Source organism: Paenibacillus sp. sptzw28 (assembly GCF_019550795.1).
Taxonomy (GTDB): domain Bacteria; phylum Bacillota; class Bacilli; order Paenibacillales; family Paenibacillaceae; genus Paenibacillus_Z.
Genome location: NZ_CP080545.1, coordinates 322,672 through 553,357, shown reverse-complemented (window position 1 = coordinate 553,357; position 230,686 = coordinate 322,672). Strand labels below are relative to the sequence as shown.

Annotated in this window: 217 protein-coding genes, 3 pseudogenes and 2 riboswitches (2 of these 222 running past the window's edge); of the genes and pseudogenes, 75 read left to right on the top strand and 145 right to left on the bottom strand. The window is 50.6% G+C overall.

Annotated features, from left to right (window positions below; translation table 11 throughout):
- Positions 1-755, bottom strand: the 5' portion of a protein-coding gene (locus KZ483_RS02590; RefSeq protein WP_220351230.1) for an SDR family oxidoreductase. The gene continues 49 nt to the left of window position 1, outside the view; 755 of the gene's 804 nt are visible here — the first part of the coding sequence; the start codon lies at positions 753-755; its stop codon lies off the left edge, out of view.
- 198 nt (positions 756-953) lie between these two features.
- On the opposite strand from KZ483_RS02590, the gene KZ483_RS02585 reads away from it, so the two are divergent.
- Positions 954-1,931: a helix-turn-helix transcriptional regulator gene (locus KZ483_RS02585; RefSeq protein WP_220351229.1), complete on the top strand. Its 978-nt coding sequence runs from the start codon at positions 954-956 to the stop codon at positions 1,929-1,931.
- Positions 1,932-2,289: 358 nt separating this feature from the next.
- Complete coding sequence (locus tag KZ483_RS02580) at positions 2,290-2,637, top strand: hypothetical protein (RefSeq protein ID WP_220351228.1); 348 nt, start codon at positions 2,290-2,292, stop codon at positions 2,635-2,637.
- A 216-nt stretch (positions 2,638-2,853) separates the two neighbouring features.
- Here the strand turns inward: KZ483_RS02580 and KZ483_RS02575 are convergent, their stop codons facing one another.
- From KZ483_RS02575 to KZ483_RS02515, 14 genes are all read right to left on the bottom strand, one after another.
- Positions 2,854-3,168: a hypothetical protein gene (locus KZ483_RS02575; RefSeq protein WP_220351227.1), complete on the bottom strand. Its 315-nt coding sequence runs from the start codon at positions 3,166-3,168 to the stop codon at positions 2,854-2,856.
- Positions 3,165-3,584, bottom strand: coding sequence for a hypothetical protein (locus KZ483_RS02570; RefSeq protein WP_220351226.1), 420 nt, complete (start codon positions 3,582-3,584; stop codon positions 3,165-3,167). The genes KZ483_RS02575 and KZ483_RS02570 overlap by 4 nt, the downstream gene beginning before the upstream one ends.
- Before the next feature lie 57 nt (positions 3,585-3,641).
- Positions 3,642-4,124 (bottom strand): GNAT family N-acetyltransferase, encoded by a 483-nt coding sequence (locus tag KZ483_RS02565; protein ID WP_220351225.1) that lies wholly within the window; start codon positions 4,122-4,124, stop codon positions 3,642-3,644.
- Positions 4,125-4,216: 92 nt separating this feature from the next.
- Positions 4,217-4,756, bottom strand: coding sequence for a hypothetical protein (locus KZ483_RS02560; RefSeq protein WP_220351224.1), 540 nt, complete (start codon positions 4,754-4,756; stop codon positions 4,217-4,219).
- 33 nt (positions 4,757-4,789) lie between these two features.
- Positions 4,790-5,122 (bottom strand): hypothetical protein, encoded by a 333-nt coding sequence (locus KZ483_RS02555; protein ID WP_220351223.1) that lies wholly within the window; start codon positions 5,120-5,122, stop codon positions 4,790-4,792.
- A gap of 283 nt (positions 5,123-5,405) precedes the next feature.
- Positions 5,406-5,756 (bottom strand): cupin domain-containing protein, encoded by a 351-nt coding sequence (locus tag KZ483_RS02550; RefSeq protein WP_220351222.1) that lies wholly within the window; start codon positions 5,754-5,756, stop codon positions 5,406-5,408.
- A 148-nt stretch (positions 5,757-5,904) separates the two neighbouring features.
- Positions 5,905-7,011, bottom strand: coding sequence for a sensor histidine kinase (locus KZ483_RS02545; protein WP_220351221.1), 1,107 nt, complete (start codon positions 7,009-7,011; stop codon positions 5,905-5,907).
- Between the two features lie 57 nt (positions 7,012-7,068).
- Positions 7,069-8,094 (bottom strand): NADH:flavin oxidoreductase/NADH oxidase, encoded by a 1,026-nt coding sequence (locus KZ483_RS02540; protein WP_220351220.1) that lies wholly within the window; start codon positions 8,092-8,094, stop codon positions 7,069-7,071.
- 140 nt (positions 8,095-8,234) lie between these two features.
- Positions 8,235-8,951 carry a helix-turn-helix domain-containing protein gene (locus KZ483_RS02535; protein ID WP_220351219.1) on the bottom strand — a complete coding sequence of 239 codons (717 nt, stop codon included), beginning with the start codon at positions 8,949-8,951 and terminating at the stop codon, positions 8,235-8,237.
- On the bottom strand, positions 8,948-9,112 hold the full coding sequence (locus KZ483_RS02530; protein WP_220351218.1) for a hypothetical protein: 165 nt from the start codon (positions 9,110-9,112) through the stop codon (positions 8,948-8,950). The genes KZ483_RS02535 and KZ483_RS02530 overlap by 4 nt, the downstream gene beginning before the upstream one ends.
- A 23-nt stretch (positions 9,113-9,135) precedes the next feature.
- Complete coding sequence (locus tag KZ483_RS28870; protein WP_397376144.1) at positions 9,136-9,234, bottom strand: hypothetical protein; 99 nt, start codon at positions 9,232-9,234, stop codon at positions 9,136-9,138.
- On the bottom strand, positions 9,231-9,527 hold the full coding sequence (locus tag KZ483_RS02525) for a VOC family protein (RefSeq protein ID WP_309568632.1): 297 nt from the start codon (positions 9,525-9,527) through the stop codon (positions 9,231-9,233). The genes KZ483_RS28870 and KZ483_RS02525 overlap by 4 nt, the downstream gene beginning before the upstream one ends.
- Positions 9,528-9,595: 68 nt before the next feature.
- The gene (pyrH, locus tag KZ483_RS02520; protein ID WP_220351217.1) at positions 9,596-10,351 is read right to left on the bottom strand and encodes a UMP kinase; all 756 of its coding nucleotides are present in this window, start codon (positions 10,349-10,351) and stop codon (positions 9,596-9,598) included.
- Between the two features lie 200 nt (positions 10,352-10,551).
- Positions 10,552-12,351, bottom strand: coding sequence for an RNA polymerase sigma factor (locus KZ483_RS02515; RefSeq protein ID WP_258881512.1), 1,800 nt, complete (start codon positions 12,349-12,351; stop codon positions 10,552-10,554).
- A gap of 168 nt (positions 12,352-12,519) precedes the next feature.
- Here KZ483_RS02515 and KZ483_RS02510 point away from each other — a divergent pair, with 168 nt between their 5' ends.
- From KZ483_RS02510 to KZ483_RS02500, 3 genes are read left to right on the top strand one after another with little or no spacing between them, the layout of a single operon-like run.
- Positions 12,520-13,212 (top strand): dioxygenase family protein, encoded by a 693-nt coding sequence (locus KZ483_RS02510; RefSeq protein ID WP_220351216.1) that lies wholly within the window; start codon positions 12,520-12,522, stop codon positions 13,210-13,212.
- Between the two features lie 3 nt (positions 13,213-13,215).
- Positions 13,216-14,481, top strand: coding sequence for an RCC1 domain-containing protein (locus tag KZ483_RS02505; protein ID WP_220351215.1), 1,266 nt, complete (start codon positions 13,216-13,218; stop codon positions 14,479-14,481).
- A gap of 3 nt (positions 14,482-14,484) precedes the next feature.
- Positions 14,485-16,131, top strand: coding sequence for an MFS transporter (locus tag KZ483_RS02500; RefSeq protein ID WP_220351214.1), 1,647 nt, complete (start codon positions 14,485-14,487; stop codon positions 16,129-16,131).
- A 118-nt stretch (positions 16,132-16,249) separates the two neighbouring features.
- Here the strand turns inward: KZ483_RS02500 and KZ483_RS02495 are convergent, their stop codons facing one another.
- The gene (locus KZ483_RS02495; RefSeq protein WP_309568631.1) at positions 16,250-17,119 is read right to left on the bottom strand and encodes a helix-turn-helix transcriptional regulator; all 870 of its coding nucleotides are present in this window, start codon (positions 17,117-17,119) and stop codon (positions 16,250-16,252) included.
- Positions 17,120-17,267: 148 nt separating this feature from the next.
- Here KZ483_RS02495 and KZ483_RS02490 point away from each other — a divergent pair, with 148 nt between their 5' ends.
- Complete coding sequence (locus tag KZ483_RS02490; RefSeq protein ID WP_220351213.1) at positions 17,268-18,653, top strand: MFS transporter; 1,386 nt, start codon at positions 17,268-17,270, stop codon at positions 18,651-18,653.
- A 143-nt stretch (positions 18,654-18,796) separates the two neighbouring features.
- On the opposite strand, the gene KZ483_RS02485 is transcribed toward KZ483_RS02490, so the two are convergent.
- Positions 18,797-20,806 carry a DEAD/DEAH box helicase gene (locus KZ483_RS02485; RefSeq protein ID WP_220351212.1) on the bottom strand — a complete coding sequence of 670 codons (2,010 nt, stop codon included), beginning with the start codon at positions 20,804-20,806 and terminating at the stop codon, positions 18,797-18,799.
- A gap of 465 nt (positions 20,807-21,271) precedes the next feature.
- On the opposite strand from KZ483_RS02485, the gene KZ483_RS02480 reads away from it, so the two are divergent.
- From KZ483_RS02480 to KZ483_RS02465, 4 genes are all read left to right on the top strand, one after another.
- Positions 21,272-22,789: a malate:quinone oxidoreductase gene (locus KZ483_RS02480; protein ID WP_220351211.1), complete on the top strand. Its 1,518-nt coding sequence runs from the start codon at positions 21,272-21,274 to the stop codon at positions 22,787-22,789.
- A gap of 228 nt (positions 22,790-23,017) precedes the next feature.
- Complete coding sequence (locus KZ483_RS02475; protein WP_220351210.1) at positions 23,018-23,794, top strand: ABC transporter permease; 777 nt, start codon at positions 23,018-23,020, stop codon at positions 23,792-23,794.
- Positions 23,795-23,800: 6 nt separating this feature from the next.
- On the top strand, positions 23,801-24,613 hold the full coding sequence (locus KZ483_RS02470; RefSeq protein ID WP_220351209.1) for an ABC transporter permease: 813 nt from the start codon (positions 23,801-23,803) through the stop codon (positions 24,611-24,613).
- A gap of 12 nt (positions 24,614-24,625) precedes the next feature.
- Positions 24,626-25,603 carry an ABC transporter ATP-binding protein gene (locus KZ483_RS02465; RefSeq protein WP_220351208.1) on the top strand — a complete coding sequence of 326 codons (978 nt, stop codon included), beginning with the start codon at positions 24,626-24,628 and terminating at the stop codon, positions 25,601-25,603.
- 382 nt (positions 25,604-25,985) lie between these two features.
- Here KZ483_RS02465 and KZ483_RS02460 read toward each other — a convergent pair whose 3' ends face one another.
- The 3 genes from KZ483_RS02460 to KZ483_RS02450 form a co-directional block, all read right to left on the bottom strand.
- The gene (locus KZ483_RS02460) at positions 25,986-27,074 is read right to left on the bottom strand and encodes a nitric oxide synthase oxygenase (protein WP_220351207.1); all 1,089 of its coding nucleotides are present in this window, start codon (positions 27,072-27,074) and stop codon (positions 25,986-25,988) included.
- 51 nt (positions 27,075-27,125) lie between these two features.
- A complete protein-coding gene (locus KZ483_RS02455) occupies positions 27,126-29,114 on the bottom strand; it encodes a GTP-binding protein (RefSeq protein ID WP_258881511.1) in 1,989 nt (662 codons plus the stop codon).
- A 168-nt stretch (positions 29,115-29,282) separates the two neighbouring features.
- Positions 29,283-30,176 carry a DMT family transporter gene (locus KZ483_RS02450; protein WP_220351205.1) on the bottom strand — a complete coding sequence of 298 codons (894 nt, stop codon included), beginning with the start codon at positions 30,174-30,176 and terminating at the stop codon, positions 29,283-29,285.
- Between the two features lie 146 nt (positions 30,177-30,322).
- Here KZ483_RS02450 and KZ483_RS02445 point away from each other — a divergent pair, with 146 nt between their 5' ends.
- The 5 genes from KZ483_RS02445 to KZ483_RS02425 all read left to right on the top strand — a co-directional run bounded on the left by KZ483_RS02445 (position 30,323) and on the right by KZ483_RS02425 (position 35,309).
- The gene (locus tag KZ483_RS02445) at positions 30,323-31,198 is read left to right on the top strand and encodes a LysR family transcriptional regulator (protein WP_220351204.1); all 876 of its coding nucleotides are present in this window, start codon (positions 30,323-30,325) and stop codon (positions 31,196-31,198) included.
- A gap of 187 nt (positions 31,199-31,385) precedes the next feature.
- On the top strand, positions 31,386-32,972 hold the full coding sequence (locus tag KZ483_RS02440) for a plastocyanin/azurin family copper-binding protein (RefSeq protein ID WP_220351203.1): 1,587 nt from the start codon (positions 31,386-31,388) through the stop codon (positions 32,970-32,972).
- A gap of 16 nt (positions 32,973-32,988) precedes the next feature.
- Positions 32,989-33,894, top strand: coding sequence for a plastocyanin/azurin family copper-binding protein (locus tag KZ483_RS02435; protein WP_220351202.1), 906 nt, complete (start codon positions 32,989-32,991; stop codon positions 33,892-33,894).
- 91 nt (positions 33,895-33,985) lie between these two features.
- Positions 33,986-34,567 carry an RNA polymerase sigma factor gene (locus KZ483_RS02430; protein WP_220351201.1) on the top strand — a complete coding sequence of 194 codons (582 nt, stop codon included), beginning with the start codon at positions 33,986-33,988 and terminating at the stop codon, positions 34,565-34,567.
- A 28-nt stretch (positions 34,568-34,595) separates the two neighbouring features.
- Positions 34,596-35,309: an anti-sigma factor gene (locus KZ483_RS02425; RefSeq protein WP_220351200.1), complete on the top strand. Its 714-nt coding sequence runs from the start codon at positions 34,596-34,598 to the stop codon at positions 35,307-35,309.
- 88 nt (positions 35,310-35,397) lie between these two features.
- On the opposite strand, the gene KZ483_RS02420 is transcribed toward KZ483_RS02425, so the two are convergent.
- From KZ483_RS02420 to KZ483_RS02390, 7 genes are all read right to left on the bottom strand, one after another.
- Positions 35,398-36,024 (bottom strand): histidine phosphatase family protein, encoded by a 627-nt coding sequence (locus KZ483_RS02420; RefSeq protein WP_220351199.1) that lies wholly within the window; start codon positions 36,022-36,024, stop codon positions 35,398-35,400.
- Positions 36,025-36,059: 35 nt separating this feature from the next.
- Positions 36,060-38,342: an ATP-dependent DNA helicase gene (locus tag KZ483_RS02415; protein ID WP_220351198.1), complete on the bottom strand. Its 2,283-nt coding sequence runs from the start codon at positions 38,340-38,342 to the stop codon at positions 36,060-36,062.
- A 121-nt stretch (positions 38,343-38,463) separates the two neighbouring features.
- A complete protein-coding gene (locus tag KZ483_RS02410; protein WP_220351197.1) occupies positions 38,464-38,691 on the bottom strand; it encodes a cold-shock protein in 228 nt (75 codons plus the stop codon).
- A 131-nt stretch (positions 38,692-38,822) separates the two neighbouring features.
- Positions 38,823-39,023, bottom strand: coding sequence for a cold-shock protein (locus tag KZ483_RS02405; protein WP_040951936.1), 201 nt, complete (start codon positions 39,021-39,023; stop codon positions 38,823-38,825).
- A gap of 329 nt (positions 39,024-39,352) precedes the next feature.
- The gene (locus KZ483_RS02400; protein ID WP_220351196.1) at positions 39,353-39,622 is read right to left on the bottom strand and encodes a YkuS family protein; all 270 of its coding nucleotides are present in this window, start codon (positions 39,620-39,622) and stop codon (positions 39,353-39,355) included.
- 61 nt (positions 39,623-39,683) lie between these two features.
- Positions 39,684-40,160 carry a VOC family protein gene (locus KZ483_RS02395; protein WP_220351195.1) on the bottom strand — a complete coding sequence of 159 codons (477 nt, stop codon included), beginning with the start codon at positions 40,158-40,160 and terminating at the stop codon, positions 39,684-39,686.
- A gap of 18 nt (positions 40,161-40,178) precedes the next feature.
- Positions 40,179-40,649 carry a MarR family winged helix-turn-helix transcriptional regulator gene (locus KZ483_RS02390; RefSeq protein WP_220351194.1) on the bottom strand — a complete coding sequence of 157 codons (471 nt, stop codon included), beginning with the start codon at positions 40,647-40,649 and terminating at the stop codon, positions 40,179-40,181.
- A 179-nt stretch (positions 40,650-40,828) separates the two neighbouring features.
- Between KZ483_RS02390 and KZ483_RS02385 the strand changes: the two genes are divergently transcribed.
- The 4 genes from KZ483_RS02385 (at position 40,829) to KZ483_RS02370 (ending at position 44,804) form a co-directional block, all read left to right on the top strand.
- On the top strand, positions 40,829-41,131 hold the full coding sequence (locus KZ483_RS02385; protein ID WP_220351193.1) for a hypothetical protein: 303 nt from the start codon (positions 40,829-40,831) through the stop codon (positions 41,129-41,131).
- A 182-nt stretch (positions 41,132-41,313) separates the two neighbouring features.
- The gene (locus KZ483_RS02380; RefSeq protein WP_220351192.1) at positions 41,314-41,703 is read left to right on the top strand and encodes a hypothetical protein; all 390 of its coding nucleotides are present in this window, start codon (positions 41,314-41,316) and stop codon (positions 41,701-41,703) included.
- A gap of 13 nt (positions 41,704-41,716) precedes the next feature.
- Positions 41,717-43,258 carry a sensor histidine kinase gene (locus KZ483_RS02375; protein WP_220351191.1) on the top strand — a complete coding sequence of 514 codons (1,542 nt, stop codon included), beginning with the start codon at positions 41,717-41,719 and terminating at the stop codon, positions 43,256-43,258.
- Positions 43,236-44,804: a DUF3369 domain-containing protein gene (locus tag KZ483_RS02370; RefSeq protein WP_258881510.1), complete on the top strand. Its 1,569-nt coding sequence runs from the start codon at positions 43,236-43,238 to the stop codon at positions 44,802-44,804. The genes KZ483_RS02375 and KZ483_RS02370 overlap by 23 nt, the downstream gene beginning before the upstream one ends.
- Before the next feature lie 114 nt (positions 44,805-44,918).
- On the opposite strand, the gene KZ483_RS02365 is transcribed toward KZ483_RS02370, so the two are convergent.
- Genes KZ483_RS02365 through KZ483_RS02355 form a run of 3 tightly spaced genes read right to left on the bottom strand, consistent with a single transcriptional unit; the run spans position 44,919 to position 47,992 of the window.
- A complete protein-coding gene (locus tag KZ483_RS02365) occupies positions 44,919-47,180 on the bottom strand; it encodes a carboxypeptidase-like regulatory domain-containing protein (protein ID WP_220351190.1) in 2,262 nt (753 codons plus the stop codon).
- Positions 47,170-47,514: a hypothetical protein gene (locus tag KZ483_RS02360; RefSeq protein ID WP_220351189.1), complete on the bottom strand. Its 345-nt coding sequence runs from the start codon at positions 47,512-47,514 to the stop codon at positions 47,170-47,172. The genes KZ483_RS02365 and KZ483_RS02360 overlap by 11 nt, the downstream gene beginning before the upstream one ends.
- Entirely contained in the window at positions 47,483-47,992 is a 510-nt protein-coding gene (locus KZ483_RS02355; protein ID WP_220351188.1) for a sigma-70 family RNA polymerase sigma factor, read from the bottom strand. Before KZ483_RS02355 ends, KZ483_RS02360 begins: the two co-directional genes overlap by 32 nt.
- A 249-nt stretch (positions 47,993-48,241) precedes the next feature.
- Here KZ483_RS02355 and KZ483_RS29015 point away from each other — a divergent pair, with 249 nt between their 5' ends.
- Together KZ483_RS29015 and KZ483_RS02345 are read left to right on the top strand one after the other, a co-directional pair.
- A complete protein-coding gene (locus KZ483_RS29015) occupies positions 48,242-48,487 on the top strand; it encodes a hypothetical protein (RefSeq protein WP_397376143.1) in 246 nt (81 codons plus the stop codon).
- A gap of 128 nt (positions 48,488-48,615) precedes the next feature.
- The gene (locus KZ483_RS02345) at positions 48,616-49,848 is read left to right on the top strand and encodes an aminopeptidase (RefSeq protein WP_220351186.1); all 1,233 of its coding nucleotides are present in this window, start codon (positions 48,616-48,618) and stop codon (positions 49,846-49,848) included.
- Positions 49,849-49,955: 107 nt separating this feature from the next.
- Here KZ483_RS02345 and KZ483_RS02340 read toward each other — a convergent pair whose 3' ends face one another.
- Positions 49,956-50,273 (bottom strand): ArsR/SmtB family transcription factor, encoded by a 318-nt coding sequence (locus KZ483_RS02340; protein WP_220351185.1) that lies wholly within the window; start codon positions 50,271-50,273, stop codon positions 49,956-49,958.
- 194 nt (positions 50,274-50,467) lie between these two features.
- Between KZ483_RS02340 and KZ483_RS02335 the strand changes: the two genes are divergently transcribed.
- Entirely contained in the window at positions 50,468-51,538 is a 1,071-nt protein-coding gene (locus KZ483_RS02335; RefSeq protein ID WP_220353214.1) for an SDR family oxidoreductase, read from the top strand.
- Between the two features lie 80 nt (positions 51,539-51,618).
- Here the strand turns inward: KZ483_RS02335 and KZ483_RS02330 are convergent, their stop codons facing one another.
- Positions 51,619-52,563 (bottom strand): aminoglycoside phosphotransferase family protein, encoded by a 945-nt coding sequence (locus KZ483_RS02330; RefSeq protein ID WP_220351184.1) that lies wholly within the window; start codon positions 52,561-52,563, stop codon positions 51,619-51,621.
- A gap of 21 nt (positions 52,564-52,584) precedes the next feature.
- Entirely contained in the window at positions 52,585-53,289 is a 705-nt protein-coding gene (locus KZ483_RS02325) for a pirin family protein (RefSeq protein ID WP_220351183.1), read from the bottom strand.
- A gap of 105 nt (positions 53,290-53,394) precedes the next feature.
- Between KZ483_RS02325 and KZ483_RS02320 the strand changes: the two genes are divergently transcribed.
- On the top strand, positions 53,395-53,697 hold the full coding sequence (locus tag KZ483_RS02320; RefSeq protein WP_220351182.1) for a hypothetical protein: 303 nt from the start codon (positions 53,395-53,397) through the stop codon (positions 53,695-53,697).
- A gap of 153 nt (positions 53,698-53,850) precedes the next feature.
- On the opposite strand, the gene KZ483_RS02315 is transcribed toward KZ483_RS02320, so the two are convergent.
- Positions 53,851-54,285 (bottom strand): hypothetical protein, encoded by a 435-nt coding sequence (locus KZ483_RS02315; RefSeq protein WP_220353213.1) that lies wholly within the window; start codon positions 54,283-54,285, stop codon positions 53,851-53,853.
- 14 nt (positions 54,286-54,299) lie between these two features.
- Positions 54,300-54,662, bottom strand: coding sequence for an ASCH domain-containing protein (locus KZ483_RS02310; protein ID WP_220351181.1), 363 nt, complete (start codon positions 54,660-54,662; stop codon positions 54,300-54,302).
- A 162-nt stretch (positions 54,663-54,824) separates the two neighbouring features.
- Between KZ483_RS02310 and KZ483_RS02305 the strand changes: the two genes are divergently transcribed.
- Together KZ483_RS02305 and KZ483_RS02300 are read left to right on the top strand one after the other, a co-directional pair.
- Positions 54,825-55,589 (top strand): DUF6492 family protein, encoded by a 765-nt coding sequence (locus KZ483_RS02305; RefSeq protein ID WP_220351180.1) that lies wholly within the window; start codon positions 54,825-54,827, stop codon positions 55,587-55,589.
- A gap of 160 nt (positions 55,590-55,749) precedes the next feature.
- The gene (locus tag KZ483_RS02300; RefSeq protein ID WP_397376176.1) at positions 55,750-56,106 is read left to right on the top strand and encodes a VOC family protein; all 357 of its coding nucleotides are present in this window, start codon (positions 55,750-55,752) and stop codon (positions 56,104-56,106) included.
- Positions 56,107-56,253: 147 nt separating this feature from the next.
- On the opposite strand, the gene KZ483_RS02295 is transcribed toward KZ483_RS02300, so the two are convergent.
- The 5 genes from KZ483_RS02295 to KZ483_RS02275 form a co-directional block, all read right to left on the bottom strand.
- Positions 56,254-56,703: a MarR family winged helix-turn-helix transcriptional regulator gene (locus KZ483_RS02295; protein WP_220351178.1), complete on the bottom strand. Its 450-nt coding sequence runs from the start codon at positions 56,701-56,703 to the stop codon at positions 56,254-56,256.
- Between the two features lie 41 nt (positions 56,704-56,744).
- Entirely contained in the window at positions 56,745-57,512 is a 768-nt protein-coding gene (locus KZ483_RS02290) for a pirin family protein (RefSeq protein ID WP_220351177.1), read from the bottom strand.
- 30 nt (positions 57,513-57,542) lie between these two features.
- Positions 57,543-57,899, bottom strand: coding sequence for a DoxX family protein (locus KZ483_RS02285; protein ID WP_220351176.1), 357 nt, complete (start codon positions 57,897-57,899; stop codon positions 57,543-57,545).
- Between the two features lie 197 nt (positions 57,900-58,096).
- The gene (locus tag KZ483_RS02280; RefSeq protein WP_220351175.1) at positions 58,097-58,879 is read right to left on the bottom strand and encodes an alpha/beta fold hydrolase; all 783 of its coding nucleotides are present in this window, start codon (positions 58,877-58,879) and stop codon (positions 58,097-58,099) included.
- Positions 58,880-58,997: 118 nt separating this feature from the next.
- Positions 58,998-59,495, bottom strand: coding sequence for a DinB family protein (locus KZ483_RS02275; protein WP_220351174.1), 498 nt, complete (start codon positions 59,493-59,495; stop codon positions 58,998-59,000).
- A 177-nt stretch (positions 59,496-59,672) separates the two neighbouring features.
- Here KZ483_RS02275 and bluB point away from each other — a divergent pair, with 177 nt between their 5' ends.
- Positions 59,673-60,329 carry a 5,6-dimethylbenzimidazole synthase gene (bluB, locus tag KZ483_RS02270; protein ID WP_220351173.1) on the top strand — a complete coding sequence of 219 codons (657 nt, stop codon included), beginning with the start codon at positions 59,673-59,675 and terminating at the stop codon, positions 60,327-60,329.
- Between the two features lie 91 nt (positions 60,330-60,420).
- On the opposite strand, the gene KZ483_RS02265 is transcribed toward bluB, so the two are convergent.
- Genes KZ483_RS02265 through KZ483_RS02250 form a run of 4 tightly spaced genes read right to left on the bottom strand, consistent with a single transcriptional unit; the run spans position 60,421 to position 66,609 of the window.
- Positions 60,421-62,736 (bottom strand): hypothetical protein, encoded by a 2,316-nt coding sequence (locus tag KZ483_RS02265; RefSeq protein WP_258881509.1) that lies wholly within the window; start codon positions 62,734-62,736, stop codon positions 60,421-60,423.
- Between the two features lie 27 nt (positions 62,737-62,763).
- Positions 62,764-64,209, bottom strand: coding sequence for a glycosyltransferase family 2 protein (locus tag KZ483_RS02260; protein ID WP_220351172.1), 1,446 nt, complete (start codon positions 64,207-64,209; stop codon positions 62,764-62,766).
- A complete protein-coding gene (locus KZ483_RS02255) occupies positions 64,202-65,284 on the bottom strand; it encodes a HEAT repeat domain-containing protein (protein WP_220351171.1) in 1,083 nt (360 codons plus the stop codon). Before KZ483_RS02255 ends, KZ483_RS02260 begins: the two co-directional genes overlap by 8 nt.
- Entirely contained in the window at positions 65,281-66,609 is a 1,329-nt protein-coding gene (locus KZ483_RS02250; RefSeq protein WP_220351170.1) for a response regulator, read from the bottom strand. The genes KZ483_RS02255 and KZ483_RS02250 overlap by 4 nt, the downstream gene beginning before the upstream one ends.
- 600 nt (positions 66,610-67,209) lie before the next feature.
- Between KZ483_RS02250 and KZ483_RS02245 the strand changes: the two genes are divergently transcribed.
- Positions 67,210-67,749, top strand: coding sequence for a DoxX family membrane protein (locus KZ483_RS02245; RefSeq protein WP_220351169.1), 540 nt, complete (start codon positions 67,210-67,212; stop codon positions 67,747-67,749).
- Positions 67,750-67,938: 189 nt separating this feature from the next.
- On the opposite strand, the gene KZ483_RS02240 is transcribed toward KZ483_RS02245, so the two are convergent.
- The 5 genes from KZ483_RS02240 to KZ483_RS02220 form a co-directional block, all read right to left on the bottom strand.
- Positions 67,939-68,169, bottom strand: a complete 231-nt coding sequence (locus KZ483_RS02240; RefSeq protein ID WP_220351168.1) for a hypothetical protein — start codon at positions 68,167-68,169, stop codon at positions 67,939-67,941.
- On the bottom strand, positions 68,169-69,596 hold the full coding sequence (hydA, locus tag KZ483_RS02235; RefSeq protein ID WP_220351167.1) for a dihydropyrimidinase: 1,428 nt from the start codon (positions 69,594-69,596) through the stop codon (positions 68,169-68,171). Before hydA ends, KZ483_RS02240 begins: the two co-directional genes overlap by 1 nt.
- 3 nt (positions 69,597-69,599) lie before the next feature.
- Positions 69,600-70,889: an NAD-dependent dihydropyrimidine dehydrogenase subunit PreA gene (gene preA, locus KZ483_RS02230; protein WP_220351166.1), complete on the bottom strand. Its 1,290-nt coding sequence runs from the start codon at positions 70,887-70,889 to the stop codon at positions 69,600-69,602.
- Positions 70,890-71,041: 152 nt separating this feature from the next.
- Complete coding sequence (locus tag KZ483_RS02225) at positions 71,042-72,427, bottom strand: NAD(P)-dependent oxidoreductase (protein WP_258881508.1); 1,386 nt, start codon at positions 72,425-72,427, stop codon at positions 71,042-71,044.
- A gap of 12 nt (positions 72,428-72,439) precedes the next feature.
- Positions 72,440-73,768, bottom strand: a complete 1,329-nt coding sequence (locus tag KZ483_RS02220) for a M20 family metallo-hydrolase (protein WP_220351165.1) — start codon at positions 73,766-73,768, stop codon at positions 72,440-72,442.
- A gap of 237 nt (positions 73,769-74,005) precedes the next feature.
- Here KZ483_RS02220 and KZ483_RS02215 point away from each other — a divergent pair, with 237 nt between their 5' ends.
- Both KZ483_RS02215 and KZ483_RS02210 read left to right on the top strand, forming a co-directional pair.
- Positions 74,006-75,691, top strand: coding sequence for a PucR family transcriptional regulator (locus KZ483_RS02215; RefSeq protein WP_220351164.1), 1,686 nt, complete (start codon positions 74,006-74,008; stop codon positions 75,689-75,691).
- Between the two features lie 30 nt (positions 75,692-75,721).
- The gene (locus tag KZ483_RS02210; protein ID WP_220351163.1) at positions 75,722-75,862 is read left to right on the top strand and encodes a hypothetical protein; all 141 of its coding nucleotides are present in this window, start codon (positions 75,722-75,724) and stop codon (positions 75,860-75,862) included.
- Positions 75,863-75,888: 26 nt separating this feature from the next.
- Here KZ483_RS02210 and ald read toward each other — a convergent pair whose 3' ends face one another.
- The 9 genes from ald to KZ483_RS02165 all read right to left on the bottom strand — a co-directional run bounded on the left by ald (position 75,889) and on the right by KZ483_RS02165 (position 85,794).
- Entirely contained in the window at positions 75,889-77,007 is a 1,119-nt protein-coding gene (gene ald / locus KZ483_RS02205; RefSeq protein WP_220353210.1) for an alanine dehydrogenase, read from the bottom strand.
- The gene (locus KZ483_RS02200) at positions 77,007-78,386 is read right to left on the bottom strand and encodes an aspartate aminotransferase family protein (RefSeq protein WP_220351162.1); all 1,380 of its coding nucleotides are present in this window, start codon (positions 78,384-78,386) and stop codon (positions 77,007-77,009) included. The genes ald and KZ483_RS02200 overlap by 1 nt, the downstream gene beginning before the upstream one ends.
- A gap of 21 nt (positions 78,387-78,407) precedes the next feature.
- Positions 78,408-79,913 (bottom strand): CoA-acylating methylmalonate-semialdehyde dehydrogenase, encoded by a 1,506-nt coding sequence (locus KZ483_RS02195; RefSeq protein ID WP_397376142.1) that lies wholly within the window; start codon positions 79,911-79,913, stop codon positions 78,408-78,410.
- A gap of 16 nt (positions 79,914-79,929) precedes the next feature.
- Entirely contained in the window at positions 79,930-80,814 is an 885-nt protein-coding gene (locus KZ483_RS02190; protein ID WP_220351161.1) for a nitrilase-related carbon-nitrogen hydrolase, read from the bottom strand.
- Positions 80,815-80,998: 184 nt separating this feature from the next.
- Positions 80,999-82,102, bottom strand: coding sequence for an ABC transporter substrate-binding protein (locus tag KZ483_RS02185; RefSeq protein WP_220351160.1), 1,104 nt, complete (start codon positions 82,100-82,102; stop codon positions 80,999-81,001).
- Between the two features lie 160 nt (positions 82,103-82,262).
- Positions 82,263-83,168: an ABC transporter permease gene (locus tag KZ483_RS02180; protein ID WP_220351159.1), complete on the bottom strand. Its 906-nt coding sequence runs from the start codon at positions 83,166-83,168 to the stop codon at positions 82,263-82,265.
- Positions 83,168-83,980, bottom strand: coding sequence for an ABC transporter permease (locus tag KZ483_RS02175; RefSeq protein WP_220351158.1), 813 nt, complete (start codon positions 83,978-83,980; stop codon positions 83,168-83,170). The genes KZ483_RS02180 and KZ483_RS02175 overlap by 1 nt, the downstream gene beginning before the upstream one ends.
- A 3-nt stretch (positions 83,981-83,983) precedes the next feature.
- Entirely contained in the window at positions 83,984-84,760 is a 777-nt protein-coding gene (locus KZ483_RS02170) for an ABC transporter ATP-binding protein (RefSeq protein WP_220351157.1), read from the bottom strand.
- 428 nt (positions 84,761-85,188) lie between these two features.
- Complete coding sequence (locus tag KZ483_RS02165; RefSeq protein WP_220351156.1) at positions 85,189-85,794, bottom strand: hypothetical protein; 606 nt, start codon at positions 85,792-85,794, stop codon at positions 85,189-85,191.
- Positions 85,795-86,279: 485 nt separating this feature from the next.
- Here KZ483_RS02165 and KZ483_RS02160 point away from each other — a divergent pair, with 485 nt between their 5' ends.
- Positions 86,280-86,768, top strand: a complete 489-nt coding sequence (locus KZ483_RS02160) for a MarR family winged helix-turn-helix transcriptional regulator (RefSeq protein ID WP_220351155.1) — start codon at positions 86,280-86,282, stop codon at positions 86,766-86,768.
- Positions 86,765-87,313, top strand: coding sequence for a DUF6022 family protein (locus KZ483_RS02155; RefSeq protein ID WP_220351154.1), 549 nt, complete (start codon positions 86,765-86,767; stop codon positions 87,311-87,313). Before KZ483_RS02160 ends, KZ483_RS02155 begins: the two co-directional genes overlap by 4 nt.
- A 210-nt stretch (positions 87,314-87,523) precedes the next feature.
- Here the strand turns inward: KZ483_RS02155 and KZ483_RS29010 are convergent, their stop codons facing one another.
- From KZ483_RS29010 to KZ483_RS02140, 3 genes are all read right to left on the bottom strand, one after another.
- Positions 87,524-87,607 (bottom strand): putative holin-like toxin, encoded by an 84-nt coding sequence (locus KZ483_RS29010; RefSeq protein WP_220353208.1) that lies wholly within the window; start codon positions 87,605-87,607, stop codon positions 87,524-87,526.
- Positions 87,608-87,758: 151 nt separating this feature from the next.
- Complete coding sequence (gene pyk / locus KZ483_RS02145) at positions 87,759-88,826, bottom strand: pyruvate kinase (protein WP_220351153.1); 1,068 nt, start codon at positions 88,824-88,826, stop codon at positions 87,759-87,761.
- A gap of 321 nt (positions 88,827-89,147) precedes the next feature.
- The gene (locus KZ483_RS02140) at positions 89,148-90,647 is read right to left on the bottom strand and encodes an IMP dehydrogenase (protein ID WP_220351152.1); all 1,500 of its coding nucleotides are present in this window, start codon (positions 90,645-90,647) and stop codon (positions 89,148-89,150) included.
- 219 nt (positions 90,648-90,866) lie between these two features.
- Between KZ483_RS02140 and KZ483_RS02135 the strand changes: the two genes are divergently transcribed.
- The gene (locus KZ483_RS02135; RefSeq protein ID WP_220351151.1) at positions 90,867-91,886 is read left to right on the top strand and encodes an aldo/keto reductase; all 1,020 of its coding nucleotides are present in this window, start codon (positions 90,867-90,869) and stop codon (positions 91,884-91,886) included.
- A gap of 125 nt (positions 91,887-92,011) precedes the next feature.
- Here KZ483_RS02135 and KZ483_RS02130 read toward each other — a convergent pair whose 3' ends face one another.
- Together KZ483_RS02130 and KZ483_RS02125 are read right to left on the bottom strand one after the other, a co-directional pair.
- On the bottom strand, positions 92,012-92,200 hold the full coding sequence (locus KZ483_RS02130) for a hypothetical protein (protein ID WP_220351150.1): 189 nt from the start codon (positions 92,198-92,200) through the stop codon (positions 92,012-92,014).
- Complete coding sequence (locus KZ483_RS02125) at positions 92,197-92,538, bottom strand: class I SAM-dependent methyltransferase (RefSeq protein ID WP_220351149.1); 342 nt, start codon at positions 92,536-92,538, stop codon at positions 92,197-92,199. Before KZ483_RS02125 ends, KZ483_RS02130 begins: the two co-directional genes overlap by 4 nt.
- Before the next feature lie 211 nt (positions 92,539-92,749).
- Between KZ483_RS02125 and KZ483_RS02120 the strand changes: the two genes are divergently transcribed.
- On the top strand, positions 92,750-93,052 hold the full coding sequence (locus tag KZ483_RS02120; protein WP_220351148.1) for a hypothetical protein: 303 nt from the start codon (positions 92,750-92,752) through the stop codon (positions 93,050-93,052).
- On the opposite strand, the gene KZ483_RS02115 is transcribed toward KZ483_RS02120, so the two are convergent.
- From KZ483_RS02115 to KZ483_RS02035, 17 genes and pseudogenes are all read right to left on the bottom strand, one after another.
- On the bottom strand, positions 93,049-93,555 hold the full coding sequence (locus tag KZ483_RS02115) for a GNAT family N-acetyltransferase (protein WP_258881507.1): 507 nt from the start codon (positions 93,553-93,555) through the stop codon (positions 93,049-93,051). The genes KZ483_RS02120 and KZ483_RS02115 overlap by 4 nt on opposite strands.
- A 147-nt stretch (positions 93,556-93,702) precedes the next feature.
- A complete protein-coding gene (locus KZ483_RS02110; protein ID WP_220351147.1) occupies positions 93,703-95,250 on the bottom strand; it encodes an NAD(P)-binding domain-containing protein in 1,548 nt (515 codons plus the stop codon).
- A 23-nt stretch (positions 95,251-95,273) separates the two neighbouring features.
- Positions 95,274-96,572: a cation:proton antiporter domain-containing protein gene (locus KZ483_RS02105; RefSeq protein ID WP_220351146.1), complete on the bottom strand. Its 1,299-nt coding sequence runs from the start codon at positions 96,570-96,572 to the stop codon at positions 95,274-95,276.
- 105 nt (positions 96,573-96,677) lie between these two features.
- Entirely contained in the window at positions 96,678-97,514 is an 837-nt protein-coding gene (locus tag KZ483_RS02100; protein ID WP_220351145.1) for a YitT family protein, read from the bottom strand.
- 218 nt (positions 97,515-97,732) lie between these two features.
- Positions 97,733-98,956: a threonine synthase gene (locus tag KZ483_RS02095; RefSeq protein ID WP_220351144.1), complete on the bottom strand. Its 1,224-nt coding sequence runs from the start codon at positions 98,954-98,956 to the stop codon at positions 97,733-97,735.
- A gap of 216 nt (positions 98,957-99,172) precedes the next feature.
- Positions 99,173-99,556 carry an aspartate 1-decarboxylase gene (gene panD / locus KZ483_RS02090; protein ID WP_220351143.1) on the bottom strand — a complete coding sequence of 128 codons (384 nt, stop codon included), beginning with the start codon at positions 99,554-99,556 and terminating at the stop codon, positions 99,173-99,175.
- Positions 99,557-99,860: 304 nt separating this feature from the next.
- On the bottom strand, positions 99,861-101,366 hold the full coding sequence (locus KZ483_RS02085) for an aminotransferase class I/II-fold pyridoxal phosphate-dependent enzyme (protein ID WP_220351142.1): 1,506 nt from the start codon (positions 101,364-101,366) through the stop codon (positions 99,861-99,863).
- Positions 101,367-101,691: 325 nt separating this feature from the next.
- Positions 101,692-101,889, bottom strand: coding sequence for an aspartyl-phosphate phosphatase Spo0E family protein (locus KZ483_RS29005; protein WP_220351141.1), 198 nt, complete (start codon positions 101,887-101,889; stop codon positions 101,692-101,694).
- A gap of 157 nt (positions 101,890-102,046) precedes the next feature.
- Positions 102,047-108,616, bottom strand: coding sequence for a cadherin-like beta sandwich domain-containing protein (locus KZ483_RS02075; RefSeq protein WP_220351140.1), 6,570 nt, complete (start codon positions 108,614-108,616; stop codon positions 102,047-102,049).
- Between the two features lie 340 nt (positions 108,617-108,956).
- Positions 108,957-109,051: riboswitch (cyclic di-GMP riboswitch) on the bottom strand.
- A gap of 520 nt (positions 109,052-109,571) precedes the next feature.
- Positions 109,572-109,766, bottom strand: coding sequence for a hypothetical protein (locus KZ483_RS02070; protein WP_220351139.1), 195 nt, complete (start codon positions 109,764-109,766; stop codon positions 109,572-109,574).
- Positions 109,767-109,774: 8 nt separating this feature from the next.
- Positions 109,775-110,581 carry a hypothetical protein gene (locus KZ483_RS02065; RefSeq protein ID WP_220351138.1) on the bottom strand — a complete coding sequence of 269 codons (807 nt, stop codon included), beginning with the start codon at positions 110,579-110,581 and terminating at the stop codon, positions 109,775-109,777.
- A gap of 1 nt (position 110,582) precedes the next feature.
- Positions 110,583-110,705, bottom strand: a complete 123-nt coding sequence (locus KZ483_RS02060) for an RNA polymerase sigma factor (protein ID WP_220351137.1) — start codon at positions 110,703-110,705, stop codon at positions 110,583-110,585.
- Positions 110,680-111,111 (bottom strand): RNA polymerase sigma factor, encoded by a 432-nt coding sequence (locus KZ483_RS02055; protein WP_220351136.1) that lies wholly within the window; start codon positions 111,109-111,111, stop codon positions 110,680-110,682. The genes KZ483_RS02060 and KZ483_RS02055 overlap by 26 nt, the downstream gene beginning before the upstream one ends.
- 225 nt (positions 111,112-111,336) lie before the next feature.
- Positions 111,337-111,930 carry a TetR/AcrR family transcriptional regulator gene (locus KZ483_RS02050; protein ID WP_220351135.1) on the bottom strand — a complete coding sequence of 198 codons (594 nt, stop codon included), beginning with the start codon at positions 111,928-111,930 and terminating at the stop codon, positions 111,337-111,339.
- A gap of 55 nt (positions 111,931-111,985) precedes the next feature.
- Positions 111,986-113,477, bottom strand: a pseudogene (locus tag KZ483_RS29000) (FAD-dependent oxidoreductase).
- 254 nt (positions 113,478-113,731) lie between these two features.
- Entirely contained in the window at positions 113,732-114,502 is a 771-nt protein-coding gene (locus KZ483_RS02040; RefSeq protein WP_220351134.1) for a MerR family transcriptional regulator, read from the bottom strand.
- 72 nt (positions 114,503-114,574) lie between these two features.
- Positions 114,575-115,459 carry a LysR family transcriptional regulator gene (locus KZ483_RS02035; RefSeq protein ID WP_220351133.1) on the bottom strand — a complete coding sequence of 295 codons (885 nt, stop codon included), beginning with the start codon at positions 115,457-115,459 and terminating at the stop codon, positions 114,575-114,577.
- Positions 115,460-115,603: 144 nt separating this feature from the next.
- Between KZ483_RS02035 and KZ483_RS02030 the strand changes: the two genes are divergently transcribed.
- Complete coding sequence (locus KZ483_RS02030; RefSeq protein ID WP_220351132.1) at positions 115,604-116,821, top strand: MFS transporter; 1,218 nt, start codon at positions 115,604-115,606, stop codon at positions 116,819-116,821.
- A gap of 208 nt (positions 116,822-117,029) precedes the next feature.
- Here the strand turns inward: KZ483_RS02030 and KZ483_RS02025 are convergent, their stop codons facing one another.
- Positions 117,030-117,338, bottom strand: a complete 309-nt coding sequence (locus KZ483_RS02025) for a hypothetical protein (protein ID WP_220351131.1) — start codon at positions 117,336-117,338, stop codon at positions 117,030-117,032.
- Positions 117,339-117,864: 526 nt separating this feature from the next.
- Here KZ483_RS02025 and KZ483_RS02020 point away from each other — a divergent pair.
- The 8 genes from KZ483_RS02020 to KZ483_RS01985 all read left to right on the top strand — a co-directional run bounded on the left by KZ483_RS02020 (position 117,865) and on the right by KZ483_RS01985 (position 125,869).
- Positions 117,865-118,650, top strand: a complete 786-nt coding sequence (locus tag KZ483_RS02020) for a DeoR/GlpR family DNA-binding transcription regulator (protein WP_220351130.1) — start codon at positions 117,865-117,867, stop codon at positions 118,648-118,650.
- Positions 118,647-119,591: a 1-phosphofructokinase gene (gene pfkB / locus KZ483_RS02015; RefSeq protein WP_220351129.1), complete on the top strand. Its 945-nt coding sequence runs from the start codon at positions 118,647-118,649 to the stop codon at positions 119,589-119,591. Before KZ483_RS02020 ends, pfkB begins: the two co-directional genes overlap by 4 nt.
- Positions 119,592-119,625: 34 nt before the next feature.
- Entirely contained in the window at positions 119,626-121,005 is a 1,380-nt protein-coding gene (locus KZ483_RS02010) for a PTS fructose transporter subunit IIC (protein ID WP_220351128.1), read from the top strand.
- 57 nt (positions 121,006-121,062) lie between these two features.
- A complete protein-coding gene (locus KZ483_RS02005) occupies positions 121,063-121,515 on the top strand; it encodes a PTS sugar transporter subunit IIA (protein WP_220351127.1) in 453 nt (150 codons plus the stop codon).
- 74 nt (positions 121,516-121,589) lie between these two features.
- Entirely contained in the window at positions 121,590-121,862 is a 273-nt protein-coding gene (locus KZ483_RS02000; protein WP_220351126.1) for an HPr family phosphocarrier protein, read from the top strand.
- Between the two features lie 45 nt (positions 121,863-121,907).
- Complete coding sequence (gene ptsP / locus KZ483_RS01995; protein WP_220351125.1) at positions 121,908-123,647, top strand: phosphoenolpyruvate--protein phosphotransferase; 1,740 nt, start codon at positions 121,908-121,910, stop codon at positions 123,645-123,647.
- Between the two features lie 232 nt (positions 123,648-123,879).
- Positions 123,880-124,791, top strand: a complete 912-nt coding sequence (locus KZ483_RS01990) for an SDR family oxidoreductase (protein WP_220351124.1) — start codon at positions 123,880-123,882, stop codon at positions 124,789-124,791.
- Positions 124,792-124,879: 88 nt separating this feature from the next.
- The gene (locus tag KZ483_RS01985) at positions 124,880-125,869 is read left to right on the top strand and encodes an N-acetylglucosamine kinase (RefSeq protein WP_220351123.1); all 990 of its coding nucleotides are present in this window, start codon (positions 124,880-124,882) and stop codon (positions 125,867-125,869) included.
- Between the two features lie 20 nt (positions 125,870-125,889).
- On the opposite strand, the gene KZ483_RS01980 is transcribed toward KZ483_RS01985, so the two are convergent.
- Positions 125,890-126,765, bottom strand: coding sequence for a LysR family transcriptional regulator (locus tag KZ483_RS01980; protein WP_220351122.1), 876 nt, complete (start codon positions 126,763-126,765; stop codon positions 125,890-125,892).
- 176 nt (positions 126,766-126,941) lie between these two features.
- On the opposite strand from KZ483_RS01980, the gene KZ483_RS01975 reads away from it, so the two are divergent.
- Positions 126,942-128,342, top strand: coding sequence for an MFS transporter (locus KZ483_RS01975; RefSeq protein ID WP_220351121.1), 1,401 nt, complete (start codon positions 126,942-126,944; stop codon positions 128,340-128,342).
- 77 nt (positions 128,343-128,419) lie between these two features.
- Positions 128,420-129,334: an NADP-dependent oxidoreductase gene (locus tag KZ483_RS01970; RefSeq protein WP_220353206.1), complete on the top strand. Its 915-nt coding sequence runs from the start codon at positions 128,420-128,422 to the stop codon at positions 129,332-129,334.
- A 109-nt stretch (positions 129,335-129,443) separates the two neighbouring features.
- Here the strand turns inward: KZ483_RS01970 and KZ483_RS01965 are convergent, their stop codons facing one another.
- Positions 129,444-130,793, bottom strand: a complete 1,350-nt coding sequence (locus KZ483_RS01965) for an aminotransferase-like domain-containing protein (RefSeq protein WP_220351120.1) — start codon at positions 130,791-130,793, stop codon at positions 129,444-129,446.
- 125 nt (positions 130,794-130,918) lie between these two features.
- Between KZ483_RS01965 and KZ483_RS01960 the strand changes: the two genes are divergently transcribed.
- The 4 genes from KZ483_RS01960 to KZ483_RS01945 all read left to right on the top strand — a co-directional run bounded on the left by KZ483_RS01960 (position 130,919) and on the right by KZ483_RS01945 (position 133,092).
- Positions 130,919-131,788, top strand: a complete 870-nt coding sequence (locus tag KZ483_RS01960; protein ID WP_220353205.1) for an arylamine N-acetyltransferase family protein — start codon at positions 130,919-130,921, stop codon at positions 131,786-131,788.
- A gap of 131 nt (positions 131,789-131,919) precedes the next feature.
- Entirely contained in the window at positions 131,920-132,087 is a 168-nt protein-coding gene (locus KZ483_RS01955; protein WP_220351119.1) for a hypothetical protein, read from the top strand.
- 42 nt (positions 132,088-132,129) lie between these two features.
- On the top strand, positions 132,130-132,675 hold the full coding sequence (locus tag KZ483_RS01950) for a hypothetical protein (protein ID WP_220351118.1): 546 nt from the start codon (positions 132,130-132,132) through the stop codon (positions 132,673-132,675).
- A gap of 42 nt (positions 132,676-132,717) precedes the next feature.
- Positions 132,718-133,092, top strand: coding sequence for a hypothetical protein (locus KZ483_RS01945; RefSeq protein ID WP_220351117.1), 375 nt, complete (start codon positions 132,718-132,720; stop codon positions 133,090-133,092).
- Positions 133,093-133,273: 181 nt separating this feature from the next.
- Here the strand turns inward: KZ483_RS01945 and lspA are convergent, their stop codons facing one another.
- The 8 genes from lspA to KZ483_RS01905 all read right to left on the bottom strand — a co-directional run bounded on the left by lspA (position 133,274) and on the right by KZ483_RS01905 (position 140,515).
- The gene (gene lspA, locus KZ483_RS01940; protein WP_258881506.1) at positions 133,274-133,738 is read right to left on the bottom strand and encodes a signal peptidase II; all 465 of its coding nucleotides are present in this window, start codon (positions 133,736-133,738) and stop codon (positions 133,274-133,276) included.
- A 41-nt stretch (positions 133,739-133,779) separates the two neighbouring features.
- Complete coding sequence (gene gntK, locus KZ483_RS01935; RefSeq protein WP_220351115.1) at positions 133,780-135,318, bottom strand: gluconokinase; 1,539 nt, start codon at positions 135,316-135,318, stop codon at positions 133,780-133,782.
- Positions 135,319-135,503: 185 nt separating this feature from the next.
- Complete coding sequence (fliB, locus tag KZ483_RS01930; protein ID WP_220351114.1) at positions 135,504-136,736, bottom strand: flagellin lysine-N-methylase; 1,233 nt, start codon at positions 136,734-136,736, stop codon at positions 135,504-135,506.
- A gap of 194 nt (positions 136,737-136,930) precedes the next feature.
- On the bottom strand, positions 136,931-137,080 hold the full coding sequence (locus tag KZ483_RS01925; protein ID WP_220351113.1) for a hypothetical protein: 150 nt from the start codon (positions 137,078-137,080) through the stop codon (positions 136,931-136,933).
- Positions 137,081-137,084: 4 nt separating this feature from the next.
- A complete protein-coding gene (locus KZ483_RS01920; protein WP_220351112.1) occupies positions 137,085-137,378 on the bottom strand; it encodes a ferredoxin family protein in 294 nt (97 codons plus the stop codon).
- The gene (locus KZ483_RS01915; RefSeq protein WP_220351111.1) at positions 137,378-138,673 is read right to left on the bottom strand and encodes an FAD-dependent oxidoreductase; all 1,296 of its coding nucleotides are present in this window, start codon (positions 138,671-138,673) and stop codon (positions 137,378-137,380) included. Before KZ483_RS01915 ends, KZ483_RS01920 begins: the two co-directional genes overlap by 1 nt.
- Positions 138,657-139,688, bottom strand: a complete 1,032-nt coding sequence (locus KZ483_RS01910) for an electron transfer flavoprotein subunit alpha/FixB family protein (protein WP_220351110.1) — start codon at positions 139,686-139,688, stop codon at positions 138,657-138,659. The genes KZ483_RS01915 and KZ483_RS01910 overlap by 17 nt, the downstream gene beginning before the upstream one ends.
- Complete coding sequence (locus KZ483_RS01905) at positions 139,685-140,515, bottom strand: electron transfer flavoprotein subunit beta/FixA family protein (RefSeq protein ID WP_220351109.1); 831 nt, start codon at positions 140,513-140,515, stop codon at positions 139,685-139,687. Before KZ483_RS01905 ends, KZ483_RS01910 begins: the two co-directional genes overlap by 4 nt.
- Positions 140,516-140,721: 206 nt before the next feature.
- Between KZ483_RS01905 and KZ483_RS01900 the strand changes: the two genes are divergently transcribed.
- The 7 genes from KZ483_RS01900 to KZ483_RS01870 all read left to right on the top strand — a co-directional run bounded on the left by KZ483_RS01900 (position 140,722) and on the right by KZ483_RS01870 (position 148,105).
- Positions 140,722-141,036 carry a ferritin family protein gene (locus KZ483_RS01900; protein WP_258881505.1) on the top strand — a complete coding sequence of 105 codons (315 nt, stop codon included), beginning with the start codon at positions 140,722-140,724 and terminating at the stop codon, positions 141,034-141,036.
- 15 nt (positions 141,037-141,051) lie between these two features.
- Positions 141,052-141,381 carry a spore coat protein gene (locus KZ483_RS01895; RefSeq protein WP_220351108.1) on the top strand — a complete coding sequence of 110 codons (330 nt, stop codon included), beginning with the start codon at positions 141,052-141,054 and terminating at the stop codon, positions 141,379-141,381.
- Between the two features lie 193 nt (positions 141,382-141,574).
- Positions 141,575-142,234, top strand: a complete 660-nt coding sequence (locus KZ483_RS01890) for a gluconate 2-dehydrogenase subunit 3 family protein (RefSeq protein ID WP_220351107.1) — start codon at positions 141,575-141,577, stop codon at positions 142,232-142,234.
- On the top strand, positions 142,227-143,957 hold the full coding sequence (locus tag KZ483_RS01885) for a GMC family oxidoreductase N-terminal domain-containing protein (protein WP_220351106.1): 1,731 nt from the start codon (positions 142,227-142,229) through the stop codon (positions 143,955-143,957). Before KZ483_RS01890 ends, KZ483_RS01885 begins: the two co-directional genes overlap by 8 nt.
- A 315-nt stretch (positions 143,958-144,272) precedes the next feature.
- Positions 144,273-145,802 carry a spore germination protein gene (locus tag KZ483_RS01880; protein ID WP_220351105.1) on the top strand — a complete coding sequence of 510 codons (1,530 nt, stop codon included), beginning with the start codon at positions 144,273-144,275 and terminating at the stop codon, positions 145,800-145,802.
- Complete coding sequence (locus KZ483_RS01875; protein ID WP_220351104.1) at positions 145,799-146,971, top strand: Ger(x)C family spore germination protein; 1,173 nt, start codon at positions 145,799-145,801, stop codon at positions 146,969-146,971. Before KZ483_RS01880 ends, KZ483_RS01875 begins: the two co-directional genes overlap by 4 nt.
- Before the next feature lie 33 nt (positions 146,972-147,004).
- Positions 147,005-148,105, top strand: a complete 1,101-nt coding sequence (locus KZ483_RS01870) for a GerAB/ArcD/ProY family transporter (protein WP_220351103.1) — start codon at positions 147,005-147,007, stop codon at positions 148,103-148,105.
- Positions 148,106-148,155: 50 nt separating this feature from the next.
- Here KZ483_RS01870 and KZ483_RS01865 read toward each other — a convergent pair whose 3' ends face one another.
- The 6 genes from KZ483_RS01865 to KZ483_RS01840 all read right to left on the bottom strand — a co-directional run bounded on the left by KZ483_RS01865 (position 148,156) and on the right by KZ483_RS01840 (position 154,842).
- Positions 148,156-148,389, bottom strand: coding sequence for a hypothetical protein (locus KZ483_RS01865; protein WP_220351102.1), 234 nt, complete (start codon positions 148,387-148,389; stop codon positions 148,156-148,158).
- 20 nt (positions 148,390-148,409) lie between these two features.
- Complete coding sequence (locus KZ483_RS01860; RefSeq protein WP_220351101.1) at positions 148,410-149,510, bottom strand: GerAB/ArcD/ProY family transporter; 1,101 nt, start codon at positions 149,508-149,510, stop codon at positions 148,410-148,412.
- Positions 149,511-149,577: 67 nt separating this feature from the next.
- Positions 149,578-150,756: a Ger(x)C family spore germination protein gene (locus tag KZ483_RS01855; protein ID WP_258881504.1), complete on the bottom strand. Its 1,179-nt coding sequence runs from the start codon at positions 150,754-150,756 to the stop codon at positions 149,578-149,580.
- Position 150,757: 1 nt separating this feature from the next.
- Positions 150,758-152,344, bottom strand: coding sequence for a spore germination protein (locus KZ483_RS01850; protein ID WP_220351099.1), 1,587 nt, complete (start codon positions 152,342-152,344; stop codon positions 150,758-150,760).
- A 222-nt stretch (positions 152,345-152,566) separates the two neighbouring features.
- A complete protein-coding gene (locus KZ483_RS01845) occupies positions 152,567-153,256 on the bottom strand; it encodes a response regulator (RefSeq protein ID WP_220351098.1) in 690 nt (229 codons plus the stop codon).
- Entirely contained in the window at positions 153,253-154,842 is a 1,590-nt protein-coding gene (locus KZ483_RS01840) for an ATP-binding protein (protein ID WP_220351097.1), read from the bottom strand. The genes KZ483_RS01845 and KZ483_RS01840 overlap by 4 nt, the downstream gene beginning before the upstream one ends.
- A 232-nt stretch (positions 154,843-155,074) precedes the next feature.
- Between KZ483_RS01840 and KZ483_RS01835 the strand changes: the two genes are divergently transcribed.
- From KZ483_RS01835 to KZ483_RS01815, 5 genes are all read left to right on the top strand, one after another.
- Positions 155,075-156,121 (top strand): Bug family tripartite tricarboxylate transporter substrate binding protein, encoded by a 1,047-nt coding sequence (locus KZ483_RS01835; RefSeq protein ID WP_220351096.1) that lies wholly within the window; start codon positions 155,075-155,077, stop codon positions 156,119-156,121.
- A 71-nt stretch (positions 156,122-156,192) separates the two neighbouring features.
- Complete coding sequence (locus tag KZ483_RS01830; protein WP_220351095.1) at positions 156,193-156,654, top strand: tripartite tricarboxylate transporter TctB family protein; 462 nt, start codon at positions 156,193-156,195, stop codon at positions 156,652-156,654.
- A 14-nt stretch (positions 156,655-156,668) separates the two neighbouring features.
- Positions 156,669-158,195: a tripartite tricarboxylate transporter permease gene (locus KZ483_RS01825; protein ID WP_220351094.1), complete on the top strand. Its 1,527-nt coding sequence runs from the start codon at positions 156,669-156,671 to the stop codon at positions 158,193-158,195.
- Positions 158,196-158,201: 6 nt separating this feature from the next.
- The gene (locus tag KZ483_RS01820) at positions 158,202-158,888 is read left to right on the top strand and encodes a TerC family protein (RefSeq protein WP_220351093.1); all 687 of its coding nucleotides are present in this window, start codon (positions 158,202-158,204) and stop codon (positions 158,886-158,888) included.
- Positions 158,885-159,127, top strand: coding sequence for an HPr family phosphocarrier protein (locus KZ483_RS01815; protein WP_220351092.1), 243 nt, complete (start codon positions 158,885-158,887; stop codon positions 159,125-159,127). The genes KZ483_RS01820 and KZ483_RS01815 overlap by 4 nt, the downstream gene beginning before the upstream one ends.
- A gap of 97 nt (positions 159,128-159,224) precedes the next feature.
- Here KZ483_RS01815 and KZ483_RS01810 read toward each other — a convergent pair whose 3' ends face one another.
- Positions 159,225-160,466 carry a DUF445 domain-containing protein gene (locus tag KZ483_RS01810; RefSeq protein ID WP_220351091.1) on the bottom strand — a complete coding sequence of 414 codons (1,242 nt, stop codon included), beginning with the start codon at positions 160,464-160,466 and terminating at the stop codon, positions 159,225-159,227.
- Between the two features lie 484 nt (positions 160,467-160,950).
- On the opposite strand from KZ483_RS01810, the gene KZ483_RS01805 reads away from it, so the two are divergent.
- The gene (locus KZ483_RS01805; RefSeq protein WP_220351090.1) at positions 160,951-161,262 is read left to right on the top strand and encodes an ArsR/SmtB family transcription factor; all 312 of its coding nucleotides are present in this window, start codon (positions 160,951-160,953) and stop codon (positions 161,260-161,262) included.
- 5 nt (positions 161,263-161,267) lie between these two features.
- Entirely contained in the window at positions 161,268-161,708 is a 441-nt protein-coding gene (locus KZ483_RS01800; protein ID WP_220351089.1) for an SRPBCC family protein, read from the top strand.
- A 67-nt stretch (positions 161,709-161,775) separates the two neighbouring features.
- Here the strand turns inward: KZ483_RS01800 and KZ483_RS01795 are convergent, their stop codons facing one another.
- The 11 genes from KZ483_RS01795 to KZ483_RS01745 form a co-directional block, all read right to left on the bottom strand.
- Positions 161,776-166,872: an OmpL47-type beta-barrel domain-containing protein gene (locus KZ483_RS01795; RefSeq protein ID WP_220351088.1), complete on the bottom strand. Its 5,097-nt coding sequence runs from the start codon at positions 166,870-166,872 to the stop codon at positions 161,776-161,778.
- Positions 166,873-166,964: 92 nt separating this feature from the next.
- Positions 166,965-167,052, bottom strand: a riboswitch (cyclic di-GMP riboswitch).
- Positions 167,053-167,275: 223 nt separating this feature from the next.
- Positions 167,276-168,265 carry an ABC transporter permease gene (locus KZ483_RS01790; RefSeq protein ID WP_220351087.1) on the bottom strand — a complete coding sequence of 330 codons (990 nt, stop codon included), beginning with the start codon at positions 168,263-168,265 and terminating at the stop codon, positions 167,276-167,278.
- A 9-nt stretch (positions 168,266-168,274) separates the two neighbouring features.
- Positions 168,275-169,255: an ABC transporter permease gene (locus KZ483_RS01785; RefSeq protein WP_220351086.1), complete on the bottom strand. Its 981-nt coding sequence runs from the start codon at positions 169,253-169,255 to the stop codon at positions 168,275-168,277.
- Positions 169,252-169,668, bottom strand: coding sequence for an ATP-binding cassette domain-containing protein (locus KZ483_RS01780; RefSeq protein ID WP_220351085.1), 417 nt, complete (start codon positions 169,666-169,668; stop codon positions 169,252-169,254). Before KZ483_RS01780 ends, KZ483_RS01785 begins: the two co-directional genes overlap by 4 nt.
- Positions 169,554-170,741 carry an ATP-binding cassette domain-containing protein gene (locus tag KZ483_RS01775; RefSeq protein WP_220351084.1) on the bottom strand — a complete coding sequence of 396 codons (1,188 nt, stop codon included), beginning with the start codon at positions 170,739-170,741 and terminating at the stop codon, positions 169,554-169,556. Before KZ483_RS01775 ends, KZ483_RS01780 begins: the two co-directional genes overlap by 115 nt.
- Positions 170,742-170,816: 75 nt before the next feature.
- Positions 170,817-172,019: a substrate-binding domain-containing protein gene (locus KZ483_RS01770; RefSeq protein WP_220351083.1), complete on the bottom strand. Its 1,203-nt coding sequence runs from the start codon at positions 172,017-172,019 to the stop codon at positions 170,817-170,819.
- Between the two features lie 85 nt (positions 172,020-172,104).
- Positions 172,105-172,992 carry an SMP-30/gluconolactonase/LRE family protein gene (locus KZ483_RS01765; protein ID WP_220351082.1) on the bottom strand — a complete coding sequence of 296 codons (888 nt, stop codon included), beginning with the start codon at positions 172,990-172,992 and terminating at the stop codon, positions 172,105-172,107.
- Positions 172,993-173,007: 15 nt separating this feature from the next.
- The gene (locus KZ483_RS01760) at positions 173,008-173,775 is read right to left on the bottom strand and encodes a sugar phosphate isomerase/epimerase family protein (protein WP_220351081.1); all 768 of its coding nucleotides are present in this window, start codon (positions 173,773-173,775) and stop codon (positions 173,008-173,010) included.
- Positions 173,772-175,118, bottom strand: coding sequence for an MFS transporter (locus KZ483_RS01755; RefSeq protein WP_220351080.1), 1,347 nt, complete (start codon positions 175,116-175,118; stop codon positions 173,772-173,774). Before KZ483_RS01755 ends, KZ483_RS01760 begins: the two co-directional genes overlap by 4 nt.
- A 42-nt stretch (positions 175,119-175,160) precedes the next feature.
- Positions 175,161-176,135: a 2-hydroxyacid dehydrogenase gene (locus tag KZ483_RS01750; protein ID WP_220351079.1), complete on the bottom strand. Its 975-nt coding sequence runs from the start codon at positions 176,133-176,135 to the stop codon at positions 175,161-175,163.
- Between the two features lie 21 nt (positions 176,136-176,156).
- Complete coding sequence (locus KZ483_RS01745) at positions 176,157-176,990, bottom strand: sugar phosphate isomerase/epimerase family protein (RefSeq protein ID WP_220351078.1); 834 nt, start codon at positions 176,988-176,990, stop codon at positions 176,157-176,159.
- Between the two features lie 284 nt (positions 176,991-177,274).
- On the opposite strand from KZ483_RS01745, the gene KZ483_RS01740 reads away from it, so the two are divergent.
- The 5 genes from KZ483_RS01740 to KZ483_RS01720 all read left to right on the top strand — a co-directional run bounded on the left by KZ483_RS01740 (position 177,275) and on the right by KZ483_RS01720 (position 182,476).
- Positions 177,275-177,955 carry a class II aldolase/adducin family protein gene (locus KZ483_RS01740; protein ID WP_258881503.1) on the top strand — a complete coding sequence of 227 codons (681 nt, stop codon included), beginning with the start codon at positions 177,275-177,277 and terminating at the stop codon, positions 177,953-177,955.
- Between the two features lie 7 nt (positions 177,956-177,962).
- On the top strand, positions 177,963-179,399 hold the full coding sequence (locus KZ483_RS01735) for an FGGY-family carbohydrate kinase (protein ID WP_220351077.1): 1,437 nt from the start codon (positions 177,963-177,965) through the stop codon (positions 179,397-179,399).
- Positions 179,396-180,043, top strand: a complete 648-nt coding sequence (locus tag KZ483_RS01730; RefSeq protein ID WP_220351076.1) for a histidine phosphatase family protein — start codon at positions 179,396-179,398, stop codon at positions 180,041-180,043. The genes KZ483_RS01735 and KZ483_RS01730 overlap by 4 nt, the downstream gene beginning before the upstream one ends.
- Before the next feature lie 18 nt (positions 180,044-180,061).
- Complete coding sequence (rhaB, locus tag KZ483_RS01725) at positions 180,062-181,525, top strand: rhamnulokinase (protein ID WP_220351075.1); 1,464 nt, start codon at positions 180,062-180,064, stop codon at positions 181,523-181,525.
- Between the two features lie 198 nt (positions 181,526-181,723).
- Entirely contained in the window at positions 181,724-182,476 is a 753-nt protein-coding gene (locus KZ483_RS01720) for a DeoR/GlpR family DNA-binding transcription regulator (RefSeq protein ID WP_220351074.1), read from the top strand.
- 211 nt (positions 182,477-182,687) lie between these two features.
- On the opposite strand, the gene KZ483_RS01715 is transcribed toward KZ483_RS01720, so the two are convergent.
- From KZ483_RS01715 to KZ483_RS01670, 10 genes are all read right to left on the bottom strand, one after another.
- A complete protein-coding gene (locus tag KZ483_RS01715; RefSeq protein ID WP_220351073.1) occupies positions 182,688-183,038 on the bottom strand; it encodes a hypothetical protein in 351 nt (116 codons plus the stop codon).
- A gap of 57 nt (positions 183,039-183,095) precedes the next feature.
- Positions 183,096-184,295 carry a ParM/StbA family protein gene (locus KZ483_RS01710; RefSeq protein ID WP_220351072.1) on the bottom strand — a complete coding sequence of 400 codons (1,200 nt, stop codon included), beginning with the start codon at positions 184,293-184,295 and terminating at the stop codon, positions 183,096-183,098.
- A gap of 192 nt (positions 184,296-184,487) precedes the next feature.
- A complete protein-coding gene (locus KZ483_RS01705) occupies positions 184,488-184,946 on the bottom strand; it encodes a hypothetical protein (RefSeq protein WP_220351071.1) in 459 nt (152 codons plus the stop codon).
- 173 nt (positions 184,947-185,119) lie between these two features.
- Positions 185,120-186,889 (bottom strand): ABC transporter ATP-binding protein, encoded by a 1,770-nt coding sequence (locus KZ483_RS01700; protein ID WP_309568627.1) that lies wholly within the window; start codon positions 186,887-186,889, stop codon positions 185,120-185,122.
- Positions 186,890-186,918: 29 nt separating this feature from the next.
- On the bottom strand, positions 186,919-188,661 hold the full coding sequence (locus tag KZ483_RS01695) for an ABC transporter ATP-binding protein (protein WP_258881502.1): 1,743 nt from the start codon (positions 188,659-188,661) through the stop codon (positions 186,919-186,921).
- A 245-nt stretch (positions 188,662-188,906) separates the two neighbouring features.
- Positions 188,907-189,497, bottom strand: a complete 591-nt coding sequence (locus KZ483_RS01690; RefSeq protein WP_220351069.1) for a DsbA family oxidoreductase — start codon at positions 189,495-189,497, stop codon at positions 188,907-188,909.
- 72 nt (positions 189,498-189,569) lie between these two features.
- The gene (locus tag KZ483_RS01685) at positions 189,570-190,559 is read right to left on the bottom strand and encodes an asparaginase (protein ID WP_220351068.1); all 990 of its coding nucleotides are present in this window, start codon (positions 190,557-190,559) and stop codon (positions 189,570-189,572) included.
- Between the two features lie 24 nt (positions 190,560-190,583).
- Positions 190,584-191,306: an amino acid ABC transporter ATP-binding protein gene (locus KZ483_RS01680; RefSeq protein ID WP_220351067.1), complete on the bottom strand. Its 723-nt coding sequence runs from the start codon at positions 191,304-191,306 to the stop codon at positions 190,584-190,586.
- The gene (locus tag KZ483_RS01675) at positions 191,303-191,998 is read right to left on the bottom strand and encodes an amino acid ABC transporter permease (RefSeq protein WP_258881501.1); all 696 of its coding nucleotides are present in this window, start codon (positions 191,996-191,998) and stop codon (positions 191,303-191,305) included. Before KZ483_RS01675 ends, KZ483_RS01680 begins: the two co-directional genes overlap by 4 nt.
- Before the next feature lie 50 nt (positions 191,999-192,048).
- On the bottom strand, positions 192,049-192,858 hold the full coding sequence (locus KZ483_RS01670) for a transporter substrate-binding domain-containing protein (protein ID WP_220351066.1): 810 nt from the start codon (positions 192,856-192,858) through the stop codon (positions 192,049-192,051).
- Positions 192,859-193,366: 508 nt separating this feature from the next.
- Here KZ483_RS01670 and KZ483_RS01665 point away from each other — a divergent pair.
- A complete protein-coding gene (locus tag KZ483_RS01665; protein ID WP_258881500.1) occupies positions 193,367-195,013 on the top strand; it encodes a ClC family H(+)/Cl(-) exchange transporter in 1,647 nt (548 codons plus the stop codon).
- A 24-nt stretch (positions 195,014-195,037) separates the two neighbouring features.
- Here the strand turns inward: KZ483_RS01665 and KZ483_RS01660 are convergent, their stop codons facing one another.
- From KZ483_RS01660 to KZ483_RS01640, 5 genes are all read right to left on the bottom strand, one after another.
- The gene (locus tag KZ483_RS01660) at positions 195,038-195,931 is read right to left on the bottom strand and encodes a response regulator (protein WP_220351065.1); all 894 of its coding nucleotides are present in this window, start codon (positions 195,929-195,931) and stop codon (positions 195,038-195,040) included.
- A complete protein-coding gene (locus KZ483_RS01655; protein WP_220351064.1) occupies positions 195,903-197,219 on the bottom strand; it encodes an ATP-binding protein in 1,317 nt (438 codons plus the stop codon). Before KZ483_RS01655 ends, KZ483_RS01660 begins: the two co-directional genes overlap by 29 nt.
- Positions 197,220-197,420: 201 nt before the next feature.
- The gene (gene greA, locus KZ483_RS01650; protein WP_220351063.1) at positions 197,421-197,894 is read right to left on the bottom strand and encodes a transcription elongation factor GreA; all 474 of its coding nucleotides are present in this window, start codon (positions 197,892-197,894) and stop codon (positions 197,421-197,423) included.
- A gap of 101 nt (positions 197,895-197,995) precedes the next feature.
- The gene (locus KZ483_RS01645; protein WP_220351062.1) at positions 197,996-198,571 is read right to left on the bottom strand and encodes a uracil-DNA glycosylase; all 576 of its coding nucleotides are present in this window, start codon (positions 198,569-198,571) and stop codon (positions 197,996-197,998) included.
- Between the two features lie 184 nt (positions 198,572-198,755).
- Positions 198,756-199,625, bottom strand: a complete 870-nt coding sequence (locus tag KZ483_RS01640) for a DMT family transporter (RefSeq protein ID WP_220351061.1) — start codon at positions 199,623-199,625, stop codon at positions 198,756-198,758.
- Between the two features lie 139 nt (positions 199,626-199,764).
- Between KZ483_RS01640 and KZ483_RS01635 the strand changes: the two genes are divergently transcribed.
- Complete coding sequence (locus KZ483_RS01635) at positions 199,765-200,460, top strand: ArsR/SmtB family transcription factor (protein WP_220351060.1); 696 nt, start codon at positions 199,765-199,767, stop codon at positions 200,458-200,460.
- Between the two features lie 10 nt (positions 200,461-200,470).
- Here KZ483_RS01635 and KZ483_RS01630 read toward each other — a convergent pair.
- The 7 genes and pseudogenes from KZ483_RS01630 to KZ483_RS01605 all read right to left on the bottom strand — a co-directional run.
- Positions 200,471-200,605, bottom strand: a pseudogene (locus tag KZ483_RS01630) (zinc-binding dehydrogenase); the annotation flags it as partial.
- A gap of 26 nt (positions 200,606-200,631) precedes the next feature.
- Positions 200,632-200,745: pseudogene (locus KZ483_RS28995) on the bottom strand (NAD(P)-dependent alcohol dehydrogenase); the annotation flags it as partial.
- A 53-nt stretch (positions 200,746-200,798) separates the two neighbouring features.
- Complete coding sequence (locus tag KZ483_RS01625; protein ID WP_220351058.1) at positions 200,799-201,014, bottom strand: helix-turn-helix transcriptional regulator; 216 nt, start codon at positions 201,012-201,014, stop codon at positions 200,799-200,801.
- 1 nt (position 201,015) lies between these two features.
- Complete coding sequence (locus tag KZ483_RS01620) at positions 201,016-201,462, bottom strand: hypothetical protein (protein WP_220351057.1); 447 nt, start codon at positions 201,460-201,462, stop codon at positions 201,016-201,018.
- A gap of 190 nt (positions 201,463-201,652) precedes the next feature.
- The gene (locus tag KZ483_RS01615) at positions 201,653-202,075 is read right to left on the bottom strand and encodes a chromate resistance protein ChrB domain-containing protein (RefSeq protein ID WP_220351056.1); all 423 of its coding nucleotides are present in this window, start codon (positions 202,073-202,075) and stop codon (positions 201,653-201,655) included.
- Entirely contained in the window at positions 202,076-202,507 is a 432-nt protein-coding gene (locus KZ483_RS01610; RefSeq protein WP_220351055.1) for a Chromate resistance protein ChrB, read from the bottom strand.
- Between the two features lie 15 nt (positions 202,508-202,522).
- Positions 202,523-203,728, bottom strand: coding sequence for a chromate transporter (locus KZ483_RS01605; protein WP_220351054.1), 1,206 nt, complete (start codon positions 203,726-203,728; stop codon positions 202,523-202,525).
- Positions 203,729-204,084: 356 nt separating this feature from the next.
- On the opposite strand from KZ483_RS01605, the gene KZ483_RS01600 reads away from it, so the two are divergent.
- Positions 204,085-205,125, top strand: coding sequence for a stalk domain-containing protein (locus KZ483_RS01600; RefSeq protein ID WP_220351053.1), 1,041 nt, complete (start codon positions 204,085-204,087; stop codon positions 205,123-205,125).
- 230 nt (positions 205,126-205,355) lie between these two features.
- Here the strand turns inward: KZ483_RS01600 and KZ483_RS01595 are convergent, their stop codons facing one another.
- The 8 genes from KZ483_RS01595 to KZ483_RS01560 all read right to left on the bottom strand — a co-directional run bounded on the left by KZ483_RS01595 (position 205,356) and on the right by KZ483_RS01560 (position 214,026).
- On the bottom strand, positions 205,356-206,714 hold the full coding sequence (locus KZ483_RS01595) for an amidohydrolase family protein (protein ID WP_258881499.1): 1,359 nt from the start codon (positions 206,712-206,714) through the stop codon (positions 205,356-205,358).
- Positions 206,711-207,406, bottom strand: a complete 696-nt coding sequence (locus KZ483_RS01590) for an NAD(P)H-dependent oxidoreductase (protein ID WP_220351052.1) — start codon at positions 207,404-207,406, stop codon at positions 206,711-206,713. Before KZ483_RS01590 ends, KZ483_RS01595 begins: the two co-directional genes overlap by 4 nt.
- Positions 207,407-207,578: 172 nt before the next feature.
- Complete coding sequence (locus KZ483_RS01585) at positions 207,579-208,619, bottom strand: ABC transporter substrate-binding protein (RefSeq protein WP_220351051.1); 1,041 nt, start codon at positions 208,617-208,619, stop codon at positions 207,579-207,581.
- A 172-nt stretch (positions 208,620-208,791) separates the two neighbouring features.
- Entirely contained in the window at positions 208,792-210,123 is a 1,332-nt protein-coding gene (locus KZ483_RS01580; protein ID WP_258881498.1) for an amidohydrolase family protein, read from the bottom strand.
- Positions 210,124-210,153: 30 nt separating this feature from the next.
- Entirely contained in the window at positions 210,154-211,041 is an 888-nt protein-coding gene (locus KZ483_RS01575; RefSeq protein WP_220351049.1) for an ABC transporter permease, read from the bottom strand.
- On the bottom strand, positions 211,038-212,396 hold the full coding sequence (locus KZ483_RS01570; protein WP_220351048.1) for an FAD-binding oxidoreductase: 1,359 nt from the start codon (positions 212,394-212,396) through the stop codon (positions 211,038-211,040). Before KZ483_RS01570 ends, KZ483_RS01575 begins: the two co-directional genes overlap by 4 nt.
- Positions 212,397-212,430: 34 nt before the next feature.
- Positions 212,431-213,204 (bottom strand): ABC transporter ATP-binding protein, encoded by a 774-nt coding sequence (locus tag KZ483_RS01565; RefSeq protein WP_220351047.1) that lies wholly within the window; start codon positions 213,202-213,204, stop codon positions 212,431-212,433.
- 21 nt (positions 213,205-213,225) lie between these two features.
- The gene (locus tag KZ483_RS01560; protein WP_309568626.1) at positions 213,226-214,026 is read right to left on the bottom strand and encodes a creatininase family protein; all 801 of its coding nucleotides are present in this window, start codon (positions 214,024-214,026) and stop codon (positions 213,226-213,228) included.
- 303 nt (positions 214,027-214,329) lie between these two features.
- On the opposite strand from KZ483_RS01560, the gene KZ483_RS01555 reads away from it, so the two are divergent.
- Both KZ483_RS01555 and KZ483_RS01550 read left to right on the top strand, forming a co-directional pair.
- Positions 214,330-215,106, top strand: coding sequence for a DeoR/GlpR family DNA-binding transcription regulator (locus KZ483_RS01555; RefSeq protein ID WP_220351045.1), 777 nt, complete (start codon positions 214,330-214,332; stop codon positions 215,104-215,106).
- A 567-nt stretch (positions 215,107-215,673) separates the two neighbouring features.
- Entirely contained in the window at positions 215,674-217,302 is a 1,629-nt protein-coding gene (locus KZ483_RS01550) for a cellulase family glycosylhydrolase (protein WP_220351044.1), read from the top strand.
- A gap of 181 nt (positions 217,303-217,483) precedes the next feature.
- Here the strand turns inward: KZ483_RS01550 and KZ483_RS01545 are convergent, their stop codons facing one another.
- Entirely contained in the window at positions 217,484-218,638 is a 1,155-nt protein-coding gene (locus tag KZ483_RS01545) for a serine hydrolase domain-containing protein (protein WP_220351043.1), read from the bottom strand.
- 545 nt (positions 218,639-219,183) lie between these two features.
- On the bottom strand, positions 219,184-219,768 hold the full coding sequence (locus KZ483_RS01540) for a Crp/Fnr family transcriptional regulator (protein WP_220351042.1): 585 nt from the start codon (positions 219,766-219,768) through the stop codon (positions 219,184-219,186).
- A gap of 129 nt (positions 219,769-219,897) precedes the next feature.
- Between KZ483_RS01540 and KZ483_RS01535 the strand changes: the two genes are divergently transcribed.
- Positions 219,898-220,860 carry an NAD(P)-dependent alcohol dehydrogenase gene (locus KZ483_RS01535; protein ID WP_220351041.1) on the top strand — a complete coding sequence of 321 codons (963 nt, stop codon included), beginning with the start codon at positions 219,898-219,900 and terminating at the stop codon, positions 220,858-220,860.
- Between the two features lie 131 nt (positions 220,861-220,991).
- Here KZ483_RS01535 and KZ483_RS01530 read toward each other — a convergent pair whose 3' ends face one another.
- Positions 220,992-221,873, bottom strand: a complete 882-nt coding sequence (locus KZ483_RS01530; protein ID WP_220351040.1) for a phosphotransferase family protein — start codon at positions 221,871-221,873, stop codon at positions 220,992-220,994.
- Positions 221,874-222,494: 621 nt separating this feature from the next.
- Between KZ483_RS01530 and KZ483_RS01525 the strand changes: the two genes are divergently transcribed.
- Together KZ483_RS01525 and KZ483_RS28990 are read left to right on the top strand one after the other, a co-directional pair.
- Positions 222,495-222,869, top strand: coding sequence for an IS5 family transposase (locus KZ483_RS01525; RefSeq protein ID WP_220351039.1), 375 nt, complete (start codon positions 222,495-222,497; stop codon positions 222,867-222,869).
- Positions 222,870-222,898: 29 nt separating this feature from the next.
- Positions 222,899-223,261, top strand: coding sequence for a transposase (locus KZ483_RS28990; protein WP_397376141.1), 363 nt, complete (start codon positions 222,899-222,901; stop codon positions 223,259-223,261).
- A 245-nt stretch (positions 223,262-223,506) separates the two neighbouring features.
- On the opposite strand, the gene KZ483_RS01515 is transcribed toward KZ483_RS28990, so the two are convergent.
- The 3 genes from KZ483_RS01515 to KZ483_RS01505 form a co-directional block, all read right to left on the bottom strand.
- Positions 223,507-228,639: an Ig-like domain-containing protein gene (locus tag KZ483_RS01515; protein WP_220351038.1), complete on the bottom strand. Its 5,133-nt coding sequence runs from the start codon at positions 228,637-228,639 to the stop codon at positions 223,507-223,509.
- A 104-nt stretch (positions 228,640-228,743) separates the two neighbouring features.
- Positions 228,744-229,763 carry an SGNH/GDSL hydrolase family protein gene (locus KZ483_RS01510; RefSeq protein ID WP_220351037.1) on the bottom strand — a complete coding sequence of 340 codons (1,020 nt, stop codon included), beginning with the start codon at positions 229,761-229,763 and terminating at the stop codon, positions 228,744-228,746.
- Positions 229,764-229,979: 216 nt separating this feature from the next.
- On the bottom strand, positions 229,980-230,686 hold the 3' portion of the coding sequence (locus KZ483_RS01505) for a beta-galactosidase BglB (protein ID WP_258881496.1). It continues 379 nt past the right edge of the window; the window shows 707 of its 1,086 coding nt (coding positions 380-1,086); its start codon lies off the right edge, out of view — the gene reads right to left on this strand; the stop codon is at positions 229,980-229,982.

Genomic DNA, 230,686 nt, shown 5'->3' with positions numbered 1-230,686 from the left:
GTTATATGATTTGACTCATCCGACGCGAGGAACAGAACCAGATCGGCGACCTGATCCGGCTTGCCCGGTCCGCGTTCCAATGGCTGATCGCCCTTCGGAAACTCAACGGGGATCGTTATCGCCTCCAGCTCGGGCTCCCGGTGCGTGTTCTGATCAATATGAGTCGTTATCGCTCCAGGACAGATTGCGTTGACACGGATCCGGAACTGGGCCAGCTCAAGCGCCGCCATTTGCATGAACGCGACCTGCCCTGCTTTGGATGTGCTGTAAGCACTCATCCCGAAGTTGGAAAATACGCGGTTTCCGTTGATGGAGCTGGTGATGATAATACTTCCGCCCTTTTCCTTCAAGGACGGAATTGCATACTTGACCGTAAGGAAAGTACCCTTCAGGTTTATGTCGAGCGTCGTACTCCACTCCTCCGGCGTCATCGTTTCAATAGGCGTCAATACGCCGTTGATGCCGGCATTGGCGAATACGATGTCCAGCCGTCCCCACCTGGACGCCGCATCGCGTACAGCACTCTCGATATCCGCTGCCTTGGAGATGTCGGCTTCCAGGGCCAGCGCTTCGCCGCCCGCCTTCTCAATCCGGCCTTTCACCTCGCTCACCCGGTCTGCTTTCAAATCAACCAGAGCTACCTTGGCGCCTTCTTCCGCCAGCCTCAGCGCAGCCGCCCGGCCGATTCCTGAGCCCGCTCCCGTCACGAGCGCAACTTTGTCCCGCACTCTACCAACCGCATTCGAATGTGCCACTATATAAACGCCTCCTTTCGCTTTCAATCCGGATCCTTATGCAAGCTGGACTCCGGACTGTTAGACAAAGCTGTGCATTACCTTTTACCCCAATTGTTATTTCCCAAAAACAGGACGATTTGCGGCGAACTCCTTTAAAAGATGGTAAAATCAAGGAGACCATCAGTAACGGGAAGAAAAAAAGCGAAGGAGTCTGGTATGTCGAAATCCGATAATCTTCTCGCCGTCTTATGGCTGCTGTCATCGCGTAAACGGATGACCGCCGCACAGCTGGCCGAGGAGCTCGAATTAAGCGTCCGTACCGTGTACCGGTATATCGACGCCCTATGTGCAAGCGGGGTGCCCGTTGTCGCCGAGCCGGGGCACGACGGAGGGTACAGCTTGCTCAGCCATTTTGTAGAAGCCCCACTCTTCTTCGATGAGGATGAGCGCAAGTCCATAGTCCATGCCGCACTCTTCGCAGAACAGGCCGGTTATCCGCATAGAGATGCGCTTGACCGCGCTTTGAATAAAATCAAATTATATACAAACAAGGAACAGCTTGAAGCGCTAATGCGCCATACGAGAGGATTTAACGTGCTCGCTCCGCTTGTCAGCGCCCCGGCTCCGGATGAACCGGTACTTCGCCGCCTTGAACTGGCTGTAGCCGACAGCCTTTCCGTGACGATGGATTACCGGAAGAGCGAAACCGACGAGACTACGCGCCGCGTCGATCCATACGGGCTCGTCCACTGGAGCGGCAAATGGTACTTGGTTGCTTACTGTCATCTCCGGGGTGAAATCCGCAGCTTCCGGATTGACCGTATCAGTGCCTTGAATGAAAACGGCGAGACATTCGAACGTCCTCATCCTTTCTCGGCCGGCGATTACTTTATTGAAAGGCTCCGGCCTAAGGCCCCGCCCGAAGAAACGTTAACGGACGTGCGCATTGAAGGAGAGGCGGACGCCGTAAGGCATATATGCGAGAGCGCGTATATGCGCTTCTTCCTGCGGGAGCAATCGGAGGGGAAGGCACTATTTCAGCTTGATGCCGCCATGGTGTCGCGTTACCTGCCGAATATGCTGCTCCCGTACGGGTCATCGATTCGCGTCGTTGAACCGCAGTCTCTTCGGGAGGAGCTCGCCGCAACTGCGGCAGAGCTGGCCCGCTTTTATCAAGCTGACCTTAACAAGTGACTTTCAAAGTGGAACTCACCTTTATATGCAACATTCTCCCTTGCCCGCCCGTTAAAAAGGTATTCCAGGATATAAGGCGGTTTCTATGCGGCGACTCATTCTTTTCATTCTTACCGTAATCTTGTTATCCGCCTGCGGGCATGCTAATGATAACCCCCAGCTTGCGTCTGGCATGCAAGCACGTGAGACAGCCTCACTTGCCGCTGCAAGCGGGCCCCCGGCAAGCAGTGTGTCGACCTTGAACTCCGATGAGTTACACAGTATAAAGGAGAAATTATGGTCAAACTTAAAAGAGTTTGAGCGGTGTTATTCCATCAGCTTCATAGGAATAGGTATAGGGCAGGATAATATTCATATCATGTTACGCAAATCCGGTGACTTTGAACAACCGCTGACCGAGGAGGAGATTCTGAGCTTTAAGCAATCCATGTTCGATTATGTGGGCAAGGAATTTCCTATGAATCTGGAAATCAGTAATTGCTGCGCGCTGAATGCCAACATTACCGGAAAGATCACGAAGATCGAAGGGGATCGGATTCTTGTCATTGATGACCACAAAAAGAATGGCAATACGGATAACCCTTATGCGGTCTGGCTTACTTTAACCGAGGACGGCAAAATTCTTCATCCAGGCAAATTAATGGGTAGGGACCGGGATAAACTTCAAACAAATCCGATTCTATTTGATACTTATGCGAGTGGTTAATGATTGTTCTTAATTGATTTTTGGTAAGAGGTAGCCCCAACAATCTATGATGAATTCCTTCATTGATCTCGATCATTTTAGATAAAGACATGAGCAAAAACCCGCCCAAAACACTTAACATTATGACTATAATGTTTCCTGAAACAATCCCTAGCACGGACCCAAGAATTGCAATAATGAAACCAAATAAATTTTGGATTGAGGACATGTTCAAGCTTAATCACTCCGATTTTCCATTTCGTGTTTTTCCTTATATTCAGTGTTTATAGGCTCTAAGCTTTTTATGTATTTCTTCACTACTTCTTTAAGGAAAACATCCCAAATGATCATTAAGAAACCTGATGTAATTAAAATAATTGCTAATCTATGAGCCCCCACCCCTTCAATTTCCCTCAGAGATGTTCCAAATTTACCAGGAGGATCACTCCATCCATTTACGTTGTTCATGTTAAGTGAAGCAGCGATACGAATTCCAACGTAAAGAATGATACCGCTTATAAAGAATATTCCGCCGGCAATTATATTCTTCACCTTTTACCTCCTTCGTATTTCAATTTAGTATATAGGTTCAGCACAATGGATATTGCTAGTACAATAACCGGCGAAGAAAGACTAAATACCAGAAGATCATCATTAAACTCGGAAATTGTCTCTCCCAGTGTTAATGCCCTTCCATCTTCGTCGCCCGTAGGGAGATAATATAAATAATGATCTCCGATTAAATCAGTGTATGAGAAAATCCAATACATGATAAAGGCAATGAGAGCCAAAATTAACGGAATCGTCTTTGTAGCTCGCTTTATAATAATATACCGACACATGAGCGCTATCGCGGATGAACCTAAAATAACTGTAACGAATTCAAACTGACTAAAATATATATTCTTTAGGATAAGCAATAGAATACTTGTAAATAAAGCAGCTGCAACTATAATCAATATTCTCATTAAACCCCGCCTGTCCTCCGAATTTGAATATGCTAATAAAATCCGAGCTAATCAGTTTCATTTACTAGCAAAATCTTGAATCTTTTTACCGTTTTGGAGTCGATCTCTAAATTGTCCTTGAGTGAATTCATTAATCACCTTGTTCCAAAATATCTGGGCTGGTTTGTTGCTCTCTAATTGATAGACTTCCCATTGCCCCTTGTGAAAATTAAATACTTGTTTAGCTGCCGATTTACCAATTCCTTCATTTCTATATTTCTTCATTATAAAAAACTCCGCAATTGAAAAGTATTTTCGCTCTTCTGCTTCAATAAATCTTACTAATATAAAACCCACATATTTATCATCTTTCTTAATGACATATGGAAATCGATGATTTGTTTCTATCCAATAGTCTTCCAAATATGGATATGCCCCAAATAATCCATCCTCTTCAACATCACATTTTATAAATTCGGAAAAATCATAAATATAAAATTGCATTAGATTCCTTATAATATCTTTATACTCTTCAGATGCGTGAATTAATTCAAAATTCATGCGAAGTTACCACCTTATTGTTTTTTAGTACTCGGGCTTCTATATCAAATTTCATGATTACCTCGTTTTTGCTTAGTGCAGTCTATTTCTCCTTAGTCTTTGTAGTTTAAAATGCTCTTTATCTCTTCAATATCTTTTTGAGCCCTGCTATTTAACGACCTTTTGTCCTTAAGCGCGAGGTCAGTTAATTCATGCCCTGGGTCAAGTATCAACGGACCCGACACAATATCTTCAAGTATACGAACAACAACTCTGCATGCATCAAATAGTAAGTCGTTAGAAATCACTTTCCTACAAGTCTTTAAGATACGGATAATACTCTCAGCGTACATTAACTTTACAACGCTATCAGAACTCATAACATGCTTCTGTGTAAATGAAACCACGTTCTCAAGAATAGATTTATCTTGATAGTTACTCGAAATCAAGCCCAAGCTATTAACGGCATCCCAATCCCGTATAGAAAGTTTAACCGTATAAGTTCTAATTAATTCTTTAAACCACTCTATTTCCGTTTCTTTGGAAATACCATAGCTCCTGTATTCCTCCAAGTTTCCTTCACGATGCATATGAACGAAACTACCATGGTAATAATTAAATAATTCTTGTGCTCTTCTGTTTTGATCGTCCAACGGGATCACTACCTTATTTTTTTATAACGCCCTTTAGTCTTGCCTGTGATTCATGTCTTCAAAGTCCTTCAATAGCTTTTGCTTTTTAAACTCATCTCTTAAATTTTTAATATATAGAATTATAAAATCCTTACTAGAAACAACTAACACACCCAGTATTCCAAAAATAACACACCAAGTCCCTAACCAATAATTACTGCCTAAATCAATTTCATAGTTTTGCGGACTATATGACCCTGCAGCAGCGGCTTGAAAGGCTGCTAAACCAAGCATTGGAACAAGTTCTTTAAACAAATTTGAGATTGCAATTATAAATACACCAAGCAAAATAAATATAAATGAAAATATTATGCCTATCTTTTTCATTTACACACCCACCTCAACTAAAATCGGCCATCTTTAAGGTTTTTTACGGATTTTCTCTATTACGGATAAAGTCCGGAATCCTACTCATAAGTCTATCTGGATTTTTCTTAAAATCACTATCCCTCATAGATAGCTCTTATCGCTGGATGTGCCCGGCTAATTCTTCCCTGGTACTAAATTACTACTCCAAGTCCACTTCTTCTACTCCGGCCCGGATCAAGGAGTATTAGCGACGTAGTTGAATACGATTTTATATGACGCCACCGCTTCTTCGAGTGTTCCCTCAAAAGTCCTTATTATCTACTATTATCCTGTCATTCTTTGTATTCGGTTGTGATATTACTAGAAATTCTATATCTTTATCCGACATATTAAATACTTGATGCGGTACTGTAGGTAACACTTGAATTCCTTCATGTTCTTTAAGAATATACTCGATCCCGTCCACTTCAATAGCCATTGTTCCTGAAAGAATAAAAAAAAATTGCTTTGATTTATTATGTAAATGTCTTACCTCGCTTGTAGCTGCCGGCATTCGTTCATGTATAATACTTCTGTCCTCTTCATTTATCAGTCGCCAACCGTCACAGTTATTACCCCAAATATAATGTTCTGCATTATTTCTACTTATCATTTTATCAGTCCTTTAATGGTCATTATGAAAAGCTCTTGAAAAGTCATCAAAATAAGATATTTGCGAGATTCTTCAAGTATTCAACAAAAAGCTGTAATTTCCTTTTACTGTTATTGATTTACCGCCTCATAACGCAAGATGCCAGAGCTTACGCTACAGCATCTTGTTTAACTATTTCCCCTGCGGGAAGCGTGAAAGCGAACGTCACGCCTCCCCTCTCGTTCCTGGGCTTCACAATGGCGAGTCCGATACCGGTACCGCCGCTTTCCCGGGTACGCGCTTTGTCTACACGGTAAAATTGGCCCCAGATGCGCGGGAGCTCCTCCTGCGGAATGGGCTCACCCTCATTATGGACAGAGAAGCGCCATCCGCCCGCCTCCCGGATAGTCGATAAAGTGACCGTTCCCCCTTCCGGGGCATGCCGCACGGCGTTGGTCACCAGATTAGTGAGTACTTGGCCGATCCGGAACCTGTCGGCCGCCACTTCGATGAATCCATTCTCTTCTTCCGGAATAGACATTTCGACTCGGATATTTCTTCCCGCTCCAAGCGCTTCCGCGTGCTCGGCCGATTCCCTCAGCAGCTCCGCGGCATCGAAGGGCTCGCTGTTCAGCCGGTATTGTCCGGCTTCAAGATGGGACAGGTCGAGCATATCACCGACAATGGCGGACATGCGACGCGTCTCGTCCAGGATAACCTCCGCGTACCTCTCCCGCTTGGCTCCGGCACCGATGTTGTCCTGCAAGCCCTCCGCATACCCTCCGATCAGACTTAGCGGCGTTTTGAGCTCATGCGACACCCCGGCCACAAAATCGCGACGCATCCGCTCAAGCGCTTTTCCCCTCTCGATATCCTCCCGCAGCTTGTCGTTCGCTTCATGAAGCTCAGCGAGTGCCCCTTGCAGGTTATCCGCCAGAAAATCGAAGGTCTGCGCCAGCTTGCCGATCTCGTCCTTGCGGCGCCACCGGATGCGGGTGGAGAAATCGAGCGATGCCAGCCTTCCGGCGAGTTCGTTCAAGGATCGGAGAGGTCGGGTAAGAATACCTGCATATAGGAATGCGAGAATCGGCACCAGAACGAACGCGATTCCAAACGCATACCAAGAAAAATCACGGATGACGCTGGCCGCGCCTATGACCGGCTGCAGTGAGGAAATGGCAAACAATAAGGTTCCGTTTCGGTTCCCGTCGGATTTGACCGGAGAGACGACGATAAGTTGATCGCCACCGAAAAAAAAGAGGATGAGGAGATTCAAGGAATCCTTCATCCTCTTTGTGGCGCTTACAAGCAAGTGGCAGGCAGAACTAAGACTTCAGACAATCCGGTCATACTGCCGCGGCAGCAGCCCGTTCTTGTCGCCGCCGGTAGCGCGGATCGCATGCGCCGCCCAGTACGGATCGTTCAGCATACCCCGTCCGACCGCTACAAGATCAGCATCCCCATTGGCTACTACGGATTGGGCAAGCTTCGGGTCATCCAAACTGCCGCAGGCGATGACGGGCACGCCCAGCTCATCCTTGATTTGGCGGGCAAACGGCACCTGGTAGCCGGGATAGTTACCAGGCTTGCGCTTGCCTGCAGGGCCTTCCCCTCCGCTGCTCACGTTGAATATATCCACTCCCGCATCACGGTAATGCCGGGCCATCTCGATGGCATAATCAATATCATAACCGTCGTCTACATACTCGATCGCAGAGATCCTCATTAGCAGCGGCATATCTGAAGGTAATTGAGCCTTGACCGCCTTTACGACCTCGACGCCAAACCGCCACCGCTCCCGTCCGTATTCATCGTCCCGGTTATTAATCGACGGCGAGTGGAACTGGTGGATCAGGTAGCCATGAGCCCCATGCAGCTCGATCGTGTCCACTCCGGCAGCCACCGCTCTTCGCGCGGCGTCCCCGAACTTGCCGACCATCGCACGAACCTCATCGGTCGTCATAGCGCGCGGTTGTTTATACTTCTCGCTGTACCGGAGAGCCGAAGGACCCACCGGCACCTCCGCATTCTCGGCCTTCCGGCCGGCGTGGGCGATTTGAATGCCGATCTTCGCTCCGTACCGGTGCACACCGTCAATCACTCGGGCAAACGCCGGCACTTGTTCGTCCGACCATAAACCGAGATCGTAATTACTGATGCGGCCGTCCGGTTCGACATCGGTCATCTCCATTATGATAAGGCCGGTACCTCCCACCGCCCGCGATATATAATGCACGTCATGCCATGCATTCGGCTTGCCGTCCTTGGCCTCCACGGAATATTGACACATCGGGGGCATTACGATGCGGTTGCGCAGCGACAGGCTTTTAAACGTAAAAGGTTGGTTCAAATGAGACATAATGCTCTCCTCCTCAATATATTTTTTAAAGTTACTTGTTAATATAAAGACATTATACACAAAATGAAGTTGTAAACATAAAAAACCGCAGGATCATACCCGCGGCCTTTCACATTATATTAAGATTAACCGACTATACCTCACTGCCGACCAAAAGCCTTAGGCGTCTGCCCCGTAATGCGTTTGAAATGCCGGTTCATATGGCTTTGATCCGCAAATCCGACGGAAGCCGCAATTTCGCCCATCGTAAACGCTCGGCTGCGGATGAGCGACTTTGCTCGTTCCACGCGCAAGCAGATAAGATATTGATGCGGCGTAAAGCCGGTTGCTTGCTTGAAAAGACGGGTCATATGCGACGAGCTGACGCTGGCGCAAGCGGACAGCTCATCGAGCGAAATGTCGCGGTCCAAATGCGAATGCATATACTCGACCGCCCGCGCGACTTCGCGGTCAGCCATCCGGCTTGGCTCCTTAGCTTGCTTTTGTCCTGCCGGTCCGTATTGCCGGAGTAGATGAACCGTAAGCAGATTGGTTAACGAGTCCATGTACAGCTGGCCGCCAAGTCCGCTCTGGCCGGCCGCATCAACAAGCCATTGACTGAGTTGGAACAGCTTCGGATCATTCGCCCTGAGCTTATGCCGCAGCTCGGTGCTGCCGGAGCCCGGCGCTTCAATTTGCTGCGCAACCTGACGTACATAAGCCGGTGACAGGTCCAGCCTCACGAAGGACAGCTCGCTATCCCAGCTGCAGTAGCTTCGCTCGCCCGCAGAAAATACATTAATATCGCCTGCCTTTGCAATTCCTTTGGCTTTAAGCCCGTCGCCGCGTTCCTCAACGCCGACGGGCTGTGGCGTCATATGGATGACGATGAGATGCGCAGGTAAGCCTGTTCGTCGGCCTCCTGCGGAGCGACCCCTTCCCATTTCGTGAGCGATAGATGCTGCCAGCCGAGTGGCTCGCTGCTTAGGATAAGCCCGCTTGGCAACGCCTGCGGTTGATTAACTGACTGCCCCGCCACTTCTGCGCTCACCTCGGATCCTATTATTGTTGCTCGGTGGCAATTTGCCAGCGCACACCGAACGGATCTTCAAGCCGTCCGAACATCGTTCCCCAAAACATCCGCTCGAACGGCATGATCACTTTTCCGCCTTCCGACAGTTTCTTGAATGCTTGTCCCGCTTCCTCGTCTGTCGCAAATTCAAGCTCAGGTCCATACCATTACCCCGATCGACCGGACCCGAATCCGCCATGTAAAACCGCTGGCCCGCTGCCTGCAGCACCAAATGCATAACGCGATCCTTCATGCTTTCCTCAGCATGAGGCGCGTCGCCGTATGTCTTCACGTCCACAATTTCCCCGCCGAGCGCATCCGCGTAGAAAGCCGCCTGACTGCGGGCATCCTCGCTGAATATATAAGGCCTTAATTGTGCCATTCGGTTATCTCCTCCTGAGATGAAATATATTATCCACATTATTGATGACCGATCTTATTTATATGATATTACGTCGTCTTCAGCTCTTCATCGAAGGTCATGACAGAGTTAGCGCTGATAATCGTTCCGACGTCGCTGCCCTCGCAGATCGCTTTCATCGAACCCGGCGTGTCGAAGTTGAAGACATGTATCGGCAAATGATAGTCTTTTGCCAGAATAAAAGCGGAGGGATCCATTACTCTCAAGTTCTGGCGCAGCACGTCGTCATAATGGAGCGAGCGGTATTTTACCGCGTCCGGACAAGTCTTCGGGTCGCCGCTTAGCACGCCGTCTACTCCCTGCTTCGCAACAAGCAGCGCGTCGCTGTTCACTTCAATCGCACGCTGAACCGACGGATAGTCGGTTGTCACATATGGCTGACCGTTACCTCCGGCGAAGATAACCATATAACCTTTCTCCAAATGGTGTATCGCCCTCAGCCGAATGTAAGGCTCCGCCACCGCAGAGATTGGTATCGCGCTCATGACGCGGACCTCTTTATCCGTCTTCGATTTGAGAACACCACGCAGCATGAGGCTGTTCACGACAGTGGCAAGCGTTCCGATATTGTCAGCCTCGGCGCGCTCGATTCCCCAGTTCTCCGCAAGATTGCCGCGAAAGATATTGCCGCCGCCAATGACAATCCCAACCTCGACACCCATCCGGGCGACCGCCATCATTTCGCTGGCGATATGGTTCAGCCTCTCCGGATCAAAACCAACCTCGCTCCTGCCGGCAACCGCACCGCCGCTCAACTTGATCAGTACTCGCTTATACCTTCTCATTCGCCTGCACCTCCGGCTCCCGCCATAATAAAAAAACACCAAAGCCGGTTAGCCTTGGTGTTTCACAGAGGAGGAAAGGAAAAATAAAAAAGTCCGCTTCCGGTTAAGCAGCAGCTTTCTCATTCTCCCACCCCCTGCATATTAGTGTTCAGACAAGATTTTATCCGATCGGAGACGAGGTTGCAAGTGCTAAGTTCATCCTATTTTGTACCGAGCTGCCCGTAAATCCGCTTAAGCAGTGCGACCGACAGCCGTTCGAGCTCCTGAATGCGCTGAAGAAGGTGCACCGCACGCGCTGACTGAGCCGGATCGCCTGGCTGCCCGCCTTCCGGAAAAGGGAACATATCGCACAGTTCGTTAAAAGGACCGCCCATGCTGCCGTAAAGTTCCGCGGCTTCCCCTAACCACGCCCGGATCTGCTCATCTCCGGGGTGCGTGCCCGCTTTCCATAATTCGGTCATCTCCATAAGAAATTGTTCGGCATAACGACGGGCATCCCGGACAACCGCGGCATTATATGCATTTCCGTTCGGCTCAACCTCCCCGCCGCGCAAAGCACCGCACCACTCATCATAGGCGGCAATTCCCCGTGTCACTCCGGCCTGCGCCGGTTCATCTCCGTTGTAATGGCCCAGAATCATAGCCAGCGCGCGGCGCAAGCTCTCGCGCACTCCGATATCGGACCGATCGTCTTCAACCGACAGGACGAACAGGTCTTCCAGGAAGCCTCTGCCCAGATTCGCGTAAGGGAGCGTCTTGGCATGGCCGTATTCCATTGCCTGCAGCTCGCGCTTGCCGTCGTCATACCCGTAAATGAGGGAGAACTCCGGCATAAACAAGTCCCATGCAATAACTGGAAAGCCGCGGTCAAGCGACCTGTGGATCAAGGAGAGCGCCTCCGGCAGCGATTGGTGGAGCTGGCGCTTCTCCATCGCGGCGGCGGTTAGCAGAGACGGATCAGCGAGACTGGCATTAGGCCCGTGCTGCGGTTTCATGCCCGAAACGGAGATTGCACGCAGTCCGAGGCAGCGCAGCCCTTCCGTCAGCACCTTGTCAAAATCATAAGCGGTCGGCCCCGCGATGTGCACCTCTTTGGCGACAATTGAAATGCGGAAAGCATGGCCTGTAAGCCCCATCGCCATGGCGAAAGACAGCTGCTTCTGCCCGGTATGCCGGAGCAGCCGGTGCAGCACGCCTGCCACGCTCGTCCAGGATTCCTCCCCGCAGGGCGCATTGGTCACCTGCAGCGTTACTTGCTTCATCGACCTCAAATCCTTTCGGCTGTTAACGTATTGGTCGACGACGACGCGAACTCGTTCCTGTACGACTTTCCTACGGGAGCGGGAAATGATCTGATAGACGTTCGCCTGCGATACCCGGAACAGCCCGGCGATTTCATTCGGCGGCAGTTGGCCAAAGAAATGGGCTTCGAATATTTGCCGCTCGCGCACATTCAGACAGCGCAGCAGACCGGTGATCGTTTCGGTCATTTCCTTGCGCAGCAGCTGCTCTTCCGGATTCCCGTAAGTCCCCGCCTCAGGGGTTCGGCGCACGGATAACCGGTGCAGAATAGCGTCCATATCGCCCCACCCTCGGTCATCGTGAACCTCTTGGCCGGCATTAAAGCGCTGCAGCGAGACAAACGTCTGCTCCTTGGCATTCATCTTTCGCCTAAGCTGCGAATACGCCTGATTGCGTACGATCCGGTGCAGCCAAGGCAGGAAACGGGCTGTATCCACGAGCGTACCCATATGAAGAAAAGCGCGAACAAGCGCATCCTGGACGATATCCTCGGCCGTAACCGCCTCTTGGGTAATCGTCTGCGCATAGCCGTAAAGCTTGGCCCTATGGCGGCGAATGAGCTCGCCGAACGCTTCGCTGTCACCTGTCCGGGCGAGCTTCACGAGCTCGCCGTCCTCCATCTCCTCAGCCGGATCTTCTGCAGTCTCACCCGCCTGATATTCCAGTTCTTCCAACTTTACGTCGTTCAGTGTGTTCACCCCGCAATCGTCGACCTTGTATATAGACGCTTTAAAGATTGATTTTCTGACAACCGGACTGCTGCTATTCTCCAGGGATCAGATGGCAAGATTCAGCAATCTTTCAGCCACAACCGGCCATCCTCAGTGTTATAATCACATGGAACAAAAATAGGAGGGAGACAACTTATGAAAATACGCAATTCATTCATCATCTCATTATTAGCAGCAGTGATAATTATTGGAGGCTGTTCCGCAAGCAATTCCTCCAACCCGGCAACCAGCAATAATACCTCACCGGCGACCGGTACATCTACAGGCACCGACGGCGCGGAGACCGCGGACGACAGCGGGCTGACCCAGCAAGTCACCCAAGGGCCCTACTACATAACCGATACCAGCGAGCTCTCTGACGGCAACCTGAACTATGACAACCTGACAGGCAGCAAAATCAAGGTGCAGGGTTACGTCTATGCGGGAGCCACGGGTACAACACCTGTCGCCGGCGCCAAGATTGAAATATGGCATGCAGACGACGGAGGCAGCTACCACCCCAATACCAATGGATCGGCAAATAATTTTTCTGCCGATGAGCTGTCGCTGCGCGGCTATGTACTGACAGATGCGAACGGTTACTACGAATACACAACTATTTATCCGGGTGAATACACGGGACGTACGCGCCACATTCATACCAATACAACCGCAGACGGTTACAAAGGCGTAATTACCCAGCTGATCATCCCGAGTCTCGAAGGCGACCAAATGCCCGCCTCCGAGGACAATATTGCCCAGAGCTTGCCCGCGTACAACCAAGTCACATTCACTACTGTTGACGGCGTGCCAACCACTACATTCAATTATCGAATCGCCACTAACTAGTATATGAGCAGACAGATTACCCCGTATACGGTTATCTTTGCCATTGCAGCCGCAGCAGTGATCGCAGGCGCGGTATACAGCTTGACTCCTAAAAGCGCTGCCGGTGAAACAGTCATTTCGGGCAGCGGCAGGAACGCCCACGGGCAGCTCGCCAACTACTCGACCAGCGGCACGAGCAGCACAATCGATATCCCCGAGAAAGTCGCGCAGGTAGCGGCGGGCTTTGATCATTCGCTCGCGCTCACTGAGAATGGGACGGTGTACGCTTGGGGCGATAATACCTACGGTCAAGTCGGCATTGACAGCGCTAAGGGCATTGTCAGCGGTCCGCAAAAGATTGAGGGGCTGCCATCAATTATCAAGATTAGCGCAGGATTCCGCCACAGCATGGCGCTCGATAGTAACGGCAATGTTTGGGTCTGGGGCAATAATATCGCGGGTCAGCTTGGGACGGGCGACCGTGCTGATCTGCGCAAACCGGTCCGAATCAGCTTGCCGGGCAAAGCCATCAGTATAGCCGCCGGGCACCGCTTCTCGCTGGCGACGCTTGAGAATGAGAAAGTTTACGGCTGGGGCGCCAAGTGCGCGAAAGACACTAAACGGACGTTTGCCGAGCTCATGCGGCTGATCGGCCAGTCGGCAACCGGTATTAGCTACTATGTCGATGCCAATGCCGATCCAAGCAGCAGCGACACGCAGGAGCTCTGTGAATTTCAGGGCTTTGTGGCCGTGAGCAGCCTGACACCGATTGAAATTCCAGAACTGGCGGGCAGCATCCAGATCGTAGCGGGCTTCGGCCATGTACTGGCGCTTCAGGCTGACGGCACAGTCAAGTCCAAAGGCTGCAATGCTTATGGGCAGCTTGGCTATCCGACAGCGGATATTGTACCCGCCGAGACAATTCCGGGGCTGACAGGCATCGTGGAGCTTGCAACCAGCACACGTCATTCCATGGCGCTGGACAAGGGTGGAAAAGTGTGGGCGTGGGGCGCCGATAACAGTGGACAGCTGGGCAAAAATCTCGGTAATCTCGAAGGGGTCTTCGTACCCGAAGTCGTTGACGGCCTTCCGGCAATTACCAGTATCGCCGCCGGCCACGACTTCTCGCTTGCGCTCGATGAACAGGGCCGCGTATGGGCATGGGGCGTTAATAAAAACAGCCAAGCGCCCGGAATCGAAGCGGCCGATTACAACTCGACCCCGAAACTAACCAGTATTGCAGATGAAACACAAATTGCAGCAGGGGGAGCCTTTGTACTGGCCTATTAAACCATGAACATAACCATTAAACGAAAAACAGTTTCCTTTTTATCCCGGAATGTCATTGTTCTGTCTATCGTCAGCTTTTTTACCGATATCGCTACCGAGATGCTCTATCCGATTATGCCGCTGTATCTAAGCGATATCGGTTACGGTGTTATACTGATCGGTTTGGTAGAAGGCATTACGCAGCTTGCCGCCGGTGTCATAAAGCTGCTCAGCGGCATCTATTCCGATCGCCTGCAGCGGCGCAAAGGCCTCGTGAACATCGGCTATACGATTTCAGCTCTCGCAAAACCGCTGATGGGGCTGTTCCCGACTTATTGGGCGATTTTCGGCTTTCGTCTGCTTGACCGATTCGGTAAAGGGGTACGTAATGCTCCGCGAGACGCATTGCTGGCCGATGTTTCCACCCCTGTTAACCGCGGCCGGGTATTTGGCTTTCACCGCGCTGCCGATACGCTTGGCGCCACGCTCGGTCCATTGATTACCCTGGCGATTATGTACTATTACAGCGAGAATATTCCGCTTATTATCGGCCTGACCGTTATTCCGGGTATCTGCGCAATTATTGCAGGATGGTTCATTAGAGAGCCAAAGGCAAAGTCGGAGCTGCCCACCGCTGAAAAAGGCGGTATGAAAGGCTTATACCTGCGCCTGAAGACATACTACAGAGCGGCCTCATCCGATTATAAGCGCGTGTTGTATCTCATTTCGGTTATTACGCTGATTAAAAGCACCGATATTTACCTGCTTCTCAGGGCCCGCGAGCTCGGTCTCAGCGATCTTCTGATTATTAGCGCCTATGTGGCCTACAATCTGACAGGCACGTTCATTATCTACTATCTTGGTTCGCTCAGCGACCGGATCGGCTTTGCCAAAACCTTTGCCGTCGGCGCGCTTTCACTCGGTGCCGCGTATATGCTGCTAAGTCAGAACGAGCTGCCGCTCCTGCTCGTCTTTGCCGCCTTCATCATTTATGCCGTTTTCCAGAGTGTATACGAAGGCCTTACAAGCGCCTGGATGTCGCTCCATATCAAGCAGAAAGACCGTGCAACCGGTCTTGGCGTTATGATGACCTTTCAGGCGGTCGCGACACTCGTCGGAACACTCGTAATGGGTCTGGCCTGGGCGGGCTTTGGCGCTAAAATTGTCTTCGCCATTACAGGTTTGCTGGCGGTTGGACTTGCGGCATACCTGTTCTTGACCAGGCAGCGCGATTATGATAGCGAGACTGATTTTGGACGCAAACCTTACGTAACGGATATCAAGGCGCTGACGATTGAAAATGACAATTTCCGCACCGCAATCTGGACCGGTCAGCAGCTGCAGGTCACGGTTATGTCCATCCCGGTCGGCGGCGAGGTTGGCCTGGAAGTGCACAGAAATATCGATCAGTTCCTCCGAATCGAGGACGGCGACGCCCTCGTGCAAATGGGCCCCCGTGAAGATGACCTTTCCTTCGAGCAGCAAGCACAAACGGACAGTGCCATTATGGTTCCAGCCGGCATGTTCCACAACGTCATCAACACGGGAAGCAAGCCGCTTAAAATTTACAGCATTTACGCGCCTTCCGAGCATCCATACGGTACGATCCATAAGACTTCGCATGAGGCGGACCGTGAGGAACTGGCCGAATTGTTGGAAGACGACGATTGACAATTTATGGCTAACGCCGTCCTTTGGAGGCGAAGTAAGTTTCTTCCCTCACAAATATCAGAAATGCCCGCGAAATCTTATACTTTCTAATATTTCAAGAAAAGAGGCCTGACTTTCGTTAGTCGAGGCCTCTTCTTTTGCTATAGTTATCCAGCAGCTGAGTAAGCTTACTAGCCGTGTCGTAAGTTTCACTCGGCATTTTGATCGTGATTTGCAGGTCGGGGTTGTCGTTTAACTGGAACGATAGATGGTTGAATATAAGAGTCCCGGCTTCCGGATGCTGGATTACGTTCTCGCCCTCGGGCGAATTCAATACATCATGCTGCGGCCACCACTCGTTGAATTCGGCACTGACCCGGCTAAGCGCCTCGATCATATCCGCCCACCACGGATCTCCTGCAAAGCGGCCGTAACTTGCGCGAAACTGCGCGAGCCTGCGCCTCGCATGCCCTTCCCACCTATCCGCCAGCAGTTCCCGCAAGGAAATTGAAGTGAACGCACACCACACCAAATTCCGTTCGAGAGCAGACATCGTCTCATAATCGCCGAATACCGCGCAAGCCGCGCGGTTCCAGCCGACGGCGTTCCAGCGCGGATCAGAGACGATAGCCGGACTGTTTCCAAGTCCGTCCAAAAATTGCCGCAGCGTAGGGCTGATCCGGATATCCGGCGATTCCGGATACGGCGGCGGCTGCCGCAGCCCGAGCAGGAACAGATGACGGCGCTCATTAGAATCCAGCTGCAGTGCCCGCGCCAAGCTTTCCAGCACCTGCGCGGAAACTTGAATGCTGCGCCCCTGCTCCAGCCACGTATACCAATCAACGCTTACACCAGCCAAGCTTGCTACTTCCCCGCGTCTTAGTCCCGGCGTCCGCCTCCGGCTGCCTGTGGCAAACCCGAACTGTTCGGGTCTGAGGCGATGCCGCCTGGTTTGCAAAAACCGGCCGAGCTCCTTTAGGCGGTCGCTATCGCTGTGAGCCAGTTCCACTGCCTTTCACCTCCACTGTCGAAAGACCGCTACCAAGGGAGCCGCAATCCTAGGATAAACGGTCAACTCGTAGTCTGCTTCCATCCATTATACATTATGGTTACGACACAGTTAATGAAAACCGCTGTTCTGAAAGGAGATGTGTAACATGCCGCACTCAGGATTACTTTCTGCAAATATCATTCAGGAATCGAGGCGCAAACGGCTGCTGCTCGTCGGTTTATCCTTCGGTTATTTTATGGTCATTCTCGATACGACGATAGTAGCAATCGCGCTTCCGTCCATACGCAGCGATCTCGGAGGCGGGCTGGCCGGACTTAATTGGATTGTGAATGCCTATACGATCGTTTTTGCGGGTTTGCTGCTGACGATGGGTTCCCTGGCCGATCTCCGGGGGGCCAAACGGACGTTTGTGTTCGGACTTATTGTGTTTGCCGCAGCTTCGGGACTCTCCGCCGCATCTCAATCGATCGGGATGCTTATCGGCCTCAGGGCTATGCTTGGTGTCGGCGGCGCAGCGATGCTCCCATCCGCTTTATCCATTATCTCACAATCGTTCCCGGTGCCTGCCGAGCGGGCGCGGGCGCTTGGAGTCTGGGCTGCGGTTACCGGCGTAGCCATGGCTGCCGGGCCGGTTCTCGGCGGTCTTCTGGTGGACTCGGTGGGGTGGCCGAGCATCTTCCTTATCAATATCCCGATTGCGATTATCAGCTTGTGCATTGTAATACCGCTTGGCAAGGAAACGGAGCGGCGCACGCATGTACGGCTTGATGCTGTCGGCCAGCTGAGCGGCATCCTTGCCGTCACTGCGCTGACGTTCGGCCTTATCGAAGGGGAGGTGCTCGGCTGGGCATCCCCTCTCATGATCGCTTCCGTTGTTATCACCATCGGCGGAACCGCCGTATTTATCCGGCATGAAGCTCGAACCGTAAGCCCAATGCTCCCGTTATCGCTCTTTCGCAACGCGAAGGTCTCTGCCGGAATGGTTGCAGGCTGGGCCATTAATTTTGGCTTGATGGGGATGCTGTTTATCCTGACTCTGTTCTTCCAGCAGGAACAGGGCTATTCAGCCTTAATGGCGGGACTTACTTTCCTGCCGCTCACTATTCCTCCTGCGATCGGACCTATTCTCACGAGCAGAATTATTAACCGCGTAGGCGTGAAAATTCCGATCGTGGCCGGGTTCCTGCTGGCAGCAATCGGTACACTGCTTCAATTCCAGCTGCTTAACACCGCGCCGGGTAGCGGCGCGCTAAGCGCCATCGGGCTTTTCCTCTTTGGCTCCGGAGTGTGCTTATCCATCCCATCGTTAATTGTGGCAACAGTTGCAGCCGTTCCGGCTGAACAAACCGGTATCGCCTCCGGGGCGCTTAACACAAGCCGCCAGCTGGGATCGGTCATTGCCGTTGCGCTGTACGGGCTGATTATAAGCGTCAGCGCGACGTTTACTTCGGCGCTGCAAACCGTCCTCCTGTTAACGGCCGCAGTGCTGCTTGGCGGAGGATTGCTATGGCTTACAGTTCGAAACCGGTAGCGCCGCCTGTATTGAGGAAAGCAGTTGTGGACCAACAACGAAAAAGTGGCTTGAGCAGGTGAAGTACCCTGTTCAGCCACTTTTTCGTTTTTTGCCAAACTTCTATTTATTTCGTTCCGATTGCTCGATCTGCACTTGGCTTGCTAACGGGTTCTGCCCCGCTGCGGTCGTCCGGAGGGCGAATTGCCTCCACCGCCCCGGCGGTTTCCTTTGCCGGCCTGCGATGAGGATCTTCCCCGGCCGGGCGATGGTGAACCTGACCTCGGACGCTCACGCGATTCCGTGCGTTCAGACTCTCCTGAACGTTCACGCAAATTCGGGAATTGCGGCGCGCCTGCACGACCGCGCGCCGCTCCGCCTTCGGCGCGCTCGCCTGCTGCGCCGCGCCGCGTGCCGCCTGTGCGGCCGCGCGCATCACCACCGCGCGCCGCTCCGCCCTCGGCGCGCTCGCCTGCTGCGCCGCGCCGCGTACCGCCTGTGCGGCCGCGCGCATCACCACCGCGCGCCGCTCCGCCCTCGGCGCGCTCGCCCGCTGCGCCGCGCCGCGTACCGCCAGTGCGGCCGCGCGCATCACCACCGCGCGCCGCTCCGCCCTCGGCGCGCTCGCCTGCTGCGCCGCGCCGCGTGCCGCCTGTGCGGCCGCGCGCATCACCGCCGCGCGCCGCTCCGCCCTCGGCGCGCTCGCCTGCTGCGCCGCGCCGCGTGCCGCCAGTGCGGCCGCGCGCATCACCGCCGCGCACCGCTCCGCCCTCGGCGCGCTCGCCCGCTGCTCCGCGCGCTGCGCCCCACTGGAACGCGTCGCCTGAATCTGCTCCGCGCCGCCCAGATCCGGCGCGTTCGCGCGGCTCCGCCTGCTGACGCGATCCGCCGCGGCGCCCGTCGCCGGCCCGTTCGCGCGATTCCGGCCGCTGCCGGCCCGGCTTGTCCGACCGTCCCGCAGCTGACGGCCGCCCAAAATCCCGTTCCGCGCGTCGTCCGGCAGCTCTCCCGGATCCCTCGCGGCTGAGCCTCACGCCTGTGGAATCTCCCCTTGAGAGGCTGCCGTCAGACTGCTCCCGCAACAGCCTTTGGTCGATTCCCCGCTCGATTGCGGCCAGCTCAAGCCGGTCTTTAGCCGAGACAAGCGTGATTGCCATACCTTCGCCGCCCGCTCTTGCCGTACGTCCGATCCGGTGAATGTAGCTCTCCGCATCCTGCGGGATGTCGTAGTTAAAAACATGCGTTACGCCTTCGACGTCAAGTCCCCGCGCTGCAACATCCGTCGCTACGAGCAGCTGCAGCTTCGCCTCGCGGAATCGCTTCATCACCTGCTCGCGCTTCGCCTGCGACAAGTCTCCATGAAGCTCATCGCTGTTGTAGCCCGCCTCCTGCAGCGCTTCGTTCAGTGCGCTCGCCCGGCGCTTCGTCCGGCAGAAGATAACCCCCAAATAAGGGCTCTGCTCATCAATCAAGCGGCGCAGCGTTTCCTCCTTCTTCCGGTCAGTCGTCTCCACCACAAGCTGGCGGATTCCTTTAACCGTGACCTTCGGCGCTTTTACCGTAATATCCTTCGGCTCGAGCATAATTCGCGAAGCGAGCGACCGAACATTGCCGGGCATCGTTGCCGAGAAAAGCATCGTTTGTTTCCGGTACGGCATTTTGCTGAGGATTTCCTCGACTTCGTTCAGAAATCCCATATGCAGCATTTGGTCCGCTTCATCCAGCACGAGCATCTTGACGGAACCAAGCGAGATCGTCTCGCGGCGTATATGATCAAGCAGCCTTCCCGGTGTCGCTACGACCATATGAACGGCGCGCTGCAGCTTGCGCATTTGCGCCTCGACATCCTGCCCGCCGTAAACGGCCAGAACGCGAAATTCGTTCTTGGAGGCAAGCCACCGTTTAAGCTCTGTCGTAATTTGCAGCGCAAGCTCCCGCGTGGGGGTTAAAATAAGCCCCTGCAGCTCATCCTTCTCCGGATTAAGCTTCTCCAGCATCGGCAGCAAAAAAGCGAGCGTCTTCCCTGTCCCCGTCTGCGCCTGGCAAATGACATCGCTCCCGTTCAAAATCGCGGGAATAGCCCCTTCCTGAATCGGGGTTGCTTCATTTATACCGCCATTGCTCAGAGCGGCGACCCGCTCCTTCGCTATACCTAACTCCTCAAAACCTGCCAATACATCCACCTCATTTTATAGTTAAACCTTCCGTTACAAAACAACCGGCTTTTCCTATCGTACCACAATACCGCCTTTTGCATGTAACGAAACTTCCCTCAATCAACCAGTACAGAATAATGGAACTTCAAACGGCCTTCATGTTAAGCTTATATGCTGAATTCATCAGGGTTAGCAGAACCACCATACCCCCGTATTGAAAAGGAGGGCCCTGTGCGCATTCAAATGGTCAAAATGGAAAATCGGCGCTGTTTGTGCACTTGACTTACAGTCATGTTCCAGGTGATGCGTACGCGTGCGAATCCTTCAATTTAAACTGAACAAGGCTGCAGCGGCCCCGGCTCAGCCAAGATCATTTTTTAATGAAAAAAATACAAGGACATGTACAATTATTTTCATATATAATTAATAGTGATACACTATAATAGGTTTATATTCAAATCGTAGGGTATAAGGACGGTAGAAATGAGTAACAGACAAACTAAAACAGACGTTATCTTAATTGGTGCCGGCATCATGAGTGCTACTTTGGGATCATTGCTGAAAGAATTAGTGCCGGACTGGGAAATTAAAGTGTTTGAGCGGCGCGAAGGCGCAGGAGAGGAAAGCTCTAATGAATTGAATAATGCGGGAACGGGGCATTCTTCACTGTGTGAGCTTAACTACACCGTCGAACAACCGGACGGATCCATAGATATCAGCAAAGCGGTAAAGGTTAATGAAGAGTATCAGGTTTCGAAGCAGTTTTGGTCTTATCTTGTAAACAGCAATCTTATTCGTAATCCGCGGGAATTTATTGTGCCGGTTCCTCATATGAGTTTCGTACAAGGGGAACAGGATGTAACATTTTTAAAGAAACGTTTCGAAGCGCTGTCTAACAATCCGCTGTTTCAAGGGATGGAATTTTCCGATGACCCTGAAAAACTGATGGAATGGATTCCGCTTATGATGAAAGACCGGGCACTCGATAAACCTGTAGCGGCAACAAGAATCGAATCCGGAACTGACGTTAACTTCGGCGCTTTAACGCGCACTCTGTTCACCCACTTAAAGAGCAAAAAAGTCGATATCAAATTCAAACATAACGTCGATGATATTAAACGTGCCAGCGACGGCTCGTGGGAATTGAAAGTGCGGAATGTGGACAGCGATACCGTCGAACGCCATACTGCAAAATTCGTCTTTATCGGCGGCGGCGGCGGAAGCCTGCATTTGCTGCAAAAATCCGGTATTCCTGAAGGAAAGGGTATTGGAGGATTTCCGGTAAGCGGGCTGTTCTTGGTGTGCCAAAAACCGGACATAGTAGCGCAGCATCGTGCAAAAGTATACGGCCAGGCTCCGGTCGGTGCTCCCCCAATGTCTGTTCCGCATCTTGACACAAGGTATATCGACAAGAAAGAATCGTTGTTCTTTGGACCGTTTGCCGGCTTCTCACCGAAGTTTTTAAAATACGGTTCAATGTTAGATTTGGTAACTTCGGTAAACACCCAAAATCTCGCAACCATGATGGCGGCAGGCGTAAAAAACGTTTCATTGACATCATACCTGATCAAGCAGGTTATGTTATCAAAAGAAAAGCGCATCGAAGCTTTACGGGAATTTGTCCCGAACGCCAAGAGCGAGGACTGGGACTTACTGGTAGCGGGCCAGCGTGTGCAAATTATTAAAGATACCGCTGCCGGCAAAGGAACACTTCAATTTGGTACGGAAGTTATTAGTGCCGCTGACGGCTCGATCGCAGCGTTGCTCGGCGCTTCTCCGGGCGCTTCTACCGCCGTTTCCGTCATGCTTGAGGTAATCAAAAAATGCTTCCCGCAACAAATAACGGCGTGGGAGCCCAAAATTAAGGAAATGATTCCGACTTATGGTGTCTCACTGGTGAATAACCCGGAGCTTGTTCACGAAAATCATGCTTCAACAGCGCGGACGCTTGGTCTAAGTGAAGGCCTGCCGTTACAGAAAGCACGCCGAACCGTATCATAAATAACGAAGTTTCGAAGTAAACTTCGCAGCCTGTCATCTAAAGTCCTTGATCTTCAAGGACTTTTTTGTTTGTAAGCATAACCTTGCCAATTTAAAAGGACGGCAATCTCCAGCAGGCTGCTTGAATTTTTAACTTTACTATTTTTACCGCAATCCCTTATACTTTATAAATATTTCCACGAATTCGGAGAATCCTGGGGGTCATCTATGCTCCATGCTTATTGGTATATGACAAAAATGAGAATTCTGTCCAATCTGGCTTACCGGTTTGAAGTATTTGCTTCGGTCGGCACCAATCTGATTCTGATGGTCGCCTCTATCTTCGTATGGAAAGCGGCTTACGGCGGCTCGATCGGACAAGTGGATTCGCTTAATTTAAGCGATCTGACTACCTATACGGTCGTTTCCATTCTGCTCTCGTCGATTTTCGTGTGCGACGTGCAGGATACGATTTATTCAAAAATCAGAGAAGGGCAGATCGTAACCGACTTCTACAGACCGATTCCGCTGCTCGCCTGTTATCTGGCAGACGACCTGGGCGGCTCCCTCAGCAATCTGGTGAACAAGGTGCTCCCGCTGATCCTGTTCGCTTCGCTCTTCTTCGGCGTTCCACTGCCGGCGTCCCTGACCGGGTTTCTTCTGTTCATTCCCAGCTGCCTGCTGAGCTACGGCATTCTTTGGCTGTTAAGCGCGCTTGTCGGTCTGATTGCATTCTGGGTCATGGAGCTCGGAAACATGGGAATTGTTAAAGACAGCATAGTAAGGGTTCTGTCGGGGAGTATTGTTCCTCTATGGTTTTTCCCGGAGAGTGTCCAGAATGTATCGAAGTTTCTGCCGTTTCAATATACCTTCCAGACCCCTCTTGGCATATACATAGGCGAGACCGGTCCGGCAGCAGCCTTAAGCTCAATGGCGGTACAGGCGGTATGGATCGGGATTCTATTCCTTCTTCTTGCCGCTTTCTGGAAGAAAACGAAGACTAAAACGCTCATCCAAGGAGGGTAACCGGATATGTCCGCTTTACGCCATTATTATTCGGTTGCGGCTTGCTTTGCCCGGCTCGCTATCCAGCGCCAATTGGAATATCCATTGTTCTTGTTCAGCTGGCTGCTGATGATTCCGATTCAATATTTTTCCGGCATCTGGATGCTGAAAATCATTGTCGACCGGTTCCAGCCGCTGGACGGGTGGGGTTTTCCGGAGCTGTCCTTTATCTACGGATTGGCATTGCTCAGTCATGGAATAATGGTTGTGCTCTTCATCAATACGTGGCATATGGATCATATGGTCATTAACGGTGCGTTCGACAGGCTGCTCCTTAGGCCTATGAATGTCTTCTTCCAGCTGGTGGCGAGCTACTTTAACTTTATCGGCCTGATCGATCTCATCCCAGGAACGATTATCTTCCTGTACGGCTGCCATCTGGTCGGATTTGAGTGGTCGGCTGCCAATATTGTAAAATTAATACTTGTCATCATAGGCGGCGTTCTCATACGCGCTTCTCTGTTCATCATACTGGGGACGATCGCCTTCTGGACCAAAAGAAACGCCTCGATGGTCGGCTTCGCCCTGGCGATGCTCGAACGTGCAACGATGTATCCGCTCGGCATTTATCCATATTTGATCCAGGTTCTGTTCACCTTCCTGATTCCTATCGGGTTCATCAGCTTCTACCCTTCGGCGGAATTTCTGCACAAGGCAAACGGATTCCAGCTTCCGTCGAATCTGGCGATATGGACGCCGGTGATCGGTATCGTCTGCTTCTTATTGTCCCAGCAGGTATTCAAATTCGGACTCAAAAACTACGAAAGCTCCGGCTCGTGAGGTGAAACGATAATGGCTGTAATTGAAATCAAGGACGTCGTAAAAGAGTATATTATCGCCAAGAAAGAACGAGGGCTGCGGGGCGCAATAAAGGGACTTCTATTTCCGGTGAAGAAGAAAATTCGCGGCGTGGACGGAATCAGCTTCTCCATCGAGCCCGGTGAAATCGTCGGATATATCGGCCCGAACGGCGCGGGCAAGAGCACCACGATCAAGATGCTGACCGGTATACTTCATCCCACATCGGGGTCGATCAGAATATGCGGGATTTCCCCCCAGGAGGACCGGAAAGCGGTCGTGAAACAGCTCGGCGTCGTGTTCGGGCAGCGTACGCAGCTTTACTGGGATTTACGGCTTGGCGAGTCTTTCGAGCTGTTAAGGCGAATCTATCAGATTGATACCGCAATGTACGAGGAGAACATGAGGGTGCTCAGCGAAGTGCTGCGTCTTGACGAATTTATCGATACACCGGTCCGGCAGCTTTCGCTCGGCCAGCGGATGCGCGGCGATCTGGCGGCAGCCATGCTCCACTCGCCTTCGTTGCTATTTCTCGATGAGCCAACCATTGGTCTCGATGCGGAGGCCAAACACGCGATCCGGAACTTCATCAAGGAAATGAATCGCATCCGCGGCGTTACGGTCATCCTGACCACTCATGACCTGGACGATGTCGAGCAGCTGTGCAGCCGGCTGGTGATCGTGAATAACGGCAAGGTCGTGGAGGACGGACCAATGGAATCGCTGATTCATAAGCTGACTCCCAAGCGCGTTCTGTTCATCGAGCTGCAGGAGCCGTGCAGCGATTTGGAGCACCCCTGCGCGGAGATCGTCAAGCAGGAAGGGCTCAAGATCTGGTACCAATTCGAGAAAAGCCGGATTTCGGCGGCCGAACTGATTGCCGATCTGTCCAAGAAGCTGCCGATCCAGGACTTGAGCGTCAAGGAGCCGGATATCGAAGACGCCATCCGCGAAGTGTATAAGTCCAGGTGAAAAGTAAACAACACCCCGCCCTCTTATCGTAAGTGGCAGGGTGTTGTTGCCCGGCTCGAGGTATCCCGGTATGCATGCCGGAATTGCGAAAGCAGGAATTTCCTTCTTACCGAATAAACCGCGCTTCGGTTTGCGTTCTTAAGCAGGAAACCCCCGTTTACAACCCCTAATTTACTCCGAACGGCCGCAGGATCCCTGCTTTAACAAGTAAAATCCCGGTTAACGACCAAATTTTACATTCGTTTGCCTCCCTAAGCAGGAATCTCCTGCTTGCACTCCAAATCCTGTCAGAGGCAGCGGGTTAGCCGCTGGCAATCGCTCCAGCATTGCTCTTCTTCGCGCTTCGAGCTGTTTTTGAATCCCCCGATTAATAGAATTCCGTTCAACCGGGTTCATCCTGGTAGAAAAAATTCGGCTTCAGCTCCGTGCTGTCGTAATGGGTATGAAAGATAGGGGTCGCAGCAGGTGATACAGGTGGTATGAGCCATGTCCAATCACCTGTAATGGAGCGCGAGCTCTGCCGTTCCCTCTCCTCAAACCGCCCAAACTGCTTGCTTGCGGTATGATGATCAACAATCGTCACACCGCTTGCTTTGAAAGAATGCAGGACCGCCACGTTGAGCTCGACAAGCGCCCTGTCCCTCCACAAACTCGACTCACGGCTCATATCGAGCCCGATAGCAGATGCCACCTTGGGCAGCATATTATAACGGAATTCATCGGCCAGGTTGCGCGCCCCAATCTCAGTCCCCATATACCAGCCGTTAAACGGTGCAGCTGTGTAATTCAGACCGCCGATTTCAAGTCGCATATTGGATACGATCGGAACCGCGTACCATTGTAACCCCAAATCGCCAATGGCTGCATACTCGGGATGGACAATCGACACTTTCATCACGATATGCTCAGGAATTTCAAACCATCGCGGTTTATCGTCCCCGAGCTGCACCACAAGCGGCAGAACATCGAAAGACGTTCCAGCTCCCTTCCAGCCGAGCTCCTGGCACAATGACGTCAGCTTTAATGAAACAGGATCGCCTACGACGCCATCCGCTGTTTCGTATCCCGCATAGCGAATCAGCTGATGATTCCATATCCGCGGCACGCATCTTTTATCACGCTCCTCCGGGGAGAAGATCGTGATCACCGGCAATATTTTGCCCCCGTTTGTCGCAAACTCAATATGCTGCAGCAGCTCCTGCGCGAGCGCTTCTTCCGTAGAGATATGTCGCGCGTCGCGAACGATCAAGGAGTCCCAGAAAAGGCGGCCGATACAGCGGTTGCTGTTGCGCCAAGCGAGTTTCGCCCCGTGCGAAAGCTCCTCGAAGGTATGCTCGTATTTGCCTTCATTCCTGATTTGGTTGTTGATTTCCTTAAGCCGTGCGACGGTTTCCTGTTCCGACTTGCCAAGCTCGCCATAACACATGCGGATAAACGACTCCGCTTCATCCATAAGTTGTTTAGTGTCCATGAGGATATTTTCTCGCATATCACGATCCTGCCATTCTTCTGATTTAGGTGGTTAGTTCTGGATCAGCGCATTGCGTACGGCCAGTATATATTTCGCCTGATCGAGCGGATTGACCCCTCTGCGGGTCCGCTCCACGTGAACGTCAGGCGGACAATCCCGATAGCCCGAGAACATGGTCGAGAGCGTGCCGCGCCCTTTCGTGAGCGAACCGAGCCTGGCGGGAAAATCTAGTGTCGTAGCCACCGGCAGCACCCCTTCAATCTCCATTCGCTCGCCCCGCACGACCGGCGTATCGAACTCTCCCCGCATGACGACCAGCTCATTCATCAGCTTGCCGCCGTATTCTTCGGGAACGGAGAGCCGAAACTTGAGCATCGGCTCGAGCAGCTTTGTGCCGATATTCGCCAGCCCATTCATGATGCCCATCGGCGTCGCGATTACGAAATCAAGCGGGTGCGTGTGCCAGACATGGTGCTCTCCTTCTATTAACGTCACCCGCAAGTCCGTTACTTCCCAGCCGAGCAGCCCCTGCTGCAGCGCTTCGGGCACCCGCCGCGCCACTTCGTTCTGATAGCTGCCCAGCAAATTCTCGCCACGCACTACTGAAGTGTACTCAAGTCCGCTGCCCCGTTCGCCCGGCTCGATCCGAAACCGCAGAATCGCCCAGCACGGCTTGGGCATTGTGTATGCGATGAATCCTTCACCCGCCCCGGCAGGCGTCTCTTTATAAATAACCGACGGGGCCCCGAATGTTACCTCCAGCCCGAACCGGCTGCGGAGAATGTGCGTGAGCACCTCCATCTGGATCGGTCCCATCACCTTCAGATGCAGCTCCCGCTCATCCTGCAGCCACTGCAGGTCCAATAGCGGATCTTCATCCGCGAGTTCGCTGAAGGCAGCCACTACTGCGGGGTATTCCGCCTCATTCCGCCAATGCACCTGAACGGTCAGCAGCGGAACGGCAAGCCGCTTCTCGCCCGGCACTCCCTCCGGGGAGCCGATAATGTCGCCGATCCTTGCCCGATTCCAGCCGCAGACAGCCGCAATGTCCCCGGCTCTGAGTATACCGATATCCTCCGTTTTCTGGCCGTGAACCCGGCGGATTTGGGTAACCTTATCCTGATATCCGCGGGTGTAATTGGATACCGTGTCGCGATTCCGAATAACGCCGTCGTAGAGACGTACATAAGCGATTTTGCCCATGGACGGATCCTTCTCCATCTTGAAGACGACACCGGAGACCGGCGATTCCTCCGAGCCGCCGGATGGCGGCAGATAACGTACCAACGCATCCATTAACTCTTTTATGCCGATTCCGCGATTCGAAGCGCCGAACAGAACGGGAAACAGCTCCGAGCGGTAAACGCCCTCCGTGATGGCAGGCACAAGCTCACCGGGTGTCAGTGCTGCTTCTTCCAGATACTTGAGCATCAGTCCCTCGCTCAGCTCAGCGGCCGACTCTCCGAGCAATTCAATGTAAGGCGTAATCGATGACGGCAGCGCTGCCGTTCCTTCGCCCAGCAAGTTGATCGGTCCGGTGAAGGAAGCTTCCGCTCCCTCCGGCGCCTGGACCGGTGCCGCCCGCTTCGACAGCAAGCGTCGGATTTGCTTTAATACAGCATCGGCATCGGCTCCGATACGGTCCATTTTGTTCACATATATCAGAGTTGGAATAGCCAAGTCCCGCAGTGCCTGCCAGATTACTTCGGTTTGAGCCTGGACGCCCTCAACCGCCGAGATGATCAAGACGGCCCCATCCATAACCCGCAGCGAGCGCTCCACCTCGGACAGAAAATCGACGTGCCCGGGGGTATCCACAAGATTGACCGGCGTACCCTTCCAATTAAACCGTGTAACGGCCGCCCTGACCGAGATGCCTCTCTCCCGTTCCACATCAAGCCAATCCGTCTGCGCCGTTCCGGTATCCACACTGCCCAGCGCACGTATGTGCCCGCTTTGGTAAAGCATCTGCTCGGTCGTCGTCGTTTTCCCCGCATCGACATGGGCGAAAATCCCGACATTCCGCAATGCCTGTTCCATATGCCCCTTCATCCTCGCCCGTCCCCTTCGCAATCATACGTCTATTATAACGCAACTCCCGCGATAAGGAAGCTTGCCGGCAAGGCGGTATTGTGTCCTCCATACTAACCCTGAAGGGGTTCTCCGTCGAAATAAACCTGCAACGCGCTATTGATGGAGTAAACCTGGTCAGCCCTCCAGTACCGCTTTCTTCGATAAACGTCTTTCGGAGCCCGGCTTCCCCTGCCAATTAACCAGAAAAATACCAACGCAGATTAACGCTCCGCCGGCACCTACATACCACTGCACCTTCTCACCAAGCAGCAGCCAGCTGGAGAAAACCGCAAACAGAGGCGCAAGAAACAGAAACGCGCTCGTCTTGCCCGGGTCCCCGTTCCGAAGCAAATAGAACCATCCCGAGAACTGCACGATTGAGCACATAATGGCGAGCCACAGCACAACTGCAACCGATTCACCCGTAAATATAAAAGCCGGGTGTTCCGTAACGGCGCTGAGAAAGAGCAGCGCAGCTCCGCCTGCTAGCATTTGATACGCGGCCAGCACAGTCATATCGAATGCGGGACCCCACCGTTTAATGAGAAGGGTGGCAGTCGCGAAACAAACCGTGCCCGCGAAACTGATCAAAGTCCCTGCCTGCATGCCTACATGCAAACCGAAGCTGAGGGCTACTCCGACAAAACCGAGAACTACCCCGGCCCACTGCCGCGGCTTGTAAACTGCCCCCGTAAGCAGTGTGCCCATTATGATTACGAGCAGGGGACTCGCACTGGTGATGATGGCAGACTCACCCGACGTTATCCAGTGCATGCTGAAGTAGGCACAGCCCATTACGCCTGCCGATTGGAACAGCCCGACTACAGCCGCCTGCAGCCACTGCTTCGCACCGCGCGGCCGCGGACGCTTCGCAACGATAACCGCCAGAAGCCCGCCCGCCAGCACGAAGCGGATTCCCATTAGAAAGAAGGGAGGTGCATACGATAGACCAATTTTGCCTATCGGGAATGCAACTCCCATCAGAAACGTCGTCAATAACACGAGACCGATATACTTCCATTTATTCATAATAAAAATCCTCCGTTTCCAACCCGTATGACTTAGTCTACATTGTAAAGGAGGGTTGGTTTCTTGTAAAATGATTATAATAGATGTTTTCCATCATATTAAACGATATCAGGGAACCGAAACTAGGGTAGGAGGTATCAGCTCAAATGGAAAGCGCGGATTTACGGGTATTTCAATCGGTTGCCCGCGAGGGTTCAATTACGAAAGCTGCCGCACGGCTCGGCTACGTGCAGTCCAATGTGACCGCCCGGATACAGCAGCTGGAAGCGGAGCTCGGTTCGGTGCTGTTCCACCGCCATAACCGCGGCATGACACTCAGTTCGAGCGGCAAGACGTTACTTGCCTACGCGGATAAGATCATCGGGCTGCTGGATGAAGCAGGCAAAGCCGTCTCATCCGACACCGAGCCGCGCGGGCCGCTCATGATCGGGTCCTCCCAGACGGCGGCGGCAGTCCGTTTGCCCCAGCTGATGGCGGCTTATTACAAACGGCACCCGAATGTCCTGCTGTCGCTTATAACGGGTTCTACCAATTTTCTTATCGATAAAGTGCTCCATTACGAACTGGACGGCGCTTTCATCGGCCACGAATGCGAGCATCCCGAGCTTGCGCAGATTCCCGCCTTCGTCGAAGAGCTTTGCATCGTTTCCGCCCCGTCTGTAGCAAGTCTCGGGGAGGCCTTGACCAGACCCGTTCTTGTATTCAGCCGCGGCTGCTCCTACCGGGACATTCTTGAGCAGTGGCTGTCGGCCAATGGCTTGAGTCATTCGATAATCATGGAGTTCGGCACTCTCGAAGCGATCCTGGGCGGCGTTGCAGCAGGGCTCGGCATATCGATGCTCCCTCGAACCGTCATAATGAAGCTTGAAGCGGAAGGCGCAGTTCGCACTCACGAGATCCCCGCCCCATTCGCCAGATTCATCAAAACCGTCTTCATCACACGCAAGGATGCGTTTATGAGCAGCGCTCTGCAGGCTTTTATCGGGGAGCTGGCCGGCCGGCTGCCTAATCCGGCAGAATGAATAAACGTCAACTAGCGTTCGGTAATCTTAATAATTTATGCCTGGCCGTCAAACCGATTCCTTCAGCCGTTCGTTACCTCTCTATGTAAACCATAATCAGCTTATGCTTCCGATGTGAGTTTCCTGCGTTCCTGCGCCGGAGCTTAGCATGGGAGCTATAGCAGATAAACTCTTGGGAGGTAGTTTGATGATCAGCAAAAGAATTGGAGCCCTTTTCATTGTAATGACGCTACTCGCAGCGCTTCTCTTGCCTGCTATCGGCGTATCGGCCGAGGGACAGGACGCAACGGTGACAACGGACGCGGATACAGCCGCGAAGCTCGGTTTACTGCTTGGTGACGGAGATGGCGTTACCGCAGCATACTTAGGCAAGAAATCCACCCGTCTGCAAGCTGCCATTATTTCGCTTCGTCTCCAAGGACAATTGGAGAAAGCTATGGCTTACACGGGAAAAACCACTTTCTCCGACGCAAATAAGGTGGGCAAAGCCAATCAACCGGTCCTTGCTTATTTGAAAAATCATCCTGAGCTTGGCTGGTCAGGTACGGGAGGCGGCAAATTCGATCCATCTGCCGAAATCAGCTCGAAACAGCTCTACAAGGTTCTCCTTGAGGTGATGGGTTTCAAATCCGGAACGGACTTCGCATATGCGGATACCGAGACTTTCGCGGGAACCAAAGGCCTGATGCAAATTAAAGGCAGCGCTTCCCTCACGAATAGCCTGATCGCTACAGCGCTAATCGAAGCTTTAAGCGCCGATACGGCTCATGGCCATACACTGTTCGCCATGCTTCAATCGGAGGGCGTCATTGCCGCGTCGGCATCGCTTCCTGCGGGCGAGCGGATCGGGCTTGGCAAAGATGCAAAGCTTGGCACTTACTTTACCGATAAGAACGGACGCACATTGTACTTCTTTACGAAGGACGCTGCAGACCTTAACGCATGCCAAGGGGACTGCCTGAAGGCTTGGCCGATTTTCTACTCCGACCAGCTTCAGATTCCATCTTCCTTAAGCGCCGCCGATTTCTCTGTGATGACCCGCGCAGACGGTACGAAGCAGACGACGTATAAAGGCTGGCCGCTCTATTATTTTGTTAAAGACAAGGCAGCCGGCGATGTGCTTGGCGAAGGCGTCGGCGGTGTCTGGTTCGTGGCTAAATCCGACTACGCCGTTATGCTCGGCACTTCCCCTACGCTAGGAAACTATCTGACCGACGACCATGGCCGCACGCTCTATTATTTCGATAAAGATACGCCGCAAACGAGCGCATGCGAAGGAAACTGCCTGGTTAATTGGCCGGCTTACACCGCTTCCGGAACAAGTAGCCCAACGGGCGTGGCAGGATCGGACTTGGGCGTAATTACCCGCACTGACGGCAGCAAGCAATCGACTTACAAAGGATATCCGCTCTATTATTTCATCCAGGATAAAGCACACGGCGATGTGAAGGGGCAGGATGTCAACCATGTATGGTTTGTCGTAGATCCGGCCAAATTCACCGGAACGACCGCCCCTCAGGCCAAGACCTATCATGTAGACATCAAGGATTATTCGTTCGGCACAGGTCCGCTGACCGTGGAAGCAGGCTCGCATATTGTTTTCACGAATTACGACGACATGCAGCACAACGCTGTCGCGGTTGACGGAAGCTTCGCCGTCCCCTTGCTTGCCAAAGGGGAATCGTACACCATAACGTTGAATAAAGCCGGAACCTATGATTATTACTGCGAACCGCACAAAAAATTTATGACCGGCCAGATTATCGTGAAGTGAGCAGGCAGTGATGACCATGAAATCGTTTAAACCGGCTGCCGTCGTTTCCATCCTGCTAAGTCTGCTGCTTCTCACGGCGTGCGGCTCAGGGAACACCAGTATTTCAAATCAGCATAACAATCACACGGCTTCCTCCAGCGGGGCGGCTTCGCAGAAGACTGACGGGAACACAGGTGATTCCGCGAATGCTGTAACGTCAACACCCGCACAGCCGTCTGCAGAGCATCAGTCAACAGCCGGAGATGATGCTGACAAGACCGCCGCACCATCCGGTCAATCAACCGCTTCCACAGGGCAGCAGGATGGAGAAAACAACGTCAGCGGGACCGGTAGCGCCGTTAGCGGTGAGAAGGCCGACTCTTCAGCCGGACAGACCGGCGCCGCCAAGACGGATGTTCATTCTTCCAATCAAACGGATACTGCAAAGAGCGGCAGTTCGTCTGCCAATAATTCGGATACTGCGAAGAGCGGCAGTACTTCTGCCGATAAGGCAGTCTCAGGCGCAGCCAAGTCGGATAGCCCATCTTCCGGTACTTCAGACGCTGCGAAGAAGGATGACGTAAAGCCGGCGGCTCAGACGTCCGAACCCGCCAAGGCGCCGGCTAAACCTGCCGCAGGACAAAATACCGCGTCCGGCACCGGAACTAAAGCAGCCGAACCGCAGGGAAAGGTCTATGTCGTGGAAATCTCCGATTTCGCCTTCTCGCCAAACAAGCTGGAGATCAAAGCAGGAGACAGCGTGAAATTTGTTAATAAAGACGCGGTTAAGCATAGCGCCACGGCCGATGACGAATCATTCGACACCGGCCAGCTGGCTCAGGACGAATCCAAGCTGGTGAAATTCGCCGATGCCGGGGAGTTTTCTTACTACTGCTCGCCCCACCCGGGGATGAAAGCCGTTATCGTGGTCACAGCTAATTAACTTGCACTCAATTTCTTGAGGGCGGCCGTTCACGGCTGTCCTCGTTTTTGATAAGATGGACGTAACTTATCTGTCCTGGAGGACAACCTTAATGCAGAATCTTTCCGATTATGAACTGATGCTGCTCATCAGAAGCAAACGGCAGGCGGCACTTTCCATTCTATATGACCGCTATGCGTCATTAATCTATTCGTTTGCCTGGAAGGCGCTTAAGGATGAGCCGGCAGCCAGGGATATTGTCCAATCAGTCTTCATGCGGCTCTGGACAACCGAATCGGAGTACGATCCGGGAAAAGGCCGGTTTACAAGCTGGCTGCTTACTATAACGCGCAACATTACAACGGACTGGCTGCGCAAACAACGGCGCGATAAAGCCGGGCTCGTCCCATACGTTCCGGAAGAACTCGAACGCATCCCCGATGCGAATACGGCGTCACCGGAGGAGCGTGCGGAACGGGAATCGGTAAAGGAACAAATCCGCAGTGCGTATTGTCATTTATCCAAACAGCAAATCATGCTGCTTGAGCATTTTTATTGGCAGGGCTACAGCTTGAGCGAGCTGGCCGCTATTTATAATCAGCCGCTTGGGACAGTGAAAAACCGGCTGCACCAGGCATTGAAAATATTGCGCAGACATCTGCTGGCAGAAGAGAGGGAATATGATGCGAGATGAAGATCGGCGGCCGGAATGCGATTTATGTTTGGACTATATATCCGGCGTCCTTACGGACGATGAGCATCTCGAATTCGAGCGTCATCTTCCCGGCTGCGAAGCCTGCAGGATGGAAATCGAGGAACTGCGCATCGTATGGGAGGCGCTTCCCACGGACATGGATTACATTGAACCGCCTGCTGACTTAAAGCAGCAGGTTATGAACGCCGTAATGACGGCAGAGATTGAAGCCGGAAACAGGATAACGGTAAGACGACGCCCGTACGGGAGACAACGGTACTTAGCCATAATTGGGGCAGCGCTTGCTTTGGTCTTCATCATTGGCACAGTCTGGAACGTGCGTCTCTATCAGGAGCGGACGGCTTCTCCTATTCCCATAGAGCAGGCATTATCCGTATCCGCCTCCCAAATCAAGGAGTTGACCCGATTAAATCCGCCATCCCCGAACACGTCCCGGGCATACGGCGTCGCATGTATAGTCGATAATGGGCAAAGCAGACAATTTGTCGTGTATGTCTTCCGGACACCGCCTACAAGCGGAGAACAGGCATACCAGGTCTGGCTCATCAAGAACGGCCAGCGCAGCAGCGCCGGCACATTCCGCGTAAATGACGACGGTGTCGGCTTACTGGCGATGCCGATTGCATCCGATTCCCTCGCTTACGACTCAATCGGCATTACGCTGGAACCGAGCGACCGGGGCGATCACCCGCGCGGCGCTAAGGTCTTAGGTTCGGCGTAGCTGGGGGTTACATTGCAAAAACCAAAAAAGTGATGAGTCCTGTAACAAAAGGATTCATCACTTTTTTCACATCGGTTATGTTTATTCATTACTCTTTGAAGTGGGAGATGTCCCCGTTCAAATGTATGACAGGCTGGTGATCCCGAAGCTCGACCATGCACAAGCAAGCAGGATGCAGAAACGGCGGGTTCCATATATGCTCCAATTCCCGTCCTTCAAAATGCGCCATAATCAGTTTTAAAGGTATGGTATGAGTCACGATCAGTATCGTTTGCCCCGGGTGTGCGGCAATAATCGACCGTACTTCGGGTACCGCTCTATTCCGCACATCGTAGAAAGACTCGCCGGATACGGGACGGTACAGATGAGGAGTATGCCAATATGCGTGATGCTCTTCCGGATATTGTTGATTCAGGTGCTCCTGCAGCTGGCCTTCCCAGCTTCCATTATATTTCTCCCTCAAATTATCACTCACAATGATTGGGACTGCCGTATTCATACTATATTCCCGGACTATCTCGGCCGTCCTGACCGTTCTGCCGCTCGAGCTGGCATATATAATATCAAACGTTACTTCCCTCAGAGCCTCCCCGGCCCACACCGCTTGTTTCGTTCCATACTCCGTTAAAGGTGAGTCGAGGTGTCCTTGAATTCTGCTCTGCGCATTCCATTCCGTTTGCCCATGCCGAACGAGATACAGTTTCGTGCTTGTCATATTGCCAGTCCACCTTTGTCTTATGATCCTGAGCTTCAAGCCTCCCATTCAGGGGGCAGCAGCCGCCTGTAGTGCGGCTGCAAATAACGGTCGTCGATGAGCAGCAAGCTGCCCCGATCCTGCTCCGAGCGGATCAGTCTCCCACCGGCTTGAAGCACCTTGTTCATGCCGGGGTACACATATGCATAGTCGAACCCATTCTTACCTGCTGCATCAAAATAATCCTTCATAATATTGCGTTCCAGGCACACCTGCGGCAGCCCGACGCCGACAATGATAACACCGGTCAGACGATCGCCCACCAAATCGATGCCCTCGGAGAAAATGCCGCCCATTACTGCGAAAGCGATGAGCGTTTGCTTGGCCCCCGCATCGAAAGCGGCAAGAAATCCTTCCCGGTCTTCCTCGGACATACCCGACGCCTGGATCATGGTGTTCATTTCGCCATCCAACACGTTGAACCGTTCATAAGCGTTATTCATATACTCGTATGAAGGAAAGAATGCGAGATAGTTCCCCGGCCGGTTCTTCACCTGCTGATGAATCAGCTGTACAATCGGCCCTTTCGTTTCCTCACGGTGCCGGTAACGGGTTGACAGCGGCTCAATATGCACATCCAGCTGCTCGCTGGAGAACGGCGACGGAATAGCCGCGGAGAAATCCGCTTCAAGATCCCCGCCAAGCATATCCATGTAAAAGTTAAGCGGTGACAGTGTGGCCGAGAAGAAAATGTGGGACCGGTAGCCTTTACCCATTTGCTTAAGTAAGTTGGACGGGTCCAGACAGAAGAGCTTGATCGAAACATTGTTTCTGATGGATTCGGCATATGTGACATAACGCTCGTCATACAGCTTGGCAATGCGAATGAAGCCCGCGGCCGCAAAATGGACGTCGAGAAGCAGTCCCGCATCAGCCCCTCCGGCACCGGCGGACGCCAGTATGCGCTCCGACACGGCAGTAAAAGCCTCCAGCAATTCTATTAGCGGCTTCGGCAGATCCTTGGTCACCTCTGTTTTGTTTTCTCCAATTTGCTTGCGAAGCGCGATGAAATAATCGTTGATCTTTTTGGCTGCGGAATGCAGCTCCCCGTTTCTGCCTTTATACTCCCGTTGAATAGTCAGAAAATCCGACTTGTTCAATTCGCTCGAATACATCTCCCGTGCCCTGTCCACTAAATTATGCGCCTCGTCGATAAGCAAGACGGTGTGACGTTTCTGCTCCTCGAATAGACGCTTCAGGCTGACGCGAAGGTCGAACACATAATTGTAGTCGCAAATCATCGCATCCGCCGCATAAGCCGCATCCAGCGCAAATTCGAAAGGACATACTTCATGCTTTCGCGCATATTGTTCAATAACAGCCCGGGTCATCAGTGATTCACTCGACAGCATATCGAGCAGCGCTTCATTGATTCGGTCGTAATAGCCGTCCGCATACGGACAATGCTCCTTGGAGCATCTCATCTCCTCCAGGAAACAAACCTTCTCCTTCGCCGTAATCGTTACCACATGAATGTGAAGTCCCCGCGACCTCAGCAGCGCATAGGCTTCTTCAGCGGCCGTTCTTGTGATAGTCTTGGCAGTCAGGTAAAGAATCCGCCCAAGCAAACCTTCCCCGATCGCCTTGACGGAGGGGAAAATGGTCGATATCGTTTTCCCGATGCCCGTCGGCGCTTTGGCGAACAGCTTCTTGCCGTCCGCAATCGATTTATATACCGCACCCGCGAGCTTCCGCTGTCCTTCGCGATACTTCTCAAAGGGAAATTCAAGCTCTCTTATGCTTGCATCCCTCGCCTGCTCATGCCGGTGTTTAAGCTGCGCGTATGGAAAATACGCTTTGACCATATCGTGAATAAACTGCTTTAGCTCTTCAAAAGAAGCCTCCAGGACAAAACGTTTTCGTTCCTCGGATTGCACTTGGACGTAGGTCAGCTGAACCTGAATTCGTTCAAGCCCTTCTTCCTTTGCGACCATGTAGGCGTAACATTTCGCTTGAGCCCAATGCACAGGATAGGTCTGAGGCGTAATGGCGGATAACTCGCCCGCCGTCGATTTGATCTCATCTATCGTCACATGGTGATTTTCACGCAGAAGGCCGTCGCATCTCCCGTCAATGACAAAGAGAAGATCGTTGTACAGGATCTCCTCCGACACGTATACTTCCTTACGGTCCAGCTCGGCATAGTCCTTCTGAACTTTCTGGTGCGCCTTCGTGCCTTCCGTTAACGTGTTAATCGTCCGAAAGCCCGAATCGATGCTGCCGCTTCTATATACATATTCAACCAGTGCCCGCACTGAAATCTTGACGATATCCGGCATAAGATCTCCTATTCAGCCAATTGTAAGAACATCTGTTCTTCATTGTATCATCAATATGAGATCTGTGCCAAACCTGTAAAACAGAAAAAAAGCCATCCCGACAATTAGTCTGGGATGGCCTTTATATTTGAACGCCTTTTTTGAGCAATTTGAGGTCGCCGTTCGAATTATTGAGCGCCGGCAGCATTTTCATGCTTTTCACCATAGGTGTCTGGCAGATATGGCAGGTCGGTACATGCTCGAATGCGAAATTATCACGCATCCAGCTTTTGCAGCCTTCTTTCTCGCATGACCAAATCATTGTGTTTTCCTCGGGAATATCCTCTAACGGTTTTTTTCTGTTATACAAGACTGATCCCTCCTTTGAGTCTAAGAAGAAGTTTTACATATCAGAAAAAGATCCAGAGTTGCTTTGCTGATAGTTAAAAAAACTGCCCTCAACACATGTTAAGGGCAGTTTTGTCAGACAGCTTGAAAATACTACAGTTTTACAACGTTTTCTGCTTGTGGTCCGCGGTTGCCTTGAACAACGTTGAACTCAACGCGTTGACCTTCGTCAAGCGATTTGAAGCCGTCGCCAACGATTGCGCTGAAATGTACGAATACGTCGTTTCCGCCTTCAACTTCGATAAAGCCGAAGCCTTTCTCAGCGTTAAACCATTTAACTGTTCCTGTTTGCATGGGTATTACCTCCACTTTTAAATTAACATGTACCTTTTTATTCAAGAAACCAAATAAAAAATTCACACATTGAGAAAGGTTCCATCTTTCGCAAATGATAACCCTTTTCAACACATGAATTCAGGTTCTTTTTATGGATAACATCATCTTATCATAACTTAATCTGAAAAGCAAATGTATCCAAGTATTATTTTGTCGCTTGCTTGGAGAGAATCAATCACTCCAATAAGTATATCCTTCATGCTCTTCCATTATGCCACATCTCCACATAAAAATCCACCGGGGAATTCCTCTGCCGAGTGCTTCCCCGGGCAATGTCGCAAAATATGCTATCCGCGTGCCGAGAGCACCATGTCCGTGCGCTGCTTGATTTGCTCCAGCAGCTCGGCTTCCGTAATGCCTTCCGCGTTGATCACCGGCAGATCGGCTTGCAAGTCGGCCATGCCCATAACATCCTTGTCCTGCCCTGTAATAACATAACAAAGGACATCCGGCACATACGTCTGCTGGGTAGTGTCAAGATCGACCACATCGTACCCGTTTTGCTGAAGCGAGTCTTTCCAGTGGCTGAGCGAGTTTTCAACGGCAATCTTTCTCATGGTTTACCTCCCTGTATAATGTCTGCCAACACCTCCTATATTGTGCAGCTTCCAGCTTGATTTATACATGCAGCTGCTCCTGCTCTTTATCATCTTCCAGCAGCTCGACCAATACCTTCAACTGTTTAAACGTATCCATATAGGCATACCGTCCGCCTGTGTACTCGCCCTTCTGCAGCAGCTGCATTTGATTGCCTTCGAGAAGAGCAATCTTCTCCTTCATTCCCTTAATCACAAAAGCGATGTGGTGGGGTCCTTCACCGTGCTCATCCAGATACTCCCGCCAAGTGCTCGGATTATGATCGGGCTCAATTAATTCAAGCTGCAGGGCGCCCATGTCGAAGAAGGCAAGCTTGGCGCGCGCTTCGGTCGCCTGACCGCGGAATTCCGTGCGGGCGGCGTCTACCGTATCCGTCAGGAACCACTCCGGCTTCGCGATGCCGAAAAAATCAGCGTAAGCCTGGCTTGTGGCGTCGATATCATTCACCAGAATACCGATCTGAGTAATCACATTCGTTCCGAGAATTCCTTTAGGCATGTTTGGCACATCTCCTCTTTAAGTTTTGGATACGCGGACTCCGTCCGATTGACTCGCCTGGTTGATTTGTCGCATCAATAACTTGAGCTGCTCGTTCATTTCAATGAGCTGCTCCAGGGGCAGGCTGCTGGAAGCAAACAGCGATTGCGGAATACAGACCGCTTTCTCCTCAAGAGCGCGGCCTGCTTCGGTTATACGAACGACCACCACCCGTTCATCCTCGGATGAACGCTTTCTCTCGATAAGATCGGCTGCTTCCATCCGCTTGAGCATCGGCGTCAGCGTTCCCGAGTCAAGGTCAAGCACCTCGCTCAACTCCTTGACCGTACTGTGCTCCCGTTCCCACAGCACAAGCAGCACCAGATACTGCGGATACGTAAGACCAAGCTCATCCAGCAGCGGCCGGTACATCCGCGAGATTGCCCTTGAGGCTGCATATAAAGAAAAACACAGTTGATTATCAAGCTTAAGGTATTCAGTCCGGCTCATTGTATCAGCCTCTTTTCGCCAAATTAATTTGTGTGCAATTAAATTTCGTGGTAATGTCAGCATAGCCCGCCGAACAGGGCACTGTCAAGCGTCCGGCTGCGGTTAGACGGCAACGGGTATTTAACAATTTCCCTTGATATAATTAAGCAAATACTTATAACGATAAAGGATGAAGCGAAATGGCATTCGGGATCATCAGAGAAGAATTGGCAGAGTGGAAAGAGGCGGTGACAAAAGGCGAAATAGCCTTCCTGACCCATTTCTGGTTTGACCCGCGGTTTCCGGACGTCAAAACGGTAACGAAAGTTGGCTGCTCCAACCTTGAGCTTCTGTCTCAGTGGTGTGCCGGACACGGACTAGACCCCACATATATCCATAACCGACAGCCGTTCCCCCATTTCGACTTAATAGGGACAAAACAGAAGGAAATTTTACAGAAGGAAAAGCTATGGAAGCACTTGAAGCGCTTCGGAATGCTTTAAGCCAGCAGCAAAAATCCATCCAAATTCTCAAAACATACAGCTTGCGGCGCCCTGATCCTATCGGAAATTACTAGAGCAGAAATATGAATTTTTTCGATTTTATTCGACAAATAAAAACATGCTATAATAGATAATGTTACCAAATCCGCAACTATTGAACTAGAGGAGACGGAGGATCTTGCATGAAAAAACAGTGGGTTGCTCTAGCGGCTGTTTTATTGCTTTTGGCAGGCTGCAGTACAAATACGATGTCAGAGGTGGAAGAGCCCCCGCCGTCCAAGACGATGGCCAAACCGACACTTAGTTTGCAGGTCACAACGGCCGGGAGAAGCGCTACGTTGACCATTACTACTAATTTGAGGATGTCGGAAGACGACTTTGATATGGAGCGAGTGGCCGGTGAAGGCCATATTCATCTATATCTGGACAATGGGGAGAAGCTTATGATTGCCGATAAACAATATACTTTCAAGAATTTGACGCCGGGCAAGCATACTGTTAATGTATCGCTTCATAACAATGACCACACACCTTACGATATCGCTAAGCAAATCGATTTCGTGATCAAATGACAGGAGTCCAGGTATGATTCGAACCATTAGCCTGCAGTTCAAACTTGTCGTTCTGGTCTCGCTCGTCATCTTGGCGATGACAGTCATCATCGTTTCATTTCATGCCCAAAGTCTGCAGCAAACGGTACGCCAAGCTCTCTTCAGTCAGATGACCGGCATCACGACCGCACTAAACGCCAGATATGAGGAATCAAGATCCGTTAAAGATATACAACAAATGTTCGATTACATACAGCTTCGGAATGCTAACGTGCTCGAGTTGACCCTGCACGGGAGCGACAGGTATATTCTCGCCTCAACGGATAGAAGCCTCATAGGACGCGTCTCTCCGAAATATGTTGGAGAAACGTTGATAGACAGCAAGACTCTTGTGGACCAACAGCTGCTTAATGGCGATGAACCAAAGGTCCGGCTGCTTGCGCCCCTGCTTGAGGATGGCACTACGGTCGGCGCCATCGAGCTTTTGTTAAACATAAGCGTCGAGGAAGCACTAATCAAAAATAATGTCATGAGCTCGATAGTGGTAGGACTCATATGCGATATCGGGTTTGTAATCCTATTGTGGTTCAGCCTTCGAAAGCTGCTGGTGAGACCCCTGCTAACCCTGCGCCAGGCGGCGATAGCAATAAAGCTCGGGAAACGAACCACGAGGCTGCAAATGAACGCTTCGCTCGAAATAACAGAGGTAGCCGATGCTTTCAACGACATGGTGGAAAATTTGGATGCGCGATACGGCGAATTGAGGCAAGCGCTGCATACGCTTCAGAGTACACAAGAACAGCTGGTTCAATCAGAGAAAATGTCCGCGCTGGGCAGGCTGGTTGCCGGCGTCGCACATGAAATAAACACGCCGCTCGGCGTTGGCGTTACGGCAATTTCGTATCTGGATCAGCGGACAAAGGATTTCACCGGGCTGTATGAGCAGAACCGCATGAAAAAGTCGGATCTGGAAAGCTATATTAAGATGGCTCAGGAAACAACCGGTATAATCCAAACGAATTTGCTTCGCGCTTCCGAGCTTATCAAAAGCTTCAAGCAGGTATCAGTGGATCAATCGCATGAAGAAAAACGCACGTTTCGGCTATTGGAATATATAGAGGATATCCTGCGCAGCTTGCAGCCGACGATCAGAAAAACAAGACAGCGGATAGCCGTGCTAGGCGATTACAATATGGAAGTGACTTCAAATCCGGGCGTTGTATCCCAAATCGTTACGAATCTCGTAATGAACTCGCTCACACACGCATATGAGCCGGAGGATGAGGGTTATATGCTGTTACGCATTCAAAGCGAGAGAGGCCATCTCATCATCCAATACGCCGACGACGGTAAAGGAATGCCTAAACACGTGGCCGATAAAATTTTCGACCCGTTCTTCACGACCAACCGCAGTAAGGGCGGCACCGGACTTGGCATGAATATCGTGTACAATCTTATCACCCAGAAGCTTGGCGGGACAATTCACTGCTATAGTGAACCGGGCCGAGGTACAACGTTCATAATCGATATCCCTACAGGACAGGAGAAGACGCATGAGCTACAACAATTCGCTTGAAGAAGAAGTGTTTTTTTTCGCCGAAGAAAATGAGAGCGTTCCGCTGCGTACGGCGGACATGTGGAAGGTCGTAATAATCGATGACGACAAAGAAATTCATCAAGTGACCAAATTGGTCATGAGCGACTTCGAGTTTGAAGGGAAAGGGATCGAATTCATCAGCGCTTATTCGGCACGCGAAGCTCGTGAAATCCTCTCCCTCCATGCGGATACTGCGTTCATCCTGCTTGATGTCGTTATGGAGGAGGACGATTCGGGCCTGCAGCTGGTCAAATACATTAGAAACGATTTAAAAAACAGCAGCGTCCGCATTATGCTTCGTACCGGTCAGCCCGGACAGGCGCCGGAGAAAACCGTCATTCTCGAGTATGATATTAACGATTATAAGGAAAAGACGGAGCTAACCAGCCAGAAGCTGTTCACCATGTTCGTCTCGGCGCTTCGCGCATACCGGGATATCACGGTCATTGAGAAAAATAAGATTGGACTTGAAGAAATCATCAAATCTTCGGCAAGCCTGTTCGAATTGCAATCGCTGGGGAAATTCTCGTCCGGTGTGCTGCTGCAGCTGACGAGCATTCTAAATCTGCACAAGAACGCACTTCATGTCGGCAGCATCAGCAGCTTTGCGGCAACGAAAGGCGAGCAGGATTTCATCATCATGGCTGCGACCGGTGAATATTCGGGACTTGTCGGCGAGCGCGCCCACGGAACGATTCCGGTCGCCGCCATGCAGGAGATGCAGCAGGCCTTCGAACGCAAACGCAGCGAATTTTACGATTCGCATTTCATCATTTATTTCGAGAGCAAGTCAGGCTCCGAAAATGTCATCTATTTTCGCGGCGGCGCCCCGCTCAGCGAGTGGGACCGATATTTGATCGAAATTTACTGTGCGAACGTCTCCGTTGCTTTCGAAAATCTTTATCTGAATGAAGAAGTGGTCAATACACAGAAGGAAATCATCTTTACTATGGGGGAAATTGCTGAAACTCGTTCACGGGAGACAGGCAACCATGTGAAAAGGGTCGCTGAATATTCGAAGCTGCTGGCGCTGAGGCTCGGGCTGCCTGAGAAAGAAGCCGAGCTGCTGCGGCTTGCTTCGCCGATGCATGACGTCGGCAAAGTCGGCATACCGGATTCGGTGCTGAACAAGCCGGGCAAGCTGACGCCCGAAGAGTTTGAGCTGATAAAGACACATACGACGATGGGCTTCAGTATGCTAAATCATTCGAAGAAAGAGATTATTCTTACCGCAGCGATCATTGCTCTTGAGCATCACGAGAGGTATGACGGGACCGGTTATCCGAATAAGCTCAAGGGAGAAGAGATACATATTTTCTCCCGCATTACGGCCGTAGCCGATGTATTCGATGCGCTCTGCAGTGACCGCGTTTACAAGAAGGCTTGGCCGATCGAAGAAGTAGTCGCATTACTTCGTTCGGAAAGCGGCAAACACTTTGATCCGAACGTCGTTGATATTTTCCTGGAGCATCTTGATGAAGTGTTGGAAATAAAGGCCGATTATGCGGACCGCATTATCTCGTAACTTTAAGTATTACCGTTTGTTGGGGGCGCCCGCCTTTTCCGCCTTGCGCCGGCGCTCCTTACAAGCGTGACCAGAAATGGTCCGATCCTAGGCGAATCACTCGATAAGCTAACGTCACTTCACAACAAGCAGCGCTTGAATGAAAGCTTTCATACCCATATATGTTGTCGTTGTTGTCCAGCGGTTCAGCTTGTCATCCTCACCTTGGATGTACCAGCCCAGCTTCTCATGCAATTCCCTGGAATAGAGCGACGGGTCGCGTTGTGCTTCCTTAATCAGTTGTTTGATAAGATTAGACCAATCGCGGCCTTCCTCGCCATAGGAACGTTCAGGATACGTCTTGGCAAGAGCAAGGGCCGATTCATATATGCCTTCGGTATACAGATTGAGTGCCAGCATGTTCCCCACGAACCGGTGGCTGCGGTCTCTGCGCAGTGCAAGCGTGAATTCCCTTTCAGCTTCCTTGAGTTTCCCTTGCTTCATTAACGCCGTCGCGTAAATCGACTGAACATAAGCGGAAGGCGGGTCCGTAAGGGTTCTGATGTACTGCTTATAATACGCGTTGAATGCAATCCAATCTTCATTGGTGTAATAGTAATCCACAAGCATATAGATATAATTCTCAGCGGGGTTAAGTTCTATCATCCGCTTAATATAAGGCAGCGCCTCCTTCTCCGCCTCCTTCTTCCCGAGAATCGAAGCCTGCGATTGCAGTAACCGGATCACCATGCGAAGACTATGGATATCGCGGGGATCCTTTTCCAACGCATTCTTATAGGCTGAAAATGCTTGTGCCGGACGGCGTTCCAGCAGTGTTCGGTCACCAATGGTCAATTTCCGTTCCTTCAAATAGAAAAAAGGCAGGTTGCCCATACTCTCTTTATTCAACCGGTAGCCGCTGCTTCTGGACAACAGACGACCGTTCCGGTCATAAGCTTCAATGTCCCACGAGAAACGTGCCTCCGTGTTCGCATAGCCGAGCAGCGTCGCCGGTTCAACCGTTGACCAATCGCCGCTCTTGGCAAAGGCCAATCCCGTTTGCATATCATACATCGTTTCAATGGGAATTTGGATATAATGATTCCTAATATTTGTACGAAGGATGGTGCCTACCGATCCATCCTTTATCGGTATTTGACCGTTGAGTTGGTAGTAAGCTGCACCTTCGACAGGCTCCCACTGAAAATCAACCTGCTCCCCGGTTATCGTGCGCTGATTGACCGGAGAGATCAATTGAAGCAGCGGATGGAGCACGACTTCCTCCGATAACCGCTCGTTGCCTTTCACATCTATCCATTCATCGTTCTGTACCGGCCATGTCCAGCCGTCAATTTGTTCAAACGAGAGTCCGAGATACAGCTGGTAGCTATCCGGCAATACCCCTTTGAATGAGAAATTACCGTGCGTATCCGTCATCGTTTGGTAAGGCTCGCCCTCTACAACACTATGGTTAACGTCAGTCCGATTTCGCAAAAATACACCAACATATGGCATCGGGGTTCCGTCGCTTTGTTTGACCGAACCATTTACGGTGGAGGCGACTTTTCCGCCTTGTTTTATTGCGCGCTCAAGTTTTTCTTTCAATATGTCCATCTGCCCCTCTGTAACCGATACACTTTTTTCTTCCGGAAATTGCTCTGTTTTCTTGCCTAATTCCCTTCTATGCTCATCGAGCGCATTATTAATCTGATCGAGCGCTTCCTTCAAACTGCCCCGGCTAATGAGGAGTTGCGCGCGAAGCCTTGCAAGCTCGCTGTCCATATAGGACCGTGACGGGCCCAACTGAACGGCCATTTGATCTATAACCTGTTCGACTGTGTCATCATCTCCGTTGTTCACAGCGAGTCTGGCCCTATCCAGCATTAAGCCCAGCCGCTGAGAGTCGTTTAGTTTGCCTGTCAGCCGCTTCTCCCCAAGCTCCAAAGCCTGCATCGCCTGGTCCTGCTTGCCTTCCATATTGTAATAATAAGCAAGCTGTCTGGCTGTACGTGCCAAGTAACCATCTACCGGGCCGCCCTTTAAATAAGCCTCAAGATACGGCTGCTTCTCAGGCCAACTAAAGTGCGTTACCGATCCCTCATCCCCGTTCACTTGTGACGATCCGGGACCGACATAGACATCATAGTGTGCCGCCAACGAATTCGGACCTTGCTCGATAATTTTGGTACGAATGAGCTCCCACTTTTTCTTAGCGGTAAGGGATCCGTTAATGAGCTCAATTACAGCTTGTTTACCATTGACGCTGCCTTGATCAAACCGTTTCACGGCAACGAACGCTTTCACATTGGGAAGTATTACATACCCGATCAGCGGCAGCAGAATGAAGGCCAATGCGATCAGCAGGATCAAATGCTTCACTTTTATTTTAATTTTCATGAGCTGCCACCGCCTTCTCGAAGTCTTCCTTCCAGTAAGTGCTGCCTCCGGCCACAATTAAATGGCGTTGCTCCCGATCAACGGAATGTCGCCCAGCAGGGGAACCGAAATTAAGTGAACCATAGATCACTACTGTGGCGAATAGGAGCAGGAATGCCGCGCAAACCGGCAGAAGAGGGACCTCGATCTCTTTGTTCCATATCGACTTGAGCCGCGCCTGCCATGTTGCCGGATGCGTTCGTTCAAGCACTTCCATCTCTCGTGTAAAATGAAGCTCTCCCAATTCCTCATCCAAGCGCCGCTTAAAAGAGTCCTGCTCGCGATCCATCTTCATATCCCTCTCCCCCCTCAATGATCCGTTTCAACTGCAAGCGGCCTCTGGCCAGCCTTGCCTTGACCGTATTTTCATTACATTGCAAATACCCGGCAATCTCTTTAACACTCATTTCGTTGTAATAGAAGAGAGTGATCACTTCGCGGTATTTATAATCAAGACTATGAACAGCGTCGCCCAGCCGCTCATTCCGCCATTCGGTCAATATGATCTCCTCAGGGCCGGGTTCGCGTCCCACCTCCACCTGTTCCATCCGCGCAAAAGGAAATAGATGCTTCCAGCTCCACGTCCGTTGCTTCATTCGGCACCGGTTGATCGCAATCTGAATCAGCCAGCCTTTAAGTTTGACCGGATCCTGCAGTTGCCCGATTTTATTGAACGCCTGGATGAAGGTGTCTTGAACCGCTTCTTCTGCCGCCTGCCGATCCTTTAGCAGCAGGAAAGCCATGCGCATTAAATAATCGCCGTATTGATGCATAAGCGCCCGAAGCGCGGTTTCATCTTTCTCTATTAGTTTCTGTATGACATCCAGGGCGCGCTCCCCCTCTCATGCACTTATGATGCAGCTCCGACCCTTTAGGTTGCAAATTCATGAAATTATTTTGTTACATTAGATTAAAACCAACCCAACATAACGTCGAGAAAAAAAGGAATAAGTGTTAGTTATCTTTCTCAAGTTAATTACCGGTTGAAATCCTTAAATTTGAGGACGTCAGAGCAGTATACAATGTTGCGGAAATATACCCGCTCGCCATCAATGCATGAAACGATCTCATTCGAATCGAGTATATTTAGTGTTACTTTGTGCTGCTCGCTCGCGATGACAATCGGCCTCATGGTAGGGATGTACTCCACTGTCTACATCGCCAGCCAGGTCTGGCTGCTGCTGAAACGTAACACCCTAAAACAGGCTGCATCTCCTGATGTGAATTTTTCGGACGAGCAAACATTGAGTACGCCGACAATAATGTAGGAGCGCAAAACACTACTCAGTGCTTGCGCCCTTCTGAGTCGACTAAGCACGCTGCATTAGATATTCCGCCCAAAGACGATTACAATGGAGACGAGTACCATTATTTAGCTAAGGGAAGGATGATTCGGATGGCGGACTTGAATCAGAAGCTGAAGCAATATGCGGAGCTGATTGTTAAGGTGGGCGTCAACGTCCAGCAGGGACAGGAGGTATTCGTCAACTGTGCGATCGATATGGCGCCTTTGGCGCGGCTTGTGGCAGAACAGGCCTACATAGCCGGTGCAAGCAGCGTCCACGTTGATTGGACGGATGAAGCGCTCTCCCGGCTCAAATACGAGAAAGCCGCTGACGAGGTGTTTACTTCGTTCCCGGAATGGGAAACGGCCAAGCGCAATTCTTTCGTAGAGCGCGGAGCGGCTTTTGTGGCCATCATTTCCCCTAATCCGGATTTGCTCAAAGGCATCGATCCGAAGCGAATCGGCAACTATCAGAAGGCCGCAGGTCAAGGCTTGGCCGAATACCGGCGGGCGGTCCAATCGGATAAAGTGAGCTGGACGGTTGTCGCGGCTTCGTCCAAAGAATGGGCGATGAGGGTGTTTCCGGGTGTAAGTGCCGAGGAAGCGGTCGATAAGCTGTGGGATGCGATATTCGCTTCGGTCAGACTGACGGCCGGCAATCCCGTTGCAGCCTGGGAAGAGCATAACGGCAGCCTGCATGCAAAGGTCGAGATTCTTAACGAAAGACGCTTCCGCAAGCTGCATTATCGCGCCCCGGGTACGGACCTTACGGTAGAGCTGCCGGATAAGCATCTGTGGGTAGGCGCATCAAGTACGTCCAAGGACGGGGTCAGCTTTATGGCCAACATGCCGACGGAAGAAGTGTTTACCGTACCGCTCCGCGAGGGCGTGGATGGATATGTATCGAGCACAAAGCCGCTCAGCTATGGCGGCAATATAATCGACCGCTTCAAGCTGACGTTCGAGAAGGGACGCATTGTGAAGGTGGAAGCGGAGGAAGGCCAGACTATTCTGCAGCAGCTGGTCGACACCGACGAAGGGTCGCACTATCTGGGCGAAGTCGCGCTGGTGCCGCATGAGTCCCCGATTTCACAGTCGAATATTCTCTTCTACAATACGTTGTTCGACGAGAACGCTTCGAACCATTTCGCGATCGGCAGCGGATATGCATTCAATATCGAAGGCGGTAAAACGATGTCTCCCGAAGAGCTTGCCGCAAGCGGCGTCAATTCCAGCATTACGCATGTCGATTTCATGATCGGCTCGGCCGAAATGGACATAGACGGGATTATGGATGACGGAACGGTCTTTCCGATCTTTCGGCAGGGCAATTGGGCTGTCTGAGTTCCCGTCCATTCTTATAGCTTTCTAAAATAGATCGCCCCTCACTTTGCCCGAAAGGCAAGGGTGAAGGGCGATTTCTGTTTTAGCCGCGGTCCGTGTTATTCTCTTTATTCAATCAACTCGGAATTCACATTAAGAATCGAATGTACAAGGCCGGGGAACAGCTGCTCGAGATCCTCGATTCGCAGAGAATAATAATGCTGGGTCCCTTCTATCCTTAGCTTTGTGACACCTGCCTCTCGCAGGACCTTCAAATGATGCGTCAGCGTCGATTTCGGTATCTCGAGCTCATGGTAAATCGTACAGTTCTGCTCGAACTTTTCACTTAGGCTCTTCACGATTTGCAAACGCCGGGGATCGCTTAACGCATGCAGAACGGAAGACAATTTTATTTCATTGATGGAAGGCTGGTATGGTTTTCTCATGCCATCATTTTATCACAGTCCATATCAAATTCAAATGAACTAAATCATTAGTACAATGGAAAGAAATAAAGGTTGACTAATGCTGGGAAAATGATAACATGCAATTGTACGATGTTTCTAGTACATTAAACAAATGGTACGTGTTGACTTATTGTTCGACACTCACGGAATTCAAACCAAAGGAGCCGGTATGTATGAATCAAGAAGTGCAAACGAATGGCAAGGTCGCCCTGGTCGCAGGAGCAGGCGGCGTCATCGGCCGCAATCTTATCGATCACCTCCTGACGCTCGCAGATTGGGACGTCATCGGCCTGTCGCGGCGCGGAGGAGTCTCGTCAGAACGCATAAGATACGTGGCGGTGGACCTGCTGGACCGGGATGACTGCAGGGAGAAGCTTGGTGGTCTCTCCGAAGTGACGCACATTTTCTACGCCGCATATCAGGACCGGCCCAATTGGGCCGAACTCGTGCAGCCCAATGTTGACATGCTGGTTAACGTCGTCGAGGCTGTCGAAGCCGCTGCATCCGGCCTGCGCCACGTAAGCCTGATGCAGGGATATAAAGTATACGGCGCGCATCTGGGCCCCTTTAAGACGCCGGCCCGCGAGACCGACGCCAATCATATGCCGCCGGAGTTCAATGTCGACCAGCAGAGCTTCCTTGAAGAACGGCAGAAGGGCAAACCCTGGACATGGTCGGCGATTCGTCCCAGCGTAGTGGGTGGGTTCGCGCTCGGCAATCCGATGAACCTGGCCATGGTCATCGCAGTATATGCCTCGATCTCGAAGGAGCTGGGGGTGCTTCTGCGGTTCCCGGGCAAACCGGGCGCATACGATAAGCTGCTCGAAATGACGGACGCCGGGCTGCTCGCGCAGGCCACTGTATGGGCGGCAACTGATGAGCGCTGCGCTAATCAGGCGTTCAACATCAATAACGGCGATCTTTTCCGCTGGAGCGAGATGTGGCCGAAGATCGCCCGGTTCTTTGACCTTGAGACAGCACCTCCGCTGCCGATGTCGCTTGACATCGTCATGGCCGACAAAGAGCCTCTCTGGAACGTCATGACCGAGAAGTACGGACTTGAACGGCACCCCTACAAGGATGTATCGTCTTGGGGCTTCGGCGATTTCGTATTCTCATGGGATTACGACATGTTCGCCGACGGCACGAAGGCGCGCCGGTTCGGCTTCCACGAGTATGTCGACACCGAAGCGATGTTCATGAACATTTTCGAGGATTTCCGCCGGCGCAAGGTGATTCCCTGAGCCGTAATCGCAAGCCGTATCGAATTAAAAATGCCGCTCTACCGAACACCGGGAAGGCGGCATTATTTATAAAGAACCTTTTAAATCCTATCACTGCACTGCTTGAAGCTTCCAATCGTCTCCGCAAGCTGCCTCTCCAGCTGCCGGCGGGGCCATTTGGTCTCATTACGGGAAAGGTCCTGAAGGATAAGCCGGATCATCCAGATGGAGAACGCACAGGTAAACCTTGCATACTCGCGCATAAACGCCGGTCTATCTATCCGATGGCCACCGAGTTCGGCCTGCTCGGCATATGCCGCCAGCAGCCGGTCCCTGATGCGTCCCGTAACCGTCTTCGGAAAAACGGGATGCGACATGTCGATAATGTGATATAGATCCCATAAGCGCGAATTCAGGTGAGTATGCTCCCAATCGAGGACCATAAGACGCTGACCCGCCAACGCGTAATTGCCCGAATGAAGATCTCCGTGCGAGAGCACACGTTCCCTGGAAAAGGGCTCCCTTTCCAGCGCCGCGTACACGGATTCAAGCTTTCCCGTTGGGATTGAGAGCGCTGGCATATCGCGCATGATTTCCGCTCTGTCGCTGAACAGCTCCGCGGCTACCTCTTCGATGAAGGGCTTCGGACCTCTCAGCGGCGCCTCGGCCAAATGCCCTGAAGGCAGCGCATGCCACCAGGCCGTATGCGCCACAACTTTAAGCGCGAGCGCTTCCCGGAAGTCGTGACGGAGAGGGCCAAGATCCTCAAATAAGATCCAATGCAGGCCGCTTGCAGCGTCGGATGAGCCGGCAATCAGCTTCGGATAAATTTCCGGGAAGGCGGGCAGCACGTGCTCGTATACCCACATCTCCTTACCCCATTGGTCGTTATTGGTTAGAGGTTTGAATATATAACTCTGCGATGGAGTAAGATAGATTCGCTCCACCGCTTGTCCGTTCATGCCCAGGTACAAAGTTTCTCTCTTGATGATATAATTCGCATTCAGCGTCCCGTCCGGCATGACGATATCAACAGGTATCCCCATTTGATCATCCGCTTTCCCCGCTTAGGGCAAGTCTATCAGCATGAACCTGCAGCCTCCGAAGGATTCGATATCAAGCTGCGTCATATCCGTAATCCGGGCGGCGTCGCGCTTACCAAGCAGGGATGTCCGGTTTAACATAAGCTCGCCCTCGATAACGAACAAATAGATTCTGCGGCCCGGCCCCTGTGTGAAGCTCAGCGTCTTCCCCGCTTCAAGATTCGACATGTAGATGGTTAAATCCTGGTTGATGAAAGTAACGCCCTCTGATTGCAGCCGGCCCGAAACGACCGGGAGCAGCTCATTCCTCGCAGCCTCCTGGTCATATGGCCGCTGCTCATAGGAAGGCGTTAAGCCTTTTTCACTCGGTAAAAACCAAAGCTGAAGCGAGTTGGTGGCTTCATCAGGCGAGGAATTCATCTCCGAATGGAGGATACCCGTGCCGGCGCTCATGCGCTGCACTTCGCCGGGTCTTAGGATTTCATTGCCGCCGGTATTATCCTCGTGCTTCAATTCACCCTTCAGAACGAAGGTGACGATCTCCATATCACGGTGGGGATGAGTCCCGAAGCCTTCAAGCGGCTGAATCACATCGTCATTAAACACGCGAAGCGGACCGAAGCTCATGTTCTCGGGGTCGTAGTAATCCGCAAAAGAGAAACTGAAATTGCACTGCAGCCAGCCATGATCGGCTGAATGTCTGTTCTCTTCCGGGTAGATCTTAATCACTTGGCATCACATCCTTTTTGGCTAACCTTTTGATTTCACCTTACTTATTGAAAGTATGTGTTATACTTATTTTTGTCAAGTTTTTCGGCCAAGGGAGGCGTATTTATGAATCGTTTGTATATCAGACATGCCGTAGGCAGCATGCTCTTATTCGATACGGAGAAGCATGGCGGCAGCTATGTATTGGAGCAAATCGACGGCGGGTGGAAGTTTACGATCGGAATCAGTGACGCAGATGTGGCGGAGATGCTGCTGCGATTTCGAGATGAATTGAATCTATTCGTTATTCCTGAGGATAATCCGAATCAGAAGTATTGGTTCTACTCCCGCAGCGGTGCGCTTCAGGTGGACAAGGAAGCGAAGCAGGCGGTTATAATCGCCGATTCCCGGCTCGATTACACAGTGTGACGTTTAGCACGGCATAGCGATAAACATTACTCTATCTCTAGATTTCAAGAAAGCCAACCTGGCATGCGTGCCCGGCTGGCTTTCTCTTGTCTATTAATGTGCGAGCGTTGTCCCCGCGATCACTTCAATGCCAGGCGGCGGCATTAGCTTACTCTACCAAAGAGATGGCTTGGCCACCATAAACCACAGCATCACCATTAAGAGACCGATATAGATCCAGACCGAACGGCTGAGCTTTCTCATCAAGACATCCTTGTCCTGTTCAGGCTCGCTGAACTTTCTTAGTTTCGGCGAGAACGCGCGGGCCAGGAAGAACAACGAGCTTGCCAGAATGAGTACGGTCATTACAATCCACGAGGTCGTCCATGCCCACGAACCGACGATGACAAGCAGTATCCCGGAAACGACCAGTATATGACCGGCATGCTTAGCCAGCCTGACAGCCGACCTGAACGTGTCTACGTATGCTTGCTGTGCCAGGCCTTCCGCGGCCCGCAGTTTCTTGACCATCGGAAGCAATATGAAGAAAGGTCCGATAGACATGATGACGCTCAGAATATGAATATACAGAAGCAGTCGGTGCAGTATATTCACGCTTCGAACTAATCCTGTGCCGGGCGAAACTCATGAACCCATACTCTCATATGAGGCAGCCATGGCATTCCGGGATGAATCGACAGAATGGATTGCTTATATTCCTCCACAGTCGCGTAGCCCTCCTGGCGGGCATGCTCATCGGTCAACTCGCCAAGCGACTGGGAGTAGACCCGTTCAACGACAAATTGGCGGTCCTGCAGCGTCATGATTTCGCCTACATCCGCATATCTGCCGTTACGGCGTGTCGCCGTCTTCTGCCCGGCAAGCACCCGCTCGACATCGGCAGGGAGCGTAACCATCCGTTCGATCGAACAAGTTTTTGGCGGCAGATCAGCATGTTCCATAGTTTTCTCGTTGTGATTTGTCATCAGTTAAGCCTCCTTATTTTCGTCTAACCCACTTTAGCATAACGGCTCGTCCTTTGCACCTTTCGCAAGAGGCTGCCAACATGGCAGGCCATGTGGCGGGAAGGTCCTCAACGGCATAATATGATGCATCCGCACAATTTCATTATAAACGGAGATGAAAAAATGCCGCTTCCCAAAATAGATGTACTGATTCCGGCAATCGAGAAGGATTTGGGCACCCTCCCATATGTCATTGACAGTGTGAGAAGCATGGTCAAGCATCCGATCGGCAGGGTCTTGATTGTCTCCCCGAACAGCAAACGAATGAAACGGTTGTGCAAACAAAAGGGCTGCACCTTTATTAACGAGAACACCGTCCTGCCGATTACAAAGAAGAACATCCACTATCGTTCAACAAAATGGGAGCGGTCGGGCTGGCTCTACCAGCAGCTGCTCAAGCTGGGCGGCGATACATTAAGCTCGCAGAAGTTTTATTTGGTCATTGACGCCGATACGGTGCTTATTAGGCCGCATGCTTTCCGCACTACGGGCGGACGGACCGTCTTTTACTGCCGCAAGTGGAGTCAGCCGGAATATTTCAAAACCTACCGGAAGCTGCTCGGACAGAAAGCCGGGTCCCCCAGTTCTTTTGTAACCCATTACATGCTGTTTGAACGCTCGAAAGTGAGGAAGCTGAAAAAAACAATTGCAGCCAGGCATCAAACTACGTGGTACGGCGCAATTATACGCAGCATCAACAAGAAGAAGCAGTTCGGTTTCTCCGAGTTCGAGACGTACGGAAACTTCCTCCACGCCCATTATCCCGGAACGCTCGCACGAAAGCCCGCTCTTAACAAAAGCTTGCACATAAAGGCATCCCGGCTGTCGGCAGCCAAGCGCAAGCGGCTCTCTCTCAAGTACAGGTCCATTTCCTTCCACCAGCGTTAAGGGTACTCGAGGAAGCAGCAGCAGAGATAAGCCGGTCCGTTCCTTCTGAATAATATGGCGGCGTTACACATCGCGAGCATGAACGAGATGGAGACGGCCGCTTTCTTTAATAGCGCCGACTGAAATAATGGATCGGCATGTTTGAAGCGTTCAAAGTAAGATAAAACATTTCTCCGCAATCTTATTTGTTTCTAATCGAAAGCAGGTTTTAGACTATTACAGTATGCTTGGATTTTGGTGCGACTATGAAATGGGTTTTGTCGAACGCGAAGGTCTAACGTTGATAATTCATGAAAGTGATGAAGTAAATGCAATCATTCCAAACTATCCGACTCATGGCGAAAATGCCGTAAACGTCTATGCAATGGTAGAAGGCATTGATAATTTGTATGATGAATTTAACTCTAAAGGGGCAGTTTTTCAATATCAACTAAGAACAAATGAATATAAGATGAGAGAGTTCGCAATAAAAGACCCGCAAGGGTATACGATTGGTTTTGGCGAATCACTCGTATAAGAAAGTGACAACCTATTTCGCTAACAGAGCCCCTGACCGTGAGCCTCGCCCCCTGCGGGTTTCACCGGAATCAAATGTTCAGGAATGTTGAATTCTTGACGGACGCGATCGGGGTCAAAGCCAGTCTATCTTTACTTTGTAATTTGATTATTTAATCTGACTTGCACCAAGCCCAAGCTTTTTGAGAAGATTCGTTAACTGTATTTTTTCCTCGTTACTTATGAAAGACATATTTTCAGATATGACTTCAACGTGTTGAGGAAAGATTTCATTAAATAAACTTTGACCTTTGTCAGTTAGAACTACATTTGAAGCTCGACGGTCTGTTGGACTTGGCTCCCTTTTTACGAATTCTTTCTTTTCAAGCTTATCGACAACGTAAGTGATGCTCCCACTAGGAATAGACAATTTTTCGCTAATTATTTGGATGGTGTGGGGTCCCTTATTATAAAGCAGCTCAAGAATCATAAAATTCTCCGGACTAATTCCGTGCCTTTCTATATCTTTTACGACATGATCAAAAATTGTTTTACTAGCCTTCATCCAGACACGGAAAAGCCGTAAATCAATCTGACTCTGTTCATCACCTTGATACATTCACCGAACCTCCTATTCCACAACTTAAAAATTACAATAGGTTATTTTCGTTTATTGTATAAAGGATAATCAACTTCAGTCGGAACTTCAATCAGGAAGATTCTAATATCTTTATCGAAAGCTTGAATGGCTGCTTCTCCACCCTGTTCTGATTGAACGATAACAAAATCTTTATGTGCAAAACGAGTTGGTTCATTCATGTCTAATGAAAAAGCTCCATCGCCTCTGATGGCTAAACCCGCTAGTGTCCGGTTTGGAGCAAGACTATGGGTATATACTGTACCATTTGGAATGCGGATATCCCACATACCTGCATCTGTCACAATTTTCATCGGTGAATCGTTTCCTAATATTGTTTTAATTGTCACACCATCTTTATCGGTTAAGGAAAACTCATTAGAGTCGTATTGCAAATAAATAGGTGCACGTTTTACTGCCTGGCTTAAATGCGGTTCAAACCAGATTTGTAAAGCTTCCGTTGGTTCTTTTAATGCTTCTGCATGATACACACCAGAGCCTGTCTGCATGAGCTGAGTGCCTCCAGCATCTACAACACTTTCCGTACCAAGCGTATCACGATGATAAGCTTTACCTTCGATCACATAAGTAATGATTTCAAAACCTTGATGTGGGTGTAGACCAATTTCTGCAGGTCCCTGAGAATTCCCCCAAGCCCAGTAAAATAATGGTCCCAGCCGATTTATTAGTGATCCTTCTCCAGAAAAGCCAATTGGTTTTTGTTCTTTTATTTTACCGCCATCGAACTCCCCGTTCGCTTGATCCTGTGGTTGTATAATCTTAACCTCCATTTGTATCCCTCCTATAGGTTAATTGGCTATTTAAACAAGCAATGATCCGAAGTTTATAACTAATATTACTAATCCCAGAATTAATAAAATGATCGGCATCATCATTTCTTTGAAAGTATCCTTTATTTTTATATGAGTAGAAATAGCTCCGATCATCGTGGCAGCAATGAGCAAACCACCCCCAGCAGCCAGTGTCTCATACCAAATACCTGCAATCACTAAGGCTGCCGAAATGAGTTCTACTATTCCTGTAAATATTCTAAACCATCCGGGATACCCATAATGCTTAAATCCTTCCACAATTTGCTTTGATCCGAGCTTCATAAATCCAAACATGAGGAAACCTAATCCTAATAAAACTTGAAGAATAATTGATAAAATACCCATTAATTTTTCTCTCCCTTTACCGTTAATTATCCTAAAGTTATTTATCCTTGATTTAGGATAAATATATCCTACCATTAGGATATATTGTATGTCAACAAAAAAACAGTACCAATTCCGAGAAATTGCAGTGTTTTCCACATAAAAAAAGAAGCAGCTTCCTCAATTTGAGGAAGTCTGCTTCATACGGTAAATCAGATTCAAGCAGGGCCGCTTAAGAAATCAATAACCAATTCGGAGAACTTCTCCGGCTCCTCGAGACTGGGTGCGTGGCCGGAATGCTGCATCTCTACAAATATCGAATTCGGGATATAAGACGCAATCTCTATGCCCTTGGCGGGCGGGTTTAATCCGTCATACTTTCCGTTAATGATTAGCGCGGGAGCAGAGATTTGATGCAGTACAGGTCGAAAGTCGAAGCCTTCAAAAGCCTTGTTAGCCGCATCCGCTTCCTGCGGGGACAACGCCAGCGGCTGCGGCAGTAAAAATTCCGGACCCACTTTCTCCAAAAAACCCGGTGCAAACACATGATCGATCAAATAAAGCCTTTGCTCATGTTCATTCATACCCGACATCTCGGCGGCATGGCTCTCATAAAAAAGCTGCGATGATGACTTGGTGCCGTGAGCTTTGGATACGACAAGGATCAGTTTATGAATCCTGCCGGGCTCGGATGCGGCGACGCCCTGAGCGATGTAGCTGCCTCCCGATTCGCCGATGAGGTTAGTCTTTTCGATTCCTAACTCATCCATTAATGCCAGAGTATCGTTGATATGATCGTCTAAAGTATAGCTTGAAGGCTTATCCGACCTCCCATGGCCGCGGCAATCATAGGCAATCGTTTTGAACGATTTGGACAACCATTTAATAGTAGGATGCATTGAGGTTGCATTACCGCCAAGACCGTGAATTAAAATGACCGGCTCTCCTTCACCTTCGATCTCAACGTACAGGTCGACTCCGTTTACATAAACGAGTGACAAGGCACCGTCCTCCTTTTCGTTTACAGGCATTATTTACAAGTAATGATACCGAAAAGAAGCTGAAGATGCCACGTTTTCACTGCCATACGGCGCCGACGCAAGCTTCCGGTTATATTGTTTATAACGGAGCTTCCATTCCGATTCCGATCCACTCTTCCTTGGTCGGACCGTAGATCCCGGTTACAGGAACTCCCGCTTGGCGCATCAACACGGTTAACTGGCCGCGGTGGTGAATTTCATGCCTCAGAAACATGGACAGCGTATAACCGTTCTTCCATTGCTCACCGAAGATCGTAACAGATTCCTGCAGCTGATCATCCTTCCACTGCGTTCGTACCGCCTCGATAATCGCTTGCGAAGCGGCGTGATACGATTTCGCAATAACCGAAGCGGATGCAGGGGCATTGCTGTGTTCCGGCGGAGCTTCAAATTTCAGGCCGGTTGGTGTGAGAATTCCACCCGATGGCACCAGATGCCAAGCTAGATGACCGATTGTGCGAAAACCCGGGGCGACCTCCTGCTTGAGGGAATCGTCCGTTAGGGCATTCAGCAGCTTCTGCGTAAATTCAGACTCGTTCCGGTATTCGTCAACAAAGCTTTGTATAGTTACATACATTGAAAAACCTCCTTATAATGTTGTTAGTGTCATTATAAAAGGTCTCCACTGACAACGGTGTGTCAGCGATGCAGGTTTATTTTAACCGCGTTTACCACTATTTGCGCTTCGGTTCTACGCATACACTATGGTAAAATTACCTGACAGCAATTCATATCCGGCAACGGGGTGTTAGATGTGTTTAGCGAACAAGAAAAAGAAGCGCTGTACAAGATCATATATACAAGAAGAGATATCAGGACGTTTCTAACAGACCCCATCCCTCCTGAAGCCATAATGAATTTATTAGATGCAGCACACCACGGCCCTTCGGTAGGTTTCATGCAGCCATGGAATTTTATTTTGGTTACGCGGGAAGAAATCAAAGCCCGACTCGCTTGGGCAGCCGACAAAGAAAGAAGAGCACTTGCCATTCATTATGAAGACGACCGGCAGGACCAGTTTCTGAGTCTGAAAGTGGAAGGTATACAGCAAGCTCCACTTACTATATGTGTTACGTGTGACCCCACACGGGGAGGTTCTCACGTATTAGGACGAAATTCCATTCCTGAGACCGATATGTTATCCACTGCCTGTGCTATACAAAATATGTGGCTCGCCGCTTGTGCAGAAGGTTTAGCAATGGGTTGGGTCAGCTTTTACAAAAAGAACGATGTGCGTGATATTCTTGGTATCCCACCGCACATCGAGCCGGTTGCGTTGTTATCTGTCGGGTACACCGAGCATTACCCCGCGAAGCCGATATTGGAATCGGCTAACTGGGAAAAGAGAAAGGAGCTTCACGCCCTTATCTTTCATGACGCTTGGGGAGTAGGTGAAAACAGCACTCCATAACTCCGTACAAAAAATGAAAACGAGCCATCCAGTATGTGGATGGCTCATTGTTCGTTTCCTGTCCTCTGCGTAGATTGCTTTCGTTCAATGCCTAATTTCCGGAAGTCAGAACATCAGAAGCTCCAAATAAATCCTTCATGATGAAGTAAGATTTTTTCAGGCGTTCATGATAGACCGGGATATCCCACTTATCCCAGTGATACTCGTACATGTCTTTAGCCATTAGAGAACCGTTTGTCGGCTCCGGAGAAGAGTAGGAGACGGCAGCTCCGCCAGGAGCTTCGCTTGTTTCCTTGTTGTCCGGACGATAGGAGAGCACAGAAACCTTAAATCCTGATATTTCTCTTTTGCTTGCCAGACCATCCTTCCATATGTCTCCCATAACCTCATGTGTGCTCGGATCCTTAACATTAAGCAGCTGCCAAGGAATCCTCACCTCCACAACATGCTCCTTTGCGTTATATGAAACATCCGTTAAGGAATCAAAATTCGGGCTGTCCGGATTTCCGTTTCCGTATGTTAACGCACCTGTTTCAAAAGCTTCCAAAGGCAGCTGAAGTGTTTTACCATTGACCTTCGGAATCTCCAGAGGATAGTTTAAGAGCAGCTTCATTGTGTGAAATATTCCGTTATTCTTCTTGTTTGCGTACTCCAGGCCCGGCAGTAATTTCTGAACCGAACCGTATTCATAATAGAAAGTGTCATAATAACTGTCAACCCATATCCGGGATTTTTTCGGCCCCTTAAGATCGATTGCGAAATCAATTCCCGCATCCGTCGTAAGTCCGCTGCCGCCGGGTATGCGCTGCTGGCCTTGGCCCGGTATAGTATCAAGCAGAATCATCGCCCCAACCTTGGACCAATCGAAGGGACGGGCCACCTTCTCGAAATCAATTCGGAAATAAACGTATCGATCGTCGCTGATAACGTACCACTGTTTGATTTTTCTATCCTGGTCGTAGCCGTCCGAAGCGGGTAAGACAGCTCCAGACTTTATCGGCACTGGCGGCGTATCGTTCTTATTCCAATCAGTTGTATCACCGTCAACATACATCGCTGTTTTCTCATCGCCGGGGTCAAAACTGAGCAATCCGAATTGCTGCTCGCCGGTTTGAGCATTCGACCAGAACGGCCTGCGATCGGGGTTATCCACTTGATCGGTATTCCATGTGCGCTTAAACCATTCATCCTGCCAGGAAAAGATGATTCCACCAGCCATGCCTTCGCTGCGGATATCCTCGAACAGGTGTGCATCGATATTTCCCTGCTCCTGCTCGGAATGTAACCCCTGGTCCCAACCATTTATGTTACGGTGCGCCATTCCGCGTGAAGACGGGACACCAAACTCGGCGATAAGGACGGGCATATGATGCGCTTGCTTCAGATCATGAAGATAGCCGGCATAGCTGTTCTTCTCTCCCCGGGCATCGACATACCCGGTATATTTAGTTTCATAGTTTAAAAATTCAGGATAGTACGGATAAACGTGATAAGACGCAAAATAACCGCCATGGAATTTAGGCTGCTCTTGAATCACGTTAGGATTGACAGAGACCCAATCCTCCAAATACATCGGCTCTGATGGATGGCTGAGCAGATCGGTAGTCACCCAATTCGTAAAGCTGATAGGACGCTGCCACGAATATTGGCCGGTCTCATAAGCGGCGATCTCATCCATTGCGCCCGCTAGCCATACTTCAAATGGAGATGCATGCTCCGTGCGGAAATATGTGCCGACAAAATCAGGCTTTCCCTGGTGTTTCTCATTAGTGGATTTCACCATCTCGGGATCCCATTCGATGCCAAGCACCCAGCCGATTACGTACTTAGAAATATCCGCCCGGTATTTCCCGGATGCATGTCCGGGTCTTGCAGGAAGATCGGCTTGTCCATGTATCACATCGACTGTTCTTTTAATATCCTCATTAAGTTCCTTTGTCACGTCCTCATTGTAAGCATCTTTGGAAGAGATCAGTTTATCTTCATCAATCCAGATGCCATGGAGAACGTAGAGCGGATGGCTCGCTCTGGCATTGTACTCCGACAATGCTTCATAAAAGGCAGGCGGATGCAGTGTGTAAATCCGGATTACATTCGCATTCATGGAACCGATTTCCTTGAACCATTTTAAGTATTCATCTTTCGTGATAGCAGCTTCGCCTGGAAAGTGGCCCGGCTTGGCCATTCCCATATTGACGCCTTTGAGCAATATATTATGAGGGCGGCTATTCTTGTCATACAACTGCAAATATTGTTTTCCCACATTGGCCGGGAGCGTGACCCCTTCGACTGTCGCGGTATATGTATTCTCAATCGGTTTTTGCCGAAGAAAAACACCGGCCACTAACAATCCGGCGATAATGATCAACGCAAGATAGAACCTTTTCTTTTTAAGCAAACTGAACACCAACCGTTCCCTCCGAAATAAATCCCACTATGTCGAAACCCCTCGGCGTTTCATTGCTCCCCAGCCGCGCTTCTTACCCGTAATAACTGTAATTACCGCGTAAAACCGCCAAACTGTTAGGATCGGACGGAACCAGAAGACTTCCGATAAAGCGTATAAGAATAATTTATTTAATTCACTTATTTTTTGATGCTTCCCGAGCCGCCATTCTTCCAATAAAACGGCCCCCATCGATAAAAATGAACCATAGATTACCATTAGCAGAATGAGCGGTAATGTGTCCGGTAAATAAATCGTACCTGATGCGAGTCCGGTGGTCATGACTACGTAACCGATAAATTCAACGAGCGGACCGAGCAATTCCACAAATACAAAATAAGGCATTGCAATAATCCCGATTCCTTTATATTTCGGATTGAAAATCATCCCTCTGTGGGCCCATAAGCTCTCGAATAAACCCCGCTGCCATCGAATTCTTTGATTTTTTAAATACTTGAAGCTGTCCGGAGCCTCGGTATAACATACAGGATCGGCTACAAATTGGATCTTCGCGCCCCATTTGTTCTCGATATTGAGGCGGTGCAGACGTACGACAAGCTCCATATCTTCCCCGACCGTATCCGCCTTGTAGCCGCCGGCTTGAATGACCCTGGCCGTTTTGAACACACCGAACGCTCCCGATATAATAAGTAACAGGTTATCCCTGCTAAGTCCAACTCTTCCCAGCAGGAATGCGCGCATATACTCAATGGTTTGCATGATAAGCAGGGGATTCCTTGAGAGCTTCAACTCCTGCATTTGCCCTCTTACAATTGTGCTGCCATTGGCAATGAGTACATTACCGCCGGCAGCGAGTATTTCCTGCTCACTGTTCTCTACGATCGGCTTCATGATCTTCAGAAAGGAGTCGGGCTCGAGAATGGTATCCCCGTCAATGGAGGCAAAGTAAGGGTATTTAGCAAGGTTGATGCCCACATTCAGCGCATCCGACTTCCCGCCGTTCTCCTTATCGACTAATAGAAGTTGGGGATAAATTTCCGAATAATATATCCCTCTTACCGGCTTGGTTTGGATACCATTCCGTTTTTGAATCACCCTGTTTGTTGCCGGAACAAGCTTGAACCGGTCGATTACTGTTTGAAGGGTCCCGTCTTGGGATCCGTCATTAACAATGATAACTTCATATTCCGGGTAATCTAACCTGCCGCTGCCTGTAACCAGCGACAATACCGTACCAATAATACCCGCCTCTTCGTTATAAGCGGGGACTATTATAGAGATAGGAGGTGTAAACGAAGAAGTTTTGACCTGCCGGTAAGGTTCTATATTGTGCAAACCGCGTTCTCTCTTTAGCCGGTTATAGGCTGTGATGAACATCAAGAGGTAGAACAGACATACGATCATCAAATAAACAAAAATGATTGCCGTAACGAATTCAAATACAATAGACATTACGTTCAAGAAACTACTCATATTCCGTACTCCTGTCGAGCCATTCTCTAGCAATATTCTTCGCAAAAGCATCTTCATGCGTATTAGCGATTGAGAGCAGCAATTCCCTGCCCCGTCTATATTTTCGAATCGATTTCGCCGCATTTGTTCTAACATTGTAATTTCGGTCCGTAATCAGTGTCTCGAGATAGGGAATAAAACCATCCACTCGAATTTGTCCCATTAATTGAGCTGCCATCAACCGCTCGCCAGCTGCCATGCTGTCCTTCCACTCACCTTTACTTAAGCTGTTCTCAATCATTCGGGTAATCACGAAGGGTGAAGTAATATATCCCAGGACGGAGATTGTCTTAAGCGCCCTTACCTTTAACTCTCTGTTTGGGCCTTCCAATAGTGATTCCAATAAGTTGTGCAGTTTTTCGGATCTCAGGTTTTGGTCGCGAAATACATCCAGCAGCCCCAACTGCCAATTTTGAGGAAGTTCATGGAATAAGTCGACGTAGCTATCCAGATTATCATGGTTGACCAGGCGGTTAAGCAGCTCGTTCAGGAGAAATGGAGGCATATCGTTGGAAGACTTCAACAGATCCTGAAGGTTCGTATAATCAAAGTGAGCCAAGAGCAGGTAGATTTGAAATCTCTCTTCCGCAGAGCATTTCTTTCTTCCAAGAAGAATTAACAGGTCATCCTGCATGCTCTTCAGCTTGAATAAATCGATGAAATACAAGGTATTAACGCGAACACTCCATAAGGGGTCCGTGAGCCTCTTGCGGTATCTTGGAACCATATATTGTTCGACGAACAATTTCACCGGGTTATTGACCGTATCGGCTTTGTAGCTGCTGAGATAATCGCTGAAAAAATCTTCTATCGCCTGAAAATGAAATTCAGCTTGCGGAGCAAATTTCTCAGCGCCTTGGCCGTTTATAATATAACTTTCTATTGCCGGCATATGGAGTCTTAACCAGGCTTTCTTCTTCTGCCCGAATCTGTTGCCCCTGTATTTGCGCAGGACTAAGTACAAATACATGATAAGCAGCACGAAGAACATGAAGAAGGTTAACAACAATGCTAAATTGGGATCGATCGTGATCATCGTGAACCTCTGAATAAACGGTTTATACGTGCGCGGAGCTCCTTGAGGCTGAACGGCTTTATAAGATAATCATTAGCACCTTTTTGGATAGCAAGTGCGATTTCGGATTCCGAATCCCTGCTTGTGAGCATGATGCACAAATATCTTCTGCGGTCATACTGCGTACGAATTTTTTGAAGGATCTCGAGGCCGTCCATCTTAGGCATTATTCTGTCAATTATGAGCAGGAATCGTTCATTCTGTCTATGCCAGGGATCATTAAAGAACTCTTCGCCGTCTGCAAAGCTTCTCACTTCAACCTCAAATTCTTCCTCGCCGATATCGCTCAGCTGCATTCTCAGAAGCTCTCGGATAATCCGGTCATCATCAATAATTCCGACCTTCAGCTTTCTTAATGCATTGCCTGTTTCTTGTTCTCCCCCGTCGATCAGGAGCTCTTTCCCGTCTTCGCTCTTTTCTTCCGGCAAGAACGGCACCAGGGATAAGCATTGGCGGGCCGTTTGGCTGGAATCAATAAAATCGACCACTTTGGCTGAGAATGTCGCTGTTGTCTCGCCTTCCGGTGTGTCAAATTTAATTTGCTTAAACTTGGTCATCAGCCGGCCTAACATTTTGAGAGCATCATCCCTGTACGTTTTTGGGAGCACAAGAACAAAGCCCTGTTGGTATCGGGCAACCGAATCTGCCGGACGGAGACTTTGCTTGAAAAAATGCGCCAAACCCTTCATCATTTCATGTGACGTTTTATATCCATGTGATTGACGTACCCTGTGCATTCCGTCTAATTCAATGTAAACGAGTGCAAACGATTCGTGCGACCGTTTCATGTCATTGAGCAGATCCTCTATTTCCTGCTCCAGGAAGACCTGGTTCTTCACGCCCGTCATCTGATCAATCAGGAGCTGGCTCATGATCCTCTTCCGCTTGGCCAACAGAATCTGCAATTCCCTTGTCATAGTCAATGAGTTAATCGGACTTTCCATGATAATCTGGGCGAATGCGTATTTCTTATAAAATTCAATTTCAATAGAAGGCGTGACTACAATAACAGGAATGTAATTATTGTCACACAGATCAATGATTTCTTGAAATGCATCTGTGCCCTCTTTGCTAATCAGAGAGGTATGAATAATGACACAATCCGGATTCAGCTCGTAACACAATGCCGTACCCGCGGCTGAACTCCCTGCTTCCACCATTTGAATTTGACTTCCGATCGCATCTTTAGTGGCAGCATCAATCTGACTATGAAGCAGCAGAACCAACTGGTTGTCGGATTCAATCAGATTATGCCGCTCAAAACTATTAACTCTATATTCGTTCAAAACCGTTCACCCCATAAAAGCTGTAGCTCTAATAAAGCCATCTTAGCATAATTTTGTCGAACCGGCAGGAAAATTTTTGTTGTCATATTCGGTTACATGTTGATCCATTCACAGGCTTACAACTTGATTTAAAGATTTAATTAACCATTATTTGGTATATTATAGCATATTCTACTTATACAACGTTATATTTTGACTTAAATAGTTGGACATGTTGTTTTTTTAATCTCCAATAAGTATATAAATAATGTAAATAATAAAGATATATGTACTCATAATAATTCGACAAATAGTGACGGATTATTTTGCTGGGCAATATTGAAATAAGCTTGTTTAAGCCCGGGATACCCGAAATAATCTCATTAGAATATAAGCTTGTTTATTCACCCAAGACATTTCGTAGTTCAATATATCTAAATATATATTTACAACGTTTTTTGCCCGTGGTAAACTTTTGTGCATGAAGGAAACAATAAGCACTATAATACATATGATTCATTAAGATAAATACCTGAAAACTTTTAGATTTTTTTTGGCCAAAAGTTTCCTATGGAAAAAATAATTGTCTTATGGAAAAACAAAAACAAGGAGGAGCTTTAAGTGAAAGTAATAAAAAATGTATATTTGTTTCCATTTCTTATTGTTTTAATACGTGTTCTTTTTGGAATAGGTTGGTTATTAGCAGGGACAACCAAAATTACTGAAAAATCATGGTTTAAGGAACCAGGTTTGTTTTTGAGAGAGTATTTATTGAATTCATTACATGAACCTAATGTCCCGACATTTTATAAAACTTTCATTGAAAATATAGCTATAGAACAGGTGATGGTTTTGAACTATGTTATCCCAATTGCCCAAATTATACTTGGCATATTCCTTATAGCAGGTTTATTTACCATACCTTCTATCCTTATTTGTCTCTTTATGCACATAAACTTCATTCTTTCTGGAAATATGAATTTAATAAGTCTTGTTCTTTATACAAGTGCGTTTTCATTGATTATTTTCAGGTCAGATGTATATCACTTCAGTCTCGATAAATATTTTAATTTATATACTCTGTTGACCATCAACGGACACAAAAGTGAAAAAACAGTCTCCGTGCCATCTAATCAAGAACAACTATCTATTAATCTTTAAATCGGTATTCTAAACTAAGTAGCATTGTACCAATCCAAAAGAAAACCCTATTCAACATCACCCCCCCCAAATACTCGGTATGTGCTATTTGTGGTAAGGTTCCCCTTGTTTGATCTTAAACGGACAAAACACCTCTTTTCCATAAAGAAGACTTCATGGAAAAGAGGTTATATATTCTTCACTCAGATTTTATGATTGCATCTCCATTATCCGCTGCCGCTCGAAGATCAAGCTCACCACGTACTTTCGCGCATCTGCCGTCAGCAGCAGTAACTCCGCATGCTCCGGCGAAGATTCATCCCTTACGAATCTCACCTTGGTGCCATCCAGGTCTTCCTTAACCGAGGCAACCGAGTAACCTTCGCTCAATAACGCATCGATTTCCTGCTTCTCGTTCCAGAATTCCCTGAAGGCGGACATCAGAACACGCCTCCTGCCGTTTTATCCTTGATTGGCAGCTTACCGGGCTGATTAAATCTTTTGCGGTGCAAATACTGCCCGTAGCCCGGAGTCCCGACGAACTGCTTGTCGCGGATGATAAATTCGCCTCGGACCAGAACCGATACCGGTTCCCCGGTTATCTGCATTCCTTCGAACGCATTGTAATCGACATTCATATGGTGGGTTTCCGCGGATATGGTCCTCTGTGCGTGGGGGTCGAAAATGACAATATCCGCATCGCTGCCGATTGCTATCGTGCCCTTCTTCGGGAAGAGCCCGAACAGCTTGGCGCTTGCCGTAGAGATAACGTCCACGAACTTATTGAGCGAGATTCTCCCTTTATGGGCGCCCTCCGAATATAAAATGGAGAACCGGTCCTCGATCATGGGACCTCCATTCGGTATTTTCGAGAAGTCATTAAGCCCGAGCTCCTTCTGCCCCTTGAAGTCGAATGAACATTGGTCGGAGCCGACGGTTTGCAGCTGACCGTTTAATAACGCGTCCCATAATACATCCTGATTCCACTTCTCCCTAAGCGGCGGCGACCAGACATATTTGGCTCCCTCGAAATCGGGCTTCTCCAGGTACGATTGATCCAGCATCAAATACTGCGGACAAGTCTCGCCATAGACGCGCAGCCCTTTATTCCGGGCTTCCGCGATCTTCATCACGGCTTCGGCGCAGGTGACATGCACGACATACAGCTGGGAATCGGCCAGCTCCGTCAAGTTGGCCGCCCTGCCGGTCGCTTCGCCCTCGAGCACCGGCGGTCTAGTGAGCGCGTGGTAGACCGGTTCGGTGTTGCCTTCCTCCAGCGCCTTGTCGATCAAGTAGGCGATGACATCGCCGTTCTCCGCGTGAACCATGACAAGCGATCCATGCTCCTTTGCCATCAGCAGGGTCTTGAAGAGCGTACCGTCGTCGGCCTGAAGAACGTTCTTATAAGCCATAAACACCTTCAGCGAGGTGATGCCCTCCTCCTCGATGATCTGGGGGAGCTCGAACAGAACGTCATCGTTGACATCGCCGATCATCAGATGAAAGCCGTAGTCGATGACCGCTTTTCCCTTCGATTTGGCATGCCATGTCTCAACCGCTTTGCTGAGCGGCGCGTCCTTGGAGGTCAGACAGAAATCGATAATGGTTGTGGTGCCGCCATAGGCTGCGGCGATCGTACCGGTCTCAAAGTCGTCCTTCGTGACCGTACCGCCAAACGGCATATCGAGATGGGTATGCGGATCGACGCCGCCTGGAAATACGTAGCAGCCCGATGCGTCGACGACTTCAGCGTCCTCAGCGTCCAGATCGACGCCGATCATGACGATAACGCCGTCATCAATGAGAATATCGCCGAAATACGTATCCGCCGCCGTAACAACGGTTCCGTTCTTGATGATTTTCTTCATGGCTTATATGACCTCCATCCTGGTAGGATCAGCATTCAGCTTGTTTATCGCGCTCTGCCTTTCATTCCAGCTCATCGGCGCCTGTTCATTCGGCAGCTCCACCATTTCGATCGCGCCGTCGACCGGGCATACGATCGAACAAAGATTGCAGCCGACACAATCTTCTTCACGGACCTGCAGGTAACGATCGCCTTGATCGCCTGTCAGCATATCGATGCATTGATGCGACGTATCCTCGCAGGCGATATGGCATTTGTTGCAGTTGATGCACGTCTCCGTATTGATGCGGGCGACGACTTTATAATTGAGGTCCAGATCGCCCCAATCGGAATACCTTGGGACGCTTTGCCCGATCAGATCCGTCACCGAAGCAATGCCTTTATCATCGAGATAGTTGTTCAGCCCGTCAATCATCTCTTCCACAATGCGGAAGCCGTGATGCATCGCTGCGGTACAGATTTGAACGCCGGTAGCGCCCATCAGCATAAACTCGACGGTGTCCTGCCAGTTGGAGATGCCGCCGATCCCGGAAATCGGGACGCCGACCCCCTCATTCCTGGCGCATTCCGCCACCATATTGAGTGCGATCGGCTTCACCGCCGGTCCGCAGTAACCGCCGTGCGCCCCTTTGCCGCCGACGTGGGGGATCGTGTTCCATGAGTGGATGTCAACGCCCGCCAAGCTGTTGATTGTATTGATCAAGCTGATCGCATCCGCTCCGCCAAGCACGGCATGCCGCGCTGTGGCGGTAATATCCGTAATGTTGGGGGTCAGCTTGACGATTACAGGCGTCTGGGCGACCTCCTTCACCCACATCGTCTGCTTCTCAACCAGATCGGGCTGCTGCCCTGAAGCCGCGCCCATACCGCGCTCCGCCATGCCGTGCGGACAGCCGAAGTTAAGCTCCAGACCGTCCACGCCGACCGCTTCCACCCGCTTGACGATTTCGTGCCACTTCTCCCTTGTCGGCTCGACCATGAGGGAAACGACGAGCGCATGGTTCGGAAACCTCTTCTTCGTCTCGTATATTTCCTTCAGGTTCACCTCCAAGGGCCGGTCGGTAATCAGTTCGATGTTATTGAAACCCGCTACCCGCTGGCCGCCAAAATGCACGGCCGCGAACCGGGATGAGGTGTTGATGATCGGCTCGCCAAGCGTCTTCCATACCGCCCCGCCCCATCCCGCTTCTAAGGCACGCTGAACCTGATATCCCGTATTCGTGGGCGGCGCGGATGCCAGCCAAAAAGGATTAGGCGATTTAATGCCCGCCAGATTAATGCTTAAATCCGCCATCGCTTCTCACCCTTCCTGATTTGAGATGTGTTGCCCGTGCATCAGCCAGCTCACCTGCAGAAGGATAAGCTGAAGCTTTCTGAAGCTTCCTGTCTAGCTTGAGCCCCCTTGAGCAGCAAGCTCGCTTCGGCAGGTCTGCGTTCGTTCTCAGCTTATATCGCTGCCTGGCTAACGTGCTCTGCGGCAAAATGTCTGCTGATCGCATATGCCGTCTGTTTCCCCTGCTCCGCCGCCGAAACGACCATTGCTTCACCCTGGCCGGCTCCGAACACGATATCACCGGCTGCGTAAATCTTCGGATGAGACGTTCTGCGGGTCGTTTCATCGATCAGCACCACTCCGCGGTCATGGTCGAGACCCAGCAGCTCAATGAGGTTGATCTGGCGCTTCTGTCCGATGGCCAGTACAACGGCATCGACAGGCAGGAGGAATTCAGAGCCCGCGACGGGTACCGGAATCGGCCTTCCGTCCTTGCCCGCATCGGCCGTGAGCGCCATCCGCACACACTGCAGATGAGTGACCTTGCCGGTGCTGTCACCGAGAATCCGCTTCGGCGCGGTCAGCCAATTGAATTCAACGCCGTCCTGCTTGGCGAATTCATATTCGAAATCGTATGCCGTCATCTCTTCCCTCGTCCGCCGGTACACAATCTTGACGTTCTCCGCCCCCAGCCTGACGGAGCAGGTGGCGGCATCGATCGCCGTATTGCCCGCGCCGATGACGGCCACCCGCGCTCCGGCCAATGGGATCGGCGGCAGATCCGACTTCGTATGCTCAACGAGCTTGATGGCGTCATAAACGCCTTCGAGTTCCTCGCCTTCAATGCCGATCGGCGGGACATATCCCATACCTGCCGCCAATATGACCGCATCATACTCCGCTATCAGCTGTTCCGCAGGTATATCCACTCCCACCTTGACACCGGTGCGGATCTCGACGCCGAGTTTCTCGACCTGCTCCACCTCCCACAGCGATACATGCTGGGGCAGCCGGAAAGAGACAATTCCGTGGGTATCAAGCCCCCCGGCTTGAGGCTTCGCTTCATAAATCACAACCGAGAACCCTTCCCTCGCCAGCTCCCTTGCGGCGGAAAGCCCTGCAGGCCCGCCTCCGATGACGGCGATCTTCCTCCCGTTGGAAGGTCCCGCATCAAAAAGCTGCTGTCCGCTTTGTATCGCCCAATCCGTGGCGTAACGCTGGAGGAGCCCGATCATAATCGGCTTCGAAGGGCCATTCAGAACACACGCGCCTTCGCATAGAACTTCGGTCGGGCAGACACGCGAGCAGCTTGCGCCGACCGGGTTGGAATCCATAATTGTCGCGGCGGAGCCTTTGAGATTGTCGGTGGCGATCCTTTTGATGAAAGAAGGAATGTTAATACCTGTCGGGCATGCCTGAATACAAGGCGCATCATAGCAATACAGACAGCGATTGGATTCTTCCATTGCCGCCTTGCGAGTCAGCCCCGGCTTTACTTCAGCGAAGTTCCGGATGATTCTCTCCGGCGGCAGCATGCCAAGTGAAGCTTGTCGTTCCATCCGTGATCCCTCCTATGTCGTTTGTTCTGATTGCCCCGATACAGCTTGCGCTGCTTCTGCCGCTTGTGCATTTTGTACCGCAAGTTCCAGCCTGTCTTGTTCTCGGCACATCTTTATAACGGTTCTGCAGAGCAGCTCCACCCCCGCCGCAATGTCCTCCGGGCTTGCGTACTCCTTCGGATTATGGCTGATTCCTTCCCTGCACCGGACAAAAATCATGCCGTAATCGCAATAGTAGGACATGGCCAGCGAATCGTGAAACGGGCCGCTCATCAGCTCGGGTGCCTCGAGCTCCATCTCCCGGGCCGCTTCCCTGATCGAACCGAGGATATGCTCTGCACAGTAGCGCGGCTCGCTGTTCGTATCTTCCCGGATCTCATAGCTCAAACCGTGTTCGGCCGCCGCATTCCCGATGATTGTCCGAAGCTTCCGCTCCAGAGAATCCCGGCGCGGCAGATCGATGTCGCGCAGATCGATGGTGAACTGAACATGCTCCGGAATGATATTCCGCGAGTCCGGGAACACCTTCAAGGTCCCGACCGTCCCCACCGTAGGCGCTCCCGGGTCGCCCGAAGCGAGCTCCTGCAGTCCGACGATGACTTTGGCGGCGCCGACAAGCGCGTCCTTCCGAAGACCCATCGGCACCGATCCGGCATGTCCGGCGAAGCCGTACATATCGACTGTCCACCACAGGGGCCCGGATATTCCGGTTACGATGCCAACAGGACGGTCCAGCGATTCGAGCACCGGCCCCTGTTCAATGTGCAGCTCCAGAAAAGCCCCGACCCGGCCGGGCGGGTACTCGGATCCGGCGAACAGCTCCGGATCTCCGCCAAATTCGAGCAGCGCCTGCCTTCGCGTAATGCCGTTCTTATCCTCCCGCTCCAGCTCGCCATCCTCAAGACGGCCGAGTATGCCGCGGACTCCGAACAGCCCCTTATTGAATCTGCATCCTTCTTCGTCGCAAAATGCCGCCACCTCTATGGGAACGGACGGAACGATACCGGCCTCAACGAGCGTCTGAACGGTTTCGATCGCACCTATCACGCCGACGATACCGTCAAACCTTCCCGCATACGGCTGGGTATCGATATGCGAGCCGATCATAACGGCGGGGGCTTCCGGGTTAAGCCCTTCCAAGCGGCCAATGAGGTTCCCGAAGGCATCGATCCGGTCTTTCATGCCGGCCTCTTCCATCCAAATTCTCACTACGTCCACTGCTTCACGGTCCTCTTTGGACAAAGCAAGCCGGCAGACGCCCGTTTCGCTGATTTTTCCAATTTGGGCAAGTCTCTCAATTCGCCGCATCACTCTGTCCGCATCAATGCTAAACCCGTTCATGCCTATCCCCTCCTAAGCAATGTAATAGTTAAGAAGGCTTATCTATGATTCCAAAAAAAGAAGTCTATGTTATGTAATATAACATAAATATTAAAATGTTCAGAAATTTTCAATGTTATTAATACATACGCGTGGTATCTCTCAGCAATCTATGAAAGATTTGATTCAATATGTTATATTATTTAACACAAACTTCTATTATAGCGGTATTGAATATGTGCGAAAGCGAGGGGTTGGATGGATTCGAAGCGCAATCTTACCGTTCGGGAAACGCTGCACCGGCCTCTTTTTCACAATGCCCTGGTGGTTGCGGGAGAAAACGGGCTGCATCGTCAAATCCGGTGGGTGCATATTTTGGAAATTACAAGCTTCGAAACGCTGATTCATGGCGAAGAGATGATTCTCACCACAGGTCTCGGGTTTAATCTGGAAGCCGCTTCGTCCGTCACCTTCGTGGAAAATCTGATCAAACAGAACGCCGCCTGCTTATGCATCGAGCTCGGACCGTACTTTCAGTCGGTTTCGGAAGAGTTGATGGAGCTCGCGAATCTTCATGGGTTTCCGATCATTCTGTTTCCGCATACCGTTCGTTTTGTCGACATTACGCAGGATCTGCATTCGATGATCATTAACCGTCATCATACAATGCTTCGGCAGCTCGAGAGTCTATCCAGAGAATTTCATCGACTTACGCTTACTTCGCAAGGGAAAATGAGCGTTCTGAAGCTGCTGTATAAGAGCACCGGATCACAGCTTATATACCGGCCGTTACCAGGGAAACCCTTGTTCTTCCCGGCCTTATCGCCGGAAGATCAAGCTCCGCTGGTTGAATTTGCCGATGCTTGCTGGGGCGAGCTTGATGAGATCAAGCCCAATACGGCTCCTGCCCTCCGGGAATACCGCAATTCTTCCGCGATCTTGAAGCCGATAGGCGCGATGGATCAGAACTGGGCGTATATAATGATGCTCTGCGACCATAAGCCGGGGGAATATGATTATCTGCTCCTGGACTCGGCTTCTTTGTCAATTGCCCAAGAGCTTCTGCGCACCCGTTATATGGAAGAGCGAAAGCTGTACTCGGAAAACCTGTGGGTCGACGAGCTAATGAACGGCGGACTGGACGATGAGAAGCAGATTAAAGCTTTGATCGGCCCGGATTTCAAACGGCTGAACGAGCTGAATTACCGGGTCTGCCTGATTGAAATTGAAAACCTGTACGACGAGCGGCTGAGCATGCCTGACCACGAATGGGAGTCCGTTCGACTGCATTTATCTTTGATTTTACGTTCCACGCTCGAGAAACATTCGTTCCGTCCGCTCATTACGCTCAAGAACAACCGGCTCGCCGTCATCGCGCTTGATATTAAGTCGAAGGTCGGTACCAAAGCGAGACTGCAGCAGGCACTGGCGTCGCTCCACCTTATTCAGGCGGACGAGAAGCTGAAGGACCTCAGGCTGCTGATCGGGGTGGGCAAATCCTACAGCCACCTAAGAAATGCTTACAGCAGCTACCAGGAAGCCGTGCAAGCACTGTCCCTCTACGCCTGCTACAGGAAGCCGATTCTGTTCTACGAAGAGCTCGGGGTGTTCCAGCTGCTGCTCGGCCTCAATGACGGGAAAACTTTGCAGCTCTTTATTCGCAATTATCTGGGCCCGCTGATCGATCACGACCAAGTGAAAGGCAGCGACCTGCTCCTTACGCTCAAGGTGTATCTGGACCACGACGGCTCCAAGCAAATAGCGGCCCAGAAGCTGTTTATCGTCCGGCAATCCCTCTACTACCGGCTGGAGAAAATAACGGAGCTGCTGGGCGAGGATTTCATGGCTCCGGAGAACCGCATCTCCATCCAGGTCGCGCTGCGAGCCTACCAACTGCTGCACCCCGAGAAGTTCAGCGATAATCACAAAATATCGGGCGGCTAACAAGGAGAGGCGCTGCGAAAGTTCAATCAGTTGGTAGCGGCGGATGCCGCTTCACTCAGCTGCATCCGGATTGTACATATCCGCTCGGCTGGAGAAGACCGCGTATCCGAATCATCCGAGCGCCAAACCAGCCGGGCAACACGAATGATTCTGCCGCCGGAGCTGGAGTAGACCCATCTCCACCTGGCCGGACACCCTTACCCGCTCAGCGCCCGGCGGATATCGGTATATGCCAACCCCTGCGCTTCGGCAACCGCTTGATAGGTCACTTTGCCGTCGGTCACATTAATGCCTTTGGCAATGGCCGGAAACTCTGCCGCCGCCTGCTTGTAGCCGCGATTCGCGATTTGCAGGCCGTAGCCTGTTGTCACGTTGGTAAGCGCGATTGTGGAGGTTCGGGCGACAGACCCCGGTATGTTCGCGACGGCGTAGTGGATGACGCCGTGCTTCTCATAGGTCGGGTTATCGTGAGTCGTTATCCGGTCGATTGTCTCAACCGAGCCGCCTTGATCGATCGCTACGTCGACGATTACCGAGCCCTGCTGCATTTCTCTCACCATATCTTCGGTAACAAGCTTCGGAGCCCGAGCTCCCGGAATCAGGACGGCGCCGATCAGCAGGTCCGCCCGCCTTACCGCTTCCCTGATCGTATAGCTGTTTGACTGGACCGTCTTGAGCCGCCCGCCAAACTGGTCATCCAGCTGGCGCAAGCGGTCCGGGCTAATGTCCAGCAAAGTGACGTCCGCCCCCAGCCCGACAGCCATCTTCGCAGCGTTGGTCCCTACGACGCCCCCGCCGATAATGACGACACGGGCTGGCTCAACCCCCGGAACGCCGCCAAGCAGAACACCCTTACCTCCACCCGCGTTTTCCAGGAAACGCGCGCCCAGCTGGACGGACATTCTGCCGGCCACCTCGCTCATCGGAGTCAGAAGGGGCAGGCTGCCGTTATCCAATTGAATCGTCTCATACGCGATGGCGGTTACGCCGCCGCTGACGAGCGCATCGGTCAGCCCGGGATCCGGCGCCAGATGCAAATAAGTGTAGAGGATCAAGCCGCTGCGGAAATACCGGTACTCTTCCCGCTGCGGCTCCTTCACCTTAATTACCATATCCGAGAACCATGCCTCTTCCGCCCCCGTGACGATGGCCGCTCCCGCATCGCGGTAATCCTGATCCGCGAAGCCGCTTCCCGCCCCGGCGCCCGTTTCAACCCGGACGCTGTGCCCGGACCTGACGTATTCCTTCACCGAGGCGGGCGTCATCGCTACCCTGTTCTCATTATTCTTGATTTCCTTGGGAACGCCGATCGTAATCATGACGGAACACCTTCGATCTGATCGCTCATCACTTTCTTGAAGGTTTGAATGATAAATGCCAGGTCATCATCAGTAGAGGACAATGGCGGAGCGAATGTCAGTACATTGTTGAAGCCTGCCACCGTATCCCCGTTCTTCCCGATGATAAGGCCGGCGCTTTTGCACTCACCCATGATCTTCTTGACGACCGCCGGGGAAGCCGGTTCCTTCGTCTCCTTGTTCGCAACCAGCTCGATGCCCAGAAGCAGACCGAAGGTGCGGATATCTCCGACAAGCGGGTGCTCCAGCAATTCCGCAAACTCTTCCTTCATCCGGTTCCCGAGTACCCGTGCGCGGTCAACCAGATTCTCCCTCTCCATCACTTCAAGGTTCTCCAGAGCGAGCGCGCAGGCAGCGGGGTTCCCGCCGAATGTGTTGATGTGACGGAAATGGCTGTACATTTCCCGATCCTTGAACGCCTCATAAATTTCCTTGCGGACCGCAGTAGCGGAAAGCGGCAGGTAGCCGCTGGTCAGGCCCTTGGCCATCGTCACGATATCCGGCTTCATGCCGAAGTTGAGGTGCCCGAACTTCTCCCCCGAACGGCCGAATCCGCAGATGACCTCGTCCACGATAAGCAGCACGCCGTGTTTATTGCAGATTTCCTGAACTCTATCCGTATAGACCGAGTGCGGGACGATGATGCCGCCGCCCGTAATGACCGGCTCCATAATGACTCCCGCGATCGTCTCCACGCCTTCCCATAAGATCATATTTTCGATCGCCTGCGCGCACTGCCGGTTAAAATCCTCGACCGACTGGCCTGCGGGCCGGCGGTAGCTGTCAGGGGGACAAACATGCAGGAATCCGCCGCTAAGCGGTTCATATTTATACTTGCGCTGGGCCTGCCCCGTAGCAGCAAGGGCGCCCATAGAGCTTCCATGGTAAGCGCGGTACCGGGAAATGAATTTGTACCGGTTGTGGTCGCCGGACTGCTCATGATACTGGCGAGCGATTTTGAAGGCTGCCTCATTCGCTTCCGAACCGCTGTTGGAGAAGAATATGACATATTCGCCTTCGAGCCACTCGTTGAGCTTCTCCGCGAGCCGGATAGCGGGCAGATGACTTTGGGTGAGCGGGTAGTACGGGAGTGTGGATAGCTGTTTGTAGGCCGCCTCGGCGAGTTCCTGTCTTCCATATCCGACATTGACGCACCATAGTCCCGACATGGCATCCAAATATCGTTTTCCATTATGGTCGGTAATCCATGATCCGGCCGCTTCCGTCACAACCATCGGACGATCCGTCTCGCTGTACGGCGTCATATTGTGCCATAAGTATTTACGGTCTTTATCAATCATGTCTTCTGCGGTTTCATTGTTATTCTGGCCCACCATGCGATCAGCTCCTCATCCCGGTTAATAACGGGCGGTTATCATTTTTTTGCGGGTGTAAAATTCGACGCCGTCGCGTCCGCCAGTATGCAAATCTCCGTAGAAGGATTTTTTATAGCCGGAGAAAGGAAAGAAGGCCATTGGTGCAGGGACGCCCAGATTTACGCCCAGCATGCCTGCATCGATCTCTTCCCGAAACTCGCGGATCGCCTTCGCGCTGTCGGTATAAATGCAAGCCCCGTTTGCGAATTCGGACTGATTGGCAACAGCGATGGCTTCTTTCAAATCCTTCACCCGCACCACCGAGAGGACAGGGGCGAAAATCTCGTCCTTCCAAATTGTCATCCCCGGCTGGACCCGGTCGAAGATCGTTGGGCCGATAAAATATCCGCCTCTCCCGCTCTCCTTCACAGGCGTCGGGACGCCTCTTCCGTCGACTACAAGCTCGGCCTGCTCGGCTATCCCTGTCTCGATATAGCGGATCGTCCGCTCTCTGCTTGCTTCCCGGATGACGGGGCCGAGAAACACATTCTCGTCCATACCGTTGCCGATGGCGAGCCCGCGCGCAGCTTCCGCGAGCCGGCTCACCAGTTCGTCCGCGACAGGCTCAACCGCGACTACTACGGAACAGGCCATACAGCGCTCGCCCGCCGAGCCGAAAGCTGCCCCAATGATATTCTTCACGGCTTGATCGAGATCGGCGTCCTCTAGGACGATCGAATGATTTTTCGCGCCTGCCAGCGCCTGAACCCGTTTCCCCGCAGCCGCTCCCGTCTTGTACACATATTCCGCCACCGGCTGCGAACCGACGAACGACACCGCTTTAATGTCCTCGTGCCGCAGCATTCCATTCACCACATCATGCGCTCCGTGCACAATATTGAGAACCCCCTGGGGAAATCCCGCTTCCCCGAACAGCTCGCCCAACCGGTTTACCAGGAGGGGAGTCCGTTCGGAAGGCTTGAGCACGAAAGTATTGCCGCACGCGACGGCAAGCGGGAACATCCAGCATGGCACCATCATCGGAAAATTAAACGGCGTAATGCCGCCGATAACGCCAAGGGGATAGCGGAACATGCCCGACTCAATACCAGTGGCGATATCGGGGAGCTGACTGCCCATCATAAGCGTCGGCGCGCCGGCGGCAAACTCGACGCATTCGATGCCGCGCTGGACTTCACCGTATGCTTCCTCGTAGCTTTTTCCGTTCTCGGCCGTAATGAGTGCTGCGAGCTCCCTCCAATTCTCAATGAGCAGCTGCTGGTAACGGAACAGATACCTCGCCCTGCGGGGGACAGCCACTTTCCGCCAGGCTTGAAACGCCGTGTTTGCCGCTTCGACCGCCCGGTCCAGTTCCTCCTTGGTAGAGATCGGCACAAGTGCGATCACTTCACCGGTGGCGGGATTGGGCACTTCCTCATAGTGGGAGGCTTCCGGCTGGACCCACTGACCGCCGATCATATTTTTTATTTTCTTCGGTGTGGCTGAAGCCGTTACCGCCATACGAACCGCCCCTCTCCGCTGCTTCATTCAACCTCACCCGGCATTAAAGCTCAGTAAGCTCCCGGTACGTCTCAGGCCTGCGGTCCCTATAGAACTGCCAGCTTTCACGGACTTCACGAATCAGGGCTTTACTCATATCCCCGATCACAACTTCGCTTCGGTCGCGGCTGCCGATTGAGACAATGCTTCCCCGCGGATCGGCCAAATATGATTGGCCGTAGAACTCGCCCATATGCCACGGCGCTTCATAGCCCACGCGGTTGATCGCGCCTATGTAGTAGCCGTTGGCTACCGCATGGGCAGGCTGCTCCAGCTTCCACAAATATTCGGAGGTGCCCGACACGGTGGCGGAGGGGTTGAAGACGATTTCCGCGCCGTTCAGACCTAGCATTCTCGCGCCCTCCGGGAAATGCCTGTCGTAGCAGATGTAGACGCCCACCTTGGCAAACGCCGTATCGAAGACCGGATATCCCAGGTTGCCCGGTTTAAAATAATACTTCTCCCAAAATCCGCAGCCTCGGCTGCCCGCTCCAACATGGGGAATGTGGTGTTTCCGGTATTTACCCAAATAGGCTCCGTCCGCATCGATCATCGCTGCCGTATTGTAATAGGTGGCAATACCCTCTCGTTCGTAAATCGGCAGGACGATGACGATGCCAAGCTCCTTGGCGAGCTCCTGAAACAGCTTGGTTGTAGGACCGTTCGGAATCTCCTCCGCCGCCTCATACCATTTGGCGGTCTGCTCAGCACAGAAATAGGGTCCGTAGAAGATTTCCTGCAGGGATACGATCTGGGCGCCCTGCTTCTTCGCTTCGCGCACCAGCCCCATATGCTTCCGGATCGCCGCCGCCTTGTGTTTCTCTACCGGCTCCTCGCCGTTCACGTCATGCTGCGCTTGAATGAGACCGATCCTTACCGTATCCATCATTCACACTCCTTTCGGATTCACGTATAAGCTCTCACTGCGCGTGCGGAACGTTCTTTCGATCGCTGTTTTCCCCAGATTTCCTTATATAATGAACCCTCTAATGATGAAATTCCCGCGGACAAAGGCGGTCACTTCGTTTCTCCGGAATCTCCCCGGTTCGCTCCGTTTTTTAATCCCTACTTCTTTATTTCATCGCCATATCCACGATTTCATTCGTGTACGCCTCTTTGAGGTCGGCAGCTTTCTTGATAACGCCGAATTTCAGTGCAATATCGGCCGTTTGCTTGAACATGGCATCGTCGATGTAACCGAGCTTCGCGGTATCGAAGCCTTCAGGCGCGACAAGCTTGGCAACCTCCTCCATCATCTTCAGCTGATGAGCCCGGGATGTGCTGCCTTCCTCGGCTACCTTCATGACGCTGTCCACTGCCGCCTCGGGGTCTGCAATCGCATCCTTCCAGCCCTTGAGCGAGGCCCTGATAAATTTCGCGGCCGTCTCCTTATTGGCAGCCAGCCAATCTTTGTTCGCAAACAGGTTATCCTCCAGCATGGCGACGCCTTCTTTGTTCATATCGATAACCGAAAGATCCTTCTCCGGTATCCCTTGCTCGAGCACCACCTGGTATTCGTTGTAGGTCATAGCGGAAGCCGCATCCAATTCCCCGCCGAGGAACTGATCCATCGTAAAGCCCTGCTTCACGAACTGGAGATCCTTATTCGGGTCCAGCTTGTATTTGTCGAATAGAGCCAGCACCTCGAATTCGTTCCCGCCCATCCAGTTCCCGACCTTCTTGCCCTTCAGGTCGGCTGGCGAGTTGATTGCGGCCGATTTCTTAGAGACAAGCACCAGCCCGCTCTTCTGATAGATTTGCGAAATCTCGACAAGCGGGAGTCCCTGCTCCTGATGTGCCAGGAGGCTGGCCACCCAGTCTATTCCGATATCGGCAGCCCCATTCGCCACCTGCTGCTCCGGCACGATATCCGGTCCGCCGGGCAGAATTTGAACCGACAGCCCTTCGTCTTTGTAATAGCCTTTGTCCAGGGCGACGTAATAACCGGCAAACTGAGCCTGAGGCACCCATTTGAGCTGCAGCTTGACCGTCACCGGATCCGCACTCTTATTCGCACCGGCCGCCTGCTCATTCGTTCCTCCTGCCGCGTTCGCTGCAGCAGGCTCGTCTGTCTTGGTGTTCCCGTTCGAGCCGCCGCATGCGGCGAGCACGGTTGCAAACAGCATGGCTACGGCTAACAGCATGGCCCTTCGGTATTTCGGTTTCTTTTTCTCCATCGATTCTCTCTCCCTCTTGATCCGTAATAATGTTTGAAACACAGCGTAGTGCCAATTGTGCACGGGTATATGAGATATGAGATATGAGATCGGCCGCGCAAACTTGTGTATCTGTCTCACGCTCAGCCGGCTGTGCAGAGTCCGTTTCATTCATACTGCATCATGTTCTCTGCGAAGGATGCCAGCGAATGAACAATTTCTCAAGTCGTTCCATAAGGAGATAGAAGATGACGCCCGCAACCGCCGCTACGACGATGCAGGACCAGCCCAAAGGCATTTTGGCCACTTTGATCGAGTTGGAAAGCAGATACCCGAGTCCCCGGGACGAGAAGAAAAACTCGCCGACGATCGCTCCGATCATGCTGGCCGTCGTATTAATTTTCAAGGCGGTAAAGACATACGGCAGGCTGGTGGAAAAACGCAAATACCGGAACACTTCGCTCTTCGTTGCCGCATAGGAGTGCATTAAATCCAGTGCCAGCGGGTCAACCGCGTTCATGCCTTTATTCGCATTGATGGCCATGGCCGCCATCGTGCTTACCATAACGATCGCAACTCTTGATCCGATCCCGTCGCCGAACCACAGGTTCATGATTGGAGCGAGCGCTACGATCGGCACGGCGTTGAGGGAAGCGATTAGCAGCACTCCGCCTGAACCCCACCTCGGCCAAACGGTTGCTGCCAAAGCAACGAAGAATCCCGCCAAGGAGCCTAGCAGCATTCCGAGCACGGCTTCGGTAAGCGTATAGCCGGTATAGGATAAGAGAAGGCCCGCATTATCCGCCATCGCTTCTCCGATAGCCGACGGCAGCGGCAATTGATAGGTTTTCAGGTTGAAGAGGGAATGAAACAGCTGCAGCTGCCATGCAGCCAGGAACAGCAAGCCCGCCAGGAGCGGAAGCCCGATCCGGATTGCGGGAGCGACGCTGAGCCTCCGTCTCTTATTGGCCGCGATTACGGAAGGCGATTCACCGTCTATCGCCCGAATTGCCGACGGCGCAGAGGTATCCGCATCCGGGGAATAACGAGTCACGAGTGCGCGCTCTCCTGCCGAATTTCCTTCCATCAGCGGCCACCTCCCCTATTGCGGTACTCGGGCTGCCAAGGGGCTGCCAGCCGCTCCGCCACACCTATGAGCAGATAACTGAACACACCCAGCAGTGCGCCGACTAATACGGTAGACCAGAACATATACACATGGGACGGTCCATAGTACAAATTTCGGAGCATAATAACGCCGATCCCGTGCTGGGCGCCCATGAGCTCAACGAGTATCGCGCCGGTGACAGCCAGCGGCGCAGCGATCTTCAGCCCGCTGAACAATCCGGGCAGCGAGGCGGGAAAACGAAGCTTCCAATAAACCGCCCACGGCTTGGCTGCATATGAGTACATCAATTCAAGAGCGGAAGGATTGACGCTCCGAAGTCCTCTCAGCATATTCAAAGCAACAGGGAAGAAAGTAATGTATCCGGCGATCAGAATTCGTGCCACTTGCTCATCGTGAACGATCCCGTAGAGGATCGGAGCGAGACCCAGGATCGGGATCATTTGGGAGGCGACGGCATAAGGAAAGGTGAGGTGCTCGATCCATTTCGAGACGCTCATTAGTATCGCGAGAAGTGCGCCGGCAGCGCCGCCAAGCAGAAACCCCATGCCGGCATTGGCGAAGGTGACTCCGCCTTCCTTCAGCAGGGTGCCGCCGTATTCACCGAACGCTCGGGCTACTTCGTGGATATATGGCAGCTTGGACTGGGCCAGAGGCGTATGCAGCACATGCAGCATAAACCATGAAACGGCTTCCCATATAATGAGCAATGCTGCCGCCCATATGACTATAGGGAGTGTGCGACTGTGATTCCGGATGCTGTGGCCCTTCATGGTTTACACCCCTTCAAAGCAATCCCGAATTTGTGCGATGAGCCGGAAGAACTCCGCGCTGTTCCTCATGTCTTTCGTGCGCGGACGCGGCAGCGGTATGTCCACAACTGCGGACAGCCTCCCCGGGTGGGGAGAGAGGACAAAGACCCTGTCGGACAAGAAGATCGATTCGGGGATGCTGTGCGTTACAAAAACAACGGTGTTGTTCACCTTGCTCCATATCGACAACAGCTCTTCATTCAGGCGTTCCCGGGAAAATTCATCGAGCGCTGAGAAAGGCTCATCCATCAGCAATATTTCCGGTTCCATCGACAGCGCCCTGGCGATGGCTACACGCTGCTGCATCCCCCCGCTCAGCTGCCAGGGGTACTTATCTCCGAAGCCCTGAAGACCGACAAGCTCCAGCAATTCCTCGGATTTCCTGTGTCTTTCGGCCTTTGCGATGCCCATCAGCTCAAGCGGCAGGGTAATGTTATGCTTAACCTTTCTCCAATCGTAGAGGACGGGATTCTGAAAAACGATGCCGTACTTCTGTGCCAGCCTTGCTTCTTTAGCTGTCTTGCCGGCGACCTTAATCGTGCCGCTCGTCGGCTGAATCAGATCGGCCATCAGCCGAAGCAGCGTGGTCTTGCCGCAGCCCGAAGGGCCCAGAAGAGAGACAAACTCGCCTTTGGCGATATTTAAGCTGACCTGTCCGACCGCAAGCACATCGGAGGTTTCGGTTCCAAACTTCATGCTGATCTGATCGAGCTCAATTTCGGGAATAACCGTTTCCGTCATGACATTCCTCACTCCCCGATCTTGGGTATCACCCGTCTTGCGTCACATTTACTTACATGGTACACCCATAATACATGACTGACATTAGACAAAAGGTAAAATAGACGGCTGAAAATTCAGTCAATTTGTCCAGCGAAAGACCAATATCAGATTTAGATGTCATAAAACATGACATAATTGGTTGTCTATTCATTCCTTTAGACAGGACATGTTTGAAAATATGCGCGTATTCCCGGTTACATGCACGCAAAAACGTATCGAGAATGTACTCATGCTAATTTATTGCAGTTATAATAAAAGGTAAAAGAAGAAAGGGAATTACTATGTGGTTGGACTCTTGAAAACCATGAAATATTAAACTTCAAAAGTAAGAGCGCTTCCTTGATGGTGTTGGGTTCGGAGGAGAAGTTACGTGAAGAAAACTCGAATCAATTTTGAAGCTCATCAACAATTGACGTTAACTCGACAAATTTCTTAGCTCTTTCTCTTATATCATTTGTAAGGGGATAAAAGCTTGTGTCACCTATTTTTGCAACGGCATCATATTCCCCAACTAATGAATCTAAAAGAATAAAATATGAAAAATCGTAACGATTATCCTTTGAGTCGTAATTTCTTATATAAATCTTTAAATCAACATAATGCCTATGATTCTCATGTATGAAGTAAATATCATCGTAGGAAAGCTCAACATCCCCCATACTTATTTCTATATTTTCCGAGCTCATCCGAGGTCTAAATTTCACTGTTATCCAATTACTATAGGCTGGTGCTGCATTACAGAGATTCTCAACAGACTCGAAGGAATCTGCTATTCCATCAGCAGAAATAATAAATTGCCTTTTTACTTCATCATTTATTGTCCCTATTTCAAATGTTAAGTTTGGATCGATTGCATTAAGTCTTTCACTTATTTCGTCCATGTAGTGGTCTTTATTTTCTTCAAAATTCAAATATAATTCGTTTTCCTTATTACTAAACCACTTCCAAAAAGAAGCTTTAAGATCGGTTTTCTTAAACAAATTAATCAACATTTTTTGCCTCCAATGAATTAACGTTCAAATTGAACATGGTCTTTCTATTGCTTTCCATTATGCGTGCGGCCTAGAACTTACTGTTTATCGCTCTCTCCGCAAGGTCTTCCTCACTTTTTTTGACAAAGATATCATATTGGTTTAAATCGTTTCTACTTGCCCCCGGCATTCCGGTATTTTGGCTTGAGATCCTCGTTCGGTAAGAAACTCCATGATTTTGTAACTTCCCTACCGTTTTAAAGTAGTCCGCTTGATTGAATGAGGTAAACACCAAACATCTATGCTTGGAAAAAAGATACGAAAGCACGTTAATAATGAGATTCTCGAAATTTCTCACCATCCTCCCTATAAAATGTATATGACCTTGACCCATCATACCATCCTGGAATGGCTTCAAACCACATTCTCGAAAGCGGGCGGTAAACGATCTGCTTTTCTCAATTTCATATTGACAATACCCTGTCATATTGACATAATGTTGTCATATGAATAAACTAACAACTTCTGGAAGTACATTCACAGAACTGGTCCTGGCGGTATTTCGTCTCAATGGACTATTACTAGAAGCCGGTGACCGATTAACCGAGCCTGTCGGTCTAAGCAGCGCCCGTTGGCAGGTGCTTGGCGTGGTGGAGCATGGCGCTGCTCCCGTCGCTCACGTGGCCCGCGTGATGGGGCTGTCGCGTCAAAGCGTACAGCAGACCGCCGATGCGTTGGAGAGGGAGGGTTTCATCGAGTATCGGGAGAACCCTCATCACCGCCGTGCCAAACTCATGGCGCTAACTCCAGCCGGGCGCGAAGCGCTTCAATACGTAGAGCGACATCATACCGAGTGGGCGAATGAACTAGGAAGGAGTCATTCTTTGGAGAGCTTACAGGAAGCCGTCACGACACTGCGCAAGTTAAGCGAAAGCCTTGAGCAAGATGCTGCAGCAGCCGGCGGAGAAGGACAATTAAAGGGGGATAAACCATGAACCAGATGAAACCGCTAACGGAGCTTCTTCAGGAAAGCAAGGTAAGCCGAATTGACGCAATTGCGCAATACATCGAGGGTCATATCGCCGAAAACTGGCAAACCGTGCTGCAAAATGATCGGGAAAAGCTGCTGGAAGCCTACCGCGAGGCCGGCGATATGGCATACGGAACGTATTTGAACTTATTGTATCTGCCTGTTCATAAGCAGCTTAAAGAAGCGGACCTGCGCCCTGAGCCTCGATTCCCCGGCGATTTCGACATCTCGAGAGAATGGGGCAGCAAGGAACAAACCGACCAGCAGCGCTGGATGTGGAGCACCGTTTATTCGGCAAACGGCGATGCACTCGGCACGATAGTCACCATTGTGTTCCACGATCACACGCAGTTCCGCGTTCCCCGTCCGCCTCAAATTATCGCCTTAAACGAGGTCGGTAAGGAGGAGGTCGTTGCGGGGCTCTCTCTCCGTTCCAATGATTTCAAGCATGCGCTCGAATTCACCGCTGAATACGAAGAATACCTGCGCAGCCAGCAAAGCGAAGACTGAATTTTGGACTGGACATTCTCCGCATGACAAGATTGCCCATATCTCAATTTAACAGAGAGGTTTTTATGCACGATATTCTTGAACGTCTAAAACAGGAATGATATGCTTAAACTAATAAAAGACCGCAGATGCGCTAACATCTACGGCCGAATCAAGGCGGCACAAACAAAAGTGACAGGAATAGACCGTTAACCTTTGTCGGAGGGCGGTCTATTTCCTTTTACGGAAAGAAAGTATCAACACAACCAATGTCGCGAATGAAATCATTAGCGTCAAAGCCTGGTGCACTTCCATAGCATCACCTCCTTTCGGAGGAATGCCGACCGCCCTTAAGCCTTACTATGTACTTAACTGTATTATAAACCAAAGCCTTCCAATACGGTAAGGCTTTTTCTATTCATCAGAGGTGTTCTTTTAACAAAATCGCATTGGATACGAACCCTTGTCAGGTGGCCTTAAAAGGATAGCGGGCGTATACGTCATCAAGGGTGTAGGACTCCCCGCGAGCGATCTCCTCGGCATAGAGGGAGACGCACTTCAGCACCTTGACGGACTGGATCGGATATTTGCCCACAGAGCTCTCGCCCGACAGCATAACCGCATTCGTACCGTCTTGGACCGCCTGAAAGATATCCGTCACTTCAGCTCGGGTTGGTATCGGTTGGTCAATCATGGATTGAAGCATTTGAGTAGCCGTAATGACGTAGGTGCCGGAAATCCTGCATTCCCTGAGGAGCGCTTTTTGAATCAGCGGAATTTGCTCAAACGGCAGTTCAACTCCGAGATCGCCCCTTGCAATCATAATGCCTTCCGAATGGGCCGCTATATCACGGAAATTTTTCACGCCTTCCACCGTTTCGATTTTGGCCACAAGTTTGGGAACGCTTCCGGTCAAAGATCGGCAAACATCCCTGATTTGTTCCAGATGCACAGCTTGGCGGATGAATGAACAGGCGATCAGATCGACCCCTTCTTCGAGCAGGAACGCGAGATCCTCCCGGTCCTTATCCGTCAGTGCGGGAATGTTCAGTTTCGTTCCGGGGAAATTGACGCCCTTATTACTGCTTATTTGACCGCCGACCGTCACTTTGGTTTTTATCCGCTGGGAGGAGACTTCAGTGACCTCAAGCTTGACCATGCCGTCATTAATAAGAATCAACGAGCCTGAACCAATGTCACCTGTTATGCCCGGGTAGTCGATATCCGCTCTGTGAACGTTGCCGGTAATAGGAGTAACCAATAGCTCAAAGGGCTGCCCTTCTTCGAGAAAAACGCCGTTTCCTTCGATCTCTCCCAACCGGATTTTAGGACCCTGAAGATCACCCATTATTCGGATAGGCCTGTCGATTTCACTGCTGGCTTCCCTTAGATTACGAATGATTGTCCTATGACTGTCATGGGTGCCGTGAGACAGATTTAATCTGGCGGTCGTCATTCCGCCAAGAATCAACTCTCTAATCACCGCAGGGGAGAAGCTGGCAGGTCCGATTGTGCAAATCATGTCAATACTCATTGCTATATCCCTCCTAAGAGCTTTTTGTTCATAAGCACACGCTTGCCTTTTATTATGTATAAACGTAAAACGCAGGTAAAAACACGCTCCTCCCGCTTCAGCCCGGGGAAAGTAACGATCAAGCGGGGTGTTCGAGACAATATAGAACGCGTGGATATAAAAAAAACTCCTCTGGGCGGTTCTTGAGCCGCTTTAGAGGAGCAGAAAAAAAGGTTATGCTTCAAGGTTACTAGATTACGCCGTGTATTTCTAATTAGAAAAGCCCAATGTCTATTAGAATACGCTCATTTCGCACTCATTTTAGCTGCTCGCCGCGGCTTTTTATTCCCCGGACAGACCGCTTTCCTTCAGGATCACGTCATGAGCGCCGCCTTCGACCAGACTGGTAGCCGACACGAGCGTTATGCGCGCATTGCGCTGCATCTCTTCAATCGTCTTGGAACCGCAGTTGCACATGGTCGATTTGATTTTGCCAAGCGTCTTGTCCAGATTTTCCTGAAGGCCGCCCGCATAAGGCACATAAGAGTCCACGCCTTCCTCAAACAGCAGACCCGACTTGCCGCCTGTATCGTACCGTTCCCAGTTCCGCGCTCTGTTGGAGCCTTCACCCCAGAATTCCTTCACGAAATTGTTGCCGACCTTCAGCTTGCGTGTCGGGCTCTCGTCGAAACGGGCAAAATACCGTCCCATCATAACGAAGTCCGCTCCCATGGCGAGGGCAAGCGTGATGTGGTAATCGTGGACAATGCCGCCGTCCGAGCAGATCGGGACGTAAATGCCCGTCTCTTCGAAATATTTCTCCCGGGCTTCCGCAACCTCGATTACTGCCGACGCCTGACCCCGTCCGATTCCTTTCTGCTCGCGCGTGATACATATGGAGCCGCCGCCGATCCCGACCTTTACGAAATCCGCTCCGGCTTCCACCAAGTAGAGGAACCCTTCCTTGTCGACTACGTTACCGGCGCCGATCTTCACGTCGAAGTTCGCCTTGACGTATTCGATCGTCTCGCGCTGCCATTCACTGTACCCATCCGACGAGTCGATGACCAGCACGTCTACTCCCGCTTCGACAAGCGCCGGTACCCGCTCCATGTAATCCTTGCTGTTAATGCCGGCCCCGACGATGTAGCTTTTATTGGTATCAAGCAGCTCGTACGGATATTCCTTATGTGCATCATAGTCTTTGCGGAAGACAAGATAGTCGAGACACTGGTCGCCCGTTACGATCGGCAGGCAATTAAGCTTGTGATCCCAGATAAGGTCGTTGGCTTCAGATAGGGTAATGCCCGATTTGCCGTAAATGAGTGAATCGAAGGGTGTCATAAAGCTGCTTATCTTCTTATCCGGCGAATCGCGGCTGATCCGGTAATCCCGGCTCGTCACGATGCCCAGCAGCTTGCCGTTGGGGGTGCCGTCGTGGGTGATGGCGAAGGTGGAGTGTCCGTTCTTCTCTTTCAAAGCCAATACATCCTGGAGGGTGTGATCGGGGGTGAGATTCGAGCGGCTGACAACAAAGCCGGCTTTATAGCTTTTGACCTTGCGGACCATCTTGGCCTGTTCCTCGATCGGCTGTGAACCGAAGATAAACGAGATACCTCCGCAGCGTGCCAGTGCGACTGCCATTCTGTCATCGGAAACAGACTGCATTACCGCCGAGGAGAACGGAATGTTGAGCGAATACGCCGGGCTGTCGCCTTTCTTGAACTTAACCAGCGGTGTCTTTAGGCTGACGTTAGCGGTATTGCAATCCTTGGTCGTCAAATTCGGAATGAGCAAATACTCGCTGAATGTCCGCGACGGTTCATTGTAATAGGTTGCCATGAGTTCGGATCTCCCTGCCCTTCATTTGGGTAAATTTTTTCAATTCTATCACCGAAAGGGAGGGCGGTCAATGGGAATTTAGGGCCTGATAGACCCGGCAGTTAATTGAATGAGCATTTTGTTCAATATCATGATGATTTTATTCAAGAAAAGGGTATTGTTACCTTATATACTTAAATCAAGCAGGACACAAGTCTAATGACGGAGGTTGCGGAACTTATGAAATACGTACAACTGGGCAATTCGGGGTTAATCGTATCAAAGCTGGCGTTCGGGGCTATGACCTTCGGCTACGGGAATATTCCAAGCGTCTACAAGGTAGGACAGGACCAGTCGCAGGAGCTGGTAGACCGGGCGCTCGCAGCCGGGATCAATTTCTTCGACACAGCGGATGCATATGCCGACGGACAAAGCGAGGAAATGCTGGGACGGCTGCTGGGCGCACGGCGGAAAGAAACCGTAATCGCCACGAAAGCCGGCAATCGAATGGGTCCGGGTCTGGTCCAATCCGGGCTCTCCCGCAAGCATTTGTTCGATGCATGCGATGCCAGTCTGGCCCGTTTAAACACCGATTATATCGATCTGTATATTGTTCATAAGACGGACCCGTTTACTCCGCTCGAAGAAACGCTCGGGGCATTGAACGATCTTGTCCGGCAGGGCAAGGCTCGGTATATCGGTTATTCCAACTGGCCTGCATGGATGGCTGCTCAGGCTGTTCAGATCCAGCACGAGCGCCGCTGGGCGACTTTCATTAACGGGCAAATGTATTATTCCTTAGTCGGCCGGGATATCGAGCACGATACGGTTCCTTTCATGAACAATTGCGGAGTCGGATTGACGGTGTGGAGTCCACTCGCCGGCGGCTTCTTAAGCGGCAAGTACACCCGCGATAATCTCAGCGATCCGAATAACCGCCTGAGCGGCTTTGATTTTCTCCCCCTTGATAAGGAATGGGGTTTTACAGTGCTGGATGCCGTCCGGGAAATTGCGCAAAATCATAGCGCAACACCGGCACAAGTGTCACTCGCCTGGCTCCTCTCGCAGTCTCATGTGTGCAGCGTGCTGGTAGGCTCGAGTAAACCTTCCCAGCTCGATGATAATTTAAGTGCGGTCGACCTGCAGCTGACATCGGAAGAAACCGCCAAGCTGAATGAGCTGACACGCCCGGTGCCGCTGTATCCAAACTGGTTCACGACCATGACACTCGATGGACGCGTTGTGGAAGCGCTGAAATAAACGGAATAAGCAGTTATTCCGCCGCCGAGAAGCTAAAAAAACCGTCAGGGAATCACCCTGACGGTTTTTAGTAGTCTCCTGGCCGGCAAGATCCAATTTCTCTCCGGAGGAGACAAGTGCCAGCCTTACGTTCTCTCGACCTTGTATTTGTTCGCGACAAGCGTGATGCTTCCAGGAAGAAGCCGGCTCCCCTCACTTCTAGGCTCTTCAACCAGCTCTTCAATCACTAATCCGGAGGCGGCCACTGCGCTGACAATCTCCCCGAGGGTCCAGTAACGCAGTAAACAATCCGGGAATTCCTCTTGTTCGCTCAACGCAAACATGCCGCTTTCAACAAATCGTGGACAATGCGGGCAAACGGCGCGAGGTCTGCGAAATAATGAAGAATTCCGCCTTCCAGGTAGACGATATCATAGGCATGCTTCAGCTTGTCCATGTTTATCTCAAATACGTCAGATACGATATATTCAATTTCCACCCCTGCTTCTCTTGCCACTTCCAGCGCGTACCGCTGGTTCTCGGGTGAGATATCGACGACGGTGACCAATCCGCCCAATATGGCAAGAGGGATCGCTTTGCGACCGCTGCTCCCGAGTAAAACGGCGATCTTCTTACCCTTCACGTCACCCAGGTAACCGATATGTTTCCTCAAATACTGTTGCGGATTCCCCTTCATATCCGCAGCAGCAAATCAGCGCTTAGTATCTGGATTGTTCTCATTTTAGCGTCCTGCACACCCGGAAATCTCGCGCCGGCCGCAGAGAGCATACGAATGGTTTGAATGACCTGAAAGTTTATTTTCTCACCCGGGTAAATTAAGTTTTGCTGAAGCCTGATAACCGAAATTTCGGATATTTCCGTAAATGGAGATCGCAAATGCCGGGCTCAAGCTTCCGGCGAACGCTCACGCTGCTGACGCTATTGGCCACCGCCGCCGTATAGCCGTGTATATCACTTTTACCATGTTCTGCTTTTTTTGGATGGCTTTTTTGGACATAGCGGAATGGATTTTTTGGATATTCGATAGCGGGAAAATGAAAAATGGGCGCACTGCGCGAGCAGGCACCCTAAGAGAGTCGACTATGGCCGGATCTCAATATCTTGCTCCGGCGTACGAACGAGCCAAATTTAGCTGCGGCCGCTATTTTTCTGATGGATTAAACTAGATAATCAACACCATAAAATCTGCGTCCCAATACTGTCCATCAGTCTTTATAGCATTGCATTCTGAACCGTATACCTCATAACCGATTGATCTGTAAAGATTCTTGGCAGTATCATTATTTGAGATCACGGTTAAATTAATTCGCTCAAGCCCATCACATTTTTTTGCTTTTTTAATCAATTGTTTCATTAATGCCTTGCCTATTCCTTGTCCGCGCCATTCAGGTAAAACAAACATGCCAATAACACTGCCTTTGTGGTTTGTTTTCAAATTGTCTTCCCGGATAAACCTTACAATTCCAACCAACCTGTTATTTTTATTAAAAGCACCCAACGTAAATTGACTATCGGATGGCATTAAATTATTCCGTATCATTTCAATTGATTTTTCTTTTTCAAGCTCATAAGTGGTCAGAAAAGCTTCAGGACTATCCTTAAGCGACATAAGAAGGATATCTCTGTAAATTTCCGCATCTGAGCTTTCTAATAATCGGATGTGCATCATTCAACTCCTTATACCAATGTATAGCGTCCTGTTTTACATTTCAAGAAAAAGGCGGAAGCGCTTCAAGCCGCTCCCGCAGGCCGCATCCGTCTATTGGCTTAGTAGACGCTTCATACGGATCAGAACGGTCTCCTCCCTTTTCCAAACCTACGCCCGAATAAAATGGTCTTTCATAATTCCCTTAATTAATTCGGATAATACTGCAGTGTACTTCGGATCCGTAAATCGTGACTCCAAGTGCTCTTCCAAGTCGTATTTCATCAGCTCTTTATGTGCCTTGCGTACACGAATCACCGGGTGGATATGAGCACTTTCGGACGGCTCCCCGGGAATTCTCGGAATGCTAAGCGGATCCTCAAATTTATGAATGTCCCCGTATTCCAGAGTTGCTGCCAACAAGCATTCGTCCGCATCAAGCGAACATTCTTTAAAATCCTTCAAGGTTCGGTATCCTACTTCCGTCCATTGTCCCTGACGATACTTCAGGATATAGGCAATGAATCCCGGCTGCAGCCAGAGATCGGGAGACTCATTAAGCTCTTGAAGGATTTCCTCCACAATCTTGTTTGTTGCAATGTTCCGATAACCTAAAGGCGCATTCAGGCGTTCCATCAAGATATTCGCCAGTATTTTTGAATTATACCGAAATCCATGAATGAACCCGCTTGACGTCTCTCTAAAATCCAATCCGTGTGTTTGAGCCCCCGCAAAAAACAGATTCGAAACATCGGTCGATTCAAATTCCCCGGTGATCGAAGGAAACTTGTCATTAATGATTTGAATATTGAAATCTTCCATTAGATTCACAAAATTCGGTTTAAAACCGGTAGCCGCAATAACTTCGTTGAAAAACAAGGTTTCAGTCTCGTTCTGCGCATGCACGTAGGTTACCGTCACATCGTAGCCGTCATCTCTTTTTTGAATGTCCACTACATGGCAATCGAGAAGCGCTGCTTGATGCTTTAGCTGATAATTCTCAATGAGCCAACTGTTGGTTGCACGAATGCTGCCGACATAATGCGTTTTGTATGCCAGGCGTGCCGAACTGGGGCTGGCCAGCATTATCAGGTTTGCTTCGTTCAGAATATCCTGCGCGCTCTCCATGGCGCTATTACCCTTGCCTAAAATGAGCACCCTTTTATCCCTGTAGTATTCTTTTTCACGCATATTCTCGTACATTGTTACATGTTCCAATCCCGGAATGGTTGGTATTTTCGGAACAAGGCCCGTAGCAAGAATGAAATAACGGCAGTAATAATTGCCCTTATCCGTGATCACCTCAAAAGTTCCCTCGTCATTCTTTCTTGTATTCAACCACTTGGTCTCGAAATGTATTGGCAGCTGGTACTCCAACACCAAATCTTGAATCATATCAAATAACGCTTCTCTTCTTGGGTGAAAATCCGTGCTGTAGTTTCGCATCAAGATCTTCTTCTCTTTCGTAAGCAAACTGTTCCAATCAAACCTTTCTGTAAAGCGGTGCTCCGCAGGCTTGCCGGAATACAATTTGTTGTTGCTGATCAATTGTCCATGTACCGGAAATTTCCTATAAAAGGAACCTGCATGCTTCTCAGCTTCCAAAATGACAAAATTAATATCGGTACCGTACTGCTCATTCAGTTCTTTCAGAGTCAAAGCCAGTTGGATTCCCCCAGGACCCCCGCCTGCAATTACGATGTCAAACTTGTTTTTCAATGATTTCTCCCCCTCATAATGTTTTATGGCGCTGAAGCGTTACCCTCCAAATTGAATGTGGGATTTTCCTTTGAATTCTGAGCCATGGTGCCGCGATTCCCTAAAGATGCGTTAAATATAGGCATCGCCGCAGCAGTCGTGACAATAGCCATAAGCACCAGCATAGAGTAAAGATCCTGATTAATAATTTCATAAGCAAGCCCGATGTTCACAACAATCAGCTCCATTAATCCTCTTGCATTCATGAGTCCCCCGATGGCCGAGGACTCCCGCCACGTGAAGCCCATCCTCCGCATGGCCAGCGTACATCCGCCGTACTTACCGAGTATGGAAGCCAAAAGAATGAACAAGAACGGGATCACAATTCCCATATTGAAAAGGGAAGCAATGTCGGCGTTTAAACCAGAAAAGGCGAAAAACAGCGGAAGCAACAGCACAACCACAAAGTCGGTTAGCTTACCGTGGATTTCCCGTTGAAATACCGGTGTTCTCGGCATTGCCAAGCCTAAGATAAATCCTCCAAACACAGAGTAAATTCCTATATAATCCGTTATCCAGGCGGCACCGAGTATTAGCAGCAATATGATGGCGAAGTCGTGCTGCAAGAACTGACCTGCGGCTTCCACCCGATCGCTCATTTTTTTTAGCCGCTTCTTCACTAAAGTCAAAACCAATAAGGCAAACAAAACTCCGCCGACCGCCGTGTACAGACCGGCAATCATATCTTTAGACTGGGCCATCGCGGTAACAACTGCCAAAAAACACCACGCGGCCGCATCGTCAACGCTTGCCGCCAAGAGCGTCAAGGACCCGAACTTTGTTTTCACCAACCCCTCATCTTGCAGAATTCTTGCCATCATTGGAAATGCTGTAATGGAGAGAGCGACCCCCATGTAAATACAAAAACTCATTTTATTAATCGCATCAAAAGAGAAACTATCATACAGGAAAAAACCGATTGCCACACCCATGATAAATGGCGGAAAAATTCCCGCTGATGCAAGAAAACCGGATTTCTGGATGGATGAGCGATTAAAGCTTTGAAGATCCATCTCGGCTCCGACTAAGAACATATACACCGATAGACCGAGATTGCTAAGAACAAATAAGGTGCTTTTAACCTCCGATGTAAAAATGGAAGCTTGAAGTTCAGGAGCGAGAACCCCGAAAAATGTCGGTCCTAGCAGAACCCCGGCGACCATCTCGCCTACTACTCTTGGCTGACGGATGCGTACGAATAGACTTCCGCAAATACGGGCGGCAACAATAACAATAACGATTGCGGTAACAACCGCTAAGAACAAATGGAGGTTATGGTTCAAATCAGTTCATTCTCCTTTCTTACACGTTCGATACGGATCGAGTGAACAGGCTACATTCGTCACGCCTCATTGCTTCTCTTATGATTGGCCTTCCAGCCTTCACACTCAAGCCTTCCCTGGAGACTTCGCTTGTCCGAATACGTCCCGAACATCATGAATGACCACAAATGCTTGATGATCAATTTCATAAACGATTTTCTTTAACTTGAACAGCTCCTTTTTTTTAATCACAATATATAAAACTTCCCTTGCTTCCTTCATATACTCGCCGCCGGCGGAGTAAATAGTAACTCCTCTGTTGATTTCCTTATTTATCTTATCGGCAATTTCAGGGTTGAAGCGGGAAATAATCGTAACCGTCTTTCTCGCGTTCAGACCTTCAACAATAAAATCAATCAGCTTGGCGGCGATATAAAGCGAAATAATCGTGTACATAACTTTCTCGGCGCCGATGATGAAATAGGATCCGAATACAACCACCAGATCGAAAAATAACACAGCATAGCTTATACTCCAGCCAAAGTACCGGTTTGCTATTTTCGCTAAAATAGTGGAGCCTCCGGTTGTTCCGCCCGCGCGTATGATAATGCCTATTCCAATTCCAATAAAGACTCCTGCAAATATCGTCCCCAAAATCGTCTCTCCGGCATAGACGGCAATCCCCTTTGTCACAAGCAGGAAAAAAGAGTTCGCTGCTATCGTGATAATCGTATAATAGGTGACCCGTTTATCCAGCAATTTATAACCGATCGAAACGAGGACCGCGTTTAACAGCAGAAGGGTAACTCCCGGGGACCATTGAAACAAATAATATAAATCCATCGAAATACCGATTGCGCCGCCTTCGGCCAATTCATTCGGAATGGCAAAGCTATTCATTCCCACCGCGAGGATGAACGAACCGAGAATGATTTGAATGATATCGGTTATAAGATTCTTCATGGTGAGGTGTTTTTAGTTGCCACGATAAACGATATCGTTCTCGGCTGCTTGGGATTGCGGAAAAACTGTCTCGGCTGCCCTTTTTCCACGACGATAACTCCTCCTTTCAAAATCGGTCAGGCTCGATAATTTTTCCGCTGGTATAAATGGGGTAGCAGCAGCAGAATATCTGCTGCTACCCAATAAATTGATGCTCTCTCATTATATCCGGTCAAAATTCAGACACTAAGCTCGGAAGGGCTGCTGACGGAAACCCAATGCCGATAAGTCTTGACTATTGGCAAACCTATGCAGTCCCATGGTAAGTATTTCAAAGAATGTGACGTGTTAAATAGTACGACTTCATCAGTTGAACGTATGAAATTTCGTTCGATTAATCGAAATAACCCAGCCAAAGCGGCAGCGCCCTCTGGCGAAGACGAAATTCCTTGCTTTCCAAGGATTTTCTGGGCTTGTTGAATTTCTGTTCCCGTTACGGACACTGCAGTCCCTCCGGATTCAAGCAAAACCGAAACGACCAATTGCCCATCGGGCGGGTCTGGCACTCTCATGCCGGTCGGACTCGAGTACACATGATGACATTGCGGTTTAAATTGTGCGTTATTCCTCACGGCGTCTACAAGAGGCTGACAGCCTTGCTCCTGCACACTGACCATGCGGGGAAGGTCACCCTCGACGAAACCCAGTTCCTTTAATTGCAAAAATGCGTTCCACATTCCGATAATTCCGGATCCTCCGCCTGTCGGATAAATGATCACATCCGGCAATTTCCACTGCAGCTGCTCGGCGATCTCCAAGCCCATTGTCTTTTTCCCTTCGACTCTTCCGGGCTCTTTCAACGTGCCGACATTGTACCACCCTTGTTCTTGCTCGCCTTCCTTGACAATTCGCCCGGCATCGTGAATTAATCCGTCCACCAAAAAGGTTCTGGCTCCATAATCCATGCATTCCTTGACGATCAGCCCCGGGCAATCCAGTGGAAGAAACACGTATGCCTCCATTCCCGCATATCCGGCATAAGCGGCTAATGCGGATGCCGCATTACCGTTAGAGTTCACCGCCACCTTGCGAATCCCGTACTCGTTTGCAATGGATAAAGCTGCCGAAAACCCTCTTGATTTAAAGCTTCCCGTGGGATTCTGTTCCTCTCTTTTGACCCATATCTTCCCGCCCGGCAATATTTCCTTCGTCATATTTAAAGGAACAAGCGGTGTCCAGCCCTCTCCCAGTGAGATAATGCTCTCCTCGTTCTCAATAGGCAAAAGCTCGTTATATCTCCACATCGTTGCCGGAAGATTTTTCAGCTTTTCTTTAGTCAGCGTACGTCGGATCCGCTCCAAGTCGTAAGCGACCAAGAGGGTTCCACCACATTTGCAGGAGCCTGCCTTTATCGCAAAAGGCATCTGTTTTCCGCAGCTTCTACATGCCAGCAAGAATCTCAAGAGTAACCCTCCTGTTGTCGATTTTCTCCGTTAAATATAGATTTAATCAATAAGGAAATTTCCGTCCATATCGTTCGACATTTGGTTGTAGTAAGAACGCAAAAACAAAGCACTCTGAATAGAGGTGCCTGTTCCTAACGTCCGGATTATCGTGAATTCTTGTTTGACATGGTCGCCGGTTGTCCAAGCCTATCCATCGCTTTAAATCGAATATTCCTACTCCTCTTGTTGAAATATCCGCTGAACCTGAACTTCTGTGATTCGGTTGGCGGCATCTACAAACACTACTTTAGGTCTTAGCCCTCTAATGTCATCTTCGGAAAACAAACCCATGCTCAGAATGATAACGATATCTCCCGGTTGAAATAAATGGGCGGGGGGACCGTTCAAACATATTTTTCCGCTGCCCTCGGGACCCGGGAGCGCATAGGTCTTCCATCTCGTTGCGTTTCTGAGGCTCGTGATTTGCACCATTTCATACGGATGGATGTTCGCTTCCCGCATAAGAAGAGCATCGATCGTAATGCTTCCGACATAGTTTAAATCGGCCTCCGTTACCGTTGCCCTGTGGATTTTGCCTTTGCACATCAATCTTTCCATGTTCCAATCTCACTCCCGTCTCCCGTTTCACTTCGTTTAATCCCCTATAAAAAATGACATGAAGGTGCCAACTGTAAAACAGCGCTTTCGTTATCCGGTTTTCAAGGTGCAACTCCAGGTTCTTCCGTGCGGGAGCATGCTGCTGCCAACCAAAATAAACACATGAACGTTCGCTAACGCCTACGTGATACACACCTCTCGTAACAGTTAATCCGTGAATCAGGTTCATTCCAATTCTGTTTACTTTGCTCGAGCAAACCCTGGCCGAAAGGCCAGAGTCTGCAAGAGGTAAAGTCATTCCAACCTATTTGATTCTTACAAGGCGTTCATTTACAGGGCTAAGTATCCGAACCGTTCTCATGCTGTCATCCTGCACGCCCGAAAATCTCGCGCCGGCTGCAGAGAGCATACGAATGGTTTGAATGACCTGAGAGTTTATTCTCTCGCCCGGGTAAATCAATGGAACTCCGGGGGGAAAGGGGATAACCATTTCACCGGCTTGCGCATGCAAAGCTTCTTCTAAAGGCACGGTGACCGTGTCATTTTGCTGAAGTCTGATAACCGAGGTTTCGGATATTTCCGTAAATGGAGAGAAATCGAACATGGAGTTTGACAGCCCCCCGTCATGATACGATTTCTTTTCCAGCCCGTAACGCAGAGAAATATTTTCTAGCGCGCTTAAGAGCCGATCCGCATCCTTTTCGGTTGAAGCGAGACTGAAAACGGCAAGCGCGTATTGCAAATCGGCCATTTCCACAATGCATCCCTGCTGTGCCAGCTCCGCCTCCAACTGAAAGCCGGTTAACGTTCCGGTGCCGTCTTTGATGCTTATTTTAAATGGATCCAAGGTTTCATAATCGAACGGGTCATCAGCATCACCAATGAGACGAAACCAGGGCATTTCGCGGCGAAGACTGCTTCTGAACTTTTCAACCGTCCTCAATCCCGCCGACAATCTCTGCCGGCCTTCAAGCGCCATTTGTCTGCGGCTCAGGTCCAAAGAAGCCAGAATCGGATAAAATGGACTGGTGGTGTGAAGCATGGAAAGCCGCTGGGCAATCAAATCCCGGTCCAGCAAATTCCCTTGAACATGGAGCATACTTCCCGACGACATAGCTGTCAGCATCTTGTGTGTTGATTGAATAACGGCATCCGCACCGGAGGAAAGTGCGGAGGCCGGAACCGAGGGGTGAAATCCGTAATGAGCCCCGTGCGCCTCGTCGACCAGCAGTGGCTTGTTATAAGCATGAACCAGCTTGGCGAACGGTCGAAGGTCAATTCCCATTCCGTAATAATTCGGATTGGATAAAAAGACTCCCTTCGCATCCGGATATTGTTTCAATGCGGCTTCCACATCTTCCAAGCGGACTCCATAGGCAACTCCGTTGTGCTTGTCCCACCGTGAGGGCAAAAATACCGCTCTGGCACCCGCCAGCATAAGACCATGAATGACCGATTTATGCACATTCCTCTGTACAATAATCGGCTCATTGTTTCGGCAAACCGATAAAAGGAGAGCCAAATTGCCGATCGAGCTTCCGCCCACAAGGAAAAAACTCTGATCTGCGCCAAAGCAGGCTGCGGCCAGTTCCTGTGCTACTTTAACGGAGCCCTTCGGATCATGCAAGCGATCCAAACCCAATATTCCTGTTCCAAAATCAATAGACATCACTTGTTGAAAGAAGTTCAGCTCCATCGGATCATCCAAACCTTGCCCTGATTTATGTCCGGGAACGTGAAAACTGGCAGGTTGTTTTTCATATAAAGCTTTAAGTTCTTCGAATAAAGGGGCCCTCCGCTGGTTCATCATGCAGTCTCCTTTGATTATCACTTTAGTTGTTCAAATCTAATATGGGTCGATGAAGTAATCCTGTTTTATTTTCGTCAAAAGAAAAACCGGAAGGAGATTACATATCCAATCGTACTCAGCACGAGTTGCAATAAGCGCAACAACTGTAGACCGTATAAATCGAATCGTACATTCGATTAAGGCTGACTTTAAATCCTTTCATAATTTCACCTCCTTTCGATATGGATTTGTTTTTGAGTGAATACGGTGTATATAAGGAACAAGCAGAGATTCGAAAGCTCGTTACGCCATTGGAGTTGCCGGTTATTCGAACTTGATGAAAGAGTTATACCAATACATCTGGATCCTTAACCAAGTCATTATACCGGTTCAGCAAATCATCGAGTTCCTGGGATTTCAGTAAAACCTTAGTCGATATTCTGCCATACGCGTTTACTGTGGCATGCAGTTCCTCTCTTAACCTCTCAACAGCAACGAGAATCTGTTCCGCAGATCCGCTAACTACCTCTTCTCTTCGTGCCAATCCACATCATCACCCGATTTTTTCATTATCTGACCTAATCTGGTATTACCGCTCCATCCCATCCGGTTTACCAGTCAATCCTTACGGCTTTTGCCTCCTTTCCACCCACCGGAGCGTTGAGCCCCGGCGGATGTATTCTTTTTCCCGGAAATGACCGTTACGGCTTATCTTGAGTCAATTCCTGCATTCTGACCAGCACGACGACCGCTTCCGCTCTTGTTGCCGTACTGAGCGGGTCAAAGCGGTTATTTAAGCGGCCCTGTACAATGCCTTTCTTGGCTGCTTCCGCTACGTGACCTTTGGCCCAGTTCGGAATTTTGGAATCGTCCGCATACGAGGTTCCCACGTTCGCAGCGGCCTGATTATTCCAGCCCCGCATCAGCATCGTGATCATTTCCGCCCGGCTGATCTTGACATTCGGACGAAGCGTGCCTTCGGTGTAGCCCTTGATGACTCCAGCCGCCACTGCACCGGACAACTCGCTAACCGCCCAAGCGGGAACTTGCTCCCTGTCCTTGAAGGCTTGCAATGAATCCGGTTCACCTTTCAGCTTCAGTGCTCTTGCTACCATTACGGCGAATTGCAGCCTCGTCATTTCCACGTTCGGCATAAACATGTCGTTCGAATAGCCTTGTATCATACATTTTTGGGCAGCGGCTTCGATGTACTTTTGCGCCCAGTGGTGCTGTATATCCGTCCAGTTTGTTTGCGCGCAGCCGGAGCCGGATCCGTTCGATCCGTCCTCCGCTCCAGGCACTTTAGCCATGACAATGATCGTCGCCGAAGCGGAAAGCGTGCCGCGTTTGACGGCAATGCGGGTTGTGCCTTCCGCTTTCCCGGTCACCGCGCCGCTTGCATCCACTTCCGCAATGGACGGAGACTCGGATTCGAAGCTTGCATCGGTGATGGTCTCGATTTTACCGTTCGCATATATGCCTTCTACCGTTAACTGGTATTTCTCGCCAATACGTAATACCGCCGAATTTACATAAATGGCCGTCAGTTCGTTGCCGGTATACCCGTAGAAGTAACCGCCGCCTCCGTTGCTCGGAGCAGGCGATGCAGCACTCGCTCTGATCACGGTCACGGTGTACGTTTTGACGCCGTCGACCGGCGAGGTGACCTCGACGGAAACCGGATTGTTTCCGACCTGCAGCGCGATCGGCGCGCTGGCCGTGCCGCTTGCTGCGGCTTGGCCGTTGACTTTAATCGCCGCGCCGGCTTTCGCCGTCGGCGTCACGGTGACGCTGGTCACTTCATTGGCTACCGCCGCGGCATAGTTCATGATGCCGCCGCTGAAAGCCGGGCTGAGTGTGCCGTTTGACAGCGTCAGGTTGATCAGGTCTGCACCGTTATCCGTTTCGCGGGTGACGATGATGGTGTAACTTCTCGTCTGCGATCCGTCCTGCGTCCTTACCAGGACGGTAATCCGATTGTCGCCGGTCTGCAGCAAAACCGGCTTCGACGCGGTTCCGCTCGCCACGGCGGTTCCGTTCACCGTGATGACCGCTCCGCTGTCCGCCGACATCGGCGTCACCGAGACGGCATAGACGTCATGGGTCACCGTTGCCGTATAATCCAACATCCCGCTGCTGAACGATGGACTGAGCGTGCCGCTCGACAGTGCCAGATTGATCAGGTCGGCCGCATTCGAGCTCACTTCGCGATACACAGCGACGGAATAGGTCTTCGAAGTTCCATCCTGCGCCCAGACGGCCACGTTAATGAGGTTGTCTCCCTCATTGAGCGGCAGCGGCCGGGATGTCGTTCCGCTCGCCACGATGGTTCCGTTCACCGTGATGACCGCTCCGTTGTCGGCCGCCGTCGGCGTTACCGACACGGCGTATACGTCATTGGTCACCGTCGCCGTGTAGGTCTGCGTCCCGCTGCTGAACGATGGGCTTAGCGTTCCGCTCGACAGCGCCAGATTGATCAGGTCCGCATTAGGGCCCGCCTCCTTGCGTACCGTCACGCGATACGTCATTTGGGTCGTGCCGTCCTGCGCCTTTACCACTACCGTAATCGGATTGTCGCCCGGATTCAGGGCGATGGCCGACGATGGCGTTCCGCTCGCGACCAGCTTCCCGTTCACGGTGATGCTGGCATTCGGGTCGGCAGCCGTCGGGGTGACCGTAATGCTGTAGACACTGCTCACTACAGTGGCCGAGTATTCGGCCGTCGTGCTGCTGAACGCCGGGCTGAGCGTGCCTTCCGATAAAGTAAGGCCGCTGAGCTCCGCGCCAGTGCTTGCGGCACGGGTGACGACCAGATTGTACGTTTTCACGGTCGCTCTGTCCTGTGCTGTCACCGTTACCGCGATCGGATTTTGTCCCACCTTCAGAGCAATCGGAGGCGAGGCCGTGCCGCTGGAAACGATTGTCCCGTCTACCGTGATGATGGCGTTCGGATCCACCGCTGCAGCCGTTACGGTCACACTTGCGATCTCATTGGCGACGGTCGCCGAATATGCGGTTACCGCGCTGCTGAACGCCGGGCTGAGCGTGCCTTCCGATAAGGCCAGACTGCTCAGGTCCGTGCTGTTGCTTGCACTGCGGGTCACAATGACGGTATAGGTCTTCGCCGTCGTGCCGTCTTCCGCCGTCACCAGTACATCGATCCGGTTGTCCCCCACACTGAGCGGGATCGCCGCCGAAGCCGCTCCGCTCGCCACGGCTTTTCCGTTCACCGTGAGCGTCGCGTTCAGATCCGACGCGGTCGGGGTAACCGTCACGCTTGTGACGTTATTGGCCACGCTCGCGGTGTAGCTCTGAACACCGCTCGCAAATGCCGGGCTCAAGCTTCCGCTCGACAAGGCCAGGTTGCTCAGGTCCGCATTCGTGCCGGCCGCGCGGGTAACGTTCAGGCTGTACGTTTTCGTCGTTGTCCCGTCCTGCGCCGTGACCGTCACCGTAATCGGGTTATCCCCCGGATTCAGCGGAATCGGAGCGGACGCTGCGCCGCCAGCCACTAGTTTTCCGTTCACCGTGACCGTTGCGTTCGGATCGGCCGTCGTCGGCGTCACCTTCACGCTCACCACGCTATTCGCGACCGCCGCCGTATAGCTTGTCACGCCGCTTGCAAACGCCGGGTTCAAGCTCCCCTCGGACAACGCCAGATAGCTCAGGTCCGCGCTGTTGCTAGCCGCGCGGGTCACCACGACGTTATACGTCATCAGCGTCGTCCCGTCCTGCGCCGTCACCGTCACGGCGATCGGGTTGTCTCCGACATTCAGCGAAATGGCCTGCGATGCCGTACCGCTATTCACCAGCGTTCCGTTCACCGTGACCGTCGCGTTCGGATCGGCCGTCGTCGGCGTCACGGTCAGGCTGTAGACGCTGTTCGCCACCGTGGACGTATAACCCGTCGCTCCCATGCTGAACGCCGGACTTAACGTCCCGTCCGACAGGGCCAAATCCGTCAACCCCGCGCTGTTGCTCGGCGCGCGGGTGATCGTGACGGTGTACGTCTTCGTCGTCGTCCCGTCCTGCGCCGTTACGGAGACGTTGATCGGGTTATCCCCGACGTTGAGCGAAATGCTCGGGGAGGCCGTACCGCTCGCCACCAAGGTTCCGTTCACCTTCACCGTTGCATTCCCATCCGTTACCGTCGGCGTAACGCTCACACTGCTGACGCTATTGGCCACCGCCGCCGTATAGCTCGTCACGCCGCTGCCGAACGACGGGCTCAAGGTGCCCTGCGACAGCGCCAGGTTGTTCAGGCTTGCGATCGCGCTCGCTGCGCGTTTCACCGTCACGGTGTACGTCTTGGTCGTCGTGCCGTCCTGCGCCGTCACCGTCACGTTGATCGGGTTGTCCCCGACATTCAGCGGAAGGCTCGGGGAGGCCGAACCGCTCGCTACCAGGGTCCCGTTCACCTTCACCGTTGCGTTCGGATCGGCCAGGGTCGGGGTGACCGTGATGCCGGTCACGTTGTTCGCTACGCTCACCGTGTACTGCTCCACGCCGCTGCCGAACGCCGGAGCCAGGCTGCCCTCCGATACCGACAGGTAGGTCAAGTCCGCGCTGTTGCTGGGCGCGCGGGTGACCGTCACGGTATATGTCTTCTTCGTCGTCCCATCTTGAGCGGTTACCGTGACGTTAATCGGGTTATCCCCGACACTAAGCGGGATCGCCGCAGATGCGGTGCCGCTAGCCACGGTTTGTCCGTTCACCGTGACGGTCGCGTTCGGATCCGCCAACGTTGGCGTCATCGTCACGCTCGTTACGCTGTTGGCCACGGTTGCGCCGTAGCTCTGCGTGCCGCTGCTGAACGCGGGGCTAAGCGTTCCTTGCGACAGCGACAAGCCGCTTAATTCGGCGTTGCTGCTCGGCGGACGGGTGACCGTCACCGTATACAGCTTCTGCGTCGTCCCGTCTTCCGCCGTGACGATGACCTTGATAATATTGTCGCCCACGTTCAAGGGAACGGTCGATGGCGTTCCGCTGGCGACAACCTTGCCGTTCACCGTTACCGTCGCACCCGGGTCCGCCGCCGTCGGCGTCACGTCCACGCTGGTGATGCTATTGGCCACGGTGGCCGAATAGCCTGTCACCCCGCTGCTGAACGCCGGGCTCAGCGTACCTTGCGACAGCGCCAAATTGCTTAAATCCGCATCGGTGCTCGCCTGCCGGTACACAATGACGGAGTACGTCTTGCGCATCGTCCCCGCCGCCGATGTTACGACCACCTTAATGGTATTGGCCCCCACATTGAGGGAAACCGGCGAGGAGGCGCTGCCGCTCGCCACGCTCTGTCCGTTGACCATCACCGTCGCGTTCGGGTCGGAGGTCGTCGGGGTAAGCTGCATGCTCGTCACGCTATGGGCCACCGTCGCCGAATAGTCCGTCGTCCCACTGTCGAACGCCGGCGTCAGTGCGCCTTGCGACAGCGTCAAATTGCTTAAATTCACATCCTGCTCCGACACGGTAACCGTGCTCGTATCCGTATAGTGTCCGTCGTCCGTCGTAGCGGTAATGATCGCCGTTCCCGGACCGACCGGCGTGACGACGCCGTTCTGGTCTACTGTCGCCACCGCAGGCGTATCCGATACCCAGCGCACATTCTTGTTGCTTGCCGTGCTCGGCAGCACTGCCGCGCTTAGCTGTCCCGTGCTTCCGCCCTGTACCAGCGAAAGGGCCGACGGCGTCACGTCGACGCCTGTCGCGGGGATATAGTAATTGATCCGCAGAATCGGTCGCTTCGTGGAGTCGGAATATTCAGAGGAAGCGAATCCTTTATAGTTCGCTACATTCGTAGCTTCGTCTTGATCGACAATTTCCACGCCGTAGTTCGGCTTGCCGCCTTCGACCCACTGCCGCACCGTACCGGTCAACGTAAAGGTTTTCCAGGTGTTAGGCGTGTAGCTGACCGATTGGATGTCGACCGTCGCGGCGTCGTATAAGGGCTGGTTGTTCCATGTTGTTTCGCCAGCCGATGCAGCAGTCCCGCTCTTGTTCCCTTCCACCCAAGGCTCGAGAATCTCCCGCGCGCCCATGGAGACGGTATTGTTGACTCCTTCAACGAGATAAAGCTCCAGCGTCGCGCTTGTAATAATGGCATTGGAGGGGATCGACGACACGTCGAATTTGTGCAACGCCCTCTTTCTGTCATTCACATAAGCTTGAACTCGTCCAACATATGTCAAGTTGGAAGCGCCCCAGTTCGTATCAGGATACGACGTATATTCGTGGACACTGGTATCGTCTGTACCGACATACCCGTTCAGCCCTTGCTGCAGCACGACCTGCGTCGTCGTGACCGGCTTGTCGCTCGCAGCGGGGGCTCTGACGGTTACCGTGCTTGTCGCCGTTAACCCGTCCGCCGTCGTCGCTGTGATCGTGGCATTCCCGAGGTTGGCGCCCGGCGTCACGTATCCATTCGCGTCCACCGCCGCGACCGAAGAATCGCTGGACGTCCACGTCACATTCTGGTCGGTGGCATTATCCGGGGTAAAGTCAGCCTTCAGTTGGGTACCGCTTCCCCCTTGTATCAGGGTCAATTGTGACGGGGTGACGGTCAAGCCCGTCGCCGGTACGGTGTAGGTGACCGTCAGCTTGGGGCGAAGGGACTGCGTATCATAATCTTCGTGGTAAAATCCTTTGTTCCATTCCGTCGTATCGGAGGACGTATCCCTCCGCATCATGATCCCGTAATTCACCGCACTTCCGCTGACCCACTGCTGCGCCATGCCGGTCAAGTCGAATTGCGACCATGAATTAAGCGCGTAGCTGCTGGTCATTTGCGTCGAGAACGGCGCTGAATCATAGATTGGAGTGGCTACCGCGTTGTTCCAGGTAAGCGTATTCTCCTGCCAATCCTTCGTTACCTTATGGATCGCTATCGGGGCATTAAAATTCCCTCCTGGGGGAGACGAAAATATATACAATTCCAACTTAGCGCTGGTAATTGTTGCGTTTTGCGGTATGGAAGAAAGATTGAACTGGAGGAAAGAAAATCTTTGCTGGCTTGTCCCTCCTTGATAGTTGCCGATGTTTATATAGTCGTTGTAATTAGTAGTTGGATCATTCTGAACGGCGTATGCGCTCTTCATGTTCGTATACCCGTTAAGACCGGCCTGCAACACACTCGTCACAGGCGTCGCGGCTGCAGATACGTTATCGGGGGACATCAGCAAAGAGCTAAACGCCGACAATACCATCAGTCCGCTGAGCGCTGCGGAAACGACGCGTTTCAATATATGATTTCGTTTTCGTTTGAAAATCTGCAATTTCATCCCTCCGTAATATAGTTCTGAGATTTCTGTTGTCGCGGAGAACGGGTATGCTCGCACCGCAGGCAATCTTCGATGAGACGGTCGTCCCGGCCATTTAGCGACAAGCTTGTTCGCCTGTTCCTTTGTTTGTTATAATCGCCTCCTTATCATCCACGACCTGCTTGGCTGATCGATTTGCACCTCCGCTGCTGGAAAGGCAGAGCTTTTCATGTCGTGATTTGGGTTTAAACGTGTGCGGGCCAACCTTCGCGTTTCTTCACTCAAATCACCCCTTTCAAGAAAAAAAAGAAACCCCCGTCCAGAGATGCCTGATTAGACGGAGGTTTCCTCCGTATTCGGTAGCTGGCTGGCATCATTGGATGCATTTGATCCAATTAAGCCCCTGTAGCTTTGCGTCGCCACTTTTCAGTGGGTTTGCCTTTATCGTACGATGTTTGCAATTGTGAGCAGGCAAGATAAGGGATTTCCTCGCCTGACAGTCCTTCCGGATATCCGTACCGTCCCATCGTTCCGCCCAACACCGGGTGCAGCTTCATCAAGTTCCACTGCATCTTGATTAGCGGCCCCCGCTTCTGGAGGACAGCGGACGGAATCATCAATATCGTTGAAGGATAAAGGGTATTGACCTTTTCAATTTGTTCCAATATTTAACTCAACCCGTGTATATTAAGTTTTATCATGTTCCTCTTTTTTTGGGGATGGCTTTTTTAGACATGTCGGGATGGATTTTTTGGAAGTTCGGTTTAGGAAAAAGACCGGATCACGAAAAAAAAGCGCGCTTCGCGAGCAGGGCACCCAAAAAGACGGCTATGGCCGGGATTCGATAGTTTGATTCACATTTTTTGTTTATTGCTGATCAGAAACCCGGCTGATGTTTTCTTTTCATATACTCGGCGTAACTCGCTTGCCAGGATTCGTTTACTTGCTCCGGCGTTTTATCGCCCCAGTCCTACGTATACAAACCGACCGCCATCACGTCCCGGTCTCCGAGCGGAATCACGAAAGCGCCTATATCTTCCGGCTTCATGCGGTATTTCGTTACCAATTCGCCAACAATCCATTCTCCGTTATAAACGATTGCGGCCTTGCCCTCCGCCAGCCGGATGGGATGGATGGAAAATTCATGGCAGCGGCCTGTCACCATTGAGCCCTTCATAAGCCTTCTTGAATCCCGAAATCCCGCAGATCATCGATGGTTTTGCGAGCTACAATCTCTCCCTTCCCATTAAGCGCCTCGATTTCGTACGAAGCTTCCGCTGATAAGGGTAGAGTTGCGAACCAGATTGCACCGCCCGTGTCAGTATCGGCAACTTTAGCCGCGTATTTACCGGGAGTTTGACCACTCGTGATAACGATTACCTTCTTGACGGAAGTATCCAGGATCTCTCCGAAAACGAGGGGAAAAGGCTCTCCGATTCCCTTATATGGCAAGCCCATCCAAGTAAGCGCCGCCTTATCTAAACCGCCGCTTGTCCCGTATCCGCCGCCGTATGCCCATTTCCAGCCAAGCCACATCTTGCGGACATACTCAACCTGCAGGTCGGTGCCACTTTTTTGATAATAGCGTTTAATAAACAGAAGAACTCCGCCGTCAACAGGCTCCTGGTGAATGACCCGCATGAAGGGGAAATGCCGGAATTTCTGGACAGCTTCCTCAGGTGTCCGGCCAATCGGAATGCGCAGCGTTTGTTCCAGACCCGCAGCACGCGATAACCGTTGGTCGGCTGGTCCACCGGGCATTTCATATGCTGCGGCAAGCGCCATAATCATAATGATGCAGGCCATTACCGCTCCCGCAACTGTCCAAACAAGCCGTCTCCTGCTTCCCGCCGGCGGATTGCTCACCTCTTGCTGTATCATCCGGATCCGCTCCGCAGAGGGAACCCGTTCTTCCCGAAATGGTTTTACAAGCAGCCTCTCCGCGATTTCCGTGTGATCATCCATTGTCGCTCTGCGCATTTCATTCCACCTCCTTCATGTCTTTGGCCAATCTGGCGCGCGCACGGTGCAGCCGGGATTTAACCGTACCTTCGGTAACGTCTAGCAGATCAGTCAGCTCAGCATATGTCAGGCCATAATGCATGCAGAATCAGAATCTCACGGTAGTGCTGCGGCAGCCCGAGTACGGCCGCCCATACCTCATCCGTCATAGCGCCCGAGAAATAATCCGCTTCCGCAGAGGATACGGTACGAGTGTCGCTGAAAAATTCGATAAGGATAACCTTTTTGAGGAAGGCTGATCTCTTGTAATTGAACGCGGTGTTGCGGGCGATCTTGAATAACCAGGTTTTCACCGCACTTTGTCCCCGGAACGAGCTGAGCGCACGGAACGCCCGAATGAAGGTATTTTGGGCAATATCCTCGGCCAGGTGCTCTTGGCGCGTCAGGAAGAAAGCGTACTGCCAGTCGTCGTGCCAATACCGGCGTACCAGCGTCTCGATCTCAGGCGGATCAACCTTCAGGATGCTTTTGAGGTACTCTTCTTCCATTGGTTCTCCTCCCTCCACATAACAGACAACCGCGAGTGCCGAAAGGTTCCCGGTTCATAGGTGATTTTTCAGTTCGGGCAAATCGAAGGCAAACATGCATAATGTTGATGATCACGAGCTGGCCGAAAGTGCGCCGATCCTGTTCCAAGAACCAAATAAGCCAGGTCAGACCGCGCCGCGGATAACTGACCTGGCTTATTGCTTTCTCTATAACAAGCGCTTTTATTAAGGCGTTATAATCCGCAGCAAAATGTCGACATTCGGAACCCGGTAACCTTCCTGGTCTTGCGTATTCAGTATCATTAGTCCCGAAAGTACCGATAAATAACTGGAAATCAGTTCCTCGGCACTGCCTGACGCAATTTCGCCCGCTTTCTGCCCCTCAGTAAATAACGGCAGCAATTGGGCGACGAAGGTCTCCATGGAATATTGCCCAATAAGCTGTTTAGCCTGCTCAGGAACGCCATCGGACGTGCGCGCCTGATGAATGAGCATGAAATAAGGAGCTCCTTCTTCGTCGAGAATTTCGCTCGTTAAAGCTCTTATTTTCTCGATCGGCGAGCCCGGCAAATGATAAACGTCAATCATTGCAGCACTCGCTCCTGCCATGGCCTCCCGTACGAGAGCGGTGAACAGCTCGTCTTTTGATTTAAAGTAGTGATACAGAAGGCCGTGGCTGATGCCGGCTTCAGCCGAGATCATACTCATTTTAGTTCCAATAATGCCCCGGCGGGAGAAGACCTTAAGGGCTGCCCCCATAATTTGCTCCTTGCGCTCATCCCGGATCTGATGCAGTTGTTCTTCGTTTAATGGCGCCAATGACTCTCATTCCTTTGCCTGTACATGGTTGCATAAAGTATACCATTATTAATTCTTAAGTAGCTATTTGATTCCGGGAAACAGAATTCAGGTCAAAAGGAGCTCCGGAGAAGTCAGGTACAATCCGATTCAATACTTCCTCCAATGGCTGGCCGTCTTGTGAAAGCTTAGCGAGTAATTGTTTGCCTTCATCCGATGCAGTAAGAACCGTCGTTACCATTTGCGCATTCATAATTACACTTGGCGATATTTCCAATGTGTTTACTGCCCAATACAGTCCATATAACTCCCAACTACGTTGAACAGTTGCGTGTTTGAGAAACAAGGCCATATATTCGCGGCCAAAAGATATCCCCCGAAGCGGCTCTGATCCCGCATATTCGACCCCTTCCCACTGCAAATCATTAGCGCAATTAAGCCACCAGGCCGGCTCGATCGCATCATGTATTTTTTGAAGCACTCTTTGCTCAAAATGAGGCTTTGGGTTATTCCGGTGTTCATGTAAGCACGATTCCAGCAATCCACCTCAATCGCAGCAACCGACATTCCCTGACCGAAAATGGGATCATATATGCAGTATGCATCTCCTAAAACTAACAATCCTGACGGCCACCGCTGCATTCGTTCATAATGATGACGGTACAATTCCGGCACCCGATAACCCCGAGGCTGGGTAATCGGTTCAAGCTCCTTAACGATCTCAGCAATTATCGGAGTTGGAAGCTGTGCAACCGCCTGTTCGAATTCTTCCGAGCTCACAGGAGGATAGTGTCCACCCGGACGATAAAGCACCACTTCTGCTGTCTGATTCTCTATAATTGAAAAACTCCCGTAAACGTCCCATTGGCAGGCTGGCCTGAGATGTTGATAGTATCCCATTTTTCTTCCAGATGTGTTAAATGGGGTGGAATCCGATAGCGTCTGGTACTATATCCAAGAGCGGCTTTCAGAAGATCCGGACTCGGCACATCGTAACCCAAATCATGAAGCCATGCAGACAACTTGGAGAAACGTCCGCTCGCATCAACAACCATACCGGCCATCAATGTTTTCTGCTGCCCCATTGGCCCCCTTTCCCGGACCTGGATTCCCGTCACAGCCGTCTGATTCGGGGTGGTTAACAGATGGTTCACATCGTGCTTTGGCAGAAATTGAACATTGGGAATTTGTTGAACGCGCCTGCGAATAACCCACTCCAGTAAAGCTCTGCTGAACTTGAAATCATTCTGAGGATATTGCAGTTCCATGCTTCCATATTGATTCATGTTATAAACGGTTTTATTCAGTATCGAGGGAGCCCCCTCTGCCGACAAATCATCCTCGTAACCTGGAAAGAGGCGTGTTGTAATCATCTTGCCGCGATCCGTGAAACGATGCGGATGAAAAGATTGTGGTGTGCCCGCCCGGTCTTCGGGCTTTTCCGGAAAATCGTCTTTATCAACGATGAGAACCTCTCCGTAATAATCCGAAAGCACTCGCGCAGTCAGTAATCCGGCAAAGCCGCCTCCAATTACAAGCGCTCTACCTTCTTTTTGATTGAAAATCATGTTATCGCTCCTTTTTTGATTGATTTAATCAGTCAATTTTAAAGCAAAAAATTTTACCTCAATCGAACCGGTGGGATACAGCAATAAAGCGACCCTTAACAACTTTCCTACAATGACTGACTTGATCAGTCAACATAAGGTTACATTATTTTCCAACAGCTGTCAACGGTCCTGATGTGTATTAAAGGCAAAAAAAGTGCGCCCCGCGCGGCTCACTTTAATTTTACTCACGTTTTTGTCTAAACACTGCATCTTTAGCCCTGTTTCTTCAAATTATCGCAATAAATAATCATCGCCTCCCGCAAAAATGCGGCGTAGCCCGGTTTGTTCTTATCGATGTTCTTCGTAAAGCGCGGGTCATCCACATACAAATCGGCGAGGCCGCGAAAGATTTCCGGCGTACAGTCGTAGTAATAATCGGTGATCTGCTGTCTTAGCTCGGCAACTCCTTCCTGCACCTGAGGATCCGCAGGACCCCGATCCATCGCCGCTATGATCTTGGCGTTAGTCTGTCCGCTCCGCTCGTGGATCCTGGCCCAATCCTCCTGCGTGTATTTACTGGTCCGGCTCTCAACTGCATCCATCACCGCATCGCCGTATTTCTCCCGCGATTCGGCCGTATATTTACTCTTATGCTCTTCTATATCCTTCATATCAAATCCATTGAACAATTCCTCTTGTGACATAATCATTCCTCCGTCGGCGTTTTGTAGGGTTAACTCAACGGTAGCGATGATGTCTTCGAGCCGCTTCTTCTTCTCAAGCAGCAGCTCCCTGTGGGCCGCCAAGGCACGTTTGCGGTCGAAATCCGGGCTTTCTATAATCCGCTTGATCTCATGCAGCGAGAAGCCGATCTCCCGGAAAAATAATACCTGCTGCAAACGTTCGAGGTTGCCGTCCGAGTATAGACGATGCCCCGACCCGGTGACCGCTTCGGGGACAACCAGGCCGATTTCGTCGTAGTGGTGCAGCGTGCGCACGCTGACACCCGCCCATTCGGACACTTCCTTCACCTTATAGGACACTTTTTATCGCCTCCGAACAAAAATCATACTTCATCACGTTACGTGAGGTTCAATGGGTAATTTCAAAAAAATTCACCCGCCCGTTCTAAAGTGAGCGACCGTTTTCTGAATAAAAGCTTTCGCGGCCTGCCCAAGAAAACGATCCTTGCGGTGAATGACCCCGATCTCCCGATAGGGCGCGCCTCCGGTAATTTGGATACACCGTAAGGTTGGCTCGTTCATCGATTTGATCAGGGCATAAGGCTGAACCGTCGCTCCGATGTTCGCCTTTACCAGATTGATAAGCGAAGTGACAGTACTGGTCTCGAGAATCGTCTTAACGGTGAAACCGTTTTTGCGGCAGCAGTCGTCCACCAGTTCCCTGCCGATAAAGCCTTTGGGAAACATTACGGTTTGAAGGTCCATTAGATCGTTTAAGGGTACTGAAGCACGCTCTGCCCATGCATGGCGTTCCGACACAACCAGCGTATATTCCTCCCGGCATAACGGTACCCACTCAAGCCGGTCGTCGGGAATCGGTGTTATACCAATGCCGATATCGACTTCATTTTCGAGCACCAGATTAGGGATTTCTACCGAAGATATAACGATCAATCGGATTTTTGGCAGTTCGGTATGGTAATCGATCAACAGATTGGATATCCGGTAATCCAAATCCGAGGGCAGCGCCCCGACGGTTAATGTGCCCCCCTCATTGTTGTGGAGATCGTTAATTGAATCCTTGGCATTTTGCAGATGGCGAAGAATCTGGACGCTTTGTTCCAGAAGCAGGGAGCCGGCCTCGGTTAACGCGATTCTTTTCCCAATGCGGTCGAACAGCGGCGTATTCAACTCGTTCTCCAATGCTTTAATTTGCAGACTCAACGTCGGCTGCGAGATGCCAAGCTTCTCGGCCGCCTTCGTAAAATGCAGCTCTTTGCAAACTGCTATGAAATATTCCAATTGGCGCAGTTCCACAGCTCAAGCTCCTATCATTGATTTTATTAATGATAATAATAGAAACAATTGAATTGATCAATGATGATTTATCCAATACACTTACAAACACAGAGCCGGATAACCGGCTGCGGTATCATATACCGATCGGAGGTAAAGAGTATCATGCGTAAACGTGAGATTGTGTTGATTCTCGCCCTTTTCATTGCTTCGCTTAATTTGCGTCCTGCGATTACCTCCGTATCCCCGCTGTTGGGGGCGATTCGGGACGGTCTGGGCATGAGCGGCGCTTCGGCCAGTCTGCTGACTTCCATTCCGGTGTTATGCATGGGGTTATTTGCCCCGGGCGCCGTTAAACTTAGCAATCGCTGGGGAATTGAGCGTACTATCGCCTGCGCAATGCTGCTCATTGGGGCGGCGACAATAGCCCGGTTGTTCGTTTCGTCCACTTTATTCCTGCTGTTTACGGCATTCTGTGCCGGAATTGGCATTTCAGTGGCAGGTCCGCTGCTCTCGGGCTTCATCAAACGGCATTTCCCGAATGCAGGCGCCATGGTCGGCGTTTATTCGATGGCTATGGTCGTTGGAGCTGCCTTAAGCTCAGGGCTGTCAGTCCCGCTTGAGGATATCATGAAGGGTTCGTGGCGCGGATCGCTTGCCTCGTGGACCGCTCTTGCCGTAATAGCCCTCCCTCTCTGGTGGCACCTGGCAAGGAGAGAAAACAGGGTGCAGGTATCAGCAATCACGTCGGCCAGGGGCAGACCCCCCGCACCGGTTCAAACGCGGATTCCCTGGAGAGATAAGCGCGCATGGCTTCTGACGCTGTTTTTCGGAGTAGTGGCGACTTTGTTTTATTCGATTACGGCCTGGCTTGCTCCGGCGGCGGAGAGTATGGGTTATGACCAAGCTTCAGCCGGCGGCGTGCTGACATTATTTTCGCTTACTCAAATTCCTATAAGCTTGCTGCTTCCGCTGTTGATCTCCCGTTGGCCTAAACGGTTGTTCTGGCTGCTGTTGTGCTCAGGCTTTGAACTGGCGGGAATTCTGCTTATCGTGCTGTCCGCGAATCCATGGATAGCTGCGGTGCCGCTGGGAATCGGCGCAGGCGGGTTGTTCCCCATAGTCCTTATGCTGCCAATCGACGAGACGCCGAACGCCGAGGCGGCGGGCGCTTGGTCGGCTTTAACGTTATTCGGAGGTTATATTATCGGCTCGTTTGGCCCTCTCTTGGTCGGCTGGATACATGATCTGTCAGGCAGCTTCACTGAGGCATTTGCCGGATTGGCCGTCCTGGTCGGCATTATGATGATCATCCAGCTTATGATCGGAAATAAAAAGGAAGCGTCTGGCGGAATTCAAGGGCAGCGGGAAACGGTTGTCTGAAGGGTAGCATAAGGATAGAAGAAAAGGCGCGCTGATCACGCCGTTAACTAGAAACAACCTCACACGGTTCTATGCGGCCTTGTTATGGTGAAGTGCGTTTCAACAAAGTTAGTCGGATAGAAGCGGACGCTTTCCATCACTATCATTGAAACAAATATGATGCACCCGAGTTATCGGATGCATCATATTTGTTTTTTGAAGATGCTTATCAGTCTTCAATGTAACCGGCTTCGCCTTTTTCCATATAGAAATCCATCTCCGACTCCAATATCGCTTCAACTGACGGTTCGCTTAATTTCACGTCTTTGCGGGCCATAATATAGTCCACGAGCTCGTCGATATCTACATTGATTTCTCCTTTGGCATCCTCTTTCACGTTGTCGATGAACGCACGCTCGTGTTTTAGTACCTGACGGATGCCGATTGGATCTTCGTTTGTTTTGCTCGCTATGTATGCCACAAGCTCCTGCTCGTTAACGGCGGGTGCTTCTTCGTGATTCGTCTTCTGTTCGCTCATTAATGCCAACTCCTAATTGTTATAGTGGTGATGTTATTGTATCACACTGCCTGGGGCATTACCCGCTGCCGGTACCAGATTTTGTTGATATACCTAAGTGGGTTTTTTCTGCTTCAGACACAATTTACAGTACGACGTGCTCTGTAAGCAGGTTTTTCCTGCCTATTTCCACATACCAGCCGATTATCGGACTTTGTTGATTAGACCTAAACAGATCGCCACATACGGCGGGTGACCGGACCGTTCGGCTGAATGAGTTTGAAATGGGCAGATTCAATACCAGGACCAATCATGCACCCGGAAATCAAGTTATTATTATGCTCCAAATGATGGCGATCAGCCGTTGGAACAAATTCCTTGCGCGGTTGTGACCGATTTTTTTATTGAAATGACCAAGAAAGCGCTTTACAGATTCATATCAATCACATATAATCATATGTGAGAAAAAACAATCATAAATACTCATATCACTGTACCTTGTCGGTCATATACGGTCAAACCCTATGGTAATGGAAGGAGGGGTAGGATGCTTTTTGAAGAAGAACGGAAGCAAAAGATAGCCGATTATGTGTTCGAGCACAAGCGGGCATCGGTTCAAGAGCTGACTGCATATTTTAATGTTTCGGAATCCACCATAAGACGAGACTTGAAAGGGCTGGAAGAGGCGAAGCTGCTTCGCCGGACTCACGGCGGCGCGGTTGCGAGCGGAGACGACAATGCCGAGCCGCCCTTCTCGGAGAAGGAAGACCGGTACCGGAGTCAGAAGGAAGCGATCGCGCGGGCTGCCGCATCGATAATTCGCGAAGGCGATATTGTGCTGCTCGATTCGGGTACGACAACCTACTACTTGGCCAAATGTCTGAAGATGTTCAACAAGCTTAGGGTTGTGACAAATTCGCTTAAGGTAGCTCAGGAGCTTGCAGGCCAGAAGGGAATCGAGCTTGTACTGTCCGGCGGGACGGTACGTGAAGAAACACTGGCTATGGTCGGACCGCTCGCACAGCATTCAATCGGTTCCGTCCGCGTGAACAAAGTATTTCTGGCCGCGAACGGTATTGACCCGCGCGCAGGCATAACGACGCCCAATATGATCGAGGCCGCCGTCAAGCGGCAAATGATCCAGTTCGCCGGGCAAGTCGTGCTGCTGGCCGACCATAGTAAATATGGCACGATCTCTTACGCCAAGGTCGCGGACTTATCCGAGATCGATCAATGTATCATGGATGACGGCATCTCACAGGCGGCCGTGAAAGAAATGGAGTCTGCGGGCATCGATGTAACTCTAACAAGTGCAGGAAGTGAAGAAGCATGAAAAACCGATTACCGGTCATTACCGTCACCATGAACCCGGCACTCGACAAGACAGTCACCGTCGAGCAGCTTGTGCACGGAGGGTTAAACCGCATCAAGGAACTGCGAACGGATGCCGGCGGCAAAGGAATCAATGTCGCCAAGGTGCTAAAGCATTTTTCGCTTGACGTTGCAGCGGCTGGATTATACGCCGGCTACCAGGGGCAAATCCTTCTTGCTAAGCTTAAATCGCTCGGTATACAGTCCCTTCTCCTCGAAGCCGAAGGTGAAACGCGGACGAACCTGAAGGTCATTGACGAACAGACGAAACAAACGACCGAACTCAACGAACCCGGATTTTCAGCGGATCGCGATATACTCGAGCAGTTCACCGCTCAATTCGAAGCGGAAGCCGCAAATGCTTCATTCGTTGTCCTTGGAGGCAGTCTGCCGCCGGGCGTGCCGCCGGACTTCTACAAATCTCTGATCGAAATTGCCAATGCTCGAGGCACGAAGACGATCCTGGACGCGGACGGAGAGGCCTTTTCTCATGGGATCGAAGCAGCCCCCTTCGCCGTGAAACCTAATATTCATGAGCTGGAGTCGCTATTCGGTCAAACATTCACAAGCGAGGAAGAGATAGTCTCCGCTGCAAGAACGCTCATCGACAAAGGCATTCAATATGTGGCGGTCTCGATGGGTGCCAAGGGGTCGATTATACTGGGCAAGAACGAAGCGGTACGGGCAATTCCTTTTCCCATCACGCCATTAAGCACGGTAGGGGCAGGCGATTCGATGGTTGCGGCAATGGTCTACTGCTTCCTTCATGGCAAAACGCTTGAAGATACTGCGCGCTGGACGTCAGCGGCCGGAACGGTAACCGCTTCGAAGCCCGGAACGCAGGTTTGTACGCTGGAAGAAGTACAAGCAAAGCTGAGTGCCGTTCAAATTTCTCACATTTGAGCATCATGCATCTACTAAAAGGAGGAGAATTAGCATGAAGAAGTTACTTGCTGTAACCGCCTGTCCAACCGGGGTCGCTCACACGTACATGGCAGCAGAATCACTCTTGAAGGCCGCGAGAGAAAAAGGTATCCCCATCAAGGTTGAAACCCGGGGCGCCGTAGGTGTTGAAAACGAATTCACCGAGCAGGAAATTGCCGAAGCCCATGCAATAATTGTCGCAGCCGACACGGATGTTGCTGAATCCCGTTTCGCCGGCAAGCCTGTCGTGAAAGTGCCTGTAGCGCAGGCGATCAAGAATCCTTCGGGACTTATTGAAGAGGCGCTGAACAAAGAAGCTGCATCCGGGGACGATTATATCCGGCAAGTAGAGCAATCCAAAGCACAGCGCAGTTCTGCGAGAACAGGAGCTTACAAGCACCTGATGAACGGCGTCTCCCACATGCTGCCTCTGGTAGTTGCCGGCGGCCTGCTGATCGCCATCTCGTTTATTTTCGGAATCCATGCCTTTGAACAAAAGGGTACATTTGCTGCGGCGCTGATGAGTATCGGCGGAGGGGCCGCTTTCGCTTTGATGGTCCCTATTCTTTCCGGGTTCATCGCATTCTCCATTGCTGAGAAGCCGGGTCTTGCACCGGGTCTTGTCGGGGGTATGCTCGCTTCCCAGTTGGGAGCCGGTTTCCTTGGCGGTATCATTGCCGGCTTCCTGGCGGGTTATGTAGCCCTGTGGCTGAAGAAAACAATCAAGCTTCCTAAGAACTTCGAAGGCTTAAAGCCGATCCTGCTCATCCCGCTCATTGCAACTGCTGTCACCGGTCTATTGATGGTTTATGTGATCGGCGAGCCGGTTAAAGCGATCATGGACGGTTTAACCCACTGGCTGGGAGCGATGCGTACGAGTAACGCAGTTCTGCTCGGCCTGCTGCTTGGCGCGATGATGGCGTTCGATATGGGCGGACCGGTGAACAAGGCTGCTTATACGTTTGCCGTCGGTCTCCTTGCCAGTGAGATTTACACTCCGATGGCAGCAGTTATGGCGGCAGGTATGACGCCTCCGCTTGGCTTATGGCTCGCAACTCTGCTAGCGCCGAAAAAGTTTACCAAAGAAGAAAGAAATGCAGGCAAAGCCGCTTCAGTACTCGGAATTTCCTTTATTACCGAAGGCGCCATTCCTTTTGCGGCAGGCGATCCGTTCCGGGTCATACCGTCGATCATGGTGGGCTCCGCCCTTACCGGCGCATTGTCCATGATGTTTGACGCGACGCTTCGGGCGCCGCACGGCGGTATCTTCGTCCTGCTAATACCGAATACGGTCGGCCATCTGGCGCTGTATGCAGTTGCGATTGTTGCGGGTACGCTCGTAACCGCGCTCATGCTGATGCTTCTGAAAAAAACGCTGCCAAATGCAGAGTGACTGCACTGAATTGGGGTAAGTATAAATGATGTTAGATTAGAGGAGGAATTTCGGAGAATGAACATTACGGCACTGCTTGACGAGAAATCGATATTTATTCCGCTTGAGGCATCCGACAAGTTAAGCTGCATCAAAGCTATGATCGAAGGTCTGGACGCAGCTGGATGCATTTCGGATAAAGCGGCTTATCTTGATACGGTACTGAAGCGTGAAGAAACAGGCTCAACGGGGATTGGCTTCTCAGTCGCGATCCCGCACGGCAAGTCCGGCGGTGTTAAGCGAGCCGGTCTGGGGTTTGCTAAGCTGGCAAGTCCGCTCGACTGGCAATCGCTTGACGGAAGCCCGGTTTCCGCTGTTATAATGATCGCTGTGCCGGAAGAAGCTGCGGGCAACGAGCATCTGCAAATATTGATCGCGATTTCCCGCAAGCTGATCGACGAAGATTTCCGGAACAAGCTGCTGGCTGTGCAGAATTCACAAGAGCTGTTCGGACTGCTGGAAACTATATAATCAATTCGTAGGATGAGGTTTGCGGTCGCATGCTTCATCCTATACTTACGAGAAAATTTAAGGAGGAAACAAAGATGTTCGCCAAGGAAGTTACAATCCGCAACGATTCGGGTTTTCATATCAGACCAGCCCAGCTGTTTACAGAGAAGGCGGGTGCGTTCACCTCGACTATCAAGATTAAACCTCAAGGCACGGCGACCGAGGTGGATGGAAAGAGTATACTGGGCCTCATGACCCTCGGCTTGCAAAAGGGTTCTGTCGTGACGATTTCCGCCGACGGTCCGGATGAGCAGCAGGCTGTTGCAGATTTGGCTGAGCTTGTGGAGAGCGGTTTTGGGGAAGCTTGATTGTCCGGCGCCCATAATAGGTCCGGACGATTGGAGGAGAATAAAATGCCGGAGAATAGACTGCAAGGAATAGGCGTATCGAAGGGCGTAAGGATCGGGCGCGCCTTCGTTTACAATCCTGTCCGGATTAGCGGGCAGGCTGAACAGAAAACAGGCGATGCCGCACAGGAATTAAACAGGCTTCAAGGCGCGAAGACAGGCTGTATGACCGAGCTCGAGGCACTGGTTGAACGTGCGCTCACCATGCTCGGCGAAGAGAAAGCGGGTATTCTGAAAGGACAGATCAGCTTCCTGAATGATCCGGCTTTCTATCCGCCGATGGAGAAGCTCATCCTGGAAGAACAATTGACTGCGGAGACGGCGATTCAGCGGGTCGTAACGCAGGTTGCCGGTATATTCGAAAGTATGGCTAACGACTATATGCGCGAGAGAGCGGCTGATGTCAGGGATGTCGGGAACCGGCTGCTCTCGCAGCTTGTCGAGAACAAGGGGAACCGGTTGTCGGACATACATGAGCCTGTAATTATCGTGGCCGATGACCTTACCCCTTCCGATACGGTGCAGCTCGATAAGCGGTTCGTGCTCGGGTTCGTCACTCGTGTGGGCGGCAAAACTTCACATACGGCGATTTTGGCCAATTCCTTGGGAATCGCAGCCGTTCTGGGTCTGGGAGCGGAGCTGGAAAACATCCGCCACGGCGACGAGCTGATCATCGACGGAACAGCCGGCGAATGTATCGTAAACCCGCAGTTTAAAACGGTTAATGCGTATCTCGACAAGCAAGCTGCGGAAGAGAAAGAACTGCAAGCGCTGCTCCTCTACTCGGATCGTCCCGCTGTGACGTTGGATGGATTCCGTGTGGAAATCGCGGCTAACATCGGCACGCCGGAGGAATCCGTCGGTCTGCCTGATAAAGGCGCGGAGGCCGTCGGCCTGTACCGGACGGAGTTCCTGTTTATGAGCAGCTCTGAAATGCCTGGCGAGGAGCTGCAATACGAGGCGTATAAAGCAGCTGCGGAAGCGATGCAGGGCAAGCCGGTCGTCATCCGCACGCTCGACATCGGCGGCGACAAGGAGCTTCCTTATTTGGACCTTCCGGAAGAAATGAACCCCTTCCTCGGTTACCGGGCCATTCGGCTTTGTCTGGATAGAACGGAGCTGCTCGTCACTCAGCTTCGGGCGATTCTGCGGGCAAGCGCCCACGGCAAAGTGAAGATCATGTTCCCGATGATTTCGGGCATGGACGAGTGGCGTCAGGCAAAAACGATATATGATTCAGTCAAGGGACAGCTGGCTGAAGAAGGCATTGCCTTTGACGACGCGGTTGAAGTGGGAATTATGATCGAAGTTCCTTCCGCCGCGCTGCTGGCCGAACGGTTCGCCAAGGAAGTCGACTTCTTCAGCATCGGAACGAACGATCTCGTCCAATATACCGTTGCGGTGGACCGCATGAACGAGAAGGTATCGTATCTGTACGATTACTTCCACCCTTCGGTGATCAGGTTGATCAAACAGGTCATCGACGCTTCCAACCAGCATGGCAAATGGACCGGTATGTGCGGCAGCATGGCGGGCGATCCGCTGGCGGCGCCTCTTCTTATCGGGCTCGGTCTGCATGAATGGAGCATGGCTCCATCCGCCATTCCGGTCATCAAACAGGCCGTTACAGGCCTTGAGCATAAAGCGTGCCAAGCGCTCGTGGAACAGATTCTTGATCTCGATACTGCAGCCGAAATTCGTGAAGCGCTGACCGCTTTCCGGAGCAAACATCCGGTGGATGCTTAACTAAGTAACACTGGCTCAAAGAGTAAATGCAAAAAGACAGCCTGGCCATGGCTGTCTTTTTGCATGTTAATTTACATATGCTTGCATCGGGAGCTCTTTATATCGGGAGCTCTTATTGAGTGGGGAGAAAAATATATAAAAAAGGCACCATGCGTTTTTTAATAAGACATACCTTGTCATATATGCCGCTCTATAATGGGTATATACCGAACAACGAAAGGAGCAGCAAATCATGAAGCCTTTAAAGGGTAAAGTGGCTTTGGTAGCTGGCGCAACACGCGGTGCCGGCCGGGGAATAGCAATCGAACTGGGAGCGGCCGGAGCGGCCGTTTATGTAACCGGACGGACGACGCGAACACAACGCTCCGAGTACAATCGTCCCGAAACGATTGAAGAAACGGCTGAGCTTGTAAGTCATGCAGGCGGCAGAGGCATAGCGGTTCAAGTGGACCATCTCGATCCCGGTCAGGTTGGGGCGCTGATTGCCCGCATTGAGAAGGAGCAGGGGCGGTTGGACATCCTCGTCAACGATATATGGGGAGGTGAGAATTTGGCTGAGTGGAATGTGCCGGTATGGGAGCACTCCCTTGAAGCAGGGTTTCGCATGCTTCGGCTTGCGATTGACACGCATATCATTACGAGTCACTTCGCGCTGCCCCTGTTAATCCGGAACAACAACGGGCTTGTCATTGAGATGACGGACGGCACGGCAGAATACAACGATAACAACTACCGTTTGTCGCTGTTCTACGATCTGGCCAAGACTTCCGTCATTCGAATGGCTAAATCATTAGCCCATGAACTTCTGCCGTACAAATGCTCCGCTGTAGCACTGACTCCGGGGTGGATGCGTTCAGAAATAATGCTTGACCACTATGGCGTTTCGGAAGAAAACTGGCGTGACGCCGCTGTGAAGGAACCTCATTTCATTATCTCGGAAACGCCGCGTTTTGTAGGGCGTGCTGCTGCCGCTCTCGCCGCAGATCCGGAGGTTAATCGATGGAACGGCCAATCTGTCTCAAGCGGCAAGCTCGCGCAGGAGTATGGTTTCTATGATCTTGACGGCTCACAGCCCGATTGCTGGCGGTATCTCGTCGAAGTTCAGGAAGCAGGTAAACCGGCGAATGCTTCCGGGTACCGCTAATATTTCATGGCCGAATTTAAGGATCGACTTCAGCCGGTTCTCCTTTATAATAAGAGGTAAATAGGCGGAACTTCAGGAGGATGGCAGAATGGTCGTGGATTCGCAAAACATTGTGATTGGAATTGACGGCGGCGGTACGCACACACGCGTAATGATCGCCGACCTGTCCGGAAAGATACTTAGCTATTTGGAAAAGAAGGCCGCCGCTTCACTTGAAAAGGATTTGTTTGCGCAAAAAAATGTGCATGAAGCGGTAGTTGAAGCCATAGCCGCCGCCGGCAGAGCGCTCCCGGATGTTAGGGGAATAGCCGCCGGCATTGCAGGCTATGATTCCGGGCGCGACCTGCAGTGGGTCGAATCTCTGACGGATATTTCGGGGCTATCATGCCCCAAGTGGCATATGAATGATACTGTGGCCGCTCATTACGGCGCTTTCATGTCCAAGCCGGGCATAGTCGTGATCTCCGGCACCGGATCAAACATCCTGGCCGTTACCGAACAAGGCCGATACATATGCAATTATGATCTGCATCACTATGCGGCAAGCGCCGCTAGATTTATCGTTTATGACGCGGTGTATGAAGCGTTGGCGGGAAATGTGCACGAAACGGACGGGGAGCTGATCCGGTCGATGCTCTTGCATTGGGGTGTGAGTTCGATGGAGGAGCTTCGCGAGGTCGCCTGCACAGGGTTCCTTGCCGACTCGCGGGAGCGCAATAAGAAATTCGGTCAATTGGCGCCGGCCATTACGGAAGCCGCGCGGCAGGATAGCAGACTCGCGAGAACCGTCTGCGACCGCGCTATTCATCAAATAACGGTAGGCGTAGAAATACTGGCCGCTTATTTCTCCGGACCGTCGGTTTCCGTTGCCTTTATCGGCAGCGTTGCCAATAGTCCTTATTTTCGGGAACAACTAATCGGACGATTACGTTCAGGAAACAACAAAGCTTATGCCGTCATCGATCCTTATCTACCGCCTGCCGCGGGTTCCGTCCTCTTCGCGCTGGAGAAAATGAATATCCCGGTAAGCGAAGCGGTTATCAATAACCTGCAAAAGTTCAGCTCAGCAATGATTTGAAGGCGATAATCGCCCCCTGATCACTTCTTCATGTCGGCAAAATATTCGGCGAGAAAGTCGCGAAACTTCTGCGCCGCCTTGGACAGGTAGTGCTTCTCATGCCAGGCCAGCTGGAAGGTGCGTTCGCATACGGGGTCGTCGATTCGCAATAAAACCATGCGTGAATCTTCGCTGTTGCACCCACCTACAAAGGCTACGCCAAGCCCGGCGCGGACAAGGTTCGCAATCGCCGCCGGCTCGTCAACCTCACAGACGATATTCGGCTTTATTCCCGCCTTCCGGTACAGCTCATTATTCATTTTGTGGAAGAAGCAGCCTTGTTTGTACCCGATAAAAGGGTCACCGGCCACTTCCTTTAAGGAGATACTGTGCCGCTGCGCAAGCCGGTGCGCCGGATGAACGGCGAGAAAAACTTCTTCGCTGAGCAGCGCCAGCTCGCGAACCCCGGGGCGCTCGATAGGCGCTGCCGTGAAACAGAAATCGGTCTCGCCGTTCTCAACCAAACGGGCCATATCATCCATCGAAGCCTGGGTGAGACGGAAATTTACTTCAGGATGCTTGGCAAGAAATGCCCCTAAAGCTTCCGTGAGGCGATTCAGAATCGAAGTCGCCAAATGGATGCTCCCCTGCTCCATACCCGCGAGGTCCGCAATCTCCCGTCTGCCCTCATCCAGCGCCGTTAACGCCGTTTCCGTCTTCTCGAGAAACGCTTTTCCGAAAGCGTTGAGCCGGATTTGCCTGCCCTGACGGTCAAATAAAGGTACGCCCAAATCGTCTTCCAGCCGCGCGATCGTCTTGCTGAGAGCCGGCTGAGCGATATGCAGCTCTTGCGCCGCTTTCGTCATATGCTCAAATTTGGCCACTGTTCGAAAATAGTGCAGCTGCAGCAGTTCCATGCCACCTCTCCACTCCCCTCTATTCATATACCCGAAGGAATATAATATATGATGTAAGATATATTTTTAATTATATACGATCAATTATAGAATAAAACCATGCAAGCCAGCAATACACTTCCCGGGAAGAAGAACTTACAAAGATCAGCGAACGCAGGAAAGCGGGATGAAAGTAAATGGATGACGAAGTTCAGAGGCGCACAGGAGAAAAAATTATTCGCATCCTCGCATTCACGCTCGTTATATCCGTCATGAGCGCAACGATGTTTAATATCGTATTGCCCGAGATTCAGGCGGAGTTTCACCTTACACTCGCGCAAGTAAGCTGGGTCTCATCGGCTTTTTTACTAATTTATGCGCTGGGGACCGTTATGTACGGGAAGCTGGCCGATATTTACAAGCTCAAAAATCTGCTCACGTTCGGACTAATCTTCTTCGCCGTTGGTTCCATGATCGGTCTGATCTCCCAAGCGTATTGGATGGTCCTCCTCGGGCGGGTCTTACAAGCGGTAGGGGCTGCGGTCATACCGGCAACCGCCGGTATCATACCTGTCCGCTATTTCCCCCCGGAGAGAAGGGGACGCGCTTTGGGGATAGCGATGACCGGTCTTGCAATCGGCAGTGCAATCGGCCCGGTCGTTGCCGCTCTGGTGGTCAGCGTCGTACATTGGCGATGGTTGTTCTGCATGCCCCTCTTTGCACTGCTCACTCTGCCTTATTACCGCAAATATTTGAACGATGATCACGGGAAGATGGTCAAGATCGATTGGATCGGCGGCGGACTTCTTGCAGGCACTGTGGCCCTGCTGCTTCTGGCGATCACCAATCAGGCGTGGACGCCGGCTATCGGCGGTGTACTTGTGTTCCTTCTGTTCGCTGCGAGAATTCGGTCGGCCAAGGAACCGTTTATTAAGCCCGACCTGTTCCGAAGTAAAGGTTATTCGCTTGGGCTGGTCATTGCCTTCCTCACCACTGGCATCGGTTATTCGCTTATTTTCCTGAGTCCGCAGCTGCTGACCCATGCCAATCAGCTGTCTCCAGGCCTGATCGGCTTCGCGATGTTTCCGGCGGCCTGCATGACCGCGGTCCTCGGGCGTCAAGGCGGCAAGCTGGCTGATGTGAAGGGCAATTCATTTCTATTCTTCACTGCATCCGCACTGTTATTGATTTGTTTTGTACTATTATCTTCTTTCGCCGGGATTTCGCCGGTTATTATTGCCTTGATCCTGATCTTCGGCAATGTAGGGCAATCGTTCATGTATATCGCTTTATCCAATGCGGTTTCCCGGACGCTGCCGAAGGAACAGACCGGGGTTGGCATGGGACTTCTTTCGATGCTTAACTTTGTGGCGGGCGCCGTTTCGGCAGGCGTGTACAGCAAAACAGTCGACCAAGGTGCCGCCTTTCATTGGAATCCGTTGAACTCGCATTCAAACGCACTCGTCTACAGCAACATTTATTTGATACTAGCGGTTCTGCATGTAGGTATTCTATTGCTCTATTATTTGCAATTCGGCAGAGCGGCGCGGACAACCGGCCGGAAAGATGAACTGACCGAGTCCGGTAAAACAATTTGACAATCGAAAGGATGATTATGTTTATGGACATTCTCAATAATATTCCAGCAGGCAGTGAAGCAAGCAAGACGAGGCGCATGAGGGCGGCGGGATTCTCCTCCTTCGGTCCTCCTGAAGTATTGCAGCTAATCGAGACCGATGTTCCTCAGGCAGGCACAGGGGAGGTGCGGATTCGCGTCAAGGCTGCGGGAGTCCAGCCTTACGATTGCGCGGTCCGTGGGGGCTGGACTCCGCCGGGCGCTACAGTTCGTTTTCCCCAGATTCCAGGCAACGAGTTCGCAGGTATAGTCGATCAAATCGGGGAGGGCGTAGTCGGCTTCTCTCTCGGCGATGAGATTCTCGGCTTCGGACAGCTTAACTGCTACGCCGAATACCTGACGATCCCCGCCAGCCAGGTAACGCTCAAGCCCCAGGGTATGTCCTGGGAGGCGGCCGGCGGATTCACGGCCGGAGCACAGACCGCCCATATCGCCCTGCAGGAGCTGCGTATCGGCAAAGGCGACACCGTGCTTATCCACGCGGCCGCCGGCTCGGTCGGCACCATCGCAGTTCAGCTCGCCAAGCTCTGGGGAGCGTCCAAAGTCATCGGCTCCGCCAGCGAGCGCAACCACGACTACCTTCGCTCACTCGGCGCGATTCCAGTCTCCTATGGTGATGGTCTGCTGGATCGTATTCGCGCTCTTGCCCCGGACGGCGTCGACGCAGTCCTCGACGGCGCAGGCGGCGAGGCTCTGAAAGTCTCTTTGGAGCTAGTTTCCAACAGGGAGCGCATCCTCACCCTTGTCGAACACGCGAAGGCTCCTGAACTCGGCATCCGTGTAACCCCCCATCTGCGCTCCGCTGCAAGGCTCGCCGAGCTCGCCGACATGTACGTCCAGGGCAAGCTGCGCACCCATATCCGCAGAGCCTACCCGCTCGCCCAAGCGGCGGACGCCCATCGTGAGGTCGAGACCGGACACGGTCAAGGCAAAGTCGTCCTCACCATCGACTAATGCCGCCAGCACTCGGTTGACGATGAGGTATCCCGGCGGTTGACGCCGGCGGGACTGCCATTTCACAAGGGACCGCAGGGCGGGTCCCTTTTACTTTGCCGGCGCGGCACTATTTCATTGCTTTTCTCAATTCCTCAGCTATCACTCGAATTCCCGGCTCGATATTATCCTCGTCGACATTGGAGGCATTCAGCTTGAGGAATTTCTTCTGCGGGTGTCCGGCTAAATAATTTTTGCCGGCGGGATCCACCAGCACCGACCGCTGCCGCAGCTGACTGGCGAGGCTTGAAACCGATATCTTGGGGTCCAACACGATATGCGTGTGAATGTAGGGGTTTTTCAACCGGTCAAATGCCGGAATACCCCCGTCCTGCTCGATGTGCTGCTGCAATGCATCGGCCAAGAGCTTTGATTTGCGGGCATAGGATGTGCGGATTTTCTGCTTGTGCCTCTCGAACATGCCGCTTTTAATATAGATTTCCAGAGCAGCTTGAGACAGCATCGAGCTGTCGATATCGGCAACCCGTTTGTAGCGGTTGAACACTTCCGTCAATGTATCCGGGAGGACAGCGATTCCGACGCGCAAGCCGGGAAAAATGATTTTGGAATAGCTTTTAAGGTAAATGACATGAGACGAGTCATCATAGGCATATAACGGATCAGCCCTGCTGTCTTCCTCGAAATCCGCCAAGTAATCGTCCTCGACAATATAAACGTCGTATTTTGCCGCTAATACGGCAATCTTACGCTTCTCCTTGGCGCTGTAAGAGGTTCCAAGCGGGTTATGGAATCTCGGCATCGTATAAAAGAATTTAATGTCCTCCGTGCGGAATATATGCTCCAATTTCTGCAGATTGATACCCGCCGCCGTTCTTTCGACGCCAATCACGTCATGATTATACGTCTGAAGATGCTCGATGAATAAATGGTAACAGGGCTGCTCAATAACGATTTTCTTTTTCCCGTTCGGGAAAGGAATGGTTGCGAGCAGCGATAACGCCTGCTGCACACCGGATGTAATGAAGATATTTCGCTGACTCGCGAACACCTGATAATCGGTCAGCTGCTTGCGGACAACCTCAATAAGTGAAGCAAGGCCTTGAGGCGTTCCGTATATAAATAAATCGTTCCTGTAGGCGTCAATCGCCTTGTTGATGCAATGCCTGAAATCCAAATAAGGAAAAATATCGGGATCGGGGGCAGCACTGGCAAAGTCGATAATACGAGCCGCTCTCTGGTTCTTGTCGCGGCTTCTTTGAACTACATAATAACCGCTCTTGGGCATGGAATAAATCATATCCCTGTGTTCCAGCTCGCCCATGGCCCGGATAACCGTGCTTATGCTGCAGCCGTATTGCTGCGCGAGAGTGCGAATCGAAGGCAGCTTATCCCCTTCCTTGTACGGATGGCTTTGGATCAGATCTTCCAGATCACTCAGAAGCCGCAAATATTTATGCATATTGTCACTCCCTGAAGACTTCTGTACCGGTACAGATCGTTTTTTCCTTATTGTACCATATGGCTATTCGGTTTACGATGGTTCTATGGCTGATTGAGCGACTTGATTTTGCAGAGGTGACTAGTATGTATATGTTGACGAATGAGGAAATTAAAGCTTATTTAAACCGGATAGGTATTGAAGATATTGAACCCCCTACGAAGGAATATTTCTTTGAGCTGCATAAAGCGCATGTGAAAAGCGTTCCGTGGCAGACGATTGATATCTTCGCGGGAAAGCCTGACGGCATAGATTTGAAAGACTCCGTACAACTTATATTAAATCACAGAAGCGGTTATTGCTTTCACCACAACGGGGCTTTTAGCGCGCTTCTTCGAACACTAGGCTACAAGGTTCAATTCCACCGGGCCGGAGTCCAGCCGCCGGGTACCGAGCCCCGGATTAATTCGTTTCACCTTGGTCTGACCGTGAACGTGGTGAATGACCTGCTGGAGGAGGAAGTATGGATTGCCGATGTCGGGTTGGGAGATATGCCCTTCGAGCCGCTTCCGCTTCAAGCAGGAAGTTATAACCAGGGCCCGTTCACTTATAAAGTTGCAGATTCCGGTGTCGCTGCAAACGGTTGGCGCTTGGAGCATGATCCCCAGGCTTCCTTCATCGGAGTTGACTTTGACCCTTACGTTCTTGACGATATTGAGGAGTTTAAGCCAAAGCACGAGCATTACAGCCGGTCCCCGGAATCGCCATGGTTCAATATGTTTCTTATCAGGCACAGGCATGCTGCGGGAAGCAATGAGCTTCGGGGCTGTGTCTGGAGCAAACGCGATATTCACGGGATTCAGAAGATCGAGATTAACAATAAAACACAATGGCTCGAAGTGCTTGGAGATATATTCAGGGAGAATTTGGTGAGCTACAGCAGCCAGGAACGGGATGAACTGTGGAAGCGGGTACGAATAGCACATGAAGAATGGAAGAGATCACAGGCTGTGTAGATCCGATACCGCATAGAACGATATTCCGTCAATTCCGTACACGTCTCAATGCAGCTCTGCGCATAATTCCCTCCCGACTTACAAATAATTGATCGGAGTACATTTTTTGCATCTGACAAGGAGGTTCTCTGATGAGCAATAAGATCGAAGCCATTCGGGCGGATCATCAAAATTTTCTGGATGAAACGGAAGACGAGGTTAAGGAAGTCGCCCAAAGCACTCAGGGCGGCGAAGCTGTAGAAGCGATTACGGCCCACATCAATAAATATGACGCAGTGGAAGAAGACGAAAAGGGGTAACGGGTCCCGTACGCTTATGTAGAAGGAGCTGAACTACTTCAGATGACAGAAACACTCCAAACCGTCCTTGACCGGATTCACAAGGTTTCACAGAAGCTGAGCGGCATCCCTGCCGGCGAACGCGGGAGAGAGCAGGTCCTTCAATCTTTCCGGCAGGAACTCAGCGATATGGGCCGCCGCATTCAGAGCGTTCAACAGCAGCAAGCAGGCACTCCGGAAGCGGATAAAACCCGGAAAATGTTAGCCGGATGCCGGGCCGACCTGTTTCGGATTATAAAAGAAATCGATGTCCTGATGACCGACTTTGCCGAAGCTTACCGTCAATCCATCGGCGATCGGAAGAATCAATTCGAACAGCTGTCCGAGATAATGCAGCAGAGCTCGGACCCGCAAGCGTACCAGCATAAGCATGTATTCGGACAGCTCACCCATTGCAAGGATCAAATCCGTCTGCTGACAAGCAGTATAATGGATGTGGAGGGCGGGCTGGAGCATCGGCAGTTATTGCAAAAAGGGTTTAATTCAGGCGCCGGTCCGGATGTCGCCGATTTGGGCGAACCCTCCGACCGCCCGTCGCTCAGCCCTTGAACCATACAGGCGCGGATTTCGACTAAAGGGGGAGATTTAAAGGTGGCGGAAAGAAGCATCCTTGCTTATTTCAACAGTCCTGATCAAGCGGAAGACGCTCTAAGCAAATTAAAATCGCTTCGTATCATCGAGAGCTCGATCGACCGGATCGACGGGTATCCCGGAGATGGAATCGATCATATCGACAATCCCATTACCAGTGATTTTCCAGGACTCGGCTATCTAACGCTCGGCGGAGATTTCTCCGACCGCGACGCATCTATCCTGGCCGCGGCCAGTGTCAGCGCAAGCGGAATGAGCTCGGGGGGCACGGAAAATCGGGTGACCGGACGCGACATTTTGTTGACCGTGGTCCTGCAGGAAGAGGATTACGAACAGGCAATGCAAGCGGTACGCGATGCGGGAGCCTTGCTCTAGAGGGATTCGAGCAGCACAAGAAGAAACGTTCACGCCGGCTTTAAGGGCGAAGCAAGTTTCTTCCCTTAGAAATATCAGAAAAGTACAGGTGTGAAACTTACTTTCTGATATTTTGAATAAGGCAGCGGGAGACGCCTTGTCCGGCGGTGATCTCCTGCTGCCTTATTTCCTTGCGGGCACATTATGAGACGGTGTGTTTTTGCTTCCACTGCTTCGAGAAGAACAGGGAATATACGATAATGATGAGCACACCAATATTAATTGCCAAATCCGCCAGGTTCATACTCCCCCGGCCCGAACCAAACGCGATGAAATCCGTCACCTTTCCATAGACCAGTCTTTCTATCCCGTTCCCTGCCGCCCCGGCAGCGAGCATACCCAAGCCGAAATCAAGGACGCGGGGGCGGCTCTTCAACATAACCTCACGGTAATATATGATTCCGATAACGATAATGGCTGCCAGGATGCCGAACCATCTGCCATATCCCTGGAAAGTGCTGCCGGCTGCTCCGCTGTTCTGTAAATAAATAAACTGAAGAACCCCTTGCTTAACCGTATGCGTTTCCCCGACGTTCATCAATAAGCGTACGAACAGCTTTGATATTTGATCCGCTGCAAACACAATTAATGCTACCCAATAGAACATAAGCAACACCATCCTCCATCAATCTGCAAGACAACCATAAGCTAAATCCATTTCTTCTGGAAAGCGGCAATGTCCGCGTACTCCTCTTTCAAAAGCCGGGCAAGACGCACATAGATCGGCATAAGCTCATGGTAGATCCGCACATTCTCTTGAACCGGTTTATGATGATGCGCGGGGCCGACCATCTTGGAAACGACCTGCAGGGAATCCACTTCGCCAAGACTGTACAGTCCCAGAATGGCTGCCCCAAGGCAGGAGCTTTCAATGCTCTCCGGCACATACACATCATGAGCGAAGATGTCCGCCATCATCTGCCGCCACAGCTCCGACCGAGCGAACCCTCCTGTTGCCTGTATTTTGACCGGCACCCCGATCAATTCCTCCAAAGCAAGATAAACCGAATAAAGGTTATATATAACGCCTTCCAATGCGGCACGGATCAGATGTTCTTTCTTGTGGTGGAGTCCCAAACCAAAAAAGGAGCCGCGCGCGTTCGAGTCCCATAATGGAGCCCTTTCTCCGGACAGAAACGGGTGGAACAGCAAGCCATCCGACCCCGGTTTGACCTTGGCCGCTATCTCCGTCAGGATTTCATACGGATCCTTGCCTAGACGTGAAGCCGTCTCGATCTCCGAAGAGCCGAGCTGATCGCGAACCCATCTAAAGACCATGCCCCCATTGTTGACCGGCCCGCCGATCACCCAGTGGTTCTCGGTCAGCGCATAGCAGAAAATTCTTCCCTTCGGATCCGTGACCGGCCTGTCCGTGACCGTCCGAATCGCTCCGCTCGTGCCGATCGTCACAGCAACAACCCCGGGATCAATCGCATCCACGCCTAAATTGGATAAAACGCCATCGCTTGCTCCCACGACAAACGGGGTTGAAGAAGGCAGGTTCATCGCTTTGGCAAACGACTCATCCATTCCCTGCAGACTGTATGTGGTCGAAACGGGTTTCGACAGCTGCTCTGCAGTTACTCCGGCCACCTGAAGCGCTTCCTCGTCCCACGTTAAAGACGATAAATTAAACATCCCCGTCGCCGAGGCGATCGAGTAGTCAATCACATAAGAATTAAACAGCCGGACGAAGACATATTCCTTGATGGAGATAAACTTATAGGTTTTGGCAAAAACGTCCTTATGCTCGTGCCGGAGCCAGGTTAGCTTGGCCAGCGGTGACATAGGATGAACCGGCGTCCCTGTACGAAGGTAAATATCGTGGCCGTTCATCTCGCGTTTTATTTTATCCGCCCACCGGGAGCTTCTGTTATCCGCCCAAGTGATGCATTTGGTAATCGGCTTGCCCTCCGTATCAACAGCAATGACGCTGTGCATGGCCGAACTGAAGGATACGCACAGGATATCGCCCGGCGCGGCATTGCTCGTCTGGACAACATTCTTAATCGTTTCAACAACGGCCCGGAATATCTCGTCCGGATCCTGCTCGGCCGTCTCCGGCGTGGGAGAAAATAAAGGATATTCAATTCCATATTTGGCTATGATGCGGCCGCCCTCGGTAAACAGCACGGATTTCGTGCTTGTTGTGCCGATGTCTACTCCGATTACATATTTCACGCCCACTGCTAGTCCTCCTTATGTACAAACAGGATACTCCTCTAATGAAAGATACCTCAACATAAGGGACAAAGCAATATTGGCGCCTGCTTCCTGCTAACTTTGTCGAGCCGCAAACGCCGCTGCGCACAGACTGCAAATAAACGGCGTATTTCACGGCCATCGTCCGCTTCGCAAGAAACGAACCGCGACTAATTCCGGATCAATACCGCCATCAGTTCCATTCTGGATAATCCCGGCTCCTGCAAGTCCCCCACGACCTCGTTGAATTTGCCTGTATGCTCGACAATCTTGGAGAAAGATTGAATCAGCATGATGACATGGTCCGTGCCGAACGCCTCTTTATAAGTACCGGCCATTCCGATTAAATGGAATTTAATGAGGGCGTAATTAACAATTAAGAGGACATAATCTGCAAATGCGTCTTGTCTGCGAATGCGGGGAATCAGATTTTTGAATGTATAATTGACCAGGTAGTTTTCAAGAATATATTCATGTTCCGCCATAAAGGGACGGTAATAGTCATGATAGGCCTTCATGTAAAGGTCTACGCTCTCATCTCTTAAGGACTCATTGGTATATTCGAGCCCATTCAAGGTCGCCATCAGGCATTGCAGATAACGGTCGCTCTTCACACCTTTAAATAACCTGACATCGATCAAGCGCCTGAGCAGCTGCATCTGTGTAGTTATGGAGGACGCGAACCGGGGCATGCTCTCCGTTATTGCGCCGCTTTCAATCAGTTTCGCATAAGATGCAATACATCCCGGAATTTCTTCAATCTCTCCGCTTGCGATATGCTCTTGAAGCTTGCTGTAAAACAACCCGAGCATGATTAACCGGTCGGGCAAACTATAGGTGCGGTTCTGCAGGATTTGAATCGTAAAGTCGCGAAGCTCCTGGAAATACCGTCTTCCTCTTCGGGATGGCTTCTCGGCCCCGGGCTTGACTATACCTGTAATGGTATGGCGGCTGTCAATCGGCTCCCGGATCGTGGTAAACCTGATTCCTTTCGGATTGAGCAGCGCTAATCGCGCAATTTCGGGACACGCTACTGTAGCGGACTTCTCATAAGCCTCGTCAACGATGTTCGTACTGCGGGGGAAAGTAGCGCACAGGTTGGAGAGATACTTCTCTCCCAGATTCAAATGGACGATGCATAATTTATCCTGGCCAAGAAACGGGCATGCATAATCCGGTTTCAGACGAATCTCTGCATAGTTCCCGTCAAAGGTGCTCGCCTCATTGCGCTGCACATATTGCAGCAGTGGTTTCATATCGGGATTATCCGTATGCTTATAGGTTTCATAGGCTTCCTGGTCGATGTCGATTCTCCAACCCGAGCAGCATGTATCTTCACAAGCGGGACCAATACATGAAAAATCTCGCATATATTCAGGCATAAGGATAGTGCGTTCACTCACCCACGATTCCCTCCCGGAATTACAATTCTCATTTTTCTCATTTCTTTATGAATTCTCCATCTTATACATAAATACCTTTTTTTTGCTGAAAAAATTAGCCCTATCGACTTATAAGTGTACCAGCCAATTTGCCCATACCAAAAAAACGCCGGTACTCATTGGTTTCGAGTACGCAGCGTTTAGCGGCAGCCGCGCTAAGCGTTGATTTTCTCAAGCAGCTCCACGGTTTCCCAGCTCGTAAAGTGGTCTTCCCAAACCACATGGTAACGGTCATCAGCCGTCTCCAAGACGGTGCCTTTAGTCCCGTCCGGTACAAAGATGACATAATCGCCAACCTTGAACATTGGTTCACCCCAGTCTGAAGACGATTCCGTGCCCGCCTTTCGGGTATTCCCATTTGATATTCTGATGAGGGCAGCCGATACGGCAGCTTCCGCACTCATGGCAGCCCTCATAGCCGACGTGCATGCGGATCTCCTCCCATTTGTACACTTCCGCCGGGCAGAAAATGGTGCATATTTTATCAGGGCATTTCTCTAAACAAACATCGGCATCGAGCACATGAAGATGAGACTGCGTATCCGCGTTAAAGCGGACAAGGTACTGCTTCTCTTCGATTGATTGCGCTTTCATATCGCTCATTACTTCATCACCTTCCAAGCCCTGTACATATCGCGGGCCATTCTGATCTTCTGTTTGGCTGATCCGATTTCGCGCCAAATTTTCTTCTGCTTCTCTCTCTTGGAGGTCCCGTCTACCGTAAACATTTGGCTGGCCGCGCGGTTCACCATCGGAATGTACTGGTCAAAGTACTGAGGGAATTTGTCAAAATGGTGGGTCGCATCCTTATATTTCTTCAGATCCTGCCCGACAAAGCTCCCCATTAGCCGCTGCCGGTAATGGTTTAACATATTCTCCGAGAAGTCGCCTGCCTGCTTCGCCATCACAATCGTTTCCGCGGCAATACGTCCTGAGGTCATCGCCATGTTGGAGCCTTCCCTGTGGATCGCGTTCACAAGCTGCGCGGCATCGCCTACGACCAGAACGCCCGGACCGACGACCTTGGGCATGGAATGATAGCCGCCTTCAGGGATGAGATGCGCCAGATATTCCTGCTGCTCGCTGCCCTGAAGGTAAGGACGCACCATCGGATGGTTTTTCACGTAGTCCAGCAGCTGGTGGGGCTTTATTTTATGCTTGATCAAGCCGGACAGTAACGTGCCGACGCCTATGCTCAGCGTATCTTTGTTGGTATACAGAAAGCCCGTGCCGAGTATCCCTTTGGTCGCATCGCCGAACAGCTCGATCGTACAACCTTGACCTTCCTCAAGGTTGAAGCGGTCCTCGATGATTTTCTTATCCAGCTTCAAAATTTCCATCGTCGCCAGAGCGACCTCATCCGGCTTGAATTCTTTATGAAAACCAAGCGACTTCGCGAGCAGCGAATTTACTCCATCGGCCAGTACGACAACATCGGCATACAGCTGTCCATCAGGGCGATCCGTGCGGACACCGATCACTTTACCATCCTCTACGATACATTCCAGGACCACCGTCTCGTTCACGAGAAGAGCGCCCTGCTCTACCGCCTTCTGGGCGAACCATTGATCGAATTTGGCGCGCAGCACGGTAAAATTGTTATAGGGCTCGCGCGCCCACTCCAGTCCTTTATAGCCGAACGTAACGGCCGATTCCCGGTCAAGCATCATAAACCGCTGCTCGACGATCGGGCGCTCGAGGGGCGCCTCTTTATAAAATTCCGGAATGACTTCCTCCATCATTTGCCTGTAGAGGACGCCCCCCATCACATTCTTGGACCCCGGATACTCGCCCCGCTCAAGAAGCAGCACTTTTACTCCCGCCTTGGCCAGCTCGTACGCGCAGGCGATTCCAGCGGGCCCCGCTCCGACGACGATACACTCAAATTTCTCCGACATGCTCTACTTCCTTTCCAGTGGCATTCTTGAATTGTTCGATCAGCATGGGCACGATCTCAAAAGCATCTCCCACTATTCCGTAATGGCAGGACTGGAATATAAGCGCATTCGGATCTTTATTAATCGCTATGATCAATCCTGAATTCTGCATGCCTACAATATGCTGAATGGCGCCTGAAATTCCGATCGCAATGTAGATTTTCGGGGTCACCGTAACACCGGTTTGCCCTACCTGGTGATGATGGCCGATCCAGCCCGCCTCCACGACATCGCGGCTCGCGCCGACTGCTCCTCCCAAAGCATCTGCCAGCTGATGGACCAGCTGAAATCCGCTTGGTCCGCCAAGCCCCTTCCCGCCGGCAACGATGATATCCGCTTCATCGATCCTCACGTTCCGGGTCGCTGCACGGACGATTTCAAGAACTTTGGTACGAACGTCCTCCTCCCGCAGTGGAATAGCTTCTTCTACCAGCCTTCCCCGGCGGCCCGGCTCGGCAGGGAGTGCCCTCATTACCTTCGGACGCACCGTCGCCATCTGCGGACGGTACTTCTTGCAGAGGATCGTCGCCATAATATTGCCGCCGAAAGCAGGCCGGCTGGCCAGCAGCAGGCCGGTATCCTCTTCAACATCGAGAATCGTGGAGTCCGCGGTCAAACCTGTCGGAAGATCCGTCGCAACGGCACTGGCCAAATCCTTTCCCGTCGAAGTCGCGCCGTATAAAATAATTTCCGGTTTATATTTCTGCGTGCACGCGAGCAGCGCTTTCATGTATGTTTCCGTACGATACTGCCTGAATATCGGGTCGTCGTACACATATGCGGTGTCGGCTCCGTACTCGAAGGCGGTGGCTGCCAAAGACCGAATGCGGTCGCCTATGAGTACCCCCGCCAGCTCTGTTCCCCTCTTATCCGCCAGCCTCCTCCCCGCTCCCAACAATTCAAGGGAAACCGGGGCGATCTGTCCGTCTTTGACTTCCATGAACACCCAGACTCCGCGGTAATCCTCGAAGCTCATACAGATCCCTCCCCTGCGCCGAACAGCTCCTTCTTCGCAAGCAAAATATCCAGCAGCTGCCGAACCTGATCATTCGGGCCGCCTTCCAGCAGCTGTCCGCCTTGCGGCTTCTGCGGTGCCCATACCGAGGATACGATCGTTGGCGATCCTTTCAGTCCAAGCTGGGTGCGGTCTACGTCCTCCAGGTCGCTCACGGACCAGATATGCGGCTGATAGCGGGCCGCTTTCAGCATATTGGGCATGGAGGAGTACGGCACTTCGTTAATGTCCTTCTCGACGGAAAATAAACACGGAAGCGTTGATTGAATGACCTCGTAGCCGTCTTCGAGCTTGCGGTGAATGACGGCATAGCCCTGTTCCCGGTTTATCTCCACGATCTTCTTGACGGAGGTTAGCGGCGGAATGTCAAGGCGTCTGGCAATACCGGGCCCTACCTGGCCGGTGTCGCCGTCAATAGTCATTTTGCCGCAAATAATGAGATCGACCGGTTTGAGTGCGGAAATTTTGTCCAGGGCTTTGGTTAATGCATAGCTGGTAGCAAGCGTATCGGCCCCGGCGAAAGCCCGGTCGGAGATCATATACCCCTCGTCCGCTCCGATTTCAATGCATTTTCGGATCGCCTTCACGGCGGGCGGAGGCCCCATCGTGAGTACAGAGACAGTACCCCCGTATCTGTTCTTCAGCCGGACAGCTTCTTCCACCGCATGAGCGTCATATGGATTCAGGATAGCCGGTGCGCTTGAACGGTCCATCGTGTTGGTCTTCGGATTCATCTTGATGATCTTCGTATCCGGCACCTGTTTGATGCAGGCGACAATGTGCAGCAACGACAACACCTCTTTACACTATGATCCGTTACGTTTGTCTACTTACTTTAAATATATAAGGCAAATCCCAATAAAATGCCTGATTCCTGCTTTAACCGGGTCGCTTTTGCCTATTGCAAAAGCGAAACCGCTGCGTATTGTCCAAGCATAATCCGCTCTTTATTGTCCATTCTATATACGACACGACACAAAGAAGGAGCTTTCAGATGACAACGACAACAATGACACCTCCGGCTTCACAGACACAAGCACAGGTTCCGATTCCTGTTCCGCCGCGCGCCATTACAACGAAGGATCTGCTCTACATTAAAGATGCTTTGTCATGGGAATTACTGGCGTTCAAGAAGTTTCATTTCTTCGCGCAGCAGATCAAGAACCCTCAAATCAAGCAGGCGCTCGATAAGGCCGGCCAAATGCATCAGCGCCATTACCAAACACTGCTTACCCATCTTCAGGTCGACAATAATGCTGCCATGGCAGGGCTGCCTCAACAACAGCAGACCAAGCAGCAGTCACAGTAAAGGGGGCTTCAATCGGTGCCGAACAATAATGTAATTGCGAACCCGCAGTCCAATCAATTGCCGCAAGTGAAGGGACCGGAGATGAATGACCGCGATTTCCTGAACGACGGTCTGAGCACATGCAAATACTTGACGGACAGCCTCAATGTCGCCGTGCGCGAAGCGAGCCACGATCAGCTTCACGCGGACATGCTTCAAATTCTGGTGGAAACGCACCATAGCGCCCGTGAGCTGTACAATATGATGTTCCAGAACGGCTGGTACAAGCTGGAAGCCGAGGAGCAGCAGAAGCTGCAGCAAGCGCAGCAGCAATTCAGCGGATATTCCTCGCAATTTCCTTATTAGGCTGCAAGCTGCTCCCACTCTTCCCGGGTGGGAGTTTTTTCTGTGCGAAGCTGTTTTAGCAGCGATTGCCTTCCTTGTTTGAAACTGCCGCTCGTTTAATCGAGAACCGAATAATTAGCACAATAAATGAATACATAAAGTTATGAAGATTCCACAGGCTGACAAATCTGTTCACAAAGGAGGGACCCTCCATATGCATCCGGCAAAATCATACGCCGCAATCGCCGACCCACAAACCGTTGCAACATTTCGGGCACTTGTCGCAGCGATCGTCCCGAATACGCCGGCACTTGCCGTGTACGGAGCGGAACAAACGGCAGGCGCGGTAGATTTACACGTTGATGAGTATATGATTTGGGAGCTCGACCACACCCTTGCGCTTATGTTTGGCATTGAATTAACCATCTTCCCGCTGTCCGCTCCTACCGCCATGCTGCTGAACTCGGGCGCGGTTCAATTTCTGGCCTCGGGACAGGCGCAGTATGCTCCGAACTCTTCGCTGTGGGGGACCAGCCCCTTCGCAGCGCTTGCGGCAGCGGACCGGATTCGGGTGCTCGCGATGCTCGAGCAGCTCAACTTCGATCTTGGAGCAGTACCCCCTCCTTACAGGGACGACGGCGGATTTGTCGTTTTTATTATCGATTATCTGAACAGAGGGACGATGTTCGGTTTCTATTCGGAGTGGTCCGCATACGGGACGACACGGCTGAATACCCCAACCAGGCGGCGCCTGGAATATTTCCCGATCGGCTGGAGGCAGGTCGGGTATCCCGGCGTTTCTTTAGGTTATCGCGCTCTTCGCGGGTTTATGTTAACCATTGTACGAGAAGGAGGGGAATCCATAATTGTATGATCAAGATGCAGACGTAATCGTTATCGGATCCGGCGGCGGCGGCGCGGTCGCAGCCAAGGAGCTGGCAGAGAAAGGTCTTAAAGTATTGGTGCTGGAGGCAGGTCCCTTTTACGGCAACAAAAAATGGGAGAACCCGAACAGCGAACGCGGCGGAGAGTGGAGCTCCAGTTACGAGGATTTGGATGTCGGCATTTATAAGAAAATCTATAATTCGTATGAGAACAATATGAACGATGTGGTCTCAGGCGTATTTCGCTTCGGGCCGTCCGATCGCCGCCGCGCCCCCTGGCACCGTATTATGAAGCAGAAGGGCGATATTTGGCAGGTTTCCGGAGTCGGGGGGACGACGCAGCATTACTGGTCTCAGTCGCCGCGCGCATTTCCTGCCGCAGTCGACGGTATTTGGCCGATCAGCTATCGGGAGCTCATCCCCTATTACGAGAAAGCCGAGGCTACATTACCCGTTCAGTTCTCGCCGACGACTCCCAAGGAAGAGCTTTTTTATTACGGTGCCAAGAAAGCCGGATGGGATCTGATCCCGACGCTCAATGTCGTTACACCGGGGTATCGCCCAAACCCTAATGCGATTCTTCGTGCTAACGAGCATCTGATGGATCCTAATTATTCGATGGAACAATTACACGAGATGGAAGGATGCACGCTTAGGGGACATTGTGTCAATGGCTGTACAACCGGCCCGACCGTCGATAAAATCGCCAAACGGAGCACGCTTGTCAGCTACATCCCTCTCGCTCTCAAGACCGGCAACGTTGCCATCCGCCCCAATTCCTTTACGATCAAAATATTGACGGATCATGATCCACAAGGGGGGCTTCGCGCAACCGGCGTGCGGTTCCGTGATACATGGACGGGAGAAATAGGCGAGCTTACAGCCAAGGCCGTTGTCTTGGCGGCCGGATGCATCGAATCCCCCCGCCTTTGGCTGAACTCGGAGCTGCCTTACAACGGATGGGTCGGAAGAGGATTGACCAATCATTGTTTCGACTGGGTCGGAGGCGTTTTCGATGAGAAGGATCTGATGAGCATAATGGGCTTGCCGGCAGTCTATCCCTATATGGGGCATACTTCCGGAGCCAGAGTCGATATTCCGGGCACCGGAATCTTTCAAGTCTCCTGTCTGAGTCCGGGATTGATGTCCTTCCTGACTTACGGCTTCAGTGAAGCGGGCTACGACGCCCTTAACCCGCCGGAACCGGGAGCTCCGTGGAATATTCACGGCCGGGTGGTCGGTCCACAGCTGAAAGAATTAATGCTGGACTATTCGCGCACGATGACCATGCTTCTCCTAACGGATGACGAAGTGCGCTACAGCAACAGAGTTGAGGTCGATCCATTGCTGAAGGACGAGAACGGCCCGATTCCACTCATTCACTACACCCCCAGCCCCAAAACGCTGCAAAGGCGCGATAAATTGGCCAGATACGCTGCCGAGACGCTGCAGGCGGCCGGAGCCAAGAAAATTATCCGTTCGGATTTGCCGTTTGCCTTTCTGCTGCATCTTGAAAGCACGATGCGCATGGGGTTCGTGGTAGATACGAACTGCGAAGCTTATCAAGTGAAGCGGCTTTTTATCGCCGACAACAGCGTGCATTTTAATGGAATCGGCGGCCCCAATCCGACCCTTACCACCCAGGCGCTGGCAACGCGGACAGCGGATATACTCGCCAATAAATATTTTGATCAACCCATTGTGACGGCATAATAAAGGACCGCTCCCGATAAAGCGACAATGAATAAGAACCCGAGAGCCTTGGCGAAACTTTTCATTCGAACAACCTCCGTACTCGCAATAATTCTATTACCATTAGTTATTCTCTCCGCAAGGTAAACTATTCCGATAGTGCAGCAAAGACAGTTCACCGCATGGCAAGCCTGTGAAGGCTTCCCTGTCGGTGGACTGTTTCCTTTTTCAGAATAAATACGGAAATAACAGGGAATGTTATTCAAACACGAATGTCTTAATCGCTGCAGGATCCTTCAAATCGTGCATCATGAATAAGCACAAGGGAGAACCCATATGCCGTCAAAAAAAGGTCTTCCGGGACAAATCGAGAAAAAGCTGAGCAAATTTCAATATACAAACGAACAAGAATTGTTCGATAAATTGAGTGACAATGAAACGGCCTTATGTGAAATCTTTTCTTATTGCTCCGATCTTGTTGTACGAGAGCTTCACATATTCGGGTCGGTTTCCTGTATGGCGGTATATCTGGATGTGATGGTCGATGACACCTTGTGGGAATCCGGTTTGCTCGCTCCATTAATGAAAAAACAAACGGAAGAATTAGGAAGTCCAGAGCAGGTATTTGAGAAATTGAAATATGAGCTTGCTTCTATCGTAAAGCCTGTAATCGTATCTAATCTGAAAGAAACCGTTCAACGAATCGTGAATGGAGAAGTTGTTTTATTCATTGAATCTTCGAAACAAGCGGCGTCCTTCAAGCTTACAGACCAATTACAGCGCCAACTGGATGAACCGAGCACAGAGGCGGTTATTCGCGGACCCCGCATCGGGTTTATCGAGAAGCTCAATATCAATATGGCATTGATGCGTCAACGAATTAAAACACCTTCGCTGAAGATGGAAAAAATGAGCTTAGGAGCGCTCTCCCAGACTGAGGTCGTACTACTCTATATTGAGAACAAAGCGCAGCCGCAAGTGGTGGAGGAAGTAAAAAAACGATTGTCCAGAATCAATACAGACGGGATTTTAGAATCAGGTTACATCGAAGAGTTTATATGCGACTTCCCCTACTCGCCGTTCCCCACCATGCAGGCGACGGAGAGACCCGATTCGGTCGCGGGGTCACTAATCGAAGGAAAGGTTGCGCTTCTCATTGACGGTTCCCCTTTTGCGCTCGTTATGCCAATCACACTCTGGTATGGGCTGCAAACGGTGGAGGATTACTACATCAATTTCATATTCGCTACAATGCTGCGGTGGCTGAGGTATTTATTTGCCTATATGGCGCTGGCCCTGCCATCCATTTATGTAGCGGTTACAACCTTTCATCAGGAAATGATCCCCACGAGCCTGGCTCTTAGTCTCGCCTCAGCGCGGGAAATCGTTCCGTTTCCGGCCATGGTTGAGACATTGATAATGGAGGTTACCTTTGAAGCGCTCCGTGAGGCGGGAGTGCGGCTTCCCCGTCCGGTTGGCCAGACGATCAGCATCGTAGGCGCGCTTGTTATTGGACAAGCTGCGGTTCAGGCCGGAATCATATCAGCCCCCATTATCATTATCGTATCCTTGACGGGTATCGCATCCTTCCTCATTCCCCATCCGGGGATGAGCCAGGCGGTCAGTATTCTACGTTTCCCGATGGTGATTTGCGCCGGAACGTTCGGACTTTACGGAGTCAGCGCCGCCATGATCGCGCTCTTGATCCATCTGACCAACCTGAGCTCCTTCGGCGTGCCTTATTTGAGTCCGCTCGCGCCTCTCAACCTGTCCGGGCTATGGGATGTATTGGTCAGAGCACCATGGCAGTTGCTTCACAAACGACAGCAGCTTATTCAACAAAAAGTGGAGATGGAGAAGGAATGAACCTACACCGGATTGTCTACAGGTGCATGGCATTTAGCCTCAGCCTTGCGCTGCTGGCAGGCTGTTGGGACCGTAAAGAAACGGATGACCTTGCTTTGGTAATGGCAGGCGGTCTTGATCTCACAGAGGACGGCAAGCTTGAAAGCACACTGCAAATTGCCCTCCCCACCGGTATCCCGGGCGCTATTCAATCCGGGGGAAAAGCCAAAAGGTCCGTCATTGTTGTCTCAGCTGAGGGGAAGGACAGCACAAGCAATCTGGATCGCCTGCAGCAGCAATTATCGCGGAGAATTTTTCTTGGTCACCGCGGCGTTATAGTATTCGGCGAGAATTTCGCCAGACACGGCTTCGACCAGGTACTCGATACATTAATGCGCGGACCGGAAAGCCGGTACAACAGCTTTATCGTGACCGCATATGGGGCGACGGCAAAAGAAATTTTAAACACTCCGTACGAGCTGGAGCCAATTCCGGCTATCGGTATGAACAAAATACAATCCGGCCACTTCAGCGTGGGCGTCAAAATTGATGAATTTCTACATGCGCTCGCTTCAAACGGACAAGCCCCGGTAACCGCCGGCATTCGAATCATCAATAAAGGCTCCGGCAACGAAATCTTCGTTATGGATAAGGCAGCGGTTTACAATGGGATTAAATTGGCAGGATTTCTCTCGGGAATGGATTTGAAGGTATTTCGCATGATGATAGGGGACCTGGACGGTATGAAGCTTACCACCCAATTGGAACCTCCCAAGAAAGAATTCAATGGAATCGTCAGTTCTCAGCTGTTACAAGTAAAAGCAAAAATACAGACTGAAATGAAGGGAGGGGCACCCGCGGTAACCATATCGGTCAAAGTCAGGGCCAGAATCATCTCAAACAACACCAGACTGGATATGAGCAAACCCCAGTCCCTCAACCTATTGCAAAAGAAGTATGCGGATGATTTAAAAAAAGCGTTTGCAAAAACGGTCAAGCTTGCGCAAACAAAATACAAAGCGGATATATTCGGTATTGGAAGGGAACTCCACATACAACATCCCGGCGCCTGGAATAAACTCAAGAATCAATGGAAAACGATTTATCCTAAAGTACCCGTTCAAATCAAAACTGAATTCGAAATCGAGCGGATTGGCAGAACTCAGGCACCTGCACATCTGCAGAAGTAAGGGCACTATTCAATAAATTGAGGGAGGGCCGACATGAAAATAACCGGATTACAAGTGTTCTGGATGATCTTCACCATGGATCTGGGCATGACCCTGATCATGACGCTTACCCCAAGCATACAGGCAGCTAAACAAGATGTATGGATCTCTATTATCGTTGCCGGATTAATCGTTCTCTTTGTCACATTTCTTGTGACGAAGACCACGCTTCTCTACCCTGACCAGACTTTAATTGAGTTCTGCCAAACGATACTGGGAAAATGGCCCGGCAAGGTCGTGGTTGTTGTCTATCTGGTTCAATGGTATACGATCCTTCCAATCGTTCTCCGTCAATTTAATGACGTAATCCATATCATGATCCTCCCTGCGACGCCGAAGTGGGCGGTTATGTTGATAATGGTCATTCTGATTGCATATGCCGCCAATTCGGGAGGCATTGTCACGATCGCCCGCTGCAGTGAAATTCTCGGGCCTCTCATTATTCTGATGATCATCGTCTCTCTGCTGGGAATCCTCAACACTATAGACTTAAGGAATCTTCTGCCTGTCTACGCGGATAGCGGAATAAAGGGAATCGTAAAGGGGGCGCTCCCCCCCGCCTCCTATCTCGGACATTCAGTCGAATATCTTATGCTCGCATCGTTTTTATATCACCCGCGCAAAGGAGCACCTTATGCATATTGGGGAGTCATTACCGCCTCTTTCTTCGTCATGCTTTCCATGTTAATGGCCACTGCCACGGTAGGGATTAATTTGGCTCCAAAAATGTGGTATCCTTTTTTCGAAATGTCGAGAAAAATCTCTTTATTCGGTTTCATTGAAAATTTCGACCCGCTTTTGATCGTGATTTGGGTTGCCAGCGTGTTCATCAAATTGGCCCTTTATTTATTCATCACCAGCTATGGTACCGCCCAATTCCTGCACATCAAAAATTGGAGGGTTCTAGTCTGGTTTGTCTCTCCGGTTGTACTCGCATTTTCCTTTTTCCCCAAAAATGTTGTGGAGGCAACTTCAAATTATTTACTCAATTACTGGATACCCGTTGCGTTTCCTGTAAATATGATCGGTCTGCCATTGCTCCTGCTTATCGTGGGAACGATTAAACGGAGAAAAACCCAAGCCAGTACGCCTTAACTCGCGGCATAGTGTTTGGGCAGAGGAATGCGATTTCCAGACTGCAGTTGTTACGGTGCAGGAAAAATCCACTTTCCTATCGGTTCGAAGATTGCCGCAAGCGGGACGGCCGGACTCGGTATATCTACATCGGCAATGAGCAGAGTCCCAATCACTGCGGCGGTCAGCATCAACCCAATATTAACGATTATTTCTATCTTCGTCTTTCCATGCAAAGCGCGAAATTGCCAAAATGACAAATATGCGACAAAAAGCAGGAATAATGCAATGGTTATAACAATCATTGCCAGGTCACCTCCAACCGTTATGGTTCCGTCAAAGACAGCGTGCGTTTTCGTTTGATGACAAGCGCAGTCAGCAGCATAGCTAACGGAATAATGATTTGAAACGGTATGGAATACCACTGCCATATTTTTGTTGCAAATTTGATCATTTCCATGTTGTTTTTATAAAAAAAGAGTGAAAATTCCAGCATTAACAGACTCAACGGAATAAGATATAAGCGGTACTGTTTGCCGGGCAACGCTGACGAAAACGATTTTGCGCTTGCATAGAGACATACGCTTATTTTGACAAATGCCCCCAATAAAAAAGTAATGATGGTTATCGGTTCTACGCGTTCAAGGAATTCTGCAACGGAAATATACTGATAGGCCGTGTAACTCGGGAAGAGCAATTTCGACGATATATTTCCCAGTACCAAAGTATTTCGAACGTTGCTGAGAAGCAGCATAATACCTGAGATTAGAAGCGCCCACAACACTGTTTTCTTCGCCTGTCCGATCTTGTTAATTTGCGGAATAATCATTGCAAACACAATGGTTTCTCCGAACGGAAATCCAACCAGCTCCGTCATTCCTTCCAATATCGGCATCCAACCGCGATCGACTACAGGCAGCAGATTTTCAGGCTGGAGATCCTTTATCATTAGCATGGAAAGCATTGCTTCCACCAATACAAGAAGAAGAAGTGATATCGAGCAGCGGGAAAGCACTTCCATACCGGCATAAGCCGCCCATAAAACAATCGCAGTCATCGTAGCAGCGATCATGAGGGGCGACGTCTCGGGCAGTGCAATGATCAAGATATATTCATAAAAGTTTTTTAAGACGAGAACCGCGAGATGGAAGCTGTACCAAGCATAGATGAAGCCGATAAGGCGCCCGGCCCAAACACCGAACAATACTTCAGCGATCTCAACGAGAGTCCTGCCAGGATATAGCTGGCAAAGATGCGTATACATCCAAATAATACCATAGGATACAATGACGCCCAAAATAATGGAAATCCAAGCATCGTGTCCGGCTACGGCGGCAAGAGGCACTGTTAGCGGGGTTCCGACTATCCACATAATCATCAAAGCTGTAAGTCCACTGCTGGAAAGCTGTTCGATTGAATGTTTCATTTCACTTTGACTCCTTCCATACCCGCCTAAAACCTTTAAAGATGACGGTTTTAAATCTCTCCAGCCCTCATTTGACTATCTCCAGCTCCCTCAAATGCACCGGTGGGCCAGACATGCCTGCACGTGTTAAAACAAAATCCACATCGACTGTAACGACAGCTTTCACGAATTTCTTGTCCCACTTCAGCTTGAGTTTTTGCCACTCTTTATTGTTCTTCTTATGAAGCTGGTCACCGAACCCGAAAATATCGGCTGCGTATTTCTTCTGCACATTCGCAATCATCTTCTGTGTATCCTTGCGAACCACCCTCTTTAACGTATCTTCCACCAAGTGATAATAATTCGGATTCGAGAAATCAAGTTGAGTATTGTTCTCTTCCAACGTTCCTGTTCCTTTTAAATGAACGGTGAAGCTTACCTTACCTCCTTTAACCTTCGGTACTATCTCCCGACTGGTGCTGTGCAATATTACACCGACGTTACCTTTGTGTTCCGGCAGCTGCAGGGTCATTACACCTCTTTTCAATTTTCCCGTTACCCATAGCATAAGCTGGGAATCAAAATTATTTAGATAGCCCACAAGTTTCAAATTTTTAAATATCGCAGAATGATTTAATTTAAACGTAAGCTTGTTTTTACTTTTTTCGCTGCCTATTTGCTGACCCGGTACCAACTCGATCGCCCCCATGACCGGTTCGATGCCTTCTCCGGAAGCTGTGTTCAGCAGATCGCGTATTGTGACAGCCGTACGCCCGAGAAGAATTTCCATCTCACGCACCGCTTCAGTTGGGAAGAACTCCAGCGGGTAATCAACCTTAATCGCATCTCTCCCCTCCTGCTCTTTGACAATGAGTACAAAAGTACGGAGCCGTGTTTTTGGGTTCCGAGAAAAGTGATCCAGGATTTCTTTGATCCCTTTCCTTGCGAGCTTCTCTCCGATCAACAATACGCGTCGGTGGGAGATGAACAACCTTCTGGATAGTTTACCCTGCAATTGCTCCATGATTTCCTGAGCGTTTTTACCTGTTCCCGCTTCAATGAAATAATTATTGCGACCTTGCGAAACATTTCCGATCTGGCGAGCAGGCACAGCGACTTGAATCATGCCCACATAACTGCCATCATCCTTTAGATCGATGGAAGTAGCCATCACCATCGCAATATCGTTGATCTCCATACGATCCTTGCAGCCTGCGCATACCATCGCCAATACAATAAGCAAAGCACTGATTATCCCTCTGCGCATCTTATTGACCTTCCTTCTTATCCGTCTCATGGCTTTGATTTGGACCTGGTCGTTGACCCGAAGGAACGCGTAGAGGCTCGTTATAGCCTGTCAGCCGAGGTCGCAGTTTCATTGCCCAGTGCGGCGCACGGAACAGAATATCTTTCAATCCGCCTATAGACAGCGGCGCGACCGGTTCAAAATATGGAATTCCAAACGATCGTAATGAATTTAAGTGAATCAGTATACAAACAAATCCCAGCCCAATGCCGTAAAGACCGAGCGTCCCTGCCAGCAGAATGAGCGGAAAGCGCAGAAGGCGGGTGCTGAAAGCAAAATTAAACCGGGGTATGGTAAAATTGGCAATGGCCGTAATCGAGACGACGATAACCATCGGTGCGGAAACGATACCTGCTTGCACCGCCGCCTGTCCGATTACAAGACCCCCTACAATACTGACAGCAGAACCAACCTGCCTCGGCAAACGAACGCCCGCTTCACGCAGTCCCTCGAACGTTATTTCCATTAATAGCGCTTCTGCAAGTGCCGGGAATGGACTCGCTTCACGAGCTCCCGCAATACTTAACAGCAGATTCGTAGGGATCATCTCCGGATGAAATGCTGCAACCGCCACATATAGCGAAGGAAGAAAAAGAGAAATTAAGATAAACCCAAAACGTATATAACGAATGAATGTCGGAATTAAGAACCGTTCGTAGTAATCTTCTGCACTTAGCAGCAAGTTCCAGAATGTGATCGGCACAATGAGCGCGGCTGGCGAGCCGTCAACCAGAATTGCTATCTTGCCTTCGAGCAAATTAGCCGCAACAATATCCGGTCGCTCTGTGGTATGCACTTGCGGAAACGGAGAGAAGGGCATATCTTCAATGAATTCTTCGATATAATTGGACTCGATCACCCCGTCGATCTCGATTTGCGTTATGCGCTCACGTACTTCCTGAACGACGGAATCCGTCGCAATCCCATCGATGTAAACGACTGCCACCTTCGTCTGTGTAAGTTCTCCGACTGTAAACGACTCAATCTTGAAACGCGGTGTCTTCAAACGTTTGCGAAGCAAAATTATATTGGTTTGGACCTGTTCAATAAATCCTTCACGCGGTCCTCGAATAAGCGGTTCTGCCTCCGGCTCCTCCACACTACGCGATGGAAGACGCTCCAAGCCGACGATCAATACACTGGGCTCACCGTCGAGAACAATTGCCACACCCCCGTCAAGCACACCTTTAACAAGAGCATCGAACGTGTCTGCCGTACGGATTTGCCCTACTCTCAGCGTATGCCTCAATTGTTCGGCCAAGCTCAAAAGCGATTTAGCTTCGCATTTACTTTCGTTGTCCCGCACCGTTTGCAATAATTCATGTTCGAGAAGCATCTTATCAACCATTCCGTCTACATACACCATCAATGTTTGTTTTCCAAATAGAACCAATGATTGAAGTGCGATATCCGAACAATTCTCGAACGTCTTTTCCAATTGTTCCCGGTTGGCGTCTAATTTATCATTCATGACCATTTTCGGCTCGGACACGGGATTCAACTCCTGAGTTGGCTTATGACTGCGGGACGATCTCATCCATTTCTTCATATATTTTTTCATATCCAATTCCTTCTTTTGCCTTATGGATCGCATCTCCAGTATTCCCTGCTTCATCTAGGCAATGCAAAACAGCTTCATGATAGGCTTATCCTTTGAAAGTAATGTTAGATTTATGCACATTCGTAAATAATCCAGTGAACAAACAAAATAGGACAGAGGAGCAGATATGAATCTGCAGACTCTGTCCACTCGCTTGGAGCATTTGATCCTTTACCGGGTGCTTTTATACACCCTCTCCGGTCTTCCAACCGTGCCATAGGAAATATCGGCGACGAGTTCGCCTTTGGATACGAAATACTCCAGATACCGCCTGGCGGTCGTACGGCTCACTCCGACCCTTCGCCCCAGCTCCTCCGCAGTCAATTCTTCCTTTCCCTGATGAATGAAAGAAGTAATCTTCTCCAATGTAAGCTTGTCAATTCCCTTAGGGAGATAAGAATCCCTGTCTCCTGCCTTACTCATTCCCCACAGAAGCTGGTCGATCCCTTCCTGGTCTACCTGCTTGCCGCCACCCTCCAGCTGATTCATCTTCTGCCGGTATTTCTGGTAAGAAGCCAGCTTCTCCTGAAATCTTTCGAAGACTACCGGCTTAATCATAAAATCATACACCCCGCCGCGAATAGCCGCCTTTACGGCATCGAATTCCTTGGCCGCGGTAATAATGATCACATCCGTCTGCGGATGGTTCTGATGAATATGCTTCAGGAGATCAAGTCCGTTCATATCCGGAAAATGCAAATCCAGCAGCACCAAGTCCGGCGTCAAAATCTCCAGATGCTCATGCGCCTCCTGCCCGTTCGTGGCAATTCCAACCACTTCAAACCCGTCCACCTTCTCTACAAACCGGCGGTTAATCTGTGCAATTCGAACATCATCCTCAATAACCAGCACCCGGATCATACCTTGCTCCTTTCCTTCGGAATGGCCACCGTGAAGATCGTACCTCCCTGCGGAAGGGCTCCGAATGTGATGTTGCCTTTCAGCTGCGCTGCTGCCTGCTGCACCAATGCAAGGCCGTACCCCCGATTCGCCTCGCCCTTCGTGGAGAAACCGAGCTCGAATAGCCTCCCCGCAGCTTCCTGGGGTATACCGATCCCGTTATCTTCTACCTCTATAATCAAATCGTCTCCCAGGTCAGTCAAGAATATCTTCACCTTCTTCTCATCATGGCCGGCAGCGATGACAGCCTCCAGTGAATTGTCGATCAGGTTGCCGATAATGGTGACCAGGTAGCTGCGGCTTACCGAATCGGGTATATCTTGAAACGAGCTATCCTTGTCGATTTCAAGCTCCACCTTAAGCTCATTGGCGCGGTTGAACTTGCCGATCAGAATGCCCGCAAGCGTCGGATCGGGAACCTCCTTCAGCAGAAACTGAATGAGGTTCTGATGAACGTTCGTTTCATGCGTAATCAGGTGCATCGCTTCTTGATACGATTCCAATTGAATGAGGCCGTATATCGTATACAGCTTGTTCGAATATTCGTGGGTCTGCGAGCGCAGCGCCTCTGCGTAACGCTTCACCTGGGTCAATTCTTCCGTCAACCGGAGCAGCTCTGACTTGTTGCGAAAGCTGGACACCGCCCCGATAACCTCATGCTGATGATTCACAACCGGCAGCCGGTTAACGACAACCATATTCCCGTTTATCGTCATTTCCTTGTCAAATTCTGCAGTGCCGCTCTTCATGACTTCGAGCAGACGGGACTCCGGAAGCGCATCTAAAATATGTCTCCCCGAAATTTCCGCTTCCTCATCCGAATCAAGCAGCTTCAATGCCGTTGGATTTGCCAGCGTAATCAACCCATCCTTATTGATTGCGATAATTCCTTCATGGATCGATTCGAGAATAGCCCTCTTCTCTTGATACAGCTGGCCGATTTCCCTGGGCTCCAGTCCGAATATGGACCGTTTAACGCCGCTCGCGATCCAGATCGCTCCCACGCATCCGAGCAGCAGAATCAATATGGCGAGAACGATAATGTTATTGCGGTAAATAATAGCTCTGTCATTAATATCCTTCACCAGAAAACCAACCGATACAACACCTATGACTTTATTATCAGCGTCAAAGACCGGCGCCTTGCCCCGCAAGGAAAGCCCTAGGCTGCCTAACGCTTCCGATATAATCGGCTCGCCCTTTAACACCGGCCCATTATCGCCGCCCACCATTTCCTTACCGATCTGCTCCGGTACCGGATGAGAGTAACGGATTCCATTGCGGTTGCCGACCACGATGAATTCGGCATCCGTCTCCATACGTATCTTTTCCACTATCGGCTGAATAATTTTCGAAGGGTCCTTATCTGCGAAGGCATCTCTGATTGTCTGCATGGAGGCTACGGTTTTCGCGATCTTGAGCGCTGAAGAACCGATATGCTCTTTGAGGGTACTCTCGATCATCCTCTCGAAAGCAAACGCCTGAACAATAATGATAATAAACAACAGCGAACCAATCAGCAGGATCAGTCTGGTCTGTAACCGCATACATTTGTCTCCTCCCGGAAGAGTTCACTTACCGCTATTACTATTATTTTATTCTACTATCGTTGATAAACATAGCCTCGGCCCCTTTACAGCATATAAATTTTATGAACAAAATTCATTTTATGGTCATTTTCGAACTTATGTTGTTATTCTATCCAAGCACGAAACCGGGATGCTAGTATGAAAGCACGGGGGCGAGAAAGCGCTTCCAATCATAAGGGGGAATCATCAGATGCGTCATAAAACAATACATTGGAAAACAGTTCTCATCAGCACTGTCGTGGCGGTAAGTCTTACAGCGTGCAGCAGTGGAGCCAGTACTGGAACGAATACGGGAGCCAAAGGCACAGATGCCTCCGCTTCCAAATATCCCGAGAAACCGATCGTTATGGTAGCACCTTCAGGAGCAGGCGGCGGTTGGGACAAAACGGCAAGATCCATAACCAAGGTGCTGGGCGAGACCAAGCTGGTCGACCAGACAATGACGGTTGAGAATAAGCCGGGCGGCGGCGGTATCGTATTCCTGGCGGAGTATGTGACAAAGGATAAGAATAATCCATACAAATTATTTGTCAGCTCCCCGCCTATTCTGATCAATAATCTTAAGAAAGAAGGAACGAGCCCTTACGGTTACAAGGATACGACCCCACTGGCCCAGCTCACCAAAGATTACGGGGCGATCGCCGTACCGGCCGACTCCAAATTCAACGATATGAAATCCCTGGTCGAAGCCATTAAAGCCGACCCGACCAAGGTTACTATGGCGGGCGGCTCGGCGCCGGGTTCCATGGACCATCTGATCAGCATCCTGCCGGCCTTTAAATCGGGAATCGATCCGAAATCGGTTAAATATGTATCCTACGACGGAGGAGGCGAAGCGATCGCCGCTCTGCTCGGTAATAACGCAGATGCGATCGGTACCGACGTATCGTCGCTGGGCTCCTACCTGAAAGCCGGCAAAATCAAGATTCTTGCCGTTACATCGACTGAAAGACTCGGCGGGGATTACAAGGATATCCCGACCTTGAAAGAGCTCGGTATCGACGCGGACTTTACGATTTGGCGCGGCGTGCTCGGTCCCAAAGAAATGACCGCGGATCAAGTCGCTTACTGGGATGCCAAGCTTAAAGCTCTTTCAGAGAATGATGTATGGAAAGCAGAGCTTAAAGCCAACGATTGGGAAAGCGAATATAAAAATTCAGCCGATTTCAAAGCATTCTTGGACAGCCAGGAGAAGGATGTCCAGGAGCTGCTCACCGCACTCGGCATGCAGAAGTAAGCTTGAATTCAGGGGGTGGAGTGCTTCGCTCCCCCTTTCTTTTGTTGAAAGTAAAGAAGGAGATGCATATCGTGAACAAAACATTCGACCGTTATATCAGCTTTATATGTTTTCTGCTCGGAATCGGGTTTATTTGGCAGAGCACTCAAATCAGCTCCTCGTCGTACGGCAGCAACGTCGGGCCTAACATATTTCCTTTAGGACTCGGGGCGCTGCTTGTTCTTCTCAGTATACGGCTGTTCTTCGAGGTATTGAAGTCCAAGGCGCAGCGCGCCGAAGGCGGGCAATTGGCCTACAAAAAATTCTTGCTGATCTTCGCCGCCGCTGTACTGTATGCATATTTCTTTGAAGCAATCGGCTATGTGATCGGTACATTCCTCTTTCTCCTGTTCAGCTTCCAGGTGCTCGAGAGAGGCAAAATCGTGCAGTCCGTGCTTATTTCCGGTCTGTTCTCCACAGGCGTGTATGTGCTGTTTGTCGTGATTTTGGAAGGTTCGATGCCAGGCTTTCCGTCTTGGTTATCCGGATCATAGGGGGCAATTGAGAAATGAACACCTTGGAATTTATTGCCAACGGATTTGCAACCGCTCTTCAGTGGCATAATCTGATTTTCGCCTTTGTCGGCGTGCTGATCGGTACGGCCGTGGGCGTGCTTCCCGGAATCGGTCCAATGAGCGGCGTCGCTTTGCTTATCCCTATAACAGCCTCGATGACCGGCGGCCTTGGTCCTGAGGCAGCGGCGACCAGCTCAATTATTCTGCTCGCAGGGGTCTATTACGGAGCTATGTACGGCGGATCGACCACCTCTATCCTATTGAATACACCAGGCGAATCCTCCTCTGTCGTAACTACCTTGGACGGCTATCAAATGGCTAAACAAGGAAGAGCCGGAGCCGCCTTATCCATATCGGCCATCGGGTCCTTTGTCGCTGGATTGTTTGCATTGATTGCACTCATACTATTAGCGCAGCCGTTGTCTAATGTAGCCATCAGATTCGGGCCTGCCGATTATTTCTCTTTGATGGTTCTCGGTCTCGCCGCTGTAAGCGGCTTGGCAGGCAAATCGATGACGAAAGCGCTAATTATGACCGTACTCGGGCTGCTGCTCGCCACGATCGGCATGGATACCGTATCGGGCGTCGCCCGCTTTACCTTCGGCATTCCGGTGCTGTATTCCGGACTTGAATTTCTGACGGTTGCCGTGGGCTTGTTCGCTTTGGGCGAAGTATTCAAGACCATCCTGGAAAATGATTATTCAGCCGGTAAGACCAATAAAATCGGCCGTATTCTGCCGACTAAGCAGGATCTGAAGGACAGTGCGGGTCCGATCGCCCGCGGCTCTGTGTTAGGCTTCTTCATCGGTATTCTTCCCGGAGCCGGTGCGACACTCGCTTCTTTCTTCAGCTACATCATGGAGAAGAAACTGAGCAAGCATCCCGAGACGTTCGGCCAAGGGAACATTGCCGGCGTTGCCGCCCCCGAATCCGCTAATAATGCTGCTTCCGGCGGCGCGATGATACCTCTGCTTACTTTGGGAATACCGGGCTCCGGTACAACGGCGATTCTTATGGGCGCCCTTATCATGTATAACATTCAGCCGGGCCCTTTGTTATTCGAGGAGCATCCGCAGGTAGCCTGGGGACTGATTGCGAGTATGTTCATCGGAAACTTGATGCTTCTGATTCTCAATATGCCGCTGGTCAAAGTGTTTGCCAAGGTCATTCAAACGCCTGCCAAATATTTGATTCCAATCATTATTGCCATCTCCATCTTCGGCGTGTATGCCGTTCAGGCGCAAATATTTGACCTTATGCTGCTCATGGGCTGCGGGATCGCCGGCTTCTTCCTGGTCCGCAATGATTACCCGCTGGCTCCGCTGGTGCTCGGACTGGTCCTTGGGCCGATGATTGAGAACAACATGCGAAGGGCGCTTACGACCTCGAACGGGGACTTTATGATATTCCTGCATAAACCGATGTCGGCGGTATTCCTGCTGATCGCAGTGCTATGGATAGTTGTGCCGCTCCTGCTCAGAATGAGAGGAAAACAAGTAATAGTCAACGAGGAGGGTTAAAGATCCGTGTTCACTGATTTATTGGTCGGTTTGCTTAAACTCAGTCTTATTAACATTGTACTGAGCGGGGACAATGCGGTTGTCATTGCCCTTGCAAGCCGCAACCTCCCCGTCCATCAGCAGAAAAAGGCCGTGTACTGGGGGAGCATCGGGGCAATAGGACTACGGTTAATATTGACGTTCGCGGCCGTCTGGCTGCTGCATATCCCTTTTGTTCAAATTCTGGGCGGATTGCTGCTGCTTTATATTGCCGTTAAACTGCTCATCAACGATTCGGAAGACGAGCACATTCAATCCGGCAGCAAGCTAAGCGAGGCCATCAAGACGATCATCATTGCCGATTTGGTGATGAGTCTGGATAACGTCCTGGCCGTAGCCGGCGCCGCCAACGGAAACCTCTTCCTGATCGGACTGGGACTTGCTGTCAGCATACCGCTCATCATGTGGGGCAGCCAGCTCATCATGCGTCTTATGAAGCGGTTTCCCATTATCGTTCTGGTAGGTGCGGGACTGCTTGGCTATACCGCGGGAGAAATGATATTAGGCGACAAGGCTGTTCAGCATTTCATGGATACAACGCTGCATGCCGGTCATTATGCCATTCCGTTGGTGCTTGCCGTACTAGTTATTGCGGTTGGAAGGGCGATTTCAAGGAGAAGAGAATTACTTTCTGTAGGAGGCTTGCAAAAATGAGCGTCGGAGTTAGAGCTATTGTTGAGATCAGCCAAACGGCCGCAAATTTCAAGTCAAGCATCGTGCTTCGAATCAATAACAAACATGTCGACGTAAAGAGTATTCTCGGGCTGAGCGTAACACTGCTTAAGACAGACCAGTACAGGCTTGAAATTCATGGTCCGGATGAGGCCGAGGCGAAAGCCGCGATGACCGAAGTTTTCAGTAAGTACCGGCTTTCCGTAGAAGTTAACGAATAGTCGGCCACTGACGGAAGGAAATAAAATAAAGAACGGGAAGGACCGCCGGTGCGTGCCCTTCCCGTCTTTCATATCTGTCGCTTTATTTTCCCCCTCCTCATACCCACTGAATTAGCGCAAGTATGATACCGACAACAAAGCCGCACAACGCTCCGTTGACCCGGATCCACTGCAGGTCTTTGCCGACTTTCTCCTCCATCATGCGAACCAGGGCCTTATCATCCATTTGATCGAGGTTTTCTTTCACCAATTGACCGATCCGGTAATGATTCGACTCCACAAGATGAATAATCGAGGACAGCAGGCGGCTTTCCCACACTTCAATCCATTCCGGATCCTTGGTTAAATGCCTTATAATCGAACGGTAAAGCGCAAAAACCATCCGACCGCCATTGGCCCGTTCCTCCTCCAGCTTGCCCAGAGCAAGAGTGCGTATGTCTTCCAACCGTGCTTGCATGAAGGTGCCGGCACCTTCTCCTTCCACATTGTTCAGGGCCCATTCCTTCAACGTGGTCAACTGGGAATCGTTCTCCGCCAGTTGGAAAAGCTGAATCCGGATTTCCCGCACAATCAGCTCGCGGTATGCGTTATCTCCGGTTTGGAGGTCCCGGATACCCGAAAGCAGCATGTTTTGCAGTATCGCCCCAAGCTTCTCCTCGTTCATGAATCCGGCAAACGCTTGAAATGCAAACCCCATCAAGCCGCCCATATTGACAGCAGACAGCTTCTCACTGGCCAGCTTGCCGAGCATACTCTGCGTCTCCGGCCGCTCTGCCCATTTCGATGCTTCCTTCAAGACATAATCAAGCGCCGCTTCATCGTATCCGTCGTTCATTGCTTTGGTTATAACCATCTCGGCCGCAGCCTTGAAATCCGCCTTCCGAATATATTCGCTTATCCAGGACTGTATGAACGGGACAGCTTTCGCAAGCGGCAGCCGGAGAACCAACTGCGTGAGCAAATCCACTATGGTTCTCCTTACTTTCTTCCTGCTCATCTGCTTCGTCAGCTGCGATGAGACGACCCGGAGAATGTTCAGCTTCCGGAGCTTGTTTTCAATACTTTCCTTGTTGAGCAGTTCGTTCTCCATCGCGGAAATTAAAGATTGGACGATTTTGTCCCTATTCTTAAGCAGCAACGAAGTATGCGGGACCGGTATGCCGAAAGGATGACGAAAAAGCGCGGTTACAGCAAACCAATCGGCAATGCCGCCTACCAAGCCGGCTTCAAAGCCCCCTTGCAGCAGATAAACAAGAGCATTCTCTGGAAGAAATAAAGTGACTACAAAGCCCAATGCCATAAGCGCTAGCGAGATACCCGCCAAATATTTCGAATTCATGTGCGACCTCCTGACAGGTAATAAAGTGCTTGGCAGCAGGCAGCTCTACACTGCCATCGCCTTTTGTTCAAATATAAGAAAGTATAAGTCTTCACAATACTTTGCTTATATTTTTGAGGGAAGAAACCTGATACGCCGCCAAGGACGGCACAGAACCAAGCGCGATCAGTAACGCGCTAATGGTTCGTGCGAAGCACAGAACCAAGCGCGGACAGTAACGCGCTAATGGTTCGTGCGAAGCACAGAACCAAGCGCGGACAGTAACGCGCTAATGGTTCGTGCGAAGCGACAGCCGTTTCTTCTTAATCAGCACTGTACATTTTGCGTTTCTTTTCATTGTACAAGAACTCACGCTGACTTTCATTCTCTTTGCAAAAGGGACATAAATGAAATGATACTATTTTTCCGCTGTGAGCTCCCACTATTCATACAGCTTGTTTAAGATTAAGTTGACACTTAATTAAGTGTGTGCTACATTATTGTCATGATAGAAAAAGTCATTCACGCTTTAACAGAACCCAGGCGCAGAGATATTCTGTATCTCGTCCGGGACGGGGAACTTACGTCCAGCGCCATCGCATCGCATTTTGACATTTCAGCTCCTGCAGTATCCCAGCATCTCAAGGTTCTCGAAGAATCCGGTCTTGTCGTTGTCCGGAGAGACGGAACGAAACGGTATTACCGAATCAGGAGGGAAGGCTTCGCCGATTTGAAGCAGTACATCGACCGTTTCTGGGATGACAGCTTACTGCGCTTGAAGGAAGCTGCGGAAGAAGAAGAAGAGAGGAGAAAGTAGAAAACATGACTCAAACTCAAAGTGACAAGGTTATTAAAGAAATTTTTATCGAATGCCGTCCCGAGACATTGTTTCCGTTCTTCACCGACCCCGAGAAGATGATCCGCTGGATGGGCAGCCATATCCTTCTCGATCCCACAATAGGCGGCAAATTCCGGATTGATCTGAACGGACACGATATTGCAACCGGTGAATACGTGGAGATTGTACCGAATGAGAAAATCGTGATGACGTGGGGGTGGGAGAAGTCGAAGCTTGTCCCACCCGGTTCAAGCACCATAGAATTTCTGCTTGCTCCCAAAGAAAACGGCACCCTCTTGGTGCTCACTCACTTCGATTTGCCGGTCGAAGAACTCGCATCTCACAATAAGGGATGGACGCATTTCATGTCCCGGCTTCAATTATTGGCAGAGGGTCAAGATCCTTCGTCCGTTAAGGCCATCTGATGTACTTTCATACCAAATCAAAAAAGTGGAGATCCCCCGGATTCTGCCGGGCGGACCTCCACTTTTCTTATTTCTGAAGCTTTACGGTCTTCTCTCCGATTACCAGTATGCCGTTAACAAAACCACGGAAGTGTAATGTTACTTCAGAAGCCGTCCAATTGAAATCCGAGCGTTCGAATTTGAATTGGCCCTGCTTCGCCTGATTGTAATATCCGTTATTGCTGGTCAGAGCATCGACACCGTTAAGGGTTACGGTGGTAAGATCGAAGCCTTGAGTACTGTAGCCGTCCGGCAGGTCCACACGAACGGTAAACTGTCCTTTATTGCCTTTGATTACATTAGGGGTAACCGTTATGGACGCCCGTATATAATTGGTGAATTGTTTTTTCAGTGTAGTGCTCAGACCCGCGGCGTTTGTTACCGTTACTGTGACGGTATAAACTCCCGGTTTGTCCAATGTGACGTCGGTGCCGTTTGCTACGGCCTGCTCTGTTGCCGTACCCGGACCGGAAACGGTCATTTTCTCGTATACAATACCCGAAAGTGAATCCGCCGCGGAATAGGTCAGCCGCAGCGGCATCCCTGCCTGATACTCATCGTTAAGATTCATCGTGATAACCGGTGGCGTCTTGTCGATCTTTACTGCCGCCTCATTCGAAGTCTCAACGTTTCCCGCCACATCCACTGAATAGAAAGCGACTTTATGGATGCCTTCATTTGTGACTGTGAACGAACTGCCCTCCGCATATGCCGAGCCGTCGATCGAATAGTATGTCGCCGCTGTGCCGCTTAACGCATCATCTGCAGTGAGTTTGACTGCGACGTCATCTTTCGACCAGGACGATGGAACATCGGAGACGGTAACCGGCGCTGTCAGGTCGATTTTTACTTGGATCGTATTGGCTTCTTCCTTATTGCCCGCTTTATCCACCGAGTAGAAAGAAACGTTATTCACGCCTTCCTGGTCCACTGTTACGGAGGCTCCCGGGGCATACTCCCCGCCGTTGACGGAATAATACGTATTCGCAATTCCGCTCTGCGCGTCCGATGCCGTCAACGCAACGACTTGTTTTTGGTTGGTCCAATCAGCCGGGACTTTCGCTACGGTAACTGGCGCTGTCAGGTCGATTTTCACTTGAACTGTGTTCACTTCTTCCTTATTGCCCGCTTTATCCACCGAGTAGAAGGAAACGTTGTTCACGCCTTCCTGGTCCACTGTTACGGAGGCTCCCGGGGCATACTCCCCGCCGTTGACGGAATAATACGTATTCGCAGTACCGCTTTGCGCGTCCGATGCCGTCAACACAACGACCTGTTTTTGATTGGTCCAATCTGCCGGGGCTTTCGCCACGGTAACTGGCGCTGTCAGGTCGATTTTCACTTGGATCGTATTGGCTTCTTCCTTATTGCCCGCTTTATCCACCGAGTAGAAGGAAACGTTGTTCACGCCTTCCTGGTCCACTGTTACGGAGGTTCCCGGGACATACTCCCCGCCGTTGACGGAATAATACGTATTCGCAGTACCGCTTTGCGCGTCCGATGCCGTCAACACAACGACCTGTTTTTGATTGGTCCAATCAGCCGGGGCTTTCGCCACGGTAACTGGCGCTGTCAGGTCGATTTTCACTTGGATCGTTTGGGCCGTTTCCTTGTTGCCGACTTTATCGACCGAATAGAAGGAAACATTATTTACGCCCTCTTGATCAACTGTAAAAGAAGTTCCCGCCGCATATTCGCCGCCGTTCACGGAGTAAAATGTGCTCGCGACTCCCGTCTCGTTATCCGTTGCCGTCAAGGTCACGGTCTGGCTTTGGTTCGTCCAACCAGCCGAAGCGTCCGCTTTGGTTACCGGCGCTTCCGTATCCACAATCAGCTTGGCGAGAACGACGTTCGACGGCGCCGATTCGCCAAACGAATTACTGAATGAAGTCACGTAGTACTCGTGGTCTTGATACGGCAAGTCCGTTACGGTATAAGACAGGTTATTGACGTTTGCCGCAACCAGAACGGATTTGCCGTCTATAAGCTCATACACGTTATAGCCGTTTGCATACGTTGCGAAGCTCCAGGAAATGCGGGCGCTCGTACCGCTGAGCAGCTTAAGGGAAGCAACCGGAGGCTGCATAACCGGGAACACGATCGTTTCTGTCACACGGTTTGAAGATGCCGACTCGCCGAAGCGCGTATTGTAGGCAGTCACTTCAAATTGATGGGTATCCTCCGACAGGTTGAACACCTGATAGCTCAGTGCCGTGCCTTTGTAGATTAACGAGCGCGTTCCGCCGGTCACATTATAAACGCGGTATTCGTTGGCCCAGGCAGCGGCCTGCCAAGAGAGCGTAATGTTATTGGCATTGAAGACCTTATCCGTCAACACAGGCGGCTGAACGATTGGCCAAACAAGTGTTAAATTAATGGTGCTTCCCGCCGCTGATTCGCCGAATCGGTTGCTGTATGAATTCACCGTATAGGTGTAATCACCCGCCGGCATATTGACGAATGCCGCCGCTGTCCCGGTTACGGTGCTTTTTAACACTTTTTGCCCGTCGACCACCTGGTATACTTTGTACCCGGAGGCATAGAGAACGGGGTTCCACTTCAAGGTAATATCGTTGCCGTTGGTAATCGTCTTGCTCAAGCTGCCGGGCTCCTGCATGAGAGGCCAGACAAGTGTGAACTGGAGGCGGCTGCCATCCGGCGATTCGCCGAAGCGGCTGCTGTAAGAGCGCACTATGTAGGTGTAGTCACCCTCCGGCATATTCGTTAACGTTATGCTTGTCCCGGTTTGCGATTTCTTCAGCACTTCTTGGCCGTCAACCACTTGGTACAGGTTGTACCCCGAAGCATAGGCTGCGACGTTCCACTTCAGGGAGATGTCATTGCCGTTTATGATCGTTTGTGTAAAGCCACCCGGCGCTTGCATAACCGGGAAAGCGAGCGTGAACATAATTCCCGCACCTTCCGGCGATTCCCCGAGAAGGCTCGAGAACGAGTTTACAACATAGCTGTAGTCGCCTTCCGGCTGATTCGCGTAAGTGACGGATGTCCCGGTTACCGTGCTTTTCAATACCTTTTGACCATCTGTCACCTGGTAGATTTTGTAGCTGGTTGCGTAGGGAGCAGCCGTCCACTTTAAGGTAATGTCATTACCGTTTGTCAGTGTATAGGTCGGATTTGCCGGAGCTTGCATCGTCTGTCCGTTCAGCGTTACCGACACCTGAGTTCCATCCGCCGACTCGCCAAAGCGGGCGGAAACGGCATGAACCTCATACGTATAGGTGCCCGGAGACATACCTGTGTATGTGATCGTAAGAGCCGTCACCGTGCTTTTGAGTACCCTCTGTCCGTTCACGATCTGGTAAACTTTGTAGCTTGACGCATAAGGGGAAGCCTCCCATGCCAAGGAAAAGTCTGTTGCGTTCTTGATCGTTTGCGTCAAGTTACCAGGCGGTTGAATCACCGGAAATACAAGTGGGAAAGAGACCTGGCTCCCATCCGCCGATTCACCGAAACGATTGGATACGGAATGAACTTCGTAAGCGTAACTGCCTTCCGGTTGATTGGGTAATGTGACGGTCGTGCCGGTTACCGTGCTTTTCAATACCTTCTGGCCGTTTATAATTTGATAGATCTTGTAGCTGTTCGCATTTGCTGCAGCGCTCCATGTCAGGATAATATCATTCCCGTTCTGAAGCTTATATTGGAGGTTATCCGGCGCTGCCATGATTACGGCGTCTATTGAAAGGGTGACTTGAATGCCTTCCGTCGATTCGCCGAAACGGGTGGAGAAGGAATGTACCTCGTAGACATAATCGCCCGCCGGCTGGTTGGTATAGGTGACCGTGTTACCGGCTACCGTGCTCTTCAGTATTTTCTGGCCGTCGCTTATTTGATAGATCTTGTAGCTGTTGGCATTGGCAGCAGCTCCCCACGTAAGGACGACATCATTGATATTCTGCAGTTTAGATGTAAGAGTGGGCGGCGGCGCCATCGTGGTTGAGCCTAGGGTAATAGCAACCTGGCTGCCTTCCGCCGATTCTCCGAACCGGTCGCTGTAGGAATGAACCTCGTAAAGGTAATCTCCGGCCGGTTGATTGGCATACGTGACTGTCGTGCCGGTTACCGTGCTTTTCAATACGTTTTGCCCGTCGATTACCTGATAGATTCTGTAGCCCGTCGCATTTGCGGCAGCACTCCAGGTGAGGACGATGTCATTGATGTTCTGCAGCTTATACGTCAAGCTGCCCGGCGCAGCCATGGTTGCGGTTCCGACAGTCACTGTCAAGCGGCTGCCTTCCGCCGATTCGCCGAAACGGTCGCTGAACGAATTTATCTCATACACATAATCGCCGGACGGCTGATTCGTCAGCTTTAACGTTGTACCGGTCACGGCGGTTACTAATACTTTCTGGCCATCGGTAATTCGGTAGACTTTATAATTAAGCGCGTAATTTACCGGGTTCCATTTCAAGTTCACGTCGTTGACGTTCGAAATGGTGAACGAAAAGCCCCCGGGGGCAGTCATTGCCGGATAAACAATGTTAATATCAACAGGTGCGGAAAGAGGCGATTCGCCGAATAACGTATTCGATGCGGTAACCGCGTATCTGTATGCTCCTGCCGGCGAATTGGCAGCCGTATAAGTGCGGGCAGTCTGCGTTTTCACCAATGTCGGTTGACCGTCAGCCTGAATCTGGTACAGGTTGTAGCTTTGGGCGTTCGGGGAAGCCGTCCAGCTGAGAGCGATGTCGTTGCCGTTCTGAATCGTGTAGACCACCGCCGGGGCGGTCATATCAGGATAAGAGATATTCACCGTTATCGGCGCGCTCGGACCGGACTCTCCGTCGGGACTCAAGGTTGAGACAGCGTATGTATAGGATCCTTCGGATAGACTGTTGATTGTGAAAGAAGTCGTCGATGACGTCCCGCGCACGATAAGCTGGCCGTCGGTGATCTCATACACTTTATAGCCGGTAGCTCCAAACACTGCACTCCATGTCAGTTTGACGTCGGCCGGCGTCAGGAGCTGATAGGCAAGATTGCTTGGGGGCAGCATATTGTTGTTGGTCTCTGCTGCAAATACGTTTGCTGCGGGAAGGCAAATCTGGATCATAAGAAGCAGTGATACGAGAAAAGAAAGCCTGTTAGAGAAACGTTTTTTCATAATGAACCCACCTTTCTTTGTATAAAACGTTGCAAGTGCCAAAAAAAATAAACCTTTTGACAAGGTTCATAGTGAAAATGCCTATGATTCCTTGTGGCAACCGGCTGCCTTCCGCTTCTATAGCGGATCAGGCCCTTGGCTTTGCGTCTCATGATTTCTCATGATTTGCCCTTACACTTGGTTGTACTGAACTATGACTTTAACTCTATGATATAGTGTCGAATCTAGTAATGTGAATAGGTCTATTGAACCATAATAGGAACTATTGACCAGAGGTCGGATTATTTATACTTGTTCGTTAAAAAGCAAACAGCCCCCCGATAGGAGAGCTGGTTCGTATCCATTATTCAAGCAAATCAAGGCTGATCCGCTCAGCAGCGGCGGCTTGCAAGCCCTTCTACCTTCACAGCCGATTCTTGATATGAAGCTCCCTGCCGTATATTGCAATCATTATGAGGACGATGATTCCGTAAAGAATTTTCTGCTGGGAGGCATCCATATTGAGACCGGTCAGAATCATGTTAATCTCGGTCAATATAAGCACGCCTGCCAAAGTGCCCATATAACCGCCCGCTCCGCCGAGCAGGCTGGTGCCGCCGATCGCGACGGCGCCGACGGTTACAAACAGATAAGGGTCGCCTATCCCGAAGGATCCGCCGCCGGAGAAGCCGGAGAGCAGCATACCGGCCATAGCGGCCAGAACCGCGGAAGCCACATACGTATAGGTCCACACCTTAACACGCTTAATGAGCACCAGCTCGGCCGCTTTCGGATTGGCTCCGACCGCATAGATCTGACGTCCCAGGCGGGTACCGCGCAGCATCCAGACCACAAGAGCCGCAAGCGCAAACCATATGAAGACCACAGGCGGTACCGGTATACCGAATACATGCCCGTTCAAGGCCGCCAGATGCTCCAGAAATACCGGAGGTTCTCCCAGAGGTATGCCTTGGGTTACAAAATACAGTATTCCGTTCACGATATATCCGACGCCGAGGGTAATAATGAGCGGGTGCAGCTTCAGCCATGAAGACAGCATACCGTTAATGGCGCCGACTACTACTGCGATTGCCAGTACAATCAGTATTGAGAACACTGTCGGGACGTGGTGGCTGTTCAAGAAAGGAACCATAAGATTGCCCAGCGTTATCATATAAGGCAGAGACATGTCGATGCCTCCGAGGAGGATAACGAGATTTTGACCGATCGCGGCGATGCCGACGAACGATGCGAGCACCAATAAAGATAAGATCGTGTTCGAGCTGGCGAACCCATCCATAATGGCCATACCTATGAAAAACATGATCACGACAATGGAATACGCCGCTATGACGCTGCCGGACTGCTTAATGCTCGCCAGGCGAAGCCCGGACCGCTGAGATAAATTGTCCATACTGGTGGCTCACCTCCTTGAGCGGCCGAGAACCGCATTAATGATGATAGCGCCTACAAGTATGATGCCGTAGGCGATTTGCTGCCAGAAGACTCCGATATGCGATACCGTAATCAGGTTATCGACGAGGAAAATAGCGACAGCGCCTATAAGCGTTCCCCACACTCCGCCCCGGCCGCCGAGCAGGCTGGTGCCGCCGAGCGCTACCGCGGCCAGTGAGGTCAGGGTGAACGAGTTACCGATGTTGCCGTCTCCGGATGCCACTGTGCTTGTCAGCAAGAGAGCTGCAAAGGCGGTGAATATCCCTGTCAGGACAAACGCCCCGAGCTTCACCCAGGCAATAGGAACCGCACTGACATAGCTGGCGCGTTCATCGCCCCCAATAGCATAAATATTTTTCATGAAACGGGTACGGCTGAGCAGCCACCAGAATGCCAGACCCCCTGCGATAAACAGTACGCACATCGGGATAGGTCCGATATTCCCGGTCCAGCCGATAAGCCAATCGGGTACGGAACCGCCCGGCTGCGGCAGCAGGAACGTTGCCAGACCCGAATAGATCGAGAACGTCCCGAACGTAACCACGATCGATTGAAGACGCAGAAAACTGACCAGGCTGCCGTTAATGAGACCGGAAACGATGCCGATGAGCAGCGCGCAGCCGATTAAGGCCAATGGCGAGGTGACCCCGTTCCCAGCCAACAGTACAATAGAAACATTGATGAGGCTGATCAAGGGACCTATGGAAATATCAAGCGCTCCGTTACCAAGCAGAATGAGCACAGTTTGGGCTACTGCCGCGAATATGAGCGGCGCTGCGGCCGCTATAAGGCCCGTTAATACATCAATGCTCCAGATCCGGGGCTCCAATACCGTGTTGGCGATCAGCAATACAACCAACAGGGCGAGAGCAACCGCCATATACGGCAGGCGAACACGGCGCTTAGGCGCCGAAGGCGTAAGGTCGATGGCAATTCCGGCCTCCGTCATACAACTTCACCAAACATTCCCGCAATGAGACTTTCCCGGCGCAGATGATTCCCGGTCAAGGTCTCAAATATTTCACCTTCACGAAACACTAACACGCGGTTACTCAATTTAATCAACTCCTCCAAGTCAGTGGATAACAGAACAATGCTTACCCCCGCTTCGGCCAGCTCCTCAAACAACCGGTACAAGTCCTTTTTGGTCGGTATATCCACTCCGCGAGTCGGATCGTTAAGCAGCAGAATATAAGGTCTGGCGAACAGCCATCTGGCCAGGATAACCTTCTGCTGGTTTCCGCCGCTTAGCGAGCCGACCAGCCGCGACTTGTTATCGAACACAATCGATAAATCCTGCTGAAAATTATCCAGAGCCCGGTCGACCGACTTGTTCGAAATGACCGCCGAATAAGTTGGCATCGCAAAGTTATCGGAATATTCAGCTTTAGAAACAGCCCTTGTGTTTTGCGGTCCCTTGGGACATAGGCGATTCCCGCCCGGAATGCGCTTTCCAATGAGCGGATTTGCTCCGGTGTTTCGTCAAGTGCAGACGCTTGTACGGAGCCCGAAACGGCATGGCTCACTCCTGCCAATATTTCAAGAAACGTTTCCTGTCCATGCCCTTCAAGGCCTGCCAGTCCGACTATTTCGCCCCTGCGCAGTTGAAAATCGATCGGGCGATGATCAGGCTTGATGACCAGGCCGCTCGTTTCAAGAACAACCGTCCCTTCGCCGGAAACCTCGATCTTTGGCTTGTCGGCAGCGGTCAACTCGGTATGCGTCCCCCCGGACATAAGCCCCAGAATGTGCGATATCCGCACATTCCCGGCATCCAGTGAATCTATGGTCCGACCGCTTCGGATGACCGTCAGCCTGTCGGCAAGGCTCAGAATCTCATCAAATCTGTGAGAAATATAGATGGCGGATTTACCGGCCTTGGCGCGCTCACGCAGCAGATCGAATAAGAGGTCACGGTCGGCAACATCAAGCGCCGAGGTCGATTCATCAAGAATGACGACCTCCGGGTCGAGCAGCAGCCCTCTGGCGATAACGATAATCTGCTGCTTGGACAACGGGAGCTCCTCGACCGGCAGGTCGAGGTTGATCGGATCTGAAGAAAGCCGGTTTAATAAGCGGCGAACACGATCTATAAGCTCCGGACGGGGCGGACCCGAGAAGAACCGGCCCATTCCAAGCACTGCGTTATCCAGCACAGAAAGCGCAGGAACAACAAGGATCTCCTGCGGAATGCTCACAACACCGCATTTTCGTGCTGCGGCAGGGCCGCCGAAGCGGACCTTGTTCCCATTAACCCGCAATTCGCCTTGATCCGGCATCAGAATACCGCTTAGTATTTTCACCAGTGTGGATTTTCCACAGCCGTTCTCGCCAATGATGGCATGAATTTCGCCTTTTTCGCATGCAAATGAGCAGTCCGTCAGCGCTCGCGTCTCGCCAAACGATTTTTTCAAATGACTCGCTTGAATCATCATGGATTGACTCCTCCAACCCGGGCGGCGGCGCCCCCCGCAGTGCTGCAAGGGGCGCTCTTCCGCAATATTTGTCCATTATTCGATCGGTTTGCCGTTCTCGAAATAGCTGTTTAATTTCTCTTCCGTCATATAATCGGTCGGCGACGGATCGACCCATGAGGTCGGGGGCTGATTCGGTTTAAAATATTTTTTCATCTCAGGCGCGTTTAGTGCCGGCGGGTCGTTGATAATCAGGTTCATCAGAGGATGCTGGCCTTGCAGAATGCGAAGTCCGACGCGAAGGCCGAGTGTCGATTCCGTCGGCGGATCCATGGCTCCGACGGTTTTATATTCCGGATGCTCATGCCAGTACTGAACGAAGTTATACTGACCGTCAGCCGATATGGGAACGATTGGCCGGCCCGACTGCTCTAACGCTTCAAGAATTCCCTGTGCCATAACACCGGACTGCCAGACCGCGTCGATCTTCTGCGGATGCGTGGCAATAACGTTAAGCATTGCGGCCTTGGCCTGCGAATCCGAGAAGTTCCCGGACGTCGATGCGATAACCTTAATATCCGGGTATTGGGCGAAAATCTTATTGGCGGCCTTCTCGCGAATCGTACTGCTCGGCTGTCCGGGAATCCCGTTCATCATGACGATATTGCCTTTTCCGTGCAGCATATCGACCAAGCCCTGCGCCATCATGTTCGCGAACAGGATCTGATTGATCCCGACGTTCTGGGCATAAGGACTGCTTACGAAGTTGTTGAAGGATACAACCGGAATACCGGCCTTAAAGGCCTTTTCAATGACAGGGTTAGTAGCCGTTTCCGATATCGGATTGATCAATATGAGGTCGACCTTCTGGGCGATCATATCGTTGATCTGGGCGATCTGGGTGGTGACATTGTTATCCGCGTTAACGACGATAAGCTTGCTTACGATCCCCTTCTGCTTATACTCGTTGAACAAATCCTGCATATCCTGCAGGCTCTGTGCCCGCCAGGTCGGACCCATCGTCCCGTTTGCGAACCCGATCACATAAGGTCCTTTCTTCGCTTTCCACTTGGCATAGGCGGAGGTGGTGACAGGCAATGGACTTTCGACGTACGTCATGGCTAATTCGGCGGGCGGTTTAACCGGCTGGAACTCTGAGGTTGCCGCTTCCGCAGCCGGTGCTTTCGGCGATACGGCGGCAGTACCGGTTGCAGCTGTGCTGCAGCCTGCCGCCATGACCAGAATAAGCGCGCAAATCGCGCTGATTGAAACGACCTTGGCCAAAACCTTCTTCTTCATGGAAACTCCCCTTTTCGCATCGCATCTGATGGAATTCAATTATTGCCGCCAGCGTTCTGTCAACCGTTAATATTGCGGTAATTGCTTACGCCCTCTTAATCCCGACCGGTATACGATAAACGGAGGTTGTCGCCGTAATATACAGAACCCGGCCGTCGGAGCCGCCCCATGTCAGATTCGAGGCGATCTCGGGAACCCTCAGAAGTCCGACTTCATTCCCCTCAGGGTCGAATATCCATAGTCCCGCGGGCCCGATGCAGTAGACATTCCCCGCTGCATCCACCTTCAGTCCGTCAGCGACTCCCGCTCCCTTGCTTTCGTCCAATTCGGCAAACACGCGGCCGTTAATTAACCGGCCCTCCCCGTCGAAATCGAATACACGGATATGCTGGCGTTCCGTGTCATTGATAAATAATTTTCGTTCATCAGGGGACAGCGTAAGTCCATTTGGTCCGGCAAAATCATCGACCAGCAGCGTCAGATTTCCGCCTGGGGCAAGTCTGTAGACTCCCTGGAACGGAAGCTCCTGCTCCTCCGGCGCGCGCAGCTCCATCACAAGCCCGTAATTGGGGTCTGTGAAATAAATCGATTTGTCCGAGCCGACAATGACATCGTTAGGGCTGTTCAGCCTTTTACCGTCGTAGCGGTCTGCAAGCGTAACGATCGGTCCGGTCCGCTCGTTCAGGGAATACAGAGACAGCCGCCGGCCGGCATGCTCGCAGGTGACGAGTCTTTGCTCATGATCGAATGTCAGTCCATTCGACATTCCGCTCGGCCGGCGAACAACCGATAACCTACCTGATTCCTTGAACCGGTAAATAGTGTTTCCCTTGATGTCGCTGAATACGAGAGATTCATCTACCTTATCCCAGGCTGGACCCTCTGTGAAGACAAATCCCGTTACCGCCCGTTCGAGTTCAGCGGTTCGGGCAAATAAATCGTAAAATACGTTTGACATAACTTCGGCCTGCATGTGTACGCCTCCAAACTATGCTTGTGATAACAGCTGCACGTAATGCCTTGTACTGCCTTCCAGGTCATCTGCTGTAATCGGAAACTCAATGACACGGGGAAGCTCCTTCGGAAAATGCGACAAAACCTGCCGCCACTCTGCATCGGCCTCATCCGCAAGCGGTGCTGCCAGTAATCGGCCGTTCCGCTCTGCCGCCCACTTGAAATGCACATAAACCACATATTCCGCCAGCGTATCCGCAGCCTTGACAATATCCTCACCCGCCCAAATCCAATTGCCGACATCAAATGTCATCCGGATCGGAATTTCCGCTTTTGCGCAATCATCGAGAAACCCTCGCAATATTTGTGCATTTCCTCCATGATTGGTTTGGTCGTTCTCCACAGCAAGGTGAATCGGAAGATCTGCGAGAGCTTCATGCAAGCAGCTTTTAAGCGCTTTCAGATCGGACTTTCCCGGAATGTACGTTCCAAGGGTCGTCTTCACAAAGCTGACACCCAGGCGCGCTCCTTCGAGCAGCGTCTGAGATAATTCCTTGCGGTTCAGCTCCCCTTCGGGCGACCATATCTCTACGGATGCCGAGATAGCCGCTCTCAAACCATTCTCCTTCAGCGCATTCCGCAGTTCATCAAATGGCAGCACTCCTGCAGGGAACAGCTCGCGCCTTATTTCAAAACCGCTTGCTCCTGTGCGGGCCGCTAATGCCGCAAAATAAGGCTGCCCGTATTTCTTCACCAGTTCGGAGCCGTACACCGATGCGGCCACAAATACCGGCGATGTCATAGTTTTCCCTCCACATATTGCGTATTTTCCAGACCTGTCTGGATTTGTTTGCGTGGTTTCGAGCCGCTGACCTTGCCAGGCAGCGTGAAGGATAAAGCAGCCCCTATCATAAGGGATACAACCAGACTGTAAATACCGATTCCCGAATTGTATTGAGTTGTGAGGAATCCTACAATATAAGGACCCAAGAAACCGCCCAGATTTCCTATAGCGTTGATGACGCCCCGGGACCCGGCGGCAACCTCCGATGAGAAGAGCTGTGAAGGAATGGTCCAGAACACACTCGAAGCCGATTGAATGAATACACCGCAGCCTATAAGAAATCCGAAGGAAACCCATATATTCGCTTTAAATTGAACCGATAGAAACAGACAAAGGGCAAACCCGATCATCGGCAGGATCGTGTACAGCTTCCTGTTCATGCTTTTATCCGCAAGTGCCCCGAAGATAAGAAGGCCGACAGCTGTACCGATGTAAGGAAAGATCGACAAGATTCCGACACTGCCCATTCCCGAGTGCGTCAGCTGTTTAATCAGGGACGGCAGCCAGAGTGCAAATCCGTATATACCGGTCTGGTAGAAGAAATAGATGAGAATAAGCTTCCACATATCCATACTTTTAAAAATATCGGCAAAACGGGCTGCACCCCCAGGTGCCGAATCTGCGATGGATTGCTGCTCCTCGCGCAATTTGCCGGTAATATAATCGCGTTCCTCTTTGGATATCCACTTGGCTTCTTCAGGACGATCGCTTATCAATTTGACGCAAGCAAGCGCGATTACCAAGGACAGCAGGCCCTCCACGAAGAAGATGGAACGCCAATCGGAGTAAATAAGGATTAAACCGGATAAAGGCCCGGTTATGATCGGTCCGATCGCATTATTCATAATGAAGAAGGAGGTTGCCCTGCCGCGTTCTTCGTTAGGAAACCAATTATTAATAATAACCAATACTGCCGGTAACACTCCGCCTTCGGCGACTCCTATAAGGAAACGGATAACGAGTAACTGCCATACTTCCTGTACGAGCCCCGTAGCTGCCGCCAGTAAGCTGAAAGCGACAACGGACCATCCGATGAATTTCTTGGCGCTTCGCCGGTGGGCGATTAATCCGCCGGGAACTTGAAGCATAATATAGCCGAAGAAGAGAACCCCGCCCGCAATCCCCGAAACAGTCGCCGTCATGCCAAGCGCCTTGTCCATTCCGCCCGCGATGGCGAAGCCGATGTTGACTTTGTCCATGTATGAGAATATGTAAATGAGAATGATCGGAGGTATGATTCGCAACCAGCGCTTGGCAGGGATTTTCTTATTTGCTGCAACCTCGGATACATGAAGACTCATGTCCATCCATCCCCTCGATATTGAATGATTTACCGCATGGTTCTACCTCATTCCGGAATAATTGACTGAGGGATTAACACATGCCGGAAGCGCTTTCTTATTCAGCCCGGCCAGTAAATTGTCTACCGTCAGCATGGCTATGCGCTCGCGTGTCTCAGAGGTACAGCTCCCGATATGAGGAGTAATCAATATGTTAGGCAGCGTCAGCAGCGGATGGTCGCCCGGCAATGGCTCGGGATCTGTTACGTCTAATGCCGCATAGGCGATCTGGTTTGTTTTCAAAGCGTCGTAAAGCGCATCCGTTTGCACGAGCGGCCCTCTGGCAGCGTTTACAAAATAGGCGCCTTGCTTCATTTTTGCAAACTGCTCTCTGCCGAACATTCCGCGGCTATGGGCCGAGAAAGGGACAAGGACAACTATGCAATCCGCTTCGGTCAGCAGTTCATCGAAGGAAACATATCTTGCTCCGGTCCGCTCGTCATCCTCCCTGGGCTTGCGGTTGTGGTAGATAACATTCATGCCGCTCGCCTGCGCCCTTCTGGCAACCGCACTGCCTATATCGCCCAGTCCGACGATCCCGAGCGTTTTACCATACAAATCAGAACCAAGCACTTCCCGCCATTGCCCTGCTTTCACGAGATTCCAGCCTTCATGGATACGCCGCATTGCCGTTAATAAGATACCGAAGGCGAGATCCGCCGTTGCTTCCACCAATACGCCCGGGGTGTTGCCGAACGGAATGCCTCTTCTTGTGCAGGCTTCCACATCGATATTGTCATATCCGACTCCCGCCTGAGCGACTACCCGCAGCTTCGGAGCGACTGACAGCAGCTCGTCATCCACCTTTACCGCGTGACCGACACTGAACAACCCATCCGCATCCTGTAGCCAATCAACCAATGTTTCTCTTGGGATCGGTCCCGGTCCCTCCCATAATCGGACCTCACAGTGCTCCTGAAGCTTACGATAAGGGACAGGCCAGGTCTTCTCCGTTAATACCACTTTGAATTTACTCATTCTTGTTATGGCTCCTTCGCTTCAGTTTCCAATAGCGCCTTGTTGAACAATCGGGATTAATTGCTCCTTCACATACTTGCTGTTCTCCATCATAGCGCCGTCCGGGTCCGCCACCGCTTTCTCGGATTCTTCCTCCACCATAATCCAGCCGTTATATCCGGTGTCCCTCAGGTGCCGTACAATACGCGGAAAATCAATCACACCTTCGCCCATCGCCTTCCACACATCATCTGCCGAGGCATCCTTAAAGTGAACGTGCTTGATCAGCGAGCTGTAGGTTTCTATTATTTCCGCTGCGTCCATCCCTCCGCAGGCGATGTGGCCTGCATCAGGCGTATAGCCGATAACACGTGTGTCCAGACCATCGAAGAGCAGTTCATAATCCTCTTTGGTCCGGAAGACCGAGCCCGGCGGTGAATTGGGGTGGAACGAGCAAACGATACCGTGGTCCTGCGCCCTCTTGGCAAGTGAGTTTACGCAATTGATAATGTTCCGTTGGCGCTCCGCTAATCCATCGCGGTTACGGCCAGGGGTCGGCACCACGTTTAGCAAAGCGTTGGGAAAATTGGCAAGATAACCGATAAAGTAATCCGCCAGCCTGCGCTCCTCGTCAGTCTCTTCCGTTTCCCTCCATGATAAGGAGAGAGTCAATGCGGCGAGCTCAAGGTTTCGGTGCTGCATTTCTTCCTTCAGCTTCAAGGGGTGATCGTAAAACCGTCCCAGCATAGCCACCTGTGTATCAAGACCTTTGAATCCCCCCTCCTCGATTACGCTGAGGATATGAGGAAGCTCATCCTTATGCTGTTCGTAGGACATTTGCCACGTATAACCATGGCAGCCAAATTTTATACCCATTTAATCCCTCCGGCATTTCAATGTACAATTCAATTATCATATGACAATTCTATTTAGTAAACCAATAATATATGATAATGAATACGCTGTCAACTAAATTTATGCTTTGTAAATAAAGGTGTTGGCAAAGCAGGAATTCGGCTAAAACGCCTTTAATTGAAGCAATAAATTAACCGGACCAATGCGGAAACAATCATTTGACAAATATATTGTTTATCGTTTATTATTGTTTCGATAGATAATGCACTAAGCGTTCATTATAAACCGATAAGGATGGGATCATTATGACTTCATCGATTACTTCTCAAGTAATGAAAGAGCTAAGCTTTTACGGGACCAAGATCGTTCAGAAGAATCTTGCTGTCGGCCCCGGAGGGAACATCAGCGCCCGGGAAGGAAAAACGATGTGGATTTCGCCAAGCGGTCTGGCTTTGGACGAAATCACCGAGGACCAGTGGGTCGCCGTCGATATCGAGACAGGTCATTATCAGCATCCGACGCTGAAGCCATCGTCCGAAATAGCCATGCATCTATACATTTACAGGAAGCGCCCGGATGTTAACGCGGTCGTTCATACACATCCCCCGGTCACGATAGCAGTAATCAGTTCCGGCTATGATGAAATTCCGTTTATGTTTCCCGATCATGTCGCATTGGTTGGCAAGCTCTCAAGCATCGATTATGTCGTTCCATGTTCGGAAGAGCTGGCACAGGCCGTTATCCAATCGATAACGCCGTCATCTACCGGCCTGCTGCTTAAAAATCACGGTCTGATTACGATAGGAAGCACGTTTAAACAGGCCTATTACCGGACGGAGCTTGTAGAGGACGCGGCAAGAGTATTCTGGATGGCGAAATTAATGGGGACTCCGAGAATATTAACGGGCGAAGAAGCGGGCGAGATACTGGGTCTGGAAGCGGAGAAATACCGCCAGAAGCTGCTCGATACGAAGCTGGGCGGGTGAACAGCTTATGCCGGCCAATTACAGCATGTTCATCGGCGTAGATATCGGAACACAGGGTTTGCGCGTTGTCGCTATGGACCACACAGGGCAGGTTTACTCCACGGTGAAAGAGACCTTCTCATGGACGGATAACAGAGAGCAGCAGGATCCGAATGTGTGGTGGGCGGCACTTGTTAACGCCCTTCAGAAATTGCGCCGCGAACTCGGAAGTATGAACTCGCCGGCGCACCATATTAAAGCGATTTCCGTTACTTCCACTTCCGGAACCGTTATACCGCTTGATCGAAATTATGAGCCGCTTCATTCCGCCCTAATGTACAGCGACAAGCGCTCGCTTGCGGAAGCAGAGGCATGCTCGGCGGCATCGGGCTTGTCCTTCAATTCTTCCTTCGGTCTTCCCAAGATGGTTTGGTTTGGGAATCAATACCCTGACCGGGCGGAGCGCATTCATCTTTGGAGCCATGCAGCCGACTTTATTATCGGCAGATTAAGCGGAGTCTGGGGAGTTACGGATTACACCAACGCTTTGAAAAGCGGATACGATCTGGTGAATGAACAATGGCCGGATTACATTCACTCGCTCCTGCATATTCCGGCATATCAACTGCCGCAGGTTATTCCTCCCGGGAGAACGTTAGGCGGCCTGTCCGCAGAAGTGGCCCGGATGACCGGTCTTCCTCAGAGCATACAGGTCGTGGCGGGGATGACCGACGGCTGCGCCTCGCAGGTCGCTTCCGGATGCGCGAAGCCGGGGGACTGGAACACAACGATCGGCACTACTTTAGTCGTCAAAGGGATCACCTTGAAGCCGATTCAAGATCCGCTTGGACGCGTTTATAATCATAAGCATCCCCAAGGCTATTGGATGCCGGGCGGGGCAAGCAATACAGGTGCAGATTGGATTACGCGCGACTACGGCTCTTCGGACTTGTCCGAGCTGAATCAGGAGGCGAAGAAGTGGCTTCCGACTCCCTGGCTCAGCTATCCGCTTGTGCAGACAGGAGAGCGCTTTCCTTTCCTGTCCGCTGCGGCCCGCGGCTTTGACTCGGACGGAATAACGCCGCAGCAGCGGTTTGCCGCACGCCTCGAGGGAGTGGCGTATATCGAGCGCTTATCCTATGAATGTATTGAATCGTTGTCATCGGAGAAAGTGGACAGCATTTACACGGCAGGCGGCGGCAGCTTAAGCGATGTGTGGCTCAATATCCGCAGCAATATTTTGAATAAACCGATCTATAAGATGAAGCATGTCGAGGGCGCAGTCGGCGCCGCGATCATTGCCGCTTCGAACACGGAATTCGGCTCATTGGACGAGGCCGTGCGCCGGATGGTGCAGGTCGACAAATGTTTCGAACCGGGGACGCTTCGCGAAGCCTATCATGAGAATTACTACAGATTTATAGACGTCTTAAAGGCGAAAGGATACTTGGAGAGTGCTATTTGAACGGGAAAGGCAGTGTGCTGAGCATGACGCGATTTTACATTTTGAGACATGGGGAAACGCAGTGGAATCATCAGGGGAACAAATACTGCGGCATTTCCGACATCCCGCTGAACGATACGGGAAAAATGCAGGCTCTGCAGGCAGCGGCTGCTTTGAAACAAACATCCTTTGCCGCTGTTTACTGTTCCCCTCTGCAAAGATCCCGGGAAACGGGGCAAATCATTGGTAAGATTCTTCATGCGACGCCAATCGCCGACGAACGGGTTCGTGAAATTGATTTCGGGGCCTGGGAAGGAAAAACCAGACAGGAGATCGAATTGGAATACGCTGAAGAATGGAATGAGTGGCTGCAAAATCCCGGCACTACTCCGGCCGGGGTTACCGGCGAGTCAGCGAATGAAGTATGGTTACGATACCATTCCTTTATCAAGGATAAGAGCTTTGAGCATGCAGGGGAATCCGTGCTGGTCGTTGGTCACAATACCTCCAATCGAATGCTCTTTGCCGGTTCGCTCGAACTGCCTTTCAACAAATATCGAAGCTTTGTTCAACATAATGCGGGCATATCCGTTCTCGAATCCGAACAGGATGAACTCCGCTGGATACACATCAATCTGACGGCGAATAATCACTCTCCATTATAGGGAAAGAGGTCTTCCGTTATGGGCGTATTGGCTTTCGATCTCGGCGCAAGCAGCGGCAGAGCGGTAGCGGGCCGGTTAAACTGCGGCCTGCTGACAATCGAGGAAATCCACCGGTTTTCCAATATCCCGGTGCAGCTGCCGGGTCATCTTCATTGGGATATCCTGAATTTATTTCGGGAAATCAAACAAGGCCTGCTTAAATCCCGAAGCCTCGGCTATCCTCTGCAAAGTGTGGCAATCGATACCTGGGCGCTGGATTTCGGCCTCATTGACCGCAAGGGTGAGCTGCTGGGAAATCCCTACCACTACCGCGATGGTCAGACTGAGGGAATGATGGACCAGGTATTCGAGGTAATCAGCAGGGAAGAGATTTTCTCCCGGACGGGAATTCAATTTATGCCGGTCAATACGCTGTACCATCTGTTTGCAATGAAAAGAAACCGCTCTCATCTACTCGAGCAAGCAGACCGGTTCTTAATGATTCCCGATTTACTGCGGTATTTTCTTACGGGCGAAGCTTATACCGAATATACGAATGCTACTACCACCCAGCTTTTCCATGCCGGTTCCCGCACATGGGACACCAGAATTCTGGGCCTGCTGGATATTCCGGCGCACTTGTTCGGCTCGATTATACAGCCGGCCGCCTTCGCCGGAACTGTGCTCCCTTCGATCAGCAAGGAGCTGTCACTTCCTCCCCTGCCGGTCATTGCCGCCTGTGAGCACGACACGGCATCAGCCGTTGTAGCAGTTCCCACGGTTGATCGGGACTTCGCTTATATAAGCTGCGGGACGTGGTCCCTTATGGGCACCGAACTGAGCGAGCCCCTTCTCTCCCCCAAGGCGCTCGGGTACAATTTCACCAATGAGGGCGGAATCGGGGGTACTTACCGCTTCTTGAAGAATATTATGGGTCTTTGGATTCTCCAGGAATGCAGACGGATATGGGAACAGGAGAACAAACCCTTCACATTCCCGGATTTAATAGAAGCCGCCACTCACGCCAGGCCGCTGCAAGCGTTCATCGACCCGGACCACCTGACGTTTCTCCGCCCTGATCATATGCCTGAGCAAATTATGCAGTATTGCCGGGATACGAAGCAGCCGGTTCCGCATAGCGAGGGAGAAATCGTCCGCTGTATTATGGAGAGTCTGGCACTTAAATACAGAATGGTTCTGGAAATGACGGAGGAGCTTACGGGCAAGAAATTCAAAGGGCTTCACATCGTAGGCGGAGGATCGCATAACTCGATGCTTTGTCAGTTTACGGCCAACGCAATTGCGCGGCCCGTGTGGGCAGGTCCCGCGGAAGCGACCGCAATCGGGAATATCATCGTACAATATATGGCGCATGAGCAAATAGGTACTGTCCGGGAGGCGCGGGAAATTGTTAAAAAATCGTTTCCTCTCGTAACGTACGAGCCCGACGATGCCGATGAGTGGAACGATGCTTATGCCAGATATCGCAGTCTCATCGGTTAATTAACCCTAGCTTCAGGCTGACATGTGTTAAAGACACATGCAGCCTTTTATTGTTGCCGGCTATCAATTCATTCATAGAATTTTATCGTTTGATAATTGATACTTATCAAATAACTTGATACAATATTTTTAATTGATTCCTGAAGGTCAAGGGTTATCGGGATCCTATACGAATAAACGAGGCGATAGATGATGTTCGTGGATGAAAGGCACCAGAAGATACTCGAAATACTCGACGAAGAAAAGTCCGTCGATATTCATTATTTAAAACAGGTCTTGGCCGTATCTGAACCGACCATCAGAAACGATCTGCGTTTTCTTGAATCTGAAAACAAGCTGCAGAGAATTCACGGCGGAGCTATTCAGTTACCCAAGACAAAAGAAGTGTCTTACAGCCAGAGAGCGGTAGTCCGGCAGAGTGAGAAGGAGCGAATCGGCCGGGCTGCGCGGGAATTTATTCAGAAGGGCGAAACGGTGTTCCTGGATGCCGGGTCAACGATCATGGCGCTTGCGGAGCAGCTGCCTTCCGGATTTGAATTTAACGCGGTAACAGCCGCCCTCCATATCGCGCTCGAAGCAGGCAAGCATCCGAATGTGTCGGTTCACCTGGTAGGCGGAATGCTCCGTTCCTCCCTTCAGGAACTCATCGGGCCTAAGGCGATTCAAGGAATCCGGGAGGTTCATGCTCATAAGGTCTTTCTTAGCATCAGCGGGGTTGACCTTGCCAAGGGGATTACCGAAAACCATGTCTTCTCCGCCGAAGTGAAGAAGGCCATGGTTGAATCGGCCGATCAGGTTATTCTGCTCGCCGATTCGAGCAAGATGGGGAAAGTTTATTTTGCAGACGTTCTGCCGCTTACCGAAGTCGATGTCATTATTACCGACAGCGGGATATCGCCGGAATTTCATCAATCCTTATTAGACATGGGTGTTGAGGTTATTATTGCGTGAGCTGATTCAACTGTTACCGTGTCTTTCAACATTCCAAAGTAATACCAAGTAATTCCCGGTAATACCCGGTAACATCCCGTATCATCACGAGATATTAAATAGCACACACATTTCTTGAGGTAATGCCGTAATTTTGATAGCTTGCTTCAACAAATTAAACACCTCCGGATAATACTTAGTGTTACCCGGTGGTGTTTTGTATTCCAGCATACTATGTCCATGAATCTATATCATCGTCGTCAATATCGTCCTCGACCGGCTGTTCCGGTTCATTCGCCTCTTCAAGCTTCCCGGCAGCTGCTGCTTCCAGACTTGCCGCAGCTGCTGGCGATGTCATTGCTTCAGTATTGTGAGCGGGTGAACCGGGTACCAATAAGGTACGTTCTGCCGGAATGCAGGACTGCAAATTTCGAACTCCATGCTGATGAAGCTCGTTTTCGATGAGATAACGCAGCGAATCCATTAAGTTCGTCTGGGCATTGATCCACTGCATAATTGCCGGATTTTCGTTTTTTTTCGTTTTTAAGCTGATATTATCTCCAGGTTGTTTGATTTTCTTCATGCCTGCCACCTTCTCCCGCCGCCGCACCTTAACTTATTTGGGCACACCCAATATGCATTAGACGGGCTGAGCCGCCTTATTTTTAAGAGCTTCGTAGATTTTGCCCCGAACGAAAGCATCAAGGCCCATCGCGTTGAGCTGAACTGCATATTCCGATGGAACATAGAGCAGCTTCATGTCGCGCTCATCGCTAATTTCCTTGAGTTGCGGATACAGGATGGAGCGCATCAGAATGCTTCCTCCCCCGTAAACGCAAATAATGTCGATTTCATTTCTTGCCTTTGTCAGCTGCCTCTTCACATTTTGAATAATCTGCCGCACTTGGCTCTCGAGTGGTCTCTTCAACGTTCTAATGGCCCGGGCGTGGAATTTATGCTTGCCGTTTTTGATGACATCGCTGAAAAACTGCCGGGGGCTGTCGGGCAGATGAATAAGACGGTTAAATTCATCGAGCGCTTCCTCGATCGCATAGCCGATTCCATGGTGGCTGCCGTGGACAAACTGCCGCAGAAATTTATTGCCCTCCGTGATCGGATACTCGGTCGAGCCATCGCCGATATCAACGTGAAGAATGCGCTTATCCTTAAAGTAGCTTCCGTTGAATTTCTTCTCATCCTGTTCATACGTTTCGGCAAATTCCTTAAAGATGCTCCCTTCCCTCCAGCCGCCATCAGCATCCTTTTGTAAGGTAAAGATAACGGGCGTAGCTTCGGGGACTACCTTCGTAAATGGAAAAACGATCTTGACCGCCACCCGCTGAATGCCGAGATGGACCGTGACATGATGTGTTCCGGACATGAACCGTCTCTCGAACTTTGCAGCATTCTCGTCGGTATGCTGAGTGACCGGCAATGCCGTAACCATATCGACTTCTACTTCAATATTCTCCGGTACCTTCTTCTCTTCCGCATATGCCTTTTGCACGGCTGCGGCAGCAATCTGCGCCAGCGTGTTGACGATCGGCAGATCCATGTCGCATTTCAAATCGATACCGATCTGCAGAGTATCGAGAATTTCACCGCTCTCTAAAGCAAATTTGCCGATATAATACATAGCCGGGCGTGCCGCCGGAGAATCGACTGTGACAACCAGCTGATCCTGCAGATTTTTAATAAAACTCTCCGGAGCCTGCTCTTCGCTCCATGGCAGTGTATCCACTGTACAGTTAACATTGGGCTGCTGAATCAATTTCCCGTCAATAATCATGTCATGCTCGCTGTTGCCGTTATCGTTGCCTACGAAAAAGTGGCAGTTCATCAAGATTTGCCTCCTCATTGTCATCATATCATTCGGTATTACTTTGTAGCCCCGCGTAGTATTTGGAGATACATTGTTTATCTTTAATCAATTCCATCTGTATTTGTAAACTCCTGCCTGTTTGACAAAGGTTAAGATGTTTTAATGAAACAAGACCACCGGGATCGCTCCCAATGGTCTCGCTTAACGGCGTTAGTTCGCTATTTTGTTCCATTCCGGATATTCTTCCAAGTAACCGAACTGGCTTAATTCCTTTAGCGCTCTGCGGATGCTTTGTTCGTCCTCGCCCGACTCGCACGATAGCTCCAGCAGATCGTTCAAATTGACATGTGGATGCTCCTTACAGAACGTAAGCAGACCCTTTGCGGCCCAAGACAGCCGGTCATCCTGGAAGTCGCCCACCATTTGGCGATAGATCTTATGCGGTAGAATCTTCAGTTCGACAAGGCTTTGCAAGGCCTTCGTCACCTGCTTGAGATTCATCCGGCCGTGCTTGGCGATAACCCTTAAATCGGGCAGGTAAGACTCGGAAGAGTAACATTTCAATACAATGTACGTCATCTGTGCATATATATCCACACCGGGCTGTTGAAAAATTTCGTTTGAAAGCATAAAATTACGGGCGCTTTCGTTGACCTGAGCGTCAGCCATTCGAATTCCTCCTTATCTCGGATTATCCTTACAGCGATAAGAATATGTTGATAGATTTCGAATACGTCAAAGTCATTTGAGAGGGTTAGCTCTGAATTCTAATATTTTTAATATGACTCGCGAAGTGAATTTTTATAAAAAAAGGCCTGCCTTTCCCGGCAGGCCTCAAACGATTAAGCTGTCCTTTCTGCAGCAGCAAGTGATGCTTTCTCGCCTTTTTGCAGCTGATACATCTTGTAATATCTGCCTTCGAGCGCCATTAGCTCATCATGATTGCCCCGTTCGACTATTTCGCCGCGGTGCAGGACAAGAATCTGGTCGGCTTCCCGAATGGTCGACAATCGATGCGCTATGACCAAGGTCGTTCTGCCTTCGCTGACGACCTGCAGCGCTTTCTGAATTAACCCCTCGGTCTCGCTGTCGATGCTCGCCGTAGCTTCATCCAGTATCAGGATGGAGGGATCGAAAGCCAGCGCTCTGGCGAAAGAAATCAGCTGCCTTTGGCCGGAGGAAAGCGTGCTCCCCCGCTCCACCACCTGCTCATCATAACCGTTAGGAAGCTGTTCTACGAACGGTGCGGCTCCTACATCGCGTAACGCGCTTTTCACCCGGTCCAATGTAATGTCTTCATTGTACAGGCTGACATTGAATTTAATATCTCCGGCAAACAAATACGGGTCCTGCAGAACAATCCCCATATGCTTGCGCAGCTCTTGCTTGGAGTACGTCGTTATGTCGCGTCCATCAATCGTGATCCTGCCCTCTCCCGGTTCGTAGAAGCCGAGCAGCAGATTAATGATCGAGCTCTTACCGGAGCCCGTATGACCGACAAGCGCAACCGTCTCCCCTTTACGGGCCTCGAAAGAGATCCGCTTCAGAACGTTCTCCCCTTCTTTATAAGCGAATGTGACATCGTCGAATTTCACTACACCTTCCGGACGGCGCACCTGATCCGTCTTCTCGACTTCAACACCTTCGATATCCATGATGGCAAACACCTTATCTGCGGATACAAACGCACGCTGCGCATTCGTCAGCTGATCGAAAATTCCGATAACCGGTTGAAAGATCCGACCCAGGTAATCGATGAAGGCATAGAATACACCAAATGAAATTGCCGTCTGAAGCGAGTCCCGGCCAAAGTACCAAATCACCGCTGCGGTAACTAGACTGCCGATGGTTCCCACTGCATTGCGGGAAGACAAGGAGAAAACCTTGAATTGCTTGATCTGATTGACATAGCGGTCTTCATTCAGCACTTCAAATTCGTCCAGCGTCACTTTCTCCCGGCGAAACGCCTGAATGATCGGCATGACGGTGATCGATTCGTTAATCATGGCGTTCATATCGCTGAGACGGGCACGCATGATTGTGATGAAGATTTTCGAGTATTTCAGATGGACAATCATGATTAGCACGAACAGCGGCGGCAGCAGCAGGCAAAACAATGCGAGATGCACATCCAGGATAAACAGCGCGATGAATATACCCGTTAACTGGACAAGGCTCACGACGAACGTCGCCATAAAGCTCATGAACAAGTCGCGGATAGCCTCCGTGTCATTGGCAATTCTCGAGACAACCTGACCGATCGGCGTATTGTCAAAATAACGCAGCGGAATCCGCTGAATGTGCCGCATCAAGTCCATCCGCATGTTTTTGATAATTTGCAGCGCGGTAGATTGCAGCATATACGATTGCGTAAAGTTGCTGATACTGGCCGTGAGCAGCAGCCCCATATACAGAGCAAGGAGCCCCAGCACCGCCCCCAGATCGCCTGTATCCTTGGACAAATACCGGTCAATTATCGTTTTCGTAATATAAGGTCCGCCAAGCTCGGCGCCTACCGCACAGCACAGTATGAGCAGCGCGCCGATAATTCTGAATTTATAGACGAGAGCATACGCGAGCAGTCTTCTCGTCGTGGATTGCTTCGGCATCATAAGTTCTCCTTTAATAGATTCACAGAACTTTATTCCTCCAGGCTTGCTTCCATCTGCTGGCGCTCCCATTGCTCCTTGTACCAGCCGCCAAGCATCATAAGCTCATCATGGGTGCCTTCTTCCAGTATCCGTCCTTCATCGAGCACAAGGATCCAATTCGCATGACTGACCGCGGATAGACGGTGCGTCGTAATTAATGTTGTTTTACCCGCACGTTCCTGCCGGATATGATGGAGTATCCGGCTCTCCGTCCTCGCATCCACAGCCGATAAAGAATCATCGAGCAGCAGAATTTCCGAGTCGATGAGGAGCGCTCTCGCAATTGCAAGACGCTGCTTTTGTCCGCCGGACAGCATAACGCCGTTCTCGCCTACTATCGTCTCCAGTCCCTCAGGCATTTGCGCTATATCCTGGGTAAACGACGCCATCTCCACCGCTCTGGCAATCTGGCTGTGCGAGGCGTCGGGCTTGCCCAGGGCGATATTATCCCGAATCGATTTGGACAACAGCAGATGCTCCTGCGGCACATATGCGACCCAGCGCTTCATCTGGTCCAAAGCAATCTGTTCAACCGGAACTCCCGAGATAAGCAGCTTTCCCTGTTCAACCGGAAATTGGCGTAGCAGCTGCTTGAGCAGCGTACTCTTCCCGCTTCCTGTCTTTCCTACAATCCCAAGCGTCTGCCCCCGCTCCAGGCGGAAGGAAATTTCATTAAGGCTGGGATGGCTGGATGTAGGATAGGTGAAGGACAGCTTCTTCATCTCGATACGCGTTGGCGCTTCGACTGCGGTCGGCGCTTCAGGCTCCAGCACATCCGCCGGCTGGGCCAAAGCCGTGTCCAAACGATCCGCCGAGGCGCTCCCGCGCTGCAGCACATTAATAAATTCGCCGAAGGAAATCATCGGCCAGATGAGCATTCCCAAATAAATGTTAAATGAGATCAGTTGTCCGAGCGTAATTTGCCCGTCGAATACCAGATAAGAGCCGTAGCCTATGCCAATCGAATAGCTTACTCCTACGATCAATGAAATAATCGGCTGAAAGAGCGCGTTTAGAATTGATACTTGCTTGTTCTTATTCATAACCTCAGAGGTCATTTTGTCGAAAGCGGAGAGGTCATGATCTTCCTGCACATAGGAACGAATGACGCGGATGCCGGAAATCGATTCCAGCGCGTGGTCGTTCATTTTGCCGAAAGAGGCTTGCGCCTCAAGAAACCGGTTTCTTACTTGATTGCCAAGTTTACTAATTACGAAGACCAGAGCAGGCAGCGGGATCAGCGCCGCGAGCATTAATTTGAAGCTGATCAAGGAAATCATGGTAACAATGACGACGGAAGCGCCAACCAGCGTGTTAACGAGCGTCATTACGCCATATCCCGCCGTCTGGCCGATGGCCAGTACGTCGTTGGTCGCCAGCGCCATCAGCTGCCCAGTGCTGTTCCTCTGGAAGAAGGCCGGAGTCATCCGGGTCAAATGCGCGAGGAGCCGTCCTCTGAGCAGCTTCTCGATCAGCGCCGAGTTGCCGAACAGGGTCGTAATCCATGTATAGACCATTACATATAGAAGCAGGGAAAGTCCAACCAGTAATAACACGGTTTGGCTTAAACCCGATGCCGTCAAATCCCCTTTTCCGATATGGTCAATCGTGTTCCCGATCATTTTCGGCGGTATGATAGACAGCAGGCTGACGCAAGTCATTAATCCCACGGCTATCGCATAGCTGGCCCATCTCGATTTGAAAAACCACTGCAGCCGAGTCACGAATGACAAGGCGATCACCTCTCTCCCTAATACGCATATGTAGATTTTACAGTTTCTTCCGGATGAAGTCCAGGCAAACAATTTTTCCAAGTTATCTTTACTATAGCACATATGTTCGTATTAATGCTACAAAAATAACCATTTCATTCCCCCATAAAACGATGATTAAACGGGAGATGAAACGGCTATTTTGGTAAATCAGTTATGCGAACACACAAATTCAAGTGGAGATTCGGACTATACATATCAGCTTCTTACAGCTGTTCGGATATCGCTCTTTCGAACGTCTCCTTGCTCGCAACTCCTTGGATTACCTTGCTTCCGATCACGAACGTTGGTACGGCGGAGATTCTTTGCTCAGCCGCTTTCTGCAGCGCTCGCCGGTGCGCCTCTTTGTACGTTCCGCGTTCCAACGCCGACTTAAAGCTCTCCCTGTCGAGATTTATTTCGCCGGCCAGCTTCGTCAGCACTTCGATGTCTCCAATATTCTGCTCTTCCTGGTAAAACGCATCGGAGACGCGGATGTAAAACTCATTTGCTTTTCCATGCGCCTTGGCAAATTGATATCCTTCAAACGCCAGCCCTGTATAAGGATGCGGCGATACGTGCGGCAGCTTCATATCCACGCCAAACTCTTTCGCTTTCGGATAAATATACTGCTCCCAGCCGGCCAATTTGGAAGGGTCCGACCACGGATCGATCGGCGGGTTCGGATAAGGCCGCAGCTCGAACGGCATCCACTCGATTTGGACATCTTTACCCGCAATGGCGTCCTCGAGCGGCTTCTTGCCCAAATAACAAAACGGACATACGAAATCAGTGTAAACTTGAATCGTTAAGCTCACGACTGCTGCCTCCTGTCAAATTAAAGTTTGTATCCTGTAATTATTATAGTTACAGGTGTGGCAGCTGTCAATCTAAAGGTTCCTGTCGCCTGCAATCGGCGTTTCCATTAAGGTCTTTATCATCCTCAGATCGGTGCTCTTTCCGAGCGCCCACATCAATTTGGGCACGACCGCTTCTTTATTCATATCCTTGGAGGAAATAATGAGCTCCCCGTTCACTTTCCGCCCTACTTCATAAACAGTAAGGTCCCCGCCTTCCTCAAGACATTGGGTAGCGATTACGACAGCTACTCCCGCATCAATCAGCTCATTGATCTTGGGGACGAGGTTTCTGCCTTGGAACGGGACTCCGCCCAGCCCGAAGCCTTCAATTATAACGCCTTTGTACTGCTGTTTAAGAAAATCGAAGAGCTCCGGTTTCGTTCCCGGATGCAGCTTTAACAGAAAAACATCGGTGCATAGAGCAGTATCCAGCTTAACCCTATTGCTATGTTCTTGTAATAAAGGCTTGCAGTATGTTACCGCGTCATCTTCAATATAAGCAATATATGGGTGATTAATACTTCTAAAGGCATCGTAGCTTCGGGTTCTCATTTTCACAGCTCTGGTCCCGTTAATCACTTTACCGTTGAAAACGATAAATACGCCACCGGCTGCTTCACAAGCAAATCGGGCGGCGTCGGCAATGTTTTTTCTGGCGTCGGTGTTTGCATAGTCAATAGGAACCTGGGAGCCTGTAATGACAACCGGTTTGGCCAAATTTTGCAGCATATAAGAAAGCGCCGCGGATGTATATCCCATCGTATCGGTGCCATGCGTGATGACAAATCCGTCATAACGGCCGTAGTTTTCGAAGACAGCCTCAGCTAAAGTCACCCAGTTCTCGGGCTGCATATTCGTGCTGTCAATCTCCATCACCGTTTTACTTTCAACCTTATACATTGAACCCAGCTCCGGCAAATACTTAACGATTTCTTCATCCGTAATTCCCGGAGCCAGTCCGTCTTTCCCGGATACCGAGGCGATGGTGCCGCCTGTGGTCAATAGAAGTATTTTCTTCATATACACGCCTTCTTCTCATTCCATCTACAGGATTTTGCCGAGAAATGCTTTTGTGCGTTCATGCTTCGGGGAATCAAATATCCCGGAAGGAGGCCCTTCTTCAATAATATATCCCCCATCCATGAAAATGACACGGTCTGCCACTTCACGGGCGAAGCCCATTTCATGAGTGACGACGATCATCGTTATCCCTTCATGGGCCAGCCGCTTCATCACCTGCAGAACTTCACCCACCATCTCGGGATCGAGCGCCGATGTCGGTTCGTCGAACAGCATCACGCGAGGATTCATCGCAAGCGCCCTGGCAATAGCCGCACGCTGCTGTTGACCGCCCGACAAACGCTCGGGGTATTCATCTCTTTTCCCTTCGAGGCCTACCTTACGCAGCAGCTCCATCGCTTGCTGCTCATTAAGCTTTTTGTCCATCTTCTTCACGTATTTTGGCGCGAGCATAATGTTTTCGAGTACGGTCAAGTGCGGGAATAAATTAAACTGCTGGAATACCATGCCTACATTCTGACGCAGCTGGTCGATATTTGTTTTCGGTGAAGTGACCTCTGCATCTCCGATCACAATTGTCCCGGAGGTCACATCCTCAAGAAGGTTCAAACACCTCAGGAAGGTACTTTTACCCGAACCGGACGGTCCGATAACGCAAACGACCTCTTTCTCCTCCACCGTTGTTGATATATCCTTCAGCACTTCTAGCGAACCGAAATTCTTTTTCAGGTTTTGCACGCTAATCATTTCAGCTCGTACCTCCTCTCAAGCAGACGGGATAACTGGGTTAGCGCATAGATTATTATGAAATAGAAGACACCGACTGCACCCCAAATTTCAAACGCGCGAAAGTTCGAAGAAATAATAATTTCTCCGCTCTGCGTCAGCTCCTGAATTCCAATGACGGATAACAGGGAAGTATCTTTTATACTAATAATAAACTGATTCATAAATGCGGGTATCATACGACGTAAAGCTTGGGGGAGAATGACCAGCCTCATCGTCAAAAACCGGCTTAACCCAAGCGACCTGGCCGCTTCCACCTGGCCTTTGCTTATGGATTTAATGCCTCCGCGAACAACCTCTGCAATATAGGCGCCTGCATTCAAGCTTACTGCCGCAATGCCCGCGACCTCCGGAGATAGCCGAATATCCAGAAAAGCAGGCAGGCCCAAATAAATAAAAAAGATTTGAACCAGGAGCGGCGTCCCCCTGATAATATCGACATAAGCCGTAGCGGCTCCCCGCAGGAACTTGTTCCTGGACGTATTCATCAGTCCAGCGATCAAGCCGATAACAAAGGCAATGCATAACGAAATGGACGCAATCTTCAGCGTAATCAGAACACCCTGCAGCAATACGGGTAATGCATCCACAATAACCTGCGGCGTAAAATGCAACCTCTTCACCATCCCTTCATCAGTATTCCTTGTGTTCATGTGTGCAATAGGCGGCGGAGCAGCCCTGCCGCTCCGCCTCCGATATGCTGCTATTGTGCGGCTTTTCCAACGTATTTCTCGACAATTTCATCATACTTCCCGTTTTCTTTAAGCTTTTTGAGTCCATCATTTATTTTCTTCAGCAGCTCTTCGTTATCTTTGCCGACCGCAATTCCGTAATAGTCCCCGTTGAGCCGATCGCCCACGATTTTCAGATTAGCGTTCGGATCCACTGCAATCTTGTAGGATATAACCGGGTAATCTTCCAACGTTACATCGGCGTTTTTATTGACTACTTCCTGGAACATCGTCGGGCTGTCGTCAAAATATCTGATTTGCGCGCCGTATTGTTTCGCCAGCTCCTCCGCCTTCTTCGCGCCGGACGTGCCTTTTTTGATCGCAATCATTTTCCCCTTCAAATCTTCCGGGCCCTTAATAGTTGTATTATCAGAGCGAACGACAAGCGAAAGTCCTGCTTTATAATACGGGTCCGACAGACCGACGACCTGCTTGCGCTCGTCTGTAATACTGATTCCCGCTACCGCGCCGTCCAATTGGCCCGCCGTGATCGCCGGAATAATGGCTTTAAAGTCCATCGGTTTCAGATCTACCTGAAAGCCCTCTTCTGCGCCAATTGCGTTAATCAGATCAATGTCGATGCCGATGTACTTGCCATCCTTTTCAAATTCGAAAGGAGGGTATGTCGCGTCGGTGCCAAAGGTGTATGTTACAAGCTCTTTTTTCGCATCTCCCGCCTGAGCAGTCCCTGCCGAGCTTGTTTCAGCGGTTCCTTTATTGCCGCAAGCACTCAGCGTTAATGCAATAACAGCCGCAAGTAAGATTAGACCCAATTTCTTCATATAATAGCCCCGTTTCCTTTAATTTTGTGAAACTCGTTCAATCGATGCTTTGATAGTATCCCTTTCACTACAGCAACCTACAGAATCCGACAAAAAATAAATAACATTGCATGAGAATATAATTAACAATGAAAAACTGCAGGAAGAATTTTGTTTTGAATATCAGAAATGCATTCGCTTACATATCAGGTGACAATATTGTAAAGTTAGAATACCTAACATTTGACTCGCTCCGAACCTCTCACGCGCCAAAAAATGCCGCCAGCTTGTCCGACATGAGAATTTTGGATGTGATTGTATAATCGACACGTAAGGTTCGAAACACAATCGAAAAAAATAAGCTACAATAAGAACATTGAGAAGAAACGGAAATTTCACATCGGAACAGAAGTAAACACTGTGTTAGAGATTCTGCGGGAGGACGGACGATGGGGTCGTGTCGGGTGGCACAAATGCAATCCGGCTTTGAAGCCGGGCAGCGTTTTGCATTTTATAATGTTTCCGGATAATGAATGACACGGAAATCGAATATAGTAGGAGAATACGAACGTTTTATCAGCAAGGGGGAATCTATATCAACCGTAATAATACCGTAAACACTTTGTCCTCTTGGATAAATTTTAAATATAAACTGATTGTGCAAGGAATGATCATCGGGTTATCTACCGGACTCGTTGTCGCCCTGTACCGGTTTATTCTTGCCTATTCGCTAAATACGGTACAATCAGCGTATCGTTGGCAGTTGAAGCATCCTGCTTTCATTCCGGTCTGGTTTGTTGTGTTGGCTGTCGGAGGTTGGATTACCGGATTAATCGTGAAGAGACACCCGATCATTTCCGGAAGCGGAATCCCCCAAGTGAAAGGCGTTCTGCACAGCCTGATCGATATGACCTGGTGGAAAACGATCATCGGCAAATGTATTGGCGGAGCCATATGCATCGGGGCAGGCTTATCTCTGGGAAGAGAAGGGCCGTCGATTCAAATCGGTGCCGCTCTGGGCCAAGGTTTCAGCCGGATCTTCAAAAAAGTGAAAACCGAGGAAAACTTCATGATCACTTGCGAAGCCAGCGCAGGTCTGTCTGCAGCGTTTAATGCGCCTATTGCCGGCGTCATTTTTGCGCTGGAGGAAATGCATGCGAATTTTTCGCCGCTGGTTATGATTAGCGCGCTCGCTTCTTCGCTTGCTGCCGGCTTTATTTCAAATGTTTTTTTTGGTCTGGGCCCGCTATTCCATTTTGGCGACATCGCTTCAGTCCCGTTATACAACTATGCCTTTATCATCGTCCTGGGAGCGTTAACCGGTGCTCTGGGCATTGTCTTTAATAGAGCGCTGTTTATGACGCAGGATCTCTATCAGTATCAGCGGTGGGTTCCTGCAGCAATGAGACCCGTTGTCCCATTCCTGCTTGCAGGCGTTCTTGGATTCACCCTGCCGGAGGTTCTCGGCGGAGGGAACGAGCTTGTAGATACGCTTTTTGCGGGCAGCTTTACTTTGACGTTTCTGGGTATTCTTTTACTCGTGAAATTTATGTTTACGATGATCAGTTACGGCTCATCCGCTCCCGGAGGCATATTTTTGCCCATGCTTGTTGCCGGAGCTCTGATCGGGGCTATTTATTTCAAATTGATTCATGACGTTCTCGGTTATAGACACGTCGATATGGGGGCCTTCATCTTACTGGCAATGGCCGGATATTTCACCGCCGTTGTCAAGGCGCCCATCACAGGCATTATTCTCATTACCGAAATGACAGGATCGTTCTCAAACCTGCTCCCCGCCGGAGTTGTCTGCTTCACGGCATACATTGTCGTCGAATTATTCCACTCCAAGCCCATTTATGAAGAACTTTTGGAACGACTCTTACTAAAGAGGGGTGCTACTATCGTTTCCCAAAGGGGGGTGAAAATGTTATTGGAATTTCCGGTCCATATGGCTTCAGAGCTGGAAGGCAAACGGATAAAAGATTTTCGGTGGCCTGCTCACTGTCTGATCGTCGGAATAAAACGGGCAGATACAGAACTTATTCCAACCGGAGAAACATTTCTTCGTTCCGGTGACTACCTGGTTATTCTGACAAATGAAGAGGCAGCAGCGAACGTTCGGTCAACCTTGACAAATATAACCTATCACACAACAAAGACGACCTTTCAGTAAAGGGCGTCTTTATTGTTGTTATGTTCAGCCTTTCATTTTTTCCAGTACTTCCATATAAAAAACATGCAAAAACTTCTTAATGTTTACCTTTCCTTTCTCGGGCTTCAACTCTTCATCCATAGCTTTCATCTTCAACCTTACATCTTGAAAATCAAAGTAAAGCGGTGCGTAATATTCAAATTTGGGATTACAGTAATCCGTTAAACCTAGCGAGGCTAAGTTTATTAGCGCGGCCATGACGGTACGCCGAATTCGCTGCTCGACCGCTTTACTCTCTTTGTCAATATCGCTCTTGCCTTGCTTATAGGTTCGCGCGACCGCTTCATATAATTCCTTCAGCGGCGGGAAGTCTCTGGCCCCCCCGTGCCCGATCAAATATTCCATTATGGCAATGATATCTTTGCTGCCGATCTCACCGATGATTCCCAAGTCCAATAAGATCGGCTTGATGCAATCACGCGGGGCTCTTTCCGTCCGGCCCAAGGTCGCTTCCAAGATATCGAATTTCGCCAAAGATTGCTTGATTTCAAGTATATGGCGCTCGTATTTCCGCCGCTCGTTCACTTTCGCCAATACGGCTTCCACTTCCAGACGGTTTATTGGCTTATGGATAAAGAACTCGATCCCCTTCTGGTAGGCTTGTCCAACCATTTCTTTATTTTCAATTTGCGAAATCATAATAAATTTTCCATTGTACCCTTGATGCTTCAATTGCGTTATGGTCTCGATGCCATCCTGATCGGGCATTAATAAATCAATCAACACGATATCCGGATTCTTTTCAAGAATGACCCGGACCCCCTCCGACCCGCCTTCCGCCATTTCCGCAACCTCGCCGAGACCGCAATTTTCAATAATATTTTGCAGCATGCGTCTGCTTACCGGATCGTCATCCACGATTATGAAAGAAAGCGACATCGGATTCTCCTCCTTTTTGTAAACCGGTAAACGGGATACGGACGGTAAATCGGGTTCCGCGTGCTATCCCGTGCGGCTCTACGAAGATCTCACCGTTCAAGGAATGAACAATATCCCTTACATGAGAGAGGCCGATCCCAGTCGCCGCAATCCCTTCCTCATTAAATTTGGTCGTGAAGCCCGGTTCAAAGATAAGATCGCGGTCCTGCTCCGGTATGCCTTTTCCGGAGTCCGAGACAACAAATAAAATTTCATTGTTTTGTTCAAAAACATGTATCTTTATCGTTCCGTATTTCTGGATAGCTTCCACGGCGTTCGATACCAAATTGTTAAGCACCGTTAGTAGGGGAATAAAGTGGGGAGTCAGGAAATTTGCTTCCGCTTCTTTTTCAAAAACAATCTTCTTGTTCAGCATCCGGCTGTATTCCTGGTTTCCTTTTACGACAAAGTTGAGGATCTCAGGTAGATTCATATCAACAATGACTTCACTGTCATATAACTTCAACAAGCCCGCCAGAATACGCTGCGAATCTTTCTTCACCTCATGGATTTGCTGAGCAATCACTAACGCCTGTCCGCCGTAATCGTTCAGACTGTCTTCCTTTAATTTACGATATAGATCGAAGCTGTTTGCAGTAATGGACTCGATCGTATCCATTGATTTTCTTAAATAAAAGGTTTCCCCGTATAATCCCGCTCCGACGTTTAACATCTGCTCCATCCGCTTTTCCTGCTCGGCGTGAAGGAGTCGCATTTGACTTATTGAAATGCTGCTGCAGACCCCGATTACAAAATAACTTCGCACAACCGCAATGGTTATCAACTGAACCAACTCATGAGGAGAAAGCGCATTTGTGCCGACCAGCACCCCTCTGACCAAGAGCTCCGTGACATTGGAAGCAAAATCGATCGCAGAAACAATCGCGCCTAACAGAAGCGGATGGTATACGTTCATTCTTCGCCTTATCCTGCTAAGTGCAATAGCAAAAACAACATAGTAAAACCCGGCTGCCAGATTATTTTGCACGGCTGCAAAGACAGAATATGAGCCCGTCTGGAGCATCCATTCCCCGGATTGAAAGGCCACACTGACTATTCCCGTGATGATCCCGGTTTTTATATAGGATAAGTGACGCATGAATAATAAAAAAAACAGATATATACTGACACCGAGGCCAATCCGGAAGAAATCGCCGGTGAAGGGATTAAGCTTGAATTCAGCGCCAATGGCCGTAGCCAAGGCGATTATGAACATCTGTAGTCCTTCATTTTTGACGAAATTTCGCATCCCGGGATCGGCTCCTGCTGAAAATTCATTCCTTATAGGTCCCTTCCAACGAGCAGACCTGTTCATGATATATATGCTAACACAGATTTAACACTTTGAACATAAACCGCTTTGAACCAAAAATTACATGCCCGTAACCGAACAAAACGCCCCCAGCTTGCCTTAACGGCTAGATGGAGGACGTCCTTAAATCAGTGACTATTATACAGCTCTTATTTCAAGAAGCTCATATTTAATTACTCCCATAGGTGCATCAACGCGGATAATATCACCAACCGCCTTATCCAGAAGCGCTTTCCCCAGCGGGCTCTCATAGGAAATTTTATCTTCAAGAACATCCGCTTCGGCAGGTCCAACGATCCGGTATTCGATCTTCTCTTGAAACTCTATGTCATTGAGCACAACAATGGAACCGATTTGAACCTTTGTCAGATCCACGCTGTCAACGACTTGAGCATTTTTCAACATTCTTGTCAGGGTAAGAATTCTTGTTTCCATAAACGACTGATCATTCTTCGCGGAATGATATTCGCTGTTTTCCTTGAGATCGCCATAGCTGATCGCTGTCTTCAGACGGCTGGCCAGCTCTTTGCGTTTGACTGTTTTAAGATCCTCCAGCTCAAGCTCTAATTTAGCAAATCCCTCTCGGGTTAAAATAATTTCCTCTTTCGACATTTCTACAGCTCCTAATCAGCTTACCGATTTTTATTGACCGTTCCATAGTTAATTGTACACTACGCGCGGCAATCGTGCGCACACGAATTAGGGTGGAAAAATTATGTAAAAGTCTGGATTTTTTCGGAAACGAGCCTCAGATCTTCAATGAAGAATTTCAAAAATGCAGGTCTTCGGCGTACGGCCAAGGGGTGATAGGAGAAAGCTGCGGGTATCCCTTGGATAGAGTGCCACCTTCCTCTAAGCCCTTTCACATCCGCTGCATTGCTTGAGAACAATGACTGGGCTACCGTATTGCCTAATCCTAACAGCAAATGAGGCTTCTTCTGACCGAGCTGCAGCTGCAAATGAGGGAAGCATTGTTCTCTGGCCAGCGGCTTATCATACGTCCGCACCGGTCGGCACTTCAGCAGGTAGCTTACATACACCGATTTAATGGCAATGCCTACCTCCAATAATCCGTGCTGGAGCGTTTCCCGGGTGCCGCAGACAAAAGGATGGCCTTCCCTGTCTTCCCTGGCACCAGGGTTATCAAGCAGGATGAAAACCGGCGCATCCGGGTTGCCTTCGCCCCATATCACCCGCTGCCGCTGCTTCGAGAGCTCACAACGTTGACATTCTATTGCATGCGGAGGCGGGGATTCCTCGGGTAAGGTTAACGGTTTAAAGGCATCCATGGTGATGTCTCCTTGCTTATGTAAATTTGTTACTTTTTCATATCTTATCCAACTTCACCAAAAAACACGCAATAGCTCTCTATGTAACTACGCTGGCGCATTTCCTCTCTCGACCCCGATCGACCCCGACTTGCGGTAACAAACACATCGCCGCGCGAACGGCTACATATGCCGTAATGATCTTTTATCTTTGTGAAAGCTTCTTGTCTGCAGAAGTCCAGTTGACCAAAAAAAGTCCGATACAAATGAAGAAACCTCCTATATATACATACCATTGGACGACTTCTCCAAGTATGGCCCAACCGGACAAAACACCAAAAAACGGTGCCAAAAATAAAAATGCACTTGTTTTTCCGGGATCCCCTTGTTTTAGCAAGTAATACCATGCCGCAAACTGTACAATGGAGCCCATAATTGCCAGATACAGAACAATCCATATAGACTCAGCGTTAATTATTAAGGTCGGAGATTCCATCGTTACACTCATGAATAACAAGAGCAGACCTCCAAACAGCATCTGGTAAGCCGTTAACACCCATATATCAAACTGCGAGCCCCATCTTTTCACCAGGATTGTGGCAATTGACCAGGAGAGCGCCGATCCCAGCCCCAGCAAAGTCCCGGTTTTCATTTGCAGATGGAATCCAAGGGTTATAACGACACCCAAAAAACCAATAAAGACCCCTATCCATTGGGATAGTTGATATCTCGTTCCGAGAAACCATGTTCCCAATATAACAACAAGGAGCGGATTAACAAAAGTTAATATAGATGACTCCCCCGCTGTAATCGTACGCAAGCTTAAAAAGATACATCCCATTACTCCCGCTGTCTGAAAGAGCCCCACAAGAACCACTTTGCTCCAATCATGCATAGAGGCAGGAAAGCGGTTTTTCCTTACCCACAGGGCCATGAGAATTCCTGCTGTCGTAAAGCGAAGTCCGGCCAGAAGAAACGGTGAGATGTACGCTAGACCCATTTTCCCGACAGCAAAGGAAGATCCCATAAGGGAAGTGGTAAGTAGAACCAGTATTCCATAAAAAACAGGGTTCATGTTTTTTCTCCTCGACCACTTAATTATTAGAAGTCGATTGTAACATACTTACTATTCGATTATGATCGAAATATGAATGTTATAAAGAGCGCATGATTTAGAAAGAATTAAACAAAAGCTCTATAGGAGGTTTAGGAGTATGACTTCAAGCCCTAATATTGCGGAGGTTGCATCTCTTATCGCAGATCCATCCCGCTTAGCTATTCTTGTAAGCCTTCTAGGAGGAAAAGCTTTACCTGCCAGCGAGTTAGCCCGCACGGCTCGAATTACACCCCAGACGGCCAGTTCGCACCTTGCCAAAATGGTCAAAGGCGGTCTACTCATCCATGAGTCGTACGGTCGTCATAAATATTTCCGGCTGGCTAACAGCGACGTTGGGCACGCACTCGAGGCACTTCAAACCATTGCACCTCCAAGACCGGTTCGGTCATTACGAGAATCGGAGCAGGTAAAAGCATTGCGAATTGCTCGTACCTGCTATGATCATCTGGCAGGTAAGCTTGGGTGTGCTCTAACAGATAGACTACTCGAATTAAGGTGTATTGAGAAATCAGGCAACAAAGATTTCATTTTGAGTGCAGAAGGAAAGAAGAGATTGCAAGAGCTTGGAGTTGAAATCGAAGGAAGTCCAACAAGACGTCGTTATTTTGCACGTCAATGTTTGGACTGGAGCGAACGTCGGCACCATTTAGCCGGAAGCTTGGGATCAGCACTTACAAGCCGACTATTTAAGCTTGGTTGGATCGAGTATTTACCTGATGGCCGAGCTGTGCGCGTAACAGATACTGGAATCAAAGGGTTATTCGACGAATTCGGGTTGTTGTTAGAAATATAACCTTTTCATGTTACACCGTTATCACGACATTCCCTCTTTTGTGTCCAATATCTACATACCGGTGGGCCTCAGCTATTTGTTCCAGCGGATAGCTTCTATCTATGACGGATTTTATTTTCCCTGCCTCAATAAGCTCCTTGAAGAAAACTTGATCTCCAGCCTTTTCCTTCATGATACTGCTGTGGCACGAACTCTAATCAGTATTTCATTATCCCTGGGAGCAGGCTTTTCCAGCTCTTTGCGCTGATCCGGCGGTCCATATTTGGTGAACACAATTGCTTTCATAAGCACCTCTCCCCGTAATCGTACTTTTTAAGCTTAAAAATAATTGTTCACCATTAACTGTCCTCAAAAGAGAAGACCTCTTCCAAAGGCAGGTTGAACACGCGGGCAATGCGAAAAGCCAATTCCAGAGATGGGGAGTAATTGCCTTTTTCGATCGCTACGATCGTCTGCCGCGTCACACCCGCTTTATCAGCCAGCTGCTGCTGGGTCATTTCATCATGATTGAACCGTAAGGCCCGAATATTGTTGCGAATAAGACATCTGCCCATCTTAGACTCCTCTCCGGTAAAGATAGAGCTGCGTTACGGTCCCGACCACCTCTGACACGAACCCTGAGGCAATAAGAATGATGAACATGACATAGGGCGGCATATTCATAACCAGTGGAACCATTGACAGAAGAAAGCCTATCATAAACACATAATGGGAATTTCTTGTTGCTTTCAATCCAATCACCTTGTCGAATTCATCCGTAATTGAAGGCTCTTTCTCTTTGGTTGCTATTGTATTGATAGTGCTGAATACGATATGAATGATGATTTTGGCTGCAATCGACACCGGGATCAGAATTAAGATGAATGCTCCCCAGAAGCTGAGTTCATCTGCCGAATTAAAGCTTCTTTCCTGGTATCTTTGAAAAACATACATACAGTAGAGCGGTAAAATCAGTAAGGTGGTAATTAGAGATACAATATTTCTTTTTTCCTGAAAGGACATGCCTTCCTCTCCCCCATCTGTTAAGCATTAGTTCAAGTAAAACTTTATATACACAAAGTAACACTTAGCATACACTGTGTCAAGTTTATTTTACATTATAGAAGACAGAGCAGCGTAAAAGCGAATGAAAGGGCATACTTCGAAGGAATAGTGTTTGCTCTAATAATGAACCGATGAAGTCGGTTCTTTTTTATTGCTCTTTTTCCGATGATATTCGTGAATATAAAGCTTCAAAAATCAACCCACCTCTATCTAAAGCAGTTAAATCATCGGGGGAGGTCATACGGATTCCATCACAAATAAAATCTAAACCCGGTGCTACAGGCTCTAAAAATGCTTCCTGCACTGTATCTGCTTCATCTACAATCCGTGCGATACGTTCCAAAACGGGGTCTTTAATTTCAAATTCTTTTAGCATCGTATGGAATGTACAATGACCTCTACGATGGGTAAGTCGAACTCCCGGTATATCAAACGGTTCAGCACCCTCGGGTAAGGGCTTATGACCTACAGGTATAAATAAAAATTCCGCATCCGAATCAATACATTTTCTAATCAGCCAAGCACATGCCATCCTATCTACACCAACATTTTCCCAAGTAACCCACTTCATTTATTGGTCCCTCCCCCTAGCACCTTGCAGTTCCGCCAATACACGTTTCCCTAATTCAGATTGAAAATAATCTTGTGATTTAACCTGATGATATTTTTTAGTTAATGAAACAAGGTCAAATTGTTCCTTTTTCAGTTCGTTCAAGATTGCAATATACTCTTGGTCCACTTGTTCAATGAACTCTTTTTTAATGGTTTCATCCTGTCCGCCTAATACAAGATGTGATTCCCAAAGTGAGGCTTCGCCGCCAAGTTCTTGTATCTCTAGTACAATCCATTGGAATTGTTCTTTTGTTTTAGGTGTACAAGGAAGGCACCAAACGGATTCATGCAGGAGAACAGCACCTAGCCGCTTAAGTTTTCGCCATACGTAAACACGGGTTTTACTCGGATTACGAGGAAGTTTATACAATAAATGTAACCAGTTCTGCACTAATCCACCGCCTAATTAATGCGTCGTAGGGTATAAAAATAATCCAATAATAGCTGATACAAGAATAATAACGGGTTCTGAAACCTTTTTACTTTTCCATAGTAATCCAAGGGTTATTAGTGCAAGCAAAGCTGTAGGAATATCAATAATCGACCTTTGACCTAGTACAATAACTGCACCGCTAATGGCACCTGTTGCCGCCGCTGTTACACCATTTACAAAAGCATTGATTCCGGGTTGTTTGCCGTACTTCTTAAAAAACGGAGCCGGAATAATGGTCAGCAGGTAACAAGGGAGAAAGGTAGCAATAGCGGCAACACTAGCACCCGGAAACCCGGCGACCAAATAACCAATAAATCCGGTTGTTATTACTACAGGTCCCGGTGTAATCATTGCTACCGCCACTGCATCAAGGAATTGTTGGGCAGTTAGCCAACCATACTCTTTTACCACACCGCTGTAAAGGAAAGGTACGATAGCAAGACCACTCCCAAATACAAATGCCCCTGCTTTTGTAAAGAAAGTAAAGATGCTCCATAATGTACCATAACCAGTACTGGAAACCGCCAGGGCACCTATTGCCGAGACAATTGGAAAAGGTGACAAACTATTCAGCTTTGTTTTTCTCCACAATTTCCTTGGTGGTTGTTTTACCAACCAGTATACAATTCCTGCCCCAAGAAACAAAAGAACACTCTCAGATTCTGTAATTACTGTCACCGCACCTGCAATCAAGAAGATAGTCCATAGTAACCAATCCTTCCCAATGGTTTTTCTGGTTAGTTTATAAGCACTAAAAGCGATAATTCCAATAACACTGGCTCCTACTGCATAAAATACAGCCTGCATCCATGTTATACCACCAAATCGAATATATGCCCAACCTAAAGCAACAACCATGAAAAATGAAGGAATAACAAAAGCGAAACCCACTAATGTTGCTCCAAGAAAACGGTAATGGACGTACCCGAGATAAATTGCTAGTTGAGCCGCCAAGGGACCGGGAGCAAGCTGTGCCAATGCTAAACCATCCTTATAGTCAGCTTCTGAAATCCAACCTCGTTTTTCAACCAAGTCCCGGTACATGTAACCTGTTAGCGCCACAGGACCCCCGAATCCCCAAGTCCCTAACTTAAGAAAAAACAAGAATAGTCCCCATAGCGTGTAGGTGGCACCTTGAATTTGAACTCCAGATTCATCTTTCGTTAATGGCTCACTCACTATTTTCTCCTCCTTATCACCCTTGTAATACTGGTTACATTTTGAATTGTAATACTGGTTACATAATATTTCAACTTATAAATAATGCGACAGTAAGTCTTTTAAGGACATAAATATAGACGCAAAGAGAAGGCGGCTCAATAACATCGCCCACCCTCAGGGATTGAGTGATTTAACCCAAGAGGCTTAATCGTTTGCCCCTCTTAATTTAAGTAACACTGTACAACAACTGATTTTCAATGCCATGCATCCGGTCCGGAACAAAGCGAGAGTGTCCTGTCAACATTTACAACAAAACTATTTCGTCTTGACTTCGTTTAAGTATATGGACAAAATCTATCACAGGAGATGAAGAAATGACGAAAATGAAAGGCCTACTGCTCTCTCTACTGACTATATCCTTCTTATATTCGACCTCTGCGCATGCAGAAACGGAGCCTCAAGCTCAGACGACTCCAGGCACGATATCCATATATTTGGACGGTCAACAGCTGCAGCCTGAAGTTTCGCCGCTTGTCATCAACGGTACAGTACTTGTTCCTATGCGCGAGCTGTTTGAAGGTCTGGGTGCGAGCTTAACTTGGAACAATACGGACAAAACAGTCACAGCAGATAAGGGTGACACAACGCTTACCTATCGTATTGGCCAGCTAACAGCTAATCTAAATAATCAAAGCCTAGTTCTGGCCACTCCCGGTCAAATCACTGAAGGTTACACCATGATACCGCTGCGCTTCGTTAGCGAAGCCTTGGGAAGCACCGTAAAATGGGAGCCGGAGACCCGATCGGTCCAAATCTCGTCTACATATGATACTTCCATCCTTCAGGGCGTCAATCTACGAAGCTTGCCAAGCTCACAAAGCAGCTCCACAAGTCTGGAAATGCTGCCTGCAGGCTCCAAGATTGATGTTATCCGTGAAGTTGACGCTTTTTGGATAGAAGTACGCACCGAAGATAACAAAACCGGTTACATATCGGCGAAACCGAAATATTCCGATTACACAAGCCCCTCCCTTATTGAAAATCAAGCGGATGAGCTTATTTCTTACGGAAAGAAATATCTGGGCACACCGTACGTTTTCGGTGCTTCAACGGACCAGACAGATACCTTTGACTGCTCTTCTTTTGTTAAGCGTGTGTTCCAGGATGTTCTGTCAATCGATCTTCCGCGCGTATCCTATGATCAGGCCAAGGTAGGCAAGGAAGTCGGGATCGACGACCTGCGTAAAGGAGACTTATTGTTCTTCTCTGCACGCAATCTGGAGATCGGACATGTTGCCATTTATGCAGGAAATAATGAGATTTTGCATACGTATTCGAAGGAACTCGGCGTGCATGTTGAGGCCTTCGACGGTCAGTGGAAGAAACGGTTCGTTACAGCCCGCAGAATATTCTAGAACAAGTGATTCCAGAAGAACGGACCTACCAACGCCCACTCGTAACTGACCTAAGAAGAGGCAGTTAATTGAATAATAGAAAACAAACCCCAATTCCATGTCTGCATGGGATTGGGGTTTGTTTTTTATCAATTAATTTCCCTCGGATTGGATCAACGGATCGATCTGTATGGCCGATAGTACCGTGATTTAAAAAAGAGTTGACCAGATCTCTGCTGCTCAGCCCTTTTTTACGACTGACTAGGGAAAAAGCCTATTTGCATCGGAAGCTCGGGCTCCCGCACCGCAATTGTCCAATCTGTCTCTTCTTTCGCGATCCGCAGGCTTGTGGCCGCGGGTAACGTTTCTGCGATGATGAGTCCGCTTCGGAACACGAACCGAGGCGACAACCGCTGACGAATCAGATCGCCCGAGTCCTTCGCGTCGAACAAAAGGAACGAGGCGGGGGCTCCATCCTGGATGACGCCGCCTTGAAAACTGTAAGACTCCAGATTCATCGCCGCAGCCCCGCCCTCTGTAATCATCCCAAGCAGGGTTCGCATTTCGGTACGTCCACTCATATGAGCCAGATGGGCAGCCATGTGGGCGGCATCTAGTGGATTGCCCGTACCAAGGGGATAGAACGGCGAACGAATATCATCGTGGGATAGCGCAACGTTGATACCCGCGCGCTGAAATTCCTTAATGCGCGTAATTCCTCTTCCCTTGGGGTAGCCGTCATAACGACCTTGCATAACACTGTTAATTAGCGGACAAGCGACGATCGAGAGTCCGGACTGTTTGACCAGCCCAATGACTTTCTGGAAATATGATTCATTATAATAAGCTGCGGCGTTTGCATGCGCCGCCGTCGCCCGGGAGCCAATCCCTGTAGACAGCGCCAATGAGGCGCAGACCTCCAGATACTTGGAATTCTCGTCATCCGTCTCGTCACAGAAAACATGAACATACGCACCGCTGCGATTCGCAAGGTCGAACGCCTTCCGCAATGACAGCACTCCTTCCTCGCGGGTGCGCTCCAGGTGCGGAACCGCGGACACTCCGTCCGCACCCATTCGCAGCGCTTCCTTCATCCGCTCCTCGTTGTCCGGACAACACATGATTCCGTCCTGGGGAAATGCCGTAACCTGGATTTCTATCTGCCCTCGATAGCGCTCTTTGATCTCCATTATGGCTTCCAGTGCCGTCAGCTTTGGATCGCCAATGTCGACCATCGAACGCAGATGAAGAACACCGTACCCAAGATAGAGACGAATCGTGCGCTCCGCTCTTGCGATGACATCCTCCTTCGTGAGCGTCATCTTACGTGCAGACCAGATTTCGATTCCTTCCGCCAGCGTACCGCTCTCGTTCCAGACGGGATTCCCCGCGGTCAGCGCCGTATCCAGATGGACGTGCGGCTCAACGAACGGAGGCACTAACAGCCTGCCTTCCGCGTCGAGCGTCTCCGAGGCAGCCGCTGTGAACTGGCCCATTCCCGCAATAAGCCCATCCCGTATCGCAATATCGATATTTGTACCGTCTCCAGTCAGACGGACATTTCTCACAATCAAATCATAAGCGTTCATCAGCTCATCCCCGCCATTCATTTGATGCCTCTAGTCGCTTCGGCAAATCGCGCCACGCGGGCACCCAGCCTGCCGGCCATTATTAGCTCGCGCTCGTCTGGAGTTCTCGAACTATCCGGCCCCGCCAGGGTGGAGGGTCCGTAGGGAGAACCACCGATTGCGTCCGCCGTCAAATATTCGGGATTCTGAGAATAAGGAAGACCGACGTAAATTAGACCGAAATGAAGCAGCGGTACGATCGAGGTCAAAATCGTCGCCTCGTGGCCGGTATGGATCGAACCGGCGCTCGTCATGACTCCAGTCGGTTTTCCCTCTAATTCTCCACTTGCGCACAGACTGCCTGACATATCGAGGAACGACTTGACCTGCGCCGGCATCGAGCCGTAATAGGTCGGGAAGCCCCAAACAATGCCATCCGCCCAGCGCAGATCGTCATGACAGGCTTCCGGTACCTCCTTTTGCTCCTTTTGGGACCTCTCGTACTTATCCCATCTTGCATCGACACGGAACTTGCAAGGCAGCGAGTCTTCCCCGCGGTCTTGCCTGCGGCTCGGATGGTCGAGTAGTGCCGTTACGTTGCCCGGGGAACTAAACTCCGGTATGCGAACCACCCTCACCTCGTGCCCTTCGTCTCGGGCTCCCTTTGCAGCCGCTTCAGTCATCCGATGGATATGTCCGTATGCACTGAAATAGATGATTAAGACCCTCGCCATTCTCGCCCCTCCCTACTTTGAAAAAACGACAGGAGCCGCGGCGTGAACGCGTATGGCCCCTGTCCTGTCCCTATTTACACTCTCTCGGTGAAGACCCGCAAGCGCGGCTGCGATTGTCCCGCACCATTTCACGTGGCCTTCGTCCGGCCCTCAGCCCTACGCTGACAACTCGTTATTTTCCGGGAAGAAACTCGTTCGTGAACACTTGATCAATCGGCTCAGCTTTCTTCAGAATGCCAACGTCGACCAACTGCTTCTGCAGCCCTTCCCACACGTCCTTGCTCATGTAACCGACTCCGTTTGCCTCAGCGTCCCCGCCGTAGATAAGCGGCTCCTGGGCTTTCGCGCCAAACGCCATCGCTTCCAGCTTCAGATCCGGGTTTTTTTCCTGCATTACTTTGTTGATTTCTTCGGAATTGTCCTTATAGTAATCCCAGCCCTTGATGGATGCTTCGACGTAAGCTTTGACGATATCCGGGTGGTTCTTCATGTAGTCTTCCGTGGTGAAAAGAATGTTGCCGTACTGCTTGTAGCCAAGATCATAATTGAGGAAGTATTCGACGTCTACGCCCTCCTCCTTCATCGAGAACGGCTCGGAGGTTACATATATTTGTGTGGCGGAGCCCGGATCAGCAACGAAATTGGCGAGCGAACCGGTATACTTCATCTCCTCCACCTTGTCCAGCTTGTAAGCCTTCTTGAGATATTCCCAGAATGCTGCGCCGCTCCCTACGTAAACCTTATGACCGTTCAACTCTGAGATGTCCTTGTATTTGCCTTTATGGAACATAATGCCTTGCGGGTTCTTTTGGAATGTCGCCGCGATTGCCACGAGTGGAATTCCGTTTTCCCGTGCTATCAAGATCTCGTCCGCCTGCCCCATTCCGAATTCGGCCTTGCCGGAAGCAACGATCTGCGAAGCGGAGACCCCTGGGCCGCCGGACTGGATTGTCATTTCAAGCCCCGCGTCCTTGTAAAAGCCCTTTGAAAGCGCTGCATACTGCCCGCCATGCTCCGGCTCCGCAAACCAGTTAGTCACCTGTGTAACTTTGGTCATCTGAACTACCGCAGGCTTGTTACTCGGCGATTCGCTGCTCTGTGAAGAGGCTTCTTCCTTGTCAGACCCACAGGCCGACAGCACCATGACGGCGATCACTATTAAAGATAGCGCCCCTAACCTGATCTTCTTGACTCTCGTACTTTTTGCCAGCATGCTTCTTCCTCCCTCATCCGTTGATTCTCTATATATGCATCCGCTTGATACGCGGATAAGCACCAAGGAATTCGGCCTCTCCAGGCCCGAAGCTCTAAATTCAGGTAAACAACGGTTAGCCTGAGGTTAAAGAGATCAATAAATGCGCACTCCGAAAATCCGGCAGGGTTGATTATTTTACACTTACAGTCGCATTGTCTGATAACGGGTCCGTCCACTGCCGCTTCAACTCGGACGCATAGATCCAGCGTGTCTTGTTGTATACCCAGCGCGTGGCGGGAAGCTCCTGGAAGAGTTCTTCCCCTGATACCGCGTCTAAGACGACGAAGCTCGCCGGATTGCCGGAAGAAACACCGTAGTCAGGAATACCGGCAATGGTCGCCGGTAGATGTGTCAGCATCCGCAGCACCGTAACGATATCCTCTTCACGGGCCAAATGTGCTGCATAGGCAGTCATTAGACCGATCTGAAGCACGTCTCCCCGGCCGAACGGATGGAACGGATCTTGGATGTTATCGGAGGCTGCCGCAACGGGAACCCCGGCATTCACCAGCTCCTTGACCCGCGTCAGACCCCGTCTCACGTTGCCCTGATCGCCGCGGCCCTGCAGGTACAGATTGACCGCGGGAAGCGTGACTGCTCCGATACCCGCCTCAGCCATCTTGGCAATCAGCCGGTCGGCCTCCTCTTGAGCCATCGCGGATAGCGAACATAGATGCCCCGCTGCCGCCCTTCCTGCATAGCCGTGAATGAGGACTTGGTCGCAATAGGCATCGATCGTTTTGACCTCAGGATTGTCAGATTCATCGCAGTGAAAATCGATCGGCCTGCCAAACGCCGTCGCGAGCTGGAACGCCCAGCGAATTCCCTCTTCTGGGTCAGGCGCCAGATGCGGTGCTCCGCCGACGCCATCGACGCCCATTTGCAGCGTCTCCTCGGCAAACTCAGTGAGCCCTCTTTTTATGGCGGGATCGTAAAAATACATCGGAAAGTACTGGATGTCCACGAATTCTTTCACTATCTCCCTCGCCTCCAAAGCTGCCTCCACCGTACGCAGTGCAACCTCGCGGCCAAGATGGAAGGGAACATCGAGATGACTGCGAAGCATAAGGCTGCCGAAGGAAGCTGCTCGAAGCGCGGCCTTGACAATCCGTTCCCTTATCGATTCCTTGCTGAAGGTCGGGGCGATGGAACGGTAATTTTCGATCGCTTCCAGAAGCGTCCCCGAGCGATTGCGTACATGAGCGATCGAATATGCTTTGTCCAGATGCATATGGACGTCTACAAATCCGGGCAGCAGCACCCGCTCCTGCAGATCAATCTCCCGGGCTGACCGAAGCTCCTCGAAGTTTAGCTTGGAGATCGGCACGTGCCGATCCGATACTACAATCTCTTCCTGAGCTTCAATGGAAGACCACTTTCCGTCCCTGATTGTTAGCTTGAACAGACCATCGCCCTGTGCCAGGGGCAATCTTGCGTTGACGGCTTCCAGATCTGCCGGCATGTCCGTCACCATCCTTTCGAGTTGTCGTTCTTACCCGTCCGAAGATTTCATCTCGGATTCATGCCAGGAGCTGAGCATCCACTTGGAGAAGGCGTTGACCAGCAGGAAAAAAGCGATTCCAAGCAGTGATGCCAAAAAGCCGCACGCGAATAAATAAGCGGTTCGAAGACGAGCGGCGGCGACGGTTATTGCATAGCCTAAGCCCCCCTGGCCGCCTCCGATGCCAGCGATGTATTCGCCCACGATGGCTCCGATAACGGCAAGTGTACAGGAAATTTTGAGTCCGGCGACGATGTAAGGCAGCGCAGAAGGCAAGCGCAGACGGAACATGAGCTGCAAAGGCGAGGCGTTGTAAAGGTAGAAAAGGTTCTTCATGTTGTGGTCGGTTGAATTGAGCCCGATCAGTGTATTGGACAGCATAGGGAAAAAGCCGATTAGGAATGCGATGATGACGATTGCGTTCATTCCTGCACCGAACCAGATGACGATGATCGGTGCGATGGCGACGATCGGAATGGTTTGCATAATAATGGCGTATGGGTAGACGCTTCTCTCGACAAGCTTGGAGCTCGCCAAAATGATCGCAAATCCGACTCCCAGCACGACGCTGAGCAGAAAACCAAGCACCGCTTCTGTAATCGTCGTATATACCGATACCCACAGATTAGCGGCGTTCTCAGATGCAGCCTGAACGATATCGGAGGGCTTGGGCAGCAAATAAGGCTTCATATCGGCGAGCCGGCAGAAAAGTTCCCATCCACCAATGAATATCACGAATGCCACGATGGGAGGCAGCACCGTTTTCAACCGTGCCAGCCTGGATTTGTACGATTCACTCTTTGGCACTACTCTCGGGTTTGTCTCCGATAGGGAATAAAGACTGGGGTCAGCGGCATCCTTAACGATCTCTTCCCTCATCTCTCATCACTCCTTATCGTTTCCTGTGCAGCGGGAATCTGCAGCTTGCCGGGGTTAAACAGGGAACGCGGGTCGTTCGCTCGTTTGGCAGCAAGCATCGCCTCCATTTGTCCGCGTCCGCCCATTTCGAGCATCCACGTGTGGGGATCGTTAATTCCGACGCCAATCGAACGGAAGAACGCGATGATCTCGTATAACCGTTCGTGAGTCGTATAGCGGACGATTGGCAGCGCGGCGGGGACGATGACGCCTGCCGAACGCATGAATTCGAGGTGCAACAGTACTTCGTCGCCAAACTCAGCCTTGATTTGGCCGATTTGCCGGGGGAAATCGACCGGATGGAAGCCCGCCTGGAGATAAGTGAGCGAAGGATCTGTCTTTAGAGCCCATAAAGTGGTGTGGTTCCATGTGAAGTCGGATAGACCTATGGTTTTGCGGTATTGATCGGAGGGGATGACATAGCCGATGCGTCCGCCAACCGAGGCTGCATGCGCTGCAAGCGCATTTTCGGTGCCTTCCTCGGTCTCCAGCAAGCACGCGCTCGCCCCTGGCTCGAGCTGGTGCGCGATCGGCTTGAAGAACGATGGAATTGGCCATTCGACAGGAGCGACCAGCCGCTTGCGGATTACGTCATCCAGTGCCACCGCATGAGAGAAACGGTATGCCGCTTCAAAATCGTCAAATTGCACGACCGTCTGCCTCCAGGGCACCTTCCTTGAGATCGGGATCTTTAGCTCCGTCAGGATACCGCTCGTTCCATAATTATGAATGTAAGCTGATAGCTCCGGCCCGTGGACGATAAGCCTCCGGGGCTTCTCCTCTATTGTGTACACGACGGCCTCCAGCACGTTGCCGTCCCACAGGTTACCCCAGGTTATTGAGCCGATGCCGCCAGAGCCGCCGCAGATGAAGCCGCCTACCGTCGCCTTCATGAACGTGCTCGGATAGATCCGAAGCTCCTTACCCTGCTCACGAAGAAGCTTCTCCAGCGCTCCCAGGCGAACTCCCGCCTGAACTCGGGCGTAATCGTCCGTCACCTCATGTACGGCATTTAGGCGGCTCAGGTCCAGCACAATTCCGCCCTCCAGCGGTACAGCCTGACCGTAATTTCCAGTTCCCGATCCACGCGTCGTAACCGGAATTCCATGGCGGTAAGCGAAGGCGAGCACCAAGGCGACCTGATCCTCCGTCTCCGGAACGACGATTGCGTCGGCTCTCTTGTCCCGGAGCAGCGGCTCCAGCACGGGGGAATACCAGTAATAATCCTTAGATAGTTTGTCAACTTGGTCGAAACCGAGGAGCAGCTTTTCTTTCCCGACTAAATCTGCCAATTCCTTTGTCCATACAAGCATCATCAGTTGACCCTCCTCTCCATTCTTGTTCCATGAATCAGTGCTTCAGAGCATCCGATACGGAACGAACAATCTGGCCGAATTCCGGGGTGGTACGGAAGGATTCGTCGCGTGGAAAAGGGACCGGTACGTCAATAACAGCGGCTATCTTACCGGGTCTTGGGGTCATGACGGCAACACGGGTGGACAAAAACACGGCTTCGAAAACATTATGCGTGACGAACAATACGGTCATTTCCTGGTCTCGGCTCCAGAGATCGAGCAGCTCAAGCTGAAGCGTCTGCCTCGTAATCTCGTCCAGCGCGCCAAACGGTTCGTCCATCAGGAGCAGCTTGGGCTTGGATACGAGCGCCCTGGCTATCGAGGCCCTCATCTTCATCCCCCCGGACAGCTGTCTGGGCATTGACTTCATATAATCTTTCAGCCCCACCAACTGAAGCACCCGCTCCGCCTCCAGCTGACGCTCCTTGCGGGATACGCCGCGAAGCGCCAGCGGGAGGGCCACGTTGTCAATGACGGAGCTCCAGGGCAGCAGCGTGTGGTCCTGGAAGACGAAGGCCGTATCGCTCTGCTTGCGGGCTTGCTTGGGAGTGGTTCCCATTACCTCAAGCGTTCCCCCCGTCGGTCCAGACAGGCCGGTGATCATTTTAAAGATCGTCGACTTGCCGCAGCCGGACGGCCCGACAAAGCAGAGAAACTCTCCTTCTGTAATTGAGAGATTTACGTCCTGAACGGCGACGGTTCCGTTCGGATACACTTTGGACAGCCGCCCCATTCGCACCCTTTCTTTTCTGACCGCAGTCGCTTTCATATGCCGTCACTGCTCCTCTCCTTATTCCTTCATAGATCCCATGTCAAATGCCGCAATCTCCAGCAGAGCTTCCGCCAGAAGCGGTCCCGCCTTCTTCAGCATGGCTTGTCCCCGTTCAGGATTTGCTTTGGTCGCGTCACCGGCGATTCCGCTGCGGGAGATGTCTTTCATAACCCAGGCAAACGATTTGGAGCGGAAGGAAAATGAAGTCGATTGGGGGAACTTCGGCATCTCCCTTAGAGCGAGTTCGGGATGGACCCAATCCGGACAGACTGCCATTACTAGAGAGGTCTCCACGTCTCCTGCATGAATCCCGCTCGCCTTCTCCTCGTCGTCGGTGAACGATTCACTGTAACGGACCGCACCCGGATCAAGGCGGTACACGGCAAGCCCGGTTGAGAGACGGATCTCTCTCGACATCATGCCGAGCAAGTCGGCGTTGCCCCCGTGAGTATTGAACAACAGAAGTTTTTTAAACCCGCTTCTAGCGAGAGATGCAGCGATATCCTGAAGCACCATCATCAAAGTCTGGGCCGACAATGTAAACGTTCCGGGGAATTCCGCGTGCTCGGTACTTTTGCCGTAACTGATAGGGGGAATCAGCCAGATTGGGGCATTCTCGGGAAGATGCTCGAATGCTTCCGCCATCAACGCCTCCCCAAGCAGAGTATCCGTATAGACAGGCATGTGGGGCCCATGCTGCTCGATGGCACCCACAGGAAGAACGACCAGCACTTCATCCTTCGGCATCACTTCGATCTCCCGGGTCGTCAGCCGGGGCAGAAAGCGGCGATCAAAAGCGTTTCCGTTATATCTGAACACCAAGTCACTCACCTCTCATCATATGTAACTTAACTTTACAAGCAGATAGCAAAAATATTCCGTTATCACTGTAAATCAAGACGGTTTAAGATCATTCCAAAGTTTTGAGTTAATTAAAATAACATAGGTATAACATGTATATATTTTATATATCACATAAACGAAAGTTTGTATAGTATAAATTCACATCAACGAACATTGGAATTGTTCATTTTCTTGCTGACAAGTGAACTGAAGAAAGATATAATTGCAAAAAAACTACCGATAAAAATCCGGTCAGGCCGATTTCGGGGAGGATCCATCATGCTCATGGGAACAAGACAATATGAAATCATGAAGCTGCTTGAGCTCAAGCAGCAGGCAACGATCATGGAACTCGCTGAGAAGTTCAATGTCTCGCAGATGACCATACGGCGCGATCTCGACCAATTGCAGTCCGAAGGCAGAATTCAGCGGTCCCACGGCGGGGCTGTTAAGGTTAAAAGATTCATGGGCTCCGATTACGATCAACGGGCAAACGAAAACAAAGCTGAGAAGATTGCCATTGCGAGGGAAGCCGTGAGGCATATCCAGGACGGGATGAGCATTATTCTGGATGCAGGGACAACGGTCGCAGCCATGGTGGACGAGTTGGAGAAGTTCAAAGGTCTGAAAATCATTACCCGTGATTTGCATACTGCGCTGCTTCTCTCAAACGAACAGAGATTCGGCAGCTTCGACGTCTACTGTACAGGAGGCCGGCTAAGCAAATGGGCTTATAGCCTGGACGGCATTTATGCGGAGAAGATGCTCGCTTCGCTAACGGTGGATGCAGCATTTCTTACTTGTGAAGCCATCTCTCATGCCAAGGGAGCCATGGCCTGGTCGCCCGTGCTCGTGGGTGCCAGACAGACTGCCATGAACGCGGCGGATAAAAACATTCTGCTGGTCGATTCGACCAAGTTCAGTTATAATTCGCTCGCGATCTTTGCCAGTCTTGACTCGTTCGACGAGATTATCACCGAGAATGGACTTGATGAAGACGAAGCCGATGTTTATGTGACTGCCGGCTATCCGCTTCGCATCGCACCCGTCATGTAATCGCTTCCATAGTAGTAGTCGTGGAAGAGAACCGTAACCGAGTCGGTTCTGGTGTTGATACCAATTAGCATGGATAACCGAAAATGTAATGGTGGAATAACCGCAGCGGTACTTGCCCGAAGCCCCTTCTTTATTCTGAAAAACGAAAAAAACCGTTTCTTAGTCAATAGAATTACCTATTTACGAAAGAAACGGTTTTTACATTTTGCTCTCTTGGATCGACGAAACATAAAAGAAAGTTGACTTTCCCCAAGTCCCTCACCAGATTTATTTCTCTTGCTAATCCCTTGAGTTGGCTAGATGAGATTGCTGGCGATTTGCTGCTGGTCATCCGAGATCCTGCGATGTAAGCCCTTTCATATTTCTATATGATTTTTACGATGATTATTAGGGTATTTTATATGCATTTAATTTTATAGAATAAATTTGTATCATATATTTTCATTTCCCAGTCTTCAGAAAGAAATAACATGTACTAAATAATGTTAAGGGGGAATTAATGGATTCGTTATTGGATGGAAGTTCTTTCGTTAAACTCACTATACTTTAAAGAATGGTGGTATTTGCATGAGATTAAAAATTAAGATATTCAGGAGCCATTTAATAGCTGTAATATTGATGATCGCAATTGCCTTTTCCGGTTTGAGTCCGGTAGTATCAGCTGCAGAAACAGCTGATTTCAATCAATTTAATGCTTCACAAATTGTTTATGAAATGGGTGCGGGCTGGAATCTGGGAAACCAGCTTGAAGCCACTACCAACGGTTGGCCCAGTGAAACGGCGTGGGGCAATCCCGCTGTAACGCAGGCTCTCATTCAAAAGGTAAAGGCAGCAGGATTTAAAACGATCCGTATCCCTGTTTCGTATTTGAATTATATAGGGAGTGGACCGAATTATACGATTGATTCCACATGGCTGAGCAGAGTTAAAACGGTCGTCGACTATGCCTACAGCGAGGGCTTGTATGTCATCATCAACGTTCATGGAGACGGTTACACGAACGTTGCCGGCTCTTGGTTGTTAGTCAATTCAAGCGATCAAACAACGGTTAGGGCAAAATATCAAAAAGTCTGGCAGCAGATCGCAAATACATTCGTCAATTATGATGAGAAGTTGATTTTTGAATCCATGAACGAAGTATTTGACGGCACTTGGGGCACACCTAACCCAACCTACTATTCAAATCTTAATACTTTAAATCAAGTCTTTGTAAATACCGTAAGACAATCCGGAGGAAACAACGCCGCAAGATGGCTCCTAATTCCTGGCTGGAATACGAATATTGATTATACAGCAGGCAATTATGGCTTCGTACTTCCTACAGACAATTACAGATCGTCCACCGTTCCAAGCAGTGAAAAGAGAATCATGATCTCCGTTCATTATTACTCGCCTTGGGACTTCGCCGGCGAGGAAACTGGCACCATTACCCAATGGGGAGCAACGGCTACCAACACTTCTAAAAAATCAACCTGGGGACAGGAAGACTACTTAGATTCCCAATTCAAGTCCATGTATGATAAATTCGTAACGCAAGGATATCCTGTGGTCATTGGTGAATTTGGTTCCATTGATAAAACAGCCTTCGATTCAGCGAATGATAATTATCGTGCTGAATTTGCAAAAGCAGTAACCGCAACTGCCAAGAAATACGGATCTGTCCCTGTTTATTGGGATAATGGACACAACGGACAGTACGGTTTTGGACTGTTTGACAGGTCGACCTATGCGATCACGGAGCAAGGAATTATTAATGCTATCATGAGTGCTATTGGCACTTCCAATGGTGGCAGCAATTATAAAATAAAGAATGTTGGCACGGGTTTGTTCATTGACGGTATGGGCCGTACCGCAAACGGCTCAAATGCGGGCCAATACAGCTCCAGCACGAGCAACAACCAACGATGGGTATTGGAAAACTACGGAAGCTATTACAAAATAAAAAATGTTGGTACGGGTTTGTATCTTGACGGGATGTACCGCACTACAGCCGGTTCCATCTGCGGACAATATAGCAACAGCGACAGTTGGAACCAGCGCTGGATATTGGAGCCCAACGGAAGCAATTACAGGATCAAGAATCAATCTACCGGTCTTTATTTGGATAGCGGCGGCACTACTACAAACGGTGCCGATCTGAAACAGTGGACCAGCAGCACCAGCACCAACCTGCAGTGGCAGTTAGTTACTCCCTAGTCTTAAGAATAACAAATGAATAACCCTTCAATATATGAAAAGGACCGTCCGCGAGGACGGTCCTTCCTCAACAATCCGCCCTTTATCCGGGTTCGAGCAAATGGCACCTTTTATTTTAAAATGTTGCGACTAATTTGTATACAGCGATTAACGAGCCAGTACGATTAAGTAAAGTGGAATGTCAATCCAATGCTCCGTAAATGACGGCGCGCAGCCGCGGATGTATGTATTGTTCCATACTTGGCATCATCTGTTGCATATAAACGACAGATAATTCTTCCTTCGGGTCGATCAACAGATACGTGCCGGCCAATCCTGCCCAACCGAACTCTCCAACCGATCCGTTAATACCGCCTGCCGCCGGATCGATCATGACGCGAACGCCTAATCCATATCCATAGCCGGGATTATTGAATTCCTTTAATTGCTGCAAACTCAAATGATTCGTGCCCATCAGCTGCACGGTCTTCGGACTCAGGATGCGCTCCCCGTCCAGCTTTCCGGCACCAGCGAGAGCCTGAGCGAATCGACTGTAATCTCCGATGGTGGATATCAGCCCGAAGCCGCCGCTTTCGAACTTGCATTCCGGCTGATAAAAGCCGTCGAGTCGATCATTGGACTTCAGCGACCCGTCATCTCCGCGGTCGTACAACGTACAGAGTCTGCCCTGTTGATCCTGCCGGATTTTAAAGGAAGTATCGCTCATTCCGAGCGGATCGAAAATCTCCTTTTGCAGAAAAGCTCCGAATCTTTGCCCTGACAATGTTTCAATCAACGCGGCCAACACGTCGTGGCTAGTTCCATACCTCCAATGCGTACCGGGGTCGAAAGCAAGGGGAACTTGGGCTAGCTCTCTTGCCACATCACGCGTATCCAAATCTGTAATCCCTGCACCGATAATTTTTTGCGTCCTTCTTTCGATTTCCGTCTGTTCTCCGCCATAAACAAGCCCCGAGGTCATCGTGAACAAATCCTTAACCCGTATAGAACCCGTTGCGGGCGAGATCATTTTGTTGCCTGACTCGTGATTCCGATAAACCTGCAGGTCCTTGTATTCAGGCAAATACTCTTCGAGTGGATCGTTCAGCAGATAGAGCCCACGCTCGAACAGTATGAGCGCGGCGGCGCAAGTAACCACTTTCGTCATGGAATAGATGCGATAGAGCGTATCCGGAGCGATCAGTCTTTCATTTTCCAAATTTGCATATCCCATTGTTTCCTGATAGAGTACTTCTCCTCGGCGAACGACGGTGCAGGCGCAACCCGGCGGTCCGTTATCCTTGAAGCTTTGCAGTAGCGGCGATAATCGTTCGTGAAGCCGAGAACGGCTGCTCATTTCCTCATCCCCTTCTCCCCTAAGTCTAGCGACTGATATTGCGGCTACACATTTTTGCTTTTCGCGCTGAACGATGAGTTTATAATACCGTTGATGCAATCGATGCTGCGCTTTCCACGAGATGGCCTGGAATTACCGCTGCCCCCCTTAAATATGATTTCGACAAATGTCCTACATCATCCGAGTTTCTTAATGGGAACGTAGCTCTCTATTAGTATAATCATACCACCAATCTGGAAAACATTGTCGATTTTGTCGCACAAAAATCCCCCTAGAGCCCATCTCTAGAGGGACAAACATATCGCTATAGAACTCTCCATTAATCCAACAGCTTTCTTAACCCTTGCCTTCACCCCAATTTTTCGCCGTCACTTATGGTAAGGTTCCCCGCGCTGTTTGTAACGGAAAGTTTCGTTTCCACCTGTATACGCAGGTTTAGGCTCGTCTCTTGACTTAAATCAATGCACGTAAGCATCCCCCTAGTTACAATATAATCATTACTTTAATTTATGGAGGCAAGGTATTCCAAGAATAGGGTGATCTGATCAGCGGGGGTCTTGGTGAGTTCTCTTCTTAATTCTGCTTAGTGACTCCGGAGTAATGCCGAGATAACTGGCTAATTGATGTTGAGGTACCCGGTCGATGAGTGATGGGCGTTTCATTTGCAACGTCTTGAAGCGTTCTTCAGGCGAAGAAGCGATAAAAGCAGCGAATTCCTCCTGGACCTGACCCAAGTTCTCCTCGATCATCATGCGGGTCATCGTCTCCAATTGAGGGTATTTGCTGTACATGTCCCTTTCCGTTTCGGGGTCGCCAACGACCATTACCGCATCTTCAACGCACGTGAAGGTGTAATCGGATAACTTGTCTGGTTTGTGATGATTGAAAATGGCGATAGCTTGCTCTTCGGTGTAGAAATTGGATGTAATCTCTCTTCCCTCTTCATCGATTGAATACTGTCTTACGCAACCTTTCAGAATGAAATAACATTTTGTAGGGGCATCTCCTTGTTTAAAAAGAACGGTTCCCTTTTTAAATTGTTCTATACGAATCTCGTCCATAATGACTTGCTGATCTTCCTCGTTTAGGGAAGTCCATCTCGACATATATTTGTATAAAATGTCCTTCATTGCTTTCCTTCATCTCCTTCTCTACCGTTCTTCCTCCCATCCATTTTCTAACCTCAGGGAGCATTTTGTAAAGGACCATTGCAGTGTATGTTTTATATAGAACTCACTAAAGAATAGGAGGGGAAACTCATGAAAGCTATGGTACAAATCTCTTATGGTCCACCGGAAGTGATCGTCCCACAAGAAATCCCGAAACCGTCACCTGGAAACAAGGAGGTTCTCATTCGTATCCAAGCTGCCGCAGTAGGTCCGTCAGACTGCGCTTTTCGCAAGGGCGAACCGCTAATAATTAAATTGATCTACGGACTTTCCAGACCGAAATTTGCCGTTGGAGGATGCGAATTAGCCGGAGAGGTCGAAGCGGTCGGCAAAGAAGTGAAGCATATTAAAGCCGGGGATCGTGTTCTGGGGATGAGCATCAAAAACTTCGGTGCATATGCCGAATATAAGTGTCTTTCCGAAGAGAGCCCCCTTGTAGTTATACCGGATAACATCACTTTTGAAGAAGCCGTCGGCATCTGTGACGGGGGGGCCACCGCATTGACGTTTCTAAGAGACAAGGCAAAGTTGCGGAAGGGACAAAAGGTGCTGATTAATGGCGCCTCGGGAGCTGTCGGCATCTACGCTGTGCAATTAGCCAAATTCTATGACGCTGAAGTAACAGGTGTTTGTTCTGCCGGTAACGTTGGTCTGGTAAGAAAAGCAGGCGCAGATTTCATTATTGATTATACCCAGGAGGATTTCACGAAGACGGAAAAAGCTTATGATGTCGTATTTGATGCTGTAGGAAAACGCTCCTTCACAACATGCAAGCGTGTACTCACAGCCAAGGGAATTTATCTGACTACCGTACCCAAGCTGTCTATCGTTATACAGATGATGTGGACCTCCCTGTTTAAAGGCAAACGGGCAGTCTTCGCAACAGCCGGCCTTATGCAAAACAAAGCAAATTTGGCGTTTCTCATGGAACTCGCAAAAAATGGAACTCTGAACGCCGTGATTGATCGTCGATATCCTCTGAAACTCCTGCCGGATGCCCAAAAATATGTAGAGACCGAACGTAAAAAAGGTAACGTGATTATTACATTCTAAAGTAGAGCCGTGACGTATCCCTCAAAAACTTGCCGTTACTTGTGGTATGGTTCTCCGCGCTATCTGTAACGGCAAGTTTAAAGGCCATCCTTTGTGGGATGGCCTGCCCAATCAAATCTAAACAACTATACTCAATATCCCACCGAATTCCTTAAAATATGAATATTTTCCTGAAGGAACGTTTGATTTTTTTCAATTCCTCTGTTTTTACACCAAACAACTGCGCTGAAAGCATCGTAAATATCATAAAATGGCAGCACTCTTTCCAGAGCCAACATAGGTCGAATCGATTGATAACCTTCAATGAACGGTATCTTTGTTCTCGGATTGACTTCCCAAATATATCGATTGACTTTTGTAAAATCTATTTCCGACGATCCACCACGGGCACTCTCGAAATCAATAATGCCAGCAACCTCGTTACCATTCACCAATATATTACCTGGTCTAAAATCCATGTGAACAATGCATGGTCCGTCAGGATCCGGTAAAGCAGAGAAAACTCCATCAAAGTGAAGAATACATCTTTCATACAAATTTGAGTCGAGAATCTCTTTGCATGGCTCTTTCCACTTTTCAAAATTACTTTTGATATGTAATCTCCAATTATTTTGGTCAAGTAACTTAAAACCATCGGTTACATGATAACCATACCCAGGAGTTTTAACCTCATGGAGCATAGCATGATACACGCCAATTTGAAAAGAGAGTTTCTCATCAATGTCTCCTGTACAAGGCATACCTTGAATTGCTGTAAGAAGCAATGCTCCAGTAGTACTTTCATCCCCGTACCAAATGTCCAATACCTTAGGAACAGGTATTATACCCTTTAATGTTTCAAGCATCTGAAATTCACGGAATAGTTTATCCTTGTTAAATGGAATTTTTACAAAAACGTTTTCTCCACTGGCAAGAGTAAGTTTGTATACATCAGAACTAAATGACTCTGGAACATCTTCAACACTCAAGACGTTCAACTTTAGCTTTTCTATAACTTTTAGAATAGAACTCATATGTAACCTCCTGTTTTGGAGCGATTCTTCCGATTTGTTTCTCTGAAAACCGAATCAAATCCAATATCTTACATACATCATATTTTTGACCCAGCACCAAGACCCCTTTTTCGAGGGGTCATTTTCATTTTTAGGAGGGATGTATGAATGAGGATCATCAAGAGACAGCACCACTGATGCCCAAGCAGGAACGAACCCGTACGTTGACGGCTCTGACTTTTTCCTCGCCGTTCGAATGCTTCGTGCTAAATCGTATCTTTTTATTATTGTTGTCCCCGTCACTAGGGTTTTTACTGTTTCATTTAGGTTACAATCCCTCAATCATCATGAACGGAATTATTAATTCAAATTTTTCCTTTACCATCACTTGTGATACGGTTCACCGTATCATCTCTAAGGCGAAAAAACTCGTTAGACTGTTCTAACGAGTCTTACATAATGGATGAGAATGTTGTTTAATTATTGCTTCATGGTCTGATTGACTTGGATACAACTCAAGGTTACCTTCTTTTATTATTACTGAGATGTTCCCAGCACAAGGTAGTTTAGTACCGTAGTTAGACTTACCTAGGGTGTGTATGCAAACTATCAAAACAGTTAATAAACTGGTAAATTTAACCTATGAGAAGACGATACGAGATACGAGACGACCAATGGGAAATCATTAAATACTTGTTGCCACCAGAGAGAAAACCTCAAGGCGGACGCCCCGCTATCGATAATCGAAAAATGTTCAACACCATGCTTTGGGTCCTTCGCTCCGGCGCGCCATGGCGAGACTTGCCCGAATACTACGGCTCATGGAGCAGCGTCTACAGCCGTTTCCGCCGGTGGGGAAAATCCGGTATTTTCGATCGCATGTTGGCTGTATTATCGGCCGAGCCTGATGATGAAAGTGTCATGATTGATGCCACCATTGTCCGTGTTCATCAACACGGCGCGGGGGCAAAAGGGGGCAGCAATTCCAAGCCATCGGTCGATCGCGCGGAGGCTTAACCAGCAAGATCCATGCGCTTGTCGACAGCTTGGGCAACCCGTTGCGCTTTGAAGTAACCGCAGGCAACATCAATGATTGTGTGACGGGATATGAGATCTTGCAATCCGAAGACATTCAAGAGAAAAACGTCCTGGCGGATCGTGGATATGACACCGATAAAATCATTGAACTTCTGAAAGAGGAGCAAGCGCATTCCGTCATTCTTATCCATACTCATGACTCTGTGCCCCTCAATATCATATCACTTTTTGGAAAGTGGTGGGGCTATTTGTCAGTTCTTACTCATATGAACCTCCTAAAACCAAATGTCTCAAGGGCCACTTCAACACTCCCTGTACTACCCCACATCAAATTTTTCGACCTACTTATGATACGGTTCACCGTACCATAAATAAAGCGAAACATTTGCACCGCGGAGTTCTATAGGTAAACCCTCTCCCAAATTGTTTTTCTACAGCCGTAGGGCACCTGCAAAAGGTGCCCTACGAGTCAACCAAAATTCTTACCTGTTAATCTTCAAAATGTAAATATTTTATAAGAGCCACTAGCAAAATGACGTATACCTTTTCGTTTGAGCATTTCAAGTATGAAGGGGAACGAAAGACACCCTGCATCATGAGCGTGTCTTAGATACAATCATTTGATTTGTAAAATAAGTGCTTGTGCGTCTCTGATTAAATATTGAGCCGCTTCCGCCGTAATGTGCTTGCCGCTCTGGGCCTGCACTTCACGAACAAAGCTTTGCAAATTGCCGTTCTTAATTTTGGACATCAGGCTATTCGCCAGTCCGGCGTTGTCGATCAAGTTGCTTTGGGTAAAGCGTTGAACCAAATCTTGCAAGGATTGAATACTGGTCACAGTCTGAAAATGGATCGTCTTGACACTTCGATTCCCCGCCAAGTCGACGGCAGTTACGGTGAGAGTATGAGCTCCGAGCGGTAACGAATAGAGCGAAGCGATCGAGCCGTTCGGGTACGGTTTTCCGTCCAACACAATCGAGGTTTGCGCGTCATCGACTCCCGATTGAGCATCGATGACATGAACCTGTAGCTGCAAGTTCCCTGCGTCTTCGTAGCTGCCGTCTTCTTCAACCCCGGCCACTTCGAGCTTCGGTCCGGCGGAATCCATTCGGAAGGCAATCATTCCGACAGCCTCCGCGTTCCCGGCCTTATCCGTCGAACGATATTTCAACTCGGATGGACCGTCCAGACTAACGGTGAAAGCCCCTGTATATTGGATCCATGTGATTCCGCCATCCTGACTGTACACGGTGCTTGCGACTCCATCCCCTTGATCGGTCGCGAGCAGATTGACCGTTACCGGATGAACGTACCAACCGTTCGCTCCGTCCGGTTCAGCCGGGGTAAGTTTTCCGACGGTAACAGGCGGAATCGTATCCTGCACGGTTAAAGGATACGATCCGATCACGCTGCCGTAGCGTGCAATGATGATCGCGGTTCCGGGAAGGCGCGCTGTCACGTTACCATTCGAGTCCACATCCGCGACCCGGGCGTCGCTGCTGCTGAAGGATACGCCGGATGCGAGCGGTCCATTATCCCCATTTTCATAGACCACCGTTACAGAGACCGTTCGTCTTTCTCCCGCCTGAATGCCGGATAATCCGTCTATCGCAAGTCCCGCTACTGCCGGCTGCTGATGGTCCGTCCTGCTTAAGGTGATGCTGCCGCTTCTTGCAATCAATCCGAAATATCCCGCATCGGATAGAGCGTTCGTCTTGTCGGTATCGAGGAAATTGAATACTTCGATTCCTTCTACCTTCATAATTATCCGGACGCCGTCCCCTTGCCGGAACGTTCCAAGCTGAACCCGGTGCGTTTCATTGTAAGGAAGCATCGTATTAGGGACTGTCCCGCCTCCGACACTCGTATAACCGGGCAGGTTACCGTAGATGACCGTCCGTTGACCGCTATTGAATCGGTACAGATCGATGCCCCCGGCTCCGATGGCGACGAGATACGTGCTGCCGTTCGTGTAGCTCGTTTGACTGCTCGGGTTGCCGAGCGAAAGCGCGTACCAGCTTCCCGCGCCGTTGATTCTCAGATTGAAGTCCAGCAGTTCATTCAAGAACTTTCGGCCCGAATAAACGGAATAACCCCCGGGGGTCGCCACGGTGATGCTGTCCGTTCCTTGCTGGATATTCCCGCTCCCTGTCGCATTGACGGTCCAGGAATCCGCATCGCCGATCTCGGAGCGTAGCCCGTAATCATCGGCTGTTGAAGAATCGACCACCTTATAGAGGTAGTAGCCTTCCTTCGTGTTGTCTAGAAAATCTCCTTTGATCGTCAGAACGGTTGCACCCGCATGATGAGCGGTCAGCAAGCCGTCTGCCGAAACGGATGCGACTTCCGGATTGCTGGAGAAGAACTCGGTGCGCCCGAGCGAAACCTTGTTGCCGAAGAGCGTATTGCCGTAGGCTTGAAGCTCCTTTGTCTCCCCCTGCGTTCCGAACAGAACATGACCGTCCTCCCCGCTCAGCCGGATATCCGACAACGTGTCACCCACGAACACGTCAAGAGCCAGGTGTCTGAGCACCGAGCCGTTTACAATGCTCACATCCAGCTTGGTACTGCCGCGACTAACCCCAGTGACATGACCCTGCGCATCAACGACTGCAACCGCTGGATTGCGGGAAGCGTAATGGACTGTGCTGGAGCCTAGTCCAAGAGGTTGATCCTTTCCGCTTTGGCCATAGACTACGACCGTCCCGGTGACGCCGATGGCCAAATTAATCGGATCGGCGGATACGCGGGGGACAACGCCCAATGCGACATCGCGAAATCCCGGCTGCAGGCCCGCGTTATCGATGATCGCGAGCGCTTCGCCCGACCAGTTGGCATCAGGTACAACATGCGTATTCACGAAGATGGAATTCGTGCCGTTATTTACATAGTAGGATTGCGTCGTATAGTTATTGTTGAAAAATTGATCATGAATAGTCGGCAACCATACCTGTGCCCACCTCTGCTGACCGTGCCACGGCGGCGTATCCTTCAAGTCGATTACATTGTTTTCGTACTTCCAATATGCAGAGCCTTCGTCGGCGTATAGGACGGCGCTGTCCTCCATCTGATTCCGAATATAGTTGCCGGAGACGACGTTCGGATCCGCAGCCGATGCACCGGTCGTGCCGAGACTGTAGATCGCCCCTCCATCCCGCAGCCCCATGCCGAGCAGATCGTAAATCAGGTTGTTCTCGATCTGCACGTTCCGGGTGACCGGGTTGAACTGAGCGCCCCAGCCGTACCCGATATGGGTGCCGCTGTAAGGGATCGAGAAGATCTCGTTATGGCGAATGTCCATATCGACCGGATACCCCGCGGAAATAGCGGACGCTGACTTGTAATCGACCCCGATATCATGGATCAGATTATTGACGACATCGTCGTTCTTCATGATCTTGCGGGGATCGGCGGGACGATATACATCAGGATCGCTCGAATACGGCTGTCCGACATTTAAAGCGCTTCCAGAAATATCGTAAAAATGATTGCCCTGTATCAAGCTGTTCTGCACGCCATTGTCCATCCGGATGGCGGATATTCCCAGCTTGGTGAACGTATTGCGTTCAAAGTTGACCGTGTTCGCAAGCTGGATCGTGATCGCGGCGTCCGGCAGCGTATCCTTCGTGCCCGGGTATCGCAAATGGTTGTTTTGTGCGTCGGAATGCCCGTAGCTCGTACTTGGCCTCATCCATGTCGTATAAGCGAATTCCAGGTTCTCGAACTGAAGGTTCCGAACCGGATCGTCCGCCGAGTAGCCCTGAATATTCAGGAGCTTCTCCAGCACCGGCGCCACTACCTTCACTGTAGACAGCTGCTCCCAAGCCCGCGGCTTGTAATAGAGCATACCGGCCGTCCTGTCGTAGTACCACTCTCCCGGCTCATCGAGCAGCTCATAGGCATTCTCGTAATAAGCAGGCACAGTAGCCGAGGTCAGGCCCCGATTAGAGATCGCGGTCCAAGCCGGTTCCTCCATCGTAATTTGCGCCTTGCCTCCCGATCCGGTCACGGATTGCACGCCGGCCCGAGAATTCGTCCACAGGTCTTGATAAACGAATTCCAAATCGTCGATGCTGCGGAGCGAGGGAAGGAGCGTATCGTCAGACGTATACCCCGTGGCGGTCTTTACCGGATTGATTAGCCCGGAGACGCTTCTTGCACGTACGGCGCGCACACCGTCCACAAACAGCTGTCTCGTTTGCAGCTCGTGGCCGACATGAGCTTGATAAATATTAAGGGCGCTATCATGAAGCTCCCAACCGCCGTCGACCGTTTGCCCGCCGCTGATGATCGCTTTCTCCCCCGGGTAGCTGCGGTAGGTTACGAAATAACCGTTCTTGCCCGAATCCTCTGACGCAAACTGCAGCTCTTTATCGAGCACATAAGTGCCTCCCCGCAAGTTGACGACGATATCCCCCGTCATGGCAAAGTTCAACCCGCGGACGGCTGCCTGCGCTTTGGCTATGGTTCGGAAAGGAGCCTGCTCTGTTCCGGGATTCACGTCATCGCCTGACGGTGAGACATACAGTTGCTTCTGAACGGCGCGAGCGACGACCGTCACCTTCGTTTCTCCGCGCACCTTGCCGTCCGGTGTGGCGGCATACACGGTCGCGGTGCCGGGGGCGACTCCAGTCACCTCGCCATACCCGTCCACGGCAGCGACTTGCGGGTTATCGCTGCCCCACACGATGGTTTTGTTCGTGCTGTTGTCCGGCGCGACGATCGCCTGCAGCCAGGCTCTCGAGCCGACCGGCAAGCTAGGCGATTGCGGATTGACGACCGTAATGCCGGTAACCGGCACTTCGTAGACGTTTACCTTCACGCTGGCGGAGGGAATGTTCTCGCGCGGCCGAGCCGTAATGGTCGCCTTGCCCACGGCCAATCCCGTGACGACCCCATTGCCCGAGACGGAAGCAATGCCCGGTTGATCAGACGACCAGACAGCGCTCTGATCCGTCGCATCTGCCGGATCGAACAGGAGCGGAAGAGCTTGGCTGCTTCCTGCTGCAAGGTCGAAGGACGGCTGGGCGAACTGAGCGCTGTTCGCCGGCTTATAGGAGTTGAAGAACAAATCGTCAAAATAAGCGGCGCCAATGCTGTCTTTATAGATCCCCAAATAGAGCGAGGTGACGCTCCCGCCCGCTTCGGCCGGCTCTGCGGACAGCTTGGGCTCGCCATTGATGGAGAGAGTGAACGTATCCGCATCCGTATCCAACATGATCCGGACGTCGTACCAAACACCCGCGGAGTAAGGCTGGATCGTCGTCCAGGCCGTTCCGCCCTTTTTCATATAGGCGAATTGACCATTATACAAGCTTAACTTCGCCAGAACCACGCTTCCGCTCTGCGGCGTTGGCAAATAGAAGACTGCATCGGTCTGCTCGGCCCGAACGCGGTAGGACATCACCAGCTTGGCGGTTGCATTCGCAATCGTTCGGCTGATATTGTACGAAGACGTCGACTTGCCGTTCTTCCGGAGCTCCAGCATTCTCCCCGGGGTACCCGGCAGCTCTTCAACCGTCGCTTTCACGATGTATGGCGAGGGCGAGGGCATAACGGCTGCCGGAGGCTTCGGAACCGTCCAGCCGGGCGGGCTTTGGCCGACGGCATACGAATCGAACGTTTCCACCAGCAAGTCGCCGCTGTAGGCATGTACAACCGTTCCTGCAAACGGTACGAATGGAAGGATTAAAAGCGAAATGGATGTAAAAACGCATTTAATCCATCGTTTGAAGGCGTGACTTTTCATTATTTTTCACCTCGTATTCACTTTTTTGTGCAATTCCTAATTCCCAGTGAACAAGCCAAGCCGGAGGTCGAAAAAACGGTCGCGGTCGTCGTGAAGCCTTCGGATCATCGCTTAAACCTCTCTTCCAGCAAAGGACGAATGATCTTCGCCAGTTGCTCGCCCATCGTCATATGGCCGTAGGGTCCGGGATGAATCATATCGCAAGATAATCCCGATAGGTCTTGAAGAACCTGATCGCCAGCTATCAGGTGAAGGTTCGGATGCTTCAGCTCCTTCACCTGTTCTTCAAGAACAAGATTATAGGCTCGCTCTCTCTGCCCGGCCTCGCTGTCCGCCCAACTCGCGAAATTCGGATACACAGTAATCACAAAAAGGGGCTTATTCGGATGACGCTCCATCATTCGCCGCATCAAATAGTCTGTCCGCTTAGCAAAAGCGTCGGGAAGGAATTGATCCCTCATGTTCACCCCTAGCTCTAACGTCGCCGCATCCCAATCTTCCGACTCCGCGAGAAAATCGGCCATCTGCCTCTCGCACAAGCACGAGCCGCTCATCCCTTTGTTAAATACGTCAGCTTTCAATCGTCTCGCCGCCTGATCCACGTAGGTGAGCGGGTACATTCCGAGACCGTGGGTAATCGAGGAGCCGTAAGCAAGAAGGCGAAGTCCCGGCGTTTCGTCCGATCGCGGCGGCCGGACCGGATACCCGAACGTATTCAACTCGAGGAAAACCCCTTCCGAGCGTCCGAATACGATTCTCCATACCTCCGACGCAAAGCCCGACTCCGTCAACTTCTCCCGCTCCACCCACCCGAGCCGGACCGGCTCCTCCAGATGCAGCGTCCTCGGCACCCCCGCAGGCATACGGTGTGTCGAATGAAGGAGTCCTCCTTTATATACGTACACTTCCCCATCCCGATCTGTCAGAACCAGCGTGACGCGGATATTCGCGGCATCGGTTACGAAGCGGATTTCGCAGCCGGTCGCTTCCTCTGCGATAAACCGCCCCCGATCGCCCAGCGCATGGCGAACCTGTCTCGGAAACCGGAACATTCGTAAGCCGCCGAAGCTGCGACTTTCTTCCAGCTCGGCCGTATTGTGAAACCGGATGTTGTTATGCATCATGCTGTCACTGCCCCTTTCCATAATGACGCTCTCAGCTCGACTACAGCTTCACTTTGCCGCCAGTGCGAGCCGATTCGTAAATCGCCGTGAGCCATGTTCTGTTCAGAAGGTTATCGCACAAAGCCGCTTATTCGATTCAGGATGATTCGTCAAAGCTGAAGCGTGTACCTTATAAAAAATGTTGCCAGCTCTAATGATGAATGCGAATGTGAAATATTAGGGGCTTAGAAAGTCTTGCTTGAGTCCCTCGACCAGCATCAGCAGCGCCATCGACTGGCCGTACGGCATCGGGCAGAGCGGAATGTCCTTGTACTCCTGCAGTGTCCGGCCCATGCCCGTTCCATAGGATACCCCGCGGACGATCCCGTCGCCATCGATCTGATCGACCACTCCCTCGAAGGCGCGAAGCGCCATTGACTTATAGTCGCCGCTTAAATAGCCGCAGCGAATCGCCTTCAGCAGACCATAGGCGAAAGCGGCCGTCGCCGAGGTTTCTTCATAAGAGGACGTGTCTGTAAGCAGCGTATGCCAGCGGCCGCTCGAAGCCTGCAGGCGCTCAAGCGCCTTCGCCTGCCGCTCCAGCGATCCGCTCAGGAACAGCTTCACTCCGGCAGGCGGATCGGTCATATCGAGGTAATCTACGAGTCCCGCCGTATACCAGGCATTCCCCCTTCCCCATAGGGCTCTGGCAAAATGATGATGGCCGTGAAACGTCCAGCCGTGGAAAAACAGTCCCGTCTCCGGGTCCGTCAAATATTTCAGATGAACCAAAAATTGCCGGACGCTCTCGTCCGTATATGCCGGATCGCCTGTAAGCGTGCCGTAACGGGTCAAGAACAGTACGGTCATGTACAAGGTGTCGTCCCATAGCTGCCCCTCGTTCAGTACGCCGGACACGACATGTTGAAGGCCGCCTTCCTCCG

Coding starts and splice junctions, on each gene's coding strand:
- KZ483_RS02330 (WP_220351184.1), bottom strand. CDS start 52,563: ATGGGGATACCTGTTGATATCGTCATGCCGGACGGGACGCTGAATGCG.
- KZ483_RS02085 (WP_220351142.1), bottom strand. CDS start 101,366: ATGATGAACCAGCGGAGGGCCCCTTTATTCGAAGAACTTAAAGCTTTA.
- KZ483_RS01625 (WP_220351058.1), bottom strand. CDS start 201,014: ATGGGCAGATGTCTTATTCGCAACAATATTCGGGCCTTACGGTTCAAT.
- KZ483_RS02430 (WP_220351201.1), top strand. CDS start 33,986: ATGCAGAATCTTTCCGATTATGAACTGATGCTGCTCATCAGAAGCAAA.
- KZ483_RS02005 (WP_220351127.1), top strand. CDS start 121,063: ATGAACATTACGGCACTGCTTGACGAGAAATCGATATTTATTCCGCTT.
- KZ483_RS02585 (WP_220351229.1), top strand. CDS start 954: ATGTCGAAATCCGATAATCTTCTCGCCGTCTTATGGCTGCTGTCATCG.
- KZ483_RS01915 (WP_220351111.1), bottom strand. CDS start 138,673: ATGTCGGAGAAATTTGAGTGTATCGTCGTCGGAGCGGGGCCCGCTGGA.
- KZ483_RS01900 (WP_258881505.1), top strand. CDS start 140,722: ATGACAACGACAACAATGACACCTCCGGCTTCACAGACACAAGCACAG.
- KZ483_RS01660 (WP_220351065.1), bottom strand. CDS start 195,931: ATGTCGCTTTCTTTCATAATCGTGGATGACGATCCGGTAAGCAGACGC.
- KZ483_RS01970 (WP_220353206.1), top strand. CDS start 128,420: ATGAGGGCGGCGGGATTCTCCTCCTTCGGTCCTCCTGAAGTATTGCAG.
- KZ483_RS02195 (WP_397376142.1), bottom strand. CDS start 79,913: ATGAAGCAGCGGAGAGGGGCGGTTCGTATGGCGGTAACGGCTTCAGCC.
- panD (WP_220351143.1), bottom strand. CDS start 99,556: ATGGAAAGATTGATGTGCAAAGGCAAAATCCACAGGGCAACGGTAACG.
- KZ483_RS02335 (WP_220353214.1), top strand. CDS start 50,468: ATGAATCAAGAAGTGCAAACGAATGGCAAGGTCGCCCTGGTCGCAGGA.
- KZ483_RS01870 (WP_220351103.1), top strand. CDS start 147,005: ATGAAAATAACCGGATTACAAGTGTTCTGGATGATCTTCACCATGGAT.
- KZ483_RS01545 (WP_220351043.1), bottom strand. CDS start 218,638: ATGAGCAGCCGTTCTCGGCTTCACGAACGATTATCGCCGCTACTGCAA.
- KZ483_RS02450 (WP_220351205.1), bottom strand. CDS start 30,176: ATGAATAAATGGAAGTATATCGGTCTCGTGTTATTGACGACGTTTCTG.
- KZ483_RS02135 (WP_220351151.1), top strand. CDS start 90,867: ATGAAATACGTACAACTGGGCAATTCGGGGTTAATCGTATCAAAGCTG.
- KZ483_RS01700 (WP_309568627.1), bottom strand. CDS start 186,889: ATGATGCCGAAGCAATCCACGACGAGAAGACTGCTCGCGTATGCTCTC.
- KZ483_RS02505 (WP_220351215.1), top strand. CDS start 13,216: ATGAGCAGACAGATTACCCCGTATACGGTTATCTTTGCCATTGCAGCC.
- KZ483_RS01805 (WP_220351090.1), top strand. CDS start 160,951: ATGATAGAAAAAGTCATTCACGCTTTAACAGAACCCAGGCGCAGAGAT.
- KZ483_RS02340 (WP_220351185.1), bottom strand. CDS start 50,273: ATGAGAAAACCATACCAGCCTTCCATCAATGAAATAAAATTGTCTTCC.
- KZ483_RS02535 (WP_220351219.1), bottom strand. CDS start 8,951: ATGACGCCACAGCCCGTCGGCGTTGAGGAACGCGGCGACGGGCTTAAA.
- KZ483_RS01815 (WP_220351092.1), top strand. CDS start 158,885: ATGAGCGTCGGAGTTAGAGCTATTGTTGAGATCAGCCAAACGGCCGCA.
- rhaB (WP_220351075.1), top strand. CDS start 180,062: ATGGGCGTATTGGCTTTCGATCTCGGCGCAAGCAGCGGCAGAGCGGTA.
- KZ483_RS02255 (WP_220351171.1), bottom strand. CDS start 65,284: ATGATCACGATCGATCCCAATTTAGCATTGTTGTTAACCTTCTTCATG.
- KZ483_RS01760 (WP_220351081.1), bottom strand. CDS start 173,775: ATGACATCGCCGGTATTTGTGGCCGCATCGGTGTACGGCTCCGAACTG.
- KZ483_RS02115 (WP_258881507.1), bottom strand. CDS start 93,555: ATGATGCACATCCGATTATTAGAAAGCTCAGATGCGGAAATTTACAGA.
- KZ483_RS01675 (WP_258881501.1), bottom strand. CDS start 191,998: ATGAACACAAGGAATACTGATGAAGGGATGGTGAAGAGGTTGCATTTT.
- pfkB (WP_220351129.1), top strand. CDS start 118,647: ATGAAAAACCGATTACCGGTCATTACCGTCACCATGAACCCGGCACTC.
- KZ483_RS01705 (WP_220351071.1), bottom strand. CDS start 184,946: ATGGCTGACGCTCAGGTCAACGAAAGCGCCCGTAATTTTATGCTTTCA.
- KZ483_RS01850 (WP_220351099.1), bottom strand. CDS start 152,344: ATGAAGAAATGGATGAGATCGTCCCGCAGTCATAAGCCAACTCAGGAG.
- KZ483_RS01745 (WP_220351078.1), bottom strand. CDS start 176,990: ATGGGTATAAAATTTGGCTGCCATGGTTATACGTGGCAAATGTCCTAC.
- hydA (WP_220351167.1), bottom strand. CDS start 69,596: ATGAAGAAAATCATCAAGAACGGAACCGTTGTTACGGCGGCGGATACG.
- KZ483_RS01960 (WP_220353205.1), top strand. CDS start 130,919: ATGTATATGTTGACGAATGAGGAAATTAAAGCTTATTTAAACCGGATA.
- KZ483_RS02175 (WP_220351158.1), bottom strand. CDS start 83,980: ATGAAGGGCCACAGCATCCGGAATCACAGTCGCACACTCCCTATAGTC.
- KZ483_RS02155 (WP_220351154.1), top strand. CDS start 86,765: ATGAACCAGATGAAACCGCTAACGGAGCTTCTTCAGGAAAGCAAGGTA.
- KZ483_RS01535 (WP_220351041.1), top strand. CDS start 219,898: ATGAAAGCTATGGTACAAATCTCTTATGGTCCACCGGAAGTGATCGTC.
- KZ483_RS02140 (WP_220351152.1), bottom strand. CDS start 90,647: ATGGCAACCTATTACAATGAACCGTCGCGGACATTCAGCGAGTATTTG.
- KZ483_RS02120 (WP_220351148.1), top strand. CDS start 92,750: ATGGAGATCGCAAATGCCGGGCTCAAGCTTCCGGCGAACGCTCACGCT.
- KZ483_RS02525 (WP_309568632.1), bottom strand. CDS start 9,527: ATGGCACAATTAAGGCCTTATATATTCAGCGAGGATGCCCGCAGTCAG.
- KZ483_RS02215 (WP_220351164.1), top strand. CDS start 74,006: ATGGATTCGAAGCGCAATCTTACCGTTCGGGAAACGCTGCACCGGCCT.
- KZ483_RS02320 (WP_220351182.1), top strand. CDS start 53,395: ATGAATCGTTTGTATATCAGACATGCCGTAGGCAGCATGCTCTTATTC.
- KZ483_RS01825 (WP_220351094.1), top strand. CDS start 156,669: ATGAACACCTTGGAATTTATTGCCAACGGATTTGCAACCGCTCTTCAG.
- preA (WP_220351166.1), bottom strand. CDS start 70,889: ATGGCGGATTTAAGCATTAATCTGGCGGGCATTAAATCGCCTAATCCT.
- KZ483_RS01780 (WP_220351085.1), bottom strand. CDS start 169,668: ATGCCAACTTATTCGGCGGTCATTTCGAACAAGTCGGTCGACCGGGCT.
- KZ483_RS02025 (WP_220351131.1), bottom strand. CDS start 117,338: ATGAGCGAACAGAAGACGAATCACGAAGAAGCACCCGCCGTTAACGAG.
- KZ483_RS01525 (WP_220351039.1), top strand. CDS start 222,495: ATGAGAAGACGATACGAGATACGAGACGACCAATGGGAAATCATTAAA.
- KZ483_RS02405 (WP_040951936.1), bottom strand. CDS start 39,023: ATGCAAACAGGAACAGTTAAATGGTTTAACGCTGAGAAAGGCTTCGGC.
- KZ483_RS02380 (WP_220351192.1), top strand. CDS start 41,314: ATGAAAAAACAGTGGGTTGCTCTAGCGGCTGTTTTATTGCTTTTGGCA.
- KZ483_RS02565 (WP_220351225.1), bottom strand. CDS start 4,124: ATGAATTTTGAATTAATTCACGCATCTGAAGAGTATAAAGATATTATA.
- KZ483_RS01655 (WP_220351064.1), bottom strand. CDS start 197,219: ATGCGAAATTTCGTCAAAAATGAAGGACTACAGATGTTCATAATCGCC.
- KZ483_RS01840 (WP_220351097.1), bottom strand. CDS start 154,842: ATGCGGTTACAGACCAGACTGATCCTGCTGATTGGTTCGCTGTTGTTT.
- KZ483_RS02000 (WP_220351126.1), top strand. CDS start 121,590: ATGTTCGCCAAGGAAGTTACAATCCGCAACGATTCGGGTTTTCATATC.
- KZ483_RS01715 (WP_220351073.1), bottom strand. CDS start 183,038: ATGAAGAAAATCAAACAACCTGGAGATAATATCAGCTTAAAAACGAAA.
- KZ483_RS02435 (WP_220351202.1), top strand. CDS start 32,989: ATGAAATCGTTTAAACCGGCTGCCGTCGTTTCCATCCTGCTAAGTCTG.
- KZ483_RS01680 (WP_220351067.1), bottom strand. CDS start 191,306: ATGATTAGCGTGCAAAACCTGAAAAAGAATTTCGGTTCGCTAGAAGTG.
- KZ483_RS02420 (WP_220351199.1), bottom strand. CDS start 36,024: ATGACAAGCACGAAACTGTATCTCGTTCGGCATGGGCAAACGGAATGG.
- KZ483_RS02310 (WP_220351181.1), bottom strand. CDS start 54,662: ATGACAAATCACAACGAGAAAACTATGGAACATGCTGATCTGCCGCCA.
- KZ483_RS02570 (WP_220351226.1), bottom strand. CDS start 3,584: ATGAGAATATTGATTATAGTTGCAGCTGCTTTATTTACAAGTATTCTA.
- KZ483_RS01685 (WP_220351068.1), bottom strand. CDS start 190,559: ATGAAGAAAATACTTCTATTGACCACAGGCGGCACCATCGCCTCGGTA.
- KZ483_RS02385 (WP_220351193.1), top strand. CDS start 40,829: ATGGCATTCGGGATCATCAGAGAAGAATTGGCAGAGTGGAAAGAGGCG.
- KZ483_RS01540 (WP_220351042.1), bottom strand. CDS start 219,768: ATGAAGGACATTTTATACAAATATATGTCGAGATGGACTTCCCTAAAC.
- KZ483_RS02220 (WP_220351165.1), bottom strand. CDS start 73,768: ATGAACGGGTTTAGCATTGATGCGGACAGAGTGATGCGGCGAATTGAG.
- KZ483_RS01570 (WP_220351048.1), bottom strand. CDS start 212,396: ATGATGCTTGTATGGACAAAGGAATTGGCAGATTTAGTCGGGAAAGAA.
- KZ483_RS01515 (WP_220351038.1), bottom strand. CDS start 228,639: ATGAAAAGTCACGCCTTCAAACGATGGATTAAATGCGTTTTTACATCC.
- KZ483_RS01955 (WP_220351119.1), top strand. CDS start 131,920: ATGAGCAATAAGATCGAAGCCATTCGGGCGGATCATCAAAATTTTCTG.
- KZ483_RS02470 (WP_220351209.1), top strand. CDS start 23,801: ATGTCCGCTTTACGCCATTATTATTCGGTTGCGGCTTGCTTTGCCCGG.
- KZ483_RS02440 (WP_220351203.1), top strand. CDS start 31,386: ATGATCAGCAAAAGAATTGGAGCCCTTTTCATTGTAATGACGCTACTC.
- KZ483_RS02170 (WP_220351157.1), bottom strand. CDS start 84,760: ATGACGGAAACGGTTATTCCCGAAATTGAGCTCGATCAGATCAGCATG.
- KZ483_RS01990 (WP_220351124.1), top strand. CDS start 123,880: ATGAAGCCTTTAAAGGGTAAAGTGGCTTTGGTAGCTGGCGCAACACGC.
- KZ483_RS02010 (WP_220351128.1), top strand. CDS start 119,626: ATGAAGAAGTTACTTGCTGTAACCGCCTGTCCAACCGGGGTCGCTCAC.
- KZ483_RS01665 (WP_258881500.1), top strand. CDS start 193,367: ATGAATGACACGGAAATCGAATATAGTAGGAGAATACGAACGTTTTAT.
- KZ483_RS01580 (WP_258881498.1), bottom strand. CDS start 210,123: ATGCCGGCAGATCTGGAAGCCGTCAACGCAAGATTGCCCCTGGCACAG.
- KZ483_RS01835 (WP_220351096.1), top strand. CDS start 155,075: ATGCGTCATAAAACAATACATTGGAAAACAGTTCTCATCAGCACTGTC.
- KZ483_RS01585 (WP_220351051.1), bottom strand. CDS start 208,619: ATGCTGGCAAAAAGTACGAGAGTCAAGAAGATCAGGTTAGGGGCGCTA.
- KZ483_RS01600 (WP_220351053.1), top strand. CDS start 204,085: ATGACGAAAATGAAAGGCCTACTGCTCTCTCTACTGACTATATCCTTC.
- KZ483_RS01975 (WP_220351121.1), top strand. CDS start 126,942: ATGGATGACGAAGTTCAGAGGCGCACAGGAGAAAAAATTATTCGCATC.
- KZ483_RS02365 (WP_220351190.1), bottom strand. CDS start 47,180: ATGAAAATTAAAATAAAAGTGAAGCATTTGATCCTGCTGATCGCATTG.
- KZ483_RS01765 (WP_220351082.1), bottom strand. CDS start 172,992: ATGCAGGCCGAAGTTATGTCAAACGTATTTTACGATTTATTTGCCCGA.
- lspA (WP_258881506.1), bottom strand. CDS start 133,738: ATGTTCTATTGGGTAGCATTAATTGTGTTTGCAGCGGATCAAATATCA.
- KZ483_RS02475 (WP_220351210.1), top strand. CDS start 23,018: ATGACAAAAATGAGAATTCTGTCCAATCTGGCTTACCGGTTTGAAGTA.
- KZ483_RS02370 (WP_258881510.1), top strand. CDS start 43,236: ATGAGCTACAACAATTCGCTTGAAGAAGAAGTGTTTTTTTTCGCCGAA.
- KZ483_RS02580 (WP_220351228.1), top strand. CDS start 2,290: ATGTTACGCAAATCCGGTGACTTTGAACAACCGCTGACCGAGGAGGAG.
- KZ483_RS02510 (WP_220351216.1), top strand. CDS start 12,520: ATGAAAATACGCAATTCATTCATCATCTCATTATTAGCAGCAGTGATA.
- greA (WP_220351063.1), bottom strand. CDS start 197,894: ATGTCGAAAGAGGAAATTATTTTAACCCGAGAGGGATTTGCTAAATTA.
- KZ483_RS02055 (WP_220351136.1), bottom strand. CDS start 111,111: ATGGAAGAAGAGTACCTCAAAAGCATCCTGAAGGTTGATCCGCCTGAG.
- KZ483_RS02490 (WP_220351213.1), top strand. CDS start 17,268: ATGCCGCACTCAGGATTACTTTCTGCAAATATCATTCAGGAATCGAGG.
- KZ483_RS02445 (WP_220351204.1), top strand. CDS start 30,323: ATGGAAAGCGCGGATTTACGGGTATTTCAATCGGTTGCCCGCGAGGGT.
- KZ483_RS02305 (WP_220351180.1), top strand. CDS start 54,825: ATGCCGCTTCCCAAAATAGATGTACTGATTCCGGCAATCGAGAAGGAT.
- KZ483_RS01865 (WP_220351102.1), bottom strand. CDS start 148,389: ATGATTGTTATAACCATTGCATTATTCCTGCTTTTTGTCGCATATTTG.
- KZ483_RS01640 (WP_220351061.1), bottom strand. CDS start 199,625: ATGAACCCTGTTTTTTATGGAATACTGGTTCTACTTACCACTTCCCTT.
- KZ483_RS02065 (WP_220351138.1), bottom strand. CDS start 110,581: ATGCGCAGAGCGACAATGGATGATCACACGGAAATCGCGGAGAGGCTG.
- KZ483_RS01800 (WP_220351089.1), top strand. CDS start 161,268: ATGACTCAAACTCAAAGTGACAAGGTTATTAAAGAAATTTTTATCGAA.
- KZ483_RS01875 (WP_220351104.1), top strand. CDS start 145,799: ATGAACCTACACCGGATTGTCTACAGGTGCATGGCATTTAGCCTCAGC.
- KZ483_RS02345 (WP_220351186.1), top strand. CDS start 48,616: ATGGCGGACTTGAATCAGAAGCTGAAGCAATATGCGGAGCTGATTGTT.
- KZ483_RS02540 (WP_220351220.1), bottom strand. CDS start 8,094: ATGTCTCATTTGAACCAACCTTTTACGTTTAAAAGCCTGTCGCTGCGC.
- KZ483_RS02190 (WP_220351161.1), bottom strand. CDS start 80,814: ATGATGGATACGGTAAGGATCGGTCTCATTCAAGCGCAGCATGACGTG.
- KZ483_RS02390 (WP_220351194.1), bottom strand. CDS start 40,649: ATGAGCCGGACTGAATACCTTAAGCTTGATAATCAACTGTGTTTTTCT.
- KZ483_RS02295 (WP_220351178.1), bottom strand. CDS start 56,703: ATGTATCAAGGTGATGAACAGAGTCAGATTGATTTACGGCTTTTCCGT.
- KZ483_RS02285 (WP_220351176.1), bottom strand. CDS start 57,899: ATGGGTATTTTATCAATTATTCTTCAAGTTTTATTAGGATTAGGTTTC.
- KZ483_RS02360 (WP_220351189.1), bottom strand. CDS start 47,514: ATGAAGATGGATCGCGAGCAGGACTCTTTTAAGCGGCGCTTGGATGAG.
- KZ483_RS01710 (WP_220351072.1), bottom strand. CDS start 184,295: ATGAACTGCCACTTTTTCGTAGGCAACGATAACGGCAACAGCGAGCAT.
- KZ483_RS02465 (WP_220351208.1), top strand. CDS start 24,626: ATGGCTGTAATTGAAATCAAGGACGTCGTAAAAGAGTATATTATCGCC.
- KZ483_RS02550 (WP_220351222.1), bottom strand. CDS start 5,756: ATGATAAGTAGAAATAATGCAGAACATTATATTTGGGGTAATAACTGT.
- KZ483_RS01755 (WP_220351080.1), bottom strand. CDS start 175,118: ATGAGTCTTCATGTATCCGAGGTTGCAGCAAATAAGAAAATCCCTGCC.
- KZ483_RS01635 (WP_220351060.1), top strand. CDS start 199,765: ATGACTTCAAGCCCTAATATTGCGGAGGTTGCATCTCTTATCGCAGAT.
- KZ483_RS01670 (WP_220351066.1), bottom strand. CDS start 192,858: ATGAAGAAATTGGGTCTAATCTTACTTGCGGCTGTTATTGCATTAACG.
- KZ483_RS02070 (WP_220351139.1), bottom strand. CDS start 109,766: ATGGTGACAGGCCGCTGCCATGAATTTTCCATCCATCCCATCCGGCTG.
- KZ483_RS01980 (WP_220351122.1), bottom strand. CDS start 126,765: ATGGAACTGCTGCAGCTGCACTATTTTCGAACAGTGGCCAAATTTGAG.
- KZ483_RS02100 (WP_220351145.1), bottom strand. CDS start 97,514: ATGAAGAATCTTATAACCGATATCATTCAAATCATTCTCGGTTCGTTC.
- KZ483_RS01910 (WP_220351110.1), bottom strand. CDS start 139,688: ATGAGCTTCGAGGATTACCGCGGAGTCTGGGTGTTCATGGAAGTCAAA.
- KZ483_RS01735 (WP_220351077.1), top strand. CDS start 177,963: ATGCCGGCCAATTACAGCATGTTCATCGGCGTAGATATCGGAACACAG.
- KZ483_RS01595 (WP_258881499.1), bottom strand. CDS start 206,714: ATGAATGGCGGGGATGAGCTGATGAACGCTTATGATTTGATTGTGAGA.
- KZ483_RS01855 (WP_258881504.1), bottom strand. CDS start 150,756: ATGCGCAGAGGGATAATCAGTGCTTTGCTTATTGTATTGGCGATGGTA.
- KZ483_RS02160 (WP_220351155.1), top strand. CDS start 86,280: ATGAATAAACTAACAACTTCTGGAAGTACATTCACAGAACTGGTCCTG.
- KZ483_RS29015 (WP_397376143.1), top strand. CDS start 48,242: ATGTTGCGGAAATATACCCGCTCGCCATCAATGCATGAAACGATCTCA.
- KZ483_RS02555 (WP_220351223.1), bottom strand. CDS start 5,122: ATGAAAAAGATAGGCATAATATTTTCATTTATATTTATTTTGCTTGGT.
- pyrH (WP_220351217.1), bottom strand. CDS start 10,351: ATGAGAAGGTATAAGCGAGTACTGATCAAGTTGAGCGGCGGTGCGGTT.
- KZ483_RS02240 (WP_220351168.1), bottom strand. CDS start 68,169: ATGTCCGCCTTCAGGGAATTCTGGAACGAGAAGCAGGAAATCGATGCG.
- KZ483_RS01810 (WP_220351091.1), bottom strand. CDS start 160,466: ATGAATTCGAAATATTTGGCGGGTATCTCGCTAGCGCTTATGGCATTG.
- KZ483_RS02185 (WP_220351160.1), bottom strand. CDS start 82,102: ATGGAGAAAAAGAAACCGAAATACCGAAGGGCCATGCTGTTAGCCGTA.
- KZ483_RS01750 (WP_220351079.1), bottom strand. CDS start 176,135: ATGAGTAAATTCAAAGTGGTATTAACGGAGAAGACCTGGCCTGTCCCT.
- KZ483_RS02225 (WP_258881508.1), bottom strand. CDS start 72,427: ATGGAACGACAAGCTTCACTTGGCATGCTGCCGCCGGAGAGAATCATC.
- KZ483_RS01555 (WP_220351045.1), top strand. CDS start 214,330: ATGCTCATGGGAACAAGACAATATGAAATCATGAAGCTGCTTGAGCTC.
- KZ483_RS02060 (WP_220351137.1), bottom strand. CDS start 110,705: ATGCATTATGGCCTGACATATGCTGAGCTGACTGATCTGCTAGACGTT.
- KZ483_RS02165 (WP_220351156.1), bottom strand. CDS start 85,794: ATGTTGATTAATTTGTTTAAGAAAACCGATCTTAAAGCTTCTTTTTGG.
- ptsP (WP_220351125.1), top strand. CDS start 121,908: ATGCCGGAGAATAGACTGCAAGGAATAGGCGTATCGAAGGGCGTAAGG.
- KZ483_RS02400 (WP_220351196.1), bottom strand. CDS start 39,622: ATGAGAAAGATTGCCGTTGAAAACTCGCTCAGCCACTGGAAAGACTCG.
- KZ483_RS02180 (WP_220351159.1), bottom strand. CDS start 83,168: ATGGAAGGAAATTCGGCAGGAGAGCGCGCACTCGTGACTCGTTATTCC.
- KZ483_RS02375 (WP_220351191.1), top strand. CDS start 41,717: ATGATTCGAACCATTAGCCTGCAGTTCAAACTTGTCGTTCTGGTCTCG.
- KZ483_RS01590 (WP_220351052.1), bottom strand. CDS start 207,406: ATGGCGAGGGTCTTAATCATCTATTTCAGTGCATACGGACATATCCAT.
- KZ483_RS01790 (WP_220351087.1), bottom strand. CDS start 168,265: ATGGACAATTTATCTCAGCGGTCCGGGCTTCGCCTGGCGAGCATTAAG.
- KZ483_RS02030 (WP_220351132.1), top strand. CDS start 115,604: ATGCGTAAACGTGAGATTGTGTTGATTCTCGCCCTTTTCATTGCTTCG.
- KZ483_RS02455 (WP_258881511.1), bottom strand. CDS start 29,114: ATGGAACAGGCATTGCGGAATGTCGGGATTTTCGCCCATGTCGATGCG.
- KZ483_RS01575 (WP_220351049.1), bottom strand. CDS start 211,041: ATGAGGGAAGAGATCGTTAAGGATGCCGCTGACCCCAGTCTTTATTCC.
- pyk (WP_220351153.1), bottom strand. CDS start 88,826: ATGAGTATTGACATGATTTGCACAATCGGACCTGCCAGCTTCTCCCCT.
- KZ483_RS01860 (WP_220351101.1), bottom strand. CDS start 149,510: ATGAAACATTCAATCGAACAGCTTTCCAGCAGTGGACTTACAGCTTTG.
- KZ483_RS02275 (WP_220351174.1), bottom strand. CDS start 59,495: ATGTATGTAACTATACAAAGCTTTGTTGACGAATACCGGAACGAGTCT.
- KZ483_RS01510 (WP_220351037.1), bottom strand. CDS start 229,763: ATGATGCATAACAACATCCGGTTTCACAATACGGCCGAGCTGGAAGAA.
- KZ483_RS01615 (WP_220351056.1), bottom strand. CDS start 202,075: ATGAAGTGGGTTACTTGGGAAAATGTTGGTGTAGATAGGATGGCATGT.
- KZ483_RS01620 (WP_220351057.1), bottom strand. CDS start 201,462: ATGTCCTTTCAGGAAAAAAGAAATATTGTATCTCTAATTACCACCTTA.
- KZ483_RS01775 (WP_220351084.1), bottom strand. CDS start 170,741: ATGATGATTCAAGCGAGTCATTTGAAAAAATCGTTTGGCGAGACGCGA.
- KZ483_RS02395 (WP_220351195.1), bottom strand. CDS start 40,160: ATGCCTAAAGGAATTCTCGGAACGAATGTGATTACTCAGATCGGTATT.
- KZ483_RS01740 (WP_258881503.1), top strand. CDS start 177,275: ATGACTTCATCGATTACTTCTCAAGTAATGAAAGAGCTAAGCTTTTAC.
- KZ483_RS01880 (WP_220351105.1), top strand. CDS start 144,273: ATGCCGTCAAAAAAAGGTCTTCCGGGACAAATCGAGAAAAAGCTGAGC.
- KZ483_RS02415 (WP_220351198.1), bottom strand. CDS start 38,342: ATGCCGGATATCGTCAAGATTTCAGTGCGGGCACTGGTTGAATATGTA.
- KZ483_RS01845 (WP_220351098.1), bottom strand. CDS start 153,256: ATGATCCGGGTGCTGGTTATTGAGGATGATGTTCGAATTGCACAGATT.
- KZ483_RS02260 (WP_220351172.1), bottom strand. CDS start 64,209: ATGAGTAGTTTCTTGAACGTAATGTCTATTGTATTTGAATTCGTTACG.
- KZ483_RS01770 (WP_220351083.1), bottom strand. CDS start 172,019: ATGAAGAAGAAGGTTTTGGCCAAGGTCGTTTCAATCAGCGCGATTTGC.
- KZ483_RS02480 (WP_220351211.1), top strand. CDS start 21,272: ATGAGTAACAGACAAACTAAAACAGACGTTATCTTAATTGGTGCCGGC.
- KZ483_RS02500 (WP_220351214.1), top strand. CDS start 14,485: ATGAACATAACCATTAAACGAAAAACAGTTTCCTTTTTATCCCGGAAT.
- KZ483_RS01550 (WP_220351044.1), top strand. CDS start 215,674: ATGAGATTAAAAATTAAGATATTCAGGAGCCATTTAATAGCTGTAATA.
- KZ483_RS02020 (WP_220351130.1), top strand. CDS start 117,865: ATGCTTTTTGAAGAAGAACGGAAGCAAAAGATAGCCGATTATGTGTTC.
- KZ483_RS01530 (WP_220351040.1), bottom strand. CDS start 221,873: ATGAGTTCTATTCTAAAAGTTATAGAAAAGCTAAAGTTGAACGTCTTG.
- KZ483_RS01920 (WP_220351112.1), bottom strand. CDS start 137,378: ATGAGCGATATGAAAGCGCAATCAATCGAAGAGAAGCAGTACCTTGTC.
- KZ483_RS01565 (WP_220351047.1), bottom strand. CDS start 213,204: ATGAAAGCGACTGCGGTCAGAAAAGAAAGGGTGCGAATGGGGCGGCTG.
- KZ483_RS01965 (WP_220351120.1), bottom strand. CDS start 130,793: ATGCATAAATATTTGCGGCTTCTGAGTGATCTGGAAGATCTGATCCAA.
- KZ483_RS02355 (WP_220351188.1), bottom strand. CDS start 47,992: ATGCATCAATACGGCGATTATTTAATGCGCATGGCTTTCCTGCTGCTA.
- KZ483_RS02460 (WP_220351207.1), bottom strand. CDS start 27,074: ATGGACACTAAACAACTTATGGATGAAGCGGAGTCGTTTATCCGCATG.
- KZ483_RS01950 (WP_220351118.1), top strand. CDS start 132,130: ATGACAGAAACACTCCAAACCGTCCTTGACCGGATTCACAAGGTTTCA.
- KZ483_RS29010 (WP_220353208.1), bottom strand. CDS start 87,607: ATGGAAGTGCACCAGGCTTTGACGCTAATGATTTCATTCGCGACATTG.
- KZ483_RS01925 (WP_220351113.1), bottom strand. CDS start 137,080: ATGTTCAAGGTTGGCGATTATGTCATCTTTGTACCGGACGGGACTAAA.
- KZ483_RS01785 (WP_220351086.1), bottom strand. CDS start 169,255: ATGACGGAGGCCGGAATTGCCATCGACCTTACGCCTTCGGCGCCTAAG.
- KZ483_RS01795 (WP_220351088.1), bottom strand. CDS start 166,872: ATGAAAAAACGTTTCTCTAACAGGCTTTCTTTTCTCGTATCACTGCTT.
- KZ483_RS02290 (WP_220351177.1), bottom strand. CDS start 57,512: ATGGAGGTTAAGATTATACAACCACAGGATCAAGCGAACGGGGAGTTC.
- KZ483_RS02200 (WP_220351162.1), bottom strand. CDS start 78,386: ATGGTGGGCCAGAATAACAATGAAACCGCAGAAGACATGATTGATAAA.
- KZ483_RS01645 (WP_220351062.1), bottom strand. CDS start 198,571: ATGGATGCCTTTAAACCGTTAACCTTACCCGAGGAATCCCCGCCTCCG.
- KZ483_RS01985 (WP_220351123.1), top strand. CDS start 124,880: ATGGTCGTGGATTCGCAAAACATTGTGATTGGAATTGACGGCGGCGGT.
- KZ483_RS01890 (WP_220351107.1), top strand. CDS start 141,575: ATGCATCCGGCAAAATCATACGCCGCAATCGCCGACCCACAAACCGTT.